This is a genomic window from Shewanella sp. DAU305, from assembly GCF_026802235.1.
Classification (GTDB): Bacteria; Pseudomonadota; Gammaproteobacteria; order Enterobacterales; family Shewanellaceae; genus Shewanella; species Shewanella baltica.
Genome location: NZ_CP113808.1, coordinates 749,729 through 980,414, shown reverse-complemented (window position 1 = coordinate 980,414; position 230,686 = coordinate 749,729). Strand labels below are relative to the sequence as shown.

Genomic DNA, 230,686 nt, shown 5'->3' with positions numbered 1-230,686 from the left:
AACCGCTCCCACTGCTTGTACGTATACGGTTTCAGGTTCTATTTCACTCCCCTCACAGGGGTTCTTTTCGCCTTTCCCTCACGGTACTGGTTCACTATCGGTCAGTCAGGAGTATTTAGCCTTGGAGGATGGTCCCCCCATATTCAAACAGGATGTCACGTGTCCCGCCTTACTCGTTTTCATCAATGGTTAGTTTTCATGTACGGGGCTATCACCCTGTGCCGCTGTGCTTTCCAACACATTCCACTAACACCCCACTGACTTAAGGGCTAATCCCCGTTCGCTCGCCGCTACTAGGGGAATCTCGGTTGATTTCTTTTCCTAAGGGTACTTAGATGTTTCAGTTCCCCTCGTTCGCCTCGCAACACTATGTATTCATGTTGCGATAACAGCTTATGCTGCTGGGTTCCCCCATTCGGACATCGTTAGCTCAAATGCTTGTTACTAGCTCGCCAACGCTTTTCGCAAGTTACTACGTCCTTCATCGCCTCTGACTGCCAAGGCATCCACCGTATACGCTTAGTCGCTTAACCATACAACCCAAATGAGTTTCACTCATCTGAGTCGCATTGCGACCAGCTTGGTTTTACTTGTCTCACTTCTGACCAAAGAAGTGGACGCGCCTTAGACGTAAACTATTCAACTAAGAATAATTTACTTTTGAATATTCAAGACACTTAATAAAGTGTTTGAGAACTCATGTTCAATGCTTTCGCATTAAACGTTTTGTAATTAATTACATGACAGACTCATGCAATTAAATACTATCAGCTTTCCAAATTGTTAAAGAGCGGGCTTAAAAAAGCCAAAGATAATTTTTAAGTTTATCTTTGGCATCTCTATCCATAGTGCATATGCCTTATTACTTTGCAATAAAGTCAGAATAAGGTGTAAATGGTGGAGCTATGCGGGATCGAACCGCAGACCTCCTGCGTGCAAGGCAGGCGCTCTCCCAGCTGAGCTATAGCCCCATTTACATGCAGTGCGAGTAAGTAAGATGTTCCAAACCTCTAAAAGGATTGGTTTGCCAATCATTTCTTATCAAGGCGGACAGTGGCGACGTTTAGTTCACTAAACGAGTCACTTTCCAACGCTGAGAAGGAAGGATTGGTGGGTCAGAGTGGACTTGAACCACCGACCTCACCCTTATCAGGGGTGCGCTCTAACCAGCTGAGCTACAGACCCATCTTTGATGAACCTATTTAACTAGGTTTATCTTTTACTCTTTCTTCTATCAAGCAAATCTGTGTGAACACTCAACAAACATTAAGTTAGTCGTATAGGTAAGGAGGTGATCCAGCCCCAGGTTCCCCTAGGGCTACCTTGTTACGACTTCACCCCAGTCATGAACCACAAAGTGGTGAGCGCCCCCCCGAAGGTTAAGCTACCCACTTCTTTTGCAGCCCACTCCCATGGTGTGACGGGCGGTGTGTACAAGGCCCGGGAACGTATTCACCGTGGCATTCTGATCCACGATTACTAGCGATTCCGACTTCATGGAGTCGAGTTGCAGACTCCAATCCGGACTACGACGAGCTTTGTGAGATTAGCTCCACCTCGCGGCTTTGCAACCCTCTGTACTCGCCATTGTAGCACGTGTGTAGCCCTACTCGTAAGGGCCATGATGACTTGACGTCGTCCCCACCTTCCTCCGGTTTATCACCGGCAGTCTCCCTAGAGTTCCCACCATTACGTGCTGGCAAATAAGGATAGGGGTTGCGCTCGTTGCGGGACTTAACCCAACATTTCACAACACGAGCTGACGACAGCCATGCAGCACCTGTCTCAGAGTTCCCGAAGGCACTAAGCTATCTCTAGCGAATTCTCTGGATGTCAAGAGTAGGTAAGGTTCTTCGCGTTGCATCGAATTAAACCACATGCTCCACCGCTTGTGCGGGCCCCCGTCAATTCATTTGAGTTTTAACCTTGCGGCCGTACTCCCCAGGCGGTCTACTTAATGCGTTAGCTTGAGAGCCCAGTGTTCAAGACACCAAACTCCGAGTAGACATCGTTTACGGCGTGGACTACCAGGGTATCTAATCCTGTTTGCTCCCCACGCTTTCGTGCCTGAGCGTCAGTCTTTGTCCAGGGGGCCGCCTTCGCCACCGGTATTCCTCCAGATCTCTACGCATTTCACCGCTACACCTGGAATTCTACCCCCCTCTACAAGACTCTAGTTCGCCAGTTCGAAATGCAATTCCCAGGTTGAGCCCGGGGCTTTCACATCTCGCTTAACAAACCGCCTGCGCACGCTTTACGCCCAGTAATTCCGATTAACGCTCGGACCCTCCGTATTACCGCGGCTGCTGGCACGGAGTTAGCCGGTCCTTCTTCTGTAGGTAACGTCACAGCAACAGCGTATTAAGCTGCTACCTTTCCTCCCTACTGAAAGTGCTTTACAACCCGAAGGCCTTCTTCACACACGCGGCATGGCTGCATCAGGGTTTCCCCCATTGTGCAATATTCCCCACTGCTGCCTCCCGTAGGAGTCTGGGCCGTGTCTCAGTCCCAGTGTGGCTGATCATCCTCTCAGAACAGCTAGGGATCGTCGCCTTGGTGAGCCATTACCTCACCAACTAGCTAATCCCACCTAGGTTCATCCAATCGCGGAAGGCCCGAAGGTCCCCTCCTTTCCCCCGTAGGGCGTATGCGGTATTAGCAGTCGTTTCCAACTGTTATCCCCCTCGACTGGGCAGATCCCTAGGCATTACTCACCCGTCCGCCGCTCGCCGGCAAAGATAGCAAGCTATCTTCCCGCTGCCGCTCGACTTGCATGTGTTAGGCCTGCCGCCAGCGTTCAATCTGAGCCATGATCAAACTCTTCAATTAAAGTTTTGTTGCTTCGGTCTTGCGACTTCAGCGGCTCAATGAATTCTGATTTTTTTGTTTTTCGCACTCCTTATAAAAGAAGGGCTAAAACAAACTGTACATATTGCTATGAACACTCATTGTTACATTGATTTAAATTTTTGACTGCCAACCCTAAGGTTAAGCAGTTTCGATTAACTCAACACCTGTGAGTGTCCACACAGATTTGCTTGATAAATTGTTAAAGAGCGTTGACCACACACTGAGCTTTCAGCGGGTCAGGGCTGCGTATTCTACGCATTCCCGTTAGTGCGTCAAGTAGTTTTTTCAACTTTCTCAACACTCATCGTTTAGCTTGCTAACCGATGAACTGCTTGGCTTTCTTTGCTTAACTTGCGTTACGCTGTATGCCGTGTCAGTGGATGCGCATTATAGGGAGATTGAGAAAGTCCGCAAGGGCTTTTTTGAGAAAAATGGATCTTTTTTTAATACTTTCAGTTAGTCACACAATACCCCCACTTTATCCTCAGACTTATCCACAAAATGGGTTTTAACGGTTAAATTTGCTACAGCGATGGCTTTGCTTTAATGGCTATCGATAAGAGTGAAATGATGTTCAATGGGGAATAACGACGATTAGCGATATAAAGAAGAGTAAGAATGTAATCCGGATGACACGAGAGTCAGCGCGAGGCTTATAAAAGAGGAAATAAAAAGGCAACTTAGATAAGTTGCCTTTAGTGTGCGCTCTATTCTACTTATTCAGTAGGCTTAATCTGTCAGCAGATTAACTTAACTTGCCGTGACATTGTTTGTACTTGCGACCTGAGCCACAAGGACAAGGATCGTTACGACCCACTTTCTCACCATCACGGATCATCGGCGCTTGCGCAGTGACAGCTTCACGCTCATCACCACCGCCAACAAGCGACTCTGCCGCTGCGTGTTGATAGTCGCGCTGGATCTTGGCATCTTCTTCACGACGACGCGCTTCCATTTCTTCCACATCCGACTGAGCTTGAACTTGTACTTTCGACAGCACACTGATGACGTCGTGTTTCAAGGTATTCAATAGTTGTTGGAATAACTCAAACGACTCACGCTTATATTCTTGCTTTGGATTTTTCTGTGCGTAACCACGTAAGTGGATGCCTTGACGCAGATGGTCCATCGCCGCTAAGTGTTCTTTCCACAGGCCATCGAGCGTTTGTAGCATAACGGCTTTCTCGAACTGGCGTAACACTTGCGCGCCAACCATTTCTTCTTTCGCCTTATACGCATCGCCCCAAGCAGTGATAATACGCTCACGTAGACTCTCTTCATGCAGATCGTCTTCTTTATCTAACCATTCCTGGATAGGTAGTTTGAGCATAAACTCTTGGTGTAGACGTTGCTCTAAACCTGGGATATCCCACAGCTCTTCTACTGATTGTGGTGGAATATACTGATCGATGACCGCGCCAATCACATCGTCTTGAATGTTTTGGATAGTATCTTCAATACTTTCCGCATCCATCAACTCGTTGCGCTGAGCGTAAACCACTTGGCGCTGATCGTTGGCTACGTCATCAAATTCGAGTAATTGCTTACGAATATCGAAGTTACGTGCTTCAACTTTACGTTGAGCGTTTTCGATTGCGCGAGACACCCATGGATGCTCGATGGCTTCGCCTTCTTCCATACCCAGCTTTTTCATCATGCCAGAGACACGATCCGAGGCGAAGATACGCATTAAGCTATCTTCCATCGACAGGTAGAAACGTGATGAACCCGCGTCACCTTGACGACCCGCACGACCACGTAACTGATTGTCGATACGGCGTGATTCGTGACGTTCGGTACCTAGGATGTGCAAACCACCCGCGGCGACGACTTCATCATGACGAATTTGCCAATCGGCTTTGATCTTAGCTTTTTGCTCAGCTGTTGGATTATCGAGTTCATCGATTTCCATGTTCCAGTTGCCGCCAAGCACGATATCGGTACCACGACCTGCCATGTTCGTCGCAATGGTCACTGAACCAGTACGGCCAGCTTGCGCGACGATTTCAGCTTCTCGTTCGTGGAATTTAGCATTTAAGACTTCGTGCGGGATCTTTTCCTGCACCATTAAGCGCGCTAACAGTTCAGACTGTTCGATTGAGACTGTACCCACCAATACTGGCTGACCACGTTCGCGGCAATCTTTAATGTCTTTGATGATAGCTTGATATTTTTCATCGGCGGTCAGGTAAACCAAATCCGCCATATCCTTACGCACCATTGGACGGTTAGTCGGCACAACAACTGTGTCTAATCCATAGATGTGTTGGAATTCGAACGCTTCAGTGTCGGCTGTACCTGTCATACCTGCCAGCTTCTCGTATTGACGGAAGTAGTTCTGGAAAGTGATCGAAGCCAATGTTTGGTTTTCGTTTTGAATGTGCACGCCTTCTTTGGCTTCGACAGCTTGATGTAAGCCTTCTGACCAACGACGACCTGGCATAGTACGACCCGTGTGTTCATCGACTATGATGACTTCGTTGTCTTGTACTATGTAATCCACATCACGCTCAAACAGCGTGTGCGCACGGAGCGCCGCATTAACATGATGTAACAGGGAAATATTTGCAGCAGAATAGAGTGAGTCGCCTTCGGCTAACATGCCGCGCTCGATCAACAGGTTTTCTACTTTTTCTTGACCACGTTCGGTGAAATGCACTTGTTTGGCTTTTTCATCGATGCTGTAGTCACCCTCACCCACATACTCTTCCGTATCTTCTTTATCTTGACGGATAAGATTAGGGATCAAGGTGTTGATCTTGATGTATAGCTCAGAGCTATCTTCAGCGGCACCAGAGATGATCAGCGGTGTACGTGCTTCGTCGATTAAGATTGAATCCACTTCATCGATTAGGGCGTAGTGCAACGGACGTTGTACTCGTTCTTGCGGTGAAAACGCCATGTTATCGCGCAGATAATCGAAACCAAACTCGTTGTTGGTACCGTAAGTGATATCGGCGTTGTAAGCAGCTTTCTTTTCATGCTGACCCAAACCTGCCACGTTGATGCCGACGGTTAAACCGAGGAACTCAAACAGTGGGCGGTTATTCTCGGCATCACGACGTGCTAAGTAATCGTTCACGGTAATTACGTGAACACCTTTGCCCGTCAATGCGTTTAAGTATGCAGGCAAGGTGGCCGTTAAGGTTTTACCTTCACCCGTACGCATCTCCGCAATACGGTTACTGTCGAGCACCATACCACCGAGTAACTGTACGTCGAAGTGGCGCATCTCAAAGACACGCTTAGAGGCTTCACGTACTGTCGCAAACGCTTCAGCCATGATGCTATCTAATGATGCGCCGGCAGCTAAACGCTCACGGAACTCAGCGGTTTTCGCTTTTAATGCTTCATCGGTTAATTTTTCATAATCAGCTTCTAGTGCGTTAATGCTAATAACGATCTTTTGAAGCCCTTTAAGGGTGCGGTCGTTGCGACTACCAAATACTTTTGTCAGTAATTTACCAAACATCTGAATCACTTATTCTCTGTAGGCCAAGTCCATGATGGAAACTAGAAGCCAATGTTTCAATTAACTTGCTTTGCGGTAGACAAACTTTTGTGGATCTATCTGCTGTCCGCCGCGCAACACTTCATAATGCACATGAGCCCCAGTTGAGCGCCCAGTGCTTCCCATACTGGCGATTGCATCGCCTTTTGCGACCACATCACCTACAGTCACTGACAAAGCTTTATTATGGCCATAACGCGTATGTAAACCGTTACCATGGTCTATTTCAACCAACTCGCCATAACCGAACATGTTCCCAGCCCAAGTTACTACGCCTGCAGCAGTCGCAACAACTTTGGCACCTTCTCGGCCGGTAAAATCAATCCCCTTATGCACAGTCCTGCGACCGTTGAAAGGGTCATTACGTAATCCGTAGGGCGACGATAACCAACCTTTATCGAGTGGGATCCCTGATATATAACGTTCATCATCTATATGGTGGTTAGATGACACTGTTTCAAGTAGTGAAAGCTGAACATTATTATTGTCAATTCGTGATGCCAACTTATCCATATCGTCGATAAGCTGTCCGAGCTCGATGTTAGTGCCTAATTCGCTCAAACCACCCACACCCACTTCGGATGAGAAATCAAAATCTTCATCCAATTTGTTCTGCTGGGCAACTTGTTGACCTAAGGCTTCGAGACGGGTGATCTTGGCTTGCATACGTGCAACATGAGTCACTAGCATAGCCAGTTGAGACTCGGTAGCACTTTTTAGCTCTAAGACTTGTTTCTTTTGTTGTTCGCGTAAGAGACGATCGTTATCGACACTGGCTTGCTGATCTTGAAATCGAGCTGAGTTGTGTTGATAAATACCGGACCCAGTGGCCAACAATAGTATTGGAAGTAGCAACCAGCGTTTACTGGGCTGCCAGCGTGTGACGCCATTCCGACCTTGAATAAATACTGTTACACTCATAGCCTAATTCAGCCATCTTATTATCATATGAAAAAGCCCCCTCAAGATCTCAGCCAATTACTGCATCAATCGGGAAAATTACCCGACCTTGCTGAGAAAGCGGAACTACTTATGTATCTGAATCATCATGTGAAGCAGATTATCGCAGGTCCTGTTGCGGAGCAGCTAAAAGTCGCTAATTTCCGCCAGGGTGTTCTTGTGGTTGAAACCACTTCGGCGGCCTGGGCTGCACGAATTAATTTCCAAAAGCCAAAGCTACTAGCGCAGCTTCAAGCAGAAACGCTCCCAATCCTTACCGCAATCGAAGTTAAAGTCAACCCGAGATTAGCAATGTATGACGCAAAGCCTAAACAGGGACACAAAGAATTAAGCCCTGCGGCAGCGGAGCATATTGCGGCATTAGCGGAAAATATTGGCGGTTCACTGGGCGAAAAACTAAAACGGCTGGCCTCATTGGCCAGCCGTGATAAATAATCTCACCGCTTTTTAAGCAAATACAGCGCCACCTGGCACGGTAAAGCTGACGGGAACATCGGCTTCTTTTTCAAAGCTAACCAACTCCCACGCATCCTGTTGCGCCAATAAAGCACGCACCAATTGATTGTTCAGCGCATGACCGGTTTTATACGCAGTAAACTCACCTAAAATAGCGTGTCCTGCCACGTATAGATCACCAAACGCATCTAGAATTTTGTGCTTAACAAATTCGTCCTCATAACGCAGGCCGTCGGGATTAAGGACGCGATATTCATCAAGTACAACTGCGTTCTCCATGCTGCCGCCCAACGCTAGGTTGTTGGCTCGCAGATATTCGATATCACGCATAAACCCAAAAGTACGGGCGCGGCTGATATCTTTCACGAAAGCAGACGTTGAAAAGTCCATCACCACATGCTGTTGGCTACGAGCGATCTCTGGGTGCGCGAAGTCAATTTTAAAATTGACTCTAAAACCTTTAAAGGGTTTTAGCTCGGCCCATTTGTCGCCATCTTCAACACGCACAGGGCGCTTAATCTTTAAGTACTTCTTAGGTGCGGCCTGCTCTTTAATACCCGCAGACTGCAATAAGAAGACGAACGGGCTCGCACTGCCATCCATAATAGGAATTTCAGGCGCGTCCACTTCGATTACGGCGTTATCTATGCCTAAACCCGCAAGTGCTGCAAATAAATGCTCAATGGTCGAGATACGAATACCTTCGTCATTGACAAGTGCCGTACACATAGTGGTTTCACGAACTTGCTCTGCCTTCGCTGGAATGGAGACGGCAGGACTCAAATCAGTGCGCACGAGTACGATCCCTGAATTAACGGGCGCGGGCATTATGCTCAAAGTGACCTTGTTGCCAGAATGCAATCCGACACCAGTAGTTTTCACCATTTTCTGAACAGTTCTTTGAAATATCATTCAGTTACCCGTTTATATGCCAATTATAAAGCCTAATATTTGTACACTCAGCGTCGGCAAATTGGCCGCACTGGTTCAACATAATAACATAACTTTATTACGTCACACAAATGCAGCTATGCTGTGGTATTGCCCAAAACGAGCAACACCTCACATATACGCTGGACTCAAACGCTATCGCTAGTCGGCTTGCTTACGCAAAAATGCTGGAATATCAAGATAATCCAACTCATGCTTTGTCGATGGTGCAGGCTGTGGCGCTGGCTGTGGTGCCGCTGGCAATACGTTGCCTTTTGGCGCAGCGTAGTTCACATGTACCGCTTCTTCGACATAGGCTTCGACTTTTGGTTCCACAACCACTGGCTCTGGACGAGGCGCAGGCTTAGACACCAATTGAATATCTGGACGCTTTTCAGCACCAATACCCGTAGCAACAACCGTTACACGCAGCTCATCACTCATTTCTGGGTCGATGACAGCACCAACAACCACAGTCGCGTTGTCAGAGGCATAAGCCTTAACGTGATTACCCACGGTTTCGAATTCTTCGATACTCATGTCCATACCCGCAGTGATGTTAACTAACACACCACGCGCACCGGCTAAGTCGATGTCTTCTAATAATGGGCTGGCAACAGCAGCTTCAGCCGCTTCTTCAGCACGGTCTTCACCGCGAGCGACGCCTGTACCCATCATGGCATTACCCATTTCAGACATCACAGTCTTCACGTCGGCGAAGTCGACGTTAATTAGACCTGGACGAGTGATAAGCTCGGCAATACCTTGTACCGCGCCAAGTAACACGTTATTCGCTGCGGCGAACGCATCGAGTAAAGAAGTGCCACGGCCCAATACTTTTAATAATTTTTCATTTGGAATCGTGATTAACGAATCCACGTGCTTAGCCAGCTCAGCAATACCTTGCTCAGCATAAGCCATACGCTTTTTCCCTTCGAATGGGAAAGGCTTAGTCACAACCGCAACGGTCAGAATACCTTCTTCGCGAGCGATTTGAGCGACAACTGGTGCAGCACCAGTACCTGTACCACCGCCCATACCGGCAGCGATAAAGATCATGTCTGAGCCTTTGATCGCCGCGCGAATGTTTTCGCGGTCTTCTTCAGCTGCTGCACGACCCACATCTGGGTTTGCCCCTGCTCCGAGACCTTTAGTGACATCACGTCCTAATTGAATCGTTGAGCCTGCACCTGATTTTCTCAGGGCCTGAGCGTCTGTATTGGTAACGATAAACTCAACACCTTCAATGTTGTGTTTGACCATATGTTCGACAGCGTTACCGCCGCCGCCGCCAACGCCGATGACTTTAATCACCGCGTCGTCTGAGTGAGTATCCATGATCTCAAACATTGTCTGATCTCCGTGTTGCCTGCGATATGAAAATTAAAATTCGCCCTTAAACCAGCTTTGGACCCGATTCCAAGCGCTAGTTACCCCTTGGCGCTCAGGACGTTCGAACTGACGTTCGATCACCCGTCGTGCACCGTAATGAAGCAGTCCGACTCCAGTGGAGTAAATAGACTGGTCCACGTATTCATATAAACCTTTGATCGGTAGCGGTGACGCTACACGAACTGGCATGCCGAACGTCGCTTCCGCAATATCGACCACACCTTGAATCGACGCTGTGCCACCTGTGAGCACAATACCTGCGGCGATTTGATCTTCTAATCCACTATCTTTCAACTCTTTAAGTACTAACTCAAACAGCTCTTGGTATCTTGGTTCTACCACTTCGGCGAGCGTGTGACGTGACATGCTACGTGATGGACGTCCACCTACCGATGGCACTTCGATACTGTCTTCGCGGCTCACCATAGAGCTGCGCGCACAGGCGAATTGCACTTTAATTTGTTCAGCATGTGACGACGGCGTGCGGAAAATCTTCGCAATGTCGTTGGTCACTTGGTTGCCCGCAACTGGCACAACCGCACAATGACGCAAGGCGCCGTTGGTATATACCGCAATATCTGTGGTGCCACCGCCAATATCGACGATACACACACCTAAGTCTTTCTCATCGAAGGTCAGCACGGCATCGGCCGAAGCAATCCCAGAGAACACTAAATCGTCGACCTTAAGACCACAACGCTCAACGCTCTTAGTGATGTTCTTCGCCATATCATTGGCGCAGGTCACTATGTGTACCTTGGCTTCCATACGCATGCCAGACATACCGATTGGGCTGCGAATGCCGTCTTGCACGTCGATCGCATATTCCTGTGGCAGCACATGCAAGATGCGACGTTCGGTCGGGATCTTCACCGAGCGAGCCGTGTGGATCACGTTATCAACGTCTTCCTGTGTCACTTCTTCATCGTTGATCGAGACCATGCCGTTTTCGTTTTGGCAGGCGATGTGTTTACCAGAGATGCTCAGGTAAACCGATGACACTTGGCAATCGGCCATTAATTCCGCTTGATCGAGCGCACGTTGCACACTGCGAACGATCGAATCTAAATCGTTAACACCACCTTTATCCATGCCCCTTGAGGGATGGTTGCCAAGGCCGACTATGCTGATTTCGCCATCGGGCAGAACTTCGCCTATGATCACTGCGACCTTAGAGGTTCCTATGTCCAATCCGACGATAAGGTTTCTATCTTGGTTTTTGATCATTAATTATCGGCTCTCTTGTTTGTGCATCGCCCCAGCCTACGGCCAACCCTGTGTCGTAGCGCAAATCTACTCTGGCAACGGATTTCTCTTGTTTCGCCAAAACCGGATAAACTGTAATAAATCGCTGTATCCGTGCAATTTTATCTTCTCGACCTAAATCTAAAACGATGCCGTTTCCTAAGGTCGCGTGCCACGCATGTCGTGGCGTCAAATACAAACTGGCTAAGGTAAAGCCATTAATCTTTAACAGGGAGTTGATCTGTGCATAGACAGTCAACACCTCAAGGCCCATATCGTCTGGCCCAGATAACTGCGGTAAATGCTCCAACTCTGGATGCGATGGCGCTTCAAACACTTCACCATGCACATTCAACCAGGAGTCGCCATTCCAATGGGCCGCCGGCTGCTGCTCTTGCAAATACACCCTGAGTTTCGCTGGCCACTCACGTCTTACCGACGCGCGATACACCCAAGGTAAGTCTTCTAACGCCTGTTGCACTAAGGTGATGTCAGCACTAAAAAAACTCCGCTGCATTAAATCCTGTAGTGCCACTTGTATATCTTTATCTGTGGTGTAAGCCCGCTCACCTTTGATGGCAACGGCCTCTATCGGCAAGGTGCTGGCATCATTTAAAAACTTATGTAACTGGTATCCACCAAATACAAAACTGGCCACGATGAAGAATAAAAAGCCAGCCCCGCTCCACAGATACCAATTAACCCGTGACATTCTTGCCCGCCAGTGCCGCCTCTTATCACTCCAAGACACGCTTCATTCCACCTTTAACGACACTCATTAAAAACCACAGAAAACCGGCCATTATATAGACCAAAATCCTTTGGTCAAAATTTCCTTTTCCTCGCAGATCAAGCGCTAAAGATCAGCTTGCTTGCGCAGGTAATTCCGCAACGGCAAAGCCCAATTCTGTCGTCGCTAACAATCGCGACAGGGCGCCAATATTACCTGCACCTTGGGTGAGTAATAAATCCCCCTCTTGCAATACATCGGGCAATACCTCTGCGAGCTGATCAGGACTGGCGATAAAGATCGGATCTAACTGGCCACGCAGGCGAATTGAGCGACATAAAGCTCGGCCATCGGCACCAGTGATCGGCGCTTCACCCGCACTATAAACATCGAGCAACAGTAAACAATCCACTTGGGATAACACTTCAACAAAGTCTTCATACAAATCACGGGTACGGGTGTATCTGTGTGGCTGATACGCCATAACCAGACGTTTGTCGGGCCAACCTGCACGGGCAGCTTTAATGGTCGCGGCGACTTCACTGGGGTGATGGCCATAATCATCGACTAACATAACTTCGCCCTTAGGCGTAGCAAACTTGCCCAAATGCTGGAAACGACGACCTATACCTTGGAACTCCACTAACGCCTGAGTAATGGCGCTGTCGTCGATTTCATCTTCGGTCGCGACCGCAATCGCAGCCAAGGCATTAAGCACGTTATGTTGACCCGGCAAGTTAAGTACCAGATCGAGATCAGCTTTGCCTTTACGTCTCACCGTGAAACGACACTGATGCCCTTGCTGACTGAAATTCAGCGCTTGCACGTCCGCATCGTCACTAAAACCATAGGTCACGAGTTGACGACCAATCCGCGGCATGATTTCACGCACTACAGCATCGTCGATACACACAACTGCGACACCGTAGAACGGCAAGTTATGTAGGAAATCCACGAAGGTCGATTTCAATTTTTCGAAATCACCGCCATAGGTATCCATGTGATCGGCTTCAATGTTAGTTACCACACTGACCATAGGCTGCAAATGCAGGAAGCTCGCATCACTCTCATCAGCTTCGGCAATCAAGTAACGGCTGGTGCCTAATCTGGCGTTGGTACCGGCACTATTGAGCAAGCCACCAATCACGAAGGTAGGATCCCGTCCCGCTTGACCATACACGCTGGCGATAAGGCTCGTTGTCGTCGTTTTACCATGGGTGCCAGCAATCGCCACACCATGACGGTAACGCATCAACTCAGCTAGCATTTCGGCGCGACGCACGATAGGAATACGTAATTCTTTGGCAGCAAGGATTTCTGGGTTTTCCAGATTAATCGCCGTGGAGACCACGACCACATCCACTTGCTGCACGTTTTCGGCGGCATGACCAATTTGGATCTTGGCACCGAGCAAACACAATCTGTCGGTCACGGCATTTTGCGCGATATCCGAACCACTCACCTGATAGCCTTCGTTCACTAACACTTCGGCGATCCCGCCCATGCCCGCGCCGCCAATGCCGACGAAGTGAATACGCTTAATACGGCGCATTTCTGGGATCATGCTTCTCAGTTGTGCATATCTTTCTGTCTTAGTCATGCTTATCCTTTCTCAGCAAGGCTGATGCACACTGCGGCAACTTGTTCAGTCGCATCCAGTACGGCAACGTCTCTCGCTCTTTGGCCCATACGGGCTAATTCTGTTCTGTCATTGGCAAGCAGTTGTAATTTGCCCGCCAGTTTATTCACGTCCAAGATGGCCTGTGGCAATAGGAAAGCTGCGCCAGCCTCAACCAATACTTGGCCGTTACGGGTTTGGTGATCATCCACCGCATGGGGATAAGGCACCAGAATACTCGGTAGCCCCACCGCCGCTAACTCAGACACCGTCAGCGCACCGGCGCGGCACAATACCACATCAGCCCAGCGATAAGCGGCTTCCATGTCGTCTATAAACTCGGCGATATTCACGCCGCCATCCTGCCCATGTTGCTGATAAGCCGCCTTCACGCCCGCAAGATTATCTTTACCCACTTGATGCCAAACCGTAACGGACTGTTGCTGACTCAGAATCGCAACCGCTTCGGGCATCAGATCGTTAAAGACTTTGGCGCCAAGGCTGCCACCGACAACTAATACTTTTAAGGCTTCATCAGCCTCTGGCTTTGGTTCTGCGCCTAAGGCAATCAATTCTTGGCGAATCGGATTACCAACAACCTTGGCCTTCACTGTGGTAAAGGTATTTTTAAAGGCACATAACACTTGCGTCGCAATCCGCGACAACAACTTGTTCGTCATCCCTGGGATGGCATTTTGCTCATGTAGTACCAACGGAATACCCGCTAATCTTGCCGCCACACCACCTGGGCCACTGGCGAATCCGCCCATGCCAAGCACGACATCGGGTTTAAACTCAGCAATCACGGCCTTAGCCTGCAATATTGAGCGCACCACTTTAAAGGGCGCCGCGAGTTTACGTATCAAACCATTGCCGCGCACACCTTTGATATCAATGAAATCAATATCAAATCCATACTGGGGCACTAAACGCGCCTCCATACGATCAGCCGTGCCTAACCAACGCACTTGCCAACCCTGTTGAGCTAGATACTTAGCCACTGCCAGCGCCGGGAACACATGTCCTCCCGTACCACCCGCCATGACTAAAATACGTTTTCCTGCTGGGGTCATCACTTCAATCTCCCTTGCACGGCCTGAACTAATGTCATGCGCCGCTCGTAATCAATGCGTAGCAACATCATGGCTGCCGCCGTCATGACCCATAAACTACTGCCGCCGTAGCTGATAAAAGGCAATGTCAGTCCTTTGGTCGGTAACATGCCGATACTCGCGCCGACATTAACCACAGTCTGGAAACATACCCAAATACCAATGGCGTAACCTAAATAACCTTCGAAGGGCTTATCCATGGCTAAGCACAAATTGCCCAAACGAATCGATCTCAGTGCCACAAACAGCAGCACAGATAACACGGCGATAATACCGATAAAACCTAATTCTTCGCCGATCACGGCGAAGATAAAGTCAGTGTGCGCTTCGGGCAGATATTCTAATTTTTGAATACTGTTGCCCAGCCCTTGGCCAAACCAATCGCCACGGCCATAGGCCATCAAAGATTGCGTCAACTGGTAACCGCTACCGAAGGGATCTTGCCAAGGATCCATAAACGATGTCACCCGGCGCATACGGTAAGGTTCTAATAACACCAAAGCCACAAACGCCAACACGCCGGCAAAAATCAGGGCGAAGAAGTCGAGCAAACGTGCACCCGCTAAAAACAGCAGGCCAACGGTACCGACGAACAACACCACAACCGTCCCTAAGTCGGGCTGCATCAAAATCAGCACAGCGTAAATGGCAAATACCGCAATCGGTTTATAGAAACCCTTAGCGTTCTCGCGCACTTCCTGATGACGACGCACTAAATAGCCCGCCATGTAGATAGCAAAGGCAAACTTAGCGACTTCCGCCACTTGGATGCGTATTGGGCCTATCGATAACCAACGCGTCGCGCCGTTTACCGTAGTACCGACCACTAAAACCGCCAGTAACATCAAGCCCACAACCAATAGCAGCATGGGACTCCAGCGCTGCCAAGTTTGCATTTCAACTCTTAATACAAATGCCGCAATGGCTAAGCAACCCACTAAATAACCCACATGGCGAGTCATAAAATAAAACGGGTTACCCGTGAGCGTTTGCGCTTCTGGCATTGAGGCCGACATCACCATCACAAAGCCAAAGCCAATCAAAGACAACACAGCCGCGAGCAAAGCGCGGTCGTACAATTGCACGCCCGGCACTTCGGTATCACGTTGCCAATTGGGCATTGCTGAACGCAAACGCTCAAATAGGCTGAGTTGTCTTACATCACTCGCCATTGAGTTGCTCCACAAGGTTTCTAAAATCGTCACCTCGAGCCATAAAGTTACTGTACATATCTAAACTGGCGCAGGCTGGCGACAATAAAACGATATCGCCTGAGGTCGCCAATTCAGCGGCTTTCGTTACCGCTGCCGCCATAGTCTCGACTCTGACCGCGCCGTCTTTTAAAGCGGCAATCTTTTTGCCATCGCGACCTAAGGTAATGAGGTGTGTTACTTTCGCTAATGCCACGCCTAAAGGTTTAAAATCAGCACCTTTACCGTCACCGCCAGCAATCAAAATAATATCGCCTAAGTGATCACTTAAACCATCGAGCGCGGCAACGGTGGCGCCGACGTTCGTCGCTTTTGAGTCATTGACATAGGTCACACCATTCTTAATCCCAACCACTTCACAACGATGGGATAAGCCAGTAAAGCTACGCGCCACTTTCGCCATAACCTGCTTATCAACACCGACAACATCCACAAGCGCCATTGCTGCGAGTAGGTTGGCATGGTTATGACTGCCAATCAGGGAGACTTCTGTGATCGGCATGATTTCGCTGCTGCCGTGATAAATCTTGCTGTCGCTGATGCCCCATTCGTCCGCTTCTGGCGCAGCTAAACCAAAACTGTTTTGGTTCATTGGCTCTGGCGGTACGGTCAGTTTATCGTCGCGATTAAACAGCACGGCGCGACTTTGTTTGTATAAACGTAATTTAGCTTCGCGGTAGGCAGCGATATCGCTGTATCTGTCCATGTGGTCTTCGCTGATATTCAAACAGGTCGCCACCACACACTTAAGGCTATGGGTGGTTTCCAGTTGAAAGCTCGACAACTCAAGCACAAATAAGTCAGCATTTTCATGCAGTAAATCCAGCGCAGGCACACCGATATTGCCACCAACGGCAACGGCGATACCCGCTTCCCTTGCCATTTCGCCCACAAGCGTAGTGACAGTTGATTTACCGTTAGAGCCAGTAATACCGATAACGCAAGGTTTACGGTCAGCAATCTCACGGGCAAATAGCTCCACATCGCCAATCACTTCGATGCCCATATCCACAGCGGCACGCACCTCTGGGGTATAAGTGGCAATGCCGGGACTGATAATGATCTGCGTCGCTTGCACGAGATAACGGCAATCGAATCCGCCAGAAATCAGCTTCACATCAGGAAAAGACGTCGCTAATGTTTCGGCGCCCGGAGGCTGCCGACGACTGTCCATGACCAATGGCGTAATGCCCTTTCCACACAAATAGCGCACGACGGACAAACCCGTTGCCCCTAAACCTAACACTATGTGTGAGTACTGATTTTGCATAACCAATTACCTTAACTTCAACGTGGCTAAGCCAAGTAAGACGAGGAATATCGAGATAATCCAAAAACGCACTATCACTCGAGGTTCGGGCCAACCTTTTAACTCATAGTGATGGTGTATCGGCGCCATGCGGAAAATACGCTGGCCGCGTAACTTGTACGAACCCACCTGCAGAATGACTGACAGGGTTTCCATCACGAACACGCCGCCCATGATCACTAACAAAATTTCTTGGCGAACGAGCACTGCAATTGTGCCCAGTGCAGCACCTAATGACAGTGAACCCACATCGCCCATGAAGACTTGCGCAGGGTAAGTGTTGAACCACAAAAAGCCCAGACCCGCACCGACAATGGCGGTACAGACAATCACAAGCTCACCCGAACCGGGTAAATGCGGAATATGTAAGTAGTTCGCAAACTGCGCGTGACCCGATAAATAAGCTATCAAGGCAAACGCCGCCGCGACCATTACCGTCGGCATGATTGCCAAACCGTCTAGGCCGTCGGTTAAGTTCACCGCATTGCTCGAACCCACAATCGTGAAGTACGCCAATACGATAAATACGGCGCCAAGTTGCGGCATCACGTCTTTAAAGAAAGGCACCACTAACTGGGTTTCACCTGGATTTGCCGCTGTGGCATACAGGAAAAAAGCAATGAGCAGCGCAGCTAAAGATTGCAGAATGTACTTCCAGCGCGCGATCAAACCTTTAGTGTCTTTACGCACCACTTTGCGGTAATCGTCGATAAAGCCGATCAAACCGAAACTACCGAGCACAAACAACATCACCCACACATAGCGGCTACCGAGATCGCCCCACAGCAACACACTGATGAAGATAGCAGCCAATATCAGCAAGCCACCCATAGTCGGCGTGCCACGCTTACTAAAATGTGATTCTGGACCGTCGTTACGCACGACCTGACCAATTTGCAGTAATTGCAAACGTTCAATCAGTTTAGGGCCAAACCATAAGCTAAAAACCAATGCGGTTAATAAGCCTAAAATGGCTCGAAACGTCACATAGGAAAACACGTTAAACCCGGTATGAAAACGGGTTAAATACTCGGCCAGATATACCAGCATTTACACTAACTCCCCACGCCCGAAGGCTACTGTTAGTCCATCCACGACCCGCTCCATGGCGGCGCTACGTGAACCTTTAACGAGAACCGTTACCTGTCCCGGTAACTGGTTAATATGCTTTATGAGTTTTTCTACTAACGTCGCCACACTGTCATAGTGCTCCGCACCAAAAGCTTGGCTCGTATGCTGACTTAACGTTCCGGTGCAAAACAAGGCATCTATCCCCTGTTGCTTGGCCAGTTGCCCTAGTTCAGCGTGTAAAAGGGGCGCATTGTCGCCTAATTCTCCTAAATCTCCCAGTACCAGACAGCGATTTTCAGAAATTTCCTTTAACCAAGCGATTGCCGCCCCAACGGACACAGGATTCGCGTTATAGCTATCGTCGATTAGACGTACGCGTCCCAATTGACTCGGTTGCATACGCCCTTTCACTGGCGTTAATTGGCTTAAGCCTTCGGCGATCTCTGTCAAACTTAATCCCAAGGCAATACAAACACTTGCAGCGGCGAGTGCATTACTCACCTGATGGCGCCCCGCCAGCGGTAGTACCACTTGGCAAGATTCACCTGAGTAATTGAGCATAAAACGATAGCAACCATCGGCATTGGTCTTATGACCTGTGGCGATGACGTCGATATGACGTTTAGCGGCGCCATCTTGCTGGGAGAAGCTCAGTTGCTTATAAGGTCTTGCCTTAACGCTCATAAAATCGGCAAAGGCATCATCGGCGTTGATGATGGCGGTGCCATCGGCCTGCAGATGATTAAAAATTTCCGACTTAGCCTGCGCAACACCTGCTTGCGATCCAAATCCTTCTAAATGGGCGCTGCCGACGTTATTCACCAGCGCCACGTTCGGACGCACGAGTCCAGAGGTGTAATCAATTTCACCTTTATGGTTTGCGCCGAGTTCGAATATTCCAAACTCATCCGCTGGCGTTAAACGCAGCAAGGTAAGCGGCACACCGATTTCATTGTTGAAGTTACCAGCGGTATAGAGGATTTGATGCTTTGCCGACAGAATGGTCGCGATCATTTCCTTCACGCTGGTCTTACCGTTTGAGCCTGTTAACGCCACGCAAATCGGATTGATTTGGTCACGGACATAAGCCCCTATCGCGCCCATGGCTTTTTGGCAATCGGGCACAATCAGCTGCGGAATATCAAAGGCTAATTCGCGCTCGACCATTAACGCCGCGGCGCCGTTCTCAATAGCGGTTGCAGCAAAATCATGGCCATCAAAACGCTCACCCTTTAAGGCAACAAACAGGGTTGCAGCGCCGATTTTGCGGCTATCACTGCTTAAATCTTCGATGGTGACGTCGTCACCGACTCGAAACGTACCTAAGTGTTGACTTAGGGTCTCGAGAGAAAGAGGGATCATCTTGATTGCTCCGATAACTGGCGTGCCAGGGCGCGTTCATCATAGTCATGACGCACACCTGCCGCCTCTTGGTAAGTTTCGTGGCCTTTGCCCGCCAGCAAGATCACATCGCCAGGTTTCGCCAATGCCACAACCTCTTTAATTGCTGCGATACGGTCAACCTGAGTCAATGCCTGCTGAGGGTGGGTTAGCCCTTGGATAATATCGGTAATAATTTGCGCGGGGTCTTCACTGCGCGCATTGTCGCTCGTCACCATAATGCGGTCGGCATATTGCTCTGCAGCTTTGCCCATCAAAGGACGCTTGCCCTTATCACGGTCGCCACCACAGCCAAATACGCACCATAAATCACCGACACAATGTCGACGTAGCGCGTTTAACGCTTGTTCAATCGCATCTGGTGTATGGGCATAATCGACCACTAAGGTGATGTTATTCGCAGTTGTGAAACGCTCCATACGACCTGCGACGGGCGTTAGGTATTGCACTTGCTCGGCTAACGCTTTCATATCAAAACCTTGCAGATACAAGGCTGAGAGCGCCGCGAGTAAATTAGAGAGATTAAAGGCACCAAGAAGTGGTGAGTGGATTTGAGTCTCGCCCTCGGGCCAGACTAAGGTTGCACTGACACCTTGATCGTCAAACTTGGCATTTTTGGTATAAAAAGCCGCGGCTTGATGACCTTCAATACTAAAACCCCACATTTGCGCAGGCACAGATTTAAGTTCAGTCAACCAAGACTCGCCAACTGTGTCGTCGAGATTCAATAAACCGTGACCTAAGGTGCTGAAACGAAATAGGCTTTGCTTAGCGGCGGCATAGCTTTCCATGTCGCCGTGGTAATCGAGGTGATCGCGCGTCAGATTGGTAAACACGGCAACATCGAATGGCACCGCATCCACGCGGCCTTGCACTAAGCCGTGGCTCGACACTTCCATGGCGCAGACACTCGCGCCTTGGGCTTCAAAGTCATGCAACTGGCGCATTAGGGTAATCGCATCGGCTGTGGTATTGCCGCTATCGACAAGCTCGCCCCAGAGACCATTTCCAAGGGTGCCCATCACAGCGGCTTTGCGGCCGAGCGACGTTATCAGCTGGGCAATCAGTTGGCTTGTCGAGGTCTTACCATTAGTTCCAGTAATACCAATCACCCCAAGGGATGTTGTCGCAGGCTGATGCGCTAATGGATAACGCTGAGCGGCGATGGCCGATACTTGGCGACTCAACTGGAAGAAATAAATCTGCACGCCGTGCTCGGCATTATCGCTGTACAACACTTTGCCATGCTGATCAGCATCATCCGTGTGGACTAATACGGCTGCGGCACCTAAATCTAAGGCTTTTTCAATAAACTGTCTGCCATCGACCTTATGTCCTGGCAGCGCCAAAAACACATCGCCGCGACGTATTGCGCGGCTATCTAAGGTCAAATCGTTGAAGGACTGCGCGCCGGCATAATGCAGCCAAGGCGCAAGCAGATCCCGTAATAACATCATTCTGCTCTCCCGGCGGCGATACCCGCCAATTGCACTTGTTCTTTATCGGTAATGGGTTCAACGTTTAACATTTGCAGTGCGCCAGACATGACTTTGGCAAATGCCGGCCCCGCCACTGAACCACCATAATAGAGATCGCCCTTGGGCTCGTTCACCACCACCACTATCGCTAACTTAGGATTATTCGCCGGGGCAACACCCGCAAATAAAGCAACATAATCATCACCATAACCGCCAGCAACCGCCTTACGACTTGTGCCTGACTTACCCGCAACCGGATAACCATCGATATGTGCCAAGGTGCCGGTGCCGCCTTTTTCTGTCACGCCGACCAGCATTTGCATCACATCGTGGGCCACATCTTCAGAAATAACTCGCTCACCGACGGGGGGCTTTTTCAGTTTCATAATTGAAACGGGGAATAAGGTGCCGCCATTGCCTAAAGTGGCATACATGCGCGCAAGTTGCAGTGTGGTTGCCGTTAAACCGTAACCGAAGGACAAGGTGGCGCGCTCAAAGTCAGACCAACGGTGGCGGTCTTGAATAACCCCCGCGCTTTCACCCGTAAGGTTGATCCCTGAGAAACTCCCAAGTCCCATAGATTGATAGGTGCCGAGTAACTGCTGCACCGGAATAGACAAGGCCAATTTACTGATGCCGACGTTACTGGATTTAGCCAGAATACGCGCCAAACTCATGTCGCCGTAGTTGGCAGGGTCGCGCACTTGGCGGCCGCCTAAACGCATCCAACCCGGTGAAGTGGCAATAATGTCAGTCGATTTGACTGTGCCCGCTTCAAGCGCCGCAGCCACCACAAAGGGCTTAATAGTCGAACCGGGCTCGAAGGTATCCGTCATGGCGCGGTTACGCATTCTGAAGGTTTGCAGATTGTCGCGCGCATTAGGGTTGTACGAAGGCGTATTCACCATAGCCAAGACTTCACCGGTGTGAATATCGAGTACAACGATGGAACCTGAAGTTGCTTGGTTCATCTCTGTGGTGCGTTTCAGCTCGCGGTATGCTAACTGCTGAATCCGTTGATCGATACTGAGCACGAGATCATTCGGGCTTTCGCCTTCTTGGATGATATCCAGCCGTTCAACCACATGACCATCGCGGGATTTACGCACTTTCTGTTTTGAAGGCGTGCCCGTTAGCCAGCTGTTATAAGCATTTTCTACGCCTTCAATCCCAACATCATCAATGTTAGTGATACCGATAAGCTGAGCAGTGATTTCACCACCAGGGTAATAGCGGCGGGATTCAGATTTAAGGAAAACACCGGGTAATTTCAGTTGAGTGATGTAGTCCGCGACCGCGGGAGTAATTTGGCGTTTCAAGTAGGTAAAGCGTTTGGTGGGATTACTGCGCACCCGATCTAATATGTCTTCTACGGGTTCATGCAACACATCAGCTAAAGCTTGCCAGCGGCGCATATCCGCAAAGCCATTATTATCGTTAACTTGTTTAGGGTCGGCCCAAACGGCACGCACTGGCACACTGACGGCCAACATGTCGCCATTGCGATCGGTGATCAAACCACGCTGCACCTCACGGCTCGTGGTCCGTAAGGTACGCATATCGCTTTCATGGCGTAATTTGTCAGGTTCAATAATTTGAATGTAGGCTGCGCGTCCCACTAGGCTGCAAAATAGCGTACACACAAACCCCACCACTACGTATAAACGCCAATGGATTAGTTGTGGTTTCTGCGGTTTGCTTACCCGTTTGATTTTCGCTTGCCTAGTCATATCTTCCCTATACTCACGGCACCTTTACCACAACTTCTTCGCTGGGTAACGGACGACTCATGTTGAGTTCCTTAGAGGCAATGCGCGTAATACGACTGTGTTCAGTCTGCGATTGCTCTTCTAATAATAAATTGCGCCACTCAATATCTAATCTGTCTCGCTCTTGCAGTAACTGGTCCCACTGGGTCGTTAGTTGGCGGCTAATATGGCTGCCATAAACAACAGCGACCGCATTGCAGAGCACGAGCAGTGCTAATAACAAGATCCATTTGTGCAGCCATAAATCGTGTAAGACGATCCGTGGCAGATTGATCGAGGGCTTACTCACAGTGCGCCCCTTAGTAATCTAAACGCTCGGCAATGCGTAACACTGAGCTGCGAGCTCTGGCATTGCGTTCGATTTCTTCGTCGGATGGCATAATCGCCTTGCCCACGGCGCGTAACTTACGCGACTTGTTAATTTGATCTTCAGTGACCGGAAAACCATGCGGCACACTTTCGCCTTGGCTATGGCGGCGAATAAAGCGCTTCACGATACGATCTTCTAAAGAATGGAAACTGATAACCGACAAGCGCCCTTGGGGAGCTAGTACATTGACCGCACCTTCAAGCGCTTGATCAATTTGATCTAGTTCACTGTTGATATAAATCCGGATGGCCTGAAACACCCGAGTCGCTGGGTGCTTATTGCGTTCTTTACTCTTAGTGATACGCGCGATCAAATCGGCTAAATCTTTAGTTCGTAAAAACGGGGTCTTATCACGATCCGCAGCGATACAACGAGCAATATGGCGAGCGTTTTTCTCTTCGCCGTAGGTTTTAAATACCCAAGCCATATCCTCAATTTCTGCGCGTGCTAACCACTGAGCAGCCGTTTGACCTTGACTGTTATCCATGCGCATATCGAGCGGGCCATCACGCATAAAACTAAAACCACGTTCGGCATCGTCGAGCTGAGGTGAAGACACACCTAAATCGAGTAATACGCCATCTATTTTGCTCACAAGCCCAAGCTCTTCGACGTAATCGGCTAATTGACCAAAACCACCATGCACAATTTGAAAGCGTGGATCGTCAGCAAATTGTTTTGCCGCTTCAATCGCTTGAGGGTCACGGTCGATTGCGATCAATCGGCCATTTTCACCGAGTTGCTGCAACACTTGTCTTGAATGACCACCGCGGCCAAACGTGCCATCGATATAGATGCCATCGTCTTTGATGTTTAAACCGCCAACCGTTTCTGCTAGCAGCACGGATAAATGGGCAAATTCCTGACTCATTACTCTCTTCTTATTTAGTTATCGCGACTCGTTAAAGTGAAAAATCCGCGAGACGCTCGTTACTAGCAAGCTCCTCACTTCGAATCGTTTCCTGACACTCATCGATTTGCTGCAGCCAAGATTGCTCATCCCACAGCTCAAATTTGTTCAATTGCCCCACCAGCATGATGCGCTTATCTAAATTGGCATATTGCCTTAGCGGTGGCGGCAGTAATATGCGCCCATTACCGTCAAGCTCCACTTCGTGGGCGTAACCGAGTAACAGACGTTTTAACGATCTCTGGGTTTTATCGGTATCGGAAAGCTTTAACAACTTAGCTTCGATCAATTCCCATTCATGGATTGGATACAAGAGTAAACAAGCGGATTGGATGTCGACGGTAATCACGATGCGGCCTTGGTGCTCAAGCTGCAAAGGTTCGCGGTATCGCACTGGAATAGCGATCCGTCCCTTTGTATCTAAGTTGATAGCACTGGCTCCACGAAACACGCTAATTCATCCTTTCCTGTGATTTTTGATCCACAAATATCCACTATTTCCCACAACTGCTAAGTTTAGGGACAGTCGACAAGCAATGTCAAGGGATGGGATCCTTTTATAAATCCAGTCGGCAAGCGGGTTAGCAGCATGTTGAGCACTTAACCTAGCGACAAACTTTTGACATGAAAGACCACGAGAGATCGACTAAACAGAAGAAACTACAGGAATAAATTGCGCCGAAATATTCAGCAACCTTTTGCTTTCAGGCGCTTGCGATGAAAAAAATGGGGGATTAATTCTGTATTTGTGGGATTTTACGGGTCGAGGAATAACCTTAAACCCAAAAAAGTAACAAAATAAACTTAAATTCAACCTTGTTAGACAGTCAAAAAAGAGTTGGATTTAGCACGAAAATCTAAATAATTATCCGAAATAAAGACGATCATCTTTTTGCAGATGGTTGAATATTAATGTCACGATTGCGAGAAAGCTCAACGTTCCCACTCCAAATCCCGCAAAGCACCACGCGAATCCAACAAACTCACCTCAATTTTGCACTCGCTACTATTGTTCCTTCTCAACCACTGTGGTTCCTTCACAATGAGTGCCGCTTTGGTTAGCATCGATTGCTGGTGCTTAGATCTTAACCCCCCTCATTCGCCTTAACGACTTAAACCGCGTATAGTCTAAATATTGACCGACTCCTGCCGATAACATGTTGAGAGGTGTAATAACAAGGAGGCGTTATGAGTGGATTGGATAGCATTTATGCCATGCTGGCGCAGCCAGTGAAAGCCGTGTTGCACCCTAAACGGGTCGTCGACCAAGTGAGTAGTGCAACCGCAAATGCCCCCGATAGCCATGAAACACCGCAGTCGCAGTTACCCCCAACGTTAGAAGGGCGCGACGCGAAAGTCAGGGAGAGACGCAAAGATGCTGATAACAACAAGAATAAGAAACGCCGTGCATCGGATGAGCCTGAAGAATTAAAAGAAGGTGTCGTGCTTGAAGTGACCGACGATACCGCGGAAATCAAAAAGCCACCGAGCCAACATATTATTGATGTTGAAGTATAAATCCGTACTGATATAAAACGGAAAAGGCGCAATCCTATTGGATTAGCGCCTTTTTATTCACCACAATCGAGTCACATTTCAAACCAACTCAATATCAAATTTAAGCATGTCTCAAGTCCAACGACTTGAGTTGAATAGCTTAAGTCGAATAGCTTAGGCGCGAGTTCTGGCGACGGCATCTTGCCAACCTGCGTATAACCGCACCCGAGTCTCGGCATCAATATTGGGGATAAAATGCTTATCGATACAAGCTTTATGTTCAAGCTCTATGACACTCTCCCAAAAGCCCACAGCCAACCCAGCTAAAAATGCCGCGCCCAAAGCCGTTGTCTCACAAACACTCGGCCTTAGTACTTCGACATCGGTGATATCGGCTTGAAACTGCATCAAAAAATCATTGGCGACCGCGCCGCCATCCACCTTCAAACGCTTAAGGCTAACGCCACTGTCTTTGGTCATGGCATCGAGTAAATCTTTACTCTGATAAGCAATGGATTCTAACGCCGCCCGAATAATATGATTACGGTTGGCGCCACGGGTTAAACCAAAGAGTGCGCCACGGGCATTGGGATCCCAATAGGGCGCCCCGAGTCCAACAAAAGCGGGCACTAAATACACGCCATTGGTATCAGCAACCTTAGAGGCAAAATACTCAGTATCACTGGCGTCACGAATAAGCCCAAGTTCATCGCGCAGCCATTGAATAGTCGCGCCACCCATGAAGACTGAACCTTCGAGGGCATAGTTCACTTCGCCCTTCGGTCCCACGGCAACTGTGGTCAGTAACCCATGGTTAGAGCGCACCGCTTTGGTCCCGGTATTCATCAATAAAAAACAGCCAGTGCCATAGGTATTCTTCGCCATGCCGGGCTCGACACACAGCTGACCAAAAAGCGCCGCTTGTTGGTCACCCGCCATCCCTGCGACTTGAATTTCACTGCCTTCACCAGCAATCCGCGTGGTGCCATACACACTGCAGGAAGGCTTCACTTCGGGCAACAAAGACAAGGGAATGTCTAAAGCTTCAAGTAACTTGTTATCCCAAGTCAGGCTATGGATATTAAACAGCATAGTACGGGCGGCATTGGTGGGATCGGTGACATGCACTTTGCCCTCGGTTAACTTCCACACTAGCCAAGTATCGATAGTGCCGAACAACAACTCACCGCGTTCAGCTTGCGCACGGGCATTGGGCACATTATCTAGAATCCACTTGATCTTAGTGCCTGAAAAATAAGGGTCGAGTAATAGACCTGTGTTTTCACGCACATACTCTTCTAGCCCTTGAGCTTTGAGTTGCTCACAAATTTCAGAGCTGCGACGGCACTGCCACACAATCGCGTTATAGATAGGTTTACCTGTGGCTTTCTCCCAAATGACAGTGGTTTCCCGCTGATTGGTAATGCCAATCGCGGCCACTTCATCGCTGTGGATCCCCGCGCGCGCCAGCACTTCAACTAACACTGAACTTTGGCTTGCCCAGATCTCCATGGGATCATGCTCGACCCAACCCGGATTTGGATACAACTGGGTGAATTCCCGCTGGGACACGCTGACAATGTTTGCGTCGTGATCGAACACTATCGCCCTTGAGCTGGTCGTGCCTTGATCTAAGGCCACCACGTATTTTTTCTGCACGCTACTATCCTATCTGAACTCTCCGCCGCCTTTTTATGCCGATGAGAGTTAACATGATCCACTACTTATGCAATGAATATATTCGCAATTTTCTGCCGTGACCAGCAAGCAAGCCGAAAAACAAGATAACGCCACCATGCTATAGCCATAAAAAAGCCCTGAAGATTCAGGGCTTTTTTAAACTACGCAGAACTTACATCTTATAGCTCATCTGGATACCCGCAAGCCACACATCGCCGCTCGCTTCACCGTTAAAGTTAACGGCCGCTAAGCCCAGTAGGTTTTGCTGTTCGTTGATTGGCGCATCGCCAGTTGCTTTGATATACGTCACAGCGAAATCAAGGTTCAGATTCTTAGTCGCCTGATAACCGGCGCCGACAGAGAACCACAGACGGTCAGAGTCTGGAATTGTAGTTGTGCGCCACTCGTCATTTGCTGCAGTTTTGTCTAAAGCAACACCGGCACGCACTAACCAGTCATTATTCACTTGATAAGTGGTTCCCAGCGCGAAACGCCAGTTATCTTCAAAGTGCTCTTCTTTAACTAAATCAGACTCTAAATCGCCCTTAGGTTTAACGTCACCGGGGAAATAAGCCACCAGCTGATCAAATACACTCCAATCGGTCCAGTTCACGCTCGCGTGCATGGCCCAGTTATCGGTCAATTGGTGGTGGGAAGCAATTTCTGCAAAGGCGGGTAATTCAAGTGGTAAATAACCTTCAATAGACACGTCTTGACCACCGGTATACAAGACGCCAGAAGCATGACCATCTAAGTCCAATTGCACGCCGCTGTGATACGCAAAGCCTAAACGGTGAGCCGGATTGATCTGCCAGCTTGCACCTAACTGCCAGCCGTAACCCACATCATCACCCTTCATGCTTTTCAGCTCAGTGCCACCAGGAGGTAACATTGCCTGCACAGGAGCCGGCAGAGCCGGTTTGATGCCATCGACCCAACCGGGCAATGACGCACCAATTTCTCCTTCACCATAAACGATACGTACACCAGCACCTACGCTAACGGCATCATTGATGCGATAAGCGATGTTTGGATTAAACTCAACGGTTGTAACCGAAGTCTTGTTACCAAAAATAGCCGCAGCGTGGGTCGCAGGTAATTCAGTAGCTAAACCATAGTTAGAATTAACCGCTAGGCCCCATGTCCATTGATCATTTAACTGATTTGAGTAGTAAAAGTTCGGCACCAGTGCGTCATCGGCAACATCCAGTGCATCGCCACCTTTCATAACAACAGGATCTGGGCCAAGCAACGGCGAGCTAAGGCTGACATCGCCAGTCACATCGACGTTTGGCATGACATAAATACCACCCGTCGATAACTGACGACCTTCGAGATAAGTCAACATGGCTGGATTACGTGCTTGAGCCGAAGCGTTATCCGCCATAGCCGCTTCACCGGCAAAGGCGCGGCCTAAGCCTGTGGCAGAATATTCGGCTAATTGAAAACCAGCGGCATGGAGTTGAGTCGTTGAACTTAACAAGGCTGCAGTGACAGCCAAAGTCAGAAGACGTTTTTGCATCGTTATTCTCTAATAATATTATTGTTATCTGTACTACTTAAATGAGTACTGCGGCGTTCAGGCAAAATAGAGCAAACACTCCAGATTGAATGCGAAGCAGTTTACTTATGCAGAAGATGTTTGCAACCAAAGGAGATAAAACAGACAAAAACTCTAGCTAACGATGACTTTAAAACAGATTTAGTGACCAATATCACCATTTAAACAAAACTCAGCCTATATTCGCCCAGTTACTATTCGCAATGCTGATTAACTCAACATAGTAAAACCAAGAAATAACTATAATAAACAACACTATAAAATAACAAATCGTAGAAACACGTGTAAATCATTCAGTTGTAACAAATTCAGCATAAATCACTATCGATACAAAAAATCTATGACACACAAACAGCAGTAAAAATTTATCACTTAAAATACAACTAGTTAAACCATAAGCAGATGATGATTTAAAACAAAAGCGCCTAGGTGTTAACCTAGGCGCTTAAATATGGACTCAACACCAGTACAAATGTGCGCTGAAAAACTAACGGCGCCAACCTTGGATTTGGGTTTCGTACTGACTGATTTGCGCAGCGTGGGACAAGGTCAACCCAATTGCATCTAAACCGTTTAGCAGCTTATGCCTTGCCGATTCTGCCAGCGTAAAACTAAACTCGGCGCCCGACGGTGAAATCACTTTGCAGCTTGTGAGATCAACAGTTATTTGTGCGCCTGCTTCTGCCGCCACTTCATCCATTAATTGGCGCACCTGCGCGTGAGTTAACGCCACAGGTAACAGGCCATTATTGATTGAGTTACCGTAAAAAATGTCAGCAAAACTCGGCGCAATAATCGCACGCAGACCAAAGTCTGCCAGCGCCCAAGGCGCATGTTCGCGGCTTGAACCACAACCAAAGTTTTCCTGCGCCAAAAGAATCGACGCGCCTTTATAACGGCTTTGATTCAATGAAAACTCAGGATTAGGCAGATCGCCCGCATCATCTAAATAACGCCAGTCGTGGAATAAGTGCACGCCAAAACCATCGCGCGTCACCTTAGATAAAAACTGTTTCGGAATGATCTGATCCGTATCGATATTGGTGCTGTCGATCATGACCGCAAGCCCGGTATGGGTTGTAAAAGGTTGCATTAACTTCTCCTCTTGGGTTTACGGTAATTAGTAAGGTTTACGAATATCGACAAAATGTCCTGCCACCGCAGCGGCTGCAGCCATTGCTGGACTCACCAAATGGGTACGACTGCCACGACCTTGGCGACCTTCGAAGTTACGATTACTGGTCGAGGCGCAGCGATCGCCCGCCTCTAATCTGTCATCGTTCATCGCCAAACACATAGAGCAACCCGGTAAACGCCACTCAAACCCCGCTTCGATAAAGATTTTATCTAAGCCTTCGGCTTCGGCTTGTGCTTTCACTTGGCCAGAACCTGGAACGACAATGGCGGTGACGCCACTCGCCACTTTACGGCCTTTGGCATGTACGGCGGCGCTGCGTAAATCTTCAATCCGTGAGTTAGTACAAGAACCGATAAACACCTTGTTGATACTAATGTCTGTCATCGGCGTCCCCGCACTCAGGCCAATGTATTCTAAAGCCTTTTCCATACTAGCTCGGGTGCTTGGGTTAGCTTCATTAATGGGGTCAGGTACTTTGCCATCGATTGCCACTACTTGGCCTGGGTTAGTACCCCAAGTCAATTGCGGCGCAATATCGGCAGCATCTAACTCAACGACAGCATCAAACACCGCGCCGTCATCGGTTTTAATGGCTTTCCAGTAAGCGACTGCCTCCGCCCAATCTTCGCCCTTTGGCGCAAACTCGCGGCCTGCTAAATAGTCGAAAGTGGTTTGATCCGGCGCGACCATGCCCGCCTTAGCCCCCATCTCAATCGCCATGTTGCACACTGTCATGCGGCCTTCCATCGACAGGGCTTCAATCGCCTCACCGCAGAACTCCACCACATAGCCCGTGCCACCATCCATGCCGATTTTGCCAATGATCGCCAGTACTATATCTTTGGCGGTCACGCCATCGGTGACATGGCCACGCACTTCAATCTTCATGGTCTTAGCTTTTAACTGACGTAGCGTTTGCGTTGCTAGAACGTGCTCAACTTCCGATGTACCAATCCCAAACGCCAATGCGCCAAAGGCGCCGTGGGTGGCGGTATGGGAATCGCCACACACAATCACAGTGCCGGGTAAGGTAATGCCTAGCTCAGGGCCCATCACATGCACAATCCCTTGATTAGGATGGTGAATATCATATAAGCGCACGCCAAAGTCTTTACAGTTTTGCGCTAGGGTTTCCACCTGAGTGCGCGCCATCGGGCTTAGGGCATCTAAGCTGGCGCTGCGAGTAGAAGTATTATGATCCATAGTGGCAAAGGTTTTTTCCGGCGCGCGCAGCTTACGGCCCGCGACTTTCAAACCGCTGAATGCTTGTGGTGACGTCACTTCATGGACTAAATGTCTGTCGACATAAATGACCGGCGCTTCGCCCTCGGGAGCAGCAACGATATGTGCATCCCATACTTTTTGGTACAAGGTCTTTGCGTTCGTCATTACACACCTTCCTTTATAGCATTGGCGATAAAGTCACCCATTTCTGCCGTCGATTTAGCCTCGCTACGCTTGTCGCTGCTCAACAGCTCGCCAGTTAAATAGCCAGAGTTCAAGGCTTTGCTCACGGCGCGCTCAATCGCACTCGCCGCTTCTTCTTGTTTCAAGCTATGACGCAACATTAATGCTGCTGACAGAATTTGCGCGACTGGGTTGGCTATCCCTTTACCTGCGATATCCGGCGCACTGCCACCCGCAGGTTCGAACAAACCAAAACCACTGCTGTTCATGCTCGCCGAGGACAACAAGCCCATAGAGCCCGTTAACATGGCGATTTCGTCGGATAAAATGTCACCGAACAGGTTAGAACATAACATCACATCGAACTCATCGGGGCGGCGCAGCAGCTGCATAGTCGCGTTATCGATATAGATATGTTCCAGCTCAACATCGGGGAAATCCACCGCTACTTCTTCAACCACTTGGCGCCACAACACTGAACAAGCCAGTACGTTGGCTTTATCCACTGAGGTGACTTTTTTACGGCGACCACGGGCTGCTTCAAAGGCGATGCGGGCGATACGGCTAATTTCGCGGCGGCTATAACGCATGGTATCGAAGGCTTCTTCATTCTCGCCTTCGCCTTGACGGCCCTTTGGCTTACCAAAGTAAATGCCGCCGGTTAACTCACGCACACATAAGACATCAAATCCACGGGCAGAGATATCGCTACGCAGCGGTGACATATGCTCTAAGCCGTCGTGCAGTTTGGCTGGGCGCAGATTGCAAAACAGTTCGAAGTGGCCACGCAGAGGCAATAGCGCGCCGCGCTCAGGTTGTTCATTTGGCGGTAACTTTTCCCACTTAGGGCCGCCGACTGAACCAAATAGAATCGCATCGGCCGCTTCACAACCTTTTAGCGTGGCATCGGGTAGCGGGCAACCGTGGTTATCGATGGCAATACCGCCGACATCGTATTGCGTATACTCGATATTTAAATCGAATCGAACTTCCACTTCACGCAGCACTTTGCGCGCCTCTGCCATCACTTCTGGGCCGATCCCGTCCCCTGCTAATACTGCTACTTGATAACTCATACGCCAGCCAACTCCTTTAAATGTGAATGCTTTATGCTCGACCTTGCTATTCTTTGGAAGCTTTTAGCGACTAGACGCCGCCTAGCTCTCGATTCTTTTGCATGCTTTGTTTGTAATCGGCGACCTTGTCTGCGCGGCACGTTAAGTTCATCACATGCACTAAAGCACGCGCCGAAGCTTCAACGACATCGGTCGCTAAACCTACACCGTGGAAGTTTTGCTCGTGGTAAACGGCGGTAATGTCCACTTGACCTAAGGCATTTTGGCCTACGCCCTTAGCGCCTAACTTGTAGCTGATGATGTCGATACGACGATCAGTAGCACGGGCAATGGCGTTATAGGCGGCATCAACGGGACCATTACCGGTTGCGGCTTCGGTTTTAATTTCACGGCCCACTTCAATACGAACGGTAGCTGTGGCAACGCCTTCGGTAGAGTCAGACTGCACCACTAATTGCTGCAATTGATAGTGATTGTCTTCTTCAGCCTGTGCTTCCATAAAGGCTAAGGCTTCTAAATCATAATCAAATACTTGTCCCTTTTTATCTGCCAATTTTAGGAACTCTTCGTACAGCGCATCCATATTGTAATCGTGCTCGCTATAACCCATTTCCTCCATGCGATGCTTGATCACATGGCGACCAGAACGCGAGGTCATATTTAAGTTATTGCGATTCAAACCTATGCTTTCTGGCGTCATGATTTCATAGGTATTTTGCGCTTTTAACATGCCATCCTGATGGATACCCGACGAATGGGTAAAGGCATTGGCACCGACAATCGCCTTGTTCGCCTGCACTGGCATGTTGCATAACTGGCTGACTAAATTAGAAGTACGGTGGATTTCCTTGGCGTTAATGCCCGTTTCCAAACCCAACATGCCCTTACGCGTCGCTAAAATCATAGCGATCTCTTCCAATGAACAGTTACCCGCACGCTCACCTATACCATTGATCGTACATTCGATTTGACGTGCACCGTGTTGCACTGCGGTTATCGAGTTCGCCACAGATAAACCTAAGTCATCGTGGCAATGCACTGAGATCACCGCTTGGTCGATGTTCGGCACGCGGTTAAACAGGGTTTGAATAATAGTGCCAAACTCGCTTGGCACTGTGTAACCGACCGTATCGGGAATGTTAATGGTACGCGCGCCAGCAAGAATGGCGGCCTCCACCATACGGCACAGATTATCAATTGGCGTGCGTCCCGCATCCTCACAGGAAAACTCCACATCGTCGGTGAAGCGACGGGCGTATTTCACTGCGCTGACCGCCATCTCTAACACTTGATCAAACGAGCGCTTCAACTTGCTTTCCACATGAATCGTCGATGTCGAGATAAACGTATGGATACGGAATTGATCTGCAACAGACAAGGCCTGCGCCGCAGCATCTATGTCCTTTTCAAGTGCGCGGGATAACGCACAAACGCGGCTATTTTTGATGGTGCGCGCTATGGTTTGCACTGACTCAAAATCACCGGGTGATGAGACTGGAAAACCCACTTCCATTACATCAACACCTAGACGTTCCAGCGCCATGGCGATCTGTAACTTTTCTTTGACCGAAAGGCTTGCGGCTAACGCCTGCTCACCATCACGTAAGGTCGTATCAAATATAATTACTCTGTTAGACATCTCGCTTCTCCATGGAACGTCACCGTTCATTATTTAACTTTTGCCGTATTCAGATACAAAAAACCCCGCAACATTTGTGCGGGGTTTGTGAATGCTTTGCCTATTTATCGAGCGTGCAACACTAAGACCTCCGCGTATAAACCGCGAGGAGAGAGAGTAGGAGGTCGAGTTTGCTACTAATTATATTCATTTTATTTAAATATTTATTCTGTTCAAATAATCTAGGACGGTTAATATTTAACTTGCCTAGCCGAGAGTGTCAACCCTAATTTTTTCATATTCCACTCATTCGACCTGTCTTAAGGCCAATAACTGTGAGTTTTATCCCCAAATAAGTGATCGATTCCACAGAATTAACCCGCTGTTTGGATTCAGAAAGCACAGGGATGTGTTAACTTATTCCCCTTAGAAAATAATAGTTTTTTATGCAAAAAACGATTAAGAAAAGTTATAATCTCGCCTTAGTGATTACGGATATTAGAGCTTACGCATTTTATGGAGCACAAAATGGATTTTCGCGTCTTGGTACTGAGCCTGTTGTTATGGCTGATCCCCTTTGGGGCGAGTGCTATAGACCAGTTGGATGAGCTCACAGAACTCGTCTACCAATATCCCAGTAAAGCCCTGACTCAAATCACTGCCTTAGAAAAACAATTTACAACCAGTGCCACTTCTGACATTAATCGACTCAGATTGAGTGTATTGAAATGCCAAAATCTGCTGCAACTGGGTGAGAACGAAGCCGCGATCAACGTAGCTCAGCTAGGCGAGGCCAATGCTAAGCAGCTTAAGCTCGATCAAGTTCGCCCCTACTTTTTGATTTGCCAGGCCGACGCCAATCTCAACTACAACAATATTCAGAATGCGCTGCCCTTGCTGGATTCAGCCATTACCTTAGCGCGACGCTATCAACAACCCCAAGCCTTAGTCGATGCCTTGCGTTTACGTGGTCAGCTCGATACCGATACCGATAACTTTTCCTCTGCCATCGAAGATTTACGTCTGGCCATCGATATTTATCCAGACATTCATACTCAGACCCAGAATTGGGTTTGGCCACCACAGGCTTATATTTATGCGGCCATGGGTAATTTACTCTACGCAACCCATGATTTCCCTCAGGCCATGTATTACACCAACTTAGGAATACAGAGCTCAGATGCCAAGGGCAAAGTGTTACATATCATTCTACGAAATGCGGCCAGAATAGCGCTCGATAATCAAGAGTTCGATTACAGTGATAAACTCGAAAAACAAGCAAAAGCACTACTGCCTGAACTCGGTTCGCCACTTGAGCTTGCCTACAGCTATGCCATTTTGGCATCGATTGCGCTCGATAAAGGCCGCATCGACACAGCCGAAGAATACCTTTCTATCGCCATCAATACCTTCAAGAAGCACAATCAGCAATTGGCTATGATGCGCTCGACCCGTCTACTGGCACAAATACGCTTTGCCCAACATCAAGACGATGCCGCATTAATCCTAATGAATCACGCCATTGAACAAGCTGAAAATCTAAAGCAGTATTCTGATCTCAAAGGATTTTACGGGATCATGAGCGATCACTACTTAGTGCAAGGAGATTTTAAGCAGGCCTATTCTTTCTTACTCAAACGCTATCGAGCTGCCGAACTCGCCAATCAAGGGATGAACACTGCACGGATATTGCAATTTAAAGCCCGTCTAAATCAGCAAGATCTGCAGCAGGATCAGAATAATCCTGCGCCAGAAAAGGCATCGATCCTCCAAGAGTTAAATCTAGACTGGGCCTATAGCACACTATTTTTAATTGCGATGACGTTACTCGGCGGGGCTATTTGGTATTTGATTGATAAGCAAAATAATCGCGCGCCCCGTATCGAAGGTGAGGAGCCTGCGGAAACTCTGCTCCAACAAGCCACATCATCCTTGAACAGTGCCAAACAAGGTAATTATCCGCTGTCTTTATTACTTTTTAATGCGAGTCAAATACGGCAAGTTGACTTGCCGCCCCTGCAGGATGAGCTACAGCACAGACTGCGAGAGCAAGATAAGTTGATCCGATATTCGATGGATGAAATTGTGATTATCCTACCGCACACCTCTGCAGCTGGTGCTAAGAAAGTAGTCAATCAATTAGTGGCCTGTATTCAGCCTTGGCAGGGGTCAAGCAAGGTCAATATTGGTATCGCGGCAATGCAACAGTTTGATACGTTAGAGTCTTTAATTAAACGCTCCAGTATCAATCAATTGGGTAAGGTTAAAATCAGTGAGAATAATCCAAACCATTATTCTCCCGCTAAATAAGCCGCGATTTCATCGAGAAAAGCGTCGCCGAAACGACTCAGTTTACGCTCGCCCACTCCGTTAACGGCGAGCATTTCCCCTGCACTGGTCGGCATCATGGCCGCCATTTCCGCCAGCGTCGCATCGTTAAACACTAAATACGGTGGCACATCCTGCTGCTCAGCTATGGTTCTTCGCAGCAACTTTAATCGCGCGAATAGCTTACGATCGTAGTTCAGCGGCGCCTTAGACTGGCTCACCTTACGTTTTGTGGTCGTTAACTGAATACGCGGTTCGGCGAGCATTAATGCCACCTCACCTTTGAGTACAGGTCGTGCCGATGGGTTTAAGGTTATAGATGAACCTCGCGTCACATCTTGACTCGCCAGTCCCAAATGGATCAATTGACGGATCACGCTCAACCAATATTCATGGCTCTTGTCTTTACCAATCCCCCAAGTCGTGAGTTTATCATGGCCTCGGTCAACAATCGGGGCGCCTTTCGAGCCGCGCAACACTTCAATTAAGTGATTAATACCAAAACGCTGGCCTAAACGGAAAATACATGACAACACCTTTTGTGCATCTTCGGTGCCGTTATAACGCTTAGGCGGATCGAGGCAAATATCGCAGTTACCACAGGGCTCTAGTGCGCTCTCATCAAAGTAATGCAATAGCACTTGGCGACGGCAGGTTTGCGCCTCGGCAAACGCCGCCATAGTATTGAGTTTATGGAATTCGACTTGCTGCTGTGGCCCGGGCTCAGACTGTTCAATCAAATGTCGCACCCGGCCAATATCGGCAGGATCAAACAACATAAAGGCCTCGGCATCAAGCCCATCGCGACCCGCTCGGCCCGTTTCCTGATAATAGGCTTCGATACTTTTAGGGATATCGTAATGCACCACAAAGCGCACATTCGACTTGTTGATCCCCATACCGAAAGCCACAGTGGCGACCACGATATCGATTTGATCTTTAAGAAAACTGTCCTGCACTGCGCCACGGTCTTCCTGCGTCATTCCCGCATGATAGGCCTTAGCATTAAAACCTTGCAGACATAAACGGTCGGCCACTTCATCGACACGGCGGCGACTGCTACAGTAAATAATCCCGTTAGTGCCATTTTGCTGGGTTAGAAAATGCCGTAACTGATTCGCAGCATTGAGCTTTTCCGCCACTGTGTAGCGAATATTAGGCCTGTCGAAACTCGAGAGTAAACGGAACGGGTCAATCCCAAGTCGCTCGCAAATACTCTGCCGAGTCGCCTGATCCGCCGTTGCCGTCAGCGCCATCATAGGCACATAGGGGAAGAGTTGTTTTAGCTGGCCAAGCGCTGCATATTCAGGGCGAAAATCATGACCCCATTGACTGATACAGTGCGCCTCGTCGATGGCAAACATCGCTAGCTGCAACGACTGCATTCGCTCAATAAAATCTGCGCTTAATAAACGCTCCGGTGACACATAAAGCAGTTTTAACTCACCGTGGCGCAGCTGCCTTAATACTTCGGCGCTCTGCTCTCGCGGCAATGAAGAATTGAGATAAGCCGCTGCAACACCGGTTTGCAACAAGCTATCGACTTGATCTTTCATCAAAGAAATCAATGGAGATACGACAATTGTAATGCCATCCATCAGCAACGCGGGGAGTTGATAGCAAAGACTCTTACCGCCGCCCGTTGGCATGATCACTAAGCAATCTTGCCCGCCGCAGACACGTTCTATCACCTCCCGCTGACCGTCCCTAAAGTCACGGTAACCAAACACCTGTGCGAGGCGTTGCGAGAGCGGATCATCATGCGTGTCGAGTACGAGCTTTTCCATGGATCTTCTATGTCAAAAGTGAGGGGGCCTATTCTATACCCAAACTAGCTCAAAATGCAGGATTCAGCGGTAATTTAAAGTACTTTAGACTAGGCCATTCATCGCGATTGTAGCTATTTTAACCCCTAGTGGACTAAGCCAAAAATAACGAACGCGGGGTAAAATACTTTAAAACCCGCCGAGACGGAGCGCCTAGGGCACTCTGAAACTCACAGGTTGCGCTAACTTGTGTATAGAGGCCTAAACCGTTTCTGTCTTGCGTCAATATAAGATCATCCGTCTAGGTCATTTCGTTACAGTACCTTCATTTCAGCGCTGGAGTTGCATTCGCGGTGAGCTTCACTGTAGATTAATTGCTCTAAGCCGCACTTTGTTTATCTCAGTGTTGATAACAAATCCAATTACGCCTAATGCAGTCACTCAGTGACAAGGACCCAAAAATGACCAGCCCAATCCAAGCCGAAGCTTTGAGAAGAGTCGCAGCAGTATTTGATCAACATGTTCCTTTCCATAATCTACTCGGACTCGATATCAAGCGTTATGACATTGATGGCGTTGAAGTCGTGATCAACATGAAGCCTGAGCTGATTGGCAATATCCACCAGCAAATCCTCCACGGCGGTGTGACAGCAACGGTACTCGATGTGGTTGGCGGACTCACCGCCTTTGCAGGACTGGTCGCCAGTCGTGATGATTGGACGGTCGAAGAGCTGCAGCAACGCCTGCAAACCCTAGGCACTATCGATATGCGCGTCGATTATCTACGGCCGGGACGCGGCCTCACCTTTACCGGGACGGGCAGCGTGATCCGCGCGGGCAATAGGGTGTCTGTGTGCCGCATGGAATTGCATAATGAACAAGGCACACATATCGCTTTTGGGACAGGCACTTATATGGTGGGCTAGCCGTTTCACCGTAGATAACTCATTTACCGCATTAAAGCTCAAAGCCAGTAAACATCTTGATTAGCAAGATGTTTACTGGCTTTGATCGGCTATTTAATTTCTTATCGAGATATTCTGTAACCAAAAGAACGCGGCGATGCCCTTGAGTCAGCTGTCAGACACACCTACAATCGCCGTCTTGTTGTCCTTCGAAGATGTCTCATGCAAGATCTTGAATACCGCAAAGGGATCCTACTCGCCGTCAGTGCTTACTGTATGTGGGGTTTTGCGCCTTTATATTTCAAATTACTCAACCATGTCTCTGCCACCGAAATTTTGCTCCATCGGGTGATTTGGTCATTCGTGTTTATGCTGATCATCATGCAGTTTATCGGCGGGTTCTCACGCTTACGCTTACTGTTTAAACAACCTAAACAGCTGATGGTTCTCACCATTACTTCCATACTGATCGCGGGAAACTGGCTGCTATTTATCTGGGCGGTGAATAACGATCACATGCTCGATGCCAGCCTAGGTTACTTTATTAACCCTCTGCTCAACGTCTTGCTTGGTATGTTATTTCTAGGCGAAAGGTTACGTAAGCTGCAATGGTTTGCGGTCGCACTCGCCAGTGCTGGTGTGTTGATCCAATTAATCTCTTTTGGCTCTATTCCAATTGTCTCACTGGCACTCGCGGGCACCTTTGGTTTCTATGCACTGCTGCGAAAAAAGGTCAATGTGGATGCTAAGGCCGGTTTATTGGTCGAAACCGCAGTGTTATTACCCGTCGCGCTAATTTACCTAGTCGCGACCTTAGACACAGCGACAGCAAGCATGCTGACAAACGATTGGCAACTGAATCTGATGTTAATGGCAGCAGGAATAGTGACCACGATTCCTTTACTCTGTTTTGCAGGGGCGGCGGTACGAATTCCATTGTCTATGCTTGGATTTTTCCAATATATCGGCCCAAGTATCATGTTCATCCTAGCAGTGAGTCTGTTTAATGAGCCCTTCGATGCAGAAAAAGGCGTGACCTTCGGTTTTATCTGGAGTGCCCTGTTAGTCTTTACCTTAGACATGGCCTATAAACGTAAAACGGCGTGATCATTATCACGCCGATACACAGTTACAGAAGTGATGATGACTTCTGTAACTGTGCTAAAAATTCACTCCCTTGTGGCACTGTCAGTAATAAACTGTAGCCTTTAGTCGTTGGCACTAACACTAACTGCGATTTATCTGTTATCGCCAGAAATGCTCTACCTTTTCCCTGCAAATTAAACCAGCCTAATTGAAACCCTGGCATGCCTATACCGTTGGTTTTAAAGCTCGGCGTTAAATCAGCCTCTTGCTGCAAATCGACGATGCGCGCCTCGGAAGACAATAAATCCGCGCGGGATAACTGCACTTTATAGAAGGGCACATCCACTGTGAGTTCAGCATCGGTTAACACTAACTCGGCGCTATTGGATTGATAAAAAACCCATGAAAATCCGCCCATCATCACCAGCAATATGCCTAAACTCGCCGACTTCGCTATCTTAGGCATATTTTTTAGCCATAACATCAGCAAGATACCCGCTAAACCGAGCAATAAGACGATAAAACTGAAGATAGAGGTCTGGGTGAAAGGGGCGAGTTCGAAGTATTGAGGACTCATTGGCAGCATCTCCCGTGCAGTGAAGCCTTAATCTGCCAATAAAGACATATTATGTCAACAAAAATGCCAGCGCTAATATGAGTACTAGGCTGGCATTGAGTAGATTGATTTAGAACGGCTTAGAGATCGAGCGCGAGAATTTTTGAACGACGTTGATAGTTATACAACTGCTTTTTCTTCTGTGGCAGCGCTTCAACATCTTCAATCACAAAACCATGCTCAAGGAACCAGTGAATGCTCCGAGTTGTCAGCGCAAACAAGCGTGAATATCCGCGGTTTCTGGCCTGATTGATTATGTTCTTTAGCAGCAAACTGCCTCTGTCGGCATCGCGATAATCGGGATGCACCACCAAACAGGCAAACTCGCCCGCATTGTCCTCTTCAAAAGGATAGAGCGCGGCGCAACCAATCACTAAACCATCGCGTTCAATCAACATGAACTGTTCGATTTCGATCTCAAGCTGCTCACGGCTACGACGCACCAGAATGCCTTGCTCCTCCAATGGACGAATAAGGTTCAGTACACCGCCAATATCGGCGATCGACGCACAGCGTAAACGCTCGGCACTCTCAGTCACGATTTGCGTGCCTATCCCTTCGCGAGAAAACAGTTCCTGCAGTAAAGCGCCATCTTCGAGGTAGCTAACTAAGTGACAACGCGGCACACCATTGCGGCAAGCATCGATACTGGCTTTCAAAAAAGCCATAGTGCCAACGCAGGCAGAACCTTGCTCGGCCAGCTTGCTCATGATGTTTTGCGCATCGTTTGGCATCAATTCGGCAATCACATCGCCATTACGATCGAGAATACCGTTCTGTGAGCTAAAACCGATCATCTTGTCGGCTTTGAGCTTGATCGCCACCTGGGTCGCGATTTCCTCGGCGGTTAAATTAAAGCTTTCACCGGTCACAGAAGCCGCAATCGGCCCCATCAACACTATGCAGTGATTATCTAACTGACGTTTTAAGCCTTGCACATCGATACGACGCACTCTACCGCTCAAACAAAAATCGATACCGTTATCCACGCCTAATGGCTGGGCAATCACAAAGTTGCCGCTCACTAAGTTAATTTGCGCACCTTGCATCGGCGTATTGCTTAAGCTCATGGATAAACGCGCTGTGATATCAAATTGCAGTGCACCCGCAACTTGCTTGATCACCTTGAGCGAGTCTTCATCCGTAATACGCACGCCTTCGTGGTAGGCAGGTTCGATACCATTGACGGCTAATGCAGCATCAATCTGCGGCCTAGCGCCATACACCAACACCACTTTAATCCCTAAACTGTGCAGCAGGGCGACATCATTTAAGATGGCGCGGAAGTGATTCTGAGCCAAAGCTTCACCACCCAGCATGACCACAAAAGTTTTACCTCTGTGAGCATTAACATAGGGGGCAGAGTGACGAAATCCATCAACCAGTTCAGTGGTACGCACGCGTTATTTACACCTCATTTTTGAGCTGGCAGCGTCACTATGACATGCCAAGAATGAATCGCTAACTTTCGCGTATGGTATTGCATTTTAATTCACATATAAAGAATTTATTCTCACTAAAGTGCAGTTTTAATGATTTAAAGTGCTTAGAACTGCACTATTTTATATTTTCAGCAAGTGTTCACACTTTTTTAACTTCACAGGGGATGATTCAGCGGCTTAAGTTTGCGAGGCAATTATCTCAACTTGATGACTAACTACTAAAAAAAGCGCAAAAAAAAGCCCCTTAAATAAGGGGCTTTTCTCGAAACACTAACCAAGGATTACTTGATTTTTGCTTCTTTGTAGATAACGTGCTGACGAATAACTGGATCAAATTTTTTGATTTCCATTTTTTCAGGCATGTTACGCTTGTTTTTTTCAGTTGTGTAGAAGTGACCAGTTTTAGCTGTAGAAACTAATTTGATCTTCTCACGATTACCTTTAGCTTTAGCCATGATCTATTATACCTTCTCGCCACGAGCACGAAGTTCAGCAACAACAACTTCGATACCTTTTTTGTCGATCAGACGAATACCTTTAGTAGATACACGTAACTGTACGAAACGCTTTTCTTCTTCTAACCAAAAACGGTGGTTTTGTAGGTTAGGTAAAAAACGACGACGGGTCGCGTTTTTTGCGTGCGAACGGTTGTTACCAACCATCGGCTTCTTGCCAGTAACTTGGCATACTCTTGACATGTCAATCTTCTCCAAAAACAATTTTAACGCTCGAGCATTAATGTGCCTCGTATGGCCGTCGCCCGAGGCACAAAGAGGGCGCATTTTATACACGATCACAGAGTGAAGATCAAGTGTTAGATTAATTAATCCAGCCTCGTTCTGCAAAAGAAACTATCTCTCGATCACCTACAACCATATGGTCCAATAAGGATACGTCTATGGTTGCTAACGCATTTTTTAATCGCTCAGTTATTCGTCGGTCAGCCTGACTGGGCTCGGCAATACCAGACGGATGATTATGACAAACTATAACTGCTGCGGCCTTTTTCTCCAGCACTAAGCTCACCACTTCACGTGGGTACACTGAGGCTGAGTCTATTGTACCGCGGAATAATTCGACAAATTGAATCACTCTATGCTGGCTATCCAGCAGTAAAACTGCGAACACTTCATAGGAGCGATCGGCCAATTGTCGCATTAAATAGTCCCGAGTTAAATCGGGATTTGTTAAAACTTGACCTCTTTGCAGATTTTCCTGCGCTACACGCCGCGCTAATTCGGCCGCAGCTTGAAGCTGGGCGTATTTTACAGGTCCTACGCCCGGAAGTCGACATACCTGATTTCGAGGAGCACAAAGCAGGTTTCTGAGGCCGCCAAACTCGCTAATAAGCGACCTTGCAAGATCAACCGCGTTTAATCCCGCCAAACCGTTCCGCAGTAATACCGCCAATAACTCCGCATCCGACAGTTGCCCCGCCCCTTTTTGTAACAGTTTATCTCTGGGACCTTCCCCCTCAGGCCAATCTTTAATGCCCATGCGACCTCCCTGTCATCTCACATATTTTCACTTTACTGAGTATGGACGAGATTTTTTGAACTGGGAGAGTCACTAACATTCACCGCTTTGTGATATTGTTGGCGGCATTATTTCTATCTCGGATGATGTCTGTGAGTCTGACAAATAAAAACGTCCTGCTGGGCATTGGCGGCGGTATTGCGGCCTATAAAAGTGCTGATTTAGTCCGTCGCTTAAAAGAGCGTGGCTTTGACGTGCGCGTGGTGATGAGCCAAAGTGCGATGGAATTTATCACGCCTTTGACGCTGCAAGCGTTATCTGGACATCCCGTTGCCTCAAGCCTACTCGATCCTGCGGCAGAAGCAGCCATGGGCCACATAGAACTCGCTCGTTGGGCAGATCTCGTCATCATCGCCCCTGCAACCGCAAACCTATTGGCGCGGATTAATGCTGGCATGGCCGATGAGCTGATCACCACCACGTGTCTTGCCACTGAGGCGCCTATCGCCCTGTGTCCGGCAATGAATCAGCAGATGTACCGTAATCTGGCGACGCAGGCGAATTTAACCAGTCTGGCATCCCGCGGCTTTACCCTTTGGGGACCCGCAAGTGGCAGTCAGGCCTGTGGTGAAGTCGGCCCTGGTCGTATGCTAGAGCCATTAGACATCGCCACACTCGCTACGCAGTTTTTTGCCACTCATGACGCTGTTGAACTTAAGCCACTCGCAGGCCAGTCACTGCTGATTACCGCAGGGCCAACCCGTGAGGCAATTGATCCCGTCAGATACATTTCGAATCACAGTTCTGGAAAAATGGGCTTTGCCTTAGCCAAAGCCGCGGCAGATATGGGCGCAACAGTCACCTTAGTCTCTGGCCCAGTGAATCTAAGCACCCCAGAAGGCGTGACCCGCATTGATGTTGAATCGGCGCAAAATATGCTTGACGCTGTGATGGATCACATTGATAAAAAAGATATTTTTATTGGCTGCGCCGCAGTTGCTGACTATCGCATTAGCGACATCGCCACCTGTAAGATCAAAAAATCGGCAGAAGAAATGCAACTTGCGCTGGTGAGGAATCCTGATATCTTAGCCACGGTTGCGAGCTTACCTAACCGTCCTTTTGTGGTGGGATTCGCCGCAGAAACCCATGATGTAGAAGCCTATGCGCGCGATAAACTCAAACGTAAAAACTTGAATATGATCGCCGCGAACGACGTTTCCGTTGCTGGTCTAGGCTTTAATGCCGATGCCAATGCCCTACGAGTGTTCTGGCCGCACGGCAGTCAAGACTTGCCTGCCACAGACAAACTCACGCTGGCACGGCAATTACTTTCGTTGATAGTGAAAGAAAAAACAAATACATGAAAACACCGATTGAATTAAAAATTCTCGACTCCCGTATCGGCTCAGAATTTCCTTTACCTGCCTACGCTACACCTGGCAGTGCAGGCATGGATCTTCGTGCCATGATCGACACGACTTTGACTATAGCACCGGGTGAAACCGTGCTTATTCCAACGGGGATTGCCATTCATGTTGCCGATCCAGGACTGGCTGCAGTGATTTTGCCGCGCTCAGGTCTTGGCCATAAACACGGTATCGTACTGGGGAATCTGGTCGGACTCATCGATTCCGATTACCAAGGCCCTCTAATGGTGTCTTGCTGGAATCGTAGCGACAGTCCTTTTGCCTTAGAAATTGGCGATCGTCTCGCACAACTGGTGTTTGTGCCTGTAGTACAAGCACAATTCAAACTCGTTGATGAGTTCGACAGCTCAGATCGTGGTGAAGGCGGATTTGGCCATTCAGGCACTAAATAATCCCCTAAGTCGTTATTGAGCCAAGGATACTGCAATGGCTGTAAGCCCAAAAATTAATCGTCGTGAACATATTTTGCAATGTCTAGCACAGATGCTAGAAACCAACCCAGGACAAAGGATCACCACAGCGAAACTGGCCTCAGAAGTCGGTGTATCGGAAGCCGCCCTGTACCGTCACTTCCCGAGTAAAGCACGGATGTTCGAAGGCTTAATCGAATTTATCGAAGAGTCGTTATTGTCGCGCATCAATTTAATCATGGATGACGAAAAAGACACCATGAAGCGCTGCCAACTAGTGCTGCAACTGTTGCTGATTTTTGCCGAGCGTAACCCGGGTATTTCCCGCGTCCTCAATGGTGATGCGCTGCTCGGAGAAAATGAACGTCTGCGCAGCCGCATTAGTAATTTATTTGCCAAAATTGAAACCCAGTTGAAGCAAATTTTACGTGAAAAAACCCTGCGGGAAGGCAAAGGCTTCAACTTAGACGAAGCCATATTAGCCAATTTACTGTTAGCCTTTGCCGAAGGGCGAATCGCTCAATTTGTACGAAGTGAATTCAAACTCAAACCTACCACACACTTCGATGAACAGTGGCGTTTTATCCAACATCAACTTTTACAAAGCTAATGATTTTTCAACATAAAGGACGGTAACTATCGTCCTTTTTTTCTATATTCTATCCCGTCCTGAAATACGTTGACATAAAGAGGACTTCTTTATGACAACATCAAGTAACTCAAGCCGTAAGCGTACTCAACGTGATTACACCTTAGCTTTTAAATTAGGCGTTGTTGAACGTGTTGAAAAAGGCGAAATGACTTACAAGCAAGCGCAGACTCGTTTTGGCATTCAGGGTAAAACAACGGTACTCGTCTGGCTGAGAAAGCATGGTAAACTCGATTGGTCGAAACTCTTTCAGCATCCCCTTATGCCTCATTCAAAAGAAACCCCAGCCGAAACTATCAAGCGCCTTGAGCGTGAGTTAGCCGAAGCGAAACTGCGTAACCAAATTCTCAATGGTATGGTCGATATCATGGACAATGAATACGGAGCCGGCCTCAGAAAAAAGTACTTATCCGGTATCTCTGGCAAGCCAAAACCCAAAGCAAAATAAACCTTGCCGTTGCGTGTCGCGCCGTCGGTATTTCACGGCAAGGTATTTATCAGGCTGTCGCCCGAATGGCGAGCCGAAGCGCTGAGCTATCGGTCATCAAAGACTGGGTCCAATATTGGCGTAACTATATGCCACGATTGGGGACGCGTAAGCTCTATACTTTGATACAGCCTAAGCTGGTTGAACATGATATCAAACTCGGGCGAGACGGGTTCTTTACCTACTTGAGAAGTGAAGGCTTGCTAGTTAAGCCCAAGAGAAGCTTCACAAAAACGACATTCAGCAAGCATTGGATGAAGAAGCATCCCAACCTGCTTAAGGAAGAGGGACTACACGATGCCGAGCATGTACTGGTCAGCGATATCACTTATCTCGAATCAGACCAAGGCGTGCACTATTTGTCACTGGTGACCGATGCCGCGACACGTAAGATAGTCGGTCATCACTTGAGTTCGGACATGAAAGCAGAAAGCGTAGTGAAAGCACTGAAAATGGCGGTCAAAGATAAGCGCTATAGCGCTAATGCGGTCCATCACTCAGACCGAGGTTCGCAATACTGCTCAGCCGTTTATCAAGATGAACTGCAGGCCAACCATATTCAGCCGTCGATGACAGACGGTTATGATTGCTATCAAAATGCGTTAGCAGAACGAGTAAACGGGATCCTGAAGCAGGAGTTTTTACTCTACCGGTGTAAAACGCTGGAAGAGCTGAAGAGACTTGTTAGAGAATCGATAGCGATATACAACGAAATGAGACCGCATCTGAGTTTGGATATGGAAACACCCAATCAGGTGCATAATAGAAAAGGCCAGCTACTGGAGCCGGCCTAGAAACTGTCAACCTATCTTAGGACGGGACATTCCTTCCTTGTTTCACTACTTCTTTTGTTTTATCCTCGAAAAACATTTTCAGAACAAAAAACACAATGATTTTACAAGGATGTCAGATGAAAACTTTGCCTTTTGCCGTTTTGGCCACCATTTGCTTACCCATGATGCCTATCACCGCATTTGCGGCTGAGACCTCGGCCACGAATGCATTATCACAATTATTTAGCCGAGGAGATGAATACGCGAACGTAAAAATATCTCCTACTGGCAAATACTTAAGTGCAATTACCAGTGTCGAGGGTAAAAATGTACTCATAGTATTAGATGCTCAAACCAAAAAACTGCTGAATGCGATTCGCTTCCCAAGCAACGCCCAGGTAGGCACCTATGAATGGGCCAATAGCGAGCGCATTGTGCTGGCAAAAGAATACCTTAAGGGCTGGAGCGATGTCCCCCAATACTACGGCGAATTAATGGCGGTCAACGCCGATGGTTCTCGCCCTAAATATCTATTTGGTTATAACAGCGGCGAGCAGCAAACGGGTTCAAATCTCAGGAAAAATACCGCCATAAATGCCACAGCATTCATACTGGACCCTCTACCGGATGATGAGCGCTATATGCTGGTCAATGCGCTCCCATGGACTGGTGCCCCGGACTTGAGTGAAACACGTCAGGATGTCTACCGCGTTGACCTTTTTAGCGGGGTTCGCAAACGCATAACAGGCTCCCCCATAGGCCGAGCTCGCTTTATGACCGACCATGATGGTGAAGTCCGCTTTGTGGCAGGGGAAGACAGCAAAAACATCACTAAAGTCTTTTACCGCAAAGATAGCGAATGGATAAACACCGATAAACTCAACCTAGGCTTAAGTGATTTTACGCCTATCTCCTTCGCTGATAATAAAAATACCATCTATGCTGCGGGTCGCGTGGGTACTGAAACCTTAGGTGTATATCGCATCAACCTAGAAACAGGTGAAAAGGCCGAGATCATTCAAGATGAGATCGTTGATCCCAGCAACTTCTGGATCAACGGCACCAATAAGCAGCTCTACGCCATTGAGTTTGAAAATGGCTATCCAAGCTATGCCTTTGTCGATAACAACGACAACCACGCCAAACTACTCAAGGATTTAATTGCTGCTCTACCGGGACATCAAGTACGGATTGTCAGTGAAACCCGTAATGGTGAACAACTGGTGGTGATTGCATTTAACGACCGCAATCCCGGTGATTACTATGTGTTTGATACTAAAAAGCTCAAACTCGAGTACCTCGCCACCGCCCGAAAATGGCTCGACCCAGAGCAAATGGCGGAGGTTAAACCTATTAGTTTCACCAACCGCAATGGCCAGAAAATCCATGGTTATTTAACCTTGCCCTATGGTAAGGAAGGCAAAAATCTCCCTTTGGTCGTCAATCCCCATGGCGGTCCCCATGGCATTCGTGACTGGTGGGGATTTGATCCACAAAATCAATTACTCGCCCAAAATGGTATGGCGGTGTTGCAGGTTAACTTCCGCGGTTCTGGCGGTTATGGTGAGAGCTTCGAGCAAGCTGGCTATCAAAAATGGGGTTCAGATATTCAGCACGATATTATAGACGCGACTCAGTACGTCATTGACCAAGGCTTTGCCGATAAAGAACGGGTGTGTATTGCCGGCGGTAGCTTTGGCGGCTATAGCGCACTGCAAAGCGCCATATTAGCGCCCGATATGTTTAAATGTGCGGTTGGGTTTGCCGGTGTGTATGATCTGGAGTTAATGTTTGATGAAGGTGACGTAGCCAGAACACGTTCAGGAACAAGCTATCTTAAGGACGTACTTGGCCAAGACAAAGCCACCCTAAAAGCCATGTCGCCCTCAGAAAACGTTGCCAAATTAAAAGCGAACCTCTTACTCGTTCACGGTGGTGAAGATGAGCGAGCGCCAATTGAGCAACTCGAATCCCTCGAAAAAGGCCTAAAAGCTCACAATTATCCTTACCAAAAACTGGTAATGGACAATGAAGGGCACGGTTTTTATAACGATGAGCATAGAGCGAAATACTATGAACAAATGCTCAGCTTCCTAAAAACTAATCTAAAACTTTAGGATTGACTCAAACTTGCCGTCACTGCCAGTCTAAACTCGATTGGCAGTGGCTGATTTAAAGCCGATATCCGATAAGGACTATCGGCTTTTTCATGTGGCCCATGAGCGTTTTTCGGTATGAATTATCTGCAATTCGCGTTATCCTCCTCCCCCTATTCTTGCCCTAGCGAGAATAACAATAATTTGTATCTGATGCTGAACAACCCAAGTACCACTCGATGCTCAGCATAGATTTTCTGTTATAGCCGCTACGACGTAGTGGAGGATAAGATGGCATTAAGTGAAGCAGCAGTAAAAGTACAAGCCGCGTTATTAGAACGTGGACTTGAAACCCCAATGCTCCCAAGCGTTTACAGCAGTGAAGAACGTAAAGACAAGATTGAACATCATATGAAAGAAATCCTGACATTAATGTCATTGGATCTGTCAGACGATAGCCTTGCCGATACGCCGCGCCGCATTGCTAAAATGTATGTCGATGAAATCTTCTCCGGCTTAGATTATGCGAACTTCCCTAAGATCACGGTTATCGACAATAAGATGGGCTTCGATGAAATGGTGCGAGTGCAAGACATTAGCCTCACCAGCACCTGCGAACACCATTTAGTGACGATCGATGGTACTGCGACCATAGCTTATCTACCACGCAAAAAAATCATCGGTTTATCAAAGATTAATCGCATCGTGCGTTTCTTTGCCCAACGTCCACAAGTGCAAGAGCGTTTGACTCAGCAAGTGTTAGTCGCGCTGCAGACCTTGCTCGAAACCAAAGACGTTGCGGTTAAAATGGATGCTGTGCATTACTGCGTCAAATCCCGTGGCGTGATGGACTCAACCAGTTCGACCACTACCACAGCGCTGGGCGGTATTTTCAAATCTAACCCTGCGACCCGCGCCGAGTTTTTGCATCAGTCTAAATAAGTGTATTGAAGCGTAATGTGATTTAAAGCGTGCCTAAATCAATAGCAATCAATACAAATCAACAAAAAAACGCTGCGATTCCTTCTATAGAATCGCAGCGTTTTTTGTTTTCATACCCACTCAATCAAACCTTTCTCAACCTAGCTAAGATCAATGCTGGCTGATTAACTGATTTCACCACGCCAATAATAGCCACTTGATCAATACCAGCGTCTAAGCACTCGATTTAAATACCGTATTGCTCGCGGTACTTACTCACGGCGGCAAGTTGCACTTCCATTCCAGGCTTTTCAGACAGATAGCTAATGAGGTCGGCAAGTTTAATGATCGCCACAATGCCGCAGCCAAAATCACGCTCAACCTCTTGAATAGCCGATAACTCGCCCTTGCCTTTCTCTTGTCTATCTAAGGCAATCAACACGCCCGCTAATTGAGCTTTATGGGCCTCGATGATTTCCATCGACTCACGAATCGCAGTACCGGCAGTGATCACATCATCCACCAACATAACGCGGCCTTTCAGCTCGCTACCGACTAAGCTGCCACCTTCGCCGTGATCTTTTTTCTCTTTGCGGTTAAAGCAGTAAGGGATATCGATATCGTGGTGTTCACACAGGGCAACCGCCGTAGTGGTCGCAATTGGAATGCCTTTATAAGCTGGGCCAAACAGCAAATCGTAATCAATGCCAGAATCCACTAACGCAGCGGCATAGAAACGGCCTAAACGCGCTAAGTCACGGCCAGTATTGAACAAACCCGCATTGAAGAAATAAGGACTGATACGACCCGATTTAAGGGTAAATTCGCCAAATCGCAACACCTGACGTTCTAAGGCAAATTCAATAAACTCACGTTGATAGGCTTTCACAATATCTCCTTACGGCTTTGTCTTTTATTGGTTTTTATTAGGTAATGTTTTATTAGGCAACATTTAATTCGGTACAGGGCTTGTCTAACACTAGCATCTTGCTGCAGATAAAAAGTTGCAGCTAATAAAAAGCCCCGCACTCTATAACATGACGGGGCTTTTTCATCACCACACTATTAGTTCAGTGCGGCTTTCTGCACATCGACGATTTCACGAATACTGTTCTTCGCCAATGCCAACAGTTCGAGTAATTCTTCATGGCTGAATGGCTCGCCTTCGGCGGTGCCTTGAATTTCGATGATCTTTCCCGTTTCCGTCATCACCACGTTCATGTCAGTTTCAGCGGCGCTGTCTTCGATATATTCTAGATCGCTGATCGCTTCACCCTTGTAAATACCGACGCTGACAGCAGCGATAAGGAATTTCAGCGGGTTAGATTTAATGATGCCTTTACCACGCGCCCAGTTCAACGCATCCACTAAGGCCACACAGGCGCCAGTGATAGAGGCAGTGCGCGTGCCACCGTCAGCTTGGATCACATCACAGTCGATCACGATAGTGTTTTCGCCTAGGGCTTTCATATCTACACAAGCGCGCAGAGCACGGCCGATAAGACGTTGAATTTCTTGCGTACGGCCAGATTGCTTACCGCGAGCGGCTTCACGATCCATACGGCTATGGGTCGAACGTGGCAACATGCCGTATTCCGCCGTCACCCAGCCTTGACCCTGACCTTTAAGGAAACGTGGCACACCTTCAGTAAAACTGGCGGTACAAAGCACTTTCGTTTCGCCAAATTCCACTAACACAGAACCTTCGGCATGGGCCGTAAACTGGCGAGTGATAGTGATGGGACGAGTTTGTGCTGGCGTTCTGTTACTTGGACGCATGCGAGATTCCTGTATTCTGAGTCATTGACCGATTTTGGCTGCATATTATAAGGGCTTGAGCCTTAGGATGCCATGCTTAGGGTGATTCTCTGGCAAACTCATCACACTCAAACGCCTAATCCGTGTCCTTATACCCAAACAACCTGAAGATGCAGAATTCGGCGGGAGTTTAACGCACTTTAGGCAAGGCCATGTATTGCTCCTGCATAAATGGCATTCACGCCATCCATGGCGATTGCGGTTATTTGCGGACCTAGTGGACTAAGTTAAAAATAACCAACGCAGCATAAAGTGCGTTAAAACCCGCCGGAACGGAGCAGCTTGGGTATATTTGCTGTATGCCTTTAATCCTAAAGCCATTGACTCTATAATCGCCTCTCATTATGACGATTAAACCATTAGGACAACCCATGATCCAAAGCATGACAGCCTACGCTCGCATCGAGCACAAAGCACAATGGGGCACTGCCTCCTGGGAAATTCGCTCAGTCAATCAACGCTATCTCGAAACTTACCTACGTTTACCCGAGCAATTCCGCAGTTTCGAACCCGTACTGCGCGACCGCCTACGTAAACGCTTAAGCCGCGGTAAAGTCGAAGTCAATCTGCGCTACGAACTGGCAGACAACAGCAATAACGAGCTGCAGTTGAATCAAGCGCTAGCAAAACAGCTATTAGGCGCCGCCACTTGGCTCAAGCAAGAAGCGGGACAAGGCGATGTCAATCTGACCGACATCCTGCGCTGGCCGGGCGTGCTAGCAAGCGGTGAACAAGATATGGATGCCATCGGCGCCGATCTGATGACAGCCTTCGATTCAGCCATAGATCAATTCATCGAAGCCCGTGGCCGTGAAGGCGAAGCTATCAAAGACATGCTGCTAAGCCGCTTAGACGGCGTCAGCGAGCAAATCGCCGTCGTACGCGAGCACATGCCAACTGTGATGCTGTATCAACGCGAAAAGCTCACCAACCGCCTTGCAGAAATCAAAGGTGAACTCGACCCAGCCCGCATCGAGCAAGAAATGGTGCTACTGGCACAGAAACAAGATGTGGCCGAAGAAATGGATCGCCTCGAAGCCCATGTGGCCGAAGCCCGCCGCATCCTCAAAAAAGGCGGCAGCGAAGGTCGCCGTTTAGATTTTATGATGCAAGAATTTAACCGCGAATCGAACACACTCGCCTCTAAATCCATTAGCACTGAAATCACCTCAGCCGCAGTGGAACTTAAAGTTCTCATCGAGCAAATGCGTGAGCAGATCCAAAACGTTGAGTAATGATATTTAACACGTTTTAGATACCAAAAAGCCCTTAACTTAAGGGCTTTTTGTATTTTATGGCACAGAGAAAAGACCTGTTAAAAGTGCTTTTGAAATGCTCAAAATCGGACGCTATGCAGTACATTAATACACAAGGATTTGTAATGGAACTAAATACCATACCTACGGTTGAATCGCTTTTAGAGCAAAATGCCATCCACTTTACCGGCAATCCTGAATGGACTTACCGTTTTATTGATTTAGTCACCCCTAACAATGTCGAGTCACTTTTTTGCTATGGTAGACCGCATGCCCCGAGATTCAAACCTTTTGGCTTATTGGACTCTGTAGAGCTATGTGTGAATACGCCACTCATCGAGTTGGAGACTGAAACAAAACGATTTTTAACACCTGAGCTCAAACAGTATCAATCAGTGAAGAAAATCCATACATTGCAAAAAAATGAAGAATATTGGCCACATGTTTAATAGCGATACATGCCATACCTGTGCATACAACTTATATGATGTCGTGTATTAATTTAACACCTAGTCCAAGCCACAGTGTTTGCCTCAACAAGATGAAAATGGGTACAGAAAATTAGCATAATTCAGTTGTGGCTGATGTCGATTCAATCGACATGTATTGCAAACATGTTTACAAAGCAGCAATTAATCGACACATACAACTGATTTAAAACTAGAGTAAAAATTGAAACGGCTTGAGTCGATACGATTAATGTCACCTAACCATTACCGTTTCTAAGCTATACGCTTAATTCTGTCAGTTAAACCGTTCAATATTGAATCCTGTATGTGTGGTGGAAAATCATCTGGCAGCTGCGCTTTAACCTTAACAACCACAGCCTCTACCTTGTCAGCAATGTCGCGCATCATCTCCATCATAATCCCAGTATCAAAGCCCACAGCTTTAGCTGTTAGGATAAAGTGCCGTGGAAAAATTTGATTGATTTGATACTTCTTACCCTTAGCCGCTTTGAGGCCCATAGCGAGCTTGGCATCACGAATATTTAAGCCTTTACCACCAATAACAGGGTACATGGATAAAATATCGTAAAAAGGCGTTAGTCGATATCCGCCATCGGCCTCGATGAAGAGTGAGAAGTTTTTAGCATGACCATCGGTTGCGGCTAAAAGCCAAAACAAAACCTGAGACTTGATGAAGTTATATCTGTCGCGCTCCGAGTTCATCGAACCCAATAGATAAGGCATAATTTGTTCAATACCCGGGCCACCAAGGCTCTCATATTTCTTCGCTGGTGGAATATTTAATGCCTGACAAAAGTCCTCTTGGGGCAGCCGCATAATCCATGTGCCATCTGAAGAGAGCCTGCGATCGAATCGCTCCACAGCAAGCGCTTTAATATCACCCACTTTGATTATTGAGCACTGGGGTGCATCTAAACCAAACTCTCTGACTATCATCATGCACAGGTATTCATTCTCGACACTGTCTGACATATCTATGCTGTGGGAGTGGCTGTTTATTTCACCTATGGGCAGCTTAATGATATGGGTAGTGGGTGTCGATTTGATAGGTAATCGCCACTCTCCATTGAGTTTCAGTAATGCCGTCTTTTCTTGGGCACCGGCAATAGAAATCCTAAAGTCATCGTCATCGGCTAGCATGCCTAAGGGGATATTGGACTGATAACCCTTGAGTACTTTTTCCAACTGCTTATCGGATAGCGGTTTAGACTCAATTTTTTTGGTATCAAAGGGGGGCTGACCATGGGGGACAAGCTGTAATGCACCCACACTGTCTTGACCAATTTTAGCCAGTAAGTCAAACGCTTGTGTCGAATCAGCATTATGACGAGCAACGACTCTGTTTTTCACTTCGTGATTATCAGGTAGCAAATTATCGAAGAAGTTATAAACTTCATCACCTTTATAGGCTTGCTTGCGTAGCGGCATAGACAAAGAAATTGGGCGACTACCGGGTATCGCTAGCCATTGCTGGGCATACGCAAACTGATGAGAGCCTGTGGATGATTTGGTCAATTCACCCACAAGGTAGCCATTCATATAAACATCAAGCACTGCCATTACCACTCCTCCTTCCATTCTTGCTCAGGCACTGTGGCGTTATCATGGCGGCGCTCATCCACCAGCTGTAGATTCCGAACCTTTATATCTAGCTCTAGGTTTAATGCAGAAAGGATCTTAAACAGCGTTTCTAATTTGGTCGAATCCGGATTCAACTCAAAGCTTGAAACGGTATCCTGGCGAATACCTACCTTGCTCGCCACCTTGCTTTGCGAGAGCTGCGCGTTCAGCCGCGCATCTTTTAGATACGTACTCAACTGCTTTGCGTTGGTCACCTTCATGATCGCTTTACCTTTAAACTGTTCTTAACTCTTACTGTACACGCTAAAGCAGGTAAATCAAGGTTTACACGCTTAAACCGTTAAAGCGCATTCACACGCTATAGGCGTTAAATATAGTTCAACCCGCTACGGCGGGTAGCCTGACCATAAAAGACAAAAGAAATGGGGGAGTTATTGCCAAGGAGTGCTGAATGTAATTGAATTGCAGAACCGACACAACTAACCACTTCACACTTAACAAAGTGGGACTAAAGTGGTGACTAAAATCACTTGAAAATAAAGAATTGCGATTCAAGCATATGATTTATATTGGAACATAAAAACAACCAACATTCAGTTCCAAATGTCGAATAGTGTGTTGTCGTGTTTAACTGCAATCTAATAAATAAAAACCCTGATTTATCAGGGTTTTTATTTGGGTAACTCAATCTAATTCACTTTTAATAAAGCAAAACACATCACTCGATCACAGCGCCATAGCTATTGGCATTAAAATAACTAAATCAAAGCGATAGCATAATTTTCTGTAACAGTTCTAACCGCTTAATCAGTGCTTTACGCTGTTTATTTTTGCTAATAAAAACATCAAAATTTTGTTTAAACTCGCTGGAAGATTGTTTTAGTTGATAAGCATCAAACAACACTTGCAAGGTACGGCTGGCATTATCATAGCCACTGGCACACCCACGAGCCGCCCCCTCAAAAGCACTATCCCAATGGCTTTGATGCGCTTTATAAACCGCTTCAAGATGTTCATTACGCAATAACGTCTCACGGGCAAGACGCTCGGCCTCTGCCATGCGCTCTTCTTGCATCACTTCTTTTTCTGCTACATGCCAGAAGGGATGCAACGATGCAACTGTTATCCAGTCGGAGTACTCTATTGGTGTTTCTTGCGTTCTGAGGAGCGCATACGCATCCGCCGCAAATATTTTCCCTTCATCAAATAAGCAACAAAGCAACGCGTCCTTCTCGGCATCCGTTAGCTTAGCCACCTGCTGCTGTGCCGTTAATACTGTGGGTTGAGGAACATGTGCAGGCATTGACTGCAGCAAAAGATGTAAAGCACGTATCGATGGTAAAGGAATGTCAAAAAGTGTGGTAAATGCCAATTGTGCCTGGGTTAACTGCTGAAAATCAAAGGCTATAAGCGGCAAGGGCTCTAAGGCCATATCATCGTTGGCTTGGCTTAACCAATGAAAATACAAAGCACGATAATCGCCAGTTAATAGTTCTGTCCTTAGTGCCACCAAATGCAGCATAAAGGATTCGGCACTCTCATCGTCGCGGTAGCGATAATCATCTTCTAAAGTAAATATCAGTAATTGGTTCTGCTTATTCTCGACAAAAGACACATAAAAGTCAGCATTTATTGCCTTGAAATCACAGGGGATTGCACCGGATGGCAATTTAATATACGCATTCACTTGCCCCCAATTAGCGTAATAAAAGCCAATATCAAACAAATCCATCATTAAGGTTTCTGGATCGGCCTTTAAATCACCGTAATCATATTGAACACAAAAGGAGTGGCCGGTGATCTCTGCTCGGCTAGAAATATTCCTTAATCTATTTCGCTGCGGGACCGACAAGCTACTGTTAACACATTCGAATCGATAATACTGATATTCACTCATAGCTAACTCACATTGATTTTCTAGCGCTGTCTAAATGCAGCTGGCCAAACGAACAGATATAGGTAGAACTAAATTTTAACTAGGCGACTCAGAAAGCTGAAGACAACTTTTGTGCTTGTTGTTCAGCCTGACTACACTCATAAACAATCCTGAATATGTCACTCGCTTGAGGTCACTAAAATTGGCAGCGGCTAAAATTCCTCTCTTTTATGACGATAGAGAACATGCAGAAAAAATCATCTATGAGCTGGCACTGCACGAAGATCTCTCACTCATCAAAAAACACCTAAAATTGGGTGATTATCAACTCAAAGATTGGATTATTGAACGTAAAACCTTGCCCGATCTCGTGCAATCATTATGCGATGGGCGCCTATTCTCACAGGTGGCCAGATTAGCCCAGAGCCCAAATCATACTGCCCTGCTAATCGAAGGTTATACACAAGATATCGCATGTTACCAGATACGCAGAGAAGCGTTAATCGGGGCGCTGTGCTCGATTTCAATCAATTTCCACATCCCAATACTGCGCAGTTTATCGCAAACTGAAACAGCTAAAATTCTGTATTTTTGCGCCACTCAGTTAAACCGTAGAGAACATGAATTAACCCTCACGGGACGTAAGCCCAAACGCAAGAAAAATCAGCAATTATTCATCTTGCAAAGCCTACCCGAGGTAGGCCCTAAACTCGCCAATAAACTTTTATGCCATTTCGCCAGTGTCGAGGCAGTCGTAACAGCATCTGAAGAGGCATTGATGCAAGTGGGTGGTATAGGTAAAAATAAAGCAAGTAAGATCCGTGAAGTGCTGACTCGCTAAGTGACTTCACAGCATAAGCTGAGTGCCTGTTGACTTACCCGAACAATAAACTATATAGCTCTTGGTGCGAGCTCACTTGATAGTGCGGGGTGATACCGGTAGGTACATCATGGCCGTGGACGTTATACCAGCATGTATGAATACCGGCGTTGATACCGCCTTGGATATCTGAATGCGGGTTATCACCGACCATCAACACAGTATCGCGCTCAGGATGGCCCATGAGTTCGAAGGCGTGATCGAAGATACCCACATCAGGTTTGGCTATGCCGACTTTTTCTGAAATCACTAAAATATCAAAATGATGCTGCAAGCCTGTACGCTCTAATCGCACGGTTTGTAGTTCAGTGAAACCGTTGGTAATGATGCCTAGTTTAGCTTTACCTTGCAGCGCTGCTAATAACTCGCGAGCACCAGGTAGCGGCGAACAAATTTCGGCCATTGCTGATAAAAATGCACTATTGAGAGTCATGGCCGTGACAGATAATTTGGCTGCCCAAGGTTCGAAACGTATGGTTTGCAACTCGGCGGCAGTTATCTTGCCATCTTGATAATCAACCCAAAGTGGTTTGTTAACTAACTGATACTCGTCAAAATCGGCTTGGGTAAAATCGACCCCAAACTCACTAAACATCAACTTAAGCCCTTTTAAGGCATCAAAATAAAATAGGGTTTCATCGGCATCGAACAAAATCCATTGGTAAGGCAAGGACATAGGAACTCTCTTTCTGACAAAATAGCTAAAACTCATCCCCATGCCGTTCAGTGGCATCGAGAATGGTACATCGGCGATTGCGGCAATGCTGTGGCTAGCTGCCAAGCTAGTAATCAAGATAAGCGATAAACATGAGCGATGAGCCCGAAAATAACTAGGCTTCACAGTCGACACCCGCAATCAGCAAGTGCATTAGTCTACCTTGCATCAAGGGCAATGATAACCACGATAATAAAAACTGACTGTTGAGGTATCATCAACAATAATGGCAGGGGAACGCGATAATCTAAGGACACCATGGAGCACTTTTCGGCACTACCTATCTTTGTCACTGTAGTGGAATGCGGTAGCTTTTCACTGGCAAGTCAAAAGCTTGGGCTGAGTAAATCGGCGGTGAGCAAACGCATTACCCTATTAGAACAAAGTCTGGGTATTCAACTCTTGCACCGTACCACTCGCAGCTTGAGTCTTACCGAGGCGGGCACCCGCTACTTCGACTATGTTCGCCCTGCAGTTAAACTCGCAGAGGAAGGATTGGATGCTATTTCCGAGCTACAACAAGCGCCTCAGGGCAGTCTGCGCATCGCGGTTCCTATGGTATTTGGCCGCTTGCATATCGCCCCTTTGATCCCAGAATTTCTGCGCCGTTACCCGAAAATACAGCTGCAAATGCAGATGGATGATAAGACCACCGATTTAATTGCTGGCGGATTCGATCTGGCGATTCGCATCGGCGAACTGCCAGATTCAAGCCTGATTGCTCGTAAAATCGCCCCTTGTTTAAGTGTCATTTGCGCTTCTCCCGAATATATTGCTCGCCACAGCGCACCACAAACGCCGCAGCAACTCAGCCAACATAACTGTTTGTTCTACTCATATTTTCGTGATGGTGTTGAATGGACCTTCTTAAGCCCGCAGGGTCCCACTCGCATTCAGCCGAACGGTAACTACCAAGTCAACAATAGTGATGCCATTCACCAAGCCACACTCGATGGTTTAGGCATAGCCAACCTGCCCCGTTTCATGGTCGACACCGACTTACAAACAGGCCGCCTACAAGCCTTGCTCGCAGACCATCCCCTCCCCGAACATGGCATTTATGCGGTTTATCCGCAGCGGAAATATTTGCCGACTAAGGTGAGTGTATTAATTGAGTTTTTGATTGAGTTGTTGGTAAAGAGATTGGGCAATGATTAGATAGGGTTAACGATAAAAACGGCTTTAAAAAATGGTTATAACGAATACAAACACAAAGCTAAAAAAGACTAACTTAAAACGGACTTAAGCCAAATAAAACAGCACATTAAATAGCCTGCTCAACTATAATAATAGTCAGTCTAGCTGACTATTTAAGGCAGAAATATGAGCGCTTATCATCAAACATTTGGCTATGAATTCGATCTTGGTTTCGACCTGAGCCAATACCCATTTCTTATCGACAAAAGCTATCAAAATGACATGTGCCCCAGCTTTTATTTCAAACGAAAAAGCGACTACTTTATTCTTTGGATTGACTATGCCGACCCCATCTGTCGCGAAGAAGATTATCCCCGCTACACCATCATTTCAGCCGTAAATGACAGCGACAATCTACACCCAGAAATCCGTACCGCTTCTCAGCCAACACTGCAGCTTGAATTTGAACTGCCAAGTGAACTGATTGATTATCTAGAGCAGATAAAACTACAACTGAATGCCAAAGTCGTTTCAATACGATAATCACGATATTAAACCGTACCGATAGTGCGGCGGTTGCCCCCAAAGAAGCAAAAAACTATGCTTGAAACTAATTAGCTGCCAGTAACAGTGCTACACGAACGACATAAATGCCCGACTAACAAAATAAAACTGTTCGATGTGACTCATAGTCCGTAGACCATACAACAGCAATTACTGAAAATATAAGCCCACCAATACACTAGGTTTACATCATGGAATACCAATCCGTTAGCCAGTTTGAAGAGGCTTATTTTGTACCTTATGAAGAAGAGTGGTGTGGATACGTAATCTAAATCGAACGAAACCCAGATCGGTACAGGGGAGGCTTTGCATGGTCCGTATGCTTTGATAATGAAGAAATTCAATCAGGGCTAGCGTTTCATTTTGATTTTGCACTGGGAGAAGCATTGACTTACATCAAGTGTTCAAAAAGCAACCAATAACTCAATCTATTCATTGCTAGCTTAATCATTCCTGGTATGATTGCTCAAAATTTTTTGACAGTTATTGCATCTAATGAAATCAGGCGAAGTTCTTGTAATTGATCTTTTCGCAGGCCCTGGCGGCCTTGGCGAGGGTATCTCATCAACTACACATTCAAACGGAAATAAACCATTTCAAATAGGCGTATCGGTTGAAAAAGAACCTTCTGCACATAAAACTCTTACTACGAGAGCTTTATTCAGAAAACTTGCTAAAGAGCCTACTGCAAAACAGCATTATTACGATTATGTTCAAGGAAAAATCACCCGTGAACAGTTGTTTAAACTTTATCCTAATGAGGCTCTAGCCGCACAAGAAGAAACACTAAAAGCACCTCGAGCATTAGGCATAGATAATGATTTAATTCACGCCCGCATAAAAGAGCTAGTCAGTAAGCACAAAGGTCAAAAAATTGTTATTGGTGGTCCACCATGCCAAGCTTATTCGCTAGCAGGTCGTTCTAGAAATGCGGGTAATAAAGACTATAAAGCAGAAAATGATGAGCGCCATTTTCTTTATATGGAGTATTTAAGAGTACTCACTATTGCACAACCTGACGTTTTTATTATGGAAAACGTGCGAGGCATTTTATCAGCCAAACTTAATGGCAAAGTGATGTTTCCACAGATACTTAAAGATCTGAGAAACCCTGGGCGTGTTACAAAAATTAAAGATACAGCTAGCTATCGAATTTATTCTTTAGTCATAAATGCCAAAAATCCCAATAACCCACAATATTCTGACTCTGCGGATTTTCTAATACGCTCAGAACAATATGGCATTCCACAAGCTAGGCACAGAGTTATTCTGCTTGGGGTACGCGATGACATTAAAAAAACACCACAAATACTAACTCGGGCAGCTGAATCCATAACAGTTAAAGAAACGCTAAGTGACCTACCAGCTTTAAGGAGCGGCTTTTCAAAGCAACCAGATACCACAATAGCTTGGGAAAAAACGATCACAAAACACTCAAGGCAGCTAGTCAAGGCATTTAAAAAGATTTATCCAGAAGAAGCTATCAACAATTTAGATTTAACCCCATTATTAGATCTACCACGTGCATCATCCATTCATACAAATCGAGTTAACAACCAAGTCCCCGAGCCTTTAAAGGGTTGGCTACTGGATGATTCATTAGGATGCGTACTGAACCATGAAACACGTGGTCATATTGAAGCAGATTTGTTGCGATACGCCTTCTGCGCAGCTTATGCACAGTTGAATGATGGAGTCTCACCAAAGTCCCGCGACTTTCCTGAAGAACTCGCACCTGAACATAAGAACTGGACAACAGGCACGCATGCAGATCGCTTTAGAGTTCAATCAGCTAACAAATATGCCACTACAGTGACGAGCCATATCTCGAAAGATGGCCATTATTTTGTTCACTATGACCCTAGGCAATGTCGAAGTTTGACAGTACGCGAAGCTGCTAGACTGCAAACCTTTCCAGATAATTATTTGTTTGAGGGCAATAGAACTCAACAATATGTGCAAGTGGGCAATGCTGTACCACCATATTTGGCACAGCAGATTGGTCAAGTTGTTTTACAATTGCTATCCATTTGATATTTTTTAATAAATGCAGATATATTTCTCTAAAGCTTACCGTCAATCTTTATTACATCATTGACTTTTAAAAGCTGTAAAATCTTCTACCTGCAACTTTTTAAGAGCATCAATCGCAATTTCACATTGCTTTGTAGGCAGTTTAGGTATTACAGCACAGATCTCTATAAGATAATTTCCTTTAAAGGTCTGCGACGGCTTGTGCACTATTACAACCAACTAAAGTGCGGAAACATCGACCATATCAAATCAACAAATTTAAATCAGATAGTTAATAAGATAACCCTATAAGCTTAGCGCAAATTTTGAACTAGATGAATCCATGAATTTATTTAATTCTGATGATCTTTTTATTGCTACCCATAATTCTTGATTTTTAGAATACTCTCCATAATCTTCACTTAAAGAATACTTTTTAATAAGTTCATTCATTAGGAATAGTAGCTCTTTAAGATACTCTATGAGTCCATCACTTAAGCTTTCCTGTTTCCATATTTTTTCCAGAATCAATGTGCCATCATTAGTAGTATTAGTCCACTTGTAAATAGCAGAGATAGCATATGGAACGGCCGCTGAACGAAGCTGTCCGATAGCATTCTTTCCTTGCCCATATACTTCTTCCATCGTCCTGAATAATATTATTTTGGCAATAAGTTTTTCATAGAATTCACGATTTATAGCAATGCCGTCACCGTTTTCAGGCTCAATATCTTCAATAAACATGCGAAAAACTTTCTCTCCACCTTTTTTTACTAGGTGCGGTGCATCTCCCCAAGCACAATAATATTTGGCTAGTAACTCTTTTGTGAAGCGTTTTTTGGGTGGAAATTCATTCTTTAATTTTTGACCATTTGTACTTTTTCTAACTTGAGTATTGAAGTCACCTTTTGCTCGCTCAAAAAACCACTTATTTCCGGATGGAGGTAGAACACTTTCACTGAGTGATTTTAACTGTACTAATTTAGGACTACGAGATCGAAGATCTACTTTAGATACTCTAGATTGACTATTTGAAAACTCGCTTATTTTAGAAATTAGGTCATCTAAATCCTTAGATTTACTCGTCTTTGCGATGTTAATCTTAGCCACTACTTTTACATTACTAATATCCAACCCTTCTTTACGAGAAAAGTAAATTGAAGCTGTTGTCTGCCCACCATTTACGATTTGAAAGTCGTCTAGGCTTTCTAAGTATAGTGATTTTTTATAGTAAGATGTTTTTGCTTCTGTAGCAGTAATAGTTAAACCATTATTAAAGGCTATGAACTTTTCAGGCTCATCCTTAATAGTTTTTTTTATCCCCTGGTTAACACCTTTGAATTGTAAAAATGAACGAACATTCTTTTCCAATAACTGACTTGAATATCTTTTATAAAGATCGGCTAAAATAGGTGCATCTAAAACACATAAGTAAGATTCAAAATCCTCTTCATCAGCAGCTTTAATAACCTCAATATTCTTGCCAATGACATCTTTAAAAATGACTTTAAGTGGCTCAGCCCTACCTTGTGAGGCATATATATTCGCCAAATAATTTAGATCGACAACTCTTTTGATGAAAAGAAGTTCTTTTGATTGAGTTTTTTCACCTAAAAATTTATGTGAGAAACTTTTAATTTCATCTTTATAATGAATAGTACGTAACTGAGTCTCTTCTCCCCTAAAAGAAACGGTAGCAGATAAGGTTACCAAAATAAATTCAATAACATCAAACTGAGTCAATCCGTCTTCACTCCCTAATTTAGCAAGTAGTGGCTTAATAGGCTCAGATTCTTGTACATTTTCGAGTTTATTTTGAATTGCAGAAGAAATGAATCGGATAGCTCTATTAAACTGTTCATCATAGACATTTCGTAGAGAAACATAGAATTCATCATTGCTTTCAGATAAGTAACTATCATCAACTATAAATATTTGTAGCCGCTCGCCGGTGCTATTTACAGTATAACCATTGATTTTTATTTTATCGTCGTTAGAAAGATAATAAGTATGATTAATATCCTCTGAGTCAACCACCTTAGTTTCTAATAGCAGTGGCATTACTTCATCAATTAGCAAACTTTGTTGTAAAAAGCCATCATCATTCTTGCTAGAATTTAATAAGTCTTCTCTAGTATTTAAAACTGCACTTATTTCCACCTAATAGCTCTCCTGTGAAACTCTAAACTCTTGTAGTTCTCTAACATCTAAATTGTATTTAACTGTCGAAATTGCCTTATGCAACCCAAAGGCTTTAATTTTGGGAAAGTATTCAATATCACAATCAAAGGTTTCTGTCATCTTTCTAGAAAACAAAAAGTTTGAATACTTTGACAGACGTTCCTCACTAAGGTTCACCTTCTCTAAAGCAGATAAAAGTATAGTGACATCTCCACTTTTCTTATTTATATGCTCCTTAATTTTCAAGAATAAATCTTTAATCGATAAACCATATTCCGATTCAATAACAGAGATGACTTCTAAATTGAGGGGTTTTTCATCAATATTCTCGAGTTGATATTCACTAGATATTCTTATCATCCAAGAGGTTAATTGTTTGGTCTTTACTTCAATTGAAGAGCTGGAAAGCTCAAAATCATGTGATGCACCAAATGGTCCTACCCACGATTTTAAAATGTTATCGATCGGAACACTTGAACATGTGAATTGAATTAGCTTAAGTAAATAACTCAATTCCCCCCAGATCCCAATTACTTTCTCTTTGCTCAGTTTCTTCTCAAAAGTTTTAGTAAAGAATGTACTCCATTTTATATAGATAGTTATAAACTCTTTAGATGCATCTTCTGCATTAGCAATGTTTTTAATTGAATCAATTAACGAAATAATTAGATCATCGAACAATGATGTAAAGTCAGAGTCTAATAGTCTAATTTGGAAGTAATGCCCTTGCTTAAAAAAAATAAGCTCTAAATTATCGTTACTTAGAACATCAAATTTCGGGATAAATGTGGAAGGAAGATAAATTAATATTGCATGACTCGATTTTTCGTCAACAGCTAAAAAAACTTCTAGCGGCCCATCAGACTCAAATCTGATAGTGCTCAACCCAGAATCAATATTTTGAGATTCCAATAGTTTCCATTTATCACTTAATTCCATTATAGCACCGCGTCCGTTGGTAATAATTCATCCGAAGCTTCATCTTCATCTTCATCTAGTATCTCTAGATCATAATCACCTTTAACATACTCTCCATAAGGATCTAACTTTCTTGATATTGGAGGAAAACCCATTGCCATACCAACCAATGGTTCATTAAGTAATTGGCCTCTTTCTTTTAATAACCTTTGGATATTGGTGTCTACTTTCCCAGGAACTTGATTGAAGACGTAGTAGGGGTCTAACAAATAAAATATAAGCACACCTTGGTTTTGATTTAGCTTTTCTCGATATATTCTTTCCGGTTTGGTTTTTCGTTGAGCTTTTATTAGAGCATCTTCTTCGTTGATATTTGGGTCATTGTTTAAAATTTCAGACACTTTTTGACTGATAAATTCTTTTTCTGCTAAAAGTATTTGGTCTTCATCAAGAGCAACTTTCATATCTGTTCCTCCGCTCATTATATTCGCAGATGAACCAGTAGGTTTAAACCTCTGATCTTTTATGAACTCATCATAAAAATGATTTCCTTTCTCTTGAGCTGGCCCACTTCGAACCGCTAATTGAACATCTTTAGGTAAGCCTGTTTCATCAGAGGTGAGTATTCCTAAACCACACTCTTTAGCCGCTGAGCCTGTCAATTTAATTGCTATAGTCCAAGATGTTAGTAAGTTTTTTTCAACACATTTATTTACATATTGTTTGATTAGATTATTTCTAGTCTCATCAAAATTGTTATTTGATTCAATAATTTTAATGAGTTCTTTAGAAGATACTGTGATAGTAAGTAATGAATCTACTTCCTTGGCCGCAGAAAACAAAGGAGAAACTATACTTTTAAAATCAGTCCATACTTTACTAATTTTTTCTTTAGTAATATCAAGCTCTGTTGTCATTACTAGAGAGTCTTGGTAAGACCATTTTGTGCTTGTTGTATTTTTCAAAATAGTTGGGCGAGTAATTTGTAAAACTCCAGGGTGCTTTCTAACCCTTAGTTCAAAATCTCTTGGTGTTCCCTTTTGCTCCATCTTTTTGAACTCTTCTTTTAGTTCGTCAATACATCTAGATGTTGAATCATATTTAGAAATTAAATCCCTAGATGTAAACAATTTGCAGCAGTCTAAATAGCCTGGTCTATAACCAAACCATCGGCCCATTTGCAGGAGAGAGTCTGAATAGTTTGTCGAACGTACAAAATAGCTAACTGTTAAACCTTCAAGAGTAAAGCCCCTAGATAATCTATTCCCCCAATAGCGATAACTTTGCGTGGTTTTTCATCTTGGTATTTAAGCTCTTTTCCAGTGTCACTGTTCAATGCCAGAACTTCAATATCTGATACCGCATCCACCAATAAAGGACTTATAGAATTAAACGAGACTGGTTGCATGTAGTCATCGACATAATTTTCAGGTAGGTGACTATGGATAGAGCCAACAATTTCAGCGCAATAGTCAGACCAAACTTTTTCAAATTTTCGATAGATTGAATTTGCCCCGTTTGGCTTATCCATTTTTAACCTAGTCTCGATATCGCTATAAAAGTCATGAATCAACTTACTAGATTTATTTTGCCATGAAGTGAATCTTGAAATATGCACAAGCATAGTATTATGGGGTTGATATACTTTAGAGAGAATAAGGTCTTTTCGCCTAGTTTCTCTAACAGCAATGCCCAGAATAAAGCACATCACAGAATTTTTGATACTGTTAGGTAAATCAATTGGGAAATTATCGACAGATTTAGAAGCTCGAGTGCCTTTTTTGTATTCACTAAATGAGGAAAAGTTTAAATAGTAACCAAACTTGCCTACTTTATTTTCCCAGTCTTGTTTATTATCAAACCGTTCAACACCAATTATGTCATCACCATCTTCCATTACTCGACTTGGAAAGTCGGCTGTATAGTCATCAATATCAAATACAATCGGAAGTTTTTTGCAGGGCTGTAATGTTTCAAAAATCCGATGTGCCCCAATATAATTGGTAGGCGTATCTAAGAGAAATATAAAGTCATCAGGAAATAGATTATCGACTTGCTCAAATAAAGACTCTGTTATTCCTTTATTTGATTTGTCGGGAATACTCCACATTTCTTTTGATGCTACATTTCTATCCTGAATGACATTAGCGAATGGAGTGGCTGTGTAACCCAAATAAGACTTTTTATGAAAGATACCTAATATTGCTCTAATATGACCATTAATTTTAGATGCATAGTTTTGACCTTTATAGCCTTCATTGTTTAGAGAAGCATTGTCTGCTTCATCATCAATAATCAATAAAGGTAGGCTGTGTTTAGTTGCACCTTTAGGCAAATTGTCTTTTAACCAAAGTAAGATGTTTTTCAATATGCTGACGTTTTTTTTACAAACCATGATATTGGTCTGATTTAAGGAGAAGTTAGCATCAGCTAAAGGTCTATTAAAATCAGCGTCTTCAGAAGTAATTGAAACAACTTGGAAAACACTTTCATCACCTTGATGGCCAAAAGCTTGCCTGAGTCCAACACCTTTACCATCACCAATTACGTCTTTGTCTATCCGCGCTTGCGTTTGTGACCTGAGATCATCCATGATTCCAGATAAAACTATAATCAGCTTATAACCAGAATCGAGTGCTCTATTGATTACAGCATTAAAATTACCTGTTTTACCTGACTGCACATCTCCATCGACAAGGCCTTTAATAAAAGTAGAAGATTGACTCTTAGGGTCCGCCAATTTACTTAAAATTTTATAGCTCGAGTTTTTAATTTCTTCTACTACTGATTCTGAACGCCCTTGCCCCCGCAAATACTCTAAGTACCTTTCAGTGTAATTCCATTTTATTTCATTTTCTCTAGAATCATTTAGCCAAGTTGATTTATTCTTTGATAAAAGATTGGGGGCTTTGATTGTTGTTACATGATTTGATTGAACCTCTTTTCTAACAACTTCGAAGTAACTTTCAAAGGTTTCTCTATCTATATTCGGCCAGTTTAAATGCTCTGCAACGATTGCTAAACTAGAAAAGATTCTATCTGCTAACTCTGAACGTACTTCGTCTAAAGATTCAAAACTAGCTGTTTTTAAGTGCTCTTTAATTTTATCTTTGATTGCATCTTGGTATTTAAAGCGATAGTTATCCATATCTATTACTCCAGTATTTCAAGAATATCAGTAGGTAACGTCGTTAAGTCTATACCTAGTTCACTGATGAGATTTTTCTTAATAAAATCATTGCTGTAGCCATTTTTTCTAAGGTTCAAGATGGCTTCACCAAAATTAATGTTTTTAGTTTCTTCGCATTTATAAAAAGGTACGTCTTCATGCGTATCTCTAATTTTATTGATAGTGGTATTGATCATTCTAACTAACAAATTTAACTTGGTTTTTTGTTCTGAGTTACATGAACCCACCAAATCATTCAGTAACGGAAATTCGTAATTCATCTCTAGTAACGGGCCTTTGTTAGAATGAATTTTTCGAAGAAACTTGGCTTCTTTATCACTTGGGCTATGATCAAATTTCTTTATCCCCCTATTGTAAAACTCCTTTTCAGCTTCAGCCGTTAGTTCTTCAACATACCCTTTAAAAGCTTTAATTAGGTCATGAGGGATCATGACTTGAGATTTAGCTACATTTAAGTGGAGTAAATGATCAGCTTTATTTCCGATATCGACTCTTAACCTAGCCAGTTGAAGTCTAGGAGCCTTTCTGATTAAGCCATTCCAACCACCATAAATTATCAACCGATTTGCGCGATAGATATATACACCTTCCATATCTAACAGGCTTTTATTAGAGGGTGTCCAAGTGTTACCTGGTTGTTGTGAGTCTTTAATACTGGATGAGGGTAAAATAAACCCTTCTAATTTTATGTTGTCTTTACCGAAGTCCTTTTGCCTAAACTCAAGTTTTCTAAGGCTTTGTTTACTTTCAGGGAATGGGTTGAACGACCTAATATGTGAATTATTAACCCTAATAGTTAATGGGTTTTCAGGGTTTTCTAAAAACCTATGGAAAATAATCCCCAAATGTTCTGTGGTATTTTGAACGATTTCTCTATGTAATGCCTTTTTCCTATTATGCTCTTTAAGATATTTTTCAAACTTATAAAGCCCTGACCAAATAACTATTGTATTTGGAGAAAACTCTGAAACTTGACTGTTAAACTCATTGTTTAACTTATTAAAATCACTTAAAAGTTGATTAATTTCAGCTTGGTTATTAACTACTATCTCCCACGACTTGGTTTTTACTAAGTGATCGACATCCCAAGTTAGTCCATGGTAATCCTCTTCTCCTCGTTTTCTCGACAATACAGTAAATTTCCGAGTCTGAGAGAATGAAGCCGCCTTCATCCCAAGACCAAACCGCCCTAAATCAAACTGAGCTCTCTCCCCCTCTGGATTCGAACTTGGAAATTGCATGTTATGGATCAGCTCATCAATCGACATGCCATCGCCATTGTCAGCTAAAAACAACTGAAATGGCTCGATGTCTGAATCTAGCAATACTTGGATTACATTAGAGTTAGCAGTAACTGAGTTATCGATTAAGTCAGCAATTGCAGCTTCAAGGGTATATCCCTGCTCAGCAATAGACTTAATTAGAAAGTCAGCCTTAGGTGTCGCATCAATTACATTCGTACAGTTAGGCAACATAGCTCCAAAATTGCACCATAAATTATAGGGTTACTACGCATTCTTACCATTAAACGACTAAATATCCATACTTTTATTCATCAATTTTTAATTCTTTTCGAATGATTTACTGTTTTTTGACGATTTGATCGGTAATCCGTTCTAAAATCCAGTCCTTCAGGCCTCTTTCAACCCATATAAAGGCTGTTACAGCCCTCTTTAGCCAATAACACATAGCTGTAGATAGTTGAACGGTCCAGCCCTATACAATCCATTACTTCTTTCTGTTTAATTAATCTCATAGTGAATACCTCAACTTAAATCACAACATGGGCTTCGCCTAAAAAAATTATTGATCAATTACATACAAACAGGACGCACTAATTCTCACATATATTATCTCTTTGCTGTAACTAATTTATGGCACAGCTAAGCAGCTAGTGGCATTGAGTCCACCAGCTGTTTTTTGAAATAAGGAGGCATTATGCCTATGACATAAACTAATCGATTACTTACGACATAGGCCGTCATTACACACGGGAAAGATGTTCGGCAAGTGATCATTGAGCACCACCACAAAGGTAAACTTGCCTCTATTTCCCACTCGGCAATAAGTACCTTGTACTTCGGCCGCTGACATCGGCTTTAGACCAGTATCTATCTCAAATTTCTATTAAGCGATTGGTTATACTGGCTAACAGAAATGCGCTAAGGCTAACAGGATTAGGCACTAGCATGGAAGTGACCATCCGTGACAGGACGTCACGATTGAGCATCCAGGGATGGACTTGCTGCGAGTCACTGGAATGCAAGTGCTTGATAACATGCCTAACCTTCATTGTTTCATACTGAGTGGCAATAAGTATCTGGTACTTCGGCCGCCGGCGTCGGCTTTAACTAAAAACCGCTGTTCAACCATTTGAGCAAGATGACGGGTGGCGGTGGCGCGACTCACCTTCGCGACTTTTTGGTACTGGCTACTATTAATCCCTAGTTCAAAATCGCCGTCTAACATCCGATTGAGCACTTTAGCTTGCTCCTGACTCAATAAAGATTGGTCGACACTTTGCCAATACTGAGTTTTCGACAGCGTTCTGCTCACATCTGCCATCGCATTGAGTAAGCAGTCATTGAGGGTTTCAAAAAACCAGACTAACCAAGGAGTAATATCTACATCGCCCCGTTGAGTGGACTCTAAAATGTCATAGTAGGCTTGGCGACGGGCAAGAATACTGACCGACATAGCGTAAAAACGAATCGAGCGCTTCTCCGCTTGCGCCAAAGCTAAATCAGTCAATAAACGCGTGATACGCCCATTACCATCATCAAGTGGATGCAGAGTAACAAACCAAAGATGTGTTATCGCCGCACGGATAAGCGGATCTAAAACCTGCGCTTGCCGTGAAGCATTAAACCATTCGATGAACTGCGAGAGTTCAGTATCCAATGCCGATCTAGAGGGTACCTCAAAATGCACCGTTGGTTTATCAATGCGGCCAGAGACAACCTGCATAGGTGTATCGCCACGCAGCGTTCCACCAATAACAGGGTTAAGTAATGTGTAACCCAGCGGAAATAACTGCTGATGCCAGCCCAATATCCGTTCGAGGGTTAATTCAGTCTCTAAATTTTTTAAGGCATCGAGCATAATGTCAGCTAAACCATCGGTTTGCGCTGTTGTCGGATACGGTTTATCTTCAGTCACTCCGAGTTTTTTAGCTAAGGATGAGCGCACTGAAGCAGCATTGAGCTTTTCACCTTCGATGGCACTGGAATGGATAATGTTAGCGAGTAAGGTGTCGAGTGCAGCGTCTGACGTTAACAGACTGTCGTCGTGACTTAGCATTTGCTTGCCAAGCAGCTGGCCCTGATTGAAATAGACCTGACGCAGCAAGGCATCAATGCTGCTGGTATTCCAATGAAACTTAGGCCAATCAGCTTGCTGCCAAATCCACATATCTTACCCCACGAGTCAAATAACAAGTCTATTCTACTCACACAATGAGGCGATTAACAAGTATATTCGCCTCACATTATGAGTCGAATAGCGCTACTAATCGCCTCATTAATACCAACATGCTATCCAATGCAGGGAAATGAGCCTTGTTGGTAATCTGGGATCTCGTTTCTAAGCCTTGTGGTCATCCATTTTTATCGTACAGCGGCCATACAATACTGTGGCGCATTGCCGTTGTTCGTGACTTTTATGTATATACCCAAGCTACCTGAATATACGAGTTTCAGAGCGTCTAGGGTGATTCAATTCAAGGCGCATCAATGACAGAATGTCGGCCACCTTTTGAATTGATGCAACACGGAAGTGGAGTGCCCTAGGCGCTCCGTCCCGGCGGGTTTTAACGCACTTTATGCTGTGTTGGTTATTTTTAACTTAGCCCGCTAGGTCTGCAAATAACCGCAATCGCCATGGATGGCGTGAATGCCATTTATGCAGGAGCAATAAATGGCCTTGCCTAAAGTGCGTTAAACTCCCGCTGAATCCTGCATCTTCAGGTTGTTTGGGTATACTACCGACAAAGCCTTCATGCTGAGATATACTGTCGCCGCTGATTTGACACGCCAATGCGAAACGCCGATGTGAAAACTCATTGCTTACACCGCACCACTTGCACACACATTCTGAGCCCAATCTATGCCTGATAATGCCAACAACTCACCAGCCTCTACTCACGCACAATGTACAGCTAATGCACAGCGTACTGTTGATGCACAACATATTGGCAATTCACAGATTGCCACGCCAGATGAGATGAATCCGGCAAAGTCGAATACGCTCGATGGTGAACAGGCAAGTGTAGAAAAACAGAAGGTCTTTATCATAGGTTTGCCGCGTACGGGCACGACGAGTGTGAGTGTGGCGTTGTTGGAGCAAGGGCTTAAAGTGGCGCACATGGCCTTTACTAAACAGGCGTTTATGTTGGCCGATGCGATTTCTGATGTGCCCTGTTTTAGTGATTATCGGCAGCTTGATGATCTATTCCCGCAGGCCAAATTTGTCTACCTCGAGCGTGATATGGCGAAGTGGGTGCCTTCAATGCAAATGCTGCTAGGTAAAATGCTGCCGCATTTAGAAGCAAAATCGGGGCGATTCCACCCGATTATGAAACGCAGCTTTCGGCACACGTTTGCTATCGATAAAGTGGCGGATCCCGTAGACGAGGCACATCTTATTGCTTGTTATCAAAGGCATCAAAACGAAGTGCTCGCTTACTTTCATGGCCGAGAAGATTTTATCTCACTCGACATAAGCCATGCGGGGAGCTTGAGTCGCTTGTTGCAATTTTTGGGGTTAACCACGGATTGCCCAACCTTAGGCCAAGTGACGGATAGGGCGCTCTCGGACTCTCAAATAAAAAGTGCACCAAACCAGATATCACAGGAAGGAACGAGTCAGGCAAAGGCCGCCGTCCAACCACAGCCAGTCAACACCAGCGAGCATGGACTGGATTTCCCTAAATTAAACGCTGGTACACACGTCGCGGCTTGGCATGAATATAAACATCCCAATAAGGTGAACAGTAATAGCGCTGGCCCGCAAAGCCGTAAGTTTTTCGACTATACGCTTTAGCTGTACGCCCTATTGCTTGCGGCGTTTTACCACAGTGAGCCAATCGAGGCTCACGCCCGAAATGGCATTAAAGCCGCGGATACGGAAGATAAGTTGCAGTAGCTGCGGCCTTGGACGCACTTTAGGTTCGACCGAGCGCGGAATAAACCAGAGTGTCACTAAGGCACGCAGTACGGTCGAGACTAAAAACACCACGAAGATAGGGCTCGATAACACGCTATCCCAACCCGACCAGACTAAAAAATCCGCCGCATGGGAGGCAATAGTGCCGCCCAATATCGCGCCAACAAATACACAGGCCGCACTCAAGGCTGCTTGCAAAGCGGCGTAGGTCGCAAAGTCACTGCGAAAGGGGCGGATATCATAAAGGTAATTTGCCGTACTTAAGGTGAAGCCGCTCCACGCCAAGCCAGAGAAAGCTTGAATAGCTAAGATATACAGATAGTTATCCGAGAATAGCCACATCAGCGGCAAGCTTGGGATCATACAACTGGTGATGATCATCACTAAACGATTGCCGAATTGATCGCTAAAGCGACCCCAAAATCGCAAGGTGACAAATTGAGTCGCTATCGAAGCCACACTGGCGAATACAAATTCGAGATAAGTAAACTTCAAGCCTTCCAACATGTAAACGGCAAAAAATGGTGCCGAGATCGCCACCATGCCCTGCATACTGGCGACAAATAAACTGTACTGACGAAAAGTTTTATCCTTCCACGCCTCACGAAAATGACCAATCGTCTGCAAAAATACGCCGCGCTGTTTGGGCTCACGCGGATCGGGATCGTGCATCTGCAGCAGTAACCAAGCCGACACAAACCGCCCCATCGCCGCGATAGAAAACAGCAGACTAAAGCCCAGCCACGCCATCTGCATCGAGTCGGTTAAGGTGAGTATGCCGCCGCCAATAAAGAACACACTCAAAGATGCGCCCATAGTGAGCCGAGTGCGCGCGGCGAAAAAAGTGCCACGGCGCCGTTCGGGAACAATAGAGCCCATCCACGCCCGCCAATGGGGTTGAATTAGATTAATAAAGCCATGGTAACCAACAGCTAAAGCGATAAAGATCCACACCGCATGTTCAGGGCCAAAAGCGGCTAACGCGCCCATCGCCAGCACAACACAGGCCTGAAAGGCGGCGCAAAAGACGATAAAAGTTCGGCGGGAGAAATGGCTGGCGAGCCAGACAGATAAAAGCTGGGAGATAGCGCCAAAAAGCTGAGGTAACCCCGTGACAAAGCCCATCTGCGCTAGGCTGGCACCGAGAAAAATAGCGTAGGCATTGAAGAAGTTATCGCTGGTCGCCGTCATCATAGACGAGGCAACCGCTTCCTGCTGCGAGCGACGCAGGGTACATCTTAACCAAGAGTTACGTTCGCTGCGCCGTGAACAAGTGACTAACGGCTGCGCCACAGGTGAATCCATACCAAGCACAAATCCATAGAATATTAAGGGATATTGCTCGATTATGTCGGATGAAATGCCATCTGCCTAGGGCTTAAAGCAATCGTATTAAAGCAAAACGCCCAAAGCAAAGCCTTGGGCGTTTTGTTTATCAGTGCATTGGATCTATAAACTGGCACAATCACCAAGATCCATATCCTGACTTAGAAATGGGCTTTAAGTACCGTCTCTTGGTCGAGCAAACTTTGGTACAGGGTAAACTGATTGGCGGCGCGGTCCAGATTGTGGCCTTCGCGGTGGATGTGGAAATACACATCACCGTTAAGATAATCCGTTAAAAAACGCACGCCTATCATCAAACAAATCACCCGCGCGCCAAGCCATAGACTGCGTTTTTCGTCTTCCGTTAAGACGTCACCCAACTCGCTCAAGTAGCCACGGCAAATCGCAGCGAAGATATCTTGGCGCACTTCGACTTTATCCAAGGCCGTTGAGTCTTCTTCCTCTGGCGAGCAGAAGGTGCGAACCATATCGCCGAAGTCATACATCAGATGACCTTTCATGCAGGTATCTAAATCGATAATCGCCATACTGGACATGTCGCGTTTATCGAAAAGCATATTATTGATTTTAGTGTCGTTATGACAAATTCGCAGCGGCAGCTTTGGCGATATTTCCGCGAGTTCATCCAGCAAAGCCTGCTGAGATAACGCGTAATCGACCCAATGACGGCAAAGATCTAGGCGGTGTTGGCTATCGAGTTCGGCGGCCTGTTGCAACAAAGTCATGCGTCCCGGTAAATGGTGAAACTGGGGGATCACATCTTCGAGCTGAGTCGCATCAAAGTCACTCAAGGCTGAGGCAAAGTGACCAAAAGCCTTAGCCGCCATTTCTGCTTCTTGTTCCGACTTAACCACTTCGATGCTGAGACTATGGGGCAAGTAACTGATCGCGCGCCAAAATCCTTGTTCACCTAAATCAATAGCCAATTCACCCTCTTGGGTTAAACAAGGGCTAACGACTTTCAGGCCGTATTGTTGCTGCAACGACTTAGCGCATAAATGATGGCTGATTTTATCGGCATTGCTGACCAAAGCGTTGGGCGTTTTAAATACCTCAGTATTAATACGCTGCAATACTAATTCGCCCGCTGGCCAGCGCACCAAAAGGGTGTCATTGATGTGGCCATTACCGAGGGCAGAAATTTTTGCCTCGGCGGCTTCAATACCAAAATGAGGCAACACTGACTGCCTGATGAGTTTAATCACTCAATAACTCCGTTAATTTTTGTTTTACCCAGACAGTGTCCTGCGGATAAGTCACGCCGAGCCAAGGCTCACAGGCAACATCGACATAGACAGGCAAACCTTGCTCAATGCCCGCTTGTACTATGGCGGGCAAGTAACATTCAGACTTAGGTTGTTGACCCTGTTGCCCGATAAATTCGGTTAATTCACGTTTAATAACATCAAATATGCTTGGGGAGAAGCCCCAGCATGTCATAGATACCAAGGACGCTGGCGGCAAACTCGCATGCCCCTGTGGGCCATCACCCACCAATTCGCCTGCTTGCTCGGCGATATTGAGCCATTCGGCAACCGATTTAAGCTGACCATTTTCCACCTGGCACAGACCCCGGTTAACACCGCCGTGCTCCGACAATGTGAGTTCTATGGGATAGGCCACCATCATCCACTCTGTCGGTCTCATGCTTAAGCCTTTGGCTAACGAGGCAAATGCGCTATCACCATAAAAATCATCGGCATTGATAACGGCCATTGGTCCTTTAACGAGATGGCGTGCACTCCACAGTGCATGGGCCGTACCCCAAGGTTTTAGCCTGTGACTGATATCAGCCAGCTGCGCCGCCTCGGGTAAATCCGTTAAGGCTTGATAGCAAAAATGATAGGCAAAATCGGCGGGTAAAAACCGTGTCAGTATCTCAGTTAATTCAGTTTCTAACTCTGGGCGGATCACCAGCACAGCACGCTGAAAGCCACTGCGAATAGCCGACATGATCGATAACACCAACATGGGTTCGCCAGCTGGACCGAGCGCTGCCAATTGCTTATCGCCGCCGAAACGACTACCTAGCCCTGCAGCCATAATGACTAAGGTCAATTCTGTATTCATGCTGGATTGATATATTCAGTTCAAATTTAAAGATGTTTCCCCAAACCGCCGCGCCTAATACCAAGGCATAACGCATTTAAAACGCGGTTTGAGAAAAAGAGGAGCAAAAGTGTAATCTACCCCTCTAATTGTGACTAGCATTTAAGCAGAAATTTTATCGACTTAAGTTGCTGACCTAAGCTGCGACCTAACTTGCAGTCTAAATCAGCGCGCGATGTAATCACCAAAAGTGCGATTCTGTTCTAATATCGCTTGGCTGCCCTTAAGGCTGAACTTATAACCACACAAGCTGATACTTCCACGGCGCGCAAGGTCCACTATGATGGCTTGGGTGTCGAGTGGGGTGAATCGCGCTTCGGTTGCTGAGTCGGCTTTCAAATCCACAGTCACAGGGCGGTAGTCAGTGCCATTATTAAAGGACAACAGGCTACAGGTTTTATCGCCCTTTGCCGTAGCTAAGGACCACAGGTTTTGCGCTTTACCTTTCTCACCGAGCCAACGCATAATCAAGATGTCATCCTCAAGCGCCACAGAAAAGCCGTCAGGTAACGCGAGCGTCACCCGCTCACCCGCATAGGGCGCAATCGCGTTAACCGTTACCACGTCTGCCCCGTCGCCCGTCTCAGCGTCGCCACTTGGCCAAAGGCCCCAAACCAAGGCGAGCAAGACCACAACACCACAACCTATCCCCGCAGGACGCCAATAACGGCGTTCCAGTTTAGGCAGCTTAATCTTAGGCAGTACGAAGAAACGTTTCAGCGGCGCTAAAAACTCGAACAAACCGCGAAACAGCTCGGTCATCGAGCCAGAATCTTTCGCTTCTGCGCGGCGTTGACGCACTTCTTCGGCATGATCTTGATCGTTAAAGCTGTCCGGCTCGTCATCTTCTTCGGCGGCAAAACGCCAACCCGGTTCTGTACTGCGTTCGGCAGGATCTAATTGGGCCGCGTTAAAGTCGACATGTTTTAAATCAACATTAGCGACATCAACGTCGACTAAATCAATATTGGTCTGTTCGATACGACTGGTGTTAGCGGGGCGAAAATCCGCATGACTGTCGGGCACCACAAAATCGGCAGGATTTTGCGTCATCCGAGTAAGGGCATCAAAACGCAGTTCATCTTGGCGCTGAGCTTCAAGTTCGGCATCCGCCGCGCTCATAGTCGAGGCGACAATAGGTTCTGCAACATTAGATTCAGCGACTATTGGTTCAGAGACAATGGGTTCAACATGGGCAGATAAATCCACCTCAGGCTCAGAGGCCGTTGCGGCACTAATGGCCTGTGCATGCGACTGCTCAACATGCGGCTCATGTCGCTCAACTTGAGGCTGCGCTTGAACATGGGCGGTCGATTTAGCTGCCTGTCTTGCGGCAACATCTTGAGTTTCTATCTCTTTAGCCGCCTTTGGAACGATCGTCGGCTCCACACGGCGCCTAGGCATAGCCTGCGATGTTGGCGCATCCAGCTCAGGGCCGAAATAACCGTAGCGATAATCGACTATGGTTGGCGCAGGTAAACGCCAGCCCCAAAACGTCAATCCAGCGGCTAACACTAAACTCAAGCCGATCAAGGCAATATGCACATCGGCCGTTAACAGCCCGATGAAAATAAATAAGGGTAATAGGAATACGCCAATCAAGCCTTTTGACTTATCGGCATCGGCCAAACGACGCAAACTGGCGAGCCCTAATAAAGGTAAGCCCAACAATGCCAGTAAATACATCAGGAAATTAGCCCCAAAAGCAGCGGCGGCAAGTGCAATACAGACGTAAACGCCAACACTGATTGCGACAAAGCGGGGACGAGAATCACGCCCGTGAAGGCAGAAAAGAGATTTTAACAGCACGACCCTTCCTTTATTGTTGTAAAAACGAGATACAAAAAGACACTCATTGCCTTATTCGCACGAGCGTAACCAATTTACCCGCAATTGTCAGTGCCTACGACCCTAGTCGGATAAAAATGCGCATAATATCGAAGTAAATCTAAAATAGGCTTAAATTGCTGGCCTACAAGCCCTAGTATTTCTATGGTCAAAATCGGTATAATGCTCGGCTTTCTGGGCCCTTCTTGCGTTAACCAATTGGATATTTAGCTCATGACCGCACGCGGAAATTTATTTATTGTGTCGGCGCCAAGTGGCGCAGGTAAATCCTCGCTGATCTCGGCCTTGCTTAAAGACAAGCCCGCTGACATGCAGGTTTCGGTATCACATACCACCCGCGCGCCACGCCCAGGTGAAGTCGATGGTCAACACTATCACTTCGTTAATGTTGAACAATTCAAAGCGTTAATTGCTGAAAATGCCTTTTTTGAATGGGCAGAAGTGTTCGGCAATTACTATGGTACCTCGCGCCATGTGATTGAACATACGCTCACCCAAGGTATCGATGTTTTCCTCGATATCGACTGGCAAGGTGCCGAGCAAGTGAAAGCTGTGATGCCCGATGCCGTTGGTGTGTTTATTCTGCCACCCTCGAAAGCCGAGCTAGAACGCCGCCTCACTGGCCGTGGACAAGACAGTAGCGATGTGATCGCCAGCCGTATGGCACAAGCCGTATCGGAAATGTCCCACTATAAAGAATATGATTTTATTATCGTCAACGACGATTTTGACACTGCGTTAGCTGATTTGCGTGCCATCATTCGCAGTCAGCGCTTAACCTGTGCTAGTCAGATCCACGCGCAAAATGATATGCTTAACGATCTGTTGGCAGGCCAACTGTCATAGTGTACAATTTTGCGTCATTTTTTCCCTAGATAAACTGGAGTTTCAACACATGGCTCGCGTAACTGTAGAAGACGCCGTAGAACAAATCGGCAACCGTTTTGATATGATCTTGGTTGCGGCGCGTCGTGCTCGCCAAATCGCCGTGCAGGGTAAAGACCCTATGGTTGAAGAGATGAACGACAAACCAACGGTTATCGCCCTGCGTGAAATCGAACTAGGTTTAGTTAACGCTCACACCTTAGATGCCGATGAGCGTCAAACGGTACGTGAACGTGAAGCAGCTGAAATTGCAGCAGTTTCAGCCATTGCTGAAGGCCGTTCATTATAAGAGTTGTTGAGTAAACACCTGTTTAGGTAAAAGGAGAGCTGCCACTTGTATCTGTTTGAAGGTCTAAAGGAGTCTGCTTCCGGTTACTTAGAACCCGAACAGGTAGAATTGCTCAAGCAGGCGTACCAGATTGCGCGCGATGCCCACGAAGGGCAAATGCGCACGAGTGGCGAACCTTATATTACTCATCCGGTTGCGGTTGCCCGCATCCTTGCTGACATGCGTCTTGATCATGAGACGCTGATGGCAGCACTGCTCCACGACACTATCGAAGATACTCATGTCACCAAAGACGATTTAGCCGAACTATTCGGTGTCGCGGTGGCCGAGCTCGTCGAAGGCGTGTCAAAACTCGATAAGCTAAAATTTCGCGACAAGAAAGAAGCTCAGGCTGAAAACTTCCGTAAAATGATGATGGCGATGACGCAGGATATCCGCGTTATCCTCATCAAGCTTGCCGATAGAACCCACAATATGCGTACCTTAGGTGCCCTGCGTCCCGACAAACGTCGCCGCATCGCCCGCGAAACCTTAGAAATCTACGCGCCCATCGCTAACCGTCTCGGTATCCATAACATCAAGACAGAGTTAGAAGACTTAGGTTTCCAAGCGTATTACCCCATGCGATATCGGGTGCTTAAAGAAGTCGTTAAAGCCGCCCGTGGCAATCGCAAAGAATTGATCCAAGGCATTGAAGCCGCTGTTTATACGCGCTTAAACGATGCGGGTATTCCAGGAAAAGTTAAAGGCCGCGAGAAAAATCTCTACTCCATCTATAACAAAATGCAGAGTAAAGAGCTGCAATTCCAAGAAGTGATGGATATCTACGCCTTTAGGGTGATAGTCGATTCCATCGACACTTGTTATCGCGTACTCGGCGCCATGCACGGACTGTATAAACCTCGCCCCGGTCGTTTCAAAGATTATATCGCTATCCCTAAAGCCAACGGTTATCAGTCTCTCCATACCTCTTTGTTTGGTCCACACGGCGTGCCCGTTGAGATCCAAATTCGTACCGAAGATATGGACCAGATGGCTGACAAAGGGGTCGCTGCACACTGGGCCTACAAAGGCGGTGCGCAAACAGGCCAAGGCACGACGACTCAAGTGCGTGCCCGTAAGTGGATGCAAAGCTTGTTGGAATTACAACAAAGCGCCAGCACCTCATTCGAATTCGTTGAAAACGTGAAGACGGAACTCTTCCCAGAAGAGATTTATGTGTTCACCCCTGAAGGTCGCATTCTGGAATTACCCGTGAATGCCACCGCGGTAGACTTTGCCTACGAAGTGCATACAGATGTGGGTAATACTTGCGTCGGTGCCCGCGTTAACCGCCAAGCGTATCCGCTCAGCCAGCCGTTAATTTCAGGCCAAACCGTTGAAATCATTACCGCTAAAGGCGCACGTCCGAATGCCGCTTGGCTGAACTTTGTGGTAACAGGTAAGGCCCGCGCCAAAATCCGCCAAGTGCTAAAGAGCCTTAAGGGTGATGACGCGATTGCGCTCGGTCGCCGCCTGCTCAACCATGCGCTCGGCAAGACTAAGCTCGACAGTATTCCGCCTGAGCAGATTGAAAAAGTCATTCGCGATACTAAACATACCACGCTCGATTCACTGCTCGCCGATATCGGCCTAGGCAATGCCATGAGCATCGTTATCGCCCAGCGTTTGATTGGCGATAATCTTGAGAATCAAGAAAGCCGCGACGGCCACATGATGCCAATTCGTGGCGCCGAAGGTATGCTCGTTACCTTCGCCAACTGTTGCCGCCCAATCCCTGGTGATGCCGTAATTGCCCACGTGAGCCAAGGTAAGGGCTTAGTGGTGCACATGGAAAACTGCGCCAACATTCGTGGTTATCAAGGCGAGCCTGACAAGTACATTCCTGTGCAATGGGATAATGTCGAAGGCGTTGATTACCAAGCCAACCTGCGGGTCGAAATCGTTAACCACCAAGGCGCACTGGCGAAGATCACCTCGATCATTGCCGCCGAAGGCTCGAACATTCACAACCTCAGCACAGAGGAACGAGATGGCCGCGTGTATTTGATCAACCTGCGGATTTCGGTGAAAGACAGGATCCATTTAGCCAACGTGATGCGCCGAATTAGGGTACTGCCCGAAGTGCTGCGTACGTCCCGTAATCGTTAATTAACTCAACATTAGAGAGAGCGTCATGGCAGAAAAAATCATTATAGCGACCGAAAACGCCCCTGCGGCCATCGGCACTTATTCACAGGCCGTCAAAGTCGGCAGCACAGTGTATTTATCCGGCCAAATTCCGCTTGTGCCAAGCACAATGCAAATTGTCAGCGATGATTTTGAAGCGCAAGTCGTGCAAGTATTTGAAAACCTAACGGCAGTTTGTACTGCTGCGGGCGGTTCAATCAACGATATCGTTAAGCTCAACATCTTCCTGATTGATTTAAGCCACTTTGCAAAAGTGAATGAAATCATGAGCCGTTACTTCAGCCAGCCATACCCTGCCCGTGCAGCTATCGGCGTGAAGCAATTGCCAAAGGATTCTCAAGTTGAAATGGATGGCGTGATGGAGCTGTAAGCTCTCGCATTCCCCTTCAACCAACAAAAAGGCGCTGCGGCGCCTTTTTTGTTGCCGCCCCCTCCTCGTTTCCGCTTACTATTCTCTTCATCTTATTTTCATACTCAGCTTGTAGGCTTTGGGCTCCATTCTCATATTTTACAATCCTGTAAACTATTTGCGCGGGCTCACAAAACTCGCCATACTGGGTGCAGCCAAAATAACAATAAAGAACAGGGAATTGCCAATGGATACAGCGATTAAGACGCCAATTGAAATGCTGGCGCACTGGGCTAAGACTCAGGGGGATCAAGTCTATTTACGCCAACCTATCAAGGGTCAATTCCTTGATTTTACTTGGGCCGAAGTTCAAGAAAAAGTGCAGCAACTGGCCGGTGCCTTACAGCATCTAGGCCTAGAGCGCGGTGATAAGATTGCCGTACTCTCTAAAAACTGCGCCGAATGGTTTATCACCGACCTCGCGTTAATGCACGGCGGCTATGTCAGCGTGCCGATTTACCCAACGGCCAACACAGATACCATTCGCTATGTGCTGCAACACAGCGGTGCAAAAGCCATTTTCCTCGGCAAGCTCGACCATTGGGCCGACCAAGAAGCCGGTGTCGGCGGCGAGCTGCTACGCCTTGCTATGCCCTACGATACAATGCCAGCCCAATATCAATGGGAACAATTACTTAAACTAGGTTATCCCCTAGTTGATGCGCCGCTACCGACGCCTGAACAAGTGATGACGCTTATCTATACCTCTGGCTCGACGGGCCAACCTAAGGGCGCGATTCAAACCTTCGCCAGCTATGGCTGGACCTGCCAAGCGGTAGTGCGTGATTTACGCACCGACGGCAATGACAGACTGTTATCCTATTTACCTTTAGCGCACATCACAGAGCGCGTCGCGATTGAAGGTTCATCCTTCTACTCAGGTAGTGTGGTCGCTTTCGTCGAGAGTCTCGACTCCTTCGTCGCCGACGTGCAAAGGGCAAAACCGACGGTATTCTTCTCAGTGCCGCGTTTGTGGAGCCTGTTCCAGAAAAACATCATAGACAAAATTGGTGTTAGTAAACTGAATCTATTGCTGAAGATTCCGTTAATCAGCAACTTAGTAAAACACAAAATCCATAAAGGCTTAGGTTTGAACCATTGTCGTTTACTCGGCTCTGGCTCTGCGCCCATTCCGCCGTCGCTGATCCACTGGTATCACAGCATTGGTCTGAATATCTGTGAAGCTTGGGGCATGACAGAAAACTGCGCCTACTCGATTATCAACTATCCCTTCGATGCCCGTAAAATTGGCACTGTGGGTCGCCCGGTTGAGGATTGTCAAATCCGCCAAGGCGAAGATGGTGAGCTGCTGCTTAAGAGTCCAGGGTTGATGACGGCTTATTATCTACAGCCCGAAGCCACTGCGGCAGCCTTCGACGCCGATGGTTTCTTCCACACTGGCGATTTATGCTCTATTGATGCCGATGGTTGCGTGACCATTACCGGCCGAGTGAAGGACAACTTCAAAACCGCCAAGGGTAAATATGTCGCGCCCGTGCCTATCGAACGTAAATTGGCGCAGGACCCGCATGTTGAACTGATCTGCGTGATTGGCTCAGGCCTGCCGCACCCGGTCGCATTAGTGCAATTATCCGAAGGCGCTAGTTTGCAGGCCCGCGAAGAAGTCCGCACTTCACTCAAGGCGACACTCGATAGCGTGAATCCGCACTTAGAGTCACACGAACATGTGGATGCGATTATCGTAGTTAACGATCCTTGGACGATTGAGAACGATGTGCTGACGCCGACGCTTAAGATCAAACGCCATGTGCTTGAAAAAGCCTTTAGCGAACGAGTTGATGGCATTCGTGGCGCCCAAGTTCGCTGGGAAGATGAGTTAACGCAAAAATAACTCGACTAAACAGAGAGATGGCCAATATGGTTATCGGCACAAATCAAGCACGCCTCGGCGTGCTTTTTTATGACATATTCTGTCAAATTTCGATAAAACCACGTATCATGTGCGCCAGTCGGCTAAGGGATGATTCCCTTGTACTTTCTCATTCAATATAGGTTTAACAAAGTCCCGTGATGCTCATTACACTCTCGATTATTGGCGGTTTTATTATTTTAACCTTAGGCGCCGAAGCCCTAGTGCGTGGCGCGAGTGCTATCGCCCTACGCTTAGGTATTACGCCACTTATCATAGGCTTAACTATTGTTGCCTTTGGTACTAGCGCACCAGAACTGGCCGTGAGTGTCAAATCTGCCCTCGCCGGAAACAGTGGTATCGCCTTAGGTAACGTTATCGGCTCTAACATTGCCAACATAGGTTTGATCTTAGCGATCACGGCGCTAATCCGCCCTATCCAAGTGCAATCCCAAGTGGTGAAGCGCGATATCCCTTTGATGATCTTGGCTTCTATGCTGTTCTGGGGACTCTTATTAGACGGTGAACTCAGCCTGATTGACGGTGTGGTTTTACTTTCACTACTGGTTGGATATTTAACCTTTAGCTATATCAGCTCGAAAAACAGCAAGAATGAAGAAGAGATTGAAGCGGGGCCGAATAACCCACTGCTTTCTGGCCTATTCATCCTAGTCGGCATTAGCATGTTAGTTGGCGGCGGTATTCTATTTGTGAACGGCGCAGTCGATTTAGCAAAAACCTTCGGCGTGAGTGAAGTCATTATCGGCTTAACGATCGTGGCGATTGGTACCAGTATGCCAGAGTTAGTGACCTCAGTAATTGCGGCACTAAAAGGTCAAAGCGATATCGCTATCGGTAACGTTGTGGGTTCTAACCTGTTCAATATTTTGGGCATTTTAGGTGTTACTGCCATAGTTCATCCAGTGTCGTCACTCGGTTTCCAACCCTTCGACTTTATGGTGATGTTAGCTTTAGCCATAGTGATTCTGCCTTTTGCATGGACGGGATTACGCATCGGCCGCCGCGAAGGTTCTGTGCTACTACTGACCTATTTAGGTTATATGGGTTACCTGATTAACCAAGCGAGCGCTCAAGCTTTGGTATAACACTCAGCGGTAATATCCACTTGAAACACCGGAGCCTCTCCGGTGTTTTGCTATCTGGGTTTCGCACTTTTAAAAAAAGACAAATTTAACACCCTTAAACTGATGACATTTGTCATGCTAAAGCCATGACCTTTGTGTCTGCATTTCTCCTGTCGAATTTCTGATAATGAGTCCGTACCCAAACACGGGGAAATTTACTCAATAAGGAAATACCATGAAAATATTATTACTCGTCTCAAGCTTAGCGCTTATCAGCAGCCACACGTTTGCAGCGTCGCCCTCTAACGCCAACATCACCAGCATAGATGCGGCCTCAAACTCGATGAACCTAGCGCAGCTGCAACAACTGAGTGCCAGCACCCAAGATTACGACAAAGCCTATGCGAACTATCGCTTAGCCATTAGCGCCAATGTCATGGGACAAAAAGCCCTCGCCAGCAGTGCACTGACCAATGCGCAAACCGCATTAGAAGCCTTAGAAACCAGCCAAGCTGACGCGGAATCCCTCGCGCTGTTATCGTCGGTTTATGGCATGCAAATCGCCTTAGACAATAGCAAAGGCGCAACTCTCGGGATGAAATCTGCCAATGTCATTACCAAGGCCGAGCAGTTAGAACCCCAAAATCCACGGGTCGCCTTGGTTAAAGCGATCGCCGCCTATAACACGCCAGCTATGTTTGGCGGCAGCATGCAAAATGCTAAGACGCTCGCCACCACGGCCATAGAAAGATTCGCCCAACCTTGCGACGGCATTTGTTGGGGTGAAGCCGAAGCTTACACGTGGCGCGGGCTCGCTAAACAGGAATTAGGCGATAGCCAAGGCGCGAGTGAAGATTGGCAACAGGCTATAAAAGTGCAAGCAGATTACGGTTGGGCAAAATTTTTGCTTCAACAAAATCAGCAATTAAGTGCAAACTAGACCAAGTTGTTAACAGGGACTGATGGCGCTGACCCCAGCGCCAACCCCTAAACAGATGAATCAACACAGATATCACCTTCGGGCATTCAACGAACAACGATTAACAGTCAACACAGTTTCATAGGGGCATTATGATCAGCACGCATCTTCAGCTCGAACGAAAACTGGCTTGGGTGTATTTGATAAACTTAGTGTTTTATCTTATTCCACTTGCCATCAATGCGTATCCAACATGGAAAATCGCCCTTAGCTTTGCCGTGCTCATTCCTTTTATTGCCAGTTATTTTTGGGCCTATAAGTGCAATCAGAATAGCGCCTATCGCCCCATTCTGATGATGGTGGCCATCGCCACAGCAATCACGCCAATCAACCCGGGATCTATCTCGTTATTCACCTTTGCCGCTTTTTTCATTGGCTTTTTTTATCCTCTCAGAACCTGTCTGTTGGCTATTGCCGCCTTAATCGGCCTGTTGTTTGCCCTCAATGAGATTTACGACTTTAACAGTTACTACTTTCCGCTTTACGGCTCAGGATTGGTACTCGGTGTAGGCATGTTTGGCGTTGCCGAACGCAGGCGTCATCAACATAAATTGAAAGAACAGCAAAGCACTCAAGAAATTAGTACCTTAGCGGCTATGGTTGAGCGAGAACGCATTGCCCGCGATCTACACGACATCATGGGCCACAGCTTGTCTTCGATTGCGCTTAAGGCGGAACTGGCCGAAAAACTGCTGGCAAAACAAGAATACCAACTGGCCACAATCCAGCTTAATGAACTCGGCCAAATTGCCCGCGAGAGCCTCAGCCAAATTCGCCACACCGTATCTGACTACAAACATAAGGGTCTCGCGGATAGCGTGACGCAACTGTGTAAACTATTGAGGGAAAAAGGAGTCAGTGTCGAGCTGACAGGCAATATCCCTAAACTGCCCGCCAGAATGGAGAGCCAGCTGGGATTAATTGTCACTGAACTGGTGAATAATATTTTACGCCATAGCGGCGCAAGCCAATGTATTATCGACTTTATTCAGCAACCAGATAGGCTAGTCGTTGAGGTCAAAGATAACGGTCCAAGTAAACCTATCGCCGAAGGCAATGGCCTCACGGGCATACGCGAACGTCTCGACAGCTTAGGCGGCAGCTTGAGCTATAATCTCGAACAGGGATATGCATTTACCGTCAGTTTACCTTTGCAGGGAGCAACAGATTAATGAAGATTTTATTGGCGGAAGACCAAGCCATGGTGCGAGGCGCGCTCGCCGCACTCCTCACGCTTGCGGGAGGATTTAATATCACCCAAGCGAGTGACGGCGATGAAGCCCTAAGCCTACTCAAACAGCAAAGCTTTGATCTCTTGCTAACCGACATCGAAATGCCCGGCCGCACAGGCCTTGAGCTGGCAGCTTGGTTAAAGGATCAACATAGTCAAACTAAGGTAGTGGTCATCACCACCTTCGGCCGCGCGGGCTATATCAAACGCGCGATCGAAGCCGGTGTCGGCGGTTTTCTGCTAAAAGATGCGCCTTCAGAAACCTTAGTCAACGCGATTCAACAAGTTATGGCGGGAAAACGAGTGATCGATCCTGAACTTGCCATGATGGCAATTGGTGACGTCGACCCACTCAACGATAAAGAGCGCCGTGCCCTACGCCTCGCCAGTGAAGGCAAATCCACCGCCGACATCGCCGAAACCCTCTTTATTGCCGAAGGCACAGTGCGTAACTACCTCTCCGAAGCCATAGCTAAACTCAATGCCAGCAACCGAATCGATGCAGCACGCATCGCCAAACAAAAGGGCTGGCTATAATAGTGAGCACAGCCCAATCACGTAGAGCAGACTAACTGATTGGGAGCTGTCGCTGAACCCATAGAATGACATAAATATGGATTTTTTAATTTCCCGCTATCAATTAATAATCAAATGTTTATATAAAAATAAGATCATGGCTTAACCAATTTTAAAATAGAGTGACAGTACGATTAACTCACATTAACCAAAGCACCCTTAATTATATTTATGTGTTCTTACTATATTGGGGAACACAATACAAGGTGTCGCAGGCATTTATAATCGAAGTCAGCGATTACCAGATAAACTTCAATCCTTAGAGCTATGGTTAGACCACTTAGAGCTGTTACAGGGCGAAAGTGTCATAATTTACCCCATTTTTTGATATGCCATCTGAGTATTATTTGATATGTTTACAAACTTCACCTTACAAAACATGTATTACAATAAATCAATAAGCGTTTATATTTAATGAACTTATTTTACTTATTTTGACTTGTTGTCGTTATAGGATTTGAATTATATGTCAATGGCACCTCAATTTATTCACCATGATCTTGGGTTACTGAATCCTTCCTTTGATTCCTCGCTGGTAGATGTGCTTAATGAGCTCGAACATCTTCGAAGATTGCAACTAGTAGGTGATACCCCAGCACCTCTTTTTTTTCAATTAAAAGGTATATTTCACTTGCTTGAGAGCTTGGGTTCAGCTCGTATTGAAGGTAATCACACTACACTTGCGGATTACGTTGAAAGTACGGTGGATGGTGCGGTTCAAGACACGGACCACCTGAAAGAAATCTCTAATATTGAAAAAGCTATGACGTATATCGATGAGGTGATTGAGCCAGGCTCTCTCCTCACTGAGCCTTTTATACGTGAATTACACACGCTAGCAGTATCGTCACTTGAGCGTGAAGGTGATCGTACACCGGGAGCTTATCGCCAAGAAGGTGTTCGCATCGCTCAATCAGCTCACCGACCACCAGAACATATTCAAGTCCCCAGTTACATGAGTGAGCTTATTCAGTTTATCAATCAAGCTGATCCGCAAAAGTATGACTTGATGAAAGTTGCCTTGGCTCACCATAGGTTTGGGTGGATCCACCCATTTACGAATGGAAATGGTCGTACAGTACGCCTGTTGACGTATGCCTTGCTTATCAAGTATGGGTTTAACGTCAAAGAAGGTGGACGAGTGCTGAATCCAACAGCTGTTTTCTGTAATGATCGCGACCGTTACTACATGATGTTGGCTAAGGCCGATAATGGCACGACTGAGGGGCGCGAGGCTTGGTGTATTTACGTTTTAGATGGGGTACTAACCGAACTTAAAAAAGTGGATCAGCTGACCAATTATGCTTACTTGCGAGAGCATGTGTTATTGCCAGCATTGTTGTTTTCAAAGCAGCGTCAACTCTTGACGGATATGGAGTTTAAGATCTTACGCCTTGCTTGTGATCAACAAGGATTGATCAAAGCAGGAGACTTGACTACAGCGATACCTGAACTCACTAAATCAGCCCAGAGAACCTATCAAATTAATAAACTTCTAGAGCGAAAGATGCTGCAACCCGTTCAAGATGGTGCAAGGCAATATGTAATTTGTTTCACCAGTAATTATCTGTTACGTGGCGTTATCCAGTCGTTGCGGGAGCAGGGGTTTATCCCTGAGCAGCTAGAGCGAACTTAAGCAGCTCCTTGATATTGCTAAGTATCTATTTCGTGGCCGGCATAACATTTTATGCAGGCCCCATTTCTTTGGGACTTTTTTGCCAGAAAAAGCTAAGCGTTACCCCCTTAAACTAGACAGAATAAATGCTGGCTGCGCACGCTTTGGATGATGTTTAGTTATCGAAAAAAGTGGATCCTACGAAAGCCTAAATAACTTGTATTCATAGTGAGTTGACGAGTGCATATCATCGCCGTGATAAAGCACAAATAACTATTTTCGCTTATTTATGATGCGATCCAATTTATCAGACTAAATTTGTCAAACTATCCAGTAGATTTTATGTCTGAGTATGGTTATGTCACCTAGCTACATAATTGAAAGCTGCTAGCAGGCTATGTCAAACTTTGATTTCAGTGACTGATTAAACGCGGCAAGCAATTCGGCGGCTTCAAGTAAGCTAGCTAAACTCAAATTCCTTCAAGATTGCCTTACGCTTATTCTCTGTTAATATATGTATAAATTCACAGTGATTGAGTGCTAACGACTTGCAGCAATTGGATCTTGTTCCGATCACCGACCTCAAAGGCGTCGCCAAAAAGGTCGCGGAGAAACTCGCAAAGCTCGGCATCACAACAGTACAAGATCTGCTGTTTCACTTACCCCTGCGCTACGAAGACAGAACCCAAATCTATCCGATTGCCGCCCTTATGCCCGGCAGTTATGGCACCATAGAAGCTGAAATCCAATCGACGCAAATAATCCAAGGCCGCAAGCGTATGCTGGTCTGCAATGTGCGCGACGATACAGGCAGCTTGAGCCTGCGCTTCTTTAACTTTTCCGTCGCCCAGCGTAATGCCATGCAAAACGGTTTGATGATCCGCGCCTACGGTGAAGTGCGCCGTGGCGGCCATCAAGCTGAGATAGTGCATCCAGAATATAAAGTCGTGTATCCCGGTGAAGATGTTCACCTGAGCGATACCCTAACGCCGATTTATCCCACAACTGAGGGCTTAAAACAGGCGAGTTGGCTCAAGCTGACCGAGCAAGCTTTGGTATTGCTGGAAGATGGCGGCTTAACTGAGCTGCTGCCAGCGCAATTACAACCAAACAACATCAGCCTTAAACAAGCGTTGCAAACGCTGCATCGACCTCCTGCGGGGATCTCACAGTTCGATTTAGAGTTAGGCCAACACCCAGCCCAGCAGCGACTCGTGCAGGAAGAATTACTCGCCCATAATCTCAGCATGTTACGCCTAAGGCAGCGCAGTAATTTAGACGCTGCGGTTACCATGCAGGCCACGGGGCAGTTGCTCAATCCATTCCTCGCCGCTTTGCCTTTTAAGCCCACAGGCGCCCAGCAAAGAGTGGTGGCCGATATAGGCAAAGATTTAGAAAAGCCGCACCCTATGATGCGCTTAGTGCAAGGGGATGTAGGTTCAGGTAAAACCTTAGTCGCGGCGATGGCTGCGCTGCAAGCGATTGAAAACGGTTATCAAGTTGCCATGATGGCGCCAACAGAGCTATTGGCCGAGCAACATGCAACTAACTTTGCCGCTTGGTTTGAGCCACTCGGACTTAAGGTCGGTTGGCTAGCGGGTAAACTCAAAGGCAAGGTCAGAGCTCAATCCCTTGCGGACATAGAATCCGGCGCCGCCCAGATGGTGATTGGTACCCATGCTATCTTCCAGCAGCATGTGGTCTTTAACAAACTTGCGTTAATTATCATAGATGAGCAGCACAGATTCGGCGTACACCAACGCTTAGGCCTACGGGAAAAGGGCGTGAGCCAAGGGTTCCACCCGCATCAATTGATCATGACGGCAACGCCGATCCCGCGCACGCTAGCGATGACGGCCTATGCAGATCTCGACACTTCTATTATCGATGAACTGCCGCCGGGACGGACACCTGTGACCACAGTGGCGATTGCCGATTCACGCCGCAACGAAGTGCTCGAACGGGTACGTAACGCCGTCATCACAGATAAACGTCAGGCCTACTGGGTGTGCACTCTGATTGAAGAATCCGAAGTGCTCGAATGCCAAGCCGCCGAAGACACGGCCGAAGAACTGCGCCTCGCCCTGCCCGAGCTCAATATCGGCCTCGTACACGGCAGGCTAAAGAGCGCAGAGAAACAGCAAATTATGGCCGATTTTAAGGCGGGGATGATTCATCTACTGGTGGCGACGACAGTCATTGAAGTGGGCGTCGATGTACCCAATTCCAGCCTGATGATCATCGAAAACCCTGAACGTTTAGGCTTAGCGCAACTACACCAACTGCGCGGACGAGTCGGACGAGGCGCTATCGCGAGCCATTGTGTGTTACTCTATAAGGCGCCATTGAGCCATACCGCCACCCAAAGACTGAGTGTACTCAGACAAAGTAATGACGGTTTTATCATAGCGCAGAAAGACTTAGAAATTCGTGGTCCAGGTGAAGTGCTTGGCACTAAGCAAACGGGACTGGCCGAGCTGAAAATTGCCGATCTGGTGCGCGATCAAGCTTTGATCCCGCACATTCAAAAACTGGCAAATCATGTGATGGCGCAGGCCCCCGAAAAAGTCGATGCGATAATCTTACGTTGGCTCGGGCACAAGCAGCACTATGTGCAGGCTTAGGCAGTAAAGGGGAAAGGCCGAGGAGTGACATCTGCCTCGATACTCAAAATAAATTGTTTATGTTCAGCTAAGCGCTATAGACAAGCGCATGGAAACTTGCAAAATGAACCAGCGGCATTCCAATAGTCCGCTCTTGCACTTTAATGTTAGCTGCATGTATTCACCAAGTTACCTTGACACTCAAGCGAAGGATGTAAAATGCAAGTTAATCAAGATGATAGAATAACACCTCAAGAGACTTCTTCTAGCAGTAATCGCTTTGCGCTTTTTGCGATAGTGCTCGTCGTGCTACTTTCTGCCGGAGGATATTATTACTACAGCGGTGACTCAGATTCACCTAAACTCATCCCTAACGCGCCAATTGTATTGCCTGAAACACCGCCATCTGAGCCAATGACGCTCGAAAGTGCGCCAGAGCCAGAAACCACTGAAACGACGCCTGCCGTTACAGAAACAAACACCAACAGCACAGAAGCCCCTGCGGTAACTGAGCCTGAAGTGGTTGCAGAACCAGTACCTGCACTGGCTGAAAGTGATTCATTCGTACAACAAAAAGCCCTCGCCATTATCGATAACAATGTGCTGGGTTCTGCATTAGTGCAGCAAGATCTCGCACGCCAATTTGTGGTGTTTGTTGATAACTTAGCTCAGGGCGAATTGACCCGTAAAGTGAGTCCACTCAAAGGCCCAGAGAAGCATTTCTCGGTTTCTGAAATCACCAACAAAGTGTATTTAAATCCTGAGGGTTTCCACAGATACGATGCCTATGTTGACTCGATTGCCAAAATGGACGAACAGACGTTAATGGTCACCTATAAGCAAATGACGCCTATGCTAGAGGAAGCCTTTACCGAACTCGGCTACAGCAACGCTAAATTCAACGACAGAATGCTGCAAGCGATTAAAATACTGCTCGCGGCGCCTATCATTGAAGATCCGATTGAGCTGAGCTCTATTAGCGTTAACTATCAATTTGTTGACCCTAACTTAGAGGCACTACCTAGCGCGCAAAAACTGCTGATCCGTATGGGTCCAGAAAATACCCGCAAGCTAAAAGTCGCTCTACGCAAACTCGAGAACCAGCTGGCACAGTAAAACCTTGCCGTAGTGAAGACAAAAGGCGCTCAGTGCGCCTTTTTTCATTTTGAGCGCAAATCGCTAGGATAAAAAAGCCTGTCGAATGAGACTGGTATTGCGATATTTGTTACAGAAATTCGATCTGACCGCTGAAAATTACAGCACTTGATCTCATTACGTTAACCCACATAATGCAAATGGCTTCATAAAAACGCGGGGCATAGTGTAGAATGGCCCCGCTGTAGAGGGCATTCCTAGCGTCATCGTCATTCATCAAACGCGTTTACACCTCACTATGGTATGACAATCCATCAATGTTCTAACTTAGTTAGGGATAACTAAGACAGCTTAAATTTAGTGTCGAGGCAAAGTAGTGCAACTAACATTCAGCATTCTCTCTTGGGGCGCTTGGGCCCCTCAATATCAGCATCCGCAAAGTTGGCAAACTTGGTGCAAAAACTCGGCTGAATTAAATCTCGACACACCACAGTCTGATACGACCGCTCCCGCACTTAAACACGTTCCCGCCATGCAACGCCGCCGTTTTAGTCGCTTAACTAAGATGATGTTAGAAGTGAGTTTTCAGTGCGAAATGCCTGCAAATTGTCGCTCTATTTTTGCCTCGCGCCACGGAGAGTTGCAGCGCACTATCGGACTGCTCGAAGACATTATCGCCAAACAGCCCTTATCGCCCTTAGGGTTTAGTCAGTCGGTGCACAACACCGCCAGCGGCATTTTTGGCATAGTGGCGGCCAATACCGCGCCGTCGACCTCAGTTGCGGCAGGTACCGAAACCCTGTCACAAGCTATGGTTGAAGCCTTCGCCCAGTTACACCAGTCGCCAGAGCCCTTGCTGTTAGTCTTCGGTGATGATCCTGTGCCACCTGTGTACGATGAGTTTACCCAAGAATTTGAATTGCCTTTGGCCCTAGGTCTACAGCTCGCGCCCTTCGATGCGCCCGCTTCGGTCAAGCTCACAGTGAGCCGCATCTCAGAGTCGACTGCATTAAATCCTTTGACCTATGGCGCCTTGCTCCACGCCCTCGCGACAGCGCAAAATATTTCAGGCTGCTTATCCCAATGGCATTGGAAGCTAGAGCATGTTTAATACTGCCCACAGCCATGGCGCCGCCAAGGGTTATGAAGATTCAATGCACAATGCCGCTTATACCTTGCCGGAGACTCGCCGCGCTGGGCTGAATTATCTGCCACGTTGGTTAGGCGGCGTGAGTTGTTATATCGCCTTTGGCTTAGGCGGCTTATTAAGCTCCTTGACCATTTTACCTTTGCTACGTTTTTGGCCTGGTACACCCGAGGCGCGGATTATTCGAGTCCAAAAGGCCGTGCATCTAATGTTCAAAGGCTTTGTCGCCATGCTCACTTGGGCGGGCGTGATCCACGTTAGTACCCACAGAGCACAACAACTGCATGACGCCAGAGGCGTTATCGTGATCGCCAACCATCCCAGTTTAGTGGATGTGGTCGTGTTGATAAGCCTCATGCCCAATGCGGGCTGCATAGTCAAACAAGGTTTATGGCGTAATCCGTTTTTGCGTGGTGTCGTGTCCTGCGCGGGTTATATTCCCAATCGCGGCGCCGAACTTATGCTAGAGGATTGCCGCGAAGTGCTCGCGAGAGGCACCAATTTAATTATCTTCCCCGAGGGCACACGCACGGTTGTCGGCGCGACCATTAACGACTTTGCCCGCGGCGCAGCCAACATTGCCTTAAGGGCCGAAGCAGATATTTTACCTGTGGTGCTGCGTACCAATGTCCGTGGTTTGACAAAGGAGCAACCTTGGTATGAGATCCCAAGGCAAACCATGGGGATGGCCGTTGAAATCGGCGTAACAGTTTCTTACCAAAAGTACCAAGCGGCTTTAGGTGAGCATGCAAAAATGGCCCGGCAGCTGACGCGGGATCTTGAACACTACTATAAACAACAACTCGAAAATAATTATGAACTTAAACAATGAAATAAAGCAGTTAATCATCGACTGTCTCGATCTTGAAGACGTCAGTATTGATGATATTGAAACCGATGCGCCGCTCTTTGGCGAAGGTCTAGGCTTAGATTCAATCGACGCCCTCGAACTCGGCTTAGCCATCAAGAAAAAATTTGATGTCAAAATCGAAGCTAATTCGGATGCCACTAAGGCCCATTTTCATAGTGTTGCCAGCTTAGCTAGCTTTATCGAATCACAGCGTCCATAGGAGAGGAATATGCAAAATCGTGAACAAATCCTCGCTATGCTGACCACTATTTTAGTGGATGAATTCGAAATTGAGGCCGAGGCGATTACGCCTGAGGCCAACCTGTATGAAGAGCTCGATCTCGACAGTATTGATGCCGTCGACTTAGTGATCAAGCTGCAGCAACTGACGGGTAAAAAGATCCAACCCGATGAATTTAAATCAGTTCGCACAGTCAACGATGTGGTTAATGCCATCGAAGGTTTAGTTAAAGACTAATGCGCGCCTTGCTACAAGTCTTAACCGCCCTCACATTGCTGGCCTATCCGGTTGCCGTGTATTTCGGGCTGAATTATTTGCCTGCTGGCACCATAGCGCTCGTGCTGTGTGGATTACTGATTGTGCGGTTAATGCTACAAAAACAAAAGGTTAAGACGTTAGTATTGCCCCTGTTGGTGGGGATTGCGCTTACGGCAGGCAGTTATCTTGCCAAGCGCAGCGACTGGCTTTTGTATTACCCTGTGGTAATAAATCTGACTATGCTGGCTCTGTTCAGTTATTCACTGCACACTGGCCCATGCATGATAGAGCGTTTAGCCCGCTTGAAAGAACCCGATTTACCGGATGAAGCCATTCCGTATCTTAAAAAAGTCACCCTACTTTGGTGCGGCTTATTTATCTTAAATGGCTCAATGGCGGCTTATACCGCTGGCTTTACTAGCTTAGCAACCTGGACCTTGTATAACGGTTTGATTGCATACGTACTCATGGGACTGCTCCTCGGTGGGGAATGGTTATATCGCAGCTTTTGGTTGAAGAAAACATGACACAGCTACTCAAAAACTGGTTAACCCAAGGGCCCTTTGCCCAACAACTGATCAGCTTTAATCACCACGACATAGTCACAGGTGCATTATTTACCAATCAGGTGGCGTATTTTTACGAGCAACTGCTCGCCGCACCCGAGAAAAAATGGCTGCTCGCAAGTGATACCAGCGATCTGTTTGCCGTCGGATTATGTGCCGCGCTGTTAGCGGGCAAAGAAATTATCCTGCCTCCCAACACCCAAACCGGCACCTTGAGCGAGTTAACGCACCAGTTTGATGGCATATTGTCAGACAAGCCTTTGTGCGAATGCCAAGCTTTTGTGCTGCTGAAAAAGGAACTGAGCCTGCCCAACAAACCTTGGCCTGCAAGCGAGGCTATCGGTGAGTTAGTGCTCTTTACCTCAGGAAGCAGCGGCGAACCTAAGGCGATCCGTAAAACACTTGAACAGTTAGATGTCGAAGTGTCTGTGCTCGAACATACTTTTGCCGAGCATTTGCCCCATTGCAGCGTGGTATCCACGGTTTCCCACCAGCATATTTACGGTCTGTTATTCAAGATTTTGTGGCCGCTCGCCGCCAGTCGACCGTTTTTAAGCGAGCAGATTGAATATCCAGAAACCCTAAGTTATTACACTGCCTTGCTGCCAAACCTATGTTTGATCAGTAGCCCAGCCCAGTTATCACGCCTGCCTAAAGCGCTAGAGCACGAGCGGCAACTGCGCTCACCGAGCTTAGTTTTTAGCTCTGGCGGTCCATTAAGTTTTGTCGCGGCCAAAGGCGTCAACCAGTGCTATGGTCACCTGCCCATCGAAATTTTTGGTAGCACCGAAACCGGCGGCATCGCCTATCGCCGTCAGCATGAGGCCGATGAACCTTGGCAAGTGTTTGACCGCATCTCAATAGATCAAGATCCTAGCGACGGCGCCCTGCTGCTGAAATCGCCCTATTTGGCCGACGATGAATGGCTGCGCTGCGAAGATAAAATAGAACCAACCGAAAATGGTCAATTTAGGCTCAAAGGCCGACTCGATCGCATCGTTAAGATTGAAGAGAAACGCCTGTCGCTCGCGCAAATGGAAACCCTCATGTGCAGCCACGCCTACGTTGAGCAAGCCGCTCTGGTAGTGCTACCACAGTTTAAATCCCAACTTGGCGCAGTGGTGACCTTGTCAGAACTCGGTAAAAACGTGCTGCAAGAACAGGGCAAACTCAGTATTAACAATGCCCTAAAAGCACATTTACTGACCCAATTTGAGCGCGTCACGCTGCCACGCCGCTGGCGTTATCCGGATATTTTACCGCTTAACACTCAGGGTAAGCGTGTCACTGCCCAGTTAGTCGAGTTATTTGATCATGATTAAATCGAGTTTACCGCCGATCCTGCATTCCGATATCGGCATTGATAACATTGAGTTACGTCTGTTAGTAGCGGCCGACCTTGAGTATTTTAACGGCCATTTCCCCGAACAGGCCGTGTTGCCGGGCGTGACGCAATTAGATTGGGCGGTGCGTTTAGGCTGCCAACATTTCGGTTATTCAGAGGCTGTCGCTAACTTAGAAGTGCTTAAGTTTCAGCAACTCATACTGCCGGGCCAAGAAGTCACCTTAAGCATTAGCAATAATGCCGCTAAGGCAAAACTCACCTTCGCCTATTGCGATGGTGAAAACCGTTACGCTTCAGGCCGTATCGCCTTTGATAGCACGCCCGTTAACAGCAAATCTGCTACCAACAATGGCGATGAGGCAAGTCCGTGCTAACGCCTCCCAGCGACCTCGTTGAGTCGGCGCCCATCAAACTCGCCTTAGTGATCCCCAATTATAATCACAGCGCCGCGATTGCCCAGACCTTGGCCGAACTCGCCCAGTTTAATCTGCCCTGTTATTTGATTGATGATGGCAGCAATGATGAAACCCGTTATCTACTGCAATCCTTAGCCCAAACCTATCCTTGGGTGACTTTGCTGCTGCATCCGTACAATCGTGGTAAGGGCGCCGCTGTGATGACAGGGCTGCGCCGTGCCTACCGCGACGGCTTCAGTCATGCGCTGCAGGTCGATGCCGATGGTCAACATAATCTCGCCGATATTCCGGCTATGTTAGCAAGGGCACAAGCTAAACCCGATGCGCTGATTTCGGGTAAGCCTGAGTACGATGAATCTGTACCTAAGGGCAGGCTTTATGGCCGCTATTTAACCCATTTTTGGGTATGGGTCGAAACTTTAAGCTTTGATATTCAAGATTCTATGTGTGGCTTTCGCATTTATCCGCTGGCCGCCACTGAGCGATTACTGTGCCAGCAAGCCTTAACGGAGCGAATGGATTTTGATATCGAAATCCTGGTTAAACTCTACTGGCAAGGGGTGGAGATTCTATTCCAACCGACTAAGGTGATTTATCCCGAAGGCGGCGTCAGTCACTTTCAAGCTGTGGCAGATAATGTGCGCATCACTAAGCTGCACACTAAGTTATTTTTCGGCATGCTCAAACGCCTGCCTTGGTTATTGAAGCGTAAATCGCAGCAACAAGCCGTGCAAACTTCCGATTGCTCGTCAGCAACATCATCGACTTCAGCAACCCATTGGTCAGGCATGAAGGAGCGCGGCAGTTACTGGGGCATCAAACTGTTAGCCGAGAGCTATCGCTTTGGCGGCCATTGGTTGTGCCGCGCCATTATGTATCCGGTGATTTGCTATTTTTTCCTCACAGGCAAAGTCACCCGTGAAGCCTCGTTAGATTTTCTGCACCGCGTGCAAAAACTTGAGCCGCAACACCCTAAGCTCAATCAGCCCGTAGGCTGGCGCGATAGCCTGAATCACTTTTTAGCCTTTGGCAATGCCGCACTCGATAGAATCGATGCCTGGTGCGATCGTATCCAATTGAGCCAAGTGGATTTTCCCGACCGCCAAGTGCTGGCCGACCAGCTCGAAAGCGGCAAAGGCGCGGTGTTATTGGTGTCGCACCTGGGCAATTTAGAGCTTTGCCGCGCCATTTCAATCCACCAGCGCAAAGTCAAAGTGAACGTCATGGTGCTAACTAGCCATGCAGAAAACTTCAATAAGGTGCTCAAACAGTTAAACCCAGATAGCACGCTCAATCTTATTCAAGTGACCGAGCTGAATCCTGCAACGTCTATGCTGTTGCAGCAAAAGATAGAAGACGGTGAACTGGTGGTGATTGCGGGGGATAGAACCTCATCGAATACCCAAGGCCGCGTCATGTATGCGCCGTTTATGGACCAAGATGCCGCGTTTCCACAAGGGCCGTTTATTTTGGCGGGCTTACTCGATTGCCCTGTGTTTTTAATGTTTTGCCTGCGGGAACAAGGCCGTTATCGGGTGCATTTAGAACGCTTCGCCGAAACACTGAAAGGCCCAAGATCGGGCAGAATGGACAGATTACAGCAGGCCGTGAACCGCTACAGCGAACGTTTAGAATACTTTGCCAGACGCGAGCCTTTGCAATGGTTTAACTTCTTCGATTTTTGGCGCAAAGACAGCGAGCTACAACGCACCCCATCGCATTTAGTACAGCCTAATCCGTTACCGACAACTTCAGCATCATCGCCGATCCCAGAGCAGGATCATAAGACAGACAGGACACAGCATTCATGAGCCACACCAAAGCAGCCGACTCCGAGAGTCAATCAGACCTACAGACTGTTGAGTTCGGCCGTCAATTTCTCACCTTAGAACAAGTGGTTGCCGTCGCCAAGGGCGCACCAGTCAAGCTCTGTGACGATGCGGATTATCAAGAATATATCCAAAAAGGTGCGCGCTTTATCGATAGCCTGCTGCACGAAGAAGGCGTGGTCTATGGCGTAACCACAGGTTATGGTGACTCTTGCACAGTCAATGTGAGCTTAGATCTGGTCCACGAGTTACCGCTGCATTTAACCCGCTTCCACGGCTGCGGTTTAGGCGAGACCTTAAGCATAATGCAGGCCCGCGCTGTGATGGCTTGCCGTTTAAACTCCTTAGCCATTGGCAAATCTGGCGTGACCTATGAGCTATTAAAGCGCATCGAAACCTTGCTCAATCTCAACATAGTGCCAGTCATCCCAGAGGAAGGTTCGGTCGGCGCCAGTGGTGATTTAACGCCTTTGTCGTATTTAGCCGCCGTGTTAGTCGGTGAGCGCGAAGTGATTTACCAAGGTGAGCGCCAAACGACTCAAGCTGTGTACGCAAAGCTCAACATCATCCCGCATGTCCTGCGCCCAAAAGAAGGCTTAGCCTTGATGAACGGCACGGCTGTGATGACGGCCTTGGCCTGTTTAGCCTTTGATCGCGCACAATATCTTGCTCGCTTGAGTAGTCGCATTACCGCCATGGCCTCGTTAACGCTAAAAGGCAACTCGAACCATTTTGATGAAATCTTATTTGCCGCCAAACCGCATCCGGGGCAAAACCAAATCGCCACTTGGATCCGTGAAGATTTGAATCACCACGAACATCCACGTAATTCTGATCGTCTGCAGGACAGATATTCCATCCGCTGCGCACCGCACATTATCGGCGTGTTGCAGGATGCGCTGCCCTTTATGCGTCAGTTTATCGAAACCGAAGTCAACAGCGCCAACGACAACCCGATTGTCGACGGCGAAGGCGAGCATATTCTCCACGGTGGCCATTTCTACGGCGGCCATATCGCCTTTGCAATGGATTCACTGAAGAATACTGTGGCCAACTTAGCCGATCTTATCGACCGCCAAATGGCACTAGTGATGGACCCTAAGTTCAATAACGGCTTACCCGCTAACTTATCCGGCTCAACCGGTCCGCGCCGCGCGATTAATCATGGTTTTAAAGCGGTGCAAATTGGCGTGTCGGCTTGGACGGCAGAAGCGCTCAAGCACACTATGCCCGCCAGCGTGTTCTCACGCTCGACCGAATGCCACAATCAAGACAAGGTGAGCATGGGCACTATCGCCGCCCGCGATTGTATGCGCGTGCTGCAATTGACCGAACAAGTCGCAGCGGCGGCATTACTTGCCATGACCCAAGGTATTGGTCTGCGTATCGCTCAAAATGAACTGAGCGAAGCCTCGCTCACACCCTCATTGGCGAAAACCCTCGCTCAAGTGCGCGCCGATTTTGAAACCTTAATTGAAGATAGGCCGCTCGAAACTGTGCTGCGCCAAACCATAGCTAAAATCCAAGCGGGCGAATGGGAAGTGTGCCGATGAAATCATTGCTCACTATCGATATGGAAATGCAAATCCCCTTCCACGATGTGGATTCTATGGGGATCACTTGGCATGGCAATTACCTGCGTTATTTCGAAATAGCCCGCTGTAAACTGCTCGATGAGTTAGGCTACAACTATCGGCAGATGCAAGCATCTAAATATGCGTGGCCGATTATCGATTTGCAGATTAAGTACGTCAAAGCCAGCACCTTCGAGCAAAAAATCACAGTGCGCGCCGAGTTAGTTGAGTGGGAGAACCGCTTAAAGATCAATTATCAAATTCGCGACGTTGAAACCGGTGCGCGCATCACTAAGGGTCATACCATTCAGGCGGCGGTCGATATGAGCACCCAAGAATTGTGTTTTGTCACCCCAGACGTGTTCCGTGACAAAATCGCCACCCTGCTCGCTAAGGTTGAAGACTAATGAACTCAGTACTAGCCAAGAGCTCTGCGCTGACGAAGAACCCTGTGCTGGCGAAGTGTGCATTATTTCTCTGCATTGCCTGTAGTTTGGCTTGTGCTTTAATAAGCCTGCCACTCAAGGCTGAAACCTTAAGTGACAAGCATGCCGCGCCCGGCGATTATCAAGCACTCTTTAACCAAAGTGCAGAGACCGCGCAGCTTGTCGCCTTAAGCCAAACACTTAACTTGGGCGAAACGGTGCGAGGTCACTTTGTGCAATCTCGGCAGTTGAAGGTGCTCAAAAAGCCGTTAATCAGCCAAGGCCAGTTTATCTTCGACAAAGAGCAAGGGCTGATCTGGCAACAGATAAAGCCCTTCGAATCCCTGCTGATTTTAAAAGATAAGCAACTGATCCAGCGTGATAGCCAAGGTCGAGTGCAGATCAGCAAGGCCGATGCCTCGGCGAGCGCCGCCGCTATGGGCGAGTTATTACCCAGCCTAGTGCGCGCTATGCTGGGCGGGGATATTTCCGGTTTAAGCGAAAACTTCGAATTACACTTTTTAGGAACAGAAAGGTTAAAAATAGAAAGCTTGAGCCCAGACGGCCAATGGCAATTAGGCCTGACGCCCAAAGATCCCTTAATGAAAAAAGCTATCGCCAATATGGTGTTAGAAGGTAGCGATGTGTTGCAGTCCTTAGTGCTGCTGAGCGCCGCGCCGAATGTGAGCCCACAGGATATGACCCGCATCGACTTTAGTGCGCTTTCCCAAGGCACACTCAGCGAAGCCGAATTAGCGCAGTATGCGTTGGTGCTCGAGGCGAGCAAGCCTTAGCCATGGCCTCCAGCTTCGCCGCGCGCGCCAATCAAGCTTTGATGCAATCTTCCCCCAAGTGGCGCCTCGCCATTTGGTTGCTATTGATGCTGTCAGCAAGTCTGTGGACGCTGCAACTCTGGCAAAACGGCGCACGGGTGCAGAGCGATATTCTGGCCATGCTGCCGCATTTACAGCAAGACAAACTCACAGAGCGCGCCCTTAACCAAGTTGAAGCCACGCTCGCCGACCAAGTCTATATTGCACTTGTCGCCAAGAACGAAACCACGGCAATCGCTGCGGCTAAGCTGTTGATGCAAAAGCTTGAAGCTGACCTTGTTGCAAGGGGTAAGCAAGGCGCGCTAACCGATATCCGCAGCGCCGATATGCAGCTCGGCGAAGCGCTAGGGCAATTCTATTTCCCCCACAGATTTAAATTACTGACAGCGCCGCAAGCCGAAGCGTTAGCCAGCCAAAATATTGAAAGTCTGCTTGAGGCAGCCACAGCGCAGCTTTACAACGCCTTTAGTTACGCCAATAGCAACTTGCTCGCCCAAGATCCGCTGCTGTTATTCCCAGCCAATTTACTCACCCTCGCACCGAGTTCAAAAGTCAGGGCCAGCCAGGGGATACTGCTCGCGAATCAAGGCGATAATGTTGCCGCGGTCGTCATGGCAAAGGGGCGAGAAAGCGCTTTTAATCCCAATGCGCAATTAGCGCAGATGACGGCATTAACCCAAGGATTGGATGCCGTTAAACAAAGCTACCCAGATATTACCGTGCTCAAAGCTGGCGCCCTGTTTCATGCCCTTGCGGCAACGCAAACGGCTAAGAGTGAAATATCGATCCTCGGCCTAGCATCCTTACTTGGGGTGATAGCCTTAGTTTGGTTGGCGTTTCGCTCAGTGATGCCGCTACTGCTAGCAATCGTGACTATTTCCAGCGGACTGTTGCTGGCCGTGACTTTTACCTTAAGCGTATTTGGCGAGCTGCATTTACTCACCTTAGTGTTTGGCACTAGCTTGATAGGCATTGCCATCGACTATAGTTTTCATTTTTACTGCGAGCGCTTAAGCAATACAGAGCGGAGCGCAAAGGCCACAGTGGCGTATATCTTCCCAACGGTGACACTCGCCTTTATCACTAGCGCTTTGGCTTATGTCGGCATAGGTTTAGCACCGTTTCCCGGCATGCAGCAAGTCGCGATTTTCTGCGCCGCGGGTTTGCTCGGGGCCTATCTCACCCTCATTCTCGCCTATCCACTGTTAGCGGGAAGTCGTTTGCCTGAAGGCTCCCGCCCGTTAGCGCTCGCGGGGACTTACCTTGCCTGTCTCACTCAGTTATCGAAACGATTTACCACGCCGTTAGGCATGGGCATGTTTGCTTTGGTGATACTAGTCTGGTGTCTGGTTGGCGTAACAAAGTTAACCGTCGATGACGATATTCGCCATTTGCAACAAAGCCCTGCGAGCGTGACTGAGCCAGAAAACCAGCTACGCCAGTTACTCAGTGGCGGCACAGACAATCAATTCTTATTGGTGCGCGCACCGAGCGAAGAAGCGTTGCTGCAGCAGCTTGAGCGAGTGTCACCCATGCTTGATACCGCCATAACAAACCAAGAGTTAGGCAACTATGTGAGCCTCAGCCGTTATCTGCCCAGCCATCGAAAACAAGACACGGCTTACCACTTACAGGGCGAAATCTATCAAACTCAGATAGATACTGTGCTCACAAGCCTTGGTTTGGATGAAAATCTAAAGCCAGAACTGCAAGCCGCCTATTTGGCCGCGAAAACAGATTACATCACGCCAGCAGCATTCTTGACGCTAGGGGCCGGCAAGCAACTCGCGCCGCTGTGGCTCGCGCCGAATGAGGCTAATAGTCCAGTCAGCAATGGCGCGCTAAATGATGATGGAGCAAGCGCGGAACATGGCGCTGAGCATGGAGCAGATCAGGGTGCCGATTATGGTGCAATAGTCCTCCTTGGCGGCATTCAGCAAATCGATGCCCTTAAGGCGCGTTTTGCCCATGATGAAAGCGTGCAGCTTATCGACAAGGTGGCGGACATTTCAGCCGTCATGGGCCATTACCGATTGTTAACCCTAAAGCTGTTAGCCCTTGCACTTGGCATCGCACTCTTGTTGTTTAGCCTGAATTTCGGCTTTAAAAAAGCGGCGGTTGTGGTTGCCGTGCCGGCCCTTGCGGCCTTGCTCACGCTTGCAACCTTAGGCTTAACGGGCTCACCACTGAGTCTGTTCCATGCACTCGCGCTCATTTTAGTTTTCGGGATTGGGATAGACTATAGCTTGTTTTTTGCCTCAGCCCAGAACCACGGCAAGGCAGTGATGATGGCGGTGTTTATGTCCGCCTGCTCGACCCTATTGGCCTTTGGTTTACTTGCCTTTAGCCAGACCCAAGCGATTCACTACTTTGGTTTAACTCTGTCGCTGGGCATAGGGTTTACCTTTTTACTTTCGCCGTTGATTTTGACCACAACACTGGCTTTAACCACCAATCAGCTTCTAACGACAAAAAAGTCCTGATGACTACAAGGAACGTATTTTACATGTCTACACAGGTTCACGATTTATCAGCTATACCAAATTCACTTGATGTCGATGTGGCCATTATCGGCGCAGGGCCTTCGGGCGCCATCGCTGCCAGCCTGCTACACCAGCAAGGCAAGCGCGTGCTTGTGTTAGAGAAACAGCATTTTCCTCGCTTCTCCATCGGCGAAAGTTTACTGCCCTGCTGCATGCAGTTTATCGAAGAAGCGGGCATGTTAGATGCGCTCAATGCCGCTGGATTCCAACATAAAAATGGCGCCGCCTTTCGTCGCAATGGAACTTACACCACCTTCGATTTTACCGATAAATTTACTCCTGGGCCGGGCACCACGTTTCAAGTGCAGCGCGCCAGTTTTGATAAACTGTTAGCCGATACCGCCCAAAGCCAAGGGGTCGACATCCGCTACGGCGAAACGGTCGAGGCGATCGATTTAACCGAGAACCCACGCTTAACGGTGCGCAATGAACAGGGCGAGCTTTATCAAATCAATGCCCAATATGTGCTCGACGCCAGCGGTTTTGGTCGCGTATTACCCCGCTTGCTCAACTTAGAAAGTCCATCTTGCCTGCCTCCGCGCAGCGCCATCTTTACGCATGTGGAAGACAACATCAGCGATGCTAGCTTCGATCGTAATAAGATTTTGATCAGCGTCCACCCTGAACATAAAGATATTTGGTATTGGCTCATTCCCTTTAGCAATGGCCGCTGTTCACTCGGCGTGGTGGCTGAGCCGCAGTTACTTGAGCGTTTACAAGGTTCGCTTGAGCAACAATTGATGAGCATAGTCAATGAAGAACCAGGGCTAAAAGCCCTGCTGGCAAACGCTAAAGTGGTGCAGGAATGCGCCACGCTCAAAGGTTATTCCGCCAATGTGTCACGCCTTGCGACCGACAAGTTCGCCCTACTGGGTAATGCGGGCGAGTTCCTCGATCCTGTGTTTTCCTCCGGTGTGACTATCGCCATGCAATCGGCGTCTATGGCAGCAAAATGCCTGACGAAACAACTCAATGGCGAAACGGTTGACTGGCAAGCCGATTACTCAACGCCTTTGATGCAGGGCGTGAATGCCTTTCGTACCTATGTGCAAGCTTGGTATGATGGCCGCTTTCAGGACGTGATCTTCTATGAAGAACCGAACGAGCGTATCAAGCAGATGATTTGTTCTATTCTGGCGGGCTATGCTTGGGATACGAATAATCCCTTCGTTAAAGACTCGGAGCGCCGCCTGAACATGATAGTCGAACTGTGCAGAAACCCAGCCGCCACTCCAGCATTCGCAGAGGTCTAACCGCATGCCGCTAAACCTTAACGCTAAATGGTTAGTGATCACCGCCCTGCTGCTCGCAAGCCTTGGGCTGACGGGCTGTAGTGAACTGCTGTTCAGGCAGACCTGTGTCGGGCTCACTAAGGATATGCGTTATTGTTTGGCTCCACTGCCCCATGACTTTGCTCCCGCGACCGATAAGCCGTTGACTCAGCCTAGGATACAGCCCGCGACTGAGTCTACAACTAAGCCCGCCATCATGGCGAGTCAGCAAACCGACAGCAATACTGGCGTATCTTCACCCCAGTCCTTTAGCCAAAAAGTCAGTATTAAAGTGGGGAAAGAGTCCCACGAACTGCTCACTCAATTGGAGTTAGAGGGCGAGCGCATGACGCTCGTGGGTTTAGCGCCACTCGGACAGGCTTTGTTTACCTTGGTTTATGATGGGAATACACTCAGCAGTGAGCAAAGCGTGCTGCTGGGCGACAATTTTAAAGCCGAGTATTTAATGGCGATGATGCAACTGATCTATTGGCCTGAGCAGAGTATTCGCGCCCATTTGGAAGGTGGCCATTTAGTGACTGGTCTTTGCGATACGGTTGGGGGAAATCAGAGCGACACGCTTGTCGATACCCGAGTAATTACAATCCCCTGTCGCCAGATCTATAGCCAAGATACCTTGATCAGTAAAAGCGCCCTGCAAACCCATGTGGTGCAAATCCGTTATCAACAAAATGTCGGCGACGCCCTATGGCAAGCCCACATCAGCTTAACTATGCCACAGGCCAAGTTTGAGCTAGAAATCGAACCTATTTAACCTTTTAACACCCGCACTTCGCTGTGCCATGGTAAAAAAACGATACGCTATGATGAACAGAGTAGCCATTACACAGATTGGATTGTGTACCCCGCTAGGGCAAGATCCCCAGCAGGTTTTAGACCGCCTGATCGCGGGTGATACCAGCGCGATGCAGCGCAGTGACACACTCCTGTTCGAGCACCCAACCTTAGTTGCGCCAGTAACGGCTGCGCTGCCGGCGATTCCTGCAAAGCTCATTCAGTTCGATTGCCGCAATAACCAGTTACTCCTATGCGCGGCGCAGCAAATTACCGCCACGATTGAACAAGCGAAACGGGATTTGGGCCATGCTCGCATTGGCGTTGTGCTAGGCACGAGCACCTCGGGGATTTCTAAAGGTGAAGCGGCCCTGAGCTATCGTAATCAACACGGCCACTTTCCGGCGGATTACCACTATTTCCAGCAGGAGCTCGGCAGCACTAGCGACTTTTTGCGCCAATATTTTGAGCTAGATGGCCCTTGCTATACGATTTCAACCGCCTGTTCCTCCAGCGCAAAAGTCTTTGCCAGTGCCAAGCGTTTACTCAGCGCTAACCTCTGCGACATGGTGATTGTTGGCGGTGTCGACAGTTTGTGCCAACTGACAGTCAATGGTTTTAATGCTTTGGAATCTGTGTCAAAAGGCCACTGCAATCCCTTTAGTATCAACCGTGATGGCATCAATATCGGCGAAGGCGCGGCCTTATTCGTGCTGACGGCGGGCGAGTCCGATGTGATGCTGGCTGGCATTGGCGAGTCGAGCGATGCCCATCATATTTCGGCGCCACACCCCGAAGGCGCTGGCGCAATCACCGCCATGCAAGCGGCTTTGCAAGATGCGAATATTGCGGCACAAGATATTGGTTACATTAACTTACACGGCACAGCGACACCCAAAAATGATGCGATGGAAAGCCGCGCTGTGGTTAAAGTCTTTGGCGTCAACACCCCGCCCTGCAGCTCGACAAAGCCCTTAGTCGGCCATACCTTAGGTGCCGCTGGCGCAATCGAAGCCGCCTTCTGCTATTTATTGCTTTCGGCACATAATCACGGCCAAGCCCTGCCGCCCCATCAATGGGACGGACAAGTCGATCCACAGGACCCGTCCATTACCTTAGTCGAACGCCATCAAGTCGCCGCAAAAGGCACACTTAATTATGTGATGAGTAATTCCTTCGCCTTTGGCGGCAGCAATGCCAGCCTGATTTTTTGCCGTAACGAGGCCTAAAATGATGCCCTTTATTCAATTCAATTTACCCTTTGCCGAGCAGGATATTGCCGATTTCATCCCCCACAGGGCGCCGATGATCTTGGTCGATAAGATCATCTCTTATCAACGCGATACCTTAGTTACCGAAGTCACGATCACGCCGAAAAGCCCCTATTTCGACGATAAACATCAAGCCGTACCCAATTATGTGGGTATCGAATATATGGCCCAAAGTATTGCCGCACTGGCCGGAGTAGAAGCTAAGCTGCGCAATGATAAAATCCGCGTGGGTTTTCTGTTGGGGTCGCGCAAATTAGCGCTACATGCCAAGCAATATGAACTCGGGCGCACCTATCGCACCCAGGTAAACCGCCTCTATCAAGAGGAGTCGGGATTAGCGGTATTCGATTGCCAGATTTATCTGCTGCCCGAAGCCGGAAGCGAACAAGAGAAAATCTTAGTCGCCACAGCGAATGTGAATGTGTTCCAACCCCAAGACACGCAAGCCTACCTTGATGGAAATCAAGACGCGGGCAATAGAAGCCTTGGACACTAATATCGAGGCAATGCTGAGACCAGGTAATCGCAGCAAACTGAATTAGCCTGTCGATAAAAAGCGTTAGATTAAGCGCCTTAGCAAGCAGCCTTTTACCATAAATACATGAAACCCCATACCGACTCCTAAAGATAAAATGGGGTGGAGAAAATAGATGAATAACAGAGTATTAGTCACAGGTTCGAGCCGCGGTATAGGTAAAGCCATCGCCCTAAAACTGGCCGCAGCAGGCTTCGATATCGCCCTGCATTACCACAGCAATCAAACGGCGGCCGATGACAGTGCCACGCAAATCCGCGCGCTTGGAGTCAATGTGAGCCTGCTGAAATTTGATGTTGCCGACCGCGCGACAGTCAAAGCCGCCATCGAAGCCGATATCGAGGCCAATGGTGCCTATTACGGCGTGATCCTCAATGCCGGTATCAACCGCGATACCGCCTTTCCCGCCATGACAGAAAGCGAATGGGACAGCGTCATTCACACTAACTTGGACGGTTTTTATAATGTGATCCATCCCTGCGTGATGCCTATGGTACAAGGCCGAAAAGGTGGACGTATCATCACTTTAGCCTCGGTATCTGGGATCGCGGGCAACCGTGGCCAAGTGAATTACAGCGCCTCCAAAGCGGGTATTATCGGCGCGACTAAGGCACTGTCATTAGAACTGGCAAAACGCAAAATCACCGTCAACTGTATCGCCCCGGGCTTGATTGAAACCGACATGGTGGCCAATATCCCTAAGGACATGGTCGAGCAATTAGTGCCGATGCGCCGTATGGGTAAACCCAATGAAATCGCAGCCTTAGCCGCATTTTTAATGTCTGACGATGCCGCCTATATCACTCGCCAAGTGATATCGGTCAATGGAGGTATGATCTAAATGAGCGAGGCGACAAATCAAACACGCTGTAAACGAGTGGTCATCACAGGCATTGGCGGGATTACCGCCCTAGGTCATGATTGGCCGACCATTGCGGCGAACCTTAAGGCGCAGAAAAACTGCGTCGTCACTATGAGTGACTGGGATAGATACGACGGACTCAATACCCGTTTAGCCGCACCCATTACTGACTTTGAAGTGCCAAGCCATTATTCGCGCAAGAAAATTCGTTCCATGGGCAAGGTTTCCATTATGGCAACCCGGGCCAGTGAACTGGCTTTACTCGATGCGGGATTACTGGATGACCCTATCGTGTCCTCGGGTGAAATGGGCATCGCCTACGGTTCATCCACGGGCAGTACCGATCCTATTACCGCCTTTGGCGATATGCTGAAAACGGGCGATATGTCGGGCATCACCGCAACGAGTTATATCCGCATGATGGCGCACACCACAGCGGTGAACGTCGGCGTATTCTTCGGCTTAAAGGGCCGAATTCACACCACCAGCAGCGCGTGCACTTCGGGTAGCCAAGGCATAGGTTATGCCTATGAAGCCATCAAATACGGTCAGCAAACCTTAATGTTGGCGGGCGGCGGCGAAGAACTCTGTCCCACCGAAGCCGTCGTGTTCGATACCCTGTTTGCCACCAGCACTAAAAACTCGACGCCCGAACTCACGCCACGCCCCTTTGATGCGGATCGCGATGGCCTCGTCATTGGCGAAGGCGCCTGTACCTTGGTGCTCGAAGAGCTCGAACACGCCAAGGCGCGTGGCGCAAAAATTTATGCTGAGTTAGTCGGTTTTGGCACAAATTCCGACGGCCAACACGTCACCCAACCGAATGCGCAGACCATGGAAATCGCCATCAGATTAGCCCTCAAAGATGCGCAGCTTGAGCCTAGCGCCATAGGTTATGTGAACGCCCACGGCACAGCAACCGACCGTGGTGACATTGCCGAGAGTCACGCGACTCAAGCGGTGTTTGGCGCAGATACGCCAATTTCATCCCTTAAAAGCTACACGGGCCACACCTTAGGCGCATGCGGTGCGTTAGAAGCTTGGGTGAGTATTGAGATGATGAATGCGGGCTGGTTTGCGCCAACACTCAATCTTGAGAATATCGACCCACAGTGCGCTGATTTGGACTATATCCGTAACGAACTGCGCCCGATCGACACAGATTATGTCATGAGTAATAATTTCGCCTTTGGCGGCATTAATACCTCGCTGATTTTTAAACGCTGGACCAGATAACACCTAAAACCCACATAAGGACATAGCAATGAAACCACTGTTTGCAGGGATGCTGCTGAGCATCAGTTTATTAACCGCGCCACTCTTTGCCAAAGAATACACGGTAGAAACCTATCAAGAAGTCTTTAAGGGCGACAACGAATTTAAGCAGAAACAAGCCATCGAATCCTTAAGCCTTGCAGGCTTATCCGATCCTGCAATTTACGATGTGCTCGAAGCTAAACTGCTTGCCTCTTTACCCCAAGCGACTGAAAAAAATGCCATCGACTACAGTGCTTGGTTAGTCAAAGGCTTAGCCTACTCGGGTAACGACAAGTACAGCGAAACCATCAACAGCATTGTGAATGGCAACTATCACAAAAAACTCAAAAAATACGCATCTCAAGCCAATGAAAATCTAGCGCAATATAAAAAGTGGAATACCATTCTTGGGGATAAAAGCCAATATGCTGCCGACCAAAGTCAGCAAAATAATGCCTTTGCCAATGCACTACGCAGCGATGATTTAGAGTTAATGCGCCTAGCGGCTAAACGCATTATGGATGATCGTCAGTACGATGACTTTATCCTAGCCATCCTCAGTAACGAATTAAAAACGCCACGCTTAATGGCCGATGACAAACTCGCTATCGATACCTATGCGAACATGGCAAAAGCGCTAGCTAGTTCGGGGAATACCGCTTACCGCGATGTGATTGAGAATATTGCGACCACAAATTCGAACCGAAAACTGCAAAAATACGCGGCTAGCTACCTGAAGAAATTCTATTAAACCAGCCCGTTTTACGCTTAATAAAACAAATCATGGCCGAGCTTATCCTCGGCCATTTTTATATCCATTTGGATCACTTTTTAAATTAAAAGAAATTTTACTGTTGGCCTTAGCGTTTGCTGATATTCGCCTTTACAGGCTTGCCATGGCATTCACTCACCGACACTGTGAATAGTTTCAAAGTTTATGAACGAGAGCTATGAAAGGCGAAGAGGCTATTAAACATAGATATTGCTCAGAGTGAGGCCAACCCTTTGGAAAAAATATAAAACAAGAGGCTTTCAACTCCGTTGGGCGTCATGGCAGCTTGTAAAAATAAAAACAAAAAGAATAGGACGAGCAATCCTCCTTGGTCGACTCATGATCAAAAAGCAGGGGGGTGAAGCCCTACGACTTTTGCTTTGATTAACATTTTTTGGCTTAGGATTTGCTTATCCACAGCGGCGCATTGGCAAACAGATAACAACGCGATGCCGCCATTATGGATAAGCCACAATAATAGGGAGCACCCGAACTGCCATGAGACTCACTATAAAAGCTACTATGAAAATCACCTTAGATGACCTTAAAGGGCCAGAGATAGCGGCATTGCTGCAAGAACACCTCGACGATATGCGAGCAACTTCACCGCCTGAAAGCGTTCACGCATTAGATCTTGATGGCCTGCGTCAGCCCAATATTCACTTTTGGACCCTATGGGATGGCAACAATTTAGCGGGCTGCGGTGCACTAAAATGGTTAGATGCCGAGCACGCCGAGATCAAATCCATGCGCACTGCCGCGCCCTATAAACAGCAAGGCATAGCTTCTAAAATATTGCAGCACTTGATTAACGATGCCAGAAGCGCTGGCGTCAAACGTCTGAGTCTAGAGACAGGTTCGATGGACTTCTTCAACCCCGCTCGCCTGCTCTACTGCAAATTTGGTTTTGAAATCTGTGGCCCCTTCGACGGCTACCAACTCGACCCCAATAGCGTGTTTATGACAAAGAAAATCTAATTTTAAGCAGTGGTAAACGGTACGAAAGCCGTTTACTATGCGCAACGCCAATCTCTGCATCAATAACGTTAACTTAAAATGTTCCCATTCAAGCCTTTCAACGTAAATCACCCCCAAAAATAGATAGTGCTTTTAATGAAAAATAGCCCAAGGCGACTATAGTTCTAACTAATGCAATGGAATTGCTAATTGACGCAATCACTTACATTTCAAATGTATTAAATAAGAAGTATATGAAAAACCCCAGCACATTCATTAGCACAGTGCTAATTGTGGCCATGACTTTACTAATCCTCCCCGCCATTGCTTATCTAAACCAAGCGATATCGGGAAGCTATGGCATTGAAACCCATCAAGATACTGATATTGATTTTACTTGGCAGGATATTCACGGCAAAACGCACCAATTTAATGACTGGACTAAGGGACCAAGCTATCTGTTTCTTGGCTTTTTGAGCTGCTCACAAATTTGCCCTATTCGCGTACATCAAGTGCGTTCACTGATGGAACAACTCACTGAAAATGAAAGAACAAACATTCGTTTTCTGTTTGTCTCTATCGATCCTCAAAATGACCTGCCAGCCCTCAGAGCACAAATGATCGATAATCAGTCGGCGCAATTTTTTAGTGCCGAGTTAACCCCTGAGCGACTCGAAACCCTCCAGCGGCAACTGGCTGAAATATCAAGTCAAACTAGCGATATAAATCTGCACACAGGTAATCTTTATTTAATTTCACCCACGGGAAAGCTTAAACAAACCTATACTCAACAGCAGCTTATTACCGAAAGGTTGCTTTCCGATCTCAATACTATGATGTCTTCAAATTAGGCAGACAAAATGAATCACTCATCGAATAATTCAATGGCAGTTAAAAACGATCAGACCTTATATCGTCTGCTTCTCGCTCAGGCACCAATCCTTCTCGTAAGTGGGTTTGTTGGAGCACAGATGATAAGCTTTGCCATTTTGGCCGCAATTGCCGTATTGCTCGTCACCCAAATAAGTTACAGCCTGCTGAAGGCAACACCTATGTTTGCGATTGTGGCCGCCGTTATCATGATGACGGTTTCCGCCCTACTCATTCAGACCCAAATGGGGATGATTGAAATGCACTTTCATATCTTCGCCACTATGGCGATTTTCTTAATTTGCCAACGTTGGGAGCCTATAGTCGCAGCGCTACTGACTGTTGCGGTACATCATGTACTGTTCACGTATATTCAAATGCAGAGTGTGGAAATCAATCAGGTTGCCATCATGCTTTTTGCGGGTCAGTGCTCTTGGGATATCACGTTTGTGCATGCTCTGTTTGCCGCCGCCGAAGCGGGAATTCTGATCTTACTCGCCTCAATGATGCGCGTCGAATCGTCGGCAAATCAGCGTATTGCGGATGCGATTGAACAGATCTCTGAGTTTAAAGATATTTCTATTCGACTCGTGCCAGCTAAAAATCATGCCGAAATGGCGTTTAATACTATGCTCGAAGAACTCACCCAAGTGTTTTCCGATTACCGTGAAATTGCTGTTGATATGGCAAAAACCACTAACCACCTAAAACAGCTGAGTGATGAAACCCAACATACTGTGCATGAGCAAAATCAGCAGGCGCAACAAATTTCCGATACAGCGCAAAATGTCATTCAGCAGATCAGCCAAGCCGCTGCCGATAGCCATGACTCAGCACAAAGTGCGCGCCATGCCGCTAACTCTAGTGATGAAGACAGAAAGAGCGCGCTTAATATTATGGAAGATATGAAGAAGCTGGAAAAAAATACCACAGAAGTGACCCAGTTCTTAACCGAGTTAACATCAGACGTCAGTGCTATCACTAAATTACTCGAAGCGATCCGGAGCATCTCGGAGCAAACGAATCTGCTCGCACTCAATGCGGCTATTGAAGCCGCACGAGCAGGAGAAAGCGGCCGTGGCTTTGCCGTGGTTGCTGATGAAGTCAGAGCCTTAGCACAACGTACAGGCCGCTCAACCGATGATATCGCCACGGTCTTAACTCACCTTAACACCAGTATGATTAAGACTGTCGACTCAATGAACTTAAGCAAACAAAGCACAGTTGAAAACCTGAAACACACCAGTGAAATCGCTAATGGTCTCGCCCAACGCTCGGAACAGATCACCCATGTTGCCGTATCGAGTGAGAGCGTGGCACACACCACCCAATCCCAGAGCCAAGTGCTCGCTCACATTGGGGAAGATATTATCGATAACGCACATGCGATCAATGAATTGGCCACTAAAGTTAAGGAACTCTCATCGGGAACGCTAGCATTGAGCCAAATCGCTACCGCCTATCAAACTAAGGCGGCAGCCTACAAAATCTGATCTTTTAGTCATAGATGCTAAACGCCAAAACACGCCCCTTAACTAGCGTGTTTTGGTTTGCCATGCATGAATAATAAATCCAGCCAACAGACCCCAAAATGCGCTGCCGATACCCAGTACACTAAAACCTGATGCCGTGACCAAGAAAGTGATCACCGCTACTTCGCGATCTTCGGTTTTAGCTAATGCGGCAGTCAGGCTATTGGCGATAGTGCCAAGCAGCGCTAATCCGGCGATGGCCAGTACTAATTCCTTCGGGAAAGCGGAAAACAGACCAACCACAGTGGCGCCGAGTAACCCAGTGATAAAGTAAAATACGCCGCCCCACACTGCCGCCCAGTAACGGGTCGCGGGATTCGGGTCAGCTTCTTTACCCATGCAAATAGCCGCTGTGATGGCGGATAAGTTAAAGGCAAAACCGCCAAAGGGCGCCAGAATTACCCCGATTAGCCCTGTGCTCGTGATCAAAGGTGAAATAGGCGGCCTGTAGCCATTACCGTGCAGCGCAGCAACGCCCGGCATATTTTGCGAGGCCATAGTGACCACAAACAGCGGTAACGCCACGCCAATTACACTCGCCAACGAAAACTCAGGCGTGGTCCACAGCGGCATCGCCAGTTGCAACTGAACTGCATCTAGCTTGAGTAAATCTAATTGAAAGCTCATGCCGATGCCCACCAGCAAGGTCAGCAAGATGATGTAGCGCGGCGCAAAAGGCTTAACGACGACAAACACCAACAGCATGATCAATATGAGGCTCAGCTGGGTTTGTATCGCCTGAAATAGCCCTAGGCCAAATTGCAGCAGGATCCCCGCCAACATGGCGGAAGCGACTGACTGCGGCATGATGCGGATAAGCTTATCCATCCAGCCCGCCACCCCGCAAAGGGTAATTAAAATCGAACTCACCAGAAACGCGCCTATGGCTTGGTTGACGCTCAATCCCGCTAGGCTGGTCACCATCAGCGCCGCGCCCGGTGTCGACCAAGCCGTTAGAATAGGATTCTTGTAGTAAAGCGATAACCCTATGCTGGTCACGCCCATGCCCACACCTAAAGCCCACAGCCATGAACTAATCTGTGCAGGTGTCGCACCCACGGCCTCCGCCGCTTGAAAGATAATCACAGCCGAGCTGCTATAACCCACCAATACCGCAATAAAACCCGCTGATATTTTTGACAAACTCCATGCATCTCGCCACATATTCACTCCCTTCCTCTGCAATTGATGTCGCCACCATGTTGTGCGCTATAACTTATCAAATGAACAAGATAGCTTTCGTGCGCTATAACGTACGAGATGGACAAGATAGCATCTGTGCGTTATAACGTACAAACTAAATTTTTATAAAAATGATGGGGCCATTGTGCAGACGATAAACAGCTATCTCGCCACCACGCTTAAAGCACTTCGCAACCAAAAGGGATGGAGTTTAGATAAAGCCGCCCAAGAGACGGGCGTCAGCAAGGCCATGATAGGACAAATCGAGCGCGGCGAATCGAGCCCAACCATTGCGACGCTGTGGAAAATTGCCAGTGGATTCAATATCTCGCTTTCGACCTTTCTCGAACCCACGCCCCAGAGCCAAGGCGCTGTATTCCGTAAGCCCGACGAATTACGCCAACAACCCGCCACCGACGGCATGCTAGTCGCCTCACTCTTTCCCTTTGAAGACCGTTTCGGTTTTGAGATGTTTGAACTCACCCTGCTGCCAAACTATGAGCGGCTTTCTGAGCCCCATGAAGCTGGCGTCACTGAACATGTCATTGTATTAAGCGGCACTATGGAAGTGTTAGTCGATGGACAGTGGCAAACGCTCAAGCAAGGTGAAGCGGTACGATTTGCGGCCGACAAACCCCATGGCTATCGAAATCTCAACGACCAAGCCGTGGTCTTCCACGACATCATTCACTATCAACGAGGCTGTGAATCAAGCTTGTAGCAGCTTATTTAACGCCAGTAATGCAGAGTTCGAGTACCAACAACGCCAAAGACCAAACCATTACTACCGATAATTTGCAACGCTTGCACTCGCCAATCCATTAGAATAAACTTATTGAAAATTTTCTAATGGTAGGAGCAATGCTATGTTTCAATCTTTACTGGCTAAGTTATCCGGCAGTCAATCGGGCGAAAAATGTTGGCAATTGATTGAGCAAGGCGCACGGGTGATTGATGTGCGTTCACCAGAGGAATTTGCCTCCGGTCATTTGCCCCAAGCCATTAATGTGCCATTGCCAACGCTCGACCAATGGTTGCATCAAGTCGACAATAAACAGCATCCCTTCGTGCTCTACTGTGGCGCGGGGATTCGAGCGCAAAAAGGCTGCGATATCCTCAAGGCCAATGGTTTTGGCTGCGTGGTGAATGGCGGTTCGCTTAAAGATTTAGTCTGCTGCCAACCGAGCTAATTTAAGCCTTGGTTGTTCGGCGCCAATCTTACCAGTCTATATATTGTGATGGTTTAGATATCTGCGAGGTGATGTATGCATAAAACGAATCATGCCAAAGCGTTACAGCTTGAAGCCGCACAGGTTAACCCTGCTGAAAAGCCGCTTGAAACTGAACGCCATACACGCTTTAGCATCAGTCGTAATCGCGACCAAGCCAGCACTAAGGTGCGTTATGTTGAGACTAGCGCCCTTGCTAAAGGCTGCAGCCTTTGCGAATAAACGGCTAAGTCTGCGACTTAAACCTAGTAGCTCAAACCTAACCACTTAAGCCAAGCGTGCTTAGCTTAAATGAACATACAAAAATGCCAGCCCATTAACGGCTGGCATTATTAATTCAGCTAAATCAGATGACTCAGCTAATCAATGGGACAATTAAGCCTTCAGCTGATCGATACTGTGTTTTGCTTCGCTCATGCCTTTGTCGTGTGCTTCAGGACCCATGTTCAGCGCTTCGGCGTAAACCACTTCAACATTAGTGATACCAATAAAGCCTAAAACCGTTTTCAAGTAAGGTACAACGTGATCCGTTGGGCCATCTTTGTGAGCGCCGCCACGGGTCGTCACTAACACAGCGCGTTTACCTTCCACTAATCCTTTTGGACCTGTTTCAGTGTAAGTAAAAGTCACACCAGCGCGGGCAATGAAATCGATCCAGTTTTTAAGTTGAGCCGGAATAGTGAAGTTATACATAGGCGCTGCGATAACAATAGTGTCGTTCGCTTTTAATTCAGCAACTAAGGTATCTGATAATGCGAGCATTTCTTGCTGACGTGCCGATAATTCTGCACCACCACGTAAACCAGAAGCGATTTCACCGTCTACCATAGGCAGCACGTCTTTACCGCCTAAATCACGTACTGTGATAGCGGCGCCTTGGGTTTCCCAGTGGCTAGCTAAGTGGTCAATTAACACGGCAGATTGTGAATAACCGCCAAGAATGCTTGATTTTAAAATTAAGACTTTAGACATAATCTGCTCCGAAAATAGGTAAATGACTCAGAGTCAGATGGAATATCTCAACTCTATGACGCTAGTGTATTCGCCCATAAAAAAGAAATAAAGTGGATAAAATTTGAGATTCACTTCGATTTTTTAGAAAGGTTATAGGTTGTTGCGACGCGCTATAAATTAACTCACTTTCGGCGCACTGACATACAGGCCTTCGAATACCGCACAAAGCTTAGCATCACAATACAATTGCACTGCTAACTTCACTTTCACTCTGCGCCCCCTTTGCAACGGACTAAGATCCACAGTTGGCCATTGCACTGTTACCACTGGATCACAAGTCACTGGGGCGAGATAACGAATATGGGCATCGGCGAGCACAATGTCACCCGCAACGCCAGCTAACCGCTGGTTCAGCCACACAGCGCCCCAGCCAGTTAAGGTCATCAAGGTATAAATGCTGCCGGCAAACATGGTCTGATGCAGATTAATATTGGGCGCTATCGGCGCAGTGACTCGAAATTCACCCTCGCTGTAATCGAGTGGCGCAATCTGCATAAACTCGCTAACAGGAATAGTACTGTGCCACGTCTGGCGTAACTGAGTGAGTAATTGAGTAAGTAATTCATCCATGTGCATTTACCTCGATACAACCCTCTTCACAGCTAACACCGAATAAGTTCAACACTCTATCCCCCAAAAAAACCACGCGATGACTAATGTAATAACTAACGTAATTGCTAACACAATAACTAACGCAATCACTCGCGCGATAAGAAGCTACACCTGCAGATTAAAAGTCACTGGGCCATCATTGACTAAGGACACTTGCATATCGGCGCCGAATTGTCCGGTTTCTGTGGTCACGCCCTTAGCGCGGCAAAATGCGACAAACTCTTCATACAGTGCCAAGGCTTGATCCGGCGTACCGGCGCCCGAAAAACTAGGTCTCAGACCGCGGCCCGTATCGGCAGCCAAGGTAAATTGCGACACCACTAACAAAGAGCCACCGACTTGCTCTAGGTTGAGATTCATCTTGCCATTCTCATCGGAAAACACGCGATAACTCATCACTTTAGTTGCCAGTTTTTCCATCTTCTCGCGGGTATCTTCCTGCTCGACGCCCAGCAGAACCAACAGGCCCTTATCGATTGCACCTATGGTTTGATTATCGACAACCACACTGGCGCGGCTCACTCTTTGAATTAACGCAATCACAACTTTTCCTTTTTAGATTAAGGCTTAACGGGAACCATTTGCTGCATGAGCGGGATAGGACGAATATATTGGTCGATACCATCGGGCAAGGATTGCGCGACTTGTGCCAAACCGCCATTGGTCCACAGCATAAAACGACGTAACTCTTCGATTTCAACACGGTCGGCAAAGGTAACAGTGCCTTGTATTTGGATCACAGCGCCTTGGTCCAGCAACACGAACTTGGCAAAATTAAGCTTTTGATTCAAAGTGCCAATCACCACAGGCAGCTCTTGGCTAGCCTGTAATTGCGGATGCACGGCATAGAAACGATTCATTAAAATACGGTCAATGCCCGCAGAATTAATACTCGGCTCAAGCAAAAACTGGTTATCGCCAAACTGCACCGCGACTTTAGTTGGCGCAACTTTGGTGGCCAAGTAGTTAGCGTTAATCAACGCTTGATACAAGCGCTCAGCGGCAGCTTCATTGGTCAATCCACCCAGTTCAACGACTTTGGGCGCGACGGGTGCACTCACGTTCTCCTGAGCCACCACTGGGTCAATCGCGCTGGTTTGCGAGGGCGCCGTGGCGGCACAGGCAGTTAATCCGAGTAAACTGGCACTGATGAGCAATGTTTTCATTGTATTTCCCTTTGATGTATCCACGACCACATAGCATGGATTTCTGCTGTGACCGCCAAAAACAACGACTCGCTATTGAGCATATGTCCGCCGTCGGCAACAGATTGAATCGTAATAGCATGCTCTAACCCAGCCAAAAAATCGCGCAATAGCGCCGCTGGGCAAATCGCATCCTGCATTCCTTGCAATAACACACTACGCGCCTTCACCCTAGGCGTCACGCGTTGCAACACACTCATGGCATTGAAGTAAGCATGCCGAGCAAAGTGCAATTCGATATCCGCTAACGCTAATACTGGGTCGGGTAACAGCCTTGGTAATACTAACCTCGCCCCCGCGAGCTTTAGCTCCCACTGAACCCAACGCCGCGCAAAATGGTGCCGCAGGTTTTCATCGGCCGATGCCAAACCTTGATGGTACGAATCCAGCAGTTCAGTCAACGATGGCGCAACAGACGCATTACCACTGAAGAGTCGATAAGCCGCAGGTTGCAATTTTGCCGCGCCGTCAGCGCCATAGAGCCAATCGATGCCTTCTTTAGACGGAATAAATAACGCCCACAGTACTTGCGCTATCACCCGTTCGGGAAATAATCCGCTGTAAATTAAGCCTAATGTGGCCCCAAAGGAGCCGCCCGCTAAACACCAGCGCTCAATACCTAACGCGAGGCGAATCGCCTCCATATCGCAGATCAAACCATTAAGATGATTATGGGCTAAATCGCCAAATGGCAAGGACTGCCCAGAACCTCGTTGATCTAACAGCAAAATCCAATATTGTTCGCCATTAAATAAGGCTAAATCACCGATCTCACAACCCGCTCCCGGACCACCGTGCAAATACAACAGCGGGATACCTTGAGGATTACCGTATTGCGCCAGATGTAATTGCTGACCATTGCCAACGCTAAACCAGTCGCGGCGGATAAAAGGGGGAAAGGATTCAGGCACTGATTCAGGCATTAAGTGTTATCGCCATTGCTTAACCGTTTAGGGGTGTCATTCCGATTTCGCCACGGCCTTGAGTGCCGTCACCTCTGCCGACGTTAATACTGACGGCGAATCACCTTGGCTGGCATCTGCTAATGGCTTGGCATTCAGGGCCGTTTCGTCATCTGAGCTCGATTCATAATCTAAATATTCTGGCATAGCCGCGGTAATCTCCGCGCCGAGCAACACTATCATCCACGATAAATACACCCAGACAAACACTATGGGGATCGTCGCGAGCGCACCGTAGATGGCTTCATAACTTGGAAACTGAGTCACGTACAAGGCAAAGCCTTTTTTACCTAGCTCAAACAAGAGCGCGGCCACAATCGCCCCCAATAATGCATGTAAAAACTTCACCTTCTGATTCGGCACCACCATGTATAACAGCAAGAATGCGGCGACCGAAAACAACATGGGCAAACGCGCGATAAAAATCGGCAACATGCCCGATAAAGCTTCAGCTTCAAACACCTTCAGTGAAATCACATAGGAGGATGCGACTAAACTCGCCCCGACCAATACCGGCCCTAACGTTAGCACCATCCAATACATAGAAAATGCGACCACCACGGAACGCTTCTCTTTAGTGCGCCAAATGTTATTGAGTGATTTGTCGATGGCGGAAATCAGCATAATGGCAACCACCACCAAGGCCGCGATCCCCACGGCTGTGCCCTTAGACGCATTGCCCACAAATTCATTGATATATACTTGCACTGTGTCGCCAGCTGCGGGTAAAAAGTTTTCGTAAACAAAGCCTTCTATCTGACCGCGTATGCCTTTAAACACCGGAAAAGCCGACAACATAGACATAGTCACGGCCACCATAGGCACGAGTGACAATAGCGTGACATAGGCCAAGTGTCCGGCGCGAATATTGATCTGATCTTCCACTAAACGCCGCCTTAAATGCAGCAGGAAGTGCCAGATCCCGAGGAATAAGACGCGAATTTGTGCCAGTTCTATCTTCTTAGTCACGGGTTTCTCTTGATTCTGTTGGTATAGACTCGTTATCTTCGTACAATAAACACTTAATTTACAAGTCTAAGGAGTGAATTGATGTCTCAACAAGGATCTGCGGGTAACGTTATTTCCGCTATTGCTAGCCTATTTTTCCCTGGGTTAGGCCAACTATTACAAGGCCGCATTATGGCCGCACTGTTATTTTTCATTATCACAGTGGTGGGTTATGCCCTGTGGTGGCTAATTGTGCCTGCGGTAATAGGTGCTATCTTTCATCTGTGGAGCATTATCGATGCGGCTCGATTTAAGGCCGATTAATTTCAATTCACTCAGTGACGGAATACCCAATGAAAAGACTGATAACTTCAGGCCTGATTGCCGCAAGCCTCCTGCTCAGTGGTTGCCAAAGTGCCTATTACGGCGCGATGGAAAAGGTCGGTTACCATAAACGCGATATTATGGTCGACAGAGTTAAAGACGCGAAAGAATCCCAAGAGGACGCCCAAAAAGAGTTCAGCTCGGCCCTCGAAGAGATGCAAGCCCTGCTCAATCACGATGGCGGCAACCTAGAAAAAGCCTATAACAAGGCTAAGGATGAATACGAATCGGCCCAAAGCGCCGCAGATAACGTCAGTAACCGCATCAAGAAAGTTGAAGATGTAGCCGAAGCGTTATTCGATGAGTGGCAAGATGAAATTGGCGAGATCAGCAAAGCCAGCCTGCGCCGTAACAGTGAAGCTAAGCTCAAAGAAACGCGCCGCGCCTACGAACAATTGATCAAAAGCATGCACCGTGCCGAATCAAAAATGCCGCCTATCCTCACCGCCATGAAAGACAACATGCTGTATCTCAAGCATAACTTGAACGCCCAAGCCATTGGTGCGATCAAAGGCGAATTTACCAGCCTGCAAACCGATATTTCTGGCCTGATTAAAGAGATGAACAAATCGATTAATGAGTCGAACAAATTTATCGAGTCACTCGAAAAATCAAAAAGCTAGCTTGAATACCTTTGACTCCTTCGAGGCGCAAGCTGTTAGTTTCAATTAAAGAAAACAGAACTAACAGCTTAGGCTAACTCATCGCCGCTTAATATGAGTCATTGTTAGTGAGTTGCTGACACTGCACATCACACTAAGTGATTGACCATTCATCAAATTATCCCGCAGGAAAAATCTACCGCGAGTTGTACACACGATCTTAGCTACAGGCCGGATTCAAATTATCCGTCTTATATCGCTAATGCTTGTTCAAGATCGGCGATTAAATCTTGAGGATCTTCAACGCCAATACTCAGTCTGATAAGGTTATCGTTCACCCCAGACGCCAGCCTGCTCGCCGCATCCATTGCCGCATGAGTAGTACTTGCAGGGTGGCAAGCTAAGCTTTCTAGATCGCCTAAACTGACCGCTTGAGTAAATAGGTTTAAATTATCTAAAAACTGCGCCGCTCGACTAAACCCGCCTTCAAGTTCAATGCTCACCATACCGCCAAAGGCATTTATCGTTTCACTCAAAACTTGATGCCCTGGGTCCTGTGAAAGCCCTGGGTAATAGACTTTTGCGACGCTCGGATGTGATGCTAAAAAAGCAGCGACTTTAGCGGCTCCCGCAAGATGAGCATCCATTCGCAACGCTAAAGTACGTAAACCGCGCTGCAGTAAATAGGCTTCCTGTGGCCCAATAGCAGCCCCAATATGCTTAAGTGCTATGGTGCGAATTGGCTGCATTAATGCTTTACGGCCCGCGACAACACCTGCGATTAAATCACCATGCCCACTTAAATATTTAGTGGCACTGTGCATCACGATATCTATGCCATGTTCAAGCGGTTTAAATAAATACGGCGTTAAAAACGTATTATCACAAATGGTGATTGCCCCAACCCGCTCAGCGGCGAGCTTTACCTTACGATAATCACTGACTTTTAAGGTCGGATTGGTAATAGGCTCAAATAAGATAATTTTTGTCTCGGGGCTTATCTCAGACAATAAGTGGTCGTCATCTTGATAACGGCGCACTGTAATGCCCGCGCGGGTCAGCGTTTGGATTAGAAATGCCGCAGTACCACCATATACAGGATCGATAAATGCGATTTCATCACCTTGACTGGCCAAGGCATAGAAAATACTGCTGATTGCCGCCATACCACTCGCAACAACGAGCGCTTCATCAGCCCCCTCTAGCTGGGCCAATTGGTGTTCAAGAGCCTGTACTGTGGGGTTCGCCATACGGCTGTAGATAAAACCCGGCTGTTCACCGGCAAAACGCGCTCGACCATCTTCGGCACTGCCATAGGCAAAAGTGCTACTTTGATAGATAGGTGTTGTGAGCGCACCCGTTGAGTTTTCAGCGGTATGATGGGTGTGAAGTAATTTGGTTTTAAACTGCATAATAGATCCTAATAACAATTAAATAGCATTGGCAAATGAGGCGTAATGCGCTTTCGCAACATCAGGATGTGAGCGTAAACGCCCTTTTAATACGTTTTGGCCAACTTGGTGAAAGAGTGGATTTAATGGATCGCTTGCAGGCCCTTGGGCTTGGCGTGCCAAATATTCAGGCAAGGGTAACAAGGGAACCGTAGCGTTCAACTGTGCCGCCATAAAAAAGGCGCAAGAGTAGCGCTCAACTCCAGCAGGTGGGCTAGTGACCCTGTGATAAGTGGCTTTTAAATACCCGTTAGAGGCTAACTCAAGTAACTCACCTATATTAACAACAAAGGCGCCTTCCAAGGGCGGTATGCTTAACCAACCTTCGTCAGTCTGAACTTCTAAACCCGATTGCTTATCTTGCAGCACTAAGGTGAGGTAGCCAGGATCTTTGTGCGCGCCCACCCCTTGACCAGAAGTCTCTCCATTCGCACTTGGATAACGGATAAGCTTCATGTGTTGATATGGGCCAGCATCAATCGTGGCATCGAATGCGGTCTCTGATTGCTCTAATGCGACAGCGAGCGCCTTCAATAGCGCAACACTGGTATCGGCTAAGTCCTGTTGCCATTCCAATAAAATCGTTTTCATCTGCGGTAATTGGGACGGCCATTGATTAGGTCCTTGTAATTGCGACCATTTTGGCACATCCGAACGCGGAGGATTAGCGATTTCCTCTTGCATTATGTCAAATTGCTCACGCAAATCCGGCTTCCCTAAGGTCAATTCACCTTGTAAACGGGTATAACCACGAAAATGAGGCGTGTTCGTCATTTTCACCGCGAGCTTATCGGCGAGAGGGAGCGCAAAGAAATCCCTAGCTAACTGAAGTACTTGCTGCTGTCTCGCGAGCTCAATGCCATGGCCAGTTAAATAGAAAAAACCTATCCTTCTAGCTGCATCGGCAAGTTTAGTAATGAAGGCGTGACGACTTTGCCCACCCGCATGCCAATCGCTTAAATTCAATATCGGTAATTGTTCCATCAATGACTCCAATTCAACGCATGATTTGAGTCGGATTCTATGCCTTTATAAGGTAATGGATAACGAATTAATAACTATTTGATATATCAAACAAGAATATTAGATCGTTTGGATATATAGACATCTAGGCTTCCATACTTCCCTTTCACTTGTCGATGAGTCGTAACGATACTCATCTCGCCTCCCTGCAATCCCTTCTTTTTTTGTGCAAGCCCAAAACACTTGGCTTTGTGAGCTATGGCGCGCTTTAGTGGATTGATAGCACCAATCTTAGACCTGTCGCACAATTTCACTTAGTACTCAAAAACTTATCATCAGTTCATCACTCAGACACTGTACTCGTTACTCATTCGCTGTATTCATCACTATGACTTTTATCGAATCACTCACCCTGATGTTGGCACTCATGTATCTCGCCTCGCTCAGCTATTGGAGCGGCCAGAAATGGGGCGCTGTCGCCACACTGTTACTCAGCGTCGCCGCCGTCGCGATTAGCCTTTACTGGCCATTGGCACTCGGACTGATTATTGCGCTGCCGTTGGCATTATTGGGGCATAAATTTGCACCTGATTCCTTCAAGGGTGAGATTAAAATCAACACCCTGCGGCAAGGCACTCAGCATGTCTTGGCGCTATCGCTTTTACTGGTTGCCGTGCAATACACAATCAATACCATACTGCTTAAGCAAGGGATTACACCTTGGCTCATGCGCCCAGATGTGGTCGATGCTTTCCTGCCAATTGCTGGCGGCATTGAGCTTAAGGCCATTGTCAGTCTGAATTTATGGGATCAAACTCATCCTGCAGCGGCAGTGATGTTAGCTGCGGTATTACTCACAGGATTACTCTGCAAGCGAGCATTTTGTGGCTGGGCTTGCCCATTAGGTTTGGCAGGGGAATATCTGTATGCCTTTAGAAAACGCTTTATTAAATCAGAACTAACACCACCCGCTTGGCTCGATTGGCCACTGCGTATGCTCAAGTATCTATTGCTACTTGGCCTCTGTTACATAGTGATTGGTATGCCAGCGCAATCGATTCCTAATTATCTCGAAGGTAATTACCATAAGATTGCCGACTTGAAGATGGCACTGTTCTTCCTAACACCGAGCCTAATTACCTTATTAGTGTTTGCGTTGATCCTTGCCTTAGCCGCATGGCGCCGTCAGGGATTCTGCCGTTACTTGTGCCCTTATGGTGCCATACTCGGGATCTTAAGTTTTGCGAGTCCCTTAAAAATCCGCCGCGATAGCCAGCACTGTCTTATCGAAGCAAAAGGGATGAAATGTGACAAGTGCACCCGCGCCTGCCCAGCAAACATCATAGTGCACACAAAAACCACGGTTCGCAGTGACGAGTGCCAAGCCTGTATGCGCTGCGTTGCCGCTTGTCCAAAATCTGCCGCCCTTGGCCTAGGACTTAAATCCGGCCACAGACTCGGCCACAAGGGATTGCTGGCATTAGTGCTAATCGCATTATTTATTCTGCCGTTGGGCGCTTACTTAGCGGGTTTCTGGCATAGCCAAACACCCGACAATATCCGCATGGAACTGATCCAAGTGATAGATAGAGTTGGGCATTAGCTAATCCCCCAAAAAGCACACTGCAGATAATGGCTTACATCACTATCTGCAGTATTTTTAATATATAAGTCATAACATTGACTACAATCAGGCAACCACTCGATTTTATCGCTGATACTATTCCTATGCGAATACCAGATAAGTGGTTTTATGTTCCATCACGGAGCTAGCCTATGCGACCCAACCGACAGCAACTGATCCGTTCGTTATTTGACGAATATATTGAGATGTATTCCTCCCGTGATGACAGGCTAACCCACCGCTTTAGTGAGAACTTTAGCGGCTATGCTGGCAGTAGTGACCAGCTTGTCACCGACAGGGAAGAATGGGTGCGGATCACTCGGCAGGACTTTGCACAAGTGCCTGAGCGGATCCATATCGAAATGTTAGATCTCTCCTTACAAGATCTTGCCGATAACCTCGTGGTTGTGACTGCCTTTTTCCATATCCACTTACCCATCCCTAATCCTATGTTTTCCCGCGAAACGGCACGGCTAGTATTGATATTTCGTTTAGAACACAAAGACTGGATGATTGCCCACAGTGGCATATCCATCCCCTACGGCTTAGCCCACAAGGGGGAGATTTACCCGATAGCGCGATTAGAAGAGCGTAATGTTGAGCTTGAATCCATGATCAAGGCACGAACCTGTGAGCTGGCAGAAGCTAATAGGCAACTCGAAATACTCAGCAATACCGATGGTTTAACCAATATCGGTAACCGCCGCCTATTTGACATGATGTTACAAACGGAGTGGAGCCGAGGACAAAGGATCAATTCCTCACTGGCCCTCATCATGCTCGATATTGACCACTTCAAACAATTTAACGATCACTATGGCCACGTCGCCGGCGATGATTGCCTTAAACAACTGGCCAGTACTTTATCCCAGTCGGGCCGCAGAGCCGGCGAACTCGTGGCTCGCTACGGTGGTGAGGAATTTGTCATTCTGTTACCCAATATCGACAAACAAACGGTACTCGACACAGCGCAGCATATTCATCAGTTGATCCAAACCATTGCCATTCCACATGCGTATACCGACCTTGGTATTGTGACCGTCAGCGCAGGAGTCGCTTATCTGCAGCCCTCTAACCAACAAAATGCTTTAGAACTCGTTCGCCAAGCCGATGCCGCCCTCTACCGCGCAAAATCAGCAGGCCGCAATTGCATACGGGTGATGAATGAGGAGGCGACATCAACTTGATATTGACTCTTTTTACAGCACTTTTAAGTCAAGTGCCTCAGTAAAGATGTGGTTAACCACAGACTTGTACTGATACTGGAGCGACTTTACTCGATGTAGTGAGTTATCTTTAGATGGCTTTCATTACTTCATTGATTTTATAGACATTTCCAATAGCTTATTACAAGCATAACGCCAGTTAGAAAATAGTTTATATAAATGAGAAAACGATATTCATAGTTGAAGAGAGTTAATCTTTTATAAATATTATATTTTCTCCTAATCCTTGCTTGCCATTTACTAACTGTTAACGTTTAATAACAGCATCTTACCGGAATATATCAACTAAAAATGAAACGTCGTCTCATTAGTTCTTAGCTCGACTCGATTTAGACGAGTTATTCCACACAGAAACTTATTAGCTACCTTCGTAATTGTCTTGCGAAAGGTACTAAATGGACCAAATTATTAACCAATGGAGTAGACAATATGAAAGGGAAAATCCTTGAATTTAATGAGTCAGAGCGTAGCGGTATTATTTCTGGCGAAGATGGCAATCGTTATGAACTCAATATTTCTGAGTGGAAAGGTGCCTCATTACCTAGATCAGGAACTAAAGTCGATTTTTCAATAAATGGACAAACAGCGGAAGCTGTATATGCTGAAAACCATGGCTCTGCGGGTGCATCCAAAAAAATAGCTGCTGCCTTATTCGCATTTTTTCTAGGTGCATTTGGTGCACATAAATTCTATTTAGGTTACACCAAACAGGGTGTAATTATGCTTTTGGTATTCTTATTTGGTTTCATTCTACTTGGTTTGCCATCAATGGTGATAGGTATCATCGCTTTTGTTGAATTCATTCTATACCTTGTAAAATCGGATGAAGAATTTGAGCAAACATATGTCATCGGACAAAAACCATGGTTTTAATATAAATAATAAACCAACAAAGTCAATTAATTAGGTTTACCACAAGAGCTAAATACATTACGACTATACAGTAAAGTGTTAGCTGAAAACTCCATCTGCGAACCCTTAGTGGTTCGCTTTTTTATATAAATTATTAATTTATAACATCATTAGAAATACAGCTCCCCACTCATAGATAATATATCAACTCAATTTGAGATAACCGCCATAAATACATAATAAAGTATCAACGACTCCTCGCCAGACACTACACCATCAATTGTTCTGTCATTTGACAAACATCAAGCGGTAATTCTTATATCTTTGCATAATGCAGATGAGACTCTAAATCATATTCAAAATAAGAGCGGCCTCCCAATCTATCGATGAGTGAATGCGAACTACTGAACTAATGAACTACTGAACTACTGAACTACTGAACTAATTTGAGTTAACTAAAAAACCATACAAAATAATAGTCCTAATATTCCAAATCATTTAATCCTAAAAACAAAAAGCCCCGCATAGTTTCCTATGCAGGGCTTTTTAAACCGATTGACCCACCTTAATGGCGAGTCAGACGATCATTAAGCGCGGTTAAAGCGCTTACGATCGTTTTCAGTCAAGTGTCTCTTACGAACACGAATGTTCTTAGGCGTTACTTCAACTAATTCGTCATCATCGATGAACTCAAGCGCTTGCTCAAGTGTCATTGTGATTGGCGTAGTCAGTACTTGAGCTTCGTCAGTACCAGAAGCACGCATGTTGGTCAGCTGCTTACCTTTCAGACAGTTAACTGTCAGATCGTTTGAGCGAGCGTGGATACCAACTACTTGGCCTTCGTATACTTCAGCGGCATGGCCGATAAAGAGACGACCGCGATCCTGTAGACCAAACAGTGCGAAGGTCAGAGCCTTACCAGTAGCGTTAGAGATCAATACGCCGTTAGCGCGTTGACCGATATCGCCACCTTTGTGTGGACCGTAATGGTCGAACGAGTGGTAGATTAGACCAGTACCAGAAGTCGCAGTTAAGAATTCAGTTTGGAAACCGATTAAACCACGGCTTGGGATGATGAAGTCAATACGTACACGACCTTTACCATCAAGCTGCATATCTTTCATTTCAGCTTTACGGGTACCTAACTTCTCGATCACTGTGCCTTGATCTTCTTCTTCAACGTCAACAGTCAACGTCTCGTATGGTTCACACAGTTCACCGTCGATGGTTTTCAGAATTACTTCTGGACGTGATACGGCTAACTCGTAACCTTCACGACGCATGTTTTCAATCAGGATTGATAAATGCAATTCACCACGACCAGATACGCGGAAGCGATCTGGACTTTCTGTTTCTTCAACACGCAGTGCCACGTTGTGGACTAATTCTGTTTGCAGACGTTCCAGAATGTTACGTGAAGTCACATACTTACCTTCTTTACCAGCAAAAGGTGAAGTGTTAACTTGGAAAGTCATGGTCAGAGTGGGTTCATCAACAGTCAAAGCAGGCATTGCTTCTACTGCGCCAACGGCACAGATAGTGTCAGAAATTTTCAGCTCGCCTAAACCTGTGATAGCAACGATGTCGCCCGCGTTAGCAATTTCAACTTCAGTACGGTCTAGACCCATGTAACCTAATACTTGGCCCATTTTACCGTTACGAGTTTTGCCATCAGCGCCAATAATGGTCACTTGTTGGTTAGTTTTAACGCTACCACGCTTGATGCGGCCGATACCGATAACACCCACGTATGAGTTGTAGTCGATTTGCGAAATTTGCATCTGGAACGAACCTTCGGCGTCAGCATCTGGGAAAGATACTTTTTCAACGATAGTTTGGAACAGCGGCGTCATATCATCGCTCGCTACATCCGGATCTAAAGTTGCAAAACCGTTTAACGCAGAAGCGTAAACGATTGGGAAATCTAACTGCTCGTCAGTTGCGCCTAAGTTGTCGAACAGGTCGAATACTTGGTCGATAACCCAATCTGGGCGTGCACCTGGACGGTCAATCTTGTTGATAACAACGATTGGCTTTAAGCCTTGAGCAAACGCTTTCTTCGTTACGAAGCGAGTTTGTGGCATTGGACCGTCAACGGCATCAACCAGCAATAATACTGAGTCAACCATAGACAGAACACGCTCAACCTCACCACCGAAATCGGCGTGGCCTGGGGTATCAACGATGTTAATACGGTAGTCGTTCCACTTGATGGCAGTATTCTTTGCCAGAATCGTGATCCCACGTTCCTTTTCAAGATCGTTGGAGTCCATCACCCGCTCAGTGGCTTCTCCTCGGGTTGCAAGGGTGCCTGACTGTGACAGCAACTTGTCTACCAGGGTCGTTTTGCCATGGTCAACGTGTGCAATAATGGCGATGTTACGTAAATTCTCTAGCACGGATAAACCTCTTACCATCAAACAAAAATAGGGATATTTCAGTAATTCGTTATGGCGATCTAGCTCGATCCGCCACAATAAAAAGCGTGCCATTCTACTCCAGAGCGGCCTTGGCGCACAGGATTATTTTTGAACACTTATAAAACAATCCGCCAATCCTTGGGTAATTCCTGCCAATATTCCATTGAGTGAAATCCTCTACCGCCACAGTTAAAGCACTGTTCAATTGCCATATTCGTAGGAAAAATCAGAGTTAAGCAGCTGAATTTGCTATTTTTCATACTCTAGACGCAAACCATTTCTGCTGATTTAAACATCAATTAAAATTGATGTCACCGCGATGAAATCATCTCGCCGAGAAACAGCAATAAATTCTAGCGTACATTTAACTGAGCATTCATATTGGCGTTTATGACCGCGAAAACTGAATGTCTTTAAGACTCACTTCATTGTCACGCTATACCTTTATTACGCATCATTGATTCACTTGGTCTGTGAACAGCAAAGACATTTCGCACATGAGAACGAACTCTTTCCTAATAATATGATAATAAACCACTATTGGATTGAGAATGCGTGGCATAGTTGGACAGACTAGCGTGGTTTTATGACAATTATGCGGCGGCGAAATAGCCCAGAGAAATAGTCCAGTTCTGTGCTGAAAAGATGTGCTAGATTCAGTGCTGCTGTCCTTATGCGACTAATGTGAGCCAAGGCGTCACTGCCATCTCACTGCCACATAAGCGGTGCATCTTATTGCTTTGGATCCCAGCCTAGGTTTGCATGAATCAATTCAGTGCGCACCAAAATGGATTGATGCACCAAAATGCCACAGCCAAAAGCACCATAGTGGTGCAAACACGAATCCAATTAAGTGCAACAAAGATTTTAAACCATGTTAATCAGCTAGTTAAATTATTGGCATGGATATCGCTTTATCGCTCGTAAGTTTGGCTCAAGATAAATCACTTGAGTTAAAAGATTATAGAAGGGGCATCCCTTTACCCTACCGGAGGCTTGAGAATGTCAGTTGAATCAGTTTTAAAGCAACTTGAAGAATTAGAAGTTAAGTTCGTTGATTTACGTTTTACCGACACTAAAGGTAAAGAGCAGCACGTATCTATTCCTTCTCATCAGGTAGATGCTGATTTCTTCGAAGACGGCAAAATGTTTGACGGTTCTTCTATCGCAGGTTGGAAGGGCATTAACGAATCAGACATGGTACTGATGCCAGATCCAACGACATTCGTACTGGATCCTTTCACCGAAGAAACCACAGCACTGATCCGTTGTGACATTCTTGAACCAGGTACTATGACGGGTTATGACCGTGATCCACGTTCAATTGCTAAAAAAGCAGAAGCTTACCTAATCTCTACTGGTATCGCTGATACTGTTTTGATTGGCCCAGAACCAGAATTCTTCCTATTTGATGATGTCCGTTTCGGTACTGACATGTCAGGTTGTTTCGTTAAGATCGACGCTAAAGAAGCGGCTTGGAACTCAGGCACTAGCTACGAAGGCGGCAACACAGGTCACCGTCCATTCACTAAAGGCGGTTACTTCCCAGTTGCACCGGTTGACTCATCACAAGACCTACGTAGCGCTATGTGTTTAGTGCTTGAAGAAATGGGTCAAGTGGTTGAAGCGCATCACCACGAAGTGGCGACTGCGGGTCAAAACGAAATCGCAACTCGCTTCAACACGCTAACTAAGAAAGCGGATGAAATCCAAATTCTGAAGTACGTAGTGCACAACATGGCACACGCTTACGGTAAGACGGCGACTTTCATGCCTAAACCCATCGTTGGCGACAACGGTAGCGGCATGCACGTTCACCAATCTCTGGCGAAAGACGGTGTTAACTTGTTCGCTGGCGACAAATACGCGGGTTTAAGTGAAACGGCGCTGTACTACATAGGTGGTATCATCAAGCACGCTCGCGCGCTGAACGCTTTCACTAACCCAAGCACTAACTCTTACAAGCGTTTAGTGCCACACTTTGAAGCACCTGTTATGTTGGCCTACTCTGCCCGTAACCGCTCTGCATCAATCCGTATTCCAGTGGTACCAAGCCCTAAAGGCCGTCGTATCGAAGCGCGTTTCCCAGATCCACATGCCAACCCATACTTAGGTTTCGCAGCGCTGCTGATGGCCGGTCTTGACGGTATCCAAAACAAGATCCACCCAGGTGAAGCGATGGACAAAGATCTGTACGATCTGCCTCCAGAAGAAGCGGCTGAAATCCCACAAGTGGCAACGTCATTAGAAAACGCCCTTGAAAATCTGCAAGCTGACCATGAGTTCCTGACAAAAGGCGGCGTGTTCAGTGAAGATTTCATCCAATCTTATATCGTACTGAAAACAGCAGAAGCTGAGCGTGTAGCACGTACAACTCACCCACTTGAGTTTGAAATGTACTACAGCTTGTAAGCCACTGGCTTAAGATGTTTGAAGCCCCGACTTGTCGGGGCTTTTTTATAGATGAAGCTCTGATTAGCTATAAAGCCAAATCCATTAATCATAAAAAATCAAAATCCATCACGTCTAGATTTCAAACCTTTTCGATTTAAAATCAATCACACCTTGCACTCACTCAATGCAATCGCTAGCTTGATAATGTCCATGCAGCACGATTAATCCTGATCACTTGGGCGCATCTTATTCATAAAAATAACAATAGGCGTTTACCTATGTGGCAAAAGATAAAACCTTATAAAGATTCCATCGTGCTGCTCACCGCGTTGTTACTGGGCGGCGTGCTCGGTGTCGGTTTGCCAGAACTGGCGCTCACGCTCAAACCTTTAGGGCAAATTTTTCTAAACCTGTTGTTTATGATTATCGTGCCGCTGGTCGCGATTAGCGTGACCTCCTCCATTGCTCGCATGACGGATTTGAAGAAACTCGGCGCTCTGTTAGTGTCAATCATGGCGGTGTCGATTGTGATGGCGATTATCCCCGCCGTGGGCATTATCGGGCTGGCCTTATTTTTCGACCCCGCCCAAGGTGTTACCTTAGATCTCAATCAAACCATCAGCGATACTGCGGGGACGATGGATTTTGTCGGCCTGCTGACCACCAATGACTTTTCAGGTTTATTATCAAAATCCAATATCTTAGCCCTGATCATCATGTCGGTTATTGCGGGGATTGCGATAGGTCAATCGGGTGAGGATGGCAGAAAAGTCTCGGCATTACTCGACAGTTTTAATACCGTCATTATGAAGATAGTCTCGATCATTATGGTGGCAGCACCCGTGGGACTCGGTGCTTATTTCGCCTCGACAATGGCGAGCCAAGATCCCCAGCTTGTTGTCACCTTTGCCCGCGCCGTTGGTCTGTTTATGGTCGCCTGCTTTATCTATCTAACCGTGGGCTCTACCTTTTACGCATGGCTTGGCGGTGGCACTCAAGGGGTTAAACAATTCTGGCGCTTCGCCCTCGAACCTGCAGTGACGGCACTGGGCACCACATCATCACTCGCCACCTTACCCGTCACCTTAAGAACCGCGCTGAAGATGGGCATTAAACCCGAAATCGCCGACATCAGCCTGCCATTATTGGTCAATTTAAATAAGGGCGGCGCCTCAATCATCACAGCCCTAAAAATCGTGTTTATATACTCGTTACTCGGATTAGATTTCACCGTCGATGTGTTTATGGTGACCATACTGATTTCGGTTCTATCGGCCTTTATCATAGGCGGCGTGCCGGGCGGCGCTTTCCTCGGAGAGATTTTTATCGTCACGACCTTAGGCTTGCCAATGGAAACCATCCCGATTTTAGTGGTTATAGGGGCAATTACCGATGCGCCATCGACGGTCATTAACGTGGTACACGACTTGAACGCCTGTCAGATCATCGAGCGGCTAAATCGTAAACGACTCTAAAAAAATGCCCAAACACTGAGGTTTGGGCATAGCTATTTATCCGCAGAGCTCTTATCAATTGGCTACCGATTGGCTTTTATCACGTCCAGTAACAGCTTGATATCGGCCATATTGTTGTAGATATGCGGCGAAATACGGATCCCCATGCTGCGAGCATCGACGCTGATGTTCGCGTTCGCTAATGCCGTCATGATTTGATGTTGTTGCTCACCAAACTGCAAAATCAGCGTACCGCTGCGTTTTTCAACATCCCGTGGCGATACAAACTCATGTTCGAGCTCTTGCGCCACGGCATCGATTAACTGCTGATTGCATTTACGCAGCAAGGGGATGCCTAGACCAGCAAGGTAATGAATGCTGTGGGCGGCAATGGCATAGGGGGCGATTGAAGGCGTTCCACCCCAGAAGCGCATTGCGGAATGCTGGTAACGAAAATCATGGATATCGAACTCGAACGGATTCTCGTGGCTAAACCACCCCACATCCTTTGGCTGACAACTCTCCAATATAGCGGGATTAACCCAAAGATAGGCGGCACCAGGGCCGCCGCAGAGCCATTTAACACTCGACCCGATTAAAAAATCAGGTTGTAGGCGCGCGAGATCTAGCGGAATAATCCCTGCCGATTGAGCCACATCCACTAAGCTCAAACAGCCTCGCTCACGGGCTATGGTGAAAATATTGGCTAATGGCGCCTGCTGCCCCGTATTCGAGTATGCATGGCTGACAAACACCAGATCCACATCGCGACTGATATGCGCGTCCCACACATTAGGGTCAGTGACATCAAGTCCCTTAGGAATAAAACGCACTTCGCAGCTAGCTGGCAGCGCTTTTTTAAGGGCGAAACCCATGCTGGGGAAATCAATCTCACTCATCAACACAACGGCGTGTTCGCGATTTAATCGGTCGAGTGACATAACGATTTTAGTCAGTGCACTGGAAAGATTTACCTGAGGGCAAAAGTCCTTTTGGTGGCCGTTAAACAGTTTGGATAAAGCAAAGGTAAAATCATCAATCACACTCAGCCACTGACCCCAAGGCTCGCGCCCCGATTCCTGCCAAGGCGCAAAAAAGGCTTCTTTGAAGACCTGTTCGGTCGATTTTAACGGTCGACCGACTGAATGGTTCAATAGATATCCTGGACCCGCGAGGTAAAAGTCCTTTTTAAAGTCTTCAAACATAGTGTTATCTCAAACTCTCTTTTAATTTTTTAATCTCATAATAACGCGTCCGAATATCGCTGCGCTGAGCGGCGGCGCGCCTATCTCTGAGTCGCTCCAATGAACCGAGTAGCACATGCAGTGGCGGACCACTGGCGGTAACCTTAGCTAAATGCTGCTGCTCCATACTTGTCGAAGGCTCGGCAATATATTTAGTCACTAACTCATTATGATGCTGAATCGCAGTCTCGCCATGTAATTCGCAGACTTCGATAAAGAGTCGCAAATTTTCTTGATACCAAGTTTGGTTCGCACTGTCTTTTGCTTGCAGGAAATCATCCATCAAATTCGGTCGACGCATGCACTCACGCAATATCTGCTGATCCTCTGGCATCATGTATAAAAATTTGTCCACCAGCATTTGCGAGTAGGAAGCTTCATTGGCGAAACAAAGACCTAGCGTTAAATCGATTACATTAATCCCCGCAAAATCCCCGGCGTTGGCACCGCGATAAATGACCGAACCCACCCGATAAGGTTTGTAGTAAGGGCGAACACAGTAAAAGAAACGATCCGTATCTAATCGATTGAATAATTGAGTATTCGACTCAATCACATCCTGCAATGCCTGTTTAGCGACTCGCAGTAAATCGTGGCTGATGGGATGGGAAATACCCAAAGGCTGGATCTTCAATAACGCATCGGCGGCGCGTTTATAGGCCAAAATGCCCTTAGTGTTGTAATCCACAAACAACTTTTCAGCGGGAAGATCGGTAAAGCGCTTATAAATGCCATTGTGGGCACGATTGTGCGTAGTTAAATGTGCGGTGGCAAAGCGCGGCGTGACGCCTATTGAAGCGCCGATGTGCATGGCAAGCGCGGAGGCTTCGGCTAATGGCGATGTGGTTTCCCGCGAAGGCTCGGTAATTTCATGGCGTCGACAGGCCGCCATATACAGGCCCACGTTGCCGAGTAAATCAAAAGCACTGTCGAACCCTTCGTCGGTATTGCCCTCATCGAGCAAGGCCGTAATCAACTCTCGCCCTTCGCTCTCCAGCGCCAACTTAGCTTCTACGCCGATATCAAGCACATTGGCCCTATCCGTTTGTTGGTAGTAAAGCTGTTCTAGCTCTGAGTTGAGCTCTACAAAGCGACTGCGGATCCAATCATCGAAGGCTTCGGTGTTAAAGGTGGCTGGTTTCACGGACTTATCCTTGAGTATTGTTATCGTTCTTGTAAACGGAGCGAGCTCAAAGTCTTAGCTCAATCCATAAAACTCGTTAACCAGAATGCAACTTATCGCCACGTGTTTCTAGCGCTAGGTCAAATTTCCGAAAAATCTCATGCCATTTTTTATTTACACCATGCGCCAGCGCAATTTTTCAAACGCTTTTCCTCCGCAGAATGTCCCTGAAAACACTCATCACTCAACAAATCGCTAAGCGGTAGATTCCGCAGAGGTAAATCGGATGATTTTAATGGAATTTATAGTAGTGCTTAGTTGCCTACTACTCGGTACCCGCTACGGCGGTATGGGACTCGGCCTCATCAGCGGCATAGGTTTGTTTTTACTGATATTTGTCTTCGGTTTAGCGCCGGGACAACCGCCAGTACAAGTTATGCTAACGATTCTTGCGGTGATCGGCTGTGCGGCCGTATTACAAACCGCAGGCGGTTTGGATGTGATGATGCAGTTTGCTGAGCGCCTACTGCGCCGCCATCCACAATACATCACCATTCTGGCGCCGCTGACCACTTGGACGCTGACCTTTCTTTGCGGTACGGGCCATGTGGTTTACACCATGTTCCCGATTATTTCCGATATCGCGCTGAAGAAAAATATTCGCCCAGAACGCCCAATGGCTGTGGCATCCGTCGCCTCGCAAATGGCAATTTGTGCTTCGCCCGTGTCGGTAGCGGTTGTGTCTATGGTGTCGATTCTCGCATCGCAACAAGGTGTGGGCCGCGCCTATAATCTACTCGAAATTTTAATGGTGTCCGTACCGGCATCGCTTTGCGGCGTCATGGCCGCAGCGCTTTGGAGCCTACGTCGCGGTAAAGATTTAGATAAAGACGAAGAGTTCCAAGAACGGATTCAAGATCCTGTCCAAAGAGCTTTTATCTATGACAAGAGCGAAACCCTGCTAAACCAACGTTTTCCTAAGGAAGCTTACTGGGCAACGGGGATTTTCTTTGCGGCTATTGCAGCTGTGGTGCTGTTAGGTTCCTTTAGTGAACTGCGCCCAGCCTTTGAAGTTAAAGGGAAAACGACCTTATTATCGATGAACTTAGTCATCCAGATGATGATGTTAATTGCGGGGGCATTTATCCTGATGACCTGCAAAGTCAAACCTACAAACATCTCTAATGGCCCCGTCTTTAAAGCGGGCATGGTGGCGATTTTCTCAGTATTTGGGGTGGCGTGGATGAGTGATACTTTCTTCATCAGCCATATGGATGTGCTTAAAGAAAACCTGTCCCACGTGGTGCAAAGCCAGCCTTGGACCTATGCCTTAGTGCTGTTTCTCATCTCTAAGCTTGTTAATAGCCAAGCAGCGGCGCTGACTGCCATTGCGCCTATGGGTCTCGCCTTAGGAGTCGATCCAAAACTCTTGATCGCTTTCCTCCCTGCAAGCTACGGGTATTTTGTGCTACCTACTTATCCAAGCGATCTGGCCTGTATCGGCTTTGACCGTTCAGGCACAACTAAAATAGGTAAGTTCATTATTAACCACAGCTTTATCATTCCAGGTTTTATCGGCGTGGGTACCGCATCGACCGTCGGTTATCTACTGGCAACAGCCTTGCTCTAGTCTGTATTTTACAAATAATAAAGGCCGCGATGCGGCCTTTATGTTGAATAGCATGGAACGCTAAGTTTAAGCGCGATACATGGCCAAAAACATCTTGATATTGGCGTCGATAATCGCTTGCTGGTGCTCATCATTATTTTTCATATGGAACAGCTTAGGCCAGAATGCAAACGTGCCACATCGAGAAACTCAGGCTGCTGAGTCACTGCGGTTTACCATTCGACAGATTCCCATTTGCCAGCGCTCAAAAGCTCACAACTTAAGTATTAAGCTTCTTCCTGCTAACGCTAAACCCTAGACGACAGCTTAGTTACAGGCATAAAATCGCTTGCCTTGTCATTTTTAATATCCAACTGAATTAACGGTATTAATGCTTCAAGCTGGCCGTATGCAGATGAGTAAAATCGCAGGTGCCAGAAGTAGATTGGTGATTTGAATCTTTAGAAACGCCATGATCAATTAACATTCACCTTATATGGTCGCGCTCATGTCTGTGCTCACTTGGCTAAAAAAACATCTTCATAGCGCCTTTCATGGCAACAGCACACTAGAGCGACAAGCTGACTTAGCCGCCATTTTTAATCCAGCGCAAATGCCCGACATCGACTTGCCGACAAACCAAGCCTATCCGCTAGTGACACCAATATTGCAGGCCGATATTTATGCCTATCAAGTTCACGGCTTACTGACCTTAGAAGGCAAGCAAACCTTAGATACCTTGATTGGCAATGCAGGTTTTGCAGTGTTGCCCGAACATGCCGCCAGCTTTAATGGCCTGATAACTCATCGGAGCCGAGCAACCAGCTTGCAGCTCAACCAATATGCCGATTTTGCAGGGATCTGCGTCAACTTGATCAGTAACGACAAAGCGCTATTAGAGCAACTGATTGCGTTTAAATCGACTTTACCTCACCCTTGGGAAAGCTTTCCCAATGTCGATCCCGATACACTCGGCAGCCTTCAAGGGAATATCGATTTTTGGTGCAACTATTTTTGGCGACCCTATTGGCGATCACTTTCAGCAGCTGAGCGCTTGCAGTACCCCGTAAATTGGCAGGAATTCAGTGATTTTCATTAAAGCTTGAGAGAAGCACTAAGGCTTAATGCAGGATAAAAAATGAAGTTAACATATGTTGGATTAGCACTAGCGTTACTGCTACTTGGCGGCTATCTGATCCCTGAGTCACCGGTGATCCCAGTCAAAGGCGCCAGCAGTAAAGATTGGAACAGCCAAACCTTTTGGTATGAACCTTGGGGGCCATCGGGCGTACATAAGGGAATAGATATTTTCGCCGCCAAAAACACTGCCGTGATTGCGCCAACGCCTATGCTGATCTTCTATCGAGGCGACTTCTTTAAAGGAGGCAATGTGGTAGTTGGTCTAGGTCCTAAATGGCAAATTCATTATTTTGCCCATTTAGCACAAATTGAATCAGCCACGGGATTAATTGCCTACCAAGGTGAAACGCTGGGCACTGTCGGCGATACAGGTAATGCTCAAGGTAAACCGCCACATTTGCATTATTCCATTTTGAGCTTATTGCCTAAACCTTGGCTGATAGATACTTCAACCCAAGGATATAAAAAGGCCTTTTATCAAAATCCCATCAGCTACTTAGAAACACACTAAGACTTAGGTGATGAGTAACATAGCGGCTTCGCGACAATATCAACTACAAATGAGGGTTCAGCAACTCGCCATGTAGGCAAGCTCACTGAATGCCAGCATGGCCGTCACATTATACGAAGAAATGAACGGAGACTTATGATTCTGCAGACTCGCTATCGGCCTCTGCAGCTAATGCTTCCCTATCCGCCTTCGCAATGTATTTAGGTTTATTGCTCGATTGCAGTTTGGCATTGGCCTTTTTCGCCTTGCTCTTCAAGGTTTGGTTTATCTTCTTTTTGCGGTTCATCAAGGCACCAATGCGGATACGGAATAAAGGGGCGCGATTATAGCCTTCCACCTGCACGCCAGACAATCGAAAGCACTAAGTCAGAGCGCCTCAGGCCATCAAACCCACGCCCAACGCTAACCAAATTAACAAGCCTAGTTAACAAACCGCGTTTTCAAGCCAAGTCATCAAACCTGCGACCAAACCATCAGATCGCGCAAGCCATGCCAAACCCTAAATAAGGCACAGCCTTAACAACATGAACTCGCACTAGGTAACCCTTGGGGTTAAATCTCTATACCGAGTGCTGTGTCGCAATTTATCAATACTGCTGCCAAATCGTGCAATTTCCTGTATGACACGACTAGACAAGCCGTTATTCCTCCCCTAAAATCGCGACAGAATAAAAATCGTTATCATTTGTAATGCCGTTTAATGGAATATGGACTTATGCCAAAGGAGCCGGTGTAGCAAACTCATTCGCCCTTAGCAGGAAGTTATATGACATTCAAAACCTCGTTTGTTGCTTTAGCCGTATTTGCAGCGCTAAGCCAATCCGCAGCGGCTCAAGATGCCCCCGATAGCAATTCAAACAACAAAAATAAAGACATAGAAAAAATCACAGTCACCGCGAGTCGGATGGATAAATCCCCCAGCTCAATCCCCAATACCGTCACTATCATCGACCGCGCCCAATTAGAAGAACAGTTCCGCACCACTAAAGATTTGTCGACCATTATCGGTAACTTGGCCCCGAGCTTTTCGCCAAGCCGCCAGAAGATGAGTAACACAGGCGAAACCCTGCGTGGTCGTCCGCCGCTGATCATGATCGACGGCGTACCGCAATCAAACCCACTTCGCAGTGGGGGTCGCTCGGGTCAAACCATAGATCCAGCCATGATTGAGCGTATCGAAATCATTCACGGTGCCAATGCAATGCACGGTCTCGGTGCCCAAGGCGGCATCATCAATTACATCACTAAAAAACCGACGGGCGACAGCGAACAGGTTGCAAGTTTCGATGTGACAGTTCCTGATTCGATGAAATCTAACGGCTTAAGCTTTGGTGCCAGCTATGCGTTTTCTGGCGAGTCAGAATTTATCGACATGATAGGCTCGGTTAGCTACCGCAATAATGGCGTCTATTACGATGCCAACCATAACGTCGTTGGTGTGGACACGACTCAAGGCGAGTCGATGGACAGCCAAAGCAAAGACTTCTTCATTAAGCTTGGCCACAACTTCGACGAGTCGCGCCTTGAGTTAATGGTTAACCATTACACCGCAGACAATAATGGCGATTGGATGCCAGTTGCAGGCGACAAACCCAATGGCGTGCCCACGGGCGCAGTTAAAGAAACCCAGCCATGGGAAGCGGCTAACAACCAAGTGACCACCACCAGTTTGACTTATACCCACGCCAACATTGGTGGCCAACAACTTAACCTGCAACTCTTTAATCAAGATTTTAAAGCGGTTTATGGTGGCGGCTGTTTCGACAGTTTCTACGATCCATCCTTCGAAGGTAGCGACCAAGTGATCCAGTGCGGTGTCGGCAGTAAAGGCGAAAGCTTATACTACGAGCAATCGCGTAATGCTTCAGTTAAATGGGGTTTAAAAAGCTCATTGATTGCTAAAGATATTGCGGGTTCAGGGATTGATGCGGCCTACGGTGTCGACCTTTTCCGCGATACCACAGAGCAAGATTTAGTGAAAACGGGTTTTTCGTGGGTTCCGGAAAGCACCTATGACAACGTCGCGCCATACTTGCAGTTAGATTATGATTTAATTGAAAATCTAACCTTATCGACTGGTGTTCGTTACGAACATGCCGAGTTGAGTGTCGATGACTACAAAACCCTATGGGGTGCGGGCAACAAGCAAATTGCAGGCGGTTCGGCCACCTTCGATGAAACCTTATTCAACGTCGGTATCTCCTACAAAATCACCCCAGACATTCGCGTTTATACCAGCTATAACCAAGGTTTTGGTATGCCGGATATCGGCCGTATTCTGCGTGATGGAAAAAGCTTCCCAGGCGACAATCCCAGCATAGATGACTCATTGGCACTCACGCCGATCGTCACAGATAACGTCGAAGTTGGTGCCGATTATCAAGGTAAATACTTAAGCGCTAAGTTTGCATATTATCGTTCGGCCACTGATTTTGGCTCACGTTTAGCCTTAAATGGCGATGGTTTCTACGACGTGAAGCGGGAAAAAAGTGTCATCGAGGGTATCGAAGCCAATGTTACCGCCTACCTCACCAGCAATGATGATCTTGGCATGAACATCGCCATTCAACAGGGCGAATACGATTCAAATGGTGATAACAAAGTCGATACCGATCTCGATGGCGCAAATATTTCGCCAAACCGTATCAACCTGTTCTGGACCCATAACTTCGATAATGACATGTCGACCCGCGTTCAAGCCAACTACTACATGGACCGCGACTTTAAAAATTCTGCGGGCAACAAGTATGCGGAATTTGATGGCTATACCACAGTCGACGCTTCCTTCTCTATGCCGCTTTACACTGGCACCCTGAGCTTAGGTCTGCAAAACCTGTTTAATAAGGATTATTTCAATTATTACTCACAAACCATGGGTACAAATGATCGTTATTTCAAAGGCATGGGACGTACTGCGACAATAGGCTACACCTTGCCTTTCTAAGTGAAAGGCCCATTTTGAAGCATAAAAAAGCGCAATTACATTGCGCTTTTTTATTGTGTGGAAGAAAGCAATTTATGCCTTGGTCACGACCCAGAGTGCATGTAATAAACCGGGGAACCAGAACAGTAAACACAACACAATGTTTATCAGCAGATCTTTACCCGCTCCTGCCTTCAAAAATACGGCAACAGGAGGCAATAGAATCGCAATAATGACTAAGAGTAATTTATTTGTATCCATAACAGGGCATCCTTAAAACGGAGATGGTAGGCGAATCAACAGGGTCTAACTTCGCAGGAAGACTCAGAATTTGCAAACATTTTAGCTTACAAGATAGCAAATAACCCAAGTTATTCTCTAAATGAAGGCGCTTAATATCGCCATAAATTCAAAAGAGGATTCTGCTCACCTCCTGCCGATAAATACAGATTAAGATATCCTATAAACTTCAACCGAAAATGCCTAAAAGCATCTATAGTTAAAGAAAAATATGAAGTAAAAGAATGATATTTGATCCCCAAGCCCTATTACTCATCAAATTTATTTGCCTACTGGCCAGCACCGCAGCCGTGGCATGGGGACTCATTGCTAAACCCTTACAGATTGCCACTCGGGCCAGTATGCGCTTTTCTCTGGCGAACTTGTTCGTCCTCCTTGGCATCATACTCAACAGCCAACGCTCAGAAGCCTCCAGCTACCTTTTTTGGTTCTGCTCCGATATGGCGATTTTGTTTGGATTCATCCTATTACGCTGGGGTACTAAGGCACTTTTCAGGCTGAGTCCCAGCGTTAAATCCGATCTTATTCTCTTGGCAATCACGGCCAGTGTGATGCTCTCGGTTTCCCCCAACTTCAGCTCCGAACGCACCTTAGCCGTTGCTTTCTCCGCCTGCGCCGCGCTGATTTTTACCATGCTAACGCGGGATAACTATCAGGCCATTAAACGCGATACGGGGAATCGAGTCGCCATCGCTATGGTCATGCCTTTAGTCGCTATGGTGGGTATTTTTACCATTCGCATCTTTATCGCCCTGCTTTCCCCAGAAGAAAGTCCGATGTTTATCGCCATGCACACGCACGAAGCGATACCTGTGCTGTGGTTTTATGTATTTCTAACCCTATTGATCAATATCGTGATGATAGGTAATGCCATGACGCGACTCGTCAGCAAAATCCGTATGTTAGCGGAGAGGGATCAACTCACAGGCCTGTGGAATCGCCGGGCTATGCATAAATTTCTCAACAATATCCATCAACGCTGGCTAAGGGATAATGTGCCTTACAGTATGATTTTATTGGATCTTGACCATTTTAAAGAGATTAACGATCAATACGGTCACGATGCGGGTGATCTCGCCCTGCTGACGGCGGCGAGACTGTTTGGATCGGTATTACGAGAAAATGACGCACTATGTCGTCACGGTGGTGAGGAGTTTCTGGTGATTTTGCCCGCGACCGATGCACCCGCTGCCAGAGCCGTTGCCGAGAAATTGCATCAAGTACTTAAGGATAATTCATTTATCTGGCAAGGTGTTACGATAAAAATCCATGCCAGTTTAGGTTACGCCACTATCTATCAAGGATGCCAGCCCGACAAGCTACTCATTCAAGCGGACCAAGCCATGTACCGCGCCAAATCTGAAGGCCGAGACCGTATTTGCCAAGCTTGCTAGCCTTACGCAAAAATAACGCGACCAGTATTAATCCCCTTTCGCCGGCCAAGCCAAAGTGTCGGGGTCAGACCACTCAATCAGCGCTTCAGTCACACCTGCAGCGGCAAAATGTTCACCCTGAGTCGGCACATCCCTATACGCATAATCACGCCAGCCAGTCACTTCATCACCATAGCGAAAATGCAGACAGTAGGCATGCAGATAACAACGATCCGCCGCCGCGCCACCGTATAAATCATCGCCTAAAATCGGCACACCTAAGCTTGCCAAGGCAACTCTTAATTGATGGGTTTTACCCGAAAGGGGTTTCAGTAAATATAAACGCAATCCCTCACTGACACTTAATGAAAAAAACTGCGTAATCGCTGGATTTTCTTTAGTGCGCAGTAGTTTAAACATACTACGCCGTGACTTTGCCATGTCACCAATCACCCAACCTTGCTTCTTCTTCGGCTTGCCTTTCGCGAGGGCGAGGTAATATTTCTGCACTTTATGGGCAGTAAACAACTCAGTAAATTGCTTCGCGGCGACAGCACTCTTCGCCAAAATCAACAGGCCAGATGTGGGTGTATCTAATCTATGCACGGCAAAAAGCTTAATCCCTAAATCTTGCTCAGCCTGCGCCACCACGCCCGCTGTTCCATCCTGACTGTGGAAATGCACTTTGGCTGATTTGGAAATAACAAGGAAGTCAGCCTCATCGGCTATGATTCGATACATGGAGTTCTCGACACTGTAATGCGGATCATCGACTTAAAACTTAATAGTGACCACTAAGCCGGGATGATTATCCGTGAGATGAATTTTAGCATTGTGCCGTGAGAGAATCGCTTTGACCATAGATAATCCTAAACCTGTGCCCTGTAAATGTCGGCTAGGGTCGAGGCGTACTAAGCGTTCGAACACTCTTTCTTTACTGTCGTCGGGAATACCAGGGCCATTATCGCGGATCTCGATTTGCTGCCCTGACTGAATAATTTCAATCCGCGCACCTTGGCCAGAATACTTCATCGCGTTATCGACGAGATTATATAAAGCTTGGAATAATAAGTATTTATCACCAAATACCTTATGGTCAGCCAACAGCGACAAACTCAAGGTTTGCTCATTGGATTCTGCCACGGCATCGGCCATGTCCAACAAATCGGTACACAGTTGCGCTAGGCTTAACTCCTGTAAATCGAGCGTCTGCTGACCTTCTTCGATACGCGTGAGCGACAACATGGCATCAAATGTCGCTAAACAATGATCGAGCTCTTCGGTCAAAATCGCGCAACCTTCGCTAATCTCATCACTCGGCTTACTCGCCAGCTCTTCAAGACCAATGCGAATATGTGACAGTGGAGTACGTAAATCATGGGCGATATTATCGGTCGCGCCGCGCACTGCCATCAGGTTATTTTCGAGGATATCCAGCACATTATTAAACTGCAGCGCCAACATATCAAACTCATCCTGACGCCAACTCAAGGGCAAGCGGGTGTCATAGTGGCCGCGTTCAATCTGTTCACTCAAGCGGTTGTATTGCACTAATCGACGTAAAATCGCCTTAGAAAACAGATAGCCAAGCGCTAAGGTCAACACTATCGTAAGCATCACGGCTGTCGCTGCGGCGCTGATAAACTTATCGATTAATGTCGCTAAGTTATCGGTACGGGTCGCAATCAACACTGGGCCGTAGCGGGTCATCACCAGCCCGCCGGTAAGAATATGCAGCTTATCCGGACCACCGGTTAAGATGGGGAAATCCCGCGTTTGCGGCAGCATGGGCATGCCTTCGGGCATAAAGCTCAAGGCACCGACCATATCGTAGCTATTACGCCAAGCGATCAGAGCGGTTTGTGGATCGGCGGCGCGGATTTGAGCGGCAAAACTACGGCGGTCAACCGTTAGGGCAAGTTGCTGATAACGTTGGGTCTCTGACTCTAAATATTGAGTCACTTGATACTGTTGCTCGATGATCAACTGTCGATAGAGGGCAAATAGCAGCGCCCCAATGATCACCGTCACTAAGGTCGAAAAGACGATTGTGATGCGCCAGGCGCTGCTTTGGTAAGGCTTAATGCCTTTGTCGTAAGCGATAACCCGCTCCCCTCACGGTTTCGATAAGCTCGCCATGGCCTAACTCTTCAAATTTACGGCGTAATTTTGCGATATGCACATCGATAACGTTCGTGCGCGGGTCGAAGTGATAATCCCACACTGCTTCGAACAATAAGGTGCGGCTAATCACTTGATTCGCATGTTCCATCAGATACTTAAGTAACTGGAACTCTTTCGGCTGCAGCATCAACTCTTGCCCGTCTAAGGTCACATTACGGGTCAGTAACTCCATCTTCAAACCACCGACAACGAGATCTGTGGTGACCGGCACAGATTGACCACGGTGCATGAGTTTTTCGGCGCGCACTAATAACTCAGAGAAGGCAAACGGCTTAGTCATATAGTCGTCGCCGCCCGCGCGCAGGCCTTTCACTCGCTCATCAACGTGCGCTAATGCAGATAAAATCAGCACTGGGGTTTGATTGCCCGTTGCCCGTAAGGCGGCCAGTAATTTTAAGCCATCGAGCTGGGGTAACATGCGGTCGAGGATCACGAGATCGTACTGACTACTCGTTGCAAGTGACAGTCCTTGGTGGCCATCGCTCGCCGTTTCGATATTGTGGCCTTGCTCGAGAAATCCTTTGACGATGTAATCAATCGTCGTCGCATCATCTTCAACTAAAAGTATTTTCATCTGTATGTTGCGCTCCTCAATCCTAAATACTCGTTTGAGCACTCGATTGACTTAGATGTTTCAATCCCACTTGAGTAAAGGTAACGGGCGTAAATTTTCGACATCAAAAGCCAATTTAAACTTACCCGTATCGTCTAGCAGCTTAAGCTCTAAATAACTGATACCTAAGTCGTGATCTAACTTTGCCTCGGTTAAGAAGGCTTTGTGATCTTTAGTGGCCTTAGCGATTAAGCCTGAAAATGTTTGATCTTTTGCCGCGATCAAACGTGTCGCCTCAACCTCACCGAGATCATCCGCGCTCACTTTACTCGCCTTTTGTTTCAGCAACTTACCATCGCGGGCACGATATTCAAACCGCGTTATAGAATTGGCCAAGGGATTAATCAACTCAAATTGGTAGACTAATTCACCCTCTTGCTCTTCCATATTAAATTCGGCAATCACGCCGGAGAACCCTTTTTCGATCTGCTGCATAACGCTCAGCGGCGGTACATAGTCTCCACCCGCAAACATCGAATACATGCTCTGAGCCGCAGTTGCGACGCCAGATACCAACATGAATCCTAGCAACCATAGTCTCATGGCTCCTCCATATAAATCAGCTAAGTTTGTATCTTATGAGACAATCAGTTAGAAGTCGATGGGACCAATTGTCCCTGTGCGCGATTCCAAGCCAATCTCCCATAATCTACCACTGGATATAGCATCACACTGCGTTAGCCTTAACTCAGGTTTGGTCATAAATGGAACGAAAATTCCCTTTCAACATCACCTAAGTTATTAGCTTTTAAGCCAAACACTGAATCATTTTGTGGCTAATCTGTTAAGTCTACCTAATACCAGCTGAAACACCGATGGAAACAAGATTAAGCTTTGATCATCTGGGGATTTTGAAGCATGACATTTCCAGTGAAAAACCATAATTTAGCCATTTAAAATCAAGCTGATTGAATTTGAGCGGGTATTTTAGTGCATCTGTGTCGTCAAAAAGTACGATTGGCAAATAGACCGCACTCAACTAAAGTCAGTCTGATAACCAAGCGTCAAGTAATGGCATTTTTTAATCGGAGCGAGTATGAAACCAGTCACACGATGGATAAGCTTGAGCTTGCTACTCGTTGCAGCATTAAGCGCCTACGCCTATGGCAGCGCCACAAGCGCCGTGGCATTTATCATCTTAGGCATGCTGTTGGAAGGAACATTTTGGATTGGATTGCTGGGTAAAAAACGTTATTAGAGTGCGATATCACGTTATTCCAAAATATGAATTTGTTCGGATTTGAGTGCCACTGTGGTTTGCATTCCTTTCGTGAGTGCAAGCTTTTGGGCAAAATGCAGCGAGACTTCGGTGTTAAGTTGTAACTGAGTACCTGTGACATAGCAGATAAGCCGGACCGATTCCCCCATCACCAGCATAGCGTCGATAGTGACATCTAACTTATTAAAACTGCGGCATAAACGTCCGTTAGATATCGAGTTAAAGCGAATGCCTTGGTTGGGGATCACCCAACGCACTTTGCTGCCAACGGCGCGGTCTTTGCCATAGTCGCAGGCGATCAACTGCTCGCCAAACTTAAGCCAAGTGAGGTCTTTTGTGCTGTCTTGAAACACCACTTCACCGTCGAAAATATTCCTTAGCCCCATCTGCCGCGCTACCGCTTCATTGCGTGGCCGCGACAACACTTCGAAAGGTGCTCCCTGCTGTAGCATCTTCCCTTGGCTGATCAAAATCATCGAATCGGCTAGCAACAAAGCTTCATTTAAGTCATGGGTAACCATGATCACTGGGCAGAGTAACTGCTCTTTGAGGCGCGCAAGTTCGAGATATAAACGCTCGCGGGTTTCCCGATCAACTGCCGAAAAAGGCTCATCGAGTAATAATACTGAAGGTTCGCGGGCAAGTGCTCGGGCGAGTGCAACACGCTGGCGCTGACCGCCAGATAAATGCGCCGGCAATCTATCGGGTAAACCTTGTAGGTTAACTCGCTCAAGCCAATCTTTCGCGCGTACAATGCGCTCCGATTTAGGGATATGGTCAAGTCCAGCGACTACGTTTTCTAAGGCAGTGAGATTCGGAAATAAGCCAAAATGCTGCGGCATATAACCGATATGGCGTTGCTGCGGGCTTAAGGCGATGCGCGCTTTATCATCAAACCAAGGCCGTTCGCCAAAATGGATTTGGCCCGCATCGGGATGATTTAACCCAGCGATCATGCGTAGCAAGGTCGTTTTGCCACCGCCAGACGGCCCTACTACAGCGAGCACTTCGCCAGCCTTGCAGCGAAAATCAGCGTTGAGTTTAATGTGTTTATGGTTTTGGATCTGACACTGCAGATCAGCGATGATTTGCGCCACGCTGACCTCCTAAACGCCGTGATAAACTGGTAGTCAGCGCCAAAGCCGTTACCGCAAATAGCAATAACACTAATGACATAGTGCCTGCGGCATTAAAATCGAAGGCTTGCACGCTGTCGTAGATAGAAATCGAAATCGTCTTAGTCTCGCCAGCGATATTGCCGCCCATCATCAACACGACGCCAAACTCGCCGAGCACATGGGAGAAACACAACACCAGCGCGGTTAGCACACCCGGCCACACCATAGGCAATTCAATCTTAAGCAATATTTTAAGTCGGCTCATACCACAACAAGCTGCGGCATCGCGGACATCATTCGGCACAGCTTCAAAGGCCCGCTGGATCGGCTGCACCGCGAAAGGGATATTGACGAACACAGAAGCGATAACCAGACCTGAAAAATGAAACACGAGCTGCTGGCCAGTTAGTTGCTCTATCCATTGTCCGAGCCAACTCTGACTACCGAGCCCCACCAGCAAGTAATAGCCAATCACAGTCGGCGGTAGCACTAAGGGCACCATTATCAATGCCTCGACCCAAGATTTGCCGACAAATTGACGATAGGCCAAAGCTCGCCCCGCGAGTATCGCAAGGGGGATCAGCACCAATACTGTGATGCTGCTGAGTTTGACCGATAACCACAGCGCCTGCCAATCCATTGGAATCCTTAACTTACCGGCAAACCAAAACCGTATTGAGTGAATACGGCGCGGGCGGCGTCTGACTGTAGATATTGGTAGAAACGCTCGGCGGTTGAGCTCGCCTTAGGCATTAACGCCATACGTTGATTCAGCGGACCATGGAGATCTGTGGGTAAAGCTAAGTAATGACCGAGAGCTTGAAACTGCGGCGCAATCGCCAGTGATAAAGGAATAATTCCGCCTTGAGTCGAGCCGCTGATCGCAAACTGTGCCGCTTGGGAGGCGTTTTCGCCTAAGATCAACTTAGTTTGCAGCTCATCCCATAACCCGAGTTTTTTCAATAACTCACGGGCGCGTTCGCCGTAGGGCGCATGGTCAGGATTGGCGATCGCAAAGCGCTCTAGCTGACCCGCTGCCAGTAATGCTTTTAGGCCATTGAGTTCGATATCTAGTGCGAGCGGTGAATTTTTAGGGGCGACTAAGGCTAAACGGCCAACGGCATACTGCACGCCCTCGCCTTGGATAAAACCGACTTTGTTCAGCTCGGCAATATAACGTTCATCGGCGCTCAGCAGCATTTCAAACGGCGCACCGTGTTGAATTTGCGCGACAAAATTTCCCGATGAACCATAAGAGACCCGTACTTTGAGACCCGTTTCTGCGGTGAAGTTTTTAACAATGTCATCCAAGGCAAACTTGATATTAGCCGCCGCGGCGATGGCAGGAATCGGCGCATTATCCACTGCGCGACTGGTCGATGGTACAACTGCTAAGCAAAACAGTAATACAAAACCAAGGGAGTGGAAGAAACGGGTCAAACTCTGCATTGGGTCACCTCAGTGCCGTTTTCGCGTTTATTTTGAGCTAGCAAGCTGCCTTGCCACTGCACGTATTTTTGCTGCAACTAATCTTTGTGTTGCCACAGTTTGGCAGCTTGTTCATCGGCATCTTTCGCCTCAACCCAGCTTTTACCTTGCTCGCCCGCTTCTAATTTCCAGAATGGCGCCTTGGTTTTTAAAAAGTCGATTAAGAATTCACAGGCCGCGAAGGCGGCTTTGCGATGGGCGCTGGTTACCCCGATAAACACAATTTGCTCACCTAAGGCCATAGTGCCCACGCGGTGAATCACAGTGACCTTGTTCAGTGGCCAGCGACTGCGCGCCTCGACAACGATTTGTTCTAGCACGGCTTCTGTCATGCCCGGATAGTGCTCTAAGGTTAAGTCAGTCACGGCGGCGCCATCATTAAAATCACGCACTTTACCGACGAAGGTCACTACTGCACCATCGCTATCATCTTGAGCTAACAGGCGATATTCGTCGGCCACACTGAAATCGACTTCTTGCACTCTAACTGCGGGTAATAAACGCATATTAACCTCCGGTAACGGGTGGGAAAAAGGCGACTTCATCACCATCGTTTACTGGCGTATCCCACTGACTGATGGTCTGATTTACCGCTACCAGCAATTTGTCTGAGGTTAATACTTTTGCCCATTTGTCATCGGTGGCGGCCAGCGTCGCACGCAACGCTTCGGCGGTTTGTGTCTGCTCGCTCGCCTCTAGGCTTAATTTAGCTGTGCCCAATAATTCTCGAACTTGAGCAAAAAACAACACGTTAATCATAATCTTCTCTCGTTTTTGATCCGCTAAACTGACTCATCCATAACGCGTCAGACTTAAGTTTGTACAGCTCCAATCAATCGGCAATACATCGAGTGGCTAAAGCCTATGCTGTCAGGCTAAATCTTAAAATGCCCCGACTTGCCACCGCGTTTTTCTAGCAAACGGACTTGAGAAATCACCATATCTTTTTGCACGGCTTTGCACATATCGTAGATGGTTAACGCCGCCACTGAGGCCGCAGTTAAAGCTTCCATCTCTACGCCTGTTTTGCCTGACAATTTGCACAGACTGGTGATACGCACGCGGTTATGTTCAGGCTGCGCTTCTAAATCGACTTCAACCTTAGTCAACATCAGCGGATGACATAACGGGATAAGATCTGAGGTTTTTTTCGCGGCTTGAATACCCGCAATACGTGCAGTGGCAAACACATCCCCCTTGTGGTGGCTGCCGCTCATGATCATCTCAAGTGTCGTGCTCGCCATTTCGATAAACGCTTCGGCACGGGCTTCACGCTCGGTGACGGCTTTTTCGGTGACATCGACCATATGGGCGTTGCCATCGGCATTAATATGGGTAAATACATTGCTCATTGGAGCGATCCTTCCGTTTGAGGTCAAAACAAAGTGCAAGGGAAATTGGGCTTATACTCGCGCTAAATCGGCGGCGGTGAAGAACCTAAATACGGGCTAGCCACCAATAGAGGCGAGATGCTGAGTGACACCTGTGATGCCTTGATGCAAATAATGGGTTTCTTTCTTCTGGGCTAATTGACCGTGCAAACGCTCAATTAATTCCGCTTGTTGACTGGAATGCTGTAGCAGATCACGTAAATCGACACCGGATTCGGTAAAGAGGCACAAGTGCAACTTACCCTTAGCAGATACCCGTAAACGGTTACAGGTAGCACAAAAATTATTGGCGTAAGGCATGATCAAACCGATACGGCCTTGATAATCGCTGCGGCTAAAGTTTTGCGCTGGACCATCATCGGCGCTCGGCGTATCTAATTGCCAACCATCCGCCAGTAACTGCGCTTTAATGTCAGCGCCAGCTAAATGGTGTGCTTCAAAATACTCACGACCAAGACCCGTTTCCATCAGCTCGATAAAACGCAGGTCGATTGGCGTGTGTTTAATCCAGTGTAAAAAACGCGGTAAATCTTTATCGTTTAAGCCTTTAAGCAGGACGGCGTTGATTTTTACGCGCTCGAAACCCGCCGACAAGGCGGCATCAATCCCCCGCATCACTTCATCGAATTTATTCTCGCCAGTGATCTGGTAAAACATTTTGGGATCTAAACTATCCACGGACACATTGATACGGCGCAAGCCCGCATCGAACCATTCTTTAGCATGCTTTTCGAGTCGATAGCCATTAGTGGTCGTTGCTATGGTTTGAATGCGCGGGTTATCGGCGACGACACGTATGATGTCGGTAAAGTCTTTGCGCAGGGTAGGTTCGCCGCCTGTAATGCGGATTTTTTGGGTGCCGACTTGGCTAAATGCAGAGACTAAGTTTTCTATCTCATTGAGAGATAAAAATTTTGGTTTACCTTCTGGATGATAACCATCAGGGAGGCAGTAACTGCATTTGAAGTTACAAACGTCAGTGACTGACATCCGTAAATAGTGAAATTTTCGACCAAAGCTGTCTTGTAATTGAGACATGATCACCTTTCCAAGTGTGGGAGGTGAGAGCATTTCTTATCCCACCCCGGTGGCATTATTACCACGGCTACACCTCCATATCTTTCGACTTAGGTAGGCAAGCTCGGAGAACCGTCGTCGGTGATTATAGGCCGAAAGTACTCACTAGCTATACCCCTAAACAGGTATTTATTAACCTAGATCACGCTAGCGTGAATAATCTGTGACAGTCCTCACCTAAAGATTTGTATTGAATTAGACTAAACAGCAGCGTAATCCACTGTGACCTTATCTTATTTTCAGGTAAGGTGGTACAAGCAATAAAACGCCCGTTTACAAACTACAACACTCGATAAAAATCGGGGAAACGTGAAGGAAGAGGTGAACTGATGGAACGCGAATCAATGGAATTCGATGTTGTTATCGTCGGCGCAGGTCCAGCAGGCTTGGCCACCGCGTGTCGATTAATGCAAATATCACAGGATTCAGGTAAAGAAATTACCGTCTGTGTGGTCGAAAAAGGCTCAGAAGTGGGCGCGCATATTCTGTCAGGCGCAGTGTTCGAGCCAAAAGTGCTGGACGAGCTATTCAGCGACTGGCGCGAGAAAGACGCCCCAATAAAAACCGCTGTCACCCACGACGAAATCTACCTACTCAGCTCAGCCACCGACGGCAGAGTCATGCCTAATGCTTTTGTGCCAAAAACCATGCACAACGACGGCAATTTTATTATCAGCGTTGGTAATCTGTCCCGCTGGCTTGCCAATCGCGCAGAAGAACTCGGGGTCGAAATATTTCCCGGCTTTGCCGCCAGTGAGTTGCTATTTAATGCCGATAACAGCGTTAAAGGTATTTTGATTGGCGATATGGGCGTGGGCGCCGATGGTGAGCCAAAAGACAGCTTTATGCCCGGCATGGAACTGCATGCTAAATATACTGTTTTCTCAGAGGGTTGCCGCGGCCACTTAGGCAAGCAACTGATCGAAAAATACCATTTAGATAATGGTAAAACACCCCAGCATTACGGCTTAGGCTTCAAAGAAATTTGGAAAGTCCCCGCCGAGCAACACGAGCAAGGCAAAGTGGTGCACACTGGTGGCTGGCCATTAACCGAGGGCGCGTCGGGTGGCGGCTTTCTGTATCACATGGAAGACAACCAGATTGCGGTCGGTCTCATTATCGATTTGAACTACAAAAATCCGCATCTGAGCCCATTTGACGAATTCCAGCGCTATAAAACCCATCCTGTGATTGCAAAGTATTTAACCGGCGGCGAACGCCTCAGTTACGGCGCCCGTGCGATTACTAAAGGCGGCTTGAACTCGCTTCCTAAGATGAGCTTCCCCGGCGGCCTGATCATCGGCTGTAACGCTGGGACTTTGAATTTCGCGAAAATCAAAGGCACTCACACTGCGATGAAGAGCGGTATCGTTGCGGCAGAAACCTTAGGCAAAGCCATGATGGCGGGTGTAGAAGGCGGTAAAGATCTCGACTGTTACCAGACTCATATCGAAGAAAGCTGGCTGCATGAAGAACTGCATAAATCGCGCAACTTTGGCCCTGCGATGCATAAGTTTGGTACCTATTTAGGCGGCGCTTTCAATTACATAGATCAAAACTGGTTTGGTGGAAAGTTCCCGATCACGCTACGTGATGAACACCCAGACTATGCACAAATGGCCTCAGTGAGCGCTTACAGCAAGATTGATTACCCAAAACCCGATGGCAAGCTTAGCTTCGATAAACTGTCCTCAGTGTATCTGTCGAGCACTTATCATGAAGAAGACCAGCCTTGCCATTTACGTCTTAAAGACAGCAGCATTCCACTGGGCATCAACCTGACTCAGTTTAATGAGCCAGCACAACGTTACTGTCCAGCTGGTGTGTATGAAATTGTCGAAGAGGCGGGTCAGCCTAAATTTGTAATCAATGCGCAAAACTGCATTCACTGCAAAACCTGCGATATTAAAGATCCTAGCCAAAACATCACTTGGGTTACGCCGGAAGGCGGTGGTGGTCCTAACTATCCCAACATGTAATTAGTTGCCAACAAATGTTAATAACGGCGCTCAATAGAGCGCCTTTTTTTCACCTTTGACACAAATATCTCACTTTTTTTGCTTGCCCTTAGCTACGACATTAGCCACAATTGCCACACAAAAAAGAGTTCGTTTTCAATCACCATCTCATTTCCATCTATACTCTACATAATTAGATCTACTGCAAGACCAACGGGTTAAGCCAAATAAGTTTTTTATACGCTGTTTTATTCGGCATTCGGCCTAGACTAAGGTTAACTTTTCACATTCCTGTCCGATAATCTTTTACCGTACAAGAGTGCGTTGACCGATAACGCAAAACAGTCCAACACAGGCATATTGATATTTATGATATTTAATAACCTCACCATTAAGCAGAAAATTCTGCTAACAGTGACATTTGCAGTACTGCTGTCGACCATACTCGTCGGCGTATTAAGCCAACGTAGCGCTAAAAATGTCGTACAACAACGGATGTTAGGTTCGGAACTGCCGAGTTTGATGATGCAGATCCGCAATAAGATCGATCTCGACATCTCCACTTTAATGAATGCTGCAGAGCAATTGGCCAGCAGCCGCATGTTACTGCAATGGCTCGAAGACGGCAGACCACAGGCCCAAGAAACCCAAGTGGTTGCCCAACTGAAAGACATCACGCGTCAATATAAGCTAGCGCAAGCCTCCTACGCCGACAGACAAACTGCCGCCTACTACACTCAGGATGGATTTTTGCGCGTGCTAACCCCAGCGCAGGATGGCTGGTTTTTTGGTTACCGCGACAGTGGCCAAGAACGTATGTTAAACGTATTCACTGAGGCCAACGGCGAAGTCAAACTCTTCATCAACTACCAGCAACCCAATGGTCGCGGCTTAGTCGGGCTAGCTAAATCACTCGATGATATGGTGCGTTTACTGAGTTCATTTAAGATTGAAGAAACAGGATTTGTTTACTTAGTGGATGCCAAGGGAGAAGTGAAACTCCACCCAGATACGAGCCAAATTGGTAAGAGCAACCTAAGCAACTTATACAAAGATGCGAACTCAAGCGCCTTACTAAACCGCGGTGATTTCAATCTGATCAATACCAAGATCAATGGCGAAAACATGCTGGTTGCCAGTAGTTATATCGCATCTATGGATTGGTACTTAGTGGCACAAGTGCCAGAAGCCGAAGTGTTTGCGCTATTAACCGAAGCGGCTTATCAGATCTTAATCTGGACACTGTTGATTGCAGCGGGCTTTATCGTCCTCGCTATCGTTGTTGCAGGATCTGTGAGTCGTCCCATTGCCCAAGTTGCCGCTATGTTCCGCGACATAGGCGAAGGTGAAGGTGACTTACGCCAACGCTTACCCGTCAATGGTGAAGATGAGATTGCGCAACTCGCTAAGGGATTTAACAGCTTTATCAGCAAGATCCAAGATTCGGTCATCGAAGTGGCGCAAACCAGCGAACAGCTCGGTTTCTCCGCTAAGGATGTGTCGAATCAGGCACAGCAAACCTTAGAAGACAGCCACGAGCAGAAAGATCGCACTATGATGGTGGTAACAGCCATTAATGAAATGGGCGCGACGGTTAACGAAATTGCCAGTAATGCTGCCCAAGCAGCGGTTGCAGCAAGAGATGCTGACACTGAAGCCAGCAGTGGCCAAGTTGTGGTAACCCGTGCCCGCGATACCATTAACCAATTGTCAAAAGACGTTGGCCAAGTGGGTGAAGTGATTGAGTCCCTCGCGACCCACACTAAATCCATTGGTGGGATTTTAGATGTGATCCGCGCTATCTCTGAACAGACAAACTTGTTAGCCCTCAACGCGGCAATTGAAGCGGCACGTGCCGGTGAAGCTGGACGCGGTTTTGCTGTCGTCGCCGATGAAGTACGTAACTTAGCATCACGTACCGCAGCATCGACCAATGAAGTGCAAGGCATGATCGACAAGTTGCAATCTGAAGCCAGCCGCGCAGTGAATGCGATGGCCCAGAGTCGTACTCGCTCCCATGAAGGTGTTGTGGCCGTCGATGAAGCCAGCAAATCGTTGATTGGTATTAGCGATCGCATTGGTCTTATCAGCGACATGAACATCCAAGTTGCTGCGGCAACGGAAGAACAATCCACAGTTGTAGAGGACATCAACCGTAACGTCACAGAAATCAACGATATTACTCAGCGTACAGCCAATACTGCACAAGCGGCAGCACAGGCGAGTTTAGCCTTGAATCAACTGTCACACCGTTTAGATACCTTAGTGGCCAAGTTTAAGGTGTAAAACCTTAAACTTACACCATAAAAAAACGCCTTAGATGGAAACATCTAAGGCGTTTTTCTTTAATTCAATGAGGCGATTAATCCATAGCAATAAATTTAATCGTTAATGGATATTTATATACCTTACCCTCACTGGCCTTAATAATCGCCAGCACAGTGCACACCAAATCGAATATGCCGAGTATGGCTAAAAAGATAAAACCTATCCCGACCAAAGCGAGTACGCCGCTGATGATCACATAAATCAGCAGGCTCAATTTAAAGTTCAAACAACTGCGGCCACATTGATCGACAAATGCGGACTCTTCACGCTTCATCAGCCAGATAATCAAAGGACCAAGAATCGAGCCCAGCGGCACTAGGTATCCAACAAAGCTTGAGGCGTATACCAACAAGCCAAAATCTTTATCACTTTTTGTAACGGGTTCAATCATAAGGTCATCCCTGTTTTATCATTATGGATATAAATACTTATTTACCGCTCGGCCCACATAATACCAATCACATTAAATATCTAATCAGTTCAGAGCCTCACAGGCATCTCAATCCAAGGCGCATTGACGCAGAAATGGTTATTCCCTTTTAAGGCAATGCAACACGGGAGTGGGATGCCTGTGAGGCTCCCGAAGGGCGGGTTTCAATGCGCTTTATACTGCGTTCAAGGCTTTCGACAGAGCACCACTATGCCTTCAAGCCTTCGCCTTGTCTAAAGCGCGTTGAACTCCCGCTGAATGAACAGATATTTAATACGATTGGTATAAGCGCATTTGCCAATCTTCCACTGTCTGTGATGCTAAGCGCCGTTGTAGGCTATTCACCCAACTCTGCGCTAATCCCTCGCAGCAAGCTAAACGATCATAGCCGCTGGCATTAAACGTTGGCGAAAAATAGAGTGCCATAGCCTCGGCGACACTGATGTCCGTACGGCGCTCAACCAGTTCAATCTTATCGTTTAACTGAATAATCCCAGGCGTTAATACTCGATAAAACCAACCACATAACTGGCTCTGCTGCATGGCGAGGGCAAATTCTTTGTGCCCAAATTGCAGATTCAACTTAAAGCAAGGTGAACGCGGCTGAGTGACCTGCACTGTTACGGCGCCAATTTGTAAGATATCACCAATATTAACTTGGGTTTCGTTTAGCCCAACGGTACTGATGTTCTCTCCCATGCTGGGCGCATCTTCGAGTTGAGTGATTAAATCCCAACGACGATATTGGCCGTAATGCTCGCGGGAAAAATGATGTAACACGCGATCGAGTCCGCCATGATGTTTAGGATCGGCCTGCGCATCCCCTTCAACATGGCTGACATGCACTAGCAGTTGTTGAGCAGCTTGCTTGCCATCAATACCTGTGGCGACACCTGCCATTTCCTGCAGATGCGTACCTAAATACAATCCAGATAACTTATTGATCAACAACTTTGACATCTGTAACCCCCAATCCATAACCCATCTCGCATTACCGCCAGAGTGTAAACCGCGATACGCCAGTAACACAATCAACTCACTCAATAACTCATAAAAGTAGGCGACATCTTGCCACCAATAAGCACGGGGCTGAATCTATGAATGATTTAACACCACTTGATTTCGACCGGCTTCCTTAGCCTGATACAAGGCCAGATCGGCACGCTTGATCAGATCTTCTGCAGGCTCTTGCGCCTGATGCTCGGCGACGCCGATACTGGCAGTAATAGAAATATGTAATCCATTCACTTTAATTTCCCGCTGAAAAATAAGCTCACGGATCTGTTCAGCCAGTTCTGCCGCTCGGGTTAAATCCATCCCCGGAAGTAAAATCAAGAACTCCTCGCCGCCCCAACGACATAAAATATCCTGTTGCTGCAGCGCGCCACGCAGCATATTCGTCATGGTTTTTAATACTAAGTCACCAATCCCATGCCCATAGCTGTCGTTCACTTTTTTAAAGTGGTCAATATCCAGCAAGAGTATTGAAATCGGCGATTGTGCCAACTTAGCCTTATCTAACGCCTGCCTAAAGTACTCATCAAATACCTGACGGTTAGCGGCGCCAGTAAGCTTATCGGTAGACGCCATGACTTCTAGTTTGCGCTGATAACGACCTAAGGTCATGTTGGAGATGAATAAAATCCCTAGGGTCACCATTAGGCTTAAGCCCAAGTTGCCCCAAAAAGTATTCAGTAACTCCCGCTCCTGAGGCGCATCTTCCTGCTCAACAATCAAATACCACTTAAATTCAGGGACTAGACGGCTGTTGAGATAAACGGTTTTACCATTTCTCTGGTAGCTAAAAGCCGCACTTGGACTGGTTAAAATACGCGTCGCTAAATTTTCAAGCCCGGGACTGGTTTGCAGCGAATCCGCACCATCATATTCATCGCCATGCAAAGTGACATTGCCCTGCCGATCGGTAAAGAACACACGACGGTTATAACGTTTTTGATAAAGCTCGATGAGAGACTTAACCTTTTCAACCGCCAAACCCACACCGGTAACGCCTATAAATTTGCCTTCAAAATCAAAAACTTTATAGTTTACGAATACGGTTGTTTTACTGCGGTCCGCCGTATCAGCATCAATATTGACCTCATAATGCTCAGATTCGGGTAAAGAGCGCACTCGAAAGTACCAAGCATCATCGGGCTCAACATCTTGGATTTGTTTTAAAATGCCCGTGGAGTGGTAATAATGCCGACTTTTCTCTGACACAAAAAAACTGGTGACTGTATCGTATTTCTCTTGGATTTCCTTAAGGTAACGGATCAGTTTTTCTGGCTCTTGCTCGTGGCTTAATGTCCAATCGCGAACAAAAGTATCCTGCGCCATCAAGGATGAAATAAAGATAGGTCGCAGCAGGTCCTGTTGAATTTCTGAGTAAATATTGTCACTTGTGAGCGGGAGGGTATTACTCTCGATTTGTTGACTCAGTGAGTCATGGGCCACCTTGTAACTGATACCACTGGTCACTAAAAAGGCGACTAAAAGCAAAACAGAGAGCAGCCAAATAAATTTATTCTTATCATTCCAAGCGTTATTGCCCATTCTCAACTCCAAAGACTACAGAACACCTTGAGTGGCTTATTATTTTAATGTCACGATAACTATTTTAGTTGAATAAATGTTAACGCAATTGCGCCATGGCCGCACAACATTTCAGCTTTATGAATGTTCTGCAATGGAATAACTTTATTTTGAGCAAAAAAATGCCTCGTTGGGGAAACGAGGCAAAAAACATACTAACCAATAAATGGGAGAAAAGCACAAGAAAACGTTAAGGGACAAGAGCTATGCGCCACAAGACATACTCTAGCAAGACCGTATGACAGAAAGATGACTCAAACTGCTCATCCGCAGATTTATCATGCAATTTGCTTCGCCTCTAAATACTGTTTCAGTGCCTCACCCGGAATAGAACTATCGGTTGCCACCGCAAATGCCGCCCAAACAGCGCCTTCAGCCATCGCCTCGGTAATCGACTGACCAGTGCATAGACTATGGATAAGTCCCGCCGCATAGGCATCACCAGCGCCTGTGGTATCAACAACAGTGGCAGGGATAGCTGCGACATGCTGCACTTGATCGTGCGTGTAAACCTTAGCCCCATTGATGCCATCGGTGACAATAAAGTAACGCAAACCCTCACCGCCAATGCTTTTACCATATTCCCAAGAGGCGCCATCACAACGCCCTTGGATATCACTCATAGATGCCAGTAAAATATGACAAGGTCTCTGCCTGTCATCTTTGGCTAATTGCGCGACCACAAGACAATGTTCCAAGGCTGTCTTTGCCCAACTGACCGAACCCTCAGCGGAAGTATTAAAATACAGCGCGTCCCATGGCTGCCATTTCGGCGGCACTGATAACTCAAATATGGGTCTTTGTGGCCGAATAATCGTCCGTTCACCATCTGGCGTCATCACGAGTAACATTTCGCAAGTGTTACCGGCTCGGCGCTGCACTAAGCGGCAATCGAGTCCTTGAGTGCTGGCTTCTGCAATGAGCCAATCTCCCATGTCATCACGGCCAACTTGACTCACCAATGCGACGCTATGCCCTGCCCAAACTAAACCTAATCCGGTATTTGCCCCGCCGCCACCGAGCCTTTGTCCACCATCTTTATAATGGAAACGCCCACCTGTTTTTAAAGGTTTATCAAGCAGTAAAATCCGATCACAGTTGAGATTGGCAACTAACAGAATATTCGCCATTACACGGCTCCAAAGGGCAAAGAAGACTCAAGGCCAGAAGATGAAAACAAAGAAATATCAATCTAGAGCAAAATGCTCACAGGTACAATCCAATCATCAAGATAGCAGCACCATCAGGCTATGGCTGACGCCTGTGTAAGCATTTGTCCCGAATAAGATAAGGAAAAAAGTCCATCACCATACGGTAAAACTGACTGTGTCAGCTCAACCCTCTGTTTAAAATAGATTTCTATATTGCATGACGCCCAACGGCATAAATGCATACAACAAACTTCAAACCAGCTCAGTTAAATAGCAATAACTGTCGTTAAAATATGTGAAGTGAATAAGGAATTAAATTTATGAATGGAATCAAACGCTATGCTAATGGAAAGATGGGATACCGCTGAAGAAAAAGCTGAGCAGCTACGCCGTTATCAGCTCTGCCTTGATGAGTTTAATGAGTTAGATTTTCACGATGTGTATGTCGCAGAAATTAAAAAAGAATACCAACAACTTGCAGATCTAGTAAAAGTGCAGTCAACGTCGGATCCCGAGCGCTAACTGCACTTACTTATTTAGTCACTTAACCATAAATCTTCAATTACTTTATTGGCGTCAATGGTGATAAAGACGCAAATTGTACTGCCAACGTCCAATCTGTGATAACCATATCTGACGGCTGCCAACTGTCATCAACCCACTCATAAATCAATCCTGGATTTTCCTCAGCATTGACTAACAAACGCCGTCCATCTTGCAATACCAGCGTATAATCGAGCCCCTGTGCATCGACACTTTCAATGTCCCCCAAGACATTATGTTTAATGGCCGAAATGGTTCCCGTTGCCTTAGCGGCATCGCTCCCCTTTGCACCGCTGTAAAACGTTAACGCCTCGTTTGCGACAGTCTTATGAAAGACAAACTCCTCAGTCACACCTACTACGATCGATTGATCAAGTTCGTACCAGGCGGGTATCCATAATGCGTTAATTGTCATCCCGTTATATCCTGCATAATAATTTTACGGACGGGATCATTCTGCCTTAACCCCGACAGAGAAAATACTCTTCAGGGATAAAATAATTTAGCCTAAAATCTACTTGTAAGAAAACGATTCAAATTTAATCTAGTTGAAACTAAGTTAAGAGCCCAGATCTAAGCCAAAATGGCTTATCTCTAAACCATTGTGTACATATCCACTTTTGGCCTGTACTGACTTCGCAGCCACGATGTAAAGACGATATCAAAGTTCGCCCATTACAATCTACATTATCAAAAACTAAGACCGAACCAGCCTTAGGATGCACTTGAATATATGGCGCTTTAAACTCCGTCTCCCCACCAGTGAAATCATCATTTAGGTACAGTATCGCAGTACGATTACGCTGACCAAATTGCTTTAGTTCTGATTCAATTGTCGGTGTGTGTGCATGTATTGCATCATAATGCCATTTGTAAAATTGCCCAACCTCATAGCGTAAAACGACCATAGGCTCAGCAAATGCTAGGTTTGTCCCAGAATAGTGCGCAACGACTCTTTCAACACACGCAAATACTAAACTAGCATTAGGTATTTGTGTCGGGAAGTGAGTGTTATTGCGAATATCAAATTCAACACTTCCTTTTCCTTGATGACCATAAACAGTGATGGGATGTAAATGAGGTAATGAAAGAGTTTGTATCTCTTGCAGCATTTCAATGGGTAGACAAGTTCGATAAGAAGAGGCTACACCCTGTTGCAATTCAGATACTACCGTTTGTTGTTCAAACTTGAGTACAAAAGAAAAAATGGCTATCGCATCTAAATGATTGTCGTGATCAAGATTAATTTGAGGAATTAACTGGAAATATAAATTCCTCAATGTCAACTCTGCAGCTTCATCCATAACTGACGTATAACTTTGCCAAAATGATCTTAAGAAAGTTAGCTCTTCTAACTTCCATTTAGCGGCAAAAAACAGCACAGTTGCTAATTCTCGTTCCGATGCGGCACTGCGAAAGCAATGTACAAGCCAAAATCTAACGAAATCAACCGATTCCTGAGCTGACCGGAGAACCCACTCCTCGGGCAACCGATTAAAATAACGGTCTTCTAGTAATCGAAAAAATAGCTGCTGCATATATCAAATACCTAAAAAATTAGCGAAGCATAGATCATACATCTCCAAAATCCACCAAAAATAACATTTAAGCAACAAAACAAACACGTCTGTGTGCGGAAAAAGAATTAATAAGCAGTTAATAATAAATCACTTTGTAACTCGAACTATTACTTAAACATACCCTCAATGTTGTTTACTAAAGAAGGCTATTCCCCCACATTTGAAGCTTTAAACTCACGCCACCTTTCTGTTACTTTGTCAGGGGTCGATAGATAAGAACACACATTAAGCTGACAAAGTGATCCTGAGCCCAGTAATCGCGTATAGAGTCACACACGATAGATTCATGTTCCCATGCTTGCACCGCAGGCCGATAAATACGGAGTTTACTTGCCTATGGATAAGCCCATAACGCAACCCCCTCAAACCCTTAAGCTAATTGGTGAAACTGAGGCAGGAAAGCGTCTAGAGCTTAAGCAGTACTTTAATCAGACATGGGCTCTGTACGAGTCACTGTTTGATTTGATCCAAGAAGATAGCGCTTATTACCTCAAAGCCGAGCCGCTGCGCCATCCGTTGATCTTTTATTTTGGCCATACGGCCACTTTCTATATCAACAAACTCAAACTCGGCAAATTTCTCGACGAACGGGTAAACGATAACTTCGAATCCATGTTTGCCATTGGTGTTGATGAGATGTCTTGGGACGATCTGAACGAGCAACATTACCCATGGCCGAACGTGGCAGAAGTGCGCAGCTATCGCCAACAAGTTAATGCTGTCGTCAATCGCGTGATTGATGAAATGCCGCTGGCGCTGCCGATCACTCAAGACAGCCCAGCTTGGATCATTTTGATGGGCATTGAACATGAGCGTATTCATTTAGAAACCTCATCGGTGATCATCCGCCAACTGCCATTGGAACATGTCGCGCCCAACAGCCTCTGGGCTGCGTGCCAAGACTTCGCCGCCGCCGAAACCAACCGTTTACTGGCAGTAAAAGGGCAGAGAGTGACCTTAGGTAAAACTGAACAAGATCAAACCTACGGCTGGGACAACGAATACGGCCATGAAATCTTTAATGTTGCCGACTTTAAGGCCTCTGAATTCTTAGTCTCGAATCAAGAGTATCTCGCATTCGTCGAAGCCGGCGGCTATCGCTCACCACAATTTTGGAATGAAGAAGGTCAAGCTTGGCTCGCTTACACCCAAGCTCAAATGCCGCGCTTTTGGCGCTTAAAACAAGATAAATGGTGGCAACGTAACTTAGCGGAAGAAATCCCGCTGCCATTAAACTGGCCTGTAGAAGTGAATCAACTTGAAGCTAAGGCATTCTGCAATTGGAAAACCGAGCAAAATCAAAGCAACATTCGCCTACTGACGGAAGCCGAATGGTACATCTTACGCGAGAATGTGCCCGCCGATGCGCCCGATTGGCACGAAGTGCCGGGCAATATTGCTTTGGCTTATTACGCCTCTTCTTGCCCAGTGAATCGCTTCGAACATAATGGCTTTTTCGATATTGTCGGTAATGTTTGGCAATGGACAGAAACCGCAATCGATGGCTTTAATGGTTTTGCAGTGCATCCGCTCTACGATGATTTTTCGACTCCAACCTTCGATGGTAAGCATAATCTCATCAAAGGTGGCTCGTGGATCTCCACAGGTAATGAAGCCATTGCTTCGTCACGCTATGCGTTTCGTCGACATTTTTATCAACACGCTGGCTTCCGCTATGTGGAATCCACGCAAAATCCCGCCCAAATGGCCGAGGTCAATGTGTACGAAACTGATGAACTGATTTCCCAATACCTTGAATTCCACTATGGCGCCGAATATTTCGGGGTTGCTAACTTCTGCGTCAATGGCGTGCAGCAAGCACTCAGTGAAATTCAACTCACCCATACCGCCAAAGCCCTCGACATCGGCTGCTCCGTAGGTCGAGCGAGTTTTGAACTGGCAAAAGTGTTTGATCATGTTGATGGTATCGACTTTTCAGCACGCTTTATTCAACAGGCCTATGCCCTAACTGAACAAGGTGAAAAACGTTACACCATACGTACCGAAGGCGATTTACAGGAATTTAAGAGTGCGAGTCTGGCTAAACTTGGATATGAGCTTGAGGCGAAAAAAGTCAACTTTATGCAAGGTGATGCCTGTAATTTAAAGCCAATGTATACATGTTATGACTTAGTTTATGCCTCGAACCTTATTGACCGACTGAACGATCCTAAGCACTTTTTAACCAGTATTGCCCAGCGAATTAATCAAGGTGGATACCTTGTTATTGCTTCGCCGTACACTTGGCTGGAGGATTATACGCCGAAGGATAAATGGCTCGGTGGTGTTAAAGTCAAAGGAGAGAACTTCACCACCTTAGATGGCTTGACCGAAACCTTGATCGGCCAATTTGAGCTAGTCGCAGTCAAGGAAATCCCCTTCGTCATCCGCGAGACTAAACGCAAATTCCAACATTCTGTCTCAGAAATGACAATTTGGCGTAAGCGTTAATGCTCACTCATGGAATAAACAACTGAAGTCTCAATAAAAATATCCGCCAGAAATCCATTTCTGGCGGATGTGTAACATCCAGCTCAGTCATCTTTGCAGCATCAACTAAGGTTGAACATGGCAAATACAGCGCAAATACCTACACCTTAAACTGTGCCGTTGTTAAACCAAGCTGATTCGCTAACCCTAACAAACTGCGCGTACTCGCTGCCACTTGGCTGATCGCCGCGCTATTTTCTTCCGCCGCCACGCTCAAGCCCGCAATCCCCTGTGCAATCGTTGCTGAAACTGTTGTTTGCTCCTCCGCGGCGGTGGCGGTTTGGATCATTAATGCCTTTAAGGTTTCTAAACGTAAAGCGATGTCATCCACTGCGGCTTGCATGCCATCGGCATCTTCTGCGGTTTTAGAGGCTTCAGTAGTGCAAGTCACACTATGCAGCGCCAACACGCCAGACTGCTGCTGAATGCCTTTTAACACTTGGCCAATATCCTGAGTCGCCAACTGAACCTTAACTGCTAACTGGCGCACCTCATCGGCAACTACGGCAAAGCCACGGCCATGTTCACCAGCTCTCGCCGCTTCAATCGCCGCATTAAGTGACAGCAGATTCGTTTGTTCAGCAATCGCATTAATCACAGCCAATACCGAACCGATTTTCTGACTGTCGGCCTCAAGGCTGCCCACCTGTTGATGAATGGTCGCAAAACTGCTCAAGGTCACTTTCAAGCTTTTACGTGTACTGGCTAAGTTTTGCGAAAGAATTTCACTCGAATGGGTACAGGCAGACACTTCATCGGAGGATTTAAGCGTATTAGTGCTGATTTCCGCGGCGGCATAACTCATTTCTTCGACTGCGGTTGCTAACATATCGGTTTCTTTCGCCTGCATCTGAATACTGCAATCGGCTTGGGTCATAGCGGCAGAATTTTGTTCTGCGGCGGATTCGAGTTCATGTCCAACGCCCACCAGCTGACTAATGATTTCTTTGAGCTTTGTTTGCATCCGGGCCAACCAGCTCATCAGATGATTATCAGTTTGAACATGGGGCAGATTATGGGTGAGATCCCCAGAGGCGATCATGCTGGTCAAGTTACACATGTCCTCAGGCTCACCGCCGAGTGGCTTCAACACAAATCCTGTGACTAACTTAGCAGCAGCGAATGCCAACACTAAGGCCGCCACACAAACAAATAAACCGATAAATAACATTCTATAGGCAGGCGCAGCGATTTCGCTCACATCAATTTCAGCCATCAAGCCCCATCGTAAGCCAAGTTCAACAACGGGAGAATAGGCAGATAACACCGGATTATGATTGTAGTCATTCACTTGCATCACACCAGTCTTACCCGCCAGCGCCTCTTTCACCGCAAGTGTGTCAACACCATTCTGGGCAACCGTTCCAGCGAAGGAGGCGGTCACAGTGCGATTGTTCGGGTCAAGAAAAGAATCGGAACGCATGCGATTATTGGGGCCAATTAAATAGGTCTCGCCACTTTGTCCCATACCTTCGCGGATCTGCATAACTCGGTTGATGCGGTCGATTGATACTTGAGCCGCCACCACTAATCTTTGCTGGTTGAATTGAATCGACTGACCAATAAATGCTGCCGGTTGACCATTTGAAGGAGCGTATGCGGAGAAGTCTTGCAGTAATACAGTACCAGTCGACCCCAATGCCTTGTTGAATAACTGCGCTAACCCCGAATCATGGTAGGGCCCAGTGCGAAGATTTGTGCCGAAATCCGACTCCTTCGCGGCGGTGTAAAACACAGTGCCGTCATCCCGAATGATGAACAGATCATAGAAACCTAAAGACTTATTTAACGACTTTAAGGTCTCATCAAGGTCGGAGATAGTATCGAGGCTTTTTTGGCTGGCGATCACCGCACTGACGGCCTGCAGGTTATCTGAAAAGTCCTGAAACATACCGACAATCTGTCGCTGCTTGATCTCGCGCACCGCCACTAAACGAGACTGAGCCTCGGCAAATAACTCATCCCGAGCAATGTAAGTCACTATCGCGGTAGCAAATATGAGGGGTAGTAGGACAATCAATAAACTGATCAGCTGAATTTTACGAGTAAAACCCATGGTGAGACTCCTTGTCGCGCTTCGAATTCCATTCATTCACTTTTTGCAAAATTAAATCTGCCCTAAAACTATAGGAGAAGAATCTCAGCTAAACAAAGCGACGCAGACTATTTTCATCAAAAGTTCACCGAAATGCTGCCAACCAATTATTTTTAAATAGAAAAATGATTAATAACTTTAAATGACAGCCAAGCCATACTGACCTTTTCAAACAAAATGATATAGTGGAAAACACTTTATAAACCGAACGTTAGCATCACCTTATATTCAGTACGCATATCCACACGACAAATGATGCATTGAAATTTATTAAATATGCATATAAATTCATGCCAAGCCAATTTATAGAGGATTAATAATGAGTTTACTCGAGCAAGTGTCTGTATCTAAAAAAGCTAATATTTACTTTGATGGTAAAGTTGCCAGTCGTAGCGTATTTTTTGCCGATGGCAGTAAGCAAACCTTAGGCGTAGTGCAGCCAGGAGAGTATGAGTTCTCGACCTCTCAAGGCGAAATCATGGAAGTGATTAGCGGCCGTTTTGAGGTGTTACTACCAGAAACGACCACTTGGCAAGAATTTAGCGAAGGAACTCAGTTTGAACTGGCTGCAAATGTCAGCTTTAAAATTCGTAACACAGCCATTGCAGAGTACTGTTGCAGCTACCTGTAATCATCTTGATTGAGTAAAAGTTTCAATATCAATTATGAATCTAATGCTCACAGTGACGGTTTATCTCAACACTGTGGGTATTTTGTCCTACCGAACCATTTCTCCTTGCCACAATTTCACCCTCTGCATGCTTTATCCGTTTGCCTTTTTATCAATTTGATAGCTTTGTTAGGCAGACCCAAGACAGCTTAAACCTCGCGACTTAAAGAAGACTAAATCGGGCGTGTTGATATCGCCGATAAAAACAACACTAGACGACCGGTCTATTTTGATTTATCCTAGACCACATGAAAATTGAAACTCAATCCACTCGCCAGCACATTCTCGACATCGGCTATAAGCTGATCGTACGAAAAGGCTTCTCCAGCGTCGGCTTATCGCTACTGCTGCAGGCCGCCGAAGTGCCTAAAGGCTCGTTTTATCATTACTTCAAATCCAAAGAACAATTTGGTGAAGCGCTCATAACTGATTATTTTGAGAAATATCAGTTAGATTTAGACGCATTATTCAATGACTCGACACTGACGGGCTATCAACGCTTGATGCAGTACTGGCAACAATGGTTGCACGTACAAGCTGATGGCTGCGTAGATCAAAAATGCCTCGTCGTGAAACTCAGTGCCGAAGTTGCCGATTTATCCGAAGCCATGCGAGTTGCCTTACTTAAAGGTTCCGCCGGCATCATAGACAGGTTAACCACTTGTGTTCAAGTTGGCATAAACGACAGTTCAATCGCCGAGCAAGATCCGCAATCGACCGCTGAAATGTTGTATCACATGTGGTTAGGTGCCAGCTTAATGAACAAGTTAGGCCACAGCCCCGCGGCACTCGAACGTGCGCTCGTGACGACTAAAGCTATTTTAACGCCTAAAACGGCCCTTTAACTTAATACCGATTCAAGACCAATATTTGCTGATATCAGTCAGCCTAGATTTTTAAAGAATACATTTTCACGCCACAAAATTAGACGACTGGTCTACTAATTTAACGGCGATTAATTAACGCAGCGCATTTAACACTGCTAATTTAAAGTAGTTCACTTAAAGTAATAAGGGATAAATCATCCATGCTAAATTTTAACTATTACAACCCAACCCGTATCCGTTTTGGTAAAGACACTATCGCCGAAATTGATGCTTTAGTACCGAGCGATGCTAAAGTCATGATCCTATTTGGCGGCAGCAGCGCCAGAAAAACCGGCACGCTAGATGAAGTTAAACAATCATTGGGCAATCGTTTCATCGTCGAGTTCGATGGCATTGAGCCAAACCCAACCTATGAAACCTTAATGAAAGCCGTCGCCCAAGTGCGCGAACAGAAGATCGACTTCCTGCTTGCAGTGGGTGGTGGTTCGGTTATCGATGGCACTAAATTTGTTGCCGCTGCAGCAGTATTCGAAGGTGAACCTTGGGATATTCTTACTAGCTGGGGCGCAAAAGTCACTCAAGCTATGCCTTTTGGCTCAGTATTAACCTTGCCTGCGACGGGTTCAGAAATGAACAACGCCAGCGTAGTGACCCGCAAATCACTGCAAGCTAAGCTGCCATTCCGTAATGACTTGGTTTATCCACAATTCTCAATACTCGATCCGACGAAAACCTTCACCCTGCCAGAACGCCAAGTGGCCAACGGTGTAGTAGATGCTTTTGTGCATATCACAGAGCAATACCTCACTTACCCAGTCAACGCCGCCGTACAGGACAGATTTGCCGAAGGTCTGTTACAAACCTTGATTGAGCTTGGTCCACAGGTATTGGTTCAACCCGAAGACTACGACATTCGCGCTAACTTAATGTGGGTTGCCACTATGGCACTCAACGGCACGATTGGCGTAGGCGTTCCGCACGATTGGGCAACCCACATGATAGGCCATGAACTGACTGCGCTTTACGACATCGACCATGCGCGTACATTGGCAATCGTATTGCCTGCTCTGCTGCAATGTACCAAAGAAGCTAAGCGCGAAAAGTTACTCCAATACGCAGACCGCGTGTGGCACATCAACACAGGTACCGATGACGAGCGCATCGATGCCGCTATTGCAAAAACTAAGGCTTTCTTCGAAGCCATGGGCATACCGACACATTTATCTGCCTATGATCTCGATGCCAGCCACGTTGATACCGTAGTGAAACAGCTTGAACTGCACGGCATGGTGGCACTCGGCGAACATGGCAACATTAACCCAGCAATGAGCCGTGACATTTTGACCTTAGCCCTATAACGTCAAATGAACTAAACCCAAAGCTCACACGTATTGATGTGAGCAACTTAGGTAAAGGTATGAAAATGAATATATTAATGGTACTAACTTCACACGATAAACTCGGCGACACAGGTTTAAAAACTGGCTTTTGGCTCGAAGAATTCGCCTCACCTTTTTATGAGTTTAAAGATAAAGGTTTTGACATTACCTTAGCCTCGCCATTGGGCGGTCAACCACCGCTCGACCCTAAAAGTGATGAGCCAGACTTTCAGACCGAAGCCACTGCGCGCTTTAGTAAAGATCCTGAGGCACAAGCACTGCTGGCAAATACGACTCGCTTAAGTGAAATCAATGCAGCGGATTATGATGCGGTTTTCTATCCAGGCGGCCACGGCCCACTGTGGGATCTTGCCGAAGATAAACACTCAATCGCCTTGATTGAACAGTTCTATCAAGCGAATAAACCCCTAGGGCTAGTCTGTCATGCACCTGCGGCATTGCTGCACCCTAAGGCCAGTGATGGTAAGCCATTGGTCAGCGGTAAGCGGGTTACCGGTTTCAGTAATTCTGAAGAAGAAGCCGTGCAACTCACTCATATCGTGCCATTTCTAGTCGAAGACATGCTGCAGAAAAACGGCGGCACTTATGTCAAAGGTGATGATTGGACAAGCTTTGTTGTCGCAGATGGCCATTTGATCACAGGTCAAAACCCAGGATCATCCGAAGCCGTTGCGCAGGCCATAGTCGCGCAACTGAACGCTAGAGGCTAAGCGATAAATGACGCGACACACTCAGCTTGAAGTGAATAATGACAAGCTCGAGTGTGCTAAATGCGGTAGAAATAGCTATCGCACCATAATGGTGCGATAGCTAAAAATGTACTCTCACAATCGAAAGGGAAGCCAATGATCACCTTGCACCATCTCAATAAATCACGCTCTAAACGTATCATCTGGTTGCTAGAAGAACTCGGTCAACCTTATCAAATTAAGAGTTATCAGCGTGATAGTCAGACTTTTCTCGCGCCACCCGAACTCAAGCAAATTCATCCGTTGGGCAAATCACCCGTTATCGAAATGGACGGTCAAGTGATTGCCGAGTCAGGCGCGATCACTGAGTATCTGATTGAAAAATATGCGGCAGACACCTTAGCGCCAGCAAGAGACAGCGCTGACTACGTCGATTATCTGCAATGGTTACACTTTGCCGAAAGCTCAGCCATGCTACCTTTGTTACTGCGCATGTTCGTGCAAAAGGATGGCTGTAAAACCAACTTCCTTGAAGGTTATGCCGCGATAGAAGTCAGTAAGATAAGCCACTACTTCAATGATATGTTGGCCGGTAAAACCTACTTGGTTGCAGACAAGCTCACAGGTGCGGATATCATGATGTCCTTCGTAGTGGAGCTACTGGCTAATAGTGGCGACCTCGAAAAATTTGAACACATTCAACGCTATGCCACTCAATTATCCCAGCATGCCGCTTGGGTTAAAGCGAGTGAGATCGAGAAACAACTCGACGCAAGCGTGTAATTTACAACTCGAGTTCGGGTACATGAGTGTGCCCGAACTTCAGCTCATTCAACCCAGTCCGATTTCTAGCTCCCCTTTCCTGTCTCGCTTTACGCCTTCCATGTGGCGACGCCGCATAACAAACACCATGATTTTTGATGTAAAAGAGACTAATCTTGATTAACTCTCTCTCAAGGCTACAGGGACTTTAGCATGCGTTCACTCACACTCATCGGCTTAGTGCTATTTAGCATGTTAGCGCAAGCGACGGTTTATAAATGGGTCGATAAAGATGGCAAAGTCCATTACTCAGATGAGCCGCAGCCAAATGCCCAAGTCGTTGAGCTAAAAGAGAAGACCTTAAATCAAATTGCCCTTCCTCTGCCCAAAACAGACTCAAACAACGCAAACCACGCAATTGAATCTATTCAATATAAAGTTCATATCACTTCCCCAGCAGAAGAAGAAACCGTCAGAGATAACAATGGCGATTTCGACGTCGTTGCGACTATCACCCCTGAGCTAAAAAGCCAGTATTTAATGGTCCTCAAACTCGATGGCACCCCCGTCGGTCAGCCGCAAATTGGCGGTACGTTCAAACTCAAAAACATCGACCGAGGTGAACATACCTTAGTCGTTGACGCTTTGACTCAAAACGGCAAAGTCTTTGCATCAAGTTCACCAAGAAAGATATTTCTTCATCAAGCAGCTAAGCGTTAATGCCACTCAATGCATAGATAAAGTTAGTATAAGAACTTTAAATACATAGAGTTAGATTAACCACCCCAGACTAAACCGTTTGATGAAGACAAGTTGCAGCTTGCACCAGATTGGTGCACCATAGTGGTGCAACCCTATTTCTAGGAACGGTCGATGGATAAAGATACACTGCTCAATCATTTAGTTACCGCTGTACTTGTCATCGATAAGGATCTTAAGCCTTGTTATGCCAACGCAGCAGCAGAGCAATTATTAGGTGTTGGCAGCCATAGACTCGTAGAACAAGCTTTGCCTGAGCATTATCAAATCCTCGGTGTCGAAGCCCAGTTATTGAGGGATGCGGTAAAGGCTGGCCAAGGTTTAACGGTCAATACGGCGGCCCTAGTCACGCTCGATGGTCAGCACCATACCGTTGATTTAACGCTTATTCCCCTCGATGACGAGGCTGAACTCAGCCTGCTCGAACTGCGCCAAGTCGATCAACAAAGACGCATTCATCAGCAGTTGAGTCAAGATGCACAGCAACAAGCGGCGCAATTTTTGGTGCGCAACTTAGCCCATGAAATCAAAAATCCTTTAGGCGGCCTTCGCGGTGCGGCGCAATTGTTATCGCGGGAGCTGGATGATCCGGCGCTAAAGGAATTCACTACCCTCATCATAGAGCAGGCCGATCGACTGCGTAATTTAGTGGATCGCCTGCTCGGCCCCCAAAGGCCAACACAGCACAGTCTGCACAACATCCATCAAGTGGTGCAAAAGGTCTATAAATTAGTTGAAATGGCGCTGCCCGCTAACATCCAGCTCAAACGGGATTACGATCCATCCATTCCCGATATCGAGATGGATCCAGACCAAATGCAGCAAGCCGTGCTGAACATTTTACAAAATGCGGTGCAGGCGCTTGAGCATACCGGTGGCGAGATTTTGATCCGCACTCGCACTCAACACCAAGTCACTATAGGTTCACAGCGCCACAAGCTAGTGTTAACCCTATCGATTATCGACAACGGCCCCGGCATACCGCCTGAGCTGATGGACACATTATTTTATCCAATGGTGACAGGCCGTGAGCAAGGTTCAGGTTTAGGCCTCTCAATTGCCCATAATATTGCCCGTTTACACTCGGGAAGAATCGATTGCCTCTCCAGCGCTGGGCACACCGAATTCATCATTTCATTACCGATTTTAGGCGCTAAATAATTTCGACAGTACCTACCCATACCGTATGAGGAAGCAAGATGCGAATTAGTGAACAAGTGTGGATCCTCGACGATGACAGCTCGATACGTTGGGTACTCGAAAAGGCACTTCAAGGTGCCAAGCTCAGTACCGCCAGCTTTGCCGCCGCCGAATCCCTGTGGCAGGCCTTAGAAATATCGCAACCGCACGTGATAGTGTCGGACATCCGCATGCCAGGCACGGACGGGTTAAGTCTGCTCGAACGATTGCAGGTGCATTACCCCCATATTCCCGTGATCATTATGACGGCGCACTCAGACTTAGACAGCGCAGTCAGTGCCTATCAAGCGGGCGCATTTGAGTATCTGCCTAAACCCTTCGACATCGATGAGGCGATCTCACTGGTCGAGCGCGCACTGACACACGCCACTGAACAAAGCCCTGCACCCGCGCAGGAAGCCCAAGTAAAAACACCCGAAATCATAGGTGAAGCGCCAGCGATGCAGGAAGTATTTCGCGCCATAGGCAGGCTTTCACGCTCATCGATCAGCGTGCTGATTAATGGTCAATCGGGAACGGGTAAAGAGTTAGTGGCTGGCGCGTTACACAAGCACAGCCCACGTAAAGATAAGCCGTTTATCGCGCTGAACATGGCAGCGATCCCTAAGGATTTGATCGAATCTGAGCTATTCGGCCACGAAAAAGGTGCCTTCACTGGTGCAGCCAATGTGCGCCAAGGTCGCTTCGAACAAGCAAACGGTGGCACGCTCTTTTTAGATGAAATCGGCGACATGCCGCTAGATGTACAAACACGGTTACTCAGAGTACTTGCCGATGGCCAGTTCTACCGCGTCGGTGGTCATAATGCAGTGCAAGTGGATGTGCGTATCATAGCGGCAACCCACCAAGATCTTGAATTATTAGTGCAAAAAGGCGGCTTTAGGGAAGACTTATTCCATCGCCTCAACGTGATCCGCGTGCACTTGCCACCACTGTCACAAAGACGGGAAGACATTCCCCAACTCGCCACCCACTTCCTCGCCTCGGCAGCAAAGGAAATTGGTGTAGAAACTAAGATCATGACCAAGGAAACCGCGGTAAAACTCTCCCAATTGCCTTGGCCCGGTAATGTCAGACAACTCGAAAACACCTGCCGCTGGTTAACCGTAATGGCATCGGGGCAAGAAATTTTACCCCAAGATTTACCGCCAGAATTACTGAAAGATCCTGTGAGTGTCACCCACACGGCGAAAGGCAGCCAAGATTGGCAATCGGCCCTGACTGAGTGGATAGATCAAAAACTCTCTGAAGGAAACAGCGATCTGTTAACAGAGGTGCAACCCGCATTCGAACGCATACTGCTAGAAACTGCGCTGCGCCATACCCAAGGCCATAAACAAGAAGCGGCGAAACGTTTAGGCTGGGGACGAAATACCTTAACGCGAAAACTCAAAGAGCTGTCGATGGATTGAGTAAATAAAATAACGTTATCACTCGTAATCCCGACACAAGATTATTAATAATAAAAAAGTAAAAAGGGATATTTTCATATCCCTTTTTATTTTAAATTCTTTTCATTGGCATTAATTAAATATGCCAAATATAAAGAAATTAGAATTGATAATGCACACCTACAGCGAATTGCTTAATATCGGTGTCAATATCGTTTAACCCTAAATAGCTACGGTCTGCATCTAAATCGCCCGTAGTGACATCATAGCTTACACGGATATTTAAGTGTTCTGTTACGGCGGCATTAACACCTACACCGTAAGTCCAACCAAAACCAGTAAAGTCTTCATCGTAACCATAGCCATCAACATTCACAGCCATAGATGCGATACCCACTTTGGCATAGGCAGAGAAAATATCATTGATTTGTGCAGTAAATTTAGGTGTGAAGCTTAATGCGCCAGCACTAATATCAACATCCTTATCGCCTAAGTCGCCAGTGGCGAACAGGTTAGCTTCTAAACCAAACCACTCATTGAAGTTATAGCCACCGTATACGCCCACACCAGTACCGGTTTCTGAACCATCAAAAGCATCAGCTGTGACTCTATTTAATGCGCCACCCACATAAAATCCAGTCGTGTCGGTTGCAGCAGATACTTGAGTAGCCGCGAATGCTGATAGTATAGAGATAGCAACAATTGATAATTTATTCATCATATTTCCATAATGATTTAACGTAAGTATTAGATGGCGCGGATATTACAATAAGCGATTAATAAGTGTCATTGTTTAAATTATCAAAGTACAAACCATACAGCATTGATTCAGCTTAAGTCGAAAAATGGAAGTTATAGTTATTCGTTATGTAACAAAACTATATTTACTGTAAGTATTATTTTTTAAATTGAAACAATTAACGGTTTTAACTTAGAACCCGCAACAATCCTATAAAACTTGCATATAGCCAACGGATGAGGGAGCGACGCCTTCTGACATCCAAACATTCGGATACGACAACTCGGCCAGTCGCGACACAAATAATACGGGTGCGCCAAAGGAATAATGGCCAGATATGGACTCGATAAGTTTGGTTAGATATTTCGAAATCAATTTTCTGCGGTAGGTAATAAAGATGTTTACGCAGGACTAACTGACTCCAAGCCCCCACTATCACAGGAGTGACTGTACTATCTGCTTGATTCACTCTCGAGGACTGCGCTTGAGTTGAAACCGTAATTTCCGCATCTGCTGGAACGCTAACATCACGAATCTCAGATTCGACTATCAACTCAAAGCGAGTCGATAGCCTCTGATAGCGACATATCAATCGAGTGGAATGATCCCATCTGTGACCTTGCTTCTGCATCCATGCCATCGCTTACCCTTACTTTATGTTTCGTTGACTTCAGGTTTGACTGGGTCTTGGTGAATAATCACCTCGGCATCTTCAAAGGCGGCCTTAACCCTTATCCCTGTCGTATCGGCAATACTGTGGGCTTCATTCAAACTCAGATTGCCATCAAGCTCTAAATGGAATTGGATAAAAACGGTTTTGCCAGCCTGACGAGTACGCAAGTCATGCAGCCCTTGTACCCGTGGATCTTCCATTGCGATTTGCGTGATTTGCTGGCGAGTTTCTTCGTCCAACTCCCGATCTAGCAAGGCTTGAATTGAGCGATAGCCTAATCCAAAGGCTTGATGACCAATATAGAATGCAATCATTACAGCAAACAAACCGTCAGCCCACCACCAACCATACTGGGATAGGACGAGTGCTAACAGTACCGCACCATTAAGGAATAAGTCTGACTTGTAATGCAGTGAATCGGCTTCGACCACAGTGCTTTTTGTCGCCGCTAATGCGCGTTTTTGCAACGTCACTAAAGCTAAAGTCATAATAATCGCGATAACAGAAACCACCACACCTATGGTGGCATTCTCAACGGGAACGGGCGTTAATAACCGCTCGCCACCATAAAAAAGCAACAGGAAAGCGGAGCCCATAATAAAGGCGGATTGCGCTAAAGACGCTAACGGCTCTGCCTTACCATGGCCATATCTGTGGTCATGATCCGGCGGCACAAGTGCGTAACGAATCGCAATAAAGTTGATGATGGAAGCGAGTGCGTCGGCAAAGGAATCCGTCAAAGATGCCAACATACTGGCAGAGCCGGAATAAAGCCAAGCGAACAGCTTGATAAGAATAAGGATCAAAGCGGTAGCCACGGAAGCGCGGCTAGCCAGTTTGACCCAAAAATCGTATTGGGAAGTCTGAGTCATAAGGGATCTATCTTGGGAAGCTATGACCCTATTGTATATCAGCTAAGACGCTTAACCGCGAGGTTCTTTACCAGCTTGTGCTTCAAATCGCGCTTTAAACTTAGCTTGCTGCTCTGGTGTCAACAGATTGTAGATTTGATTATGCAGCTTCATACGTTCAATGGCTTGAGCTTGACGCTGTTCTTGCTGCGCGCTCATCAGTGCCTTGGCTTGCACTTCATCAAAATTAGGGGCCGTCATCAAAGCCTGCATCTCAGTGCGATGGGCCAAACGCTGTTCTTTCGTTGGGCGGCTATCGGCTCGCGCAGCTTTCTGATCGGCAAATAACTTTTTGATGTCAGCCTTTTGGGCATCCGTTAAATCCAGCCCTTCAAACATACGATGCATACCGCCCTGATCCATATGTCGGCCGCCATGTTCCATACGATCGCCCATCATGCGGTCGCCTTTATGGAATTCAGAACGGGAGAAATCACAGCCACCGTCCATAGGTTCAGCATTGACGGTCGTCGCGAAAACCGCAGAACTCGCTAGAATTGCAAACAGGCTCGCTTTCAAAGGTGATAATGTTTTCATAGTGTTAACCTCAGTGGTTCAACTTTAATATTGCAAGTAATAAGACACAGTGACGACCCTTTTAAGCCGAGTCACTTTCGACCCTTCCAGTCTAAACCCCTATATGTAAGTGAGGACGTTGTCTGAGTAAATCACTGTAAAGTTGCAACAGCAAACGACTGATTCTCTATTCTTTACTTTGGCTTACATTGCTACACAGCAATTGACATCAAAACAGGTATACTCAGCCAAAGCGCTAAAAGTGCCTGTGTAAACGGGCACACAAGGCCACATTACAGAGATTAAGGAACAGTATGAGTCGGATATTATTAATCGATGACGATCTGGGTTTATCGGAGCTACTAGGGCAACTGCTCGAGTTAGAAGGGTTTCAATTAACCTTGGCCTACGACGGTAAACAAGGTTTAGATCTGGCACTGAGTGCGGATTACGATCTGATCTTACTCGATGTCATGCTGCCTAAATTGAACGGCTTCGAAGTCCTGCGTGCACTGCGTCAGCACAAGCAAACGCCAGTATTAATGCTGACCGCTCGCGGCGATGAAATCGATCGCGTAGTTGGGCTTGAAATCGGCGCCGATGATTATCTGCCAAAGCCGTTTAATGACAGAGAGTTAATCGCCCGTATCCGCGCCATTATTCGTCGCTCGAACTTAACAACCCAAGAAATCCATGCCGCGCCCGCACAAGAGTTTGGCGATCTGCGCTTAGATCCATCGCGCCAAGAGGCTTACTGTAACGAGCAGTTGATCATACTCACAGGCACAGAATTCACTCTGCTGCACACCCTAGCGCTGCACGCGGGAGAGTTGATGAATAAGGAAGAGTTAAACGAGAAAGTGCTCGGTAAAAAACTCATGCCCTTCGATCGCAGCTTAGACATGCATTTATCGAATCTACGTAAAAAACTCCCCGAGCGTGGCGATGGGCGGCCAAGGGTGAAAACCATCCGCGGCAAAGGTTATATTTGGCTTCCATAACGGCGGTATCGACTGTGCCTAATCGTTTATTTATCAAATTATTGCTCGGATTCTGGCTCTGCAGCTCGCTGATCATTGCCTTGGTCGGTCTGTTGCCATTGCTGCAACAGAGTCACGACCGTGCACCGCTGCCACCTCACCTTGAAAAAGTCCTATCGACCATAGCGCAGCGCATTCAAGAAAATCCTGCCTTACTGGAATCCGACTTTCTTCGTCGCTGGGAAAGGCACAGAGACATGGAAGGCAAGCCGCTACGGGTTTATCTCGTCAACAGCCAAGGCCAAGTCGTCAACACCCACAGAGTGAGTCGTGGTGTGCGTAGCTTTATGTTGATGGCCGATGAAGAAAAACAACCTATTAGCCATCAGTTTAAAGATGAGTTGGTGTTTGGTCCCTTTCAATTCAATCTGGGCGCCGAGACGTATTCACTCTACGGCCGTCTGCCGGATAACCATCCGCGGCCTTGGTTCTTCTTCTTCGCCGAAAATAAGTTATTAACTTTAAGCCTAGCGATTTTCCTGTCGGGACTATTATGTGGCCTGCTCGCTTGGCATCTAGGTAAGGCATTAAATTCACTTAAAAAGAGTGCCAATGCCCTCGCTGAAGGCGACTTAAGTAACCGTGTCGATAAGTCCACCACTCAACGTAACGACGAAATTGGTCAGCTCGCCACGGCTTTTAACAGCATGGCCGATTCCATCGAAGCTATGGTGAATAATCAGCAGCGGCTCATGGGGGATATTTCACATGAACTGCGTACCCCATTGACGCGACTGCAATTATCCCTCGCCCTCGCCCGTAAAAAAGGTCAACAAACCGCCGAAAATGAACGCATAGGTTATGAAGCAGAGCAACTCGAAAAGCTTATCAGTGAATTGTTAGAACTCTCGCGGGTCAAGCTCAGCACTAACGAAACCAAGGTGCATTTAGGCTTGGCAGAATCCTTGAGCCAGGTATTGGACGATGCGGAATTTGAAGCCGAACAGCAAGGTAAAAGCATTACCATCGATATCGATGAAGAAATTGAGTTAGCGCACTTTCCTAAATCACTTTCCCGTGCGATTGAAAATCTGCTGCGTAATGCAATTCGCTACGCCGCAAGCGACATTCACCTGCAGGCGAGTGCGACTGCTGATCAAGTACAAATTACAATAAAAGACGATGGTCCAGGCATAGATGCCGCTGAACTCGATGCCATCTTTAAACCTTTCTACCGCCCAGACTCGGCAAGACAGAGAGAGAGCGGCGGCTGGGGACTTGGACTGGCAATCACTGAAGCGGCGATTACCGCCCACAAAGGTAAGATTAAAGCCGAGAACCGTATACCAACCGGTCTTGAAGTGACGATCACACTGCCGAAATAGCCAATATGAAGACAAGTAAACTTGGTAAAACGGATGGCATAGTCGTAGATGGCAACACCTCAGTGTTGCCATCGCTTTAAAGTATTAGAAGCTAGATTACAGCTTGACTAATACACGCCCTGTGACTTGACCTTGGATAATTTTATTCGCGAAATCAGGAACCTCTGCCAATGATATCTGCTGGCAAGCTTGCTGATAGAAATGTGCAGGTAGTGCTTTAATCACAGCTTCCCACGCAGCTTTTCGTTTCTCAAATGGACAAGAAACAGAGTCGATTCCCAGTAAACTCACACCCCGTAAAATAAACGGCATAACGGTTGTGGGTAATGCAAAACCGCCCGCTAAACCACAAATAGCGGCGGCGCCACCGTATTGCATTTGCGCCAATGCTTTAGCGAGGATCTTGTTGCCAACGGTATCGACCACACCCGCCCAGCGCTGCGCCTCAAGCGGCTTAGCATCTTGTTCAAGCTCACTGCGATCAATCACTTCTGCGGCGCCAAGCTCCTTCAATAAAGGTGAATTTTGTTCAACCCGACCACTGCAGGCGACCACACGATAGCCAGCATTTGCGAGCAAAGTCACCGCCACCGACCCCACACCACCACTAGCACCTGTGACCAAAATATCCCCACTTTGCGGTGTTATCCCAGCCTGCTGCAGCGCTTGCACGCACAACATCGCCGTAAGCCCAGCCGTGCCTATCATCATGGCTTTAGCGGCATCACAACCTTGCGGCATAGGCACCAGCCAGTCGGCTTTAACGCGCGCTTTTTGCGCCATACCACCCCAGTGATTTTCGCCCACGCCCCAGCCGGTCAAAATAACCTGATCGCCGACTTGGTATCTTGCATCCGTCGATTCGCACACTACGCCCGCAAAATCAATGCCTGGCACCATAGGGAACTGGCGAATGATTTTGCCAGCACCCGTCACAGCTAAACCATCTTTATAATTCAGCGAGGAATAGGCAACCTCAACTAAGACTTCCCCTTCTGGTAAATCAGCTTCTGTGATCTGTGAAACTTGAGCAAACGTGCGTTTATCTTCTTGCGTCAGTAGTAAGGCATCAAACATAAATTGCTCTCCGAAGGCCATGAAAATCGTATTAAACGATATTCAAAAAGTTACCATAAAAGGCATAGGCGCTATTAACAAGCAGACTTATGGCTAATAGTAAACGCTGAGATCTAAACAGATTAAAGGGAATGACCCAGAGTGATCGAGCGCAAAAGATGGCAAAAAATGATGTCTTTATGGCTTCAAACTCGCCTGCTGCAAAGCGTTACTCTGGTTAACTTGTCACGATGCAAGAGCTGCAGGCTAAATCCTATTAGTTCTAGCCTGCAGTAAGATGAAAGTTATTGATGTGATAAGCGAGAGTTGGGGGATTGATTGAGCTTCGCGACAAGCGTCGCGAGCTAACATTAACCCTTAAGCCCCATCTGTTTTAATCGACGGTACAAGGCATTACGGCTGATCCCTAAACGCTTAGCGCATTGGCTCACATTGCCATTACAGGTTTGGTATGCCTGCAGCACATTGCAATAAATCGCCTCATTTAGGGAATCCGATTGAACCGCAGTGGCAGTTGGCAGCGTCGCAGTGTTGCCACTCGTAACTTTGCCACTCACAACTTTGCCAGCCAGCGGATGTGATGCAGAGTTTTGGCCGGTTTTAACCTCTTCACCTAATGGCTGCTCTTCATTTAACAGCTGTGTGTTTAACAGCTGTGTGTTTAACAGCTGTGCATTTAACGGATCCACTTTTAACGGCCCACCCGCTAATTTTTGTGCAAGATAATCGGGTAAATGCTGCCAAGTTAAGGTGTCATCACCTTCAGCCATCAAGCAAGCCACTTGCATAAGATTATCGAGCTCGCGCAAATTGCCGGGCCAGTCGTGTTGCATCAGCTGCCCTAACAACTCAGGGCAGATCGCCTGCGGCGCAATACGATGTTTACGATGCAATTTATGGATAATGCGCTCGATATCCTGCCGCTCACGTAGCGCAGGTAAACGTACTTGCAGACCATTCAATCGATAGAATAAATCCTGCCGAAACAGCCCCTGCGCCACTTGTTGCTCCAAATCCATATGGGTCGCGGCAATGATTTGAATATCAACTTTAAAACTTTGATTACTGCCAACGGGTACCACTTCGCGCTCCTGTAACACCCTAAGTAAACGACTCTGGGCCGCCAGCGGCATTTCGCCAATTTCATCTAAAAACAAGAAGCCGCCGTGGGCTTGGCGAATTTTGCCGATAAATCCAGTACGATTTGCCCCAGTAAACGCGCCCGCCTGATAACCAAAGAGTTCAGATTCGACTAACTCGGCAGGCAATGCCGCGCAGTTCACCGCCACTAAAGGCTCGGTGCGACGCGCGCTCTGGACGTGGAGTTTTTTAACAAACTGCTCTTTACCGACGCCGGTTTCACCGAGCACTAACAGCGGAATTTGTTTGGTGATCACCTTATTGGCATGTTGCCATGCGCGCTCAAGTTGAGGGTCGCGAAACCGCACACCCAATTGAGTGAGCGATTTATTGCTAGTCGCTACCCGACTCTTGATGCTGGGAATATTTAAGGGCTGAGTCTGTAGATGCAAGTCTAAATGCTGATTAAAGCCACCCGCACGGCTCCAATTATCGCCTAAGTACTGCTCGACGGCATCGCCGACCTTAGCATGGTTAAGCAATTGTTTCGCCATGGGATTGTAACCCACAATGCGACCATCGCTGTCGGCAATCACTATGCCCTGCCAACCCGAATTCAGTAAATTTGGCTGCGCCGCTAAATCGATTCGATAATGGCTATCGGGCAAGTGACACAAGAGCGCGGTCTCGACCTGCTGCGCCAAGCTCGACACTAACATCAGCGTCTGCTGAGTGTGTCTTTGCTGCTCGCTGGTGATATCTATCACCCCGATCATCTCACCTTGGGGGGAAAATATTGGGCAGGCGGTGCAACTCATAAAACGATTCTGGCGAATAAAATGCTGCTCACCCACTACAGATACGGCTTGTTTGGCTGTGAGTGCCGTCCCTATTGCATTGGTGCCTTTGTACTGCTCGAGCCAATTCACCCCTATATCCAAAGCCACGTCCGCCAGTTTTGTGGAGTAGCGGCTCACGCCCCAGTGCCTAAGCACATAACCCTCGGCATCGGAGAGCAAGAGTCGGCTATTAGAATGCGCCATCAACTGATTGAACAAGGGCAAAGCATGGGATTGCACTAATGCAATGAGCATTTGATATTGCTCATGTTTCTGCTTTAGTTCGCTGGCGTCGAGCCTAAGCTCTTGGGGTAACTGAAATTCTGACAAGCCAGCGCCAATGCTGCGCTGCCACGAATCGGCCAACCACGCCTGTGTCGATGGTAAATGCGGTTTAACTGCCATAGCCGTGCTCCCCCGAGCTGTGTTCCGTTTCGGCACAGTTGCAGTGTGCCGTTCGATGACAAAGTGACCACAGGACACACCTCTCTCCCTGAGTGCCCACACTGTTTCAAATCTGCAAAATTAGCTTTTCATCATACTGTTAGCGCAACAAGTGTACAACTCTTGCCAGTTTGGCACTCTCCTTGCGATGCCCCCTTAGTATGCAGGCCTTAGGTGTTGCATAAGAGAACACTAAGCCAATCAATAGGATTGGCTTAAAGCAAAACGAAAAATATATAAAAAGGCATCCATTAGAGATGCATCAACAAGACTCCCTTGCTGAAGCTCAGAGCGTAAAAAGCGCCAACGCCCAGCATGCCATCCACAAGAAGGAATGATTCTATGATTTATGCTCAACCCGGAACCACAGGCGCAATCGTTAACTTCAAAGAAAAATACGCCAACTTCATCGGCGGTAAATGGGTCGCCCCAGTCAATGGCAAATACTTCGACAATCGCTCACCCGTGAATGGCCAAAACTTTTGCCAAATCCCGCGATCCGATGCACAAGATATTGAATTAGCGTTAGATGCAGCCCACGCAGCCAAAGAAGCATGGGGTAAAACTTCAGTCACCGAACGCTCAAACCTGTTGCTGCGCATTGCCGATCGGGTCGAACAAAATCTCGAATATTTAGCCGTCGCCGAAACCTGGGAAAACGGTAAAGCGGTGCGTGAAACCTTAAACGCCGACTTGCCCTTATTTGTCGATCATTTCCGCTACTTTGCCGGTTGTGTCCGCGCACAGGAAGGCAGCGCCGCCGATATCGACGGCAACACAGTCAGCTATCACTTCCCAGAACCTTTGGGAGTAGTCGGCCAGATCATTCCTTGGAACTTCCCGCTCTTGATGGCGGCATGGAAAATCGCTCCTGCGCTGGCGGCGGGTAACTGTGTGGTACTCAAGCCTGCGGAGCAAACACCAGTATCGATTCTGGTATTACTCGAGCTGATTGAAGACCTATTACCCGCGGGCATTCTTAACGTAGTCAACGGCTTTGGCGCGGAGGCGGGACAAGCTCTGGCCACCAGCAAACGCATTGCTAAGCTTGCGTTTACGGGCTCTACAGAAATTGGTTATCACATTTTAAAATGCGCCGCCGAATCCTTAATCCCATCAACTGTTGAGCTTGGCGGTAAGTCGCCGAACGTATTTTTTGCCGATGTAATGGACCATGAAGACGAATATTTAAATAAAGCCGTCGAAGGTATGTTGCTGGCCTTCTTTAACCAAGGTGAAGTCTGTACTTGCCCATCTCGGGTGCTAGTCCAAGAATCGATTTTCGATCGCTTTATCGAGAAAGTGCTCGCCCGTGCCCAAACCATTAAGCAAGGCGATCCCTTAGATACCGACACTCAAGTTGGCGCTCAAGCCTCTAAAGAACAGTTCGATAAAATCTTAAGTTACTTAGCCATAGGTAAGGCTGAGGGCGCAGAAGTGCTACTTGGCGGCACACTTTGCCAACTCGATGGCGGCCAAAGCGAAGGCTACTACATCAGCCCAACCATTATGAAAGGCCACAATAAGATGCGTATCTTCCAAGAGGAAATCTTCGGCCCTGTGATTTCGGTCACCACTTTCAAAGATGAAGCCGAAGCCTTAGCGATCGCTAACGATACTGAGTACGGTTTAGGCGCTGGTGTGTGGACGCGAGATATGAACACGGCACAACGTATGGGACGTGGCATTCAAGCGGGCCGCGTGTGGATTAACTGTTACCACGCCTATCCTGCCCATGCCGCCTTTGGTGGTTACAAAAAATCCGGCATCGGCCGCGAAACCCATAAGATGATGCTCAACCACTATCAAAATACTAAGAATCTCTTGGTGAGTTACGATGTGAATCCTTTAGGTTTCTTCTAAGGTTTTTGGGGCTCAAACAAGCTGATGTGAGGAAGCTTTTATTTAGGTTTTTAAACGTCTTTGCAAGCAGGCTTATAAAACTTTCCGCATGAGTAATAGATATAAATGATGAACATGAAAGGGCGAATAGCCCTTTCTTTTTTAACTCAATTTAATTCAAACCTCACTCAGTTTATATTATCAATCCGCGCTAAACGCTGAGCTAATTCAGCAAGAGAGGAGGCTGTTTGTGGATCGCTTTGGGGATCGATAACTTCAACCAGTTTAAGTTTTGGCTGAAAAGTTAACCAAGAACTGCCCGTTGTCATCACTAAATCCAGCACAAACTGACCGTAATAGTGCAACCTCAGTCGGTTATCCGTCATAGGCCAATGGGCATAAAGCAGAAAAGAATCGTACATTTGCGCCAAAGATGTCGTCGCAATGAGCTTAAACGCTTCATCAAGCAGGCTAAACTCGGTTGATTCTTCGAAGGGACAATCAAAAGAAGTGATGACCAGATACCCCGAGGTTTTATTGGGTAAAACGCAGCGATATTGGCCTTCAATCACTAGGCCAGCAATAAAGGTATGAGTATGTTGGCCATTGAAATACAAAGGCATTTTCAGTGGATTAAGCTCAAGTCCATCAGTACGTACTGTTAGCAGTGAAAATGCCGTTATCGGTTGCATCCTTTACCCCACTTGTCTCGCCTATCCGCGAAAACACATGTCACGCAGCTCTTGCGGATTCAAATCACTAGGACTGGCGGCTTTTCCAATAACAGCCCAATAAGATCAAGTAACCGACAAAATATGCCACGAGATCGAGTGGATCAAAATGGCTACCTATCACTATCCGCGCCAAGCGATTTCCGCCCAAGCCTAGCTTGTCGACTAAACCCCAATACTGGCCAAACTCGATAGCAAAGGCAAACAGCAATACCGCAAACGCCAGCCAAGGAGTTTGAAATAAGCGCTTAATGCCATCGCCGGTGTTTTTTGCTGCGGTATTTTCTACTGGATAGGTAAAAGGAACGACAACGCGCGCCATGCAAAACAGCAAGATCACCACCAATACATCGCCCACAAAACCACGGATAAAACCCGCAGGCGCATATAAAGCGATTAAGACTTCAGTCAAAAATAATAAAACCGTATAAATAAAAAAGGATTTACGACTCGGATTACGGCTGATGAAAGCGCGAATAACGGCGGTAGACATAGATACGTTAGTCCCTAACTTCACTCGGTTGAGGTGGCAGAATCTACCGTAATACCAAGAGGTTAACAAGCGAGTTTCGTTGACATTTAAGACTCGTCACCCAGGCAAGCGCGCCACTTAACCCCATCAACTCAATGAATGTTCGCGCCTCAAAATTTAAGCGAGGTTTAAGTTTGGGTTAAGTAGCCTACACCTAAACCCACTTAGGAGCGTCACACCATGTCATCAAACACACTGCAAACCATCAAAGTCTGGGACCTGTTGATCCGCATATTCCATTGGTCACTCGTCGGTTTTTTTGCCTTAGCCTACCTCACTGAAGGCGAAGACGAGTGGATGACCATCCACAGTTACGCAGGTTATAGCATCTTAATTTTACTGGTGTTTCGTCTGCTGTGGGGCGTGATTGGTACCCACAATGCGCGCTTTAGCAACTTTATCACTCGTCCTAAAGAAGTGCTGGTGTACCTCAAAGGGCTCATCACAGGCAAAGCCAAAGACTACATAGGCCATAACCCCGCTGGAGCAATGATGATAGTGGCCTTGATTGCTAGCATCGCCATCACGGGATTCTCAGGCATGGCTCTGTACGCCACCGACGGACACGGCCCATTAGCCACAAGCTTTTTCGCCACTTGGCCCGAAGGCGCCATAAAAGAAGTCCATGAATTCTTTGCCAACTTCACTGTGTTCCTTGTGGTCATCCATGTTGGCGGCGTCATCGTCAGTAGCCTGTTACACAAAGAAAACTTAGTCAGAGCTATGGTCACGGGCAAGAAACAACGCCCTGTGGAACAAGAAGATTAATCCCTTAGCCACTTTGCTTAGCAACAAGACATCCAGCCCAAAAGGAATGCCCTATGAACAGATTCACCAGACACACGATTAAAAGTCGCCTTGACCTTGTCGCAATTTCAACCTTGCTGCTGACTAGCCTCAGCGCTAGCGCCGCCAACAGTAAAGTGCAAAGCCTGCCGCTTAGCGCCGAGCGCATTGGCACGCAACTGCAACGCTATCAAGCTCAAGGCGCTGGACCCTTTAGCGCCGCCGCAGGACAAAAGCTTTGGCTACAGGACATGGACGGTCGCAGCTGCGCCAGTTGTCATACCGCTAAAGTCACCGACATGGGGATGCACCAAAATACCCGTAAACCCATTGACCCTATGGCGCCGTCGATTACCGCAGATCGGTTAACAGACTCAGCCAAAATCGAGAAATGGTTTAGCCGTAACTGTAACTGGACCTTTAAACGCGACTGCACGCCACAGGAAAAAGGCGATGCCTTACTCTGGTTAAGCCTGCAATAACCACCAAATTTCGACCTTATAACTCATTCAATTAGATCAATTAATTTCAATACCTTCCACAGAAGGTAACGGCACAAAAAGGAAGATGTCATGACTAAACAAGCACACCCTATTAGCTGGTTCTTAGGTTCATCACTCACAGCTGCGGCATTAGCCATTGGCGTTATCGGTGTCAGCCTAACCTTAACCGGCACAGGCTATGCGGACGATGGCCGCGGGCTTAGCCGCGCCATTCCACAAAATGCGGAATATACGGCAGAATGTGGCAGCTGCCACATGGCTTACCCCGCGAACTTACTCCCCGCCGACAAGTGGCGCGCCATTACCGCAAATCTTGAGAATCACTTTGGTGACAACGCCAGCCTAGATCCTCAAGTCACTGCTAGAATTGAGGAATATCTGGTTCAACATGCGGCGCAAAATGGTAAGGTGATGAAAAACAGCACGCCACTGCTTGCAGGCGCTGGGCCGCAGAAGATCACAGAACAGGCATTTTTTATTCGCAAACACGATGAGATCCCAAGACGTATGGTGCAAGATAACCCCAAAGTCGGCTCATTCAGTCAATGCAGCAATTGTCACAACCTCGCAGAAAAGGGCATATTCGATGAAGATACCGTTAATATTCCTGGCTTTGGCCGTTGGGATGATTAGCAGCCCCAGCTGCAATGCCCACGACGATGATCTTTCAAACAAGGTGGTCGAGTGGGTTAAGGAGGGCAAGGTTTTGCCCTTCGACACCATAATGCAACGCTATGAATCACGGCTAAAGGGACGGTTGCTCGATCTCGAAGTCGAGCAAAAACAGGGAAAGATCATCTACGAACTCGAAATCCTTCGTGACGATGGCATAGTGTATGAAATCAAGATTGACGCCAAAACCGGCGAGTGGCTAAAGGAAAAGGTCGACTGATGCGTTTGCTATTGATTGAAGATGATACCGATCTGGTCGCGCGCCTCATTCCCGCCCTTAACAAGGCGGGTTATACCGTCGAGCACGCCGATAACGGTATCGACGGTGCCTTTTTAGGCGAAGAAGAAAACTTCGAAGCCGTGATCCTCGATCTCGGTTTACCCGGCAAACCCGGTTTACAAGTCCTCGGCCAATGGCGACAAAAAGGCTTAGCCATGCCAGTGCTGATCCTCACCGCCCGCGATGCGTGGCACGAGCGGGTCGATGGCCTCAAGGCGGGTGCCGATGATTACCTTGGCAAGCCTTTTCACATCGAAGAACTACTCGCAAGGCTCGAAGTGTTGATCCGCCGCCACTTTGGCCGCGCCGACAATGTGTTGCAACATGCGGGCGTTTCCCTCGATGTCGACAAACAAGCCGTCACCAATGTCGACGGTGAAGTGATAGAGCTGACTAAGATTGAATATCGCCTACTGCATTATTTAATGGTCAATCCCAGCAAAATCGTCTCTAAGTCAGAGCTCAGTGAACGCATTTACGAAGAAGATCAAATCAAAGACAGCAATGTCATCGAAGTGTACGTCAACCGCCTGCGCCAGCGCCTAGGCAAGGATTATATCGAAACCCGCCGCGGCCAAGGTTATCGACTCAAGGAGTAAAAGGCGTGTATTCACTCAAGGGTTATCTGACGCGCAATCTGCTGATCACGCTCACCTTTGCCATGGTGCTGTTACTGTATTTTCTGTACCAAGGTATCCAAATATTAACCCAAGACTTTGTTGCCTCGCGATTGCAACACGATGCCGACAGCCTGATCTCCGCCCTGAATAACAATCCCGACGGCACCTGGGCACTCACCACTGACCGCTTACCCAATGTGTACCACAGGGTTAATTCTGGGCATTATTTTGCAATTCAAATCGGCGAGCAAACCCTGCGCTCACGCTCCCTATTCGACCATAACGTGAACATGCCAAAACTGACCGCCGGTGAGCACCAGCAAGCCACTGAGTTTGTCGGCAAAGAACATTGGCTGATGTTCAGTCAGGCCGTAATCAAAGATGATCAGTTAGTGACACTGTGGGTGACAGAAGACATCAGCGAGCTCGAACAGACCCAAGTACAGTTTTTAGCCTTTGCCAGCGCGGCGGTGTTGCTCACGATTGTTATTCTATTAATGGCACAGTATCAATTACTTAAACGCGGTTTTAAACCCTTAGAGCAGATGCCTGAAGCCATCCGGCAGATGCGCACCCAAGGGCAAGAAATCAATCCAGACCAAATGCCGAGTGAAATCATCCCGCTGATTGAGGAGATAGATCGTTTAGTCAATCAATTGGGCCAACGAGTACAACGCTCCCGCAATGCCTTGGGTAACTTAGCCCACGAAATGAAACGTCCGCTACAAGGGCTGCAGTCCTACCTAGAAAGCCTTCCACCGGAACAGAGGAGTGAGGGCAGCAAGGTGCTCGCAAACCTGCACCACATCATTGAGAGAGAGCTTAAGCGCACCAAGATAGTCGGCCTATCTACTCCAGGGCGTTATACCGTGCTCGATGACGATCTCGCGCCGCTGATTCAAGTGATGCAACGCATCTACCCAGACCGCATTATTCATAGCCATTACGCGAGTGGCTTAGTGATGCCATTTGACCGCGATGACTTACTCGAACTCTTAGGCAATTTACTGGATAACGCCTGCAAACATAGCCGCAAGAACATTGAGATCCGTATAGTGCATCAAACGGCTCCCACCGCAGGTTATGGGATCATAGTCAGCGATGATGGCGAAGGCGTCTCTGATGCCGCATTGTCGATTATCATCGAGCGCGGCATTCGACTAGATGAAAGCATCCAAGGCCATGGCTTAGGATTATCTATCTGCAAAGATATCGTCGACAGTTATCAGGGCGAACTCAGCTTTAGCCACGCGCAACAAGGTGGACTCGAAGCCAGCGTATTTCTGCCGATCCCAAGTTAAGCGGTATACTCAGCCAAACCGTGCTTAATTAATCCTGCCGCCAAATCATTCAGACCAGCAAACGGACTTAAGTATTCGCGCCACAATGTGCACCATTAAACCCTTTGCATAACACACGTCAGAGATTTATATGAAAGTTATCGACCTAAAATCGGCCCCGCAGCATATTCCACTGCTAGCACAATGGCATCATCAAGAATGGGCACATTTAAGTTCCGCGGACGCCACAGTCACCACACTCATTGAGCAGATGAGCGAGTACCTCTCTGACGCCGCTATTCCTAAGATGTTTATCTGTGAAGAAGCTAACCAAGTCATGGGCTCCTCCTCATTAACCGCAGCAGATATGGATACCCGAACCGACTTAAGCCCTTGGCTGGCGAATGTGTATGTTAATGCACATTATCGAAATAAAGGCTTAGGGAAATTATTAGTCAATGCCGTCGTTGATTATGCCAAAGCACTCGGATTACAAAAAATCTATTTGTTTACCGCAGACAAAGCAGATTTTTATCAGACACTTGGTTGGTCAAAGATTTCACGGGAAGATTATATGGGCAAGATGGTCACGATAATGGAATATGAATTTAAGAAGTGAATGCTTAAGGAGAGTGAGCAAGCCCCACGACGGGCGTCGTGAAGCTGTACATGCTGGCTAAATATCTAGATGTGATATCCAATACTTAGCGACAAGCCAAAGGCTTTAGTCAATTTCTATATCCACGCCGAAACGATTGGATAGTTGGCGTTGCTCGTGCAGAATTTCAATTCGGCGGCGAGTGTCTTGGGTCAACTTGTCTTTGAGGCGCAAACCACTAGTAATGGCGGCTTTTTTTGCTTTCTTGCTCTTAGTTGTCGTTGCATCCGTTGGACTCTCGACGGCTTGAGATTCGATAGACATAGCTAACTCCTTTAATTAGAACCTTAAATAGGCTCTTCCAGTAAATCCCTGCTCAAAACGAACAAACAGGTCATCTTTATAATGAGTCAATTCGCCATTCACTATTTAAGTAATAGATAATTTGGCGACTCATAAACTTACGGCTCATATCATTTACCTAAGCCAACAAAATTAAATCACATGCTAACAGGATAAAAATAATCGAGACGTAAGGTCGAAATGAAAAACTGAGTATTGATTGACTTCATCGGCGTAACAGAACCCTAACGAGCCCTAAATTTCCAGCGACAAAGCGGCATAACATAGGTAGAGAAAGATACAGGTGATAATGCAGAAAGGTTGGTAAGCTCAAGCGGCAAAGCGCTGCTGCGCAACAATTAGGCTGCGCAACAGTACTACATCTAGCCTAGATTTACGACTTATATGGCATAGCGCCAAGGTAATCTTTCTTGCCAATTTCAACACCGTTGTGGCGCAAAATCGCGTAGGCTGTTGTTACATGGAAGTAAATGTTCGGAATCGCATGCTCAATGGCAAACTCATAACCCGTAAGATATTTTCCTTCCCAACGTGGTTGTGAGACATGGATCGTGGCCGCATTAGCAAAATCATCCGCTTTGAACGTCGCTAAGTAATCTAATACTGAGCTAATACGAGCTTGTAACTCAGCTAAAGTCGTTTCGCTATCATCGTGCTTTGGCACTGTATCTAAGTTATCGGTCAAACGTGCCACGCCAATTTTGGCAGTATCGCAGGCAATCTGAACTTGGCGAATAAGGTTAAATTGATCCGGCGCTAAACGTGAGTTTAATAGCACCGCCATATCGACTTTCTTGAGGTTTGCGAAGCATTCGCCCTTTTCAAGAATAACGCTTAAATTTTTCAGCATCTTGCTAAATTGTACAACCGTTAAATCATAAAGCATGGCATTGACCTCAGTGATGGACGCTACAAAACTGCAGCACTTAAGACTATCTTGGGGCAAATAACTCAATTTCAATCATTCTTGGAATTTAAGTATTTGCTTAACAATAAACACACCTAAATAAGCCCTATTAAGCAGCTAAAAATAACAAGAAACAGGTGAAATCTTGTGAGGCAGAGTATTTATCAAGCGAAAGAAGGTTAATATTCAATCAGAAAAACAGTAATAGACGGTACAAAATTTGGACAATTGAACGAATAACAGCTTGAGATATCACCAATAATGTTAATTTCTCCACAACGGAAAAAGCCTCTACATTGCTGTAGCGGCTTTCATCTTTATTTTGCGGGTGAAATATCGGGCAGCGATGAGCTCATGAACGAGAGGCATGGATGCTGGGCTGTTAAGCAGGGATGCTGTTGGACGGGACGGCCGCGACGATTGAAATAGATAAATGCCAGATACGAAAAAGCCCTAACATTGCTGTTAGGGCTTATCGAAATGTTGGCGGAGCGGACGGGACTCGAACCCGCGACCCCCGGCGTGACAGGCCGGTATTCTAACCAACTGAACTACCGCTCCTTTAGTCTAACGTTTGCACGTTAACCTAAATTAGGCGCTTGGCGATGACCTACTCTCACATGGGGAGACCCCACACTACCATCGGCGCGTTTGCGTTTCACTTCTGAGTTCGGGATGGGATCAGGTGGTTCCACAAGGCTATTGTCACCAAGCAAATTTTGTTTATTACCGTGTCCATCTCTGGACCACGTTAATAATAATTCGGAAAGCTGATTTGCTTTGAGTCTTTAACTTTATCAAGTGTCGATATTCTGTCTAAGGCTACTTCGTAAAACCCATCTGGGTTGTATGGTTAAGCCTCTCGAGTCATTAGTACATGTTAGCTCAACGCCTCACAACGCTTACACACCATGCCTATCAACGTCCTAGTCTCGAACGGCTCTTTAGAGGAATTAAATTCCTAGGGATGACTCATCTTAGGGCTCGCTTCCCGCTTAGATGCTTTCAGCGGTTATCGATTCCGAACGTAGCTACCGGGCAATGCCATTGGCATGACAACCCGAACACCAGCGGTTCGTCCACTCCGGTCCTCTCGTACTAGGAGCAGCTCCCTTCAATCATCCAACGCCCACGGCAGATAGGGACCGAACTGTCTCACGACGTTCTGAACCCAGCTCGCGTACCACTTTAAATGGCGAACAGCCATACCCTTGGGACCGACTTCAGCCCCAGGATGTGATGAGCCGACATCGAGGTGCCAAACACCGCCGTCGATATGAACTCTTGGGCGGTATCAGCCTGTTATCCCCGGAGTACCTTTTATCCGTTGAGCGATGGCCCTTCCATTCAGAACCACCGGATCACTATGACCTACTTTCGTACCTGCTCGACGTGTATGTCTCGCAGTTAAGCTGGCTTATGCCATTGCACTAACCGTACGATGTCCGACCGTACTTAGCCAACCTTCGTGCTCCTCCGTTACTCTTTGGGAGGAGACCGCCCCAGTCAAACTACCCACCAGGCACTGTCCCTAATCCCGATAAGGGACCTAGGTTAGAACATCAAAACTACAAGGGTGGTATTTCAAGGACGACTCCATCATGACTAGCGTCACAACTTCAAAGTCTCCCACCTATCCTACACATGTAGGTTCAATGTTCAGTGCCAAGCTATAGTAAAGGTTCACGGGGTCTTTCCGTCTAGCCGCGGGTATACGGCATCTTCACCGCAATTTCAACTTCACTGAGTCTCGGCTGGAGACAGCGTGGCCATCATTACGCCATTCGTGCAGGTCGGAACTTACCCGACAAGGAATTTCGCTACCTTAGGACCGTTATAGTTACGGCCGCCGTTTACCGGGGCTTCGATCATGAGCTTCTCTTGCGATAACCCAATCAATTAACCTTCCGGCACCGGGCAGGCGTCACACCGTATACTTCCTCTTGCGAGTTTGCACAGTGCTGTGTTTTTGATAAACAGTTGCAGCCACCTGGTATCTGCGACTCCCGTCAGCTTAGAGAGCAAGTCTCATCACCAACAAGAGCGTACCTTCTCCCGAAGTTACGGTACCATTTTGCCTAGTTCCTTCAGCCGAGTTCTCTCAAGCGCCTTGGTATTCTCTACCCGACCACCTGTGTCGGTTTGGGGTACGATTCCCACTAACCTGAAGCTTAGAAGATTTTCCTGGAAGCATGGCATCAACTACTTCAGTCCCTTAGGACCTCGTCATCAGCTCTCAGTCTGCACACTAAAGTGCGATTCCCCGGATTTGCCTAAGAAATCAACCTACCACCTTAAACGCGGACTACCAACGCCGCGCTAGCCTAGCCTTCTCCGTCTCTCCATCGCAGTTAGCGGAAGTACAGAAATATTAATCTGTTTCCCATCGATTACGCCTTTCGGCCTCACCTTAGGGGTCGACTCACCCTGCCCCGATTAACGTTGGACAGGAACCCTTGGTCTTTCGGCGAGGGGGTTTTTCACCCCCTTTATCGTTACTCATGTCAGCATTCGCACTTCTGATACCTCCAGCGTGGGTTACCCCTTCACCTTCAACGGCTTACAGAACGCTCCTCTACCGCGCACAGTAAACTGTGCACCCGTAGCTTCGGTGACTAGCTTAGCCCCGTTACATCTTCCGCGCAGGCCGACTCGACTAGTGAGCTATTACGCTTTCTTTAAATGATGGCTGCTTCTAAGCCAACATCCTAGCTGTCTAAGCCTTCCCACATCGTTTCCCACTTAGCTAGTACTTTGGGACCTTAGCTGACGGTCTGGGTTGTTTCCCTTTTGACGACGGACGTTAGCACCCGCCGTCTGTCTCCCGAGTAGTACTCATTGGTATTCGGAGTTTGCAAAGGGTTGGTAAGTCGGGATGACCCCCTAGCCTTAACAGTGCTCTACCCCCAATGGTATTCGCTCGAGGCGCTACCTAAATAGCTTTCGAGGAGAACCAGATATCTCCCGGTTTGATTGGCCTTTCACCCCCAGCCACAAGTCATCCGCTAATTTTTCAACATTAGTCGGTTCGGTCCTCCAGTTGATGTTACTCAACCTTCAACCTGCCCATGGCTAGATCACCGGGTTTCGGGTCTACACCTTGCAACTAAACGCGCAGTTAACACTCGGTTTCCCTACGGCTCCGCTATTCGCTTAACCTCGCTACAAAATGTAAGTCGCTGACCCATTATACAAAAGGTACGCAGTCACGGTCTCAAGAACCGCTCCCACTGCTTGTACGTATACGGTTTCAGGTTCTATTTCACTCCCCTCACAGGGGTTCTTTTCGCCTTTCCCTCACGGTACTGGTTCACTATCGGTCAGTCAGGAGTATTTAGCCTTGGAGGATGGTCCCCCCATATTCAAACAGGATGTCACGTGTCCCGCCTTACTCGTTTTCATCAATGGTTAGTTTTCATGTACGGGGCTATCACCCTGTGCCGCTGTGCTTTCCAACACATTCCACTAACACCCCACTGACTTAAGGGCTAATCCCCGTTCGCTCGCCGCTACTAGGGGAATCTCGGTTGATTTCTTTTCCTCCGGGTACTTAGATGTTTCAGTTCCCCGGGTTCGCCTCGCAACACTATGTATTCATGTTGCGATAACAGCTTATGCTGCTGGGTTCCCCCATTCGGACATCGTTAGCTCAAATGCTTGTTACTAGCTCGCCAACGCTTTTCGCAAGTTACTACGTCCTTCATCGCCTCTGACTGCCAAGGCATCCACCGTATACGCTTAGTCGCTTAACCATACAACCCAAATGAGTTTCACTCATCTGAGTCGCATTGCGACCAGCTTGGTTTTACTTGTCTCACTTCTGACCAAAGAAGTGGACGCGCCTTAGACGTAAACTATTCAACTAAGAATAATTTACTTTTGAATATTCAAGACACTTAATAAAGTGTTTGAGAACTCATGATGCAAACGTTTCCACGTTTACATCGGTTTGTAAGTAACATGACGACAGACATCATCACGTTACATACTATCAGCTTTCCAAATTGTTAAAGAACAATGCGTACCGGCTAGCGGCGCATTCAGCTCTGACTTCTCCTAAGAGAAGATAAACAAGCAATCTGTGTGAACACTCAACAAACATTAAGTTAGTCGTATAGGTAAGGAGGTGATCCAGCCCCAGGTTCCCCTAGGGCTACCTTGTTACGACTTCACCCCAGTCATGAACCACAAAGTGGTGAGCGCCCCCCGAAGGTTAAGCTACCCACTTCTTTTGCAGCCCACTCCCATGGTGTGACGGGCGGTGTGTACAAGGCCCGGGAACGTATTCACCGTGGCATTCTGATCCACGATTACTAGCGATTCCGACTTCATGGAGTCGAGTTGCAGACTCCAATCCGGACTACGACGAGCTTTGTGAGATTAGCTCCACCTCGCGGCTTTGCAACCCTCTGTACTCGCCATTGTAGCACGTGTGTAGCCCTACTCGTAAGGGCCATGATGACTTGACGTCGTCCCCACCTTCCTCCGGTTTATCACCGGCAGTCTCCCTAGAGTTCCCACCATTACGTGCTGGCAAATAAGGATAGGGGTTGCGCTCGTTGCGGGACTTAACCCAACATTTCACAACACGAGCTGACGACAGCCATGCAGCACCTGTCTCACGGTTCCCGAAGGCACTAAGCTATCTCTAGCGAATTCCGTGGATGTCAAGAGTAGGTAAGGTTCTTCGCGTTGCATCGAATTAAACCACATGCTCCACCGCTTGTGCGGGCCCCCGTCAATTCATTTGAGTTTTAACCTTGCGGCCGTACTCCCCAGGCGGTCTACTTAATGCGTTAGCTTGAGAGCCCAGTGTTCAAGACACCAAACTCCGAGTAGACATCGTTTACGGCGTGGACTACCAGGGTATCTAATCCTGTTTGCTCCCCACGCTTTCGTGCCTGAGCGTCAGTCTTTGTCCAGGGGGCCGCCTTCGCCACCGGTATTCCTCCAGATCTCTACGCATTTCACCGCTACACCTGGAATTCTACCCCCCTCTACAAGACTCTAGTTCGCCAGTTCGAAATGCAATTCCCAGGTTGAGCCCGGGGCTTTCACATCTCGCTTAACAAACCGCCTGCGCACGCTTTACGCCCAGTAATTCCGATTAACGCTCGGACCCTCCGTATTACCGCGGCTGCTGGCACGGAGTTAGCCGGTCCTTCTTCTGTAGGTAACGTCACAGCAACAGCGTATTAAGCTGCTACCTTTCCTCCCTACTGAAAGTGCTTTACAACCCGAAGGCCTTCTTCACACACGCGGCATGGCTGCATCAGGGTTTCCCCCATTGTGCAATATTCCCCACTGCTGCCTCCCGTAGGAGTCTGGGCCGTGTCTCAGTCCCAGTGTGGCTGATCATCCTCTCAGAACAGCTAGGGATCGTCGCCTTGGTGAGCCATTACCTCACCAACTAGCTAATCCCACCTAGGTTCATCCAATCGCGGAAGGCCCGAAGGTCCCCTCCTTTCCCCCGTAGGGCGTATGCGGTATTAGCAGTCGTTTCCAACTGTTATCCCCCTCGACTGGGCAGATCCCTAGGCATTACTCACCCGTCCGCCGCTCGCCGGCAAAGATAGCAAGCTATCTTCCCGCTGCCGCTCGACTTGCATGTGTTAGGCCTGCCGCCAGCGTTCAATCTGAGCCATGATCAAACTCTTCAATTAAAGTTTTTTGCTTCCGTCTTGCGACTTCAGCGGCTCAATGAATTCTGATTTTTTGTTTCTCGCACTCCTTATAAAAGAAGGGCTGAAACAAACTGTACATATTGCTATGAACACTCATCACTTTCGTGATACAGAAAATATTGATTTAAATTTTTGACTGCCAACCCGAAGGTTAAGCAGTTTCGATTAACTCAACACCTGTGAGTGTCCACACAGATTTCTTGTTTTATCTTGTTAAAGAGCAACTCAATATCCGTAAGAGAACGTGAGTACCACACTGAGCGCCGAACGCTTCCAGGTGGCTAGGGCTGCGTATTCTACGCATTTCCCGTTTCGTGTCAAGGAGTTTTTGCAAACTTTCTCAACACTCATCAATTAGTAAACTCATTGATGAACTGTCACATCAGGCTGCTTAACGCTGTCTGCCGTGTCAGTGGATGCGCATTATAGGGAGCAGGAGATTTTGTGCAAGGGCTTTTTAATGAAAAAAGATCGCATGGCGATCTTTTAAACAATGGCGATTCTTTTACGTGCAGAGTGTCGATTAATTGGGCTTTTTACTGCCTTTATCGATAAAACCTTGGATTAATGAGACAGCTTTGGCATCGTCCCAATCGACATAAGATCGAACAAAAGCTATCAATTGGCCCTGTTGATCGAGAATAAATGTCGCTGGAATCGTATCGAGCGGAAAAACATCCCCAAGACTTTGTGGCTGATCGTAGTAAGAGTTGAAATTTGGCATACCTAACGAGTTTAAGAACGGTTGAACCTGTTGCTTACCTTCTGCATCAATAGAGATAGGTAATAGTACGAAGTCTTCAGCTTTGAACTTAGTCGCTAGCCTTTCGATTGCTGGCAGCTCCCTTACACAGGGTGGACACCAGGTCGCCCACATGTTCACCATAATGATCTTACCTTTAAATTGACTGAAGTCGATGGTTTTACCATCGACGTCATTAAAGGTGACAGGCTCTATTGGGAAAGTCTTTGGCAAGACATTGATCAAATCAACTGTTGATTCCATCGGTTTAATCGTTTGCTGCATGCCGGGGTACGCATGCGCGACCCCACCAGCAAGTAACGAAAAGAGCGATGACAACATTAATGCCGTTATGACTTTATGCTTCATTTAGTATTACGCTTTAGCAAGGAATCTAACTCACGCTGATCTTCTTCGCTAATTTCATTCGGCACATTACCGCTGATGCGTTGTTTACGAATGAAGATAAAACCAATCACTAGCCCAATGAGTAACAAGCCAACGGGACCTAACCAAAGAATGTAGGTCTTGGTTTCCATCTTAGGCTTATAGAGTACAAACTCACCGTAACGGCTGGTCATAAACTCGATGATCTCATCATCTCCTTTGCCTTCGTCTACCATCTTGAACACTTCAAGACGCAGATCGCGCGCAACCGGTGAGTTTGAGTCGATCAAGTTTTGGTTTTGACACTGTGGGCAACGTAGTTCATGAGCCAAAGACAAACCGCGCTTTTGATTTTCAGGCGTTTTGAATTCGTAAGTATCAACCGGTGTTGCCATAACGGCGGTCGTCATGCTGAATAACAGCACTAGACTACCAATGATTTTTGTCAGCGTTCTCATGATGCGCCATCCTTCGCCGCTTCAGCTTGTAATTGTTGGATCATAGGGTAAAGGGTTTCACTCCATACGCGTTGGTCGATTGGACCCGCATAACGGAAGCGGATAATACCGTTGTGATCAACCACAAAACTTTCAGGTGCACCATAGACCCCAAGGTCTAATCCTAAACGGCCATCTTTATCATAGATATTGACGTTGTAGGGGTCGCCCTGACGCTTCAACTCTTCTAATGCGGGAGCACGCTCATCGCGATAGTTGATCCCGTAAATTGGCAGAAGATTTTTACGCTTTAGCATCACTAAGAAAGGATGCTCATATTTACAAGATGGACACCAAGTCGCCCACACATTAAGTAATGACACCTTGCCTTTTAATTGCTCATTCGTAATGATCTCAGCTGGTGTCTCTAAGCGTTCCAGTTGGAAAGCCGGAATAGGCTTTCCTTCCAGTGCCGAATCCAATTGCTGCGGATTCAGGAATAAGCCTTTATATAGAAACACCCCCATGGCGAGAAATATGACCAATGGGATAAACAGAACCAACTTCTTCATACATTCCCCAATTATTGAGCCGTTGCCAATTTTGCCTTTTCGGCCGAAGGCGCGATGGCTGCAGTGACTTTCGCACGGTAACGTTTATCCGATGCCGCGAAGAATCCACCAATCATCATGAAAATTGCCCCAAACCATAACCAACGCACGAACGGTTTGTAGTTCAAACGAACCGCAAATTCAGTGCTGGTAATTGGATCGCCCATGGTCACATACAAGTCACGGAATAGACCCCAGTCGATACCCGCTTCTGTCATGTCCATAGTACGCACATTATATTGACGACGGTCTGGCTTGAGTAATGTCAGCAGCTCATCACCTTTGTAGACTTCTATCTGTCCCTGCATTGCAGTGTAGTTAGGACCCACTACGTTTTTGGTCTCGAGATACTTAAAGGTATAACCCGCAAGCTCTTGGCTAATACCAGGTCCCATGCGAACACTTTTCTCAATCGAGTAATTCGACACCATAGTGGCGCCAATCACAGACACAGCAATACCAAGATGCGCGAAGATCATACCCAGCTGACTACGGCCCATACGGCTGATGCTGATATCACCTTCTTTCGACTTGACCATGTTATAGGCCGCTCTTGCTGTCGCTAGGATAATCCAAGAAGCCGCTGCAATACCAAAGGCAACCCAAGTATTGAATACACCATCGACGATAAATGGCGTCACAATACCGATAGCCGCAGCAATCATTGCAGGGATCAATAGCTGACGCTTAAGCTCGCCTGCTTTCGATTTTTTCCAACGGATAATTGGACCAATACCCATAAAGCCAAATAAGACTAATACGATAGGCACAAACACAGCGTTGAAGTATGGAGGTCCTACAGAGATTTTACCCATGCCGAGTGCATCGATGAGCAATGGATAGAGTGTACCCAATAGCACAGTACCTGCGGCAACGGTCAGTAACACGTTACAGACCAGTAGCATGGTTTCTTTAGACTTCAGCTCGAAACGGGCTGGGCTGCTCATTTCACTGGCGCGGAAGGCAAACAGCGTTAATGAACCGCCAATAGCTAAACCAAGTAACAACAGAATAAACATACCGCGGCTTGGATCGGCTGCGAATGAATGCACTGAGGTTAATACGCCAGAGCGAACAATAAAGGTACCAAGCAAACTTAAAGAGAAAGCGAAGATAGACAGTAATACGGTCCAGTTACGGAAGGCGCCGCGTTTCTCGGTCACAATCAAAGAGTGAACAAGCGCAGTACCCACTAACCAAGGCATGAAAGAGGCGTTCTCAACAGGATCCCAGAACCACCAACCGCCCCAGCCTAATTCATAATATGCCCACCAAGAACCTAGCGCGATACCTCCAGTTAGGAAGATCCAAGCGGCTAAGGTCCAAGGACGAGTCCAACGAGCCCATGCAGAATCGAGACGACCGCTCATCAGCGCGGCAATCGCAAATGCAAAGCTCACCGAGAAACCCACATAACCTAAATACAGCATAGGTGGATGGAAGATTAATCCCACATCCTGCAGCATTGGGTTCAAGTCACGGCCTTCGGCAGGTATCGGGAACAAACGTTCGAATGGGCTAGAGGTAAGTAGCATGAATAAGCTAAAACCAATCACGATCAGTGCTAACACTGCCAGTACGCGCGCAGTAAACACTTCCTCTAAACCTTTACTAAATAAGGCAACCGCTGCAGCCCAAGTCGATAAAGCAAACACCCAGAACAACAGTGACCCTTCATGACCGCCCCATACGGCCGAAATCTTAAAGAAGATAGGTAACTGAGAATTAGAGTGATGTGCCACATAAGCGACTGAGAAATCATCGACGGCAAAGCTATAGGCCAGCACGACAACTGATACAGTGATAAAAAAGAACATTCCGTACGTTAACGGCCAAGCATACCTAACAAGGTATTGATCTTTACGGGCAACACCTATTAGGGGGACGCTGATTAATAAGAAGGCAAAAGCCACCCCTATTATCAGCGCAAAGTGTCCAAGTTCTGGGATCATGGGTTTTCCTCAGTCTTCAATAATATGTTGATTTAGAAAGACTCTATCTCAACGCACAACATGTTATTCACGCAAATGCACGAAATTTTGCTCATTTTAGTATTTGCTATTGTTCCTGTCTGCCTCTTTCGTACAAAACTGGGTTACTTGTCTCATTCTCAATTTTAGAGGCTGATGAAAGTCACGGAAGAGGCTCAGTTCTGCATGTGACCGACAAATGACACTTAAGTTTCATACAATTTTTACAAGAAGAATCAATTTGTGAACCAGTGCCCAACTATAAGCTTTCGGTACTGGGATTACCTTATATTACTGTTCAATGAACAATCTTTACGTATAATCTTGCTTCCAAGCCTAGCGGTTACTCCGCTTTCTGCAAACTAAAGTGAATATAGAAACAATGACGACATTTTGGATTTTTATTGCGCTTGTTATGTTAGTCGGCCTGATGCTGATTTGGATCCCGCATTTCAGACAGCAGAAGTTGCTGAAAACTGAAGAAGCTGGAGTTCGTAAACAAACGAACCTTGAATTGTTCAATGAGCGCCTGAGCGTTCTTGAAAAAGAATTAAGCGAAGAGTTACTGGATCAAGCCGAATTCGATGCATTGAAAAAAGAGCTTGAAATCAGTCTACTCCAAGACATCAAAGAAGCGAGCGATGATTCACTGGTCAACCAAATCAAGCCAAAGACGATTCTGTGGCCGTCGATCATGTCAGTTTGTTTGATTGTTATCTCAGGCTATCTCTATCAGCACTTAGGTGCCTTCGAAAATATTGAAACTGCCCAACAACCTGCTAACCCACATGCGGGAATGGATACGGCTCAAATCATGGCGCAGCGCGTACAGATGATGGAAGCCCAAGTGAAAGCCGAGCCAGAGAACAGCCAAGTATGGTTCAGCTTAGGCCACGCTTATGTATCGGCAAACCAATACGACAAAGGGATTGCGGCTTTCGATAAAGTGATGGATTTAGTCGGAAAACACGCTGAATTATTAGGCCCTAAAGCAACAGCCATGTATTACAAAGCGGGTCAGCAAATGACACCGCAAATCCAAGCGATCATCGATGAGTCTTTAGCGATGGATGCTCAAGATCCTTCAACGCTATTACTTGTAGGTATGGATGCCTTCTTTACCGCTGACTACAAGAAAGCCATCGCCTCTTGGCAAACTATTCTTGATAGCGATCGTGCTGATGTTGATCGCGCAGCCCTAATGAATGCTATCGAAACCGCTAACTTACGTATGCAGTCTGAAACTGCTGGCATGCCAAATGACGATGCCCACAAGCAAGTGAAGACGAGTGCGACTAAGTCTGTCAATGTGACTATATCTATTTCTGCAGAACTTGCCGCTAAAGCCAGCCCTGAAGACACTATCTTTATCTTTGCCCGTGCAACTGAAGGACCAAAAGTCCCATTAGCGGCAACCAAAGTCAGTGCTAAGTCGTTCCCAGTTACTGTGACATTAGATGATAGCAGCGGTATGGGTGGCGATAAGAAGTTAAGTGACGCTATCAATGTGGAAGTGATTGCAGTGCTTTCTAAGCACGGTAATATCAAACCACAAGCGGGCGATCTTCAAGGTAAGATCAACACAGTAGCAGTCGGCGATACAGCCAACCTAGTACTTGATACCCAAGTGCAATAAACCGCAGTTTATTGCAGACATAAAAAAACCGGCTTTGGCCGGTTTTTTATTAACACTGAAAAAATTACTGAGCTTTAGACATAAACTCGATAGCTGCTTTGTAATCTTCGTCAGTACAATCTGTACACATACCGCCTGGTGGCATTGCATTCAAACCAGTTTTCACACTGTGCAGTAGAGCATCAATACCCTTAGCTAAGCGTGGTTCCCATTCTGCAGCGTTATGCACTTTTGGAGCGCCAGCAACACCCATGCTGTGGCATACGGTACATGCCTTGTTGAAAATAGCTTCAGCTTCTTGAGCTGATACGTTGACTGACATAGTCAAAGCAGCGACTGCAGTCATTGCTAACAGTTTTTTCATGTTCAATGTTCCTAATGCAAATACGTACAAAGCTCGGCGCTGCCCTTACTTAGGCAGACTCATTATAGCCGACTAAGATTACTACAAACTTCAAGAAATCTCATCTTTTTGTGATTAGAATCTCAACACAAAATGAATCAGGCGACAAGGGTGACAAATTCGTTAATATATTAGCAAGTCGTAAAAAAGTTCGATAAATATTGCGGTTATTGGAACCACATCATATTGCTGACATCTAGTGCAAACCAAGAGTAAACCCCCAATAACGTTTGTGTTAGAATAACTTGTGTTTCCTTCCGGCTTGAGATAGAGGGTTCAGTGACAAATATAACTAAAGAAACCACATTAGTGTCAGCCAGCAAGCTGACCTGTATCCGCGAAGAACGCATCCTTTTTGATGAGTTAAGTTTTGATATTAATGCCGGTGATATTGTTCAAATTGAAGGCCCTAACGGCGCGGGCAAAACCAGTTTATTACGCATATTGGCTGGTCTTTCTCGCCCCTATGCCGGACAAACGTTTTACAGAAATGAAGACATAAACCGCTGCCGTGATGAATACAATGAAGATCTCTTGTATCTCGGCCATTTAGCGGGAGTGAAATGCGAGCTTACCGCCGAAGAAAACCTTAATTTCAATTTAAGAATCAGTGGCTATGATGACTTTGATACCTCAGCCATTTTAGCCAAAGTGAACTTAACTGGTTTTGAAGAGGCGCTTGCTGGACATTTATCCGCAGGCCAGCATCGCAGAACTGCGCTATCGAGATTGTGGCATAGCAATTGTAAAATTTGGATCCTTGACGAACCTTTTACCGCGATCGATAAAAAAGGCGTCGAAGAGCTGGAGCAATTATTTATTCAGCATGCGGATAATGGCGGGTGTGTGATCCTCACAACTCACCAAGATATGGGCATTATCAAAGATGATAGGCTTCGTAAAATTCGTCTAGATTATCGCTTCATATAAGGTCAGGCTAAATGAAAAGAGGCATCAGTTTTACCCAGGCATTTTTTACCTTGCTGCAGCGAGATCTTAAAATTGCCATTCGTCACCGCGGCGACATTTTTAACCCACTGCTATTTTTTATTATGGTTGTGACCTTATTCCCACTGGGGATTGGCCCAGAGCCACAAATGTTAGCCCGTGTGGCACCTGGGATAATTTGGGTTGCAGCATTATTAGCCTCCATGTTGTCACTTGAAAGACTGTTCAAAGCGGACTTTAGTGATGGCAGCTTAGAACAAATGTTATTGAGTCCACAGCCATTAGCCATTCTGGTATTAGCCAAAGTGTTAGCCCATTGGATTTTAACCGGTGTGCCACTGATTATTATTGCGCCACTGTTAGCGGTGCTACTCAATTTAGATGGCAATAGTTATGGTGCGTTAATATCGACCCTTGCGCTAGGCACGCCAGTATTATCGCTATTAGGTGCCATTGGTGTGGCATTAACCGTCGGCCTTAGAAAAGGTGGCGTGTTACTCAGCTTACTTATTTTGCCCTTGTATATTCCGGTTCTCATTTTTGCAACGAGTGCCATAGACGCGGCAGGAATGAATTTACCCTATGACGGTCAGCTCGCTATAATAGGCGCTATGCTGGTCGGATCGTTAACCTTAGCACCTTTTGCAATTGGTGCATCTCTGCGAGTGAGTACTAACTAAAATGTGGAAATGGTTACACCCTTACGCGGATCCTGAACGCGCATATAAGTTATCAGGAACATTATTTCCATGGTTTGCGATCTTAGCAGGTCTGTTTATTGCTGTAGGCACAACATGGGGATTAGCCTTTGCGCCGACGGATTACCAACAGGGTGATAGCTATCGCATTATCTTTATCCATGTACCCGCTGCCTCTATGTCGATGGCAGCTTACATGGGTATGGCGACAGCGGCCTTTATCGGTTTAGTGTGGCAGATCAAACTTGCCGACTGGGCAGCGGCTTCGATTGCGCCTATCGGTGCAGTAATCACCTTTATTGCCCTCTTTACCGGTGCTGCATGGGGTAAACCTATGTGGGGCGCTTGGTGGGTATGGGATGCACGCTTAACCTCTGAGCTAGTATTACTGTTCCTATATTTAGGTGTTATCTCACTCTATGCCTCATTTGAGGATAAAGTGCTCGCGGCACGTGCTGCAGGGATCCTAGCGATCGTGGGTGTAATTAACATCCCTATTATCAAATACTCAGTTGAATGGTGGAGCTCATTGCATCAGCCATCAACTATCCGCATTACCGAGAAATCGACTATGTCGACGGAAATGCTCTATCCACTGTTAATCAATATGCTTGGCTTCGGTCTCATGATAGGTGCCATCACTATTGTGCGATTCAGAGCAGAAATTTTAGCAAGAAATGGCATGCGCCCTTGGGTGCGTGAACTAGCTAAGGCTGAGGAGGTCAAATAATGCAATTCGATTCAATCAGTGATTTTTTTAATATGGGCGGCTATGCATTCTATGTGTGGCTATCCTACGGAGTGACCTTCTTCTGCCTCTCGACGCTTATCATTACCAGCGCACGCCAAAAGCGTAAGGTGTTAATTGAAATCGCGAAGAAGATGGATAGAGAAGAACGCCTAAAAGAAACTAGGAGTACTAAATCGTGAACCCAAGACGCAAAAAAAGACTGACGTTAGCAGTGGCATTAATCGGTGGTGTTGCCGCGATTACTTCGCTTTTGCTTTATGCGCTGAACTCCAACTTAAACTTATTCTATACACCGTCTGAAATTGTCCACGGCAAAACAGATACTGGCGTCAAACCAGAAATTGGCCAACGCATTCGTGTCGGCGGCATGGTAACAGTCGGTTCTATGGTGCGAGACCCTAAGAGCTTACATGTGCAGTTCGCAGTGCATGACTCTCTAGGCGGCGAAGTACTGGTCACCTATGACGATCTACTGCCCGATCTATTCCGTGAAGGACAAGGTATTGTGGCGCAAGGCGTGCTAAGTGCTGATGGTAAGCTAGAAGCGACTGAAGTACTGGCTAAGCATGATGAAAACTACATGCCACCAGAAGTTGCCGAAGCCATGGGACAAAAGCACGAGAAGTTGGATTACAGCCAACAAAAGGCACCAGACACAAAGTAAGCAGTTGATGAAGTAGCAACAGCATACACACTAAGCCTCCTAGCCTAATAACTAGTGAGGCTTTTTTATTATCTCAATCTAGAAAATTAAAGGTGAACTATACTCAAGGCAGCATCAAAACCTAAGACTGCGTATGATTCAAATAACACCATTAAACATAAACTTGCATTGTGTTGCCCTACTCTTATGCCTTGTGAGTCTCTCGCAGAACGCCAATGCAGCTAAAGTGATCGTGATCGAAAGCTATCACCATGGATATCAATGGGACCAAGAATACTACCGAGCGATTAATGACACGCTTAGCCCCCTGCACGATGTGAGTTATTTCGAAATGGATACCAAGCGTTTACCAAAGGAGCAATTTGCCGAAAGAGCTGATTTAGCGTGGAAGTACATCCAAAGCCGAGCACCTCAACTGGTTATTCTCGCCGATGATAATGCGGTTAACCTGTTACATCAGCGCCTCAATGACAGCTTAATCCCAGTGGTCTATCTTGGGGTGAATATGAACCCTAGAGAGTATCATCTCAATGAGCACAAGCGCTTTACCGGTGTCATAGAAAGGCCGCTGCTACGACGCTCACTCCTCCTCATTCAACGCTTACTCCCACAGACTGTGCACCGTAAAATACTAGTCCTATTTGACCAAGGTGTTACCTCAGACTCAGCTGCAGAATACATCAGCAAACAACACTCAAGTATTTTGGGTGATATCGAAGTGAATTTGGTGCAATTGTCACAGCTCGCAGATTGGCAGCAACAGGTACTGACGGCGAAGGAGCAAGGCTATAACGCCATTGTCGTGGCGCTCTACCAAACAGTGAGGGATGCAGAAAATCGTTCTGTGGATGCGGATCAGCTCCTAAAATGGATATCAGAACATACACCGGTACCGAATTTCGGATTTTGGGGATTTAGCGTCTCCTCCGAGGGCAATATTGGAGGTTACGTACTCGATGGCTATCATCATGGCGAATTAGCAGCGAATATGGCGTTAAAAATACTGGCTGGCGAGAAACCCGAAAACATCTTTCCAGTGACGGATGATCTTGGGAAATACATGTTTAGTCAGCAAGGGTTGGCCAAATGGAATATTAGCCTACCGAAAGAAATCGAGAAAAATACTCTTTGGGTGAAGTAACGAAAAAAAGACATAAAAAAGCCGGGCATTAGCCCGGCTTTTTAAAAGTGTAACCTTAATTACTCAGCAGCTTCAACATCAACAGCTTGAGCAGCTTCTGGACGGCCAACTAGCTCGATGTAAGCCATAGGGGCTTTATCACCAGCACGTAAACCGCACTTAAGGATACGGGTATAGCCACCAGGACGTTCCTGGTAACGTGGACCCAACTCAGTAAATAACTTACCTACGACTTCAGCGTCGCGAGTACGTGCAAACGCTAAACGACGGTTTGCAACGCTGTCACTCTTAGCAAGTGTTATCAGAGGCTCAACTACGCGACGCAGTTCTTTCGCTTTAGCCACAGTTGTCTTGATGATCTCATGACGAACTAGTGAACCGGCCATGTTGCGAAACATGGCTTGGCGATGACTGCTGTTACGGTTTAGTTGACGACCACTCTTACGATGGCGCATGACCTAATCCTTATAACCTAAATCTGTACAAACCTGAGACTTATAGGTCGTCTGCTAAACTGGCTGGAGGCCAATTTTCCAAACGCATACCTAACGACAGTCCGCGAGAAGCTAAAACGTCCTTAATTTCAGTAAGAGATTTCTTACCTAAGTTAGGGGTCTTCAGCAACTCAACTTCAGTGCGCTGTACCAGATCTCCGATGTAATGAATCGCTTCGGCTTTCAAGCAGTTAGCCGAACGTACAGTTAGCTCTAAATCGTCGACAGGACGCAGCAGAATCGGATCGAATTCCGGTTTCTCTTCTTTCAGCTCTGGCTCAGTCACGTCACGTAATTCAACAAACGCATCTAGCTGTTCAGCCAGAATAGTTGCAGAACGACGGATAGCTTCCTCAGGATCGATAGTACCGTTTGTGGTCATATCGATAACGAGTTTATCTAAGTCAGTACGCTGTTCTACACGTGCTGCTTCTACATTGTAGGCAATACGTGCAACTGGCGAGAAAGAAGCATCAACCAGCAAGCGGCCGATTGGGCGATCATCGTCTTCAGTCTGTGCACGAGCAGATGCTGGTACATAGCCACGACCACGCTCAACGCGAATACGCATGCTGATATCATTGTTACCTGTCAGATGACAGATAATATGATCAGGATTCACGATAGTGACATCACCATCATGCGTGATATCTGCTGCGATGACAGGGCCTGCGCCGGACTTGCTCAACGTAAGCATAGCCTCGTCTTTACCCTCGATAGTCACTGCTAACCCTTTCAGGTTTAACAAGATCTCAAGGATATCTTCTTGAACGCCTTCCTTACTGCTGTATTCGTGCAGTACACCGTCAATCTCGACTTCGGTAACCGCGCAGCCGGGCATAGACGACAATAGGATGCGACGCAACGCGTTACCTAAAGTGTGGCCGAAACCACGCTCAAGTGGTTCCAATGTAACCTTGGCACGTGTTGAGTTAACCTGCTCGATATCAACGAGACGCGGTTTAAGAAATTCTGTAACAGAACCCTGCATTGTGTCCTCTCTTGTTTGTTAGCCTTACTTAGAGTAAAGCTCGACGATCAGCTGTTCGTTAATTTCCGCAGACAAATCGCTACGTTCTGGAACGCGCTTGAAAGCACCTTCCATTTTCGCATTGTCGACTTCAACCCATGTAGGCTTCTCGCGTTGAGCTGCCACTTCTAAAGCCGCTTTAATACGAGCTTGAGTACGTGACTTCTCGCGGATGCTCACAACATCATTCGCAGACACTTTGAATGATGGAATGTTAACAACACGACCGTTAACCATAATTGATTTATGGCTTACTAGCTGACGTGATTCTGCACGAGTTGCACCGAAGCCCATACGATAAACGACGTTATCAAGACGGGTTTCTAAAAGCTGAAGCAGGTTTTCACCTGTGTTGCCTTTAGTACGTGCAGCATCTTTGTAATAGTTACGGAATTGTTTTTCTAACACACCGTAAATACGACGAACTTTTTGTTTTTCGCGTAACTGAGTACCGTACTCTGACAAACGTGGCTTACGAGCGCCATGTTGTCCAGGTGCAGTTTCCAGTTTACACTTTGAATCGATTGCTCTCACACCGCTTTTTAAGAAAAGGTCTGTACCTTCTCGGCGGCTGAGCTTGAGCTTGGGACCCAAGTATCTTGCCATGATCTTTCTCCAACTATCCTAACGAAACGGCGTTATACACGACGCTTTTTAGGAGGACGACAACCATTATGAGGGATCGGCGTCACATCGGTAATGTTGGTAATTTTATAACCAACAGCGTTCAGCGCACGAATGGCTGACTCACGACCTGGACCTGGACCCTTCACAAACACTTCAAGGTTTTTTAAACCGTAGTCTTGAGCAGCAGCACCTGCACGCTCAGCAGCCACCTGTGCAGCAAATGGAGTAGATTTACGTGAACCACGGAAACCTGAACCACCTGAAGTAGCCCATGACAACGCATTACCTTGACGATCTGTAATGGTGACAATAGTGTTGTTGAAAGAAGCATGGATATGAGCCATGCCATCTGCAACCTGTTTACGTACGCGCTTACGCGGAGAACGTGACGGAACTTTAGCCATTGCTTTACCTTCCCGTTACTTTCTAATAGGTTTACGTGGACCTTTACGCGTACGCGCATTGGTCTTAGTACGTTGCCCACGGAGAGGCAGGCTACGGCGATGGCGGAGACCACGATAACAACCAAGATCCATAAGACGCTTGATGTTCATTGAAATCTCACGACGTAAGTCACCTTCTACAATGTATTTGGCGACTTCTTCGCGTAGTATATCTATTTGAGCTTCGCTCAATTCCTTGATCTTAGCAGTTTCAGCGATTGCTGTAGCCGCGCAGATTGCTCTAGCGCGAGTACGGCCGATGCCGAAAATAGCAGTCAATGCGATGACTGTATGCTTTTGATCAGGAATGTTAATGCCAGCGATACGGGCCACTATGCACTCCTTAAAGTTAAAGGCCAACTGCGAAAAGCCCGAAAGGATACTCGACAGTCAACAGATTTGCAAACTAAATTTTGTTCAGCCCAATTCATGGGCTGAACAAATTACTTTTTAGCCTTGACGCTGTTTGTGTTTTGGTTCAACACAGATAACGCGTACAACGCCACTACGCTTGACGATCTTGCAGTTACGGCAGATCTTCTTCACGGAAGCTCGAACTTTCATTTCATCACTCCGTAAAGCTACTTAGCGACCAAAGCGATCTAAATTCGCTTTGTTTACTAGGTTAGCTTTCTTCATCACAGACTCATACTGATGAGACATCATATGCGTCTGAACCTGAGCCATGAAGTCCATGATCACGACTACCATAATTAGTAGTGAAGTACCGCCAAAATAGAACTGTACTTTCCACGCGATTAACATGAACTCCGGAATTAAGCAGATAAAGGTTATGTATAACGCGCCTGCCAATGTCAAACGGGTCATAACTTTATCAATGTAACGCGAAGTCTGTTCTCCAGGACGGATCCCAGGGATGAATGCGCCACTCTTCTTCAAGTTATCTGCTGTTTCGCGTGGGTTAAATACCAACGCAGTATAGAAGAAACAGAAAAAGATAATCGCTGTTGCATATAATAATGAGTAAAGCGGTTGTCCAGGTGACACGGCCAGTGAAAAATCACTTAACCATGACATGGATTCATTTTGACCGAACCACTGAGCCAGTGTTCCAGGGAACAAAATGATGCTTGACGCAAAAATTGGCGGAATAACACCTGCCATGTTTATTTTAAGCGGTAAGTGAGTACTTTGCGCAGCGAACACCTTACGGCCCTGCTGACGCTTAGCATAGTTAACGACGATACGACGCTGACCACGTTCCACAAACACTACAAAATAAGTCACTGCAAACACAATTACCGCGAGCAACAACAATACTAACACATTCAAGTCACCTTGACGCGCCTGCTCAGCCGTTTGGCCGATAGCGGAAGGTAATCCAGCAACAATACCTGCGAAAATCAAAATCGAGATACCGTTACCTATACCACGTTCGGTAATCTGCTCACCTAGCCACATAAGGAACATCGTTCCCGTCACTAAGCTCACAACCGCAACAAAGTAGAACCCAAATCCAATGTTGACCACAAGGCCTGGCACTAAGTTTGGTAACCCGGTTGCAATACCGACCGACTGGAATGTACCCAGCACTAAGGTACCCCATCTGGTATATTGACTGATTTTCTTACGACCTGATTCGCCTTCTTTTTTCAATTCAGCGAGTGCAGGATGTACGACAGTCAACAGTTGCATGATAATCGATGCCGAAATATACGGCATGATACCTAATGCAAAGATAGAGGCACGCGAAAGGGCGCCACCCGAGAACATGTTAAACATGCCCAGGATGGTCCCTTTTTGCTGAGCAAACAGCTCTGCTAATACAGCTGCGTCAATACCAGGAATTGGCACAAACGAACCGGCTCTAAAGACGATAATCGCACCAATCACGAACAGGAGGCGAGCTTTCAATTCTGAAAGTCCACCTTTCGCGCTTTTTAAATCAAGTCCTGGTTTTGCCATCGACGTATTATTCCTCGATCTTACCGCCGGCAGCTTCAATAGCTGCACGTGCACCTTTGGTTACCTTCAGACCTTTAACAGTCACAGGGCGCTCAATGGTACCTGAAAGAACAATTTTCGCAAACTGGATGTTGCGAGTTATAACGTTCGCATCTTTCAGAGCGTTTAAGTCGATAACATCACCGTTAACTTTTGCCAGTTCGAGTACACGAACTTCAGCTGTTACCATAGCGCGACGCGAGGTAAAACCAAATTTAGGTAAACGGATTTTAAGTGGCATTTGACCACCTTCAAATCCTGGGCGTACACCGCCACCAGAACGAGACTTTTGGCCTTTATGACCACGACCCGCTGTTTTACCTAGACCTGAGCCCATACCACGGCCTACACGCTTTGGTGCATGCTTAGAGCCTGCAGCTGGAGATAGAGTATTTAAACGCATCTATTAATCCTCCACCTTAACCATGTAGTAGACCTTGTTGATCATACCGCGAACTGAAGGAGTATCTTCTAATTCAACAGTGTGACCAATGCGACGCAAACCAAGACCCGTTAGGGTTGCACGGTGCTTCGGTAAACGACCGATACCGCTTTTAGTTTGAGTAACTTTTACAGTTTTAGTTGCCATGGTGCATTACCCCCGAATTTCGTCAACATTCAGGCCACGCTTAGCTGCGATTTGCGAAGGTGACTTCATGTGCACCAAAGCATCGACAGTCGCGCGAACGATGTTGATCGGGTTAGTAGAACCGTATGCTTTTGACAGAACGTTATGAACGCCTGCTACTTCCAATACGGCACGCATTGCGCCACCGGCAATAATACCAGTACCTTGTGATGCAGGTTGCATGTACACAAGAGAACCAGTATGACGACCTTTAACTGGGTGATGCAGAGTACCTGCATTCAACTCAACGGTCACAATGTTACGACGAGCTTTTTCCATAGCTTTTTGAATAGCTGCTGGAACTTCACGTGCTTTGCCATAGCCATAGCCAATCTTACCGTTACCGTCACCCACTACTGTCAGTGCTGTGAAGCTAAAGATACGACCGCCCTTAACTACTTTAGAAACACGATTAACTGCAATCAATTTCTCTTGCAGATCGTCTTTTTGCTGAGCTTCTAATTTAGCCATTTTATAACCCCTTAGAACTTCAGGCCAGCTTCACGAGCTGCATCTGCTAAAGCAGCTACACGACCGTGATACTTGAAACCAGAACGATCGAACGCAACTGAAGTTACGCCTTTTTCGATCGCGCGCTCAGCAACAAATTTACCTACTGCTTTCGCTGCGTCTACGTTACCGGTACTCTTCAGTAGCTCTTTAACCGCTTTTTCTACGGTTGAAGCAGCTGCCAACACCTGAGCTTCAGGATTGATCACCTGAGCATAAATGTGACGCGGTGTACGATGTACAACCAGACGGTTCACGCCCAGCTCTTGGATCTTCTTACGAGCGCGAGTAGCGCGACGTAAGCGAGATGTTTTCTTATCCATATCGCGTTACCTACTTCTTCTTAGCCTCTTTACGGCGTACTACTTCGTCGTCATAGCGAACACCCTTGCCTTTATATGGCTCTGGTGGACGGTATCCGCGAATCTCAGCAGCGACTTGGCCAATTAACTGTTTATCAACGCCACGTAGGACGATGTCAGTTTGGCTAGGGCACTCTGCAGTAACGCCTGCGGGCAGTTTGTGTACTAACGGATGAGAGAAACCTAAAGTAAGGTCAATGTCAGAACCGACGAGTTTCGCACGGTAACCAACGCCAACTAACTTTAATTTACGCTCAAAACCTTGAGATACACCAACAACCATGTTGTTTACTAATGCACGAGTTGTACCAGCCTGTGCCCAAGCGTTAGAAACGCCTTCAACAGGGAGGAACTTAACTACGCCAGCTTCAATAACAACATTGACCGCATTGTTGATCACTCGAGTCAGACTACCTTTTCCGCCTTTGACGGTAAGGGTCTGTTCGTTCAAGGTCACCTCTACGCCAGCTGGAATAGATACTGGTGCTTTTGCTACACGAGACATTCCTAGCTCCTTAAGCTACGTAGCAGATAACCTCGCCACCCATGCCTGCAAGGCGGGCGGCACGATCAGTCATCAAGCCTTTAGAAGTGGACACAATTGCGACACCCAGACCGCCCATCACCTTTGGAAGTTCGTTTTTACCTTTGTAAATACGAAGACCAGGGCGACTTACACGCTGGATAGTCTCAACGACTGGTTGGCCTTGGAAATACTTTAAAGTAACTTCCAGTTCAGGCTTGGCTTCATCTGCTACGGCGTAATCAGCGATATAACCTTCATCTTTAAGTAGTTTCGCAATTGCGACTTTCAACTTAGCTGAAGGCATCTTCACCGATACGTGGTTAGCAGCTTGGCCGTTACGAATACGGGTTAACATATCCGCAATAGGATCTTGCATGCTCATATTAGCTTACTCCGTGACAAGTGCTTACCAGCTGGCCTTACGCAGGCCAGGAACTTCACCACGCATGGTTGCTTCACGTAATTTGATACGGCTTAAGCCGAATTTACGTAAGAAGCCATGAGGGCGACCAGTTTGATTACAACGATTGCGTTGACGCGCAGCGCTGGAATCACGTGGTAGAGCTTGCAGCTTAAGTACTGCATCCCAACGATCTTCGTCAGAAGAAGCTGGACTTGCAATGATAGTCTTAAGAGCCGCACGCTTTTCAGCGTACTTGGCCACGAGCTGTGCACGTTTAGCTTCACGTGCTTTCATTGATGTTTTTGCCATTACGCTACCCTTATTTCTTGAATGGGAAGTTAAAAGCGTCTAACAAAGCACGACCTTCTTCATCATTCTTCGCAGTAGTAGTGATAACAATATCCATACCACGAATCTTATCGATTTTATCGTAATCGATTTCTGGGAAGATGATCTGCTCACGCACGCCCATTGCGTAGTTACCACGGCCGTCAAACGCTTTAGCGCTTAAGCCACGGAAGTCACGAATACGTGGGATTGCGATATCGACTAAACGCTCTAAGAATTCCCACATACGCTCACCGCGTAGGGTAACTTTACAGCCAATAGGGTAGCCTTCACGGATTTTAAAACCAGCAACTGACTTACGAGCTACAGTCACTACTGGTTTTTGACCAGCGATTGCAGTCATATCACGGACAGCATGGTCCATGATTTTCTTGTCTGCAACAGCTTCGCCAACACCCATGTTTAGGGTGATTTTCTCAATCCGAGGGACTTGCATGACACTGGTATAACCGAACTTTTTAGCAAGTTCAGCGACAACAGTCTCTTGGTATTTATCATGCAGTTTCGCCATCGTTTACTCCAATTACTTAACGAGTTCACTGTTCGATTTGAAGAAACGAACTTTTTTGCCGTCTTCAAAGCGGAAACCAACGCGATCAGCTTTGCCAGTGGCAGAGTTGAAAATCGCTACATTTGATGCTTGTATCGGTGCTTCTTTCTCAACAATACCGCCAGCTACGCCCAATTGTGGGTTTGGCTTTTGGTGTTTTTTGACAAGATTGATGCCTTCAACAATCAATTTACCAGTAGGAAGGACTTGAGAAACTTTTGCACGTTTACCCTTGTCTTTACCTGCTAATACAATCACTTCGTCTTCACGACGTATTTTAGCTGCCATTTTGAAGCTCCTTACAGTACTTCTGGTGCCAGCGAGACAATTTTCATAAATTGCTCATTACGCAATTCACGTGTCACTGGTCCAAAGATACGAGTACCAATCGGCTGCAGGTTGTTGTTCAAAAGAACAGCTGCATTCCGATCGAAGCGAATGACAGAACCGTCTGGACGACGTACGCCTTTCTTAGTACGGACTACCACCGCGTTATACACATCGCCTTTCTTCGCTTTAGCGCGAGGAATCGCTTCTTTAACAGAAACTTTGATGATGTCGCCGATACCGGCATAACGACGATGAGAGCCACCCAAGACCTTAATACACTGAACTCTGCGTGCGCCGCTGTTACAAGCAACGTCAAGAGTCGATTGCATTTGGATCATTTTAAGTGCTCCGCTATCGTTACTACACAATTCCCACTATGGGACAATAAAAACACTCATTTTTGCTATTAATTTAGTCAAAAATGGCGCGCAAATATAACACCATAAAAGTGGAATGTATAGTATTAAAAAACAAACGGCCCCACATTCTGGAGCCGTTTACCTAAATACCTAATTAACTTAGGCCTTTGATACTACTTCAACCAGGGTCCAAGACTTAGTCTTAGACAAAGGACGACATTCGCGAATCGCTACTAAATCGCCTTCATTGCACTGATTAGTTTCGTCATGTGCATGGATCTTCGTCGTACGCTTAATGTATTTCCCATAAATTGGGTGTTTCACTTGGCGTTCGATAGCAACAGTAATGGACTTGTCCATTTTGTTGCTAGTTACACGACCCTGCAAAGTACGGATTTTATCAGACATTATGCACCCGCCTTAGAAGTAATAATGGTCTTAACGCGCGCAATGTTACGGCGCACCAATTTCAGTTGATTAGTCTGAGTCAACTGACCAGTGGCGTGTTGCATACGCAGGTTAAACTGCTCACGCAGCAGACCAAGTAGTTCAGCGTTCAGTTCTTCAACGCTTTTTTCTCTCAGTTCGCTCGCTTTCATTACATCACCGTCTTAGTTACGAAGGTAGTCTTAATTGGAAGCTTGGCAGCAGCCAAAGCAAACGCTTCACGAGCGATCACTTCAGAAACACCATTCATCTCATAAAGAACCTTACCAGGTTGAATCTGACATACCCAGTATTCAACGTTACCTTTACCTTTACCCATACGCACTTCAAGAGGCTTAGAGGTAATCGGCTTGTCCGGGAAAACTCGAATCCAAATTTGTCCCTGACGCTTAATGTGACGTGTCATGGCACGACGTGCAGATTCGATCTGACGGGCAGTTAAACGGCCACGGCCGACTGCTTTCAGACCAAAAGTACCAAAGCTAACTTCGGTACCGTTCGCTAGACCGCGGTTGCGGCCTTTGAACATCTTGCGAAACTTCATACGTTTAGGTTGCAGCATTGCCGGCTCTCCTATTTACCACGAGGCTTGCGCTTAGGTTGCTGCTGCTTCGGTTCTTCAATCTGTGGCAGCATTCCATCTAGAACTTCACCTTTGAAGATCCAAACTTTAACGCCAATCACACCGTATTGGGTGTGACTTTCAGATGTAGAATAGTCGATATCAGCACGCAAAGTATGTAAAGGTACACGACCCTCACGATACCACTCGTCACGCGCAATCTCAGCTCCGCCTAAACGGCCACTAACTTGTACTTTGATACCTTGAGCACCAATACGCATTGCGTTTTGAACTGCGCGCTTCATAGCACGACGGAACATTACGCGACGCTCTAATTGCTGTGCAATTGAGTCAGCAACTAATTTGGCATCTAGCTCAGGTTTACGGATCTCAGCGATGTTAATTTGAGCAGGAGTGCCAGCAAGTTTTGACACTGCAGCACGCAATACTTCAACGTCTTCACCTTTCTTACCGATCACAACACCTGGACGGGCAGTGTGAATGGTAACGCGGATGCTTTTCGCTGGACGCTCGATAACAATCTTAGATACTGAAGCAGCTTGTAATTTCTCTACAAGAAACTTACGCACTTCCCAGTCGCTGTTCAGGTTACTTGCGTAATCTGATTTATCTGCGTACCAGGTAGAGATCCAAGGCTTGGTGATACCCAGACGGATACCATTAGGATGTACTTTCTGTCCCATTGCTCTCTCCTAGCGATCTGATACAACCACAGTAATGTGGCTGGTACGCTTCATGATACGATCAGCGCGGCCTTTAGCACGTGGCATGATACGCTTCATAGTCGGGCCTTCATCTACGAAGACGGCTCCTACTTTAAGCTCATCAATATCCGCGCCTTCGTTGTGTTCGGCGTTTGCGATAGCTGAGTCAAGTACTTTTTTAACCAGTACGGCGGCTTTCTTGGGGCTGAAAGTCAAAATTTCGAGTGCCTTAGCAACAGGCAAACCACGAATTTGATCAGCAACCAGACGGGCCTTCTGCGCAGACGTACGGGCAAAACGATGTTTAGCTAAAACTTCCATCTTATTCCTCCCGTATTAACGCTTCTTCGCTTTCTTATCAGCGGCATGGCCACGATAAGTGCGAGTTGGTGAAAATTCACCAAGTTTGTGGCCGATCATTTCGTCAGTTACGAACACAGGAACGTGCTGACGACCATTATGGACAGCGATGGTCAAACCAATCATATTTGGAATGATCATAGAGCGACGTGACCAAGTCTTAATAGGCTTTTTGTCACCGGCTTCCATCGCTTTCTCTACCTTCTTCAGCAAGTGCAGGTCAATGAAGGGACCTTTCTTGAGAGAACGTGGCATGGCGAATCCTCTTACTATTTATTACGACGACGTACGATGTACTTGTCAGTGCGCTTGTTACTACGAGTCTTATAACCCTTAGTTGGCACACCCCATGGAGTCACTGGGTGACGACCACCAGAAGTACGGCCTTCACCACCACCGTGTGGATGGTCTACTGGGTTCATTGCAACACCACGCACTGTAGGGCGTATGCCTCTCCAGCGTTTAGCACCTGCTTTACCTAACTGGCGTAGCATGTGTTCGGCATTACCAACTTCACCAAATGTCGCGCGGCAATCAACTGGCACTTTACGCATTTCGCCAGAGCGAAGACGTAGAGTGGCATATGCGCCATCACGAGCAACAACTTGTACATAAGCACCTGCAGAACGAGCGATCTGAGCACCTTTACCAGGCTTCATTTCAACTGCGTGAACTACAGAACCTACTGGGATGTTGCGCAGTGGCATAGCGTTACCGGTTTTGATCTCGGCAGCAACACCAGACTGGATCTTATCGCCAGCTTGCATGCCTTTGGCAGCAAGAATATAACGACGTTCACCATCCGCATACAGTACTAACGCGATGTTAGCTGTACGGTTTGGATCGTATTCCAGACGCTCAATCTTTGCAGGGATACCATCTTTATCGCGTTTGAAGTCGATTAGACGATAATGCTGCTTATGACCACCACCTACGTGACGGACAGTGATACGGCCAGTATTGTTACGGCCACCACTTTTAGATTTTTTCGCCAACAGGCCAGCAAAGGGTTTACCCTTATGCAGGTCAGTGTTCACCACTTTAACAACGTGGCGACGACCTGGAGAGGTTGGCTTACACTTAATAACTGCCATGATAATTCTCCTTTGCTTACTCAGCGCCGCCGACGAAATCGATGTCAGCACCAGCAGCTAGAGTTACATAGGCTTTTTTCCAATCGCTACGACGACCAGTACGGCCACCAGTGCGTTTAGTTTTGCCTTTGCTTACTAAAGTGCGAACTGAATCAACTTCAACTTCAAATAGCTTAGCAACAGCAGCTTTAATTTCAGCCTTAGTTGCATCGATAGCTACGCGGAAAACAACAGTGTTGTGCTTCTCAGCGTTCACAGTGCTCTTTTCAGAGATGTGTGGAGCGAGAATAACTTTTAGCAAACGTTCTTCGCGGATCATCATGCTAGCATCTCCTCGATTTGCTTCACTGCGTCAGCAGTCACAAGCACAGTGTTGAACGCGATCAGACTAACTGGGTCAAGACCCGCTACGTCACGAACGTCAACTTTGTACAGGTTACGAGCTGCTAAGAATAAGTTCTCATCAACTTCTGCAGTCACAATCAGAACGTCTTCAAGGTTCATTGCTTTCAATTTAGCTTTCAGCTCTTTAGTTTTAGGAGCTTCAACACCGAAAGATTCAACAACAACCAGACGCTCTTGACGTACCAATTCAGACAGAATGCTTTTCAGCGCGCCGCGGTACATCTTTTTGTTAACTTTTTGGCTATGATCTTGGGTTTTAGCAGCGAATGTTACGCCACCGCCACGCCAGATTGGGCCTTTAACAGAACCAGCACGAGCACGGCCAGTTCCTTTTTGGCGCCAAGGCTTTTTGCCTGAGCCAGTTACTTCCGCACGAGTCTTTTGAGCACGAGTGCCCTGACGCGCGTTTGCAGCGTATGCTACAACTACCTGATGAACCAGTGCCTCGTTAAAGTCACGGCCGAAGGTAGTTTCGGAAACTTCAAGAGCGCTTTGCGCGTCTTTCAATACCAATTCCATTACTATCTCCTCAGACCTTAAGCTTTAACGGCAGGCTTGATAATCAAGTCGCCATTGGTAGCGCCAGGAACAGCGCCACGGACTAGTAGCAGGTTACGCTCAACATCTACACGAACTACAACTAGATTTTGAGTAGTAACACGCTCGGCACCCATATGGCCTGACATTTTTTTGCCTTTGAATACGCGACCAGGCGTTTGGTTCTGACCGATAGAACCATTCGAGCGGTGCGACAAAGAGTTACCGTGAGTCATATCTTGAGTACGGAAGTTCCAACGCTTAACGCCGCCTTGGAAGCCTTTACCTTTAGATTGACCAGTAACATCTACTTTCGCTACGTCTGCGAAAATATCAACATTTAGCTCAGCACCAACTTCAATGCCCTCGCCTTCACCGTCTACCAAACGCATTTCCCACAAACCACGACCGGCTTCAACGCCGCTCTTGGCAAAGTGACCTGCTTCTGGTTTAGTGATGCGATTGGCTTTTTTGGTGCCAGTTGTAACTTGAAGTGCACGGTAGCCGTCAGTTTCTAAAGTTTTCACTTGAGTAACACGGTTGCCTGCAACTTCAATTACAGTAACTGGTATTGAAACACCATCTTCAGTGAAGATGCGAGTCATACCAACTTTACGACCAATAAGACCGATAGCCATCTCTCAAACCTCTTCTTACTAGGATCTCAATTAACCCAAGCTAATCTGTACGTCGACACCAGCCGCAAGATCTAAACGCATTAACGCGTCTACAGTCTTTTCAGTTGGCTCTACGATGTCAACCAGGCGCTTGTGTGTACGTAATTCGTACTGGTCACGAGCATCTTTATTAACGTGCGGAGAGATCAAAATGGTATAACGCTCTTTACGCGTAGGTAGTGGAATTGGACCACGTACTTGAGCGCCTGTACGCTTAGCAGTTTCAACGATTTCCGCTGTAGATTGATCAATTAAGCGATGATCAAATCCCTTTAAGCGGATACGGATTCTTTGGTTCTGCATTGACCAGAGCTCCTAAAATGGACATATAAAAAATCACCCTCTAGCTTCTTCTATATAGAAAAGCAGAGCGAGATGATTTAACCGTTCGACTCCCAATCGGAGCCGCTATGATAATGATTAACTTAAGCGACTAATCATTTAATTCGTCAACCTAGGTCGACGAGGGGGCCATTATACCTATCTAAATCCGGATATCAAGCCCACTGTGTAAATAGTCATCAAATAACTATTTAACTTCAGAGTGGCGAGCATTTTACACAAATTTGTGGATAAAACCAGCCCCTAAAACAAAAAAGGAAGCCGAGGCTTCCTTTTCAAACTAATCTCTATCGCTATTAAGCAATGATTTTAGCTACTACACCAGCACCTACTGTACGACCACCTTCACGGATTGCGAAGCGTAAACCTTCGTCCATCGCGATTGGGCAAATCAGAGTAACTACCATTTTGATGTTGTCGCCAGGCATTACCATCTCTACGCCTTCTGGCAGTTCGATAGTACCGGTTACGTCAGTTGTACGGAAGTAGAACTGTGGACGGTAGCCTTTGAAGAATGGAGTGTGACGTCCGCCTTCTTCTTTTGACAGAACATAAACTTCTGATTCAAAAGTGGTGTGTGGGTTGATTGAACCTGGTTTAGCCAATACTTGACCACGTTCTACGTCATCACGCTTAGTACCACGTAATAACACACCACAGTTCTCGCCAGCACGACCTTCGTCAAGCAGCTTACGGAACATTTCTACGCCAGTACACGTTGTTTTAGTCGTAGTGCGAACACCAACGATTTCAACTTCGTCACCCACTTTAACAATACCACGCTCAACACGGCCAGTTACTACAGTACCACGGCCAGAGATTGAGAATACGTCTTCGATTGGCAGTAGGAACGGCTTATCGATGTCACGTTGTGGTTCTGGAATGTAAGAATCCAGTGCATTAGCCAGTTCAATAATCTTAGCTTCCCACTCTGGTTGGCCTTCTAGTGCCTTCAGAGCTGAACCTTGGATTACTGGTAAGTCATCACCTGGGAAATCGTATTCTGACAGAAGTTCACGAACTTCCATTTCTACCAATTCCAGTAATTCTTCGTCATCTACCATGTCACATTTGTTCATGAACACGATGATGTACGGTACGCCAACCTGACGAGAAAGCAGGATGTGCTCACGAGTCTGTGGCATTGGACCGTCTGTTGAAGCTACTACTAAAATAGCGCCGTCCATCTGTGCAGCACCAGTGATCATGTTTTTAACATAGTCAGCATGGCCTGGGCAGTCTACGTGTGCGTAGTGACGTGAAGGCGTGTCATATTCGATGTGAGAGGTATTGATTGTAATACCGCGCTCACGCTCTTCTGGAGCGTTATCGATTTGAGAGAAGTCTTTAGCTTCGCCACCGTAGGTCTTAGCCAGTACGTGAGAGATAGCTGCAGTCAGTGTGGTTTTACCATGGTCAACGTGACCAATGGTGCCCACGTTTACGTGAGGCTTAATACGTTCAAATTTAGCTTTTGCCACGATATATTCCTTTCTTTTCAGAATAGTCCAGTCAGTGCTGGACCATAATAACATTTATGTCGTAACTGGATATTAGCTACGAGATTCAATAATCGCTTTTGCAATGTTTTGCGGTGCATCAGAGTACTTCAAAAACTCCATAGAGTATGAAGCGCGACCCTGTGTAGCAGAGCGCAAATCAGTTGCATAACCAAACATTTCAGAAAGAGGCACTACAGCATGGACTATTTTGATGCCACCAAAGCCATCATCCATCCCTTCAATCAAGCCACGACGACGGTTTAAATCACCAACGACGTCACCCATATAATTTTCAGGGGTAGTTACTTCTACTTTCATGCAAGGTTCGAGCAACGCCGGATTCGCTTCAAGCGCACCCTTTTTGAAGCCCATAGAACCTGCAATTTTGAACGCCATCTCATTCGAGTCCACATCATGATATGAACCGTCGAACAGAGTGACCTTCACGTCCAACACAGGGAAGCCAGCGAGAACGCCATTCTTCATCTGTTCTTGGATACCTTTATCAACCGCAGGAATGAATTCACGAGGAATCACACCTCCCACAACTGCATTGACAAATTCGTAACCAGCGCCTTCTTCATTAGGCTCTAGTTTTAACCAAACGTGACCGAATTGTCCACGACCACCTGATTGGCGTACAAATTTACCTTCAGCTTCTACTGATGCTCGGATAGTTTCGCGGTAGGCCACTTGTGGCTTACCTACGTTACATTCAACACCGAATTCGCGACGCATACGGTCAACGATGATGTCTAAGTGTAACTCACCCATACCCGAAATCAGAGTTTGTGATGATTCTTCGTCAGTTTCAACTCGGAATGATGGATCTTCCGCTGCAAGCTTTTGCAACGCGATACCCATTTTGTCCTGGTCGGCTTTTGACTTAGGCTCAACGGCAATGGTAATTACTGGCTCTGGGAACTCCATACGTTCCAAGATCACTCTATGATCGTTATCACAAAGCGTATCACCCGTAGTCACTTCTTTTAGACCAATCGCCGCTGCGATATCACCAGCACGGACTTCTTTCAGTTCAGTACGATCGTTTGCATGCATTTGCACCATACGACCTACGCGTTCACGCTTCTGTTTCACAGAGTTGTAAACGCCCGAACCTGATTCGAGCACGCCTGAGTACACGCGAATAAAGGTCAAAGTTCCTACGAATGGATCTGTAGCAATCTTAAATGCCAATGCAGCAAAAGGCGCATTGTCATCTGATGGGCGCTCTACTTCTTGGTCGTTCTCATCGATGCCCTTAATTGGAGGCACATCAATTGGCGCTGGCAAGAATTCAATAACCGCATCAAGTACCGCTTGAACGCCTTTGTTCTTAAATGCAGAACCACAAGTCGCTAAAACGATTTCATTATTTATAGTACGCTGACGTAGCGCTTTTTTAATCTCGTCTTCTGATAGCGTGCCTTCTTCAAGGTACTTATCCATCAGTTCATCCGAGGATTCGGCGGCTACTTCAACTAGATACTCATGCATTTCAGCCGCTTTAGCCGCTAACTCTGCAGGGATCTCCTCATAAGTGAAAGTCATACCCTGGTCTGATTCATTCCAGTTAATTGCTTTCATCTTGATTAAGTCGATCACGCCTTTGAAGTTTTCTTCTGCGCCAATATTCAATTGAATAGGCACACAAGTGGCTCCAAGACGAGTTCTAATTTGCTTCACTACACGTTCAAAGTCTGCACCTGCACGGTCCATCTTGTTGATAAATACTAAGCGTGGAACGCGGTATTTATCAGCTTGACGCCACACTGTTTCTGACTGAGGTTCAACACCAGATGAACCACAGAAAACGACAACAGCGCCGTCGAGGACGCGCAGAGACCGTTCAACTTCAATAGTAAAGTCAACGTGACCAGGGGTATCGATGATATTGATGCGGTGTTCAGTGAATTGAGCATCCATACCACGCCAGAATGTGGTTACCGCAGCCGAGGTGATAGTGATACCACGCTCTTGCTCTTGAACCATCCAGTCTGTGGTAGCGGCGCCGTCATGCACCTCACCGATTTTATGAGACAAACCGGTATAGAACAGAACACGTTCTGTTGTGGTGGTTTTACCTGCGTCAACATGAGCACAAATACCGATATTACGATAACGCTCAATTGGGGTTGTACGAGCCACGATTATACCCTCTCCACCAAGACCTAAGCCTTGGCAATATCAACAACTATGG

The 230,686-nt window shown here is 47.0% G+C and carries 219 protein-coding genes, 3 tRNA genes, 5 rRNA genes, 2 pseudogenes and 1 riboswitch (1 of these 230 only partly in view); of the genes and pseudogenes, 97 read left to right on the top strand and 132 right to left on the bottom strand.

Annotated features, from left to right (window positions below; genetic code table 11):
- The 6 genes from OX890_RS04330 to OX890_RS04305 form a co-directional block, all read right to left on the bottom strand.
- Window positions 1–533: ribosomal RNA gene (locus OX890_RS04330) — 23S ribosomal RNA — on the bottom strand; it reaches 2,372 nt to the left of the window's first position.
- Between the two features lie 362 nt (window positions 534–895).
- A tRNA-Ala gene (locus OX890_RS04325) sits at window positions 896–971 on the bottom strand.
- A gap of 137 nt (window positions 972–1,108) precedes the next feature.
- Window positions 1,109–1,185, bottom strand: a tRNA-Ile gene (locus OX890_RS04320).
- Between the two features lie 99 nt (window positions 1,186–1,284).
- Window positions 1,285–2,829 (bottom strand): 16S ribosomal RNA (locus OX890_RS04315).
- The 16S and 23S rRNA genes sit together here with 2 tRNA genes alongside, the layout of an rRNA operon.
- Window positions 2,830–3,595: 766 nt before the next feature.
- A complete protein-coding gene (gene secA / locus OX890_RS04310; protein ID WP_268650590.1) occupies window positions 3,596–6,322 on the bottom strand; it encodes a preprotein translocase subunit SecA in 2,727 nt (908 codons plus the stop codon).
- 60 nt (window positions 6,323–6,382) lie between these two features.
- Window positions 6,383–7,282, bottom strand: a complete 900-nt coding sequence (locus OX890_RS04305) for a M23 family metallopeptidase (RefSeq protein WP_268650145.1) — start codon at window positions 7,280–7,282, stop codon at window positions 6,383–6,385.
- Between the two features lie 27 nt (window positions 7,283–7,309).
- Between OX890_RS04305 and OX890_RS04300 the strand changes: the two genes are divergently transcribed.
- Window positions 7,310–7,756, top strand: coding sequence for a DUF721 domain-containing protein (locus tag OX890_RS04300; protein WP_006079900.1), 447 nt, complete (start codon window positions 7,310–7,312; stop codon window positions 7,754–7,756).
- Between the two features lie 12 nt (window positions 7,757–7,768).
- On the opposite strand, the gene lpxC is transcribed toward OX890_RS04300, so the two are convergent.
- The 15 genes from lpxC to mraZ all read right to left on the bottom strand — a co-directional run bounded on the left by lpxC (window position 7,769) and on the right by mraZ (window position 24,774).
- The gene (gene lpxC / locus OX890_RS04295; protein WP_006079899.1) at window positions 7,769–8,689 is read right to left on the bottom strand and encodes a UDP-3-O-acyl-N-acetylglucosamine deacetylase; all 921 of its coding nucleotides are present in this window, start codon (window positions 8,687–8,689) and stop codon (window positions 7,769–7,771) included.
- A 180-nt stretch (window positions 8,690–8,869) separates the two neighbouring features.
- Window positions 8,870–10,057: a cell division protein FtsZ gene (ftsZ, locus tag OX890_RS04290; protein WP_006079898.1), complete on the bottom strand. Its 1,188-nt coding sequence runs from the start codon at window positions 10,055–10,057 to the stop codon at window positions 8,870–8,872.
- Window positions 10,058–10,090: 33 nt separating this feature from the next.
- Window positions 10,091–11,326, bottom strand: coding sequence for a cell division protein FtsA (gene ftsA / locus OX890_RS04285; protein WP_006079897.1), 1,236 nt, complete (start codon window positions 11,324–11,326; stop codon window positions 10,091–10,093).
- Window positions 11,307–12,056 (bottom strand): cell division protein FtsQ/DivIB, encoded by a 750-nt coding sequence (locus tag OX890_RS04280; RefSeq protein WP_012586608.1) that lies wholly within the window; start codon window positions 12,054–12,056, stop codon window positions 11,307–11,309. The genes ftsA and OX890_RS04280 overlap by 20 nt, the downstream gene beginning before the upstream one ends.
- Window positions 12,057–12,207: 151 nt before the next feature.
- A complete protein-coding gene (gene murC / locus OX890_RS04275; RefSeq protein ID WP_006079895.1) occupies window positions 12,208–13,674 on the bottom strand; it encodes a UDP-N-acetylmuramate--L-alanine ligase in 1,467 nt (488 codons plus the stop codon).
- Window positions 13,675–13,676: 2 nt separating this feature from the next.
- Window positions 13,677–14,765, bottom strand: coding sequence for an undecaprenyldiphospho-muramoylpentapeptide beta-N-acetylglucosaminyltransferase (gene murG / locus OX890_RS04270; RefSeq protein ID WP_006079894.1), 1,089 nt, complete (start codon window positions 14,763–14,765; stop codon window positions 13,677–13,679).
- On the bottom strand, window positions 14,765–15,976 hold the full coding sequence (ftsW, locus tag OX890_RS04265) for a cell division protein FtsW (RefSeq protein ID WP_126491030.1): 1,212 nt from the start codon (window positions 15,974–15,976) through the stop codon (window positions 14,765–14,767). The genes murG and ftsW overlap by 1 nt, the downstream gene beginning before the upstream one ends.
- The gene (gene murD / locus OX890_RS04260; RefSeq protein WP_126491029.1) at window positions 15,966–17,285 is read right to left on the bottom strand and encodes a UDP-N-acetylmuramoyl-L-alanine--D-glutamate ligase; all 1,320 of its coding nucleotides are present in this window, start codon (window positions 17,283–17,285) and stop codon (window positions 15,966–15,968) included. The genes ftsW and murD overlap by 11 nt, the downstream gene beginning before the upstream one ends.
- Window positions 17,286–17,291: 6 nt before the next feature.
- Window positions 17,292–18,374, bottom strand: coding sequence for a phospho-N-acetylmuramoyl-pentapeptide-transferase (gene mraY, locus OX890_RS04255; RefSeq protein WP_006079891.1), 1,083 nt, complete (start codon window positions 18,372–18,374; stop codon window positions 17,292–17,294).
- Window positions 18,375–19,757 (bottom strand): UDP-N-acetylmuramoyl-tripeptide--D-alanyl-D-alanine ligase, encoded by a 1,383-nt coding sequence (locus tag OX890_RS04250; RefSeq protein WP_107949491.1) that lies wholly within the window; start codon window positions 19,755–19,757, stop codon window positions 18,375–18,377.
- A complete protein-coding gene (gene murE / locus OX890_RS04245; RefSeq protein WP_268650144.1) occupies window positions 19,754–21,253 on the bottom strand; it encodes a UDP-N-acetylmuramoyl-L-alanyl-D-glutamate--2,6-diaminopimelate ligase in 1,500 nt (499 codons plus the stop codon). Before murE ends, OX890_RS04250 begins: the two co-directional genes overlap by 4 nt.
- Window positions 21,250–23,004 carry a peptidoglycan glycosyltransferase FtsI gene (locus OX890_RS04240; RefSeq protein ID WP_006079888.1) on the bottom strand — a complete coding sequence of 585 codons (1,755 nt, stop codon included), beginning with the start codon at window positions 23,002–23,004 and terminating at the stop codon, window positions 21,250–21,252. The genes murE and OX890_RS04240 overlap by 4 nt, the downstream gene beginning before the upstream one ends.
- 13 nt (window positions 23,005–23,017) lie before the next feature.
- Window positions 23,018–23,332, bottom strand: coding sequence for a cell division protein FtsL (gene ftsL, locus OX890_RS04235; RefSeq protein ID WP_006079887.1), 315 nt, complete (start codon window positions 23,330–23,332; stop codon window positions 23,018–23,020).
- A gap of 10 nt (window positions 23,333–23,342) precedes the next feature.
- Window positions 23,343–24,284, bottom strand: coding sequence for a 16S rRNA (cytosine(1402)-N(4))-methyltransferase RsmH (gene rsmH, locus OX890_RS04230; protein WP_126491027.1), 942 nt, complete (start codon window positions 24,282–24,284; stop codon window positions 23,343–23,345).
- Window positions 24,285–24,315: 31 nt separating this feature from the next.
- Window positions 24,316–24,774, bottom strand: coding sequence for a division/cell wall cluster transcriptional repressor MraZ (mraZ, locus tag OX890_RS04225; RefSeq protein WP_011982222.1), 459 nt, complete (start codon window positions 24,772–24,774; stop codon window positions 24,316–24,318).
- Window positions 24,775–25,511: 737 nt separating this feature from the next.
- On the opposite strand from mraZ, the gene OX890_RS04220 reads away from it, so the two are divergent.
- Window positions 25,512–25,841 (top strand): hypothetical protein, encoded by a 330-nt coding sequence (locus tag OX890_RS04220; RefSeq protein WP_006079884.1) that lies wholly within the window; start codon window positions 25,512–25,514, stop codon window positions 25,839–25,841.
- A gap of 153 nt (window positions 25,842–25,994) precedes the next feature.
- On the opposite strand, the gene glpK is transcribed toward OX890_RS04220, so the two are convergent.
- From glpK to leuA, 6 genes are all read right to left on the bottom strand, one after another.
- Complete coding sequence (gene glpK, locus OX890_RS04215; RefSeq protein WP_011982221.1) at window positions 25,995–27,479, bottom strand: glycerol kinase GlpK; 1,485 nt, start codon at window positions 27,477–27,479, stop codon at window positions 25,995–25,997.
- Between the two features lie 193 nt (window positions 27,480–27,672).
- Complete coding sequence (locus tag OX890_RS04210) at window positions 27,673–29,022, bottom strand: outer membrane protein transport protein (RefSeq protein ID WP_268650143.1); 1,350 nt, start codon at window positions 29,020–29,022, stop codon at window positions 27,673–27,675.
- Between the two features lie 526 nt (window positions 29,023–29,548).
- On the bottom strand, window positions 29,549–30,154 hold the full coding sequence (gene leuD, locus OX890_RS04205; protein WP_071940395.1) for a 3-isopropylmalate dehydratase small subunit: 606 nt from the start codon (window positions 30,152–30,154) through the stop codon (window positions 29,549–29,551).
- A 27-nt stretch (window positions 30,155–30,181) separates the two neighbouring features.
- The gene (gene leuC, locus OX890_RS04200; RefSeq protein WP_126491025.1) at window positions 30,182–31,588 is read right to left on the bottom strand and encodes a 3-isopropylmalate dehydratase large subunit; all 1,407 of its coding nucleotides are present in this window, start codon (window positions 31,586–31,588) and stop codon (window positions 30,182–30,184) included.
- A complete protein-coding gene (gene leuB / locus OX890_RS04195) occupies window positions 31,588–32,682 on the bottom strand; it encodes a 3-isopropylmalate dehydrogenase (RefSeq protein ID WP_126491024.1) in 1,095 nt (364 codons plus the stop codon). The genes leuC and leuB overlap by 1 nt, the downstream gene beginning before the upstream one ends.
- A 70-nt stretch (window positions 32,683–32,752) precedes the next feature.
- Entirely contained in the window at window positions 32,753–34,321 is a 1,569-nt protein-coding gene (gene leuA / locus OX890_RS04190; protein WP_268650142.1) for a 2-isopropylmalate synthase, read from the bottom strand.
- A 507-nt stretch (window positions 34,322–34,828) separates the two neighbouring features.
- On the opposite strand from leuA, the gene OX890_RS04185 reads away from it, so the two are divergent.
- On the top strand, window positions 34,829–36,610 hold the full coding sequence (locus tag OX890_RS04185) for a tetratricopeptide repeat-containing diguanylate cyclase (protein WP_126491023.1): 1,782 nt from the start codon (window positions 34,829–34,831) through the stop codon (window positions 36,608–36,610).
- On the opposite strand, the gene recQ is transcribed toward OX890_RS04185, so the two are convergent.
- Entirely contained in the window at window positions 36,592–38,415 is a 1,824-nt protein-coding gene (gene recQ / locus OX890_RS04180; RefSeq protein WP_012586599.1) for a DNA helicase RecQ, read from the bottom strand. The two genes, OX890_RS04185 and recQ, sit on opposite strands and share 19 nt — an antisense overlap.
- Window positions 38,416–38,855: 440 nt before the next feature.
- On the opposite strand from recQ, the gene OX890_RS04175 reads away from it, so the two are divergent.
- On the top strand, window positions 38,856–39,320 hold the full coding sequence (locus OX890_RS04175; RefSeq protein ID WP_006079875.1) for a thioesterase family protein: 465 nt from the start codon (window positions 38,856–38,858) through the stop codon (window positions 39,318–39,320).
- Window positions 39,321–39,521: 201 nt separating this feature from the next.
- Window positions 39,522–40,406: an EamA family transporter RarD gene (gene rarD, locus OX890_RS04170; protein ID WP_006086680.1), complete on the top strand. Its 885-nt coding sequence runs from the start codon at window positions 39,522–39,524 to the stop codon at window positions 40,404–40,406.
- A gap of 22 nt (window positions 40,407–40,428) precedes the next feature.
- On the opposite strand, the gene OX890_RS04165 is transcribed toward rarD, so the two are convergent.
- The 5 genes from OX890_RS04165 to radC form a co-directional block, all read right to left on the bottom strand.
- Window positions 40,429–40,962 carry a PH domain-containing protein gene (locus OX890_RS04165; RefSeq protein WP_126491022.1) on the bottom strand — a complete coding sequence of 178 codons (534 nt, stop codon included), beginning with the start codon at window positions 40,960–40,962 and terminating at the stop codon, window positions 40,429–40,431.
- Between the two features lie 119 nt (window positions 40,963–41,081).
- Window positions 41,082–42,401: an amino-acid N-acetyltransferase gene (gene argA / locus OX890_RS04160; protein ID WP_006079872.1), complete on the bottom strand. Its 1,320-nt coding sequence runs from the start codon at window positions 42,399–42,401 to the stop codon at window positions 41,082–41,084.
- Window positions 42,402–42,724: 323 nt separating this feature from the next.
- Window positions 42,725–42,898, bottom strand: a complete 174-nt coding sequence (gene rpmG / locus OX890_RS04155; RefSeq protein WP_006079871.1) for a 50S ribosomal protein L33 — start codon at window positions 42,896–42,898, stop codon at window positions 42,725–42,727.
- 6 nt (window positions 42,899–42,904) lie between these two features.
- Window positions 42,905–43,141, bottom strand: a complete 237-nt coding sequence (rpmB, locus tag OX890_RS04150) for a 50S ribosomal protein L28 (RefSeq protein WP_006079870.1) — start codon at window positions 43,139–43,141, stop codon at window positions 42,905–42,907.
- 121 nt (window positions 43,142–43,262) lie between these two features.
- Entirely contained in the window at window positions 43,263–43,940 is a 678-nt protein-coding gene (radC, locus tag OX890_RS04145; RefSeq protein ID WP_006079869.1) for a RadC family protein, read from the bottom strand.
- Window positions 43,941–44,062: 122 nt separating this feature from the next.
- Between radC and coaBC the strand changes: the two genes are divergently transcribed.
- From coaBC to folE, 6 genes are all read left to right on the top strand, one after another.
- Window positions 44,063–45,286: a bifunctional phosphopantothenoylcysteine decarboxylase/phosphopantothenate--cysteine ligase CoaBC gene (gene coaBC, locus OX890_RS04140; RefSeq protein ID WP_126493428.1), complete on the top strand. Its 1,224-nt coding sequence runs from the start codon at window positions 44,063–44,065 to the stop codon at window positions 45,284–45,286.
- Entirely contained in the window at window positions 45,283–45,741 is a 459-nt protein-coding gene (gene dut / locus OX890_RS04135) for a dUTP diphosphatase (RefSeq protein ID WP_006086674.1), read from the top strand. Before coaBC ends, dut begins: the two co-directional genes overlap by 4 nt.
- A 34-nt stretch (window positions 45,742–45,775) precedes the next feature.
- Window positions 45,776–46,369 carry a nucleoid occlusion factor SlmA gene (slmA, locus tag OX890_RS04130; RefSeq protein WP_006079866.1) on the top strand — a complete coding sequence of 198 codons (594 nt, stop codon included), beginning with the start codon at window positions 45,776–45,778 and terminating at the stop codon, window positions 46,367–46,369.
- A gap of 91 nt (window positions 46,370–46,460) precedes the next feature.
- A protein-coding gene (locus tag OX890_RS04125) for an IS3-like element ISSba4 family transposase (RefSeq protein ID WP_126491021.1) occupies window positions 46,461–47,689 on the top strand; the annotation gives its coding sequence in 2 pieces (ribosomal slippage) (window positions 46,461–46,812 and window positions 46,812–47,689; 1,230 coding nt in all).
- 116 nt (window positions 47,690–47,805) lie between these two features.
- Entirely contained in the window at window positions 47,806–49,785 is a 1,980-nt protein-coding gene (locus OX890_RS04120; RefSeq protein ID WP_126491020.1) for an alpha/beta hydrolase family protein, read from the top strand.
- Between the two features lie 270 nt (window positions 49,786–50,055).
- Complete coding sequence (gene folE / locus OX890_RS04115; RefSeq protein WP_006079864.1) at window positions 50,056–50,706, top strand: GTP cyclohydrolase I FolE; 651 nt, start codon at window positions 50,056–50,058, stop codon at window positions 50,704–50,706.
- 226 nt (window positions 50,707–50,932) lie between these two features.
- Here folE and pyrE read toward each other — a convergent pair whose 3' ends face one another.
- Both pyrE and rph read right to left on the bottom strand, forming a co-directional pair.
- The gene (pyrE, locus tag OX890_RS04110) at window positions 50,933–51,574 is read right to left on the bottom strand and encodes an orotate phosphoribosyltransferase (protein ID WP_006086671.1); all 642 of its coding nucleotides are present in this window, start codon (window positions 51,572–51,574) and stop codon (window positions 50,933–50,935) included.
- Between the two features lie 176 nt (window positions 51,575–51,750).
- The gene (gene rph / locus OX890_RS04105; RefSeq protein WP_006079862.1) at window positions 51,751–52,464 is read right to left on the bottom strand and encodes a ribonuclease PH; all 714 of its coding nucleotides are present in this window, start codon (window positions 52,462–52,464) and stop codon (window positions 51,751–51,753) included.
- Window positions 52,465–52,874: 410 nt separating this feature from the next.
- Here rph and OX890_RS04100 point away from each other — a divergent pair, with 410 nt between their 5' ends.
- Both OX890_RS04100 and OX890_RS04095 read left to right on the top strand, forming a co-directional pair.
- Complete coding sequence (locus tag OX890_RS04100; protein ID WP_006086670.1) at window positions 52,875–53,738, top strand: YicC/YloC family endoribonuclease; 864 nt, start codon at window positions 52,875–52,877, stop codon at window positions 53,736–53,738.
- 146 nt (window positions 53,739–53,884) lie between these two features.
- Window positions 53,885–54,208 carry a hypothetical protein gene (locus tag OX890_RS04095; protein WP_126491019.1) on the top strand — a complete coding sequence of 108 codons (324 nt, stop codon included), beginning with the start codon at window positions 53,885–53,887 and terminating at the stop codon, window positions 54,206–54,208.
- A 273-nt stretch (window positions 54,209–54,481) separates the two neighbouring features.
- Here the strand turns inward: OX890_RS04095 and OX890_RS04090 are convergent, their stop codons facing one another.
- The 3 genes from OX890_RS04090 to OX890_RS04080 form a co-directional block, all read right to left on the bottom strand.
- A complete protein-coding gene (locus tag OX890_RS04090; protein WP_126491018.1) occupies window positions 54,482–55,789 on the bottom strand; it encodes a type II toxin-antitoxin system HipA family toxin in 1,308 nt (435 codons plus the stop codon).
- Window positions 55,789–56,070: a helix-turn-helix domain-containing protein gene (locus tag OX890_RS04085; RefSeq protein ID WP_126491017.1), complete on the bottom strand. Its 282-nt coding sequence runs from the start codon at window positions 56,068–56,070 to the stop codon at window positions 55,789–55,791. The genes OX890_RS04090 and OX890_RS04085 overlap by 1 nt, the downstream gene beginning before the upstream one ends.
- Before the next feature lie 503 nt (window positions 56,071–56,573).
- On the bottom strand, window positions 56,574–57,542 hold the full coding sequence (locus OX890_RS04080) for a hypothetical protein (RefSeq protein ID WP_268650589.1): 969 nt from the start codon (window positions 57,540–57,542) through the stop codon (window positions 56,574–56,576).
- 346 nt (window positions 57,543–57,888) lie between these two features.
- On the opposite strand from OX890_RS04080, the gene OX890_RS04075 reads away from it, so the two are divergent.
- Complete coding sequence (locus OX890_RS04075; RefSeq protein ID WP_126491015.1) at window positions 57,889–58,527, top strand: ERCC4 domain-containing protein; 639 nt, start codon at window positions 57,889–57,891, stop codon at window positions 58,525–58,527.
- A gap of 34 nt (window positions 58,528–58,561) precedes the next feature.
- Here OX890_RS04075 and yjjG read toward each other — a convergent pair whose 3' ends face one another.
- Window positions 58,562–59,299: a pyrimidine 5'-nucleotidase gene (gene yjjG, locus OX890_RS04070; RefSeq protein ID WP_268650588.1), complete on the bottom strand. Its 738-nt coding sequence runs from the start codon at window positions 59,297–59,299 to the stop codon at window positions 58,562–58,564.
- A gap of 240 nt (window positions 59,300–59,539) precedes the next feature.
- On the opposite strand from yjjG, the gene OX890_RS04065 reads away from it, so the two are divergent.
- From OX890_RS04065 to OX890_RS04055, 3 genes are all read left to right on the top strand, one after another.
- On the top strand, window positions 59,540–60,439 hold the full coding sequence (locus tag OX890_RS04065; RefSeq protein ID WP_268650141.1) for a LysR family transcriptional regulator: 900 nt from the start codon (window positions 59,540–59,542) through the stop codon (window positions 60,437–60,439).
- Between the two features lie 165 nt (window positions 60,440–60,604).
- Complete coding sequence (locus tag OX890_RS04060; RefSeq protein ID WP_268650140.1) at window positions 60,605–60,961, top strand: hypothetical protein; 357 nt, start codon at window positions 60,605–60,607, stop codon at window positions 60,959–60,961.
- A 516-nt stretch (window positions 60,962–61,477) separates the two neighbouring features.
- Window positions 61,478–63,016, top strand: a complete 1,539-nt coding sequence (locus tag OX890_RS04055) for a DNA cytosine methyltransferase (protein WP_268650139.1) — start codon at window positions 61,478–61,480, stop codon at window positions 63,014–63,016.
- A gap of 285 nt (window positions 63,017–63,301) precedes the next feature.
- Here the strand turns inward: OX890_RS04055 and OX890_RS04050 are convergent, their stop codons facing one another.
- From OX890_RS04050 to OX890_RS04025, 7 genes and pseudogenes are all read right to left on the bottom strand, one after another.
- Window positions 63,302–65,155, bottom strand: a complete 1,854-nt coding sequence (locus tag OX890_RS04050; RefSeq protein ID WP_268650138.1) for an AIPR family protein — start codon at window positions 65,153–65,155, stop codon at window positions 63,302–63,304.
- Window positions 65,156–66,115, bottom strand: a complete 960-nt coding sequence (locus OX890_RS04045) for a PD-(D/E)XK motif protein (RefSeq protein WP_259563128.1) — start codon at window positions 66,113–66,115, stop codon at window positions 65,156–65,158.
- On the bottom strand, window positions 66,115–67,143 hold the full coding sequence (locus tag OX890_RS04040; protein WP_268650137.1) for a hypothetical protein: 1,029 nt from the start codon (window positions 67,141–67,143) through the stop codon (window positions 66,115–66,117). The genes OX890_RS04045 and OX890_RS04040 overlap by 1 nt, the downstream gene beginning before the upstream one ends.
- Window positions 67,144–67,802: pseudogene (locus tag OX890_RS21190) on the bottom strand (Z1 domain-containing protein); the annotation flags it as partial.
- A 1,445-nt stretch (window positions 67,803–69,247) separates the two neighbouring features.
- Window positions 69,248–70,759, bottom strand: coding sequence for an ATP-binding protein (locus tag OX890_RS04030; RefSeq protein WP_259563126.1), 1,512 nt, complete (start codon window positions 70,757–70,759; stop codon window positions 69,248–69,250).
- 167 nt (window positions 70,760–70,926) lie between these two features.
- On the bottom strand, window positions 70,927–71,013 hold the full coding sequence (locus tag OX890_RS21185; RefSeq protein ID WP_375164159.1) for a hypothetical protein: 87 nt from the start codon (window positions 71,011–71,013) through the stop codon (window positions 70,927–70,929).
- A gap of 560 nt (window positions 71,014–71,573) precedes the next feature.
- Entirely contained in the window at window positions 71,574–72,695 is a 1,122-nt protein-coding gene (locus OX890_RS04025; RefSeq protein ID WP_268650135.1) for a Fic family protein, read from the bottom strand.
- A 693-nt stretch (window positions 72,696–73,388) separates the two neighbouring features.
- Between OX890_RS04025 and OX890_RS04020 the strand changes: the two genes are divergently transcribed.
- Window positions 73,389–74,324 carry a sulfotransferase family protein gene (locus OX890_RS04020; RefSeq protein WP_268650134.1) on the top strand — a complete coding sequence of 312 codons (936 nt, stop codon included), beginning with the start codon at window positions 73,389–73,391 and terminating at the stop codon, window positions 74,322–74,324.
- A 9-nt stretch (window positions 74,325–74,333) separates the two neighbouring features.
- Here the strand turns inward: OX890_RS04020 and OX890_RS04015 are convergent, their stop codons facing one another.
- The 4 genes from OX890_RS04015 to OX890_RS04000 all read right to left on the bottom strand — a co-directional run bounded on the left by OX890_RS04015 (window position 74,334) and on the right by OX890_RS04000 (window position 79,712).
- Window positions 74,334–75,752, bottom strand: a complete 1,419-nt coding sequence (locus OX890_RS04015; RefSeq protein ID WP_259484329.1) for an MFS transporter — start codon at window positions 75,750–75,752, stop codon at window positions 74,334–74,336.
- A 182-nt stretch (window positions 75,753–75,934) separates the two neighbouring features.
- Window positions 75,935–76,999, bottom strand: a complete 1,065-nt coding sequence (locus OX890_RS04010) for a phosphotransferase enzyme family protein (protein WP_268650133.1) — start codon at window positions 76,997–76,999, stop codon at window positions 75,935–75,937.
- Window positions 76,992–77,864: an NTP transferase domain-containing protein gene (locus tag OX890_RS04005; protein WP_268650132.1), complete on the bottom strand. Its 873-nt coding sequence runs from the start codon at window positions 77,862–77,864 to the stop codon at window positions 76,992–76,994. Before OX890_RS04005 ends, OX890_RS04010 begins: the two co-directional genes overlap by 8 nt.
- Before the next feature lie 204 nt (window positions 77,865–78,068).
- Complete coding sequence (locus OX890_RS04000; protein ID WP_268650131.1) at window positions 78,069–79,712, bottom strand: hypothetical protein; 1,644 nt, start codon at window positions 79,710–79,712, stop codon at window positions 78,069–78,071.
- A gap of 252 nt (window positions 79,713–79,964) precedes the next feature.
- Here OX890_RS04000 and gmk point away from each other — a divergent pair, with 252 nt between their 5' ends.
- From gmk to OX890_RS03830, 34 genes are all read left to right on the top strand, one after another.
- Complete coding sequence (gene gmk, locus OX890_RS03995) at window positions 79,965–80,597, top strand: guanylate kinase (RefSeq protein WP_006079843.1); 633 nt, start codon at window positions 79,965–79,967, stop codon at window positions 80,595–80,597.
- A 49-nt stretch (window positions 80,598–80,646) separates the two neighbouring features.
- Window positions 80,647–80,925 (top strand): DNA-directed RNA polymerase subunit omega, encoded by a 279-nt coding sequence (gene rpoZ, locus OX890_RS03990; protein WP_006079841.1) that lies wholly within the window; start codon window positions 80,647–80,649, stop codon window positions 80,923–80,925.
- Window positions 80,926–80,970: 45 nt separating this feature from the next.
- On the top strand, window positions 80,971–83,076 hold the full coding sequence (gene spoT / locus OX890_RS03985) for a bifunctional GTP diphosphokinase/guanosine-3',5'-bis pyrophosphate 3'-pyrophosphohydrolase (RefSeq protein WP_006079840.1): 2,106 nt from the start codon (window positions 80,971–80,973) through the stop codon (window positions 83,074–83,076).
- 25 nt (window positions 83,077–83,101) lie between these two features.
- Window positions 83,102–83,485 (top strand): RidA family protein, encoded by a 384-nt coding sequence (locus OX890_RS03980; protein WP_006079838.1) that lies wholly within the window; start codon window positions 83,102–83,104, stop codon window positions 83,483–83,485.
- Between the two features lie 226 nt (window positions 83,486–83,711).
- Complete coding sequence (locus tag OX890_RS03975) at window positions 83,712–85,376, top strand: AMP-binding protein (RefSeq protein ID WP_268650130.1); 1,665 nt, start codon at window positions 83,712–83,714, stop codon at window positions 85,374–85,376.
- A gap of 179 nt (window positions 85,377–85,555) precedes the next feature.
- Complete coding sequence (locus OX890_RS03970; protein ID WP_006079835.1) at window positions 85,556–86,500, top strand: calcium/sodium antiporter; 945 nt, start codon at window positions 85,556–85,558, stop codon at window positions 86,498–86,500.
- Between the two features lie 214 nt (window positions 86,501–86,714).
- Window positions 86,715–87,419 (top strand): hypothetical protein, encoded by a 705-nt coding sequence (locus tag OX890_RS03965; RefSeq protein ID WP_268650129.1) that lies wholly within the window; start codon window positions 86,715–86,717, stop codon window positions 87,417–87,419.
- Between the two features lie 131 nt (window positions 87,420–87,550).
- Window positions 87,551–88,630 (top strand): sensor histidine kinase, encoded by a 1,080-nt coding sequence (locus OX890_RS03960; protein WP_268650128.1) that lies wholly within the window; start codon window positions 87,551–87,553, stop codon window positions 88,628–88,630.
- Entirely contained in the window at window positions 88,630–89,226 is a 597-nt protein-coding gene (locus OX890_RS03955) for a response regulator transcription factor (protein WP_011845584.1), read from the top strand. The genes OX890_RS03960 and OX890_RS03955 overlap by 1 nt, the downstream gene beginning before the upstream one ends.
- A gap of 505 nt (window positions 89,227–89,731) precedes the next feature.
- Entirely contained in the window at window positions 89,732–90,901 is a 1,170-nt protein-coding gene (locus OX890_RS03950) for a Fic family protein (RefSeq protein WP_268650127.1), read from the top strand.
- A gap of 527 nt (window positions 90,902–91,428) precedes the next feature.
- Window positions 91,429–93,504 carry an ATP-dependent DNA helicase RecG gene (gene recG / locus OX890_RS03945; RefSeq protein WP_268650126.1) on the top strand — a complete coding sequence of 692 codons (2,076 nt, stop codon included), beginning with the start codon at window positions 91,429–91,431 and terminating at the stop codon, window positions 93,502–93,504.
- Window positions 93,505–93,702: 198 nt separating this feature from the next.
- The gene (locus tag OX890_RS03940; RefSeq protein WP_268650125.1) at window positions 93,703–94,599 is read left to right on the top strand and encodes a DUF3014 domain-containing protein; all 897 of its coding nucleotides are present in this window, start codon (window positions 93,703–93,705) and stop codon (window positions 94,597–94,599) included.
- A gap of 355 nt (window positions 94,600–94,954) precedes the next feature.
- Window positions 94,955–95,689 carry a beta-ketoacyl synthase chain length factor gene (locus OX890_RS03935; protein ID WP_268650124.1) on the top strand — a complete coding sequence of 245 codons (735 nt, stop codon included), beginning with the start codon at window positions 94,955–94,957 and terminating at the stop codon, window positions 95,687–95,689.
- On the top strand, window positions 95,682–96,557 hold the full coding sequence (locus OX890_RS03930; RefSeq protein ID WP_268650123.1) for a lysophospholipid acyltransferase family protein: 876 nt from the start codon (window positions 95,682–95,684) through the stop codon (window positions 96,555–96,557). The genes OX890_RS03935 and OX890_RS03930 overlap by 8 nt, the downstream gene beginning before the upstream one ends.
- Window positions 96,541–96,795: a phosphopantetheine-binding protein gene (locus tag OX890_RS03925; protein ID WP_006079824.1), complete on the top strand. Its 255-nt coding sequence runs from the start codon at window positions 96,541–96,543 to the stop codon at window positions 96,793–96,795. Before OX890_RS03930 ends, OX890_RS03925 begins: the two co-directional genes overlap by 17 nt.
- A gap of 9 nt (window positions 96,796–96,804) precedes the next feature.
- On the top strand, window positions 96,805–97,053 hold the full coding sequence (locus tag OX890_RS03920; protein ID WP_006079822.1) for an acyl carrier protein: 249 nt from the start codon (window positions 96,805–96,807) through the stop codon (window positions 97,051–97,053).
- A complete protein-coding gene (locus OX890_RS03915; protein ID WP_268650122.1) occupies window positions 97,053–97,601 on the top strand; it encodes a hypothetical protein in 549 nt (182 codons plus the stop codon). Before OX890_RS03920 ends, OX890_RS03915 begins: the two co-directional genes overlap by 1 nt.
- Entirely contained in the window at window positions 97,598–98,962 is a 1,365-nt protein-coding gene (locus tag OX890_RS03910; RefSeq protein ID WP_259506317.1) for an AMP-binding protein, read from the top strand. Before OX890_RS03915 ends, OX890_RS03910 begins: the two co-directional genes overlap by 4 nt.
- On the top strand, window positions 98,955–99,359 hold the full coding sequence (locus OX890_RS03905) for an ApeI family dehydratase (RefSeq protein WP_259506316.1): 405 nt from the start codon (window positions 98,955–98,957) through the stop codon (window positions 99,357–99,359). The genes OX890_RS03910 and OX890_RS03905 overlap by 8 nt, the downstream gene beginning before the upstream one ends.
- Window positions 99,353–101,212, top strand: a complete 1,860-nt coding sequence (locus tag OX890_RS03900) for a glycosyltransferase family 2 protein (protein WP_268650121.1) — start codon at window positions 99,353–99,355, stop codon at window positions 101,210–101,212. The genes OX890_RS03905 and OX890_RS03900 overlap by 7 nt, the downstream gene beginning before the upstream one ends.
- Complete coding sequence (locus OX890_RS03895; protein WP_268650120.1) at window positions 101,209–102,783, top strand: HAL/PAL/TAL family ammonia-lyase; 1,575 nt, start codon at window positions 101,209–101,211, stop codon at window positions 102,781–102,783. Before OX890_RS03900 ends, OX890_RS03895 begins: the two co-directional genes overlap by 4 nt.
- The gene (locus OX890_RS03890) at window positions 102,780–103,211 is read left to right on the top strand and encodes an acyl-CoA thioesterase (RefSeq protein ID WP_268650119.1); all 432 of its coding nucleotides are present in this window, start codon (window positions 102,780–102,782) and stop codon (window positions 103,209–103,211) included. Before OX890_RS03895 ends, OX890_RS03890 begins: the two co-directional genes overlap by 4 nt.
- Entirely contained in the window at window positions 103,211–104,023 is an 813-nt protein-coding gene (locus tag OX890_RS03885; RefSeq protein WP_268650118.1) for an outer membrane lipoprotein carrier protein LolA, read from the top strand. The genes OX890_RS03890 and OX890_RS03885 overlap by 1 nt, the downstream gene beginning before the upstream one ends.
- Before the next feature lie 2 nt (window positions 104,024–104,025).
- Window positions 104,026–106,545, top strand: a complete 2,520-nt coding sequence (locus OX890_RS03880; protein WP_268650117.1) for an MMPL family transporter — start codon at window positions 104,026–104,028, stop codon at window positions 106,543–106,545.
- A 23-nt stretch (window positions 106,546–106,568) separates the two neighbouring features.
- Window positions 106,569–107,858, top strand: a complete 1,290-nt coding sequence (locus OX890_RS03875; RefSeq protein ID WP_012586551.1) for an NAD(P)/FAD-dependent oxidoreductase — start codon at window positions 106,569–106,571, stop codon at window positions 107,856–107,858.
- 4 nt (window positions 107,859–107,862) lie between these two features.
- Window positions 107,863–108,651 (top strand): DUF3261 domain-containing protein, encoded by a 789-nt coding sequence (locus OX890_RS03870; protein WP_115335705.1) that lies wholly within the window; start codon window positions 107,863–107,865, stop codon window positions 108,649–108,651.
- A gap of 49 nt (window positions 108,652–108,700) precedes the next feature.
- A complete protein-coding gene (locus OX890_RS03865) occupies window positions 108,701–109,900 on the top strand; it encodes a beta-ketoacyl-[acyl-carrier-protein] synthase family protein (protein ID WP_115335706.1) in 1,200 nt (399 codons plus the stop codon).
- A 1-nt stretch (window position 109,901) separates the two neighbouring features.
- Window positions 109,902–110,438, top strand: a complete 537-nt coding sequence (locus OX890_RS03860; protein ID WP_370452680.1) for a hotdog family protein — start codon at window positions 109,902–109,904, stop codon at window positions 110,436–110,438.
- 154 nt (window positions 110,439–110,592) lie between these two features.
- Window positions 110,593–111,318: a 3-ketoacyl-ACP reductase FabG2 gene (locus tag OX890_RS03855; protein WP_115335707.1), complete on the top strand. Its 726-nt coding sequence runs from the start codon at window positions 110,593–110,595 to the stop codon at window positions 111,316–111,318.
- Entirely contained in the window at window positions 111,319–112,575 is a 1,257-nt protein-coding gene (locus OX890_RS03850; RefSeq protein ID WP_268650116.1) for a beta-ketoacyl-ACP synthase, read from the top strand.
- 28 nt (window positions 112,576–112,603) lie between these two features.
- Window positions 112,604–113,347 carry a hypothetical protein gene (locus tag OX890_RS03845; protein ID WP_268650115.1) on the top strand — a complete coding sequence of 248 codons (744 nt, stop codon included), beginning with the start codon at window positions 112,604–112,606 and terminating at the stop codon, window positions 113,345–113,347.
- A 519-nt stretch (window positions 113,348–113,866) separates the two neighbouring features.
- Window positions 113,867–114,346: a GNAT family N-acetyltransferase gene (locus OX890_RS03840; RefSeq protein WP_268650114.1), complete on the top strand. Its 480-nt coding sequence runs from the start codon at window positions 113,867–113,869 to the stop codon at window positions 114,344–114,346.
- Window positions 114,347–114,579: 233 nt separating this feature from the next.
- The gene (locus OX890_RS03835; protein WP_268650113.1) at window positions 114,580–115,176 is read left to right on the top strand and encodes an SCO family protein; all 597 of its coding nucleotides are present in this window, start codon (window positions 114,580–114,582) and stop codon (window positions 115,174–115,176) included.
- A gap of 120 nt (window positions 115,177–115,296) precedes the next feature.
- The gene (locus OX890_RS03830) at window positions 115,297–116,688 is read left to right on the top strand and encodes a methyl-accepting chemotaxis protein (protein WP_259566554.1); all 1,392 of its coding nucleotides are present in this window, start codon (window positions 115,297–115,299) and stop codon (window positions 116,686–116,688) included.
- A gap of 42 nt (window positions 116,689–116,730) precedes the next feature.
- Here OX890_RS03830 and OX890_RS03825 read toward each other — a convergent pair whose 3' ends face one another.
- Window positions 116,731–117,891, bottom strand: a complete 1,161-nt coding sequence (locus tag OX890_RS03825; protein ID WP_268650112.1) for a benzoate/H(+) symporter BenE family transporter — start codon at window positions 117,889–117,891, stop codon at window positions 116,731–116,733.
- 163 nt (window positions 117,892–118,054) lie between these two features.
- On the opposite strand from OX890_RS03825, the gene OX890_RS03820 reads away from it, so the two are divergent.
- The 3 genes from OX890_RS03820 (at window position 118,055) to OX890_RS03810 (ending at window position 119,360) form a co-directional block, all read left to right on the top strand.
- Window positions 118,055–118,630 carry a helix-turn-helix domain-containing protein gene (locus OX890_RS03820; RefSeq protein WP_071940458.1) on the top strand — a complete coding sequence of 192 codons (576 nt, stop codon included), beginning with the start codon at window positions 118,055–118,057 and terminating at the stop codon, window positions 118,628–118,630.
- A gap of 145 nt (window positions 118,631–118,775) precedes the next feature.
- On the top strand, window positions 118,776–119,099 hold the full coding sequence (locus tag OX890_RS03815) for a rhodanese-like domain-containing protein (protein ID WP_011845563.1): 324 nt from the start codon (window positions 118,776–118,778) through the stop codon (window positions 119,097–119,099).
- A gap of 75 nt (window positions 119,100–119,174) precedes the next feature.
- Entirely contained in the window at window positions 119,175–119,360 is a 186-nt protein-coding gene (locus tag OX890_RS03810; RefSeq protein ID WP_268650111.1) for a hypothetical protein, read from the top strand.
- Window positions 119,361–119,513: 153 nt separating this feature from the next.
- Here OX890_RS03810 and azoR read toward each other — a convergent pair whose 3' ends face one another.
- The 6 genes from azoR to OX890_RS03780 all read right to left on the bottom strand — a co-directional run bounded on the left by azoR (window position 119,514) and on the right by OX890_RS03780 (window position 123,900).
- The gene (gene azoR / locus OX890_RS03805) at window positions 119,514–120,110 is read right to left on the bottom strand and encodes an FMN-dependent NADH-azoreductase (protein ID WP_006079792.1); all 597 of its coding nucleotides are present in this window, start codon (window positions 120,108–120,110) and stop codon (window positions 119,514–119,516) included.
- Window positions 120,111–120,269: 159 nt separating this feature from the next.
- Entirely contained in the window at window positions 120,270–120,722 is a 453-nt protein-coding gene (locus OX890_RS03800; RefSeq protein ID WP_006079791.1) for a thioesterase domain-containing protein, read from the bottom strand.
- Between the two features lie 147 nt (window positions 120,723–120,869).
- Window positions 120,870–121,307, bottom strand: coding sequence for a D-aminoacyl-tRNA deacylase (dtd, locus tag OX890_RS03795; protein WP_006079790.1), 438 nt, complete (start codon window positions 121,305–121,307; stop codon window positions 120,870–120,872).
- A gap of 17 nt (window positions 121,308–121,324) precedes the next feature.
- Window positions 121,325–121,930 (bottom strand): hypothetical protein, encoded by a 606-nt coding sequence (locus OX890_RS03790; protein WP_012586536.1) that lies wholly within the window; start codon window positions 121,928–121,930, stop codon window positions 121,325–121,327.
- Entirely contained in the window at window positions 121,927–122,892 is a 966-nt protein-coding gene (locus OX890_RS03785; RefSeq protein ID WP_268650110.1) for an alpha/beta fold hydrolase, read from the bottom strand. The genes OX890_RS03790 and OX890_RS03785 overlap by 4 nt, the downstream gene beginning before the upstream one ends.
- Window positions 122,893–122,928: 36 nt before the next feature.
- Entirely contained in the window at window positions 122,929–123,900 is a 972-nt protein-coding gene (locus tag OX890_RS03780; RefSeq protein WP_011982172.1) for a virulence factor BrkB family protein, read from the bottom strand.
- Between the two features lie 81 nt (window positions 123,901–123,981).
- On the opposite strand from OX890_RS03780, the gene OX890_RS03775 reads away from it, so the two are divergent.
- Together OX890_RS03775 and OX890_RS03770 are read left to right on the top strand one after the other, a co-directional pair.
- Entirely contained in the window at window positions 123,982–124,203 is a 222-nt protein-coding gene (locus tag OX890_RS03775) for a hypothetical protein (RefSeq protein WP_006079786.1), read from the top strand.
- 29 nt (window positions 124,204–124,232) lie between these two features.
- Entirely contained in the window at window positions 124,233–124,886 is a 654-nt protein-coding gene (locus OX890_RS03770) for a DUF2959 domain-containing protein (protein WP_268650108.1), read from the top strand.
- A 230-nt stretch (window positions 124,887–125,116) separates the two neighbouring features.
- On the opposite strand, the gene OX890_RS03765 is transcribed toward OX890_RS03770, so the two are convergent.
- Window positions 125,117–126,277, bottom strand: a complete 1,161-nt coding sequence (locus OX890_RS03765; protein WP_268650107.1) for a trans-sulfuration enzyme family protein — start codon at window positions 126,275–126,277, stop codon at window positions 125,117–125,119.
- A gap of 18 nt (window positions 126,278–126,295) precedes the next feature.
- A complete protein-coding gene (locus OX890_RS03760; RefSeq protein WP_268650106.1) occupies window positions 126,296–127,300 on the bottom strand; it encodes an isopenicillin N synthase family dioxygenase in 1,005 nt (334 codons plus the stop codon).
- A gap of 367 nt (window positions 127,301–127,667) precedes the next feature.
- Here OX890_RS03760 and OX890_RS03755 point away from each other — a divergent pair, with 367 nt between their 5' ends.
- The 3 genes from OX890_RS03755 (at window position 127,668) to OX890_RS03745 (ending at window position 131,002) form a co-directional block, all read left to right on the top strand.
- Window positions 127,668–128,882: a 4Fe-4S binding protein gene (locus tag OX890_RS03755; RefSeq protein ID WP_259523200.1), complete on the top strand. Its 1,215-nt coding sequence runs from the start codon at window positions 127,668–127,670 to the stop codon at window positions 128,880–128,882.
- A 173-nt stretch (window positions 128,883–129,055) separates the two neighbouring features.
- Window positions 129,056–130,090: a GGDEF domain-containing protein gene (locus OX890_RS03750; protein ID WP_126490979.1), complete on the top strand. Its 1,035-nt coding sequence runs from the start codon at window positions 129,056–129,058 to the stop codon at window positions 130,088–130,090.
- 468 nt (window positions 130,091–130,558) lie between these two features.
- Window positions 130,559–131,002 (top strand): TM2 domain-containing protein, encoded by a 444-nt coding sequence (locus tag OX890_RS03745; protein WP_126490978.1) that lies wholly within the window; start codon window positions 130,559–130,561, stop codon window positions 131,000–131,002.
- A gap of 566 nt (window positions 131,003–131,568) precedes the next feature.
- Here the strand turns inward: OX890_RS03745 and typA are convergent.
- The gene (gene typA, locus OX890_RS03740) at window positions 131,569–133,380 is read right to left on the bottom strand and encodes a translational GTPase TypA (protein WP_012196535.1); all 1,812 of its coding nucleotides are present in this window, start codon (window positions 133,378–133,380) and stop codon (window positions 131,569–131,571) included.
- 1,023 nt (window positions 133,381–134,403) lie between these two features.
- On the opposite strand from typA, the gene glnA reads away from it, so the two are divergent.
- Together glnA and OX890_RS03730 are read left to right on the top strand one after the other, a co-directional pair.
- A complete protein-coding gene (gene glnA, locus OX890_RS03735; RefSeq protein WP_006079778.1) occupies window positions 134,404–135,813 on the top strand; it encodes a glutamate--ammonia ligase in 1,410 nt (469 codons plus the stop codon).
- 260 nt (window positions 135,814–136,073) lie between these two features.
- Window positions 136,074–137,270: a dicarboxylate/amino acid:cation symporter gene (locus OX890_RS03730; protein WP_126490977.1), complete on the top strand. Its 1,197-nt coding sequence runs from the start codon at window positions 136,074–136,076 to the stop codon at window positions 137,268–137,270.
- A 62-nt stretch (window positions 137,271–137,332) separates the two neighbouring features.
- Here the strand turns inward: OX890_RS03730 and OX890_RS03725 are convergent, their stop codons facing one another.
- Together OX890_RS03725 and OX890_RS03720 are read right to left on the bottom strand one after the other, a co-directional pair.
- Window positions 137,333–138,454 carry an aminotransferase class V-fold PLP-dependent enzyme gene (locus OX890_RS03725; RefSeq protein WP_012586527.1) on the bottom strand — a complete coding sequence of 374 codons (1,122 nt, stop codon included), beginning with the start codon at window positions 138,452–138,454 and terminating at the stop codon, window positions 137,333–137,335.
- A 4-nt stretch (window positions 138,455–138,458) separates the two neighbouring features.
- Window positions 138,459–139,637, bottom strand: coding sequence for a PrnB family protein (locus tag OX890_RS03720; protein WP_126490976.1), 1,179 nt, complete (start codon window positions 139,635–139,637; stop codon window positions 138,459–138,461).
- Window positions 139,638–139,902: 265 nt separating this feature from the next.
- Between OX890_RS03720 and OX890_RS03715 the strand changes: the two genes are divergently transcribed.
- Window positions 139,903–141,246, top strand: a complete 1,344-nt coding sequence (locus OX890_RS03715) for an anaerobic C4-dicarboxylate transporter (protein WP_006086569.1) — start codon at window positions 139,903–139,905, stop codon at window positions 141,244–141,246.
- A 66-nt stretch (window positions 141,247–141,312) separates the two neighbouring features.
- Here OX890_RS03715 and OX890_RS03710 read toward each other — a convergent pair.
- A pseudogene (locus OX890_RS03710) lies at window positions 141,313–141,414 on the bottom strand (TetR/AcrR family transcriptional regulator); the annotation flags it as partial.
- 307 nt (window positions 141,415–141,721) lie between these two features.
- Between OX890_RS03710 and OX890_RS03705 the strand changes: the two are divergent.
- Together OX890_RS03705 and OX890_RS03700 are read left to right on the top strand one after the other, a co-directional pair.
- Window positions 141,722–142,324, top strand: coding sequence for a hypothetical protein (locus OX890_RS03705; protein ID WP_268650105.1), 603 nt, complete (start codon window positions 141,722–141,724; stop codon window positions 142,322–142,324).
- A 39-nt stretch (window positions 142,325–142,363) separates the two neighbouring features.
- Window positions 142,364–142,876: a M23 family metallopeptidase gene (locus tag OX890_RS03700; protein WP_259578639.1), complete on the top strand. Its 513-nt coding sequence runs from the start codon at window positions 142,364–142,366 to the stop codon at window positions 142,874–142,876.
- A 133-nt stretch (window positions 142,877–143,009) separates the two neighbouring features.
- On the opposite strand, the gene OX890_RS03695 is transcribed toward OX890_RS03700, so the two are convergent.
- Window positions 143,010–143,228 carry a DUF2986 domain-containing protein gene (locus OX890_RS03695; RefSeq protein WP_310473082.1) on the bottom strand — a complete coding sequence of 73 codons (219 nt, stop codon included), beginning with the start codon at window positions 143,226–143,228 and terminating at the stop codon, window positions 143,010–143,012.
- Between the two features lie 414 nt (window positions 143,229–143,642).
- Between OX890_RS03695 and OX890_RS03690 the strand changes: the two genes are divergently transcribed.
- Complete coding sequence (locus OX890_RS03690; RefSeq protein ID WP_268650104.1) at window positions 143,643–145,820, top strand: TonB-dependent receptor; 2,178 nt, start codon at window positions 143,643–143,645, stop codon at window positions 145,818–145,820.
- A 72-nt stretch (window positions 145,821–145,892) separates the two neighbouring features.
- Here OX890_RS03690 and OX890_RS03685 read toward each other — a convergent pair whose 3' ends face one another.
- The gene (locus OX890_RS03685) at window positions 145,893–146,060 is read right to left on the bottom strand and encodes a YqaE/Pmp3 family membrane protein (RefSeq protein ID WP_006079767.1); all 168 of its coding nucleotides are present in this window, start codon (window positions 146,058–146,060) and stop codon (window positions 145,893–145,895) included.
- Between the two features lie 263 nt (window positions 146,061–146,323).
- Here OX890_RS03685 and OX890_RS03680 point away from each other — a divergent pair, with 263 nt between their 5' ends.
- Window positions 146,324–147,493 (top strand): GGDEF domain-containing protein, encoded by a 1,170-nt coding sequence (locus tag OX890_RS03680; protein WP_259521498.1) that lies wholly within the window; start codon window positions 146,324–146,326, stop codon window positions 147,491–147,493.
- Window positions 147,494–147,520: 27 nt separating this feature from the next.
- Here OX890_RS03680 and OX890_RS03675 read toward each other — a convergent pair whose 3' ends face one another.
- The 4 genes from OX890_RS03675 to OX890_RS03660 are packed head-to-tail and all read right to left on the bottom strand — an operon-like array spanning window position 147,521 to window position 150,812.
- Window positions 147,521–148,213, bottom strand: coding sequence for a TIGR01621 family pseudouridine synthase (locus OX890_RS03675; protein ID WP_126490971.1), 693 nt, complete (start codon window positions 148,211–148,213; stop codon window positions 147,521–147,523).
- Window positions 148,214–148,246: 33 nt separating this feature from the next.
- Entirely contained in the window at window positions 148,247–149,503 is a 1,257-nt protein-coding gene (locus OX890_RS03670) for a sensor histidine kinase (RefSeq protein ID WP_126490970.1), read from the bottom strand.
- A gap of 49 nt (window positions 149,504–149,552) precedes the next feature.
- Window positions 149,553–150,230: a response regulator transcription factor gene (locus OX890_RS03665; RefSeq protein WP_006079763.1), complete on the bottom strand. Its 678-nt coding sequence runs from the start codon at window positions 150,228–150,230 to the stop codon at window positions 149,553–149,555.
- Window positions 150,231–150,290: 60 nt separating this feature from the next.
- Complete coding sequence (locus tag OX890_RS03660; protein ID WP_006079762.1) at window positions 150,291–150,812, bottom strand: hypothetical protein; 522 nt, start codon at window positions 150,810–150,812, stop codon at window positions 150,291–150,293.
- A gap of 493 nt (window positions 150,813–151,305) precedes the next feature.
- On the opposite strand from OX890_RS03660, the gene OX890_RS03655 reads away from it, so the two are divergent.
- Window positions 151,306–151,467, top strand: a complete 162-nt coding sequence (locus OX890_RS03655; protein WP_006086557.1) for a hypothetical protein — start codon at window positions 151,306–151,308, stop codon at window positions 151,465–151,467.
- A 14-nt stretch (window positions 151,468–151,481) separates the two neighbouring features.
- Here the strand turns inward: OX890_RS03655 and OX890_RS03650 are convergent, their stop codons facing one another.
- The 7 genes from OX890_RS03650 to moaA all read right to left on the bottom strand — a co-directional run bounded on the left by OX890_RS03650 (window position 151,482) and on the right by moaA (window position 156,523).
- Window positions 151,482–152,585, bottom strand: a complete 1,104-nt coding sequence (locus OX890_RS03650; RefSeq protein ID WP_126490969.1) for an ABC transporter ATP-binding protein — start codon at window positions 152,583–152,585, stop codon at window positions 151,482–151,484.
- Window positions 152,566–153,246, bottom strand: coding sequence for a molybdate ABC transporter permease subunit (gene modB / locus OX890_RS03645; protein WP_011845539.1), 681 nt, complete (start codon window positions 153,244–153,246; stop codon window positions 152,566–152,568). Before modB ends, OX890_RS03650 begins: the two co-directional genes overlap by 20 nt.
- Window positions 153,247–153,254: 8 nt before the next feature.
- A complete protein-coding gene (gene modA / locus OX890_RS03640; protein ID WP_126490968.1) occupies window positions 153,255–154,055 on the bottom strand; it encodes a molybdate ABC transporter substrate-binding protein in 801 nt (266 codons plus the stop codon).
- Between the two features lie 77 nt (window positions 154,056–154,132).
- Window positions 154,133–154,600 (bottom strand): molybdopterin synthase catalytic subunit MoaE, encoded by a 468-nt coding sequence (moaE, locus tag OX890_RS03635; protein ID WP_126490967.1) that lies wholly within the window; start codon window positions 154,598–154,600, stop codon window positions 154,133–154,135.
- Window position 154,601: 1 nt separating this feature from the next.
- Window positions 154,602–154,853 carry a molybdopterin synthase sulfur carrier subunit gene (moaD, locus tag OX890_RS03630; RefSeq protein WP_006079756.1) on the bottom strand — a complete coding sequence of 84 codons (252 nt, stop codon included), beginning with the start codon at window positions 154,851–154,853 and terminating at the stop codon, window positions 154,602–154,604.
- A gap of 116 nt (window positions 154,854–154,969) precedes the next feature.
- Complete coding sequence (moaC, locus tag OX890_RS03625; RefSeq protein WP_126490966.1) at window positions 154,970–155,446, bottom strand: cyclic pyranopterin monophosphate synthase MoaC; 477 nt, start codon at window positions 155,444–155,446, stop codon at window positions 154,970–154,972.
- A 96-nt stretch (window positions 155,447–155,542) separates the two neighbouring features.
- A complete protein-coding gene (moaA, locus tag OX890_RS03620) occupies window positions 155,543–156,523 on the bottom strand; it encodes a GTP 3',8-cyclase MoaA (RefSeq protein WP_268650103.1) in 981 nt (326 codons plus the stop codon).
- A riboswitch (molybdenum cofactor riboswitch) is annotated at window positions 156,511–156,644 on the bottom strand. (Overlaps the previous gene by 13 nt.)
- 247 nt (window positions 156,645–156,891) lie before the next feature.
- Between moaA and OX890_RS03615 the strand changes: the two genes are divergently transcribed.
- Together OX890_RS03615 and OX890_RS03610 are read left to right on the top strand one after the other, a co-directional pair.
- Complete coding sequence (locus OX890_RS03615; protein ID WP_268650102.1) at window positions 156,892–158,541, top strand: electron transfer flavoprotein-ubiquinone oxidoreductase; 1,650 nt, start codon at window positions 156,892–156,894, stop codon at window positions 158,539–158,541.
- Between the two features lie 348 nt (window positions 158,542–158,889).
- Window positions 158,890–160,806, top strand: a complete 1,917-nt coding sequence (locus OX890_RS03610) for a methyl-accepting chemotaxis protein (protein WP_006086544.1) — start codon at window positions 158,890–158,892, stop codon at window positions 160,804–160,806.
- Window positions 160,807–160,882: 76 nt separating this feature from the next.
- On the opposite strand, the gene OX890_RS03605 is transcribed toward OX890_RS03610, so the two are convergent.
- The 4 genes from OX890_RS03605 to OX890_RS03590 form a co-directional block, all read right to left on the bottom strand.
- Window positions 160,883–161,239: a DUF4870 domain-containing protein gene (locus OX890_RS03605; protein ID WP_006079751.1), complete on the bottom strand. Its 357-nt coding sequence runs from the start codon at window positions 161,237–161,239 to the stop codon at window positions 160,883–160,885.
- A 309-nt stretch (window positions 161,240–161,548) separates the two neighbouring features.
- Window positions 161,549–162,238, bottom strand: a complete 690-nt coding sequence (locus tag OX890_RS03600; RefSeq protein WP_268650101.1) for an MOSC domain-containing protein — start codon at window positions 162,236–162,238, stop codon at window positions 161,549–161,551.
- Window positions 162,239–162,373: 135 nt separating this feature from the next.
- A complete protein-coding gene (locus OX890_RS03595; RefSeq protein WP_006079749.1) occupies window positions 162,374–163,834 on the bottom strand; it encodes a sensor domain-containing diguanylate cyclase in 1,461 nt (486 codons plus the stop codon).
- 317 nt (window positions 163,835–164,151) lie between these two features.
- Window positions 164,152–165,003, bottom strand: a complete 852-nt coding sequence (locus OX890_RS03590; protein ID WP_268650100.1) for a PfkB family carbohydrate kinase — start codon at window positions 165,001–165,003, stop codon at window positions 164,152–164,154.
- A 360-nt stretch (window positions 165,004–165,363) separates the two neighbouring features.
- Here OX890_RS03590 and OX890_RS03585 point away from each other — a divergent pair, with 360 nt between their 5' ends.
- Complete coding sequence (locus OX890_RS03585; RefSeq protein WP_006086539.1) at window positions 165,364–165,546, top strand: hypothetical protein; 183 nt, start codon at window positions 165,364–165,366, stop codon at window positions 165,544–165,546.
- A 40-nt stretch (window positions 165,547–165,586) separates the two neighbouring features.
- Here OX890_RS03585 and OX890_RS03580 read toward each other — a convergent pair whose 3' ends face one another.
- The gene (locus tag OX890_RS03580; protein ID WP_011845532.1) at window positions 165,587–165,982 is read right to left on the bottom strand and encodes a hypothetical protein; all 396 of its coding nucleotides are present in this window, start codon (window positions 165,980–165,982) and stop codon (window positions 165,587–165,589) included.
- Between the two features lie 139 nt (window positions 165,983–166,121).
- Complete coding sequence (locus OX890_RS03575; RefSeq protein WP_012586504.1) at window positions 166,122–167,105, bottom strand: prolyl hydroxylase family protein; 984 nt, start codon at window positions 167,103–167,105, stop codon at window positions 166,122–166,124.
- A gap of 378 nt (window positions 167,106–167,483) precedes the next feature.
- Here OX890_RS03575 and ovoA point away from each other — a divergent pair, with 378 nt between their 5' ends.
- Entirely contained in the window at window positions 167,484–169,598 is a 2,115-nt protein-coding gene (ovoA, locus tag OX890_RS03570; RefSeq protein ID WP_126490962.1) for a 5-histidylcysteine sulfoxide synthase, read from the top strand.
- Between the two features lie 139 nt (window positions 169,599–169,737).
- Here ovoA and OX890_RS03565 read toward each other — a convergent pair whose 3' ends face one another.
- Window positions 169,738–171,693: a methyl-accepting chemotaxis protein gene (locus tag OX890_RS03565; RefSeq protein WP_006086534.1), complete on the bottom strand. Its 1,956-nt coding sequence runs from the start codon at window positions 171,691–171,693 to the stop codon at window positions 169,738–169,740.
- A gap of 358 nt (window positions 171,694–172,051) precedes the next feature.
- Between OX890_RS03565 and ppnP the strand changes: the two genes are divergently transcribed.
- From ppnP to glnG, 8 genes are all read left to right on the top strand, one after another.
- Complete coding sequence (ppnP, locus tag OX890_RS03560) at window positions 172,052–172,363, top strand: pyrimidine/purine nucleoside phosphorylase (RefSeq protein ID WP_006086532.1); 312 nt, start codon at window positions 172,052–172,054, stop codon at window positions 172,361–172,363.
- A 287-nt stretch (window positions 172,364–172,650) separates the two neighbouring features.
- Window positions 172,651–173,247, top strand: a complete 597-nt coding sequence (locus OX890_RS03555; protein WP_006086531.1) for a TetR/AcrR family transcriptional regulator — start codon at window positions 172,651–172,653, stop codon at window positions 173,245–173,247.
- A 182-nt stretch (window positions 173,248–173,429) separates the two neighbouring features.
- Window positions 173,430–174,587: an iron-containing alcohol dehydrogenase gene (locus OX890_RS03550; protein ID WP_006079741.1), complete on the top strand. Its 1,158-nt coding sequence runs from the start codon at window positions 173,430–173,432 to the stop codon at window positions 174,585–174,587.
- 59 nt (window positions 174,588–174,646) lie between these two features.
- Entirely contained in the window at window positions 174,647–175,339 is a 693-nt protein-coding gene (locus tag OX890_RS03545) for a type 1 glutamine amidotransferase domain-containing protein (RefSeq protein ID WP_011982143.1), read from the top strand.
- Between the two features lie 135 nt (window positions 175,340–175,474).
- Window positions 175,475–176,101, top strand: a complete 627-nt coding sequence (locus OX890_RS03540; protein ID WP_259484009.1) for a glutathione S-transferase family protein — start codon at window positions 175,475–175,477, stop codon at window positions 176,099–176,101.
- A 192-nt stretch (window positions 176,102–176,293) separates the two neighbouring features.
- Window positions 176,294–176,800, top strand: coding sequence for a DUF4124 domain-containing protein (locus OX890_RS03535; RefSeq protein ID WP_268650099.1), 507 nt, complete (start codon window positions 176,294–176,296; stop codon window positions 176,798–176,800).
- A 153-nt stretch (window positions 176,801–176,953) separates the two neighbouring features.
- Entirely contained in the window at window positions 176,954–178,000 is a 1,047-nt protein-coding gene (glnL, locus tag OX890_RS03530) for a nitrogen regulation protein NR(II) (protein WP_268650098.1), read from the top strand.
- A gap of 38 nt (window positions 178,001–178,038) precedes the next feature.
- A complete protein-coding gene (glnG, locus tag OX890_RS03525) occupies window positions 178,039–179,451 on the top strand; it encodes a nitrogen regulation protein NR(I) (RefSeq protein WP_006079736.1) in 1,413 nt (470 codons plus the stop codon).
- A gap of 139 nt (window positions 179,452–179,590) precedes the next feature.
- Here glnG and OX890_RS03520 read toward each other — a convergent pair whose 3' ends face one another.
- The 4 genes from OX890_RS03520 to OX890_RS03510 all read right to left on the bottom strand — a co-directional run bounded on the left by OX890_RS03520 (window position 179,591) and on the right by OX890_RS03510 (window position 182,290).
- On the bottom strand, window positions 179,591–180,148 hold the full coding sequence (locus OX890_RS03520; RefSeq protein ID WP_115335740.1) for a porin family protein: 558 nt from the start codon (window positions 180,146–180,148) through the stop codon (window positions 179,591–179,593).
- Between the two features lie 208 nt (window positions 180,149–180,356).
- Window positions 180,357–180,809: a hypothetical protein gene (locus tag OX890_RS21155; protein WP_310473083.1), complete on the bottom strand. Its 453-nt coding sequence runs from the start codon at window positions 180,807–180,809 to the stop codon at window positions 180,357–180,359.
- A 14-nt stretch (window positions 180,810–180,823) separates the two neighbouring features.
- The gene (gene fieF, locus OX890_RS03515) at window positions 180,824–181,714 is read right to left on the bottom strand and encodes a cation efflux pump FieF (RefSeq protein WP_107949711.1); all 891 of its coding nucleotides are present in this window, start codon (window positions 181,712–181,714) and stop codon (window positions 180,824–180,826) included.
- Between the two features lie 51 nt (window positions 181,715–181,765).
- Complete coding sequence (locus OX890_RS03510; protein ID WP_259214200.1) at window positions 181,766–182,290, bottom strand: Spy/CpxP family protein refolding chaperone; 525 nt, start codon at window positions 182,288–182,290, stop codon at window positions 181,766–181,768.
- 293 nt (window positions 182,291–182,583) lie between these two features.
- Here OX890_RS03510 and OX890_RS03505 point away from each other — a divergent pair, with 293 nt between their 5' ends.
- Window positions 182,584–183,270, top strand: coding sequence for a response regulator (locus tag OX890_RS03505; protein ID WP_011845520.1), 687 nt, complete (start codon window positions 182,584–182,586; stop codon window positions 183,268–183,270).
- Complete coding sequence (locus OX890_RS03500; RefSeq protein ID WP_232005143.1) at window positions 183,258–184,634, top strand: ATP-binding protein; 1,377 nt, start codon at window positions 183,258–183,260, stop codon at window positions 184,632–184,634. The genes OX890_RS03505 and OX890_RS03500 overlap by 13 nt, the downstream gene beginning before the upstream one ends.
- A 96-nt stretch (window positions 184,635–184,730) precedes the next feature.
- Here the strand turns inward: OX890_RS03500 and acuI are convergent, their stop codons facing one another.
- Window positions 184,731–185,711, bottom strand: a complete 981-nt coding sequence (gene acuI, locus OX890_RS03495; RefSeq protein ID WP_126490957.1) for an acrylyl-CoA reductase (NADPH) — start codon at window positions 185,709–185,711, stop codon at window positions 184,731–184,733.
- A gap of 350 nt (window positions 185,712–186,061) precedes the next feature.
- Window positions 186,062–188,035, bottom strand: a complete 1,974-nt coding sequence (locus OX890_RS03490) for a sigma-54-dependent Fis family transcriptional regulator (protein WP_268650097.1) — start codon at window positions 188,033–188,035, stop codon at window positions 186,062–186,064.
- A gap of 381 nt (window positions 188,036–188,416) precedes the next feature.
- On the opposite strand from OX890_RS03490, the gene exaC reads away from it, so the two are divergent.
- Window positions 188,417–189,937, top strand: coding sequence for an acetaldehyde dehydrogenase ExaC (gene exaC / locus OX890_RS03485; RefSeq protein ID WP_126490955.1), 1,521 nt, complete (start codon window positions 188,417–188,419; stop codon window positions 189,935–189,937).
- Between the two features lie 167 nt (window positions 189,938–190,104).
- Here exaC and OX890_RS03480 read toward each other — a convergent pair whose 3' ends face one another.
- Window positions 190,105–190,608, bottom strand: coding sequence for a hypothetical protein (locus OX890_RS03480; protein ID WP_006079724.1), 504 nt, complete (start codon window positions 190,606–190,608; stop codon window positions 190,105–190,107).
- Window positions 190,609–190,675: 67 nt separating this feature from the next.
- Window positions 190,676–191,140 carry a ribosomal maturation YjgA family protein gene (locus OX890_RS03475; RefSeq protein WP_268650096.1) on the bottom strand — a complete coding sequence of 155 codons (465 nt, stop codon included), beginning with the start codon at window positions 191,138–191,140 and terminating at the stop codon, window positions 190,676–190,678.
- 219 nt (window positions 191,141–191,359) lie between these two features.
- On the opposite strand from OX890_RS03475, the gene OX890_RS03470 reads away from it, so the two are divergent.
- The 7 genes from OX890_RS03470 to OX890_RS03440 all read left to right on the top strand — a co-directional run bounded on the left by OX890_RS03470 (window position 191,360) and on the right by OX890_RS03440 (window position 195,939).
- On the top strand, window positions 191,360–191,947 hold the full coding sequence (locus tag OX890_RS03470; RefSeq protein WP_107403265.1) for a cytochrome b/b6 domain-containing protein: 588 nt from the start codon (window positions 191,360–191,362) through the stop codon (window positions 191,945–191,947).
- Between the two features lie 53 nt (window positions 191,948–192,000).
- Window positions 192,001–192,447, top strand: coding sequence for a DUF1924 domain-containing protein (locus OX890_RS03465; protein ID WP_268650095.1), 447 nt, complete (start codon window positions 192,001–192,003; stop codon window positions 192,445–192,447).
- 90 nt (window positions 192,448–192,537) lie between these two features.
- On the top strand, window positions 192,538–193,101 hold the full coding sequence (locus tag OX890_RS03460; RefSeq protein WP_011845503.1) for a diheme cytochrome c: 564 nt from the start codon (window positions 192,538–192,540) through the stop codon (window positions 193,099–193,101).
- Complete coding sequence (locus OX890_RS03455) at window positions 193,094–193,360, top strand: PepSY domain-containing protein (RefSeq protein ID WP_268650094.1); 267 nt, start codon at window positions 193,094–193,096, stop codon at window positions 193,358–193,360. Before OX890_RS03460 ends, OX890_RS03455 begins: the two co-directional genes overlap by 8 nt.
- Window positions 193,360–194,019: a winged helix-turn-helix domain-containing protein gene (locus OX890_RS03450; protein ID WP_006079718.1), complete on the top strand. Its 660-nt coding sequence runs from the start codon at window positions 193,360–193,362 to the stop codon at window positions 194,017–194,019. Before OX890_RS03455 ends, OX890_RS03450 begins: the two co-directional genes overlap by 1 nt.
- A 5-nt stretch (window positions 194,020–194,024) precedes the next feature.
- Complete coding sequence (locus OX890_RS03445) at window positions 194,025–195,341, top strand: sensor histidine kinase (protein ID WP_268650093.1); 1,317 nt, start codon at window positions 194,025–194,027, stop codon at window positions 195,339–195,341.
- A 130-nt stretch (window positions 195,342–195,471) separates the two neighbouring features.
- A complete protein-coding gene (locus tag OX890_RS03440; RefSeq protein ID WP_268650092.1) occupies window positions 195,472–195,939 on the top strand; it encodes a GNAT family N-acetyltransferase in 468 nt (155 codons plus the stop codon).
- Window positions 195,940–196,044: 105 nt separating this feature from the next.
- Here OX890_RS03440 and OX890_RS03435 read toward each other — a convergent pair whose 3' ends face one another.
- The 10 genes from OX890_RS03435 to OX890_RS03390 all read right to left on the bottom strand — a co-directional run bounded on the left by OX890_RS03435 (window position 196,045) and on the right by OX890_RS03390 (window position 207,001).
- Window positions 196,045–196,242, bottom strand: a complete 198-nt coding sequence (locus OX890_RS03435) for a hypothetical protein (RefSeq protein WP_006079715.1) — start codon at window positions 196,240–196,242, stop codon at window positions 196,045–196,047.
- A 412-nt stretch (window positions 196,243–196,654) separates the two neighbouring features.
- The gene (locus OX890_RS03430; RefSeq protein ID WP_063885021.1) at window positions 196,655–197,167 is read right to left on the bottom strand and encodes a DUF1993 domain-containing protein; all 513 of its coding nucleotides are present in this window, start codon (window positions 197,165–197,167) and stop codon (window positions 196,655–196,657) included.
- Between the two features lie 505 nt (window positions 197,168–197,672).
- A tRNA-Asp gene (locus tag OX890_RS03425) sits at window positions 197,673–197,749 on the bottom strand.
- Window positions 197,750–197,785: 36 nt separating this feature from the next.
- Window positions 197,786–197,901 (bottom strand): 5S ribosomal RNA (rrf, locus tag OX890_RS03420).
- Window positions 197,902–198,037: 136 nt separating this feature from the next.
- A 23S ribosomal RNA gene (locus tag OX890_RS03415) occupies window positions 198,038–200,940 on the bottom strand.
- A 367-nt stretch (window positions 200,941–201,307) separates the two neighbouring features.
- Window positions 201,308–202,851, bottom strand: a 16S ribosomal RNA gene (locus OX890_RS03410).
- A gap of 544 nt (window positions 202,852–203,395) precedes the next feature.
- Window positions 203,396–203,983, bottom strand: coding sequence for a TlpA disulfide reductase family protein (locus OX890_RS03405; protein WP_107949750.1), 588 nt, complete (start codon window positions 203,981–203,983; stop codon window positions 203,396–203,398).
- Window positions 203,980–204,459 carry a heme lyase NrfEFG subunit NrfF gene (gene nrfF / locus OX890_RS03400; protein WP_268650091.1) on the bottom strand — a complete coding sequence of 160 codons (480 nt, stop codon included), beginning with the start codon at window positions 204,457–204,459 and terminating at the stop codon, window positions 203,980–203,982. The genes OX890_RS03405 and nrfF overlap by 4 nt, the downstream gene beginning before the upstream one ends.
- Window positions 204,456–205,010: a DsbE family thiol:disulfide interchange protein gene (locus OX890_RS03395; RefSeq protein WP_006079711.1), complete on the bottom strand. Its 555-nt coding sequence runs from the start codon at window positions 205,008–205,010 to the stop codon at window positions 204,456–204,458. Before OX890_RS03395 ends, nrfF begins: the two co-directional genes overlap by 4 nt.
- An 11-nt stretch (window positions 205,011–205,021) precedes the next feature.
- Entirely contained in the window at window positions 205,022–207,001 is a 1,980-nt protein-coding gene (locus OX890_RS03390) for a heme lyase CcmF/NrfE family subunit (protein WP_268650090.1), read from the bottom strand.
- A 400-nt stretch (window positions 207,002–207,401) separates the two neighbouring features.
- Between OX890_RS03390 and ccmI the strand changes: the two genes are divergently transcribed.
- Window positions 207,402–208,655, top strand: a complete 1,254-nt coding sequence (gene ccmI, locus OX890_RS03385; protein WP_268650587.1) for a c-type cytochrome biogenesis protein CcmI — start codon at window positions 207,402–207,404, stop codon at window positions 208,653–208,655.
- A 64-nt stretch (window positions 208,656–208,719) separates the two neighbouring features.
- Here the strand turns inward: ccmI and OX890_RS03380 are convergent, their stop codons facing one another.
- On the bottom strand, window positions 208,720–209,019 hold the full coding sequence (locus tag OX890_RS03380; RefSeq protein WP_006079708.1) for a c-type cytochrome: 300 nt from the start codon (window positions 209,017–209,019) through the stop codon (window positions 208,720–208,722).
- A 318-nt stretch (window positions 209,020–209,337) separates the two neighbouring features.
- On the opposite strand from OX890_RS03380, the gene ccmA reads away from it, so the two are divergent.
- From ccmA to OX890_RS03350, 6 genes are all read left to right on the top strand, one after another.
- Window positions 209,338–209,988 carry a cytochrome c biogenesis heme-transporting ATPase CcmA gene (gene ccmA, locus OX890_RS03375; RefSeq protein WP_006079707.1) on the top strand — a complete coding sequence of 217 codons (651 nt, stop codon included), beginning with the start codon at window positions 209,338–209,340 and terminating at the stop codon, window positions 209,986–209,988.
- An 11-nt stretch (window positions 209,989–209,999) separates the two neighbouring features.
- Window positions 210,000–210,686: a heme exporter protein CcmB gene (gene ccmB / locus OX890_RS03370; RefSeq protein ID WP_006079706.1), complete on the top strand. Its 687-nt coding sequence runs from the start codon at window positions 210,000–210,002 to the stop codon at window positions 210,684–210,686.
- Window position 210,687: 1 nt separating this feature from the next.
- Window positions 210,688–211,434, top strand: coding sequence for a heme ABC transporter permease (locus tag OX890_RS03365; RefSeq protein ID WP_006079703.1), 747 nt, complete (start codon window positions 210,688–210,690; stop codon window positions 211,432–211,434).
- Complete coding sequence (gene ccmD, locus OX890_RS03360; RefSeq protein ID WP_011982116.1) at window positions 211,434–211,634, top strand: heme exporter protein CcmD; 201 nt, start codon at window positions 211,434–211,436, stop codon at window positions 211,632–211,634. Before OX890_RS03365 ends, ccmD begins: the two co-directional genes overlap by 1 nt.
- Window positions 211,631–212,119 (top strand): cytochrome c maturation protein CcmE, encoded by a 489-nt coding sequence (gene ccmE / locus OX890_RS03355; RefSeq protein WP_006079699.1) that lies wholly within the window; start codon window positions 211,631–211,633, stop codon window positions 212,117–212,119. Before ccmD ends, ccmE begins: the two co-directional genes overlap by 4 nt.
- A gap of 133 nt (window positions 212,120–212,252) precedes the next feature.
- Entirely contained in the window at window positions 212,253–213,260 is a 1,008-nt protein-coding gene (locus OX890_RS03350) for an ABC transporter substrate-binding protein (RefSeq protein ID WP_006086490.1), read from the top strand.
- Between the two features lie 59 nt (window positions 213,261–213,319).
- On the opposite strand, the gene rplQ is transcribed toward OX890_RS03350, so the two are convergent.
- From rplQ to fusA, 30 genes are all read right to left on the bottom strand, one after another.
- On the bottom strand, window positions 213,320–213,715 hold the full coding sequence (gene rplQ, locus OX890_RS03345) for a 50S ribosomal protein L17 (protein ID WP_006083573.1): 396 nt from the start codon (window positions 213,713–213,715) through the stop codon (window positions 213,320–213,322).
- 40 nt (window positions 213,716–213,755) lie between these two features.
- A complete protein-coding gene (locus tag OX890_RS03340; protein ID WP_006083574.1) occupies window positions 213,756–214,745 on the bottom strand; it encodes a DNA-directed RNA polymerase subunit alpha in 990 nt (329 codons plus the stop codon).
- Between the two features lie 24 nt (window positions 214,746–214,769).
- The gene (gene rpsD, locus OX890_RS03335; RefSeq protein ID WP_006083575.1) at window positions 214,770–215,390 is read right to left on the bottom strand and encodes a 30S ribosomal protein S4; all 621 of its coding nucleotides are present in this window, start codon (window positions 215,388–215,390) and stop codon (window positions 214,770–214,772) included.
- Between the two features lie 32 nt (window positions 215,391–215,422).
- Window positions 215,423–215,815 carry a 30S ribosomal protein S11 gene (rpsK, locus tag OX890_RS03330; RefSeq protein WP_006083577.1) on the bottom strand — a complete coding sequence of 131 codons (393 nt, stop codon included), beginning with the start codon at window positions 215,813–215,815 and terminating at the stop codon, window positions 215,423–215,425.
- Between the two features lie 15 nt (window positions 215,816–215,830).
- Complete coding sequence (rpsM, locus tag OX890_RS03325) at window positions 215,831–216,187, bottom strand: 30S ribosomal protein S13 (RefSeq protein WP_006083578.1); 357 nt, start codon at window positions 216,185–216,187, stop codon at window positions 215,831–215,833.
- Between the two features lie 117 nt (window positions 216,188–216,304).
- Entirely contained in the window at window positions 216,305–216,418 is a 114-nt protein-coding gene (rpmJ, locus tag OX890_RS03320; RefSeq protein ID WP_006083579.1) for a 50S ribosomal protein L36, read from the bottom strand.
- Window positions 216,419–216,439: 21 nt separating this feature from the next.
- Entirely contained in the window at window positions 216,440–217,780 is a 1,341-nt protein-coding gene (gene secY / locus OX890_RS03315; RefSeq protein WP_006083580.1) for a preprotein translocase subunit SecY, read from the bottom strand.
- Window positions 217,781–217,787: 7 nt separating this feature from the next.
- Complete coding sequence (gene rplO, locus OX890_RS03310; protein ID WP_006083581.1) at window positions 217,788–218,222, bottom strand: 50S ribosomal protein L15; 435 nt, start codon at window positions 218,220–218,222, stop codon at window positions 217,788–217,790.
- A gap of 3 nt (window positions 218,223–218,225) precedes the next feature.
- Window positions 218,226–218,408, bottom strand: a complete 183-nt coding sequence (rpmD, locus tag OX890_RS03305; RefSeq protein ID WP_006083582.1) for a 50S ribosomal protein L30 — start codon at window positions 218,406–218,408, stop codon at window positions 218,226–218,228.
- A gap of 6 nt (window positions 218,409–218,414) precedes the next feature.
- Window positions 218,415–218,918, bottom strand: a complete 504-nt coding sequence (gene rpsE / locus OX890_RS03300; RefSeq protein WP_006083583.1) for a 30S ribosomal protein S5 — start codon at window positions 218,916–218,918, stop codon at window positions 218,415–218,417.
- 11 nt (window positions 218,919–218,929) lie between these two features.
- Entirely contained in the window at window positions 218,930–219,280 is a 351-nt protein-coding gene (gene rplR / locus OX890_RS03295; protein ID WP_006083584.1) for a 50S ribosomal protein L18, read from the bottom strand.
- A gap of 10 nt (window positions 219,281–219,290) precedes the next feature.
- Window positions 219,291–219,824, bottom strand: a complete 534-nt coding sequence (gene rplF, locus OX890_RS03290) for a 50S ribosomal protein L6 (protein ID WP_006083585.1) — start codon at window positions 219,822–219,824, stop codon at window positions 219,291–219,293.
- 10 nt (window positions 219,825–219,834) lie between these two features.
- Window positions 219,835–220,227 carry a 30S ribosomal protein S8 gene (gene rpsH, locus OX890_RS03285; protein WP_006083586.1) on the bottom strand — a complete coding sequence of 131 codons (393 nt, stop codon included), beginning with the start codon at window positions 220,225–220,227 and terminating at the stop codon, window positions 219,835–219,837.
- Between the two features lie 24 nt (window positions 220,228–220,251).
- Window positions 220,252–220,557, bottom strand: coding sequence for a 30S ribosomal protein S14 (gene rpsN, locus OX890_RS03280; RefSeq protein ID WP_006083587.1), 306 nt, complete (start codon window positions 220,555–220,557; stop codon window positions 220,252–220,254).
- Between the two features lie 10 nt (window positions 220,558–220,567).
- A complete protein-coding gene (rplE, locus tag OX890_RS03275; RefSeq protein ID WP_006083588.1) occupies window positions 220,568–221,107 on the bottom strand; it encodes a 50S ribosomal protein L5 in 540 nt (179 codons plus the stop codon).
- 12 nt (window positions 221,108–221,119) lie between these two features.
- Window positions 221,120–221,434, bottom strand: a complete 315-nt coding sequence (gene rplX / locus OX890_RS03270; RefSeq protein WP_006083589.1) for a 50S ribosomal protein L24 — start codon at window positions 221,432–221,434, stop codon at window positions 221,120–221,122.
- Between the two features lie 11 nt (window positions 221,435–221,445).
- Window positions 221,446–221,814 carry a 50S ribosomal protein L14 gene (rplN, locus tag OX890_RS03265; protein ID WP_006083590.1) on the bottom strand — a complete coding sequence of 123 codons (369 nt, stop codon included), beginning with the start codon at window positions 221,812–221,814 and terminating at the stop codon, window positions 221,446–221,448.
- 180 nt (window positions 221,815–221,994) lie between these two features.
- Complete coding sequence (gene rpsQ / locus OX890_RS03260) at window positions 221,995–222,243, bottom strand: 30S ribosomal protein S17 (RefSeq protein ID WP_006083591.1); 249 nt, start codon at window positions 222,241–222,243, stop codon at window positions 221,995–221,997.
- A complete protein-coding gene (rpmC, locus tag OX890_RS03255) occupies window positions 222,243–222,434 on the bottom strand; it encodes a 50S ribosomal protein L29 (RefSeq protein ID WP_006083592.1) in 192 nt (63 codons plus the stop codon). Before rpmC ends, rpsQ begins: the two co-directional genes overlap by 1 nt.
- On the bottom strand, window positions 222,434–222,844 hold the full coding sequence (gene rplP / locus OX890_RS03250; protein WP_006083593.1) for a 50S ribosomal protein L16: 411 nt from the start codon (window positions 222,842–222,844) through the stop codon (window positions 222,434–222,436). The genes rpmC and rplP overlap by 1 nt, the downstream gene beginning before the upstream one ends.
- Before the next feature lie 11 nt (window positions 222,845–222,855).
- Complete coding sequence (rpsC, locus tag OX890_RS03245; protein ID WP_006083594.1) at window positions 222,856–223,548, bottom strand: 30S ribosomal protein S3; 693 nt, start codon at window positions 223,546–223,548, stop codon at window positions 222,856–222,858.
- Window positions 223,549–223,557: 9 nt separating this feature from the next.
- The gene (rplV, locus tag OX890_RS03240; RefSeq protein ID WP_006083595.1) at window positions 223,558–223,890 is read right to left on the bottom strand and encodes a 50S ribosomal protein L22; all 333 of its coding nucleotides are present in this window, start codon (window positions 223,888–223,890) and stop codon (window positions 223,558–223,560) included.
- Between the two features lie 15 nt (window positions 223,891–223,905).
- Complete coding sequence (gene rpsS, locus OX890_RS03235) at window positions 223,906–224,184, bottom strand: 30S ribosomal protein S19 (protein ID WP_006083596.1); 279 nt, start codon at window positions 224,182–224,184, stop codon at window positions 223,906–223,908.
- A gap of 14 nt (window positions 224,185–224,198) precedes the next feature.
- Window positions 224,199–225,023, bottom strand: coding sequence for a 50S ribosomal protein L2 (rplB, locus tag OX890_RS03230; RefSeq protein WP_006083597.1), 825 nt, complete (start codon window positions 225,021–225,023; stop codon window positions 224,199–224,201).
- Window positions 225,024–225,039: 16 nt separating this feature from the next.
- The gene (gene rplW, locus OX890_RS03225) at window positions 225,040–225,342 is read right to left on the bottom strand and encodes a 50S ribosomal protein L23 (protein WP_025008843.1); all 303 of its coding nucleotides are present in this window, start codon (window positions 225,340–225,342) and stop codon (window positions 225,040–225,042) included.
- Window positions 225,342–225,947 carry a 50S ribosomal protein L4 gene (gene rplD / locus OX890_RS03220; protein WP_006083599.1) on the bottom strand — a complete coding sequence of 202 codons (606 nt, stop codon included), beginning with the start codon at window positions 225,945–225,947 and terminating at the stop codon, window positions 225,342–225,344. Before rplD ends, rplW begins: the two co-directional genes overlap by 1 nt.
- Window positions 225,948–225,964: 17 nt before the next feature.
- A complete protein-coding gene (gene rplC / locus OX890_RS03215) occupies window positions 225,965–226,603 on the bottom strand; it encodes a 50S ribosomal protein L3 (RefSeq protein ID WP_006083600.1) in 639 nt (212 codons plus the stop codon).
- A 30-nt stretch (window positions 226,604–226,633) separates the two neighbouring features.
- Window positions 226,634–226,945: a 30S ribosomal protein S10 gene (gene rpsJ / locus OX890_RS03210; RefSeq protein WP_006083601.1), complete on the bottom strand. Its 312-nt coding sequence runs from the start codon at window positions 226,943–226,945 to the stop codon at window positions 226,634–226,636.
- 335 nt (window positions 226,946–227,280) lie between these two features.
- Complete coding sequence (tuf, locus tag OX890_RS03205) at window positions 227,281–228,465, bottom strand: elongation factor Tu (RefSeq protein ID WP_006083602.1); 1,185 nt, start codon at window positions 228,463–228,465, stop codon at window positions 227,281–227,283.
- Between the two features lie 72 nt (window positions 228,466–228,537).
- Window positions 228,538–230,634: an elongation factor G gene (gene fusA, locus OX890_RS03200; protein WP_006083603.1), complete on the bottom strand. Its 2,097-nt coding sequence runs from the start codon at window positions 230,632–230,634 to the stop codon at window positions 228,538–228,540.
- Window positions 230,635–230,686 lie beyond the last annotated feature (52 nt).

What these genes read in the sequence shown, in the direction of transcription:
- secA (WP_268650590.1), bottom strand. Translation starts at nt 6,322, where the DNA reads ATGTTTGGTAAATTACTGACAAAAGTATTTGGTAGTCGCAACGACCGC.
- OX890_RS04305 (WP_268650145.1), bottom strand. Translation starts at nt 7,282, where the DNA reads ATGAGTGTAACAGTATTTATTCAAGGTCGGAATGGCGTCACACGCTGG.
- OX890_RS04300 (WP_006079900.1), top strand. Translation starts at nt 7,310, where the DNA reads ATGAAAAAGCCCCCTCAAGATCTCAGCCAATTACTGCATCAATCGGGA.
- lpxC (WP_006079899.1), bottom strand. Translation starts at nt 8,689, where the DNA reads ATGATATTTCAAAGAACTGTTCAGAAAATGGTGAAAACTACTGGTGTC.
- ftsZ (WP_006079898.1), bottom strand. Translation starts at nt 10,057, where the DNA reads ATGTTTGAGATCATGGATACTCACTCAGACGACGCGGTGATTAAAGTC.
- ftsA (WP_006079897.1), bottom strand. Translation starts at nt 11,326, where the DNA reads ATGATCAAAAACCAAGATAGAAACCTTATCGTCGGATTGGACATAGGA.
- OX890_RS04280 (WP_012586608.1), bottom strand. Translation starts at nt 12,056, where the DNA reads ATGTCACGGGTTAATTGGTATCTGTGGAGCGGGGCTGGCTTTTTATTC.
- murC (WP_006079895.1), bottom strand. Translation starts at nt 13,674, where the DNA reads ATGACTAAGACAGAAAGATATGCACAACTGAGAAGCATGATCCCAGAA.
- murG (WP_006079894.1), bottom strand. Translation starts at nt 14,765, where the DNA reads ATGACCCCAGCAGGAAAACGTATTTTAGTCATGGCGGGTGGTACGGGA.
- ftsW (WP_126491030.1), bottom strand. Translation starts at nt 15,976, where the DNA reads ATGGCGAGTGATGTAAGACAACTCAGCCTATTTGAGCGTTTGCGTTCA.
- murD (WP_126491029.1), bottom strand. Translation starts at nt 17,285, where the DNA reads ATGCAAAATCAGTACTCACACATAGTGTTAGGTTTAGGGGCAACGGGT.
- mraY (WP_006079891.1), bottom strand. Translation starts at nt 18,374, where the DNA reads ATGCTGGTATATCTGGCCGAGTATTTAACCCGTTTTCATACCGGGTTT.
- OX890_RS04250 (WP_107949491.1), bottom strand. Translation starts at nt 19,757, where the DNA reads ATGATCCCTCTTTCTCTCGAGACCCTAAGTCAACACTTAGGTACGTTT.
- murE (WP_268650144.1), bottom strand. Translation starts at nt 21,253, where the DNA reads ATGATGTTATTACGGGATCTGCTTGCGCCTTGGCTGCATTATGCCGGC.
- OX890_RS04240 (WP_006079888.1), bottom strand. Translation starts at nt 23,004, where the DNA reads ATGACTAGGCAAGCGAAAATCAAACGGGTAAGCAAACCGCAGAAACCA.
- rsmH (WP_126491027.1), bottom strand. Translation starts at nt 24,284, where the DNA reads ATGAGTCAGGAATTTGCCCATTTATCCGTGCTGCTAGCAGAAACGGTT.
- OX890_RS04220 (WP_006079884.1), top strand. Translation starts at nt 25,512, where the DNA reads ATGAGTGGATTGGATAGCATTTATGCCATGCTGGCGCAGCCAGTGAAA.
- OX890_RS04210 (WP_268650143.1), bottom strand. Translation starts at nt 29,022, where the DNA reads ATGCAAAAACGTCTTCTGACTTTGGCTGTCACTGCAGCCTTGTTAAGT.
- leuD (WP_071940395.1), bottom strand. Translation starts at nt 30,154, where the DNA reads ATGCAACCTTTTACAACCCATACCGGGCTTGCGGTCATGATCGACAGC.
- leuC (WP_126491025.1), bottom strand. Translation starts at nt 31,588, where the DNA reads ATGACGAACGCAAAGACCTTGTACCAAAAAGTATGGGATGCACATATC.
- leuB (WP_126491024.1), bottom strand. Translation starts at nt 32,682, where the DNA reads ATGAGTTATCAAGTAGCAGTATTAGCAGGGGACGGGATCGGCCCAGAA.
- leuA (WP_268650142.1), bottom strand. Translation starts at nt 34,321, where the DNA reads ATGTCTAACAGAGTAATTATATTTGATACGACCTTACGTGATGGTGAG.
- OX890_RS04185 (WP_126491023.1), top strand. Translation starts at nt 34,829, where the DNA reads ATGGATTTTCGCGTCTTGGTACTGAGCCTGTTGTTATGGCTGATCCCC.
- recQ (WP_012586599.1), bottom strand. Translation starts at nt 38,415, where the DNA reads ATGGAAAAGCTCGTACTCGACACGCATGATGATCCGCTCTCGCAACGC.
- OX890_RS04175 (WP_006079875.1), top strand. Translation starts at nt 38,856, where the DNA reads ATGACCAGCCCAATCCAAGCCGAAGCTTTGAGAAGAGTCGCAGCAGTA.
- rarD (WP_006086680.1), top strand. Translation starts at nt 39,522, where the DNA reads ATGCAAGATCTTGAATACCGCAAAGGGATCCTACTCGCCGTCAGTGCT.
- OX890_RS04165 (WP_126491022.1), bottom strand. Translation starts at nt 40,962, where the DNA reads ATGAGTCCTCAATACTTCGAACTCGCCCCTTTCACCCAGACCTCTATC.
- rpmG (WP_006079871.1), bottom strand. Translation starts at nt 42,898, where the DNA reads ATGGCTAAAGCTAAAGGTAATCGTGAGAAGATCAAATTAGTTTCTACA.
- rpmB (WP_006079870.1), bottom strand. Translation starts at nt 43,141, where the DNA reads ATGTCAAGAGTATGCCAAGTTACTGGCAAGAAGCCGATGGTTGGTAAC.
- radC (WP_006079869.1), bottom strand. Translation starts at nt 43,940, where the DNA reads ATGGGCATTAAAGATTGGCCTGAGGGGGAAGGTCCCAGAGATAAACTG.
- coaBC (WP_126493428.1), top strand. Translation starts at nt 44,063, where the DNA reads ATGATGTCTGTGAGTCTGACAAATAAAAACGTCCTGCTGGGCATTGGC.
- dut (WP_006086674.1), top strand. Translation starts at nt 45,283, where the DNA reads ATGAAAACACCGATTGAATTAAAAATTCTCGACTCCCGTATCGGCTCA.
- slmA (WP_006079866.1), top strand. Translation starts at nt 45,776, where the DNA reads ATGGCTGTAAGCCCAAAAATTAATCGTCGTGAACATATTTTGCAATGT.
- OX890_RS04120 (WP_126491020.1), top strand. Translation starts at nt 47,806, where the DNA reads ATGAAAACTTTGCCTTTTGCCGTTTTGGCCACCATTTGCTTACCCATG.
- folE (WP_006079864.1), top strand. Translation starts at nt 50,056, where the DNA reads ATGGCATTAAGTGAAGCAGCAGTAAAAGTACAAGCCGCGTTATTAGAA.
- rph (WP_006079862.1), bottom strand. Translation starts at nt 52,464, where the DNA reads ATGCGTCCAAGTAACAGAACGCCAGCACAAACTCGTCCCATCACTATC.
- OX890_RS04100 (WP_006086670.1), top strand. Translation starts at nt 52,875, where the DNA reads ATGATCCAAAGCATGACAGCCTACGCTCGCATCGAGCACAAAGCACAA.
- OX890_RS04095 (WP_126491019.1), top strand. Translation starts at nt 53,885, where the DNA reads ATGGAACTAAATACCATACCTACGGTTGAATCGCTTTTAGAGCAAAAT.
- OX890_RS04090 (WP_126491018.1), bottom strand. Translation starts at nt 55,789, where the DNA reads ATGGCAGTGCTTGATGTTTATATGAATGGCTACCTTGTGGGTGAATTG.
- OX890_RS04085 (WP_126491017.1), bottom strand. Translation starts at nt 56,070, where the DNA reads ATGAAGGTGACCAACGCAAAGCAGTTGAGTACGTATCTAAAAGATGCG.
- OX890_RS04080 (WP_268650589.1), bottom strand. Translation starts at nt 57,542, where the DNA reads ATGGATTTGTTTGATATTGGCTTTTATTACGCTAATTGGGGGCAAGTG.
- yjjG (WP_268650588.1), bottom strand. Translation starts at nt 59,299, where the DNA reads ATGCCACTGAACGGCATGGGGATGAGTTTTAGCTATTTTGTCAGAAAG.
- OX890_RS04065 (WP_268650141.1), top strand. Translation starts at nt 59,540, where the DNA reads ATGGAGCACTTTTCGGCACTACCTATCTTTGTCACTGTAGTGGAATGC.
- OX890_RS04060 (WP_268650140.1), top strand. Translation starts at nt 60,605, where the DNA reads ATGAGCGCTTATCATCAAACATTTGGCTATGAATTCGATCTTGGTTTC.
- OX890_RS04055 (WP_268650139.1), top strand. Translation starts at nt 61,478, where the DNA reads ATGAAATCAGGCGAAGTTCTTGTAATTGATCTTTTCGCAGGCCCTGGC.
- OX890_RS04045 (WP_259563128.1), bottom strand. Translation starts at nt 66,115, where the DNA reads ATGGAATTAAGTGATAAATGGAAACTATTGGAATCTCAAAATATTGAT.
- OX890_RS04040 (WP_268650137.1), bottom strand. Translation starts at nt 67,143, where the DNA reads ATGGAGCAAAAGGGAACACCAAGAGATTTTGAACTAAGGGTTAGAAAG.
- OX890_RS04030 (WP_259563126.1), bottom strand. Translation starts at nt 70,759, where the DNA reads ATGTTGCCTAACTGTACGAATGTAATTGATGCGACACCTAAGGCTGAC.
- OX890_RS21185 (WP_375164159.1), bottom strand. Translation starts at nt 71,013, where the DNA reads ATGGATTGTATAGGGCTGGACCGTTCAACTATCTACAGCTATGTGTTA.
- OX890_RS04025 (WP_268650135.1), bottom strand. Translation starts at nt 72,695, where the DNA reads ATGTGGATTTGGCAGCAAGCTGATTGGCCTAAGTTTCATTGGAATACC.
- OX890_RS04020 (WP_268650134.1), top strand. Translation starts at nt 73,389, where the DNA reads ATGCCTGATAATGCCAACAACTCACCAGCCTCTACTCACGCACAATGT.
- OX890_RS04015 (WP_259484329.1), bottom strand. Translation starts at nt 75,752, where the DNA reads ATGGATTCACCTGTGGCGCAGCCGTTAGTCACTTGTTCACGGCGCAGC.
- OX890_RS04005 (WP_268650132.1), bottom strand. Translation starts at nt 77,864, where the DNA reads ATGAATACAGAATTGACCTTAGTCATTATGGCTGCAGGGCTAGGTAGT.
- gmk (WP_006079843.1), top strand. Translation starts at nt 79,965, where the DNA reads ATGACCGCACGCGGAAATTTATTTATTGTGTCGGCGCCAAGTGGCGCA.
- rpoZ (WP_006079841.1), top strand. Translation starts at nt 80,647, where the DNA reads ATGGCTCGCGTAACTGTAGAAGACGCCGTAGAACAAATCGGCAACCGT.
- OX890_RS03980 (WP_006079838.1), top strand. Translation starts at nt 83,102, where the DNA reads ATGGCAGAAAAAATCATTATAGCGACCGAAAACGCCCCTGCGGCCATC.
- OX890_RS03975 (WP_268650130.1), top strand. Translation starts at nt 83,712, where the DNA reads ATGGATACAGCGATTAAGACGCCAATTGAAATGCTGGCGCACTGGGCT.
- OX890_RS03970 (WP_006079835.1), top strand. Translation starts at nt 85,556, where the DNA reads ATGCTCATTACACTCTCGATTATTGGCGGTTTTATTATTTTAACCTTA.
- OX890_RS03965 (WP_268650129.1), top strand. Translation starts at nt 86,715, where the DNA reads ATGAAAATATTATTACTCGTCTCAAGCTTAGCGCTTATCAGCAGCCAC.
- OX890_RS03960 (WP_268650128.1), top strand. Translation starts at nt 87,551, where the DNA reads ATGATCAGCACGCATCTTCAGCTCGAACGAAAACTGGCTTGGGTGTAT.
- OX890_RS03955 (WP_011845584.1), top strand. Translation starts at nt 88,630, where the DNA reads ATGAAGATTTTATTGGCGGAAGACCAAGCCATGGTGCGAGGCGCGCTC.
- OX890_RS03950 (WP_268650127.1), top strand. Translation starts at nt 89,732, where the DNA reads ATGTCAATGGCACCTCAATTTATTCACCATGATCTTGGGTTACTGAAT.
- OX890_RS03940 (WP_268650125.1), top strand. Translation starts at nt 93,703, where the DNA reads ATGCAAGTTAATCAAGATGATAGAATAACACCTCAAGAGACTTCTTCT.
- OX890_RS03930 (WP_268650123.1), top strand. Translation starts at nt 95,682, where the DNA reads ATGTTTAATACTGCCCACAGCCATGGCGCCGCCAAGGGTTATGAAGAT.
- OX890_RS03925 (WP_006079824.1), top strand. Translation starts at nt 96,541, where the DNA reads ATGAACTTAAACAATGAAATAAAGCAGTTAATCATCGACTGTCTCGAT.
- OX890_RS03920 (WP_006079822.1), top strand. Translation starts at nt 96,805, where the DNA reads ATGCAAAATCGTGAACAAATCCTCGCTATGCTGACCACTATTTTAGTG.
- OX890_RS03915 (WP_268650122.1), top strand. Translation starts at nt 97,053, where the DNA reads ATGCGCGCCTTGCTACAAGTCTTAACCGCCCTCACATTGCTGGCCTAT.
- OX890_RS03910 (WP_259506317.1), top strand. Translation starts at nt 97,598, where the DNA reads ATGACACAGCTACTCAAAAACTGGTTAACCCAAGGGCCCTTTGCCCAA.
- OX890_RS03905 (WP_259506316.1), top strand. Translation starts at nt 98,955, where the DNA reads ATGATTAAATCGAGTTTACCGCCGATCCTGCATTCCGATATCGGCATT.
- OX890_RS03895 (WP_268650120.1), top strand. Translation starts at nt 101,209, where the DNA reads ATGAGCCACACCAAAGCAGCCGACTCCGAGAGTCAATCAGACCTACAG.
- OX890_RS03890 (WP_268650119.1), top strand. Translation starts at nt 102,780, where the DNA reads ATGAAATCATTGCTCACTATCGATATGGAAATGCAAATCCCCTTCCAC.
- OX890_RS03885 (WP_268650118.1), top strand. Translation starts at nt 103,211, where the DNA reads ATGAACTCAGTACTAGCCAAGAGCTCTGCGCTGACGAAGAACCCTGTG.
- OX890_RS03880 (WP_268650117.1), top strand. Translation starts at nt 104,026, where the DNA reads ATGGCCTCCAGCTTCGCCGCGCGCGCCAATCAAGCTTTGATGCAATCT.
- OX890_RS03875 (WP_012586551.1), top strand. Translation starts at nt 106,569, where the DNA reads ATGTCTACACAGGTTCACGATTTATCAGCTATACCAAATTCACTTGAT.
- OX890_RS03870 (WP_115335705.1), top strand. Translation starts at nt 107,863, where the DNA reads ATGCCGCTAAACCTTAACGCTAAATGGTTAGTGATCACCGCCCTGCTG.
- OX890_RS03865 (WP_115335706.1), top strand. Translation starts at nt 108,701, where the DNA reads ATGATGAACAGAGTAGCCATTACACAGATTGGATTGTGTACCCCGCTA.
- OX890_RS03860 (WP_370452680.1), top strand. Translation starts at nt 109,902, where the DNA reads ATGATGCCCTTTATTCAATTCAATTTACCCTTTGCCGAGCAGGATATT.
- OX890_RS03855 (WP_115335707.1), top strand. Translation starts at nt 110,593, where the DNA reads ATGAATAACAGAGTATTAGTCACAGGTTCGAGCCGCGGTATAGGTAAA.
- OX890_RS03850 (WP_268650116.1), top strand. Translation starts at nt 111,319, where the DNA reads ATGAGCGAGGCGACAAATCAAACACGCTGTAAACGAGTGGTCATCACA.
- OX890_RS03845 (WP_268650115.1), top strand. Translation starts at nt 112,604, where the DNA reads ATGAAACCACTGTTTGCAGGGATGCTGCTGAGCATCAGTTTATTAACC.
- OX890_RS03840 (WP_268650114.1), top strand. Translation starts at nt 113,867, where the DNA reads ATGAGACTCACTATAAAAGCTACTATGAAAATCACCTTAGATGACCTT.
- OX890_RS03835 (WP_268650113.1), top strand. Translation starts at nt 114,580, where the DNA reads ATGAAAAACCCCAGCACATTCATTAGCACAGTGCTAATTGTGGCCATG.
- OX890_RS03830 (WP_259566554.1), top strand. Translation starts at nt 115,297, where the DNA reads ATGATAAGCTTTGCCATTTTGGCCGCAATTGCCGTATTGCTCGTCACC.
- OX890_RS03825 (WP_268650112.1), bottom strand. Translation starts at nt 117,891, where the DNA reads ATGTGGCGAGATGCATGGAGTTTGTCAAAAATATCAGCGGGTTTTATT.
- OX890_RS03815 (WP_011845563.1), top strand. Translation starts at nt 118,776, where the DNA reads ATGTTTCAATCTTTACTGGCTAAGTTATCCGGCAGTCAATCGGGCGAA.
- OX890_RS03810 (WP_268650111.1), top strand. Translation starts at nt 119,175, where the DNA reads ATGCATAAAACGAATCATGCCAAAGCGTTACAGCTTGAAGCCGCACAG.
- azoR (WP_006079792.1), bottom strand. Translation starts at nt 120,110, where the DNA reads ATGTCTAAAGTCTTAATTTTAAAATCAAGCATTCTTGGCGGTTATTCA.
- OX890_RS03800 (WP_006079791.1), bottom strand. Translation starts at nt 120,722, where the DNA reads ATGGATGAATTACTTACTCAATTACTCACTCAGTTACGCCAGACGTGG.
- OX890_RS03790 (WP_012586536.1), bottom strand. Translation starts at nt 121,930, where the DNA reads ATGAAAACATTGCTCATCAGTGCCAGTTTACTCGGATTAACTGCCTGT.
- OX890_RS03785 (WP_268650110.1), bottom strand. Translation starts at nt 122,892, where the DNA reads ATGCCTGAATCAGTGCCTGAATCCTTTCCCCCTTTTATCCGCCGCGAC.
- OX890_RS03775 (WP_006079786.1), top strand. Translation starts at nt 123,982, where the DNA reads ATGTCTCAACAAGGATCTGCGGGTAACGTTATTTCCGCTATTGCTAGC.
- OX890_RS03770 (WP_268650108.1), top strand. Translation starts at nt 124,233, where the DNA reads ATGAAAAGACTGATAACTTCAGGCCTGATTGCCGCAAGCCTCCTGCTC.
- OX890_RS03765 (WP_268650107.1), bottom strand. Translation starts at nt 126,277, where the DNA reads ATGCAGTTTAAAACCAAATTACTTCACACCCATCATACCGCTGAAAAC.
- OX890_RS03760 (WP_268650106.1), bottom strand. Translation starts at nt 127,300, where the DNA reads ATGGAACAATTACCGATATTGAATTTAAGCGATTGGCATGCGGGTGGG.
- OX890_RS03755 (WP_259523200.1), top strand. Translation starts at nt 127,668, where the DNA reads ATGACTTTTATCGAATCACTCACCCTGATGTTGGCACTCATGTATCTC.
- OX890_RS03750 (WP_126490979.1), top strand. Translation starts at nt 129,056, where the DNA reads ATGCGACCCAACCGACAGCAACTGATCCGTTCGTTATTTGACGAATAT.
- OX890_RS03745 (WP_126490978.1), top strand. Translation starts at nt 130,559, where the DNA reads ATGAAAGGGAAAATCCTTGAATTTAATGAGTCAGAGCGTAGCGGTATT.
- glnA (WP_006079778.1), top strand. Translation starts at nt 134,404, where the DNA reads ATGTCAGTTGAATCAGTTTTAAAGCAACTTGAAGAATTAGAAGTTAAG.
- OX890_RS03730 (WP_126490977.1), top strand. Translation starts at nt 136,074, where the DNA reads ATGTGGCAAAAGATAAAACCTTATAAAGATTCCATCGTGCTGCTCACC.
- OX890_RS03725 (WP_012586527.1), bottom strand. Translation starts at nt 138,454, where the DNA reads ATGTTTGAAGACTTTAAAAAGGACTTTTACCTCGCGGGTCCAGGATAT.
- OX890_RS03715 (WP_006086569.1), top strand. Translation starts at nt 139,903, where the DNA reads ATGATTTTAATGGAATTTATAGTAGTGCTTAGTTGCCTACTACTCGGT.
- OX890_RS03705 (WP_268650105.1), top strand. Translation starts at nt 141,722, where the DNA reads ATGGTCGCGCTCATGTCTGTGCTCACTTGGCTAAAAAAACATCTTCAT.
- OX890_RS03700 (WP_259578639.1), top strand. Translation starts at nt 142,364, where the DNA reads ATGAAGTTAACATATGTTGGATTAGCACTAGCGTTACTGCTACTTGGC.
- OX890_RS03690 (WP_268650104.1), top strand. Translation starts at nt 143,643, where the DNA reads ATGACATTCAAAACCTCGTTTGTTGCTTTAGCCGTATTTGCAGCGCTA.
- OX890_RS03685 (WP_006079767.1), bottom strand. Translation starts at nt 146,060, where the DNA reads ATGGATACAAATAAATTACTCTTAGTCATTATTGCGATTCTATTGCCT.
- OX890_RS03680 (WP_259521498.1), top strand. Translation starts at nt 146,324, where the DNA reads ATGATATTTGATCCCCAAGCCCTATTACTCATCAAATTTATTTGCCTA.
- OX890_RS03675 (WP_126490971.1), bottom strand. Translation starts at nt 148,213, where the DNA reads ATGTATCGAATCATAGCCGATGAGGCTGACTTCCTTGTTATTTCCAAA.
- OX890_RS03665 (WP_006079763.1), bottom strand. Translation starts at nt 150,230, where the DNA reads ATGAAAATACTTTTAGTTGAAGATGATGCGACGACGATTGATTACATC.
- OX890_RS03660 (WP_006079762.1), bottom strand. Translation starts at nt 150,812, where the DNA reads ATGAGACTATGGTTGCTAGGATTCATGTTGGTATCTGGCGTCGCAACT.
- OX890_RS03655 (WP_006086557.1), top strand. Translation starts at nt 151,306, where the DNA reads ATGAAACCAGTCACACGATGGATAAGCTTGAGCTTGCTACTCGTTGCA.
- modB (WP_011845539.1), bottom strand. Translation starts at nt 153,246, where the DNA reads ATGGATTGGCAGGCGCTGTGGTTATCGGTCAAACTCAGCAGCATCACA.
- modA (WP_126490968.1), bottom strand. Translation starts at nt 154,055, where the DNA reads ATGCAGAGTTTGACCCGTTTCTTCCACTCCCTTGGTTTTGTATTACTG.
- moaE (WP_126490967.1), bottom strand. Translation starts at nt 154,600, where the DNA reads ATGCGTTTATTACCCGCAGTTAGAGTGCAAGAAGTCGATTTCAGTGTG.
- moaD (WP_006079756.1), bottom strand. Translation starts at nt 154,853, where the DNA reads ATGATTAACGTGTTGTTTTTTGCTCAAGTTCGAGAATTATTGGGCACA.
- moaC (WP_126490966.1), bottom strand. Translation starts at nt 155,446, where the DNA reads ATGAGCAATGTATTTACCCATATTAATGCCGATGGCAACGCCCATATG.
- moaA (WP_268650103.1), bottom strand. Translation starts at nt 156,523, where the DNA reads ATGTCTCAATTACAAGACAGCTTTGGTCGAAAATTTCACTATTTACGG.
- OX890_RS03615 (WP_268650102.1), top strand. Translation starts at nt 156,892, where the DNA reads ATGGAACGCGAATCAATGGAATTCGATGTTGTTATCGTCGGCGCAGGT.
- OX890_RS03610 (WP_006086544.1), top strand. Translation starts at nt 158,890, where the DNA reads ATGATATTTAATAACCTCACCATTAAGCAGAAAATTCTGCTAACAGTG.
- OX890_RS03605 (WP_006079751.1), bottom strand. Translation starts at nt 161,239, where the DNA reads ATGATTGAACCCGTTACAAAAAGTGATAAAGATTTTGGCTTGTTGGTA.
- OX890_RS03600 (WP_268650101.1), bottom strand. Translation starts at nt 162,238, where the DNA reads ATGTCAAAGTTGTTGATCAATAAGTTATCTGGATTGTATTTAGGTACG.
- OX890_RS03595 (WP_006079749.1), bottom strand. Translation starts at nt 163,834, where the DNA reads ATGGGCAATAACGCTTGGAATGATAAGAATAAATTTATTTGGCTGCTC.
- OX890_RS03590 (WP_268650100.1), bottom strand. Translation starts at nt 165,003, where the DNA reads ATGGCGAATATTCTGTTAGTTGCCAATCTCAACTGTGATCGGATTTTA.
- OX890_RS03585 (WP_006086539.1), top strand. Translation starts at nt 165,364, where the DNA reads ATGCTAATGGAAAGATGGGATACCGCTGAAGAAAAAGCTGAGCAGCTA.
- OX890_RS03580 (WP_011845532.1), bottom strand. Translation starts at nt 165,982, where the DNA reads ATGACAATTAACGCATTATGGATACCCGCCTGGTACGAACTTGATCAA.
- OX890_RS03575 (WP_012586504.1), bottom strand. Translation starts at nt 167,105, where the DNA reads ATGCAGCAGCTATTTTTTCGATTACTAGAAGACCGTTATTTTAATCGG.
- ovoA (WP_126490962.1), top strand. Translation starts at nt 167,484, where the DNA reads ATGGATAAGCCCATAACGCAACCCCCTCAAACCCTTAAGCTAATTGGT.
- OX890_RS03565 (WP_006086534.1), bottom strand. Translation starts at nt 171,693, where the DNA reads ATGGGTTTTACTCGTAAAATTCAGCTGATCAGTTTATTGATTGTCCTA.
- ppnP (WP_006086532.1), top strand. Translation starts at nt 172,052, where the DNA reads ATGAGTTTACTCGAGCAAGTGTCTGTATCTAAAAAAGCTAATATTTAC.
- OX890_RS03555 (WP_006086531.1), top strand. Translation starts at nt 172,651, where the DNA reads ATGAAAATTGAAACTCAATCCACTCGCCAGCACATTCTCGACATCGGC.
- OX890_RS03550 (WP_006079741.1), top strand. Translation starts at nt 173,430, where the DNA reads ATGCTAAATTTTAACTATTACAACCCAACCCGTATCCGTTTTGGTAAA.
- OX890_RS03545 (WP_011982143.1), top strand. Translation starts at nt 174,647, where the DNA reads ATGAAAATGAATATATTAATGGTACTAACTTCACACGATAAACTCGGC.
- OX890_RS03540 (WP_259484009.1), top strand. Translation starts at nt 175,475, where the DNA reads ATGATCACCTTGCACCATCTCAATAAATCACGCTCTAAACGTATCATC.
- OX890_RS03535 (WP_268650099.1), top strand. Translation starts at nt 176,294, where the DNA reads ATGCGTTCACTCACACTCATCGGCTTAGTGCTATTTAGCATGTTAGCG.
- glnL (WP_268650098.1), top strand. Translation starts at nt 176,954, where the DNA reads ATGGATAAAGATACACTGCTCAATCATTTAGTTACCGCTGTACTTGTC.
- glnG (WP_006079736.1), top strand. Translation starts at nt 178,039, where the DNA reads ATGCGAATTAGTGAACAAGTGTGGATCCTCGACGATGACAGCTCGATA.
- OX890_RS03520 (WP_115335740.1), bottom strand. Translation starts at nt 180,148, where the DNA reads ATGAATAAATTATCAATTGTTGCTATCTCTATACTATCAGCATTCGCG.
- OX890_RS21155 (WP_310473083.1), bottom strand. Translation starts at nt 180,809, where the DNA reads ATGGCATGGATGCAGAAGCAAGGTCACAGATGGGATCATTCCACTCGA.
- fieF (WP_107949711.1), bottom strand. Translation starts at nt 181,714, where the DNA reads ATGACTCAGACTTCCCAATACGATTTTTGGGTCAAACTGGCTAGCCGC.
- OX890_RS03510 (WP_259214200.1), bottom strand. Translation starts at nt 182,290, where the DNA reads ATGAAAACATTATCACCTTTGAAAGCGAGCCTGTTTGCAATTCTAGCG.
- OX890_RS03505 (WP_011845520.1), top strand. Translation starts at nt 182,584, where the DNA reads ATGAGTCGGATATTATTAATCGATGACGATCTGGGTTTATCGGAGCTA.
- acuI (WP_126490957.1), bottom strand. Translation starts at nt 185,711, where the DNA reads ATGTTTGATGCCTTACTACTGACGCAAGAAGATAAACGCACGTTTGCT.
- OX890_RS03490 (WP_268650097.1), bottom strand. Translation starts at nt 188,035, where the DNA reads ATGGCAGTTAAACCGCATTTACCATCGACACAGGCGTGGTTGGCCGAT.
- exaC (WP_126490955.1), top strand. Translation starts at nt 188,417, where the DNA reads ATGATTTATGCTCAACCCGGAACCACAGGCGCAATCGTTAACTTCAAA.
- OX890_RS03480 (WP_006079724.1), bottom strand. Translation starts at nt 190,608, where the DNA reads ATGCAACCGATAACGGCATTTTCACTGCTAACAGTACGTACTGATGGA.
- OX890_RS03475 (WP_268650096.1), bottom strand. Translation starts at nt 191,140, where the DNA reads ATGTCTACCGCCGTTATTCGCGCTTTCATCAGCCGTAATCCGAGTCGT.
- OX890_RS03470 (WP_107403265.1), top strand. Translation starts at nt 191,360, where the DNA reads ATGTCATCAAACACACTGCAAACCATCAAAGTCTGGGACCTGTTGATC.
- OX890_RS03465 (WP_268650095.1), top strand. Translation starts at nt 192,001, where the DNA reads ATGAACAGATTCACCAGACACACGATTAAAAGTCGCCTTGACCTTGTC.
- OX890_RS03460 (WP_011845503.1), top strand. Translation starts at nt 192,538, where the DNA reads ATGACTAAACAAGCACACCCTATTAGCTGGTTCTTAGGTTCATCACTC.
- OX890_RS03455 (WP_268650094.1), top strand. Translation starts at nt 193,094, where the DNA reads ATGATTAGCAGCCCCAGCTGCAATGCCCACGACGATGATCTTTCAAAC.
- OX890_RS03450 (WP_006079718.1), top strand. Translation starts at nt 193,360, where the DNA reads ATGCGTTTGCTATTGATTGAAGATGATACCGATCTGGTCGCGCGCCTC.
- OX890_RS03440 (WP_268650092.1), top strand. Translation starts at nt 195,472, where the DNA reads ATGAAAGTTATCGACCTAAAATCGGCCCCGCAGCATATTCCACTGCTA.
- OX890_RS03435 (WP_006079715.1), bottom strand. Translation starts at nt 196,242, where the DNA reads ATGTCTATCGAATCTCAAGCCGTCGAGAGTCCAACGGATGCAACGACA.
- OX890_RS03430 (WP_063885021.1), bottom strand. Translation starts at nt 197,167, where the DNA reads ATGCTTTATGATTTAACGGTTGTACAATTTAGCAAGATGCTGAAAAAT.
- OX890_RS03405 (WP_107949750.1), bottom strand. Translation starts at nt 203,983, where the DNA reads ATGAAGCATAAAGTCATAACGGCATTAATGTTGTCATCGCTCTTTTCG.
- nrfF (WP_268650091.1), bottom strand. Translation starts at nt 204,459, where the DNA reads ATGAGAACGCTGACAAAAATCATTGGTAGTCTAGTGCTGTTATTCAGC.
- OX890_RS03395 (WP_006079711.1), bottom strand. Translation starts at nt 205,010, where the DNA reads ATGAAGAAGTTGGTTCTGTTTATCCCATTGGTCATATTTCTCGCCATG.
- OX890_RS03390 (WP_268650090.1), bottom strand. Translation starts at nt 207,001, where the DNA reads ATGATCCCAGAACTTGGACACTTTGCGCTGATAATAGGGGTGGCTTTT.
- ccmI (WP_268650587.1), top strand. Translation starts at nt 207,402, where the DNA reads ATGACGACATTTTGGATTTTTATTGCGCTTGTTATGTTAGTCGGCCTG.
- OX890_RS03380 (WP_006079708.1), bottom strand. Translation starts at nt 209,019, where the DNA reads ATGAAAAAACTGTTAGCAATGACTGCAGTCGCTGCTTTGACTATGTCA.
- ccmB (WP_006079706.1), top strand. Translation starts at nt 210,000, where the DNA reads ATGAAAAGAGGCATCAGTTTTACCCAGGCATTTTTTACCTTGCTGCAG.
- OX890_RS03365 (WP_006079703.1), top strand. Translation starts at nt 210,688, where the DNA reads ATGTGGAAATGGTTACACCCTTACGCGGATCCTGAACGCGCATATAAG.
- ccmD (WP_011982116.1), top strand. Translation starts at nt 211,434, where the DNA reads ATGCAATTCGATTCAATCAGTGATTTTTTTAATATGGGCGGCTATGCA.
- OX890_RS03350 (WP_006086490.1), top strand. Translation starts at nt 212,253, where the DNA reads ATGATTCAAATAACACCATTAAACATAAACTTGCATTGTGTTGCCCTA.
- rplQ (WP_006083573.1), bottom strand. Translation starts at nt 213,715, where the DNA reads ATGCGCCATCGTAAGAGTGGTCGTCAACTAAACCGTAACAGCAGTCAT.
- OX890_RS03340 (WP_006083574.1), bottom strand. Translation starts at nt 214,745, where the DNA reads ATGCAGGGTTCTGTTACAGAATTTCTTAAACCGCGTCTCGTTGATATC.
- rpsD (WP_006083575.1), bottom strand. Translation starts at nt 215,390, where the DNA reads ATGGCAAGATACTTGGGTCCCAAGCTCAAGCTCAGCCGCCGAGAAGGT.
- rpsK (WP_006083577.1), bottom strand. Translation starts at nt 215,815, where the DNA reads ATGGCTAAAGTTCCGTCACGTTCTCCGCGTAAGCGCGTACGTAAACAG.
- rpmJ (WP_006083579.1), bottom strand. Translation starts at nt 216,418, where the DNA reads ATGAAAGTTCGAGCTTCCGTGAAGAAGATCTGCCGTAACTGCAAGATC.
- secY (WP_006083580.1), bottom strand. Translation starts at nt 217,780, where the DNA reads ATGGCAAAACCAGGACTTGATTTAAAAAGCGCGAAAGGTGGACTTTCA.
- rplO (WP_006083581.1), bottom strand. Translation starts at nt 218,222, where the DNA reads ATGCGTTTAAATACTCTATCTCCAGCTGCAGGCTCTAAGCATGCACCA.
- rpmD (WP_006083582.1), bottom strand. Translation starts at nt 218,408, where the DNA reads ATGGCAACTAAAACTGTAAAAGTTACTCAAACTAAAAGCGGTATCGGT.
- rpsE (WP_006083583.1), bottom strand. Translation starts at nt 218,918, where the DNA reads ATGGCTAAATTAGAAGCTCAGCAAAAAGACGATCTGCAAGAGAAATTG.
- rplR (WP_006083584.1), bottom strand. Translation starts at nt 219,280, where the DNA reads ATGGATAAGAAAACATCTCGCTTACGTCGCGCTACTCGCGCTCGTAAG.
- rplF (WP_006083585.1), bottom strand. Translation starts at nt 219,824, where the DNA reads ATGTCTCGTGTAGCAAAAGCACCAGTATCTATTCCAGCTGGCGTAGAG.
- rpsH (WP_006083586.1), bottom strand. Translation starts at nt 220,227, where the DNA reads ATGAGCATGCAAGATCCTATTGCGGATATGTTAACCCGTATTCGTAAC.
- rpsN (WP_006083587.1), bottom strand. Translation starts at nt 220,557, where the DNA reads ATGGCAAAAACATCAATGAAAGCACGTGAAGCTAAACGTGCACAGCTC.
- rplE (WP_006083588.1), bottom strand. Translation starts at nt 221,107, where the DNA reads ATGGCGAAACTGCATGATAAATACCAAGAGACTGTTGTCGCTGAACTT.
- rplX (WP_006083589.1), bottom strand. Translation starts at nt 221,434, where the DNA reads ATGGCAGCTAAAATACGTCGTGAAGACGAAGTGATTGTATTAGCAGGT.
- rplN (WP_006083590.1), bottom strand. Translation starts at nt 221,814, where the DNA reads ATGATCCAAATGCAATCGACTCTTGACGTTGCTTGTAACAGCGGCGCA.
- rpsQ (WP_006083591.1), bottom strand. Translation starts at nt 222,243, where the DNA reads ATGTCTGATAAAATCCGTACTTTGCAGGGTCGTGTAACTAGCAACAAA.
- rpmC (WP_006083592.1), bottom strand. Translation starts at nt 222,434, where the DNA reads ATGAAAGCGAGCGAACTGAGAGAAAAAAGCGTTGAAGAACTGAACGCT.
- rplP (WP_006083593.1), bottom strand. Translation starts at nt 222,844, where the DNA reads ATGCTGCAACCTAAACGTATGAAGTTTCGCAAGATGTTCAAAGGCCGC.
- rpsC (WP_006083594.1), bottom strand. Translation starts at nt 223,548, where the DNA reads ATGGGACAGAAAGTACATCCTAATGGTATCCGTCTGGGTATCACCAAG.
- rplV (WP_006083595.1), bottom strand. Translation starts at nt 223,890, where the DNA reads ATGGAAGTTTTAGCTAAACATCGTTTTGCCCGTACGTCTGCGCAGAAG.
- rpsS (WP_006083596.1), bottom strand. Translation starts at nt 224,184, where the DNA reads ATGCCACGTTCTCTCAAGAAAGGTCCCTTCATTGACCTGCACTTGCTG.
- rplB (WP_006083597.1), bottom strand. Translation starts at nt 225,023, where the DNA reads ATGGCAGTTATTAAGTGTAAGCCAACCTCTCCAGGTCGTCGCCACGTT.
- rplW (WP_025008843.1), bottom strand. Translation starts at nt 225,342, where the DNA reads ATGATCCGCGAAGAACGTTTGCTAAAAGTTATTCTCGCTCCACACATC.
- rplD (WP_006083599.1), bottom strand. Translation starts at nt 225,947, where the DNA reads ATGGAATTGGTATTGAAAGACGCGCAAAGCGCTCTTGAAGTTTCCGAA.
- rplC (WP_006083600.1), bottom strand. Translation starts at nt 226,603, where the DNA reads ATGGCTATCGGTCTTATTGGTCGTAAAGTTGGTATGACTCGCATCTTC.
- rpsJ (WP_006083601.1), bottom strand. Translation starts at nt 226,945, where the DNA reads ATGCAGAACCAAAGAATCCGTATCCGCTTAAAGGGATTTGATCATCGC.